The following is a 230686-nucleotide window of genomic DNA, read 5'->3' as shown; positions in this document are numbered from 1 at the left end:
GATGCGTGCGCAACGCGGCTGCCAGAGCGCCTTTTGAGCAAGGGGACGTTAAATGAAGCGCCGCGCGCACCGCGGTGCGAACTGTATGCCGCCGCCGATAGCCAGATCAATTGCCGGTGCGTTGAACGATAAACCTGCCCGTCAATTGTTCACTACATATAAACGATGTAACTAAGAAGTTATGACTTTTTTGCCAAGAATTTCAATTGCGTGTGAAAAACTTTCCCCATAGCCCGTTTTAGACAGTTGTAATAACTCATTTAGCCCGGAATGACTTGTGAACGAAAGGTTTTCATACAGACACACTGGAATTTCTGTATTGCCTTTAAATCTTCTGTCCGGGCCTCCAGACTTGTTAACATACTTCCACGTTTTGCCAACGACTAAGGCATCTCTGGGTACAGCTTCATTTTCAACGACCTGTCTATTTCCAACGTTAACGAATAGCTGGTTATAGCTAACGGCACCGACGCCGTCACGGTCAAAAACCAATACCTTATCTGGAAAGAAATATAGTGTTTGACGGCCGACATAGACGGCAATCGTCTCAATGTTTGTTTTAACGAAGGGAGGCTTTGCTTTACCGATAGCGGTTGCTTTTCTGCGCAGTAAGTTGGTTGCTCCGGCATGATATTTAGGGTCATAGACGGCTCCGGAAGCTTCGATATGCCATATTTTTGAGCAGGTGGCGAGCATGGATACGCTATTATGAAGTTGCTGATAACATGCCATCATTTCATCATCAAAGTCATAAAATAAAACGGTAGTCTTTCTTAGCTGGTCGTGCGCGTAGGCAAAAACAGAGACGGCGCTCCCGATAGTCAATACTATCGCAATGCACCACGCGGGCCATGGCTGTGAAAAACTGTAAAGTAATATCGCAATCGAAAGGAAAATGGCGAACGGCCATATTGGAGCTTCTTACGTTTATTATTTAGCTCTTCGAGCAGCTCGCGGGAGCTGGAATCAATGATTTTCGAAATATGAGATGATTCGATTTCCTCAAGAGGGGCGTGCGTATTGTCACATTCTTCCGGAGTATAAGCTGGCACACGTTGAGCCTTGCTTCCACTTTGGGGCGCCGCGCCTGATGAAATTGAAGCCTGGTAATAAACCCCACCGGCGCCGATGTGGATGTAATTCCCTCTTGGGCCAGTACCGAATCTCAATCCTTTTATACCAACAGAGGCACTGACTCCAGATTTAGATAGACTAAATCTCATCGGCCCAACGCGGATACTTTTCCCTGTGTAAAAGCTCATAGTAACTCCATGTTATAAGTAGCATGCTAATGCCCCTGAGCAACATCTAAGCGATATTCTACATTGAAAAAATAAAGAGGTTAAGGAAGGTGTGAATCTATTATTTCAATTATTTTTCAATGTATTAGAAAATCAAGACTAAATCTTTAAACCCTGAATATAGACGATAGGCTACAAGTCAGTAAGACACTCTGTTACTGTCGATAATCAAATAGATTATCAGCAGGAATCTGTAATGAAGTGCCGTACTGATTGTGGGGCGTGTTGTATTGCACCTTCAATTTCAAGCCCAATTCCAGGCATGCCGCAGGGTAAACCCGCTAATGTAAGGTGCGTGCAGCTATCGGAAGATAACTTATGCCGCATCTTTGGCTCACCCCTGCGCCCAAAAGTATGCGGCAGTCTTCAACCGTCCCTGGATATGTGTGCTACCGATCGAGAAGCCGCTATGGTTTACCTTATAGAGTTAGAAGAGGCTACGTCTGCTTTGACGTAGAACAATTTTCATCTTTAGCTGTGCGCGACATCTGCAACTTTTCCTGCGCCGCTATTTTCACGCCTGGCGCTTCAATAGCGGCTAACAGCGGTGAATCGCCGGGAGATATCTCTTAACCCACGTTTAGCCCTGGTTGAATCTCATCTTTTAGTAGCCAATTCGTATTCAGACGCTAGCCAAAGATTTAAGCACTGATATTTCCTACCACGATCCGCTGAAATACAGGTGGTTTTATAAATCGAACGTTTGGTCATTAATCTTTATATGACCCCACGCGGAAAATTATCTCAAGTGCCGGCGGGTATGCGCGCTGTCTTCACAGAAGAAGCTCGACCACCTGAATATCACCTGGGTTTATAGCGTACTGATAAACCGGTTAAGACGAGCCAGATGCTGGCTGCTGGGATATGAATTTTAAACAGCGAATAACCCTATATGAGTCAAATTGGCCAATACGCTCTGCATCCAGTTTGATGAAACGCCGCGCTGCCGGCTATTTGGTTCATCGCTGTGCCTCGGAGTGTACGCCGGGTGGCCGGCTTGTATAGAAATGTGCGGCAGGCGGTGACTTATTTAATTACTCTGAAATCTCTGACCCAAAGTTTCATTTTTCTTCTCGCAGCGCGGCGCTGTAAAAATCAATACGGTCCCGGTCCAGCGCACGCGCAGAGGGCCGTGAATATTTTTCCGTAAAACCGCTTTGGCAAGCCCTGGCTGAAGTATGCTGAAGCGTTTTTTTACTGGATGACGGCAATAAATATCTCCCTAACTTCCAGATCTTACGCGCTTTCTCATCGTTATTAACGATTTTCTACGCGATAAATCCACGGTGAGTTACACTAAACGATCACTGATAAACTGAAACGATTCAACTCGCGGGGCGTTTATGTTACATCTGCGGCTACAGGACATTCACGTTGATGCGCAGGCAGAGAGCCAGGAAAGCGCGGTGCGTCAGGTCGTCGCGGCGTTAGAGCACTCGGGTTTCATTACTGGATCGTACGCCGCGGCGTTGCTAAAACGTGAGCGCAAAATTTCCGCCTGTCTTGGGTGCGGCGTGGCTATTGTACACGGCGCGATAGACCCTCACGGCGGCGTGATTCAATCCGGCGTTCAGGTATTTCGCTATGCGCAGAATATCGACTGGAGCACCGGTCAGCGGGTGTGGCTGGTTATTGGTATCGCTGCCGATGCCGCCGGGCACCTGGCGATTTTGTCCCATCTTGGGCATTTACTGTGCGATAAAGCGCGGGTACGGCTTGTGAAAAACGCGAAGAGCGCGCCGGCGCTAATGGAAGCGCTTATGGCACCGCTGGATGAACGTTCGCTGATTTTGGACCGGTGCACGCTGGCCCTTAATGCCCCGACGGGAGATTTAGCCGCGCTGCAGCGGCTAAATGCCGGAATGCTATACGCCACCGGTTCGGTAGATAGCGCTTATCGGCAAGCATGCATGCAACAGCCACCGCTATACCTTAGCGAAGGTGTCTGGTTAAGCGATTGTGCCGAAGGCAATAACCGAAGCGCGGTCGCCGTAGCGCGACCGATTGCGCCTTTCGAACAGAATGGTAAACCGGTTGCACTTCTGGTGAGTATTGTCGTAGCCGATGATGAACCGCTGCATGTATTAAACCGCCTGAGTGATTTACTGGGCGAAGGGCAGGCAGAAAAATTACAGCGCGCAGACGAACCTGCAATGATAGCGCTGCTTACCGGCGATGGGGCAGAAAATGGTCATGTCGCTGATTTCATTATACGTAACGAATACGGGCTGCACGCCCGTCCTGGCACCATGCTGGTCAATACGATTAAACAATTTAAAAGTGAGATTACCGTGGCGAATTTAGATGGAACGGGCAAGGCGGTAAACGGGCGTAGTTTGATGAAAATCGTCGCTCTGGGTGTAAAAAAAGGACATCGCCTGCGCGTCAATGCGCGTGGTGAAGACGCTGAACTGGCGCTGCAACATATTGGTGATGCCATTGCATCCGGGCTTGGGGAGACATTGCCATGAGTCGGCGCGTTGCCACCGTTACCCTCAACCCGGCTTATGATTTAGTCGGCTATACGCCTGAGATAGAGCGTGGGGAAGTTAACTTAGTCCGCACTACCGGCCTGCACGCGGCAGGTAAAGGGATTAATGTCGCGAAAGTTTTAAAAGACCTGGGTATTGATGTCACCGTGGGGGGGTTTTTAGGTAGAGAAAACCAGGACGGATTTCAGCAGCTGTTCAGCGAATTAGGAATCGCCAACCGCTTTCAGGTGGTGAATGGGCGCACCCGCATCAATGTCAAGCTTACGGAGAAAGATGGGGAAGTAACCGATTTTAATTTCTCTGGTTTTGACGTGGCGTCGACAGACTGGGAACGATTCGTTACCGATTCGCTAAGCTGGTTGGGGCAATTCGATATGGTTTGCGTCAGCGGTAGTCTGCCGAGCGGCGTCACGCCGGAAGCGTTCACCGACTGGATGATGCGTCTGCGCGCGCTGTGCCCGTGCATTATTTTTGATAGCAGCCGCGAAGCGCTTAAGGCTGGTCTGCAGGCAGCGCCCTGGCTGGTAAAACCGAACCGGCGCGAGCTGGAAATCTGGGCGGGGCGCAAGTTGCCCGCGCTTGCCGATGTGGTGGCTGCGGCGCATCAGTTGCGGGAGCGGGGTATCGCGCACGTTGTAATTTCCCTGGGCGCGGAGGGGGCGCTGTGGGTTAATGCGTCCGGCGAGTGGCTGGCGCGTCCTCCCCACTGCGAGGTTATCAGCACCGTTGGGGCCGGGGATTCGATGGTCGGCGGGCTAATTTATGGGCTTTTAATGCGTGAATCCAGCGAACACACGCTGCGGCTTGCCACGGCGGTTGCCGCGCTGGCGGTTAGCCAAAGTAACGTGGGCATCACCGACAGAACCCAGCTTGCGGCAATGATGGCGCGCGTCGAGCTTCATCCGCTGTAGCATGGCAGCCAAATCCCTGCGCGAAATCGAGACCGGCAGCCTGAGCCGCGTCTGCTAGAGGGGAGTGGCTGCTGGGAGCAGGCAAGATATGTTTATCGGCCGCTGAATAAAGGATCCAATCCTACTCTGCAAGCCCCGCTCGGGCGGGTTTGCCGTTAAGCCGGCTGACGCGAAGTGTTCGTACCAGCCGCCCGGTGGAGAATATGGCAGAAAATACCGCGCAGCGGATAGCTGGTGTCCAAATTCACTAACTACTCAACGGCACGCTTTTCGCGCCTGATTTCTGGGCGGCCTTCCATTAGTAGCGCAGAGTTGGGCGGGCTGGCGGCACCGGTTCGGCGGCGTGAGCCAGCCCGCAGCTATGCGTCAGGCGGCGGCATTCTGCTCCTGCTGGGCCTTCAGCCAGGCAATTTCTTCCGCCCAGATATCGGGATTGGTGGTTTCCAGGATCAGCGGAATATTATCAAAACGCGGATCGCGCATAATCCAGCGAAATGCGGTATGGCCGATATTCCCTTCACCAAGGCTGTTGTGGCGGTCGACGCGGCTGCCAAATTCACTTTTTGCATCGTTTAAGTGCATGCCGCGCAGATAGCGAAAGCCCACGATCCGTTCAAACTCCGCGAAGGTATGCGCGCAGTTTTCCTCGGTGCGCAGATCGTAACCGGCAGCGAACGCGTGGCAGGTATCAATACAAACGCCGACCCGGGATTTATCGTCAACGCCGTCAATAATGGCGGCCAGATGTTCAAAACGGAACCCAAGATTGCTTCCCTGGCCTGCGGTATTTTCGATTACCGCCGTCACGCCCTCGGTTTGCGCCAGCGCGATATTGATAGATTCGGCGATACGCGCCAAACATTGCTCTTCGCTGATTTGTTTCAGGTGGCTGCCCGGATGAAAGTTCAGCAGCGTTAACCCCAATTGTTCGCAGCGCTGCATCTCATCAATAAACGCGGCGCGCGATTTTTCCAGCGCCTCTTCGACCGGGTGCCCCAGATTAATCAAATAACTGTCGTGCGGCAGGATCTGCTCAGGCCGATAGCCGTATTGCTGGCAGGCCGCTTTAAAATGCGTAATCGTCTCGTCGTTGAGCGGTGCCGCGCGCCACTGGCGCTGATTTTTCGTGAACAGGGCAAAGGCTGTAGCGTTCAGTTCCGCTGCGCGAATGACGGCGTTTTCCAGGCCGCCGGAGGCGCTAACGTGCGCTCCAATAAACTTCATGCTCTTTTCTCCTTATCCCCGTGAATCGGGAAGTCTCCTATGATAGCGGGTAACGCAAAAATTTTCCCTGGCCGATGATGCAGGAGCGTATGGGGTTCTCAATTTCAGTCGGCGCTGCAACAGATGCCGGCAGGGGATTTAGCGCCCGAGCATATCTGGCGCTTTCAGACACAGATAGTCGCGTGGGGAGGGCGTATAAGTCGCAATAGCCGAGGCTCAGAGCGCGTTTTACAGTCTGTCAGCGCGCTGACAGACTGAATGTGTCGCTATTTACCGTTAAGCGATTACGGCGTGGACGGCCAGATTTATGATACCACCGCCAACGATAAGCCATGCGAACAGACACAGCGCCATCAGCAGGGGGCGGATACCGGCTTTTTTGAGTGCGCTAATATGGGTCGTCAGCCCGAGTGCCGCCATGGCCATCGCCAGCAAAATCGTATCCAGCGTGACCAGTATTCGAACAATAGCATCAGGCAATACATGAAAGGTGTTGAATACGGCGACCACGATAAAAATAAGCGCAAACCAGGGGACAGTAATTTTGCTGCGGGCGCTATTCGCCTGCGCTGGCGCGAGCTGGCGCACTCGGGCCGCCAGCAATAATAAGAACGGTGCCAGCATCATCACGCGCAGCATTTTAGTAATGACCGCGCTGTTTTCCGCCTCCGGACTGATGGCGTGCCCTGCTGCGACCACCTGCGCCACTTCATGCACCGTTGAACCGGTGTAAATACCAAAGGTTTCCGGCGTAAACCAGTGCGCCATCAGCGGCCAGAGCGCAGGATAGATAAAAATCGCCAGCGTTCCGAAAATAACTACCGTCGCCACCGCAACGGTGACTTTACCCGCCTCTGCTTTCACCACCGGCTCAGATGCCAGTACCGCAGCGGCGCCGCAGATACTGCTGCCTGCGCCAATTAGCCAGCTCGTTTCTCTGTCCAGCTTAAAGCAGCGCTGGCCGAGGAAGCAGGCGAGAGTAAAGGTACTGGAGAGCGTCAGAATATCAATTAAGACGCCGCTAACGCCGACATCGGCGATTTGGGTAAAGGTAAGGCGAAAGCCGTACAGAATAATCCCGAGTCGTAACAGGTGATGTTTGGCGAAGCGCACGCCCGCGTCGCACGGCGTCTGGATGCGTGGAAAAAACGTGTTGCCGACCAGCATGCCGAGCAGGATAGCGAGCGTGAGTGCGCTCAGCCCGGCACCGGCAACGGCGGGAATTGCGCCTGACCACAGGGCAAGGCCTGTAATCGCGGCGCTCAGCGCCATGCCGGGAAGTAAATGAGATAGCGTACGGCGAGCGGCCGGGAAAGTCAGTGTTGTCATAATCAAATCTCCTGTATGCCGCTAGCTTACGGAGATCCAGGATAAATATAAAATTGATTATATATTTATAATTAACCATTATAAGTGGTAAGTGGTAAGTGGTAAGTGGTAAGTGGTAAGTGGTTGATGCTCAATAACGGGGGAAATATGCACATTACGCTGCGTCAGCTAGAGGTATTTGCCGAAGTCCTGAAAAGCGGTTCGACCACTCAGGCATCGCAGCGGCTATCGCTGTCACAATCGGCGGTCAGCGCCGCGCTGGCCGACCTGGAAGGTCAGCTTGGCGTTAGGCTTTTCGACCGGGTAGGGAAACGGCTAGTAGTCAATGAGCACGGGCGGCTGCTTTATCCGCGCGTCGTCGCGCTGCTGGATCAGGCCAGCGAGATTGAGCAATTATTCCGGGGCGACAACGGCGCATTGCGCATCTATGCCAGTAGCACCATCGGTAATTACATTCTGCCGGAGGTCATTGCCCGTTACCGGCGCGATTTTCCCGCTTTGCCGCTCGAATTAAGCGTGGGTAATACTCAGGATGTGATTCAGGCGGTTGCGGATTTTCGCGTGGATGTCGGGTTTATCGAAGGCCCGTGTCATCGCGGTGATATTGTGACGCAGGCCTGGCTGGAAGATGAACTGGTGGTGTTTGCCGCGCCGGGGGCGCCGATTTTGCAGCATCCGGTGACGCCGGAAAGCCTGGCGTCTACGCCCTGGATTCTGCGCGAACAGGGTTCCGGCACCCGTGAAATTGTCGAGTATATGCTGCTATCGCACTTACCTGGCTTTAGTCTCGGCATGGAGCTCGGTAACTCGGAGGCTATCAAGCACGCGGTGCGTCACGGTCTTGGGATAAGTTGCCTCTCCCGGCGCGTAATAGAAGAAGCGTTGCACAGCGGGTTGCTGGCCGAGGTGCCGGTTCCGCTGCCGCCGTTGGTGCGTAAGCTCTGGCGCATTCAGCACCGGCAAAAACACCTTTCCAGCGCGCTTGAGCGTTTCTTGCGCTATTGCGCGCTGTAAATTCGACGCCGTGCATGCCAATGATTTACTTATAACTCGTCGGCTATCATGAAGCTCTCTTATAACCACGTTTTACGCCGGGCGTGAATAGCGCTTTCTGCTACAATTGCGCTTTCTTTTTTTAGAGTAAGTACTCTTTTTCTATGACTTCGCAAAATAATCAGACGCAAGGTGCCGGGCTGCGGCGCGAGCTTAAAGCGCGCCATCTGACGATGATAGCTATCGGCGGTTCGATTGGAACTGGCCTGTTTGTGGCCTCCGGTGCGACCATTTCCCAGGCCGGGCCGGGCGGTGCGCTGCTTTCTTATATTCTTATTGGGCTGATGGTTTATTTCCTGATGACAAGCCTCGGCGAGCTGGCGGCGTATATGCCGGTGTCCGGTTCGTTTGCCACCTATGGGCAGCAGTACGTAGAAGAGGGCTTTGGTTTTGCGCTGGGCTGGAACTACTGGTACAACTGGGCGGTGACGATAGCCGTCGATTTGGTCGCCGCGCAGTTAGTCATGGCCTACTGGTTTCCCGACGCTCCGGGATGGATATGGAGCGCGCTATTCCTGGGTATCATGTTCCTGCTGAACTACATCTCGGTAAAAGGATTCGGGGAAGCGGAGTACTGGTTCTCCCTAATTAAAGTCGCGACGGTCATTATCTTTATTATTACCGGCGTGTTCATGATAATGGGTATTCTGAAAGGCGGAGCTCCGTCAGGCTGGAGCAACTGGAGCGTCGGCGACGCGCCGTTTGCCGGCGGCTTTTCCGCTATGATAGGCGTAGCGATGATAGTCGGCTTTTCCTTCCAGGGCACGGAGCTGATTGGTATTGCCGCCGGGGAATCCGCCGAGCCGGCCAAAAATATACCGCGCGCGGTGCGTCAGGTGTTCTGGCGCATTCTGCTGTTCTACATATTCGCTATTCTGATAATCAGCCTGATTATTCCCTATACCGATCCGAGCCTGCTGCGCAATGACGTGAAAGATATCAGCGTTAGCCCCTTCACCCTGGTGTTCGAGCATGCCGGGCTATTGTCTGCGGCGGCGGTGATGAACGCCGTTATCCTGACGGCGGTACTGTCGGCCGGTAACTCAGGCATGTATGCGTCTACGCGGATGCTATATACGCTGGCCTGTGACGGCAAGGCGCCGCGCCTGTTCGCCAAACTGTCAAAGGGCGGTGTACCGCGCAACGCGCTATACGCCACCACGTTTGTCGCGGCGCTGTGCTTTCTCAGCTCGATGTTCAGTAACCAAACCGTCTATCTGTGGCTGCTGAATACATCGGGTATGACTGGCTTTATCGCCTGGCTGGGGATTGCTATCAGCCACTATCGCTTCCGTCGCGGTTACGTACTTCAGGGGCATGATATTAACGATTTGCCTTATCGTTCCGGATTCTTCCCGCTGGGGCCAATTTTCGCATTTATCCTGTGCCTTATCATCACGCTTGGGCAAAACTATGAGGCATTTCTGGCCGATCGCATCGACTGGATGGGCGTTGCCGCGACGTACATCGGCATCCCGTTATTCCTGGTAATCTGGCTGGGCTATAAATTGACGAAGAAAACGCGTTTTGTACGCTATGCGGAAATGACTTTCCCCGATAGCGTGCGTAAATCCTAATCTTACCCGGGCGTTATTCCTGTCTCTTGATTAGCGAAAAGCCGTCTTTATTGCAAAGACGGCTTTTTTAATGCGACTTGAATGAACGCAGAAGCTGCAGCCTATGTTTAGGTCACTCTGCCGATATGCGTCTGCGCGGCGGCTTTATCTTTCGGCAATCGCGCTGAGGCCGGGGTCTGTGCGGCCTGCCTTTTGGCTGGCAAACCTGTGGCTGGCGGCTCGCGCTGACGCGCCCGGCGTGCGGTAACGGCGCGGAATGCGGTATCATCGCATCGTAACGCCCTCGGCGGACAAACGACAATATTGCGTGGAGGCGCGATAGCGATGGAAAAAAAAGGGATGTTCTATGTGCTGCTGGCCGCGGTGCTATGGGGGAGTTCGGGCGTATGCGCGCAGTATATTCTGGAACAGAGCGCCGTAAGCGCGCAGTGGGTAACGATGATCCGCCTGTTATTCTCCGGGCTGATTCTTTTGACGCTCTCCTTTATGCAGGGTGATGCGGTTTTTCGTCTATTTCACGAGATACGCGATGTGGCGAATCTGCTGTTTTTTACCCTGTTTGGCGCACTCATGCTGCAGCTTACCTTCCTGATGACTATTCGCGCCTCGAACGCGGCAACGGCGACGGTGCTGCAATTTTTGTCGCCGACTATTATTGTGGCATGGCTCGCGCTGGTGCGGCGAAAACGAACCGGGCCGCTGGTTTTTACCGCTATAGTGACGTCCCTCTGCGGCACTTTTCTGCTGGTTACGCACGGCAGCCCGACTTCGCTCAGCATCTCTCGCGAAGCGCTCGGATGGGGTATCGCTTCGGCGTTTGCCGCCGCATTTTACACCACCTGGCCTTCACGCCTCATCGCGCGTTACGGCACATTGCCGGTTGTCGGCTGGAGTATGCTCATGGGCGGCATAATGATGATGCCGCTATATTGGCGCAGCGGCAGCGCACCGGCGCTGGATGGCGGCGTGCTGGCGGCATTTTGCTATCTCATCGTGGTAGGAACGGCGATGACATTCACGCTGTACCTGAAAGGCGCACAGCTTATTGGTGGTCCGAAGGCGAGTATTTTAAGCTGCGCCGAGCCGCTCAGCAGTGCGTTTTTATCGCTGTTATTATTGAGTGTTACTTTTACGCTACCCGACTGGGCCGGAACACTGCTGATTGTATCAGCGGTACTGTTAATTGCACTGGATTCCCGGCGTATGCAGCGCAGCCGCTACGGAGCGGGTAATTGATCGCCCTCCATGGTATTCAGGGCGCGCTGAATGTGTGGAATAAGGCGGGATATTTCATCCACGGAAATATTGCCGAAGCCCAGTAATAGACCGTAGCGGCGGGCCGCGCCGTGATACAGCGTTGAAAGCGCAATGGGCGTAATTCCACGGTGACGCAAGCGCCTGACGACGTCTACGTCGTCCCGTCGCTGGAGAAAATACAGAATAATATGCATGCCGCACGGCTGGGAGGATAATGCATATTGCCGCGGGCATAAACCGAGAAGCCCTGCGCTCAGCGCTTGTCTGCGCTGGCGATACAGTTTGCGCATCTTGCCAATATGAGTTGCGAAGTGCCCGGCGCGGATGAAATCAGCCAGCGTTAGCTGAATGTGCCGTGAAGGGCCGCCGTTTAACAGGCGCTGCAGCGGCACATTCAGTAATGCAAGCAGCGCGGTGGGGAAAACCATGAACGCAACGCGCAGCTCCGGGAACAGCGTTTTACTAAATGAACCAATATAGATAACCGGCGCATTCTGCATTTGCCCTTGCATGGCGGGAACGGGCGCGCCGTGATAGCGAAACTCACTGTCGTAATCATCTTCAATAATAATCGCGCCGCGCTGAATGGCCTGATGCAGCAGCGTCTGACGGCGCTGCATGCTCATCACTGCGCCGGTGGGATACTGATGCGTTGGCGTGGTGTAAATCAGGCGCGGCGTTTCCTGCTGCCATAAAGCCGCCGGCGGTGCCAGCCCTTGCTCGTCAACGTCTACTGGAATCAGTTTGACATTGGCGGTGTGCATCGCCGTTTTTACGCCGCTCCAGCCGGGATTTTCCATCCATACGCGATCGCCTGCGTCGGTGAGCAGCGTCAGACATAGCTGAAAAGCCTGACGCGAGCCTTCCGTGATAACAATCTGCCCGGGATGGCATTTTACGCCGCGCGTAAACGCAACGTGGTGACTAATGGCCGTGCGCAGCGCAATATCGCCTGCGGGGCTGCTTTCCTGGCAATACTGAACCTGTCGGCTGGCGCTTAATAATGCCCGACGCCAGCGCGTCGTCGGAAATGCAGAAAGACAGGGGATGCCCGGGTGACATTTTCCGGGCGCTGAAGGTGCGGCTTCGGCGGCAATTTGCTTTCCGCGCAGCGATAAACGGTAGCGCGGCCCGGTTATTTCCCCGGCGGATAACTCATCACCCGCCAGTACCTCGCTTACCACGCTGCCGCGCGGCGTGGCGATAATAAACCCCTCAGCCTGGAGCTGTTCATAAGCCCGTAACACGGTATTGCGCGCCAGCGCCAGCTCGCAGGACAGCGCGCGCGTAGAAGGGAGTTTTGCCCCTGGCTGGAGCTGGTTATTTAAAATGAGAAACTTAATGCGTTGATATAACTGATAATAGCGGGGCGTCGCGCCCGCGGTGTCAGCGCTCAGCGGGCTGATTAACAGCAGTGGGGCTAGATGTGAGGGCATATCCGCATCCGGTGGATCCTTTTCTTTTTGCTGGAGTGGCTCTATTGAGAGTACCGCCATCGCGGCTACTATCCCATGACTTAACGAACGGGAAAAGCAAAAAAGAGAGGATAGCCGCAGTGAGTGTAATTAATGAATTTGGGCAGCCGACCGGCGAGGCAATGGTTGCGTGGTGCGCACGCCCAAGACCGTCCCTGCGACGCATTGAAGGGCGTTATTGTACCTTGGTACCCACGACTCTGGCGCACGCGCGCGAACTGTTTGCCGCCTACGGTAAGGTTCCCGAAGACTGGACCTACGTGCCTTATGGTCCGTTCGATACATTTGCAGAATTTGAAGCGTATATCGGCGCAATGGAGAACGGTAAGGATCCACTGCACTTTACGGTATTGGATAATGCCACGGGGCGGCCAGGCGGTACGCTGGCTTTAATGCGTATCCGGCCGGAATATGGGGTGATGGAGGTGGGGCACGTTGTCTTCTCACAGCGGCTAAAAAAAACGGCAATGGCCACAGAAGCCCACTATTTATTAATGAAGGAAGTCTTCGATGCGCTGGGTTATCGCCGCTATGAATGGAAGTGTGACAGCCTGAACCAACCGTCGCAGCGCGCGGCGGCGCGGCTGGGTTTTGTATTTGAAGGCGTTTTTAGACAGGCGCTTATCTACAAAGGCCGCACTCGCGATACCGCCTGGCTTTCCATCATTGATAAACAGTGGTGCGATGTGAAACGGGCGCTGGAAGCCTGGCTGGCGCCGGAGAATTTCAGCGATGGGCAGCAGCGCCAGCCTCTGGCGCGCTTTATGCCGCGCTGAATTGCGGCCCCCTGGCCTGAGCGCTTGACGCGGTTTTACTGTGCCAGGGTCGCCGGGAGTAAAAAGCCTATTTGAAGAGGTAGCCCGCGTGAAAGCGCAGGTGTTCTTCAATAAAGCTGGCGATAAAAAAATAGCTGTGATCGTAGCCGTGCTGGAACCGCAGTTCTAACGGCCACTGGCAGCTTTGCGCCGCTTCGACCAGCGCGGTTGGAGTGAGTTGAGGGTGCAAAAAAGGGTCGGCGTCGCCCTGATCGATTAACAGGGGAATATATGCATCGGGGGCGGCAGCTCGCATCAGCGCGCAGCTATCCCACGCCTGCCAGCTTTCGCGCTCTTCGCCAAGATAGGCGCTGAAGGCTTTTTGGCCCCAGGGGACCCGTGTGGGATTGACTATCGGGGCGAACGCGGAGGCGGAGCAAAAGCGGCCCGGATTCTTTAGTGCCATAATCAGCGCGCCGTGCCCGCCCATGGAGTGGCCGCTGATTGCCGTGCGGGGGCTGAGGCTGAAATGTGCGTCCAGCAGCGCTGGCAGTTCAATGCTGAGATAATCGTACATCCGGTAATGCGTCGACCAGGGCGACCGTGTGGCATTCAGATAGAACCCGGCGCCTTGCCCTAAATCCCAGCCCGGATCGTCGGCAATGTGTTCGCCGCGCGGGCTGGTATCCGGGATGATAAGCGCGATGCCGAGCTCGGCGGCCATCCGCTGTGCGCCGGATTTATGGGTGAAATTCTCATCATTGCAGGTTAATCCTGACAGCCACCACAGCGTCGGCGGCGGCGCGCCGCTATCATGTGCGGGCGGTAGAAACAGGCTAAACGTCATCGGGCAGTTTAAGGTTGAGGAATCATGTCGCCAGCGCTGCTGTCGGCCGCCAAAACTGCGATGTTCTTCAATTTTCTCCATACTGCGCTCCCGTGAAGGCGCGACTGCGCCGCTGCGATAAGATAAAAAAACAGCCTTCTATCATAGCAGCCAGCGCCGACGCTTGTTACTCCTATGCCTAAGCGCCGGTGAGAGAGGCGATGGATAAAGCGCGGCGGCATGTTGCCGGAAAAATACGTTAAAATTTCTTATCTACTGGCGCGCCTATTTCAATAATAATCGCCAGCAGCGCTGGATTCTGGGCGTGCGCTGCCGCACAATGCGTTCTTGCCTTGTTCGCTCAGGCAGTACACGCCACACCTGCAGGAGAATAATAAATGTCATCACTCAGTAAAGAAGCCGCTCTGGTACATGAGGCGCTGGTCGCGCGCGGCCTGGAAACGCCGCTGCATTCCCAGCCGCAAACGCTGGATAACGAAATCCGTAAAAGCCGTATTGCCGGGCACATGACCGAGATCATGCAATTACTTAATCTCGATCTGAATGATGACAGTTTAATGGAAACGCCGCATCGCATTGCGAAAATGTACGTTGATGAAATTTTCTCCGGGCTCGATTACCGCAACTTCCCTAAAATTACGGTCATTGAGAATAAAATGAAGGTGGATGAAATGGTGACGGTGCGCGACATCACGTTAACCAGCACCTGTGAACATCATTTTGTCACCATCGACGGGAAAGCCACGGTGGCCTATATTCCCAAAGATTCAGTGATTGGGCTGTCGAAAATTAACCGTATCGTGCAGTTTTTTGCCCGTCGCCCGCAGGTTCAGGAGCGGCTGACGCAGCAGGTATTAGTGGCGCTTCAAACGCTGCTTGGCACGAACAACGTCGCGGTCTCTATCGACGCAGTACACTATTGCGTTAAGGCGCGCGGTATCCGCGACGCCACCAGTGCTACCACCACTACATCGCTGGGCGGGTTATTTAAATCCAGCCAGAATACCCGGCAGGAATTTTTGCGTGCGGTGCGACATCACTGCTAGCTAATAATCATCGGGCGGAACGTATGCAGAGAAACCCTACGCTGGATTTTATTCGCGGCGCTGCTGTCCTCGGCATTTTGTTACTCAATATTGTGGCATTTGGTCTGCCGAAAGCCGCCTATTTAAATCCTGCCTGGGCAGGCGAGACGGCGTCGGGGATATTCTGACCTGGGCGCTGCTCGATTTATTCGCGCAATCCAAATTCCTGACTCTGTTTGCGCTGCTGTTTGGCGCTGGATTATACAGTCAACTTGCGCGCGGGAAGCGCTGGCTTCAGACGCGCCTTTCATTACTCGTCCTGCTTGGCTTCCTGCATATTCTCGCGCTGTGGGAAGGCGATATTCTTTTATCCTACGGCCTGGTGGGGCTAATTTGCTGGCGGATGATCCGCGATGCCCAGAACACTCGCCAATTAGCGAATACAGGCATCATGCTTTATGGCATCGGCGTTGCGATACTCCTGCTGCTGGGTGGGCTCCAGCGCAGCGGCACCGGCCGTGAATGGCAGCCGGATGCGGCCTCGCTTATTGATGAACGCCTTTGGCGCATCGGCGGCGGTACGGCAGGCGCTGCTCACCGGCTGGATATGCTGGGCGAAAATCTGCTGGCGTTAGGGGTGCAATACGGCTGGCTATTAGCGGGAATGATGCTGACCGGCGCCGCGCTGATGCGTAGCGGCTGGCTGGCAGGACGGTTTAGCCAGCGTCACTATCGCCGCTGCGGCTGGGTGTTTGTTAGTCTTGGCATGCTTATCAATGGGGCCGGGATTCTCGGGCAGTGGCGCGTTAATTGGGACTATCGCTGGTGTGCGTTTCTGCTGCAGGTGCCCCGGGATATCAGCGCGCCGTTCCAGGCGCTGGGCTATGCTGCGCTAGCGTTTGGCTATTGGCCGCTATTATCTCGCTGCGCTATGGTGCCCGCCGTCGCCAGGGTGGGGCGCATGGCGTTAACTAACTATTTACTACAGTCGGTATTATGCGTCGGGCTATTTTGGTATGGCGGCCTGTTTATGTCTTTCAGCCGCTGGCAACTACTGGCGTTTATCCCCGCTATCTGGGCGGTCAATCTGCTGTTTTCGACGCTCTGGCTGCGCTATTTTCCACAGGGGCCGCTGGAGTGGGGCTGGCGGACCCTCTCTTTAAGATGGATGCAAAAATAAACATATTTGCAGGATCTGAGTCACATATACTTAACATTCTTTTTGTAACCGCTTCCATCTTGTGACCCGCCTCACGCTGCGTTCTCCAACGCACTGACAGAATAGTGCGTTAAAGATGGCGCAGAAGCGATGAGTGCCAATCCGTTTATCCCTGCGAGAAGCGAATTATGATGACAATTCGGGATGTGGCGCGTGTGGCCGGCGTTTCCGTTGCCACGGTATCACGCGTACTGAATCACAGTCCGCTGGTGAGCGCAGAGACGCGCGAAGCGGTCATGCGTGCGGTTACGCAGCTCGATTATCACCCGAATGCAAATGCCCAGGCGCTGGCAACGCAGGTGAGCGATACCATTGGCGTTGTGGTGATGGATGTCTCCGATCCCTTTTTTGGCGCGCTGGTGAAGGCCGTGGACGGCGTGGCGCGCCGCCATCACAAATATGTTCTTATTGGCAACAGCTATCATGACGCAGCGGAAGAGCGCCATGCGATTGAGGTATTCATTCGCCAGCGCTGCAGCGCGCTGATAGTACATGCGAAATCTCTGAGCGACGCCGAACTCAGCGATTATTTGCGCCAGGTTCCTGGAATGATTGTGATTAACCGCATCGTGCCCGGTTTTGAGCACCGAAGCGTTGGGCTGGATAACGTCAGCGGAGCCGCGCTGGCGACCCGCACGTTACTCACCAGCGGGCACCGGCGCATAGGCTATTTGGCTTCCGATCACGGCATCGAAGATGACACGCAGCGTTGTACGGGCTGGCGGCAGGCGATGGCAGGCGCAGGAATTGAAGCGCCGGAAAATTGGAGCGCTGCCGGTTCGCCCGATATGCAGGGTGGAGAGGCGGCAATGGTAGAGCTGCTTGGGCGAAATCTTCACCTGGACGCGGTGTTCGCCTATAACGACAGTATGGCGGTAGGGGCGCTGACGGCGCTTAAAGACAATGGCATTGCCGTGCCGGCGCATTTCTCTGTTATTGGGTTTGATGATATGCCAGGCGCGCGCTACGCCGATCCTCAATTAACCACCGTGCGTTATCCGATTACGTCTATGGGAACGCTGGCGGCGGAGCTGGCGCTTGCCGGTGCTGCCGGGCGGCTGGATGCGCATGCCAGCCACTGTTTTATGCCGACTCTGGTACGCCGCCATTCTGTCTATCAGTCGCAGGCTGACACGCAATAATGTAAACGGTTTCAAGTTGTGATTTATTTCACGGTTAATTAACATTTTATTTTCTATTATGTTACGAAGTTTAGCGAAGTCATTTCATTATTGCGATGATATTTGACTATTTTTCAGGAAACGGCAGAGAAATTCGCCGATTTCATTATGGAGCACGGCAGGACAGGAATCCGATTTACAGTCGGTCAAAACTGGCGATGTGTAACATAATAACAACATCATCCGGTGCCGATCAACGTTACTGAACAAACCGGAGAGACCATGAAACATAAACTTCTGACCGTTTCTGTCGCGCTGGCGGGGATTTTGCTCGGTGCGGGTGCCCACGCCGCGGATACGCGTATTGGCGTTACCATCTATAAATATGACGATAACTTTATGTCGGTGGTGCGCAGAGCCATTGAAAAAGAAGCCAAATCGGCGTCTGACGTTAAGTTATTGATGAATGACTCGCAAAACGACCAATCCAAACAAAACGACCAGGTGGACGTCTTGCTGGCGCGCGGCGTAAAAGCGCTGGCCATTAATTTGGTGGACCCGGCCGCTGCCGGTACCATTATTGATAAGGCGCGCGCGCAGAACGTACCGGTTGTTTTTTTCAATAAAGAACCTTCCCGTAAGGCGTTGGACAGCTACGATAAAGCCTATTACGTAGGAACCGATTCTAAAGAGTCCGGCGTGATTCAGGGTGAATTAATCGCTAAACACTGGAAGGCGAACCCGGCCTGGGATCTCAACAAAGACGGGAAAATTCAATACGTGCTGCTGAAGGGCGAACCGGGCCATCCGGACGCTGAAGCCCGCACCGCCTGGGTGGCGAAGACGCTCGAGGAAAAGGGGATTAAAACCCAGCGCCTTGCGATGGACACCGCCATGTGGGATACCGCGCAGGCGAAAGATAAAATGGACGCCTGGCTTTCCGGCCCGAACGCCAACGGCATTGAAGTGGTTATCGCCAATAACGATGCAATGGCGATGGGGGCGGTAGAGGCGCTGAAAGCGCATAAAAAATCCGCGCTGCCGGTATTCGGCGTAGATGCCCTGCCGGAAGCGCTGGCGCTGGTAAAATCAGGCGCGATGGCCGGTACCGTCCTAAATGATGCCAGTAACCAGGCTAAAGTGACGTTTCAGATGGCAGAGAATCTGGCGAACGGTAAGCCCGCGGCCGATGGCGCAGACTGGAAGGTGCAGGACAAAATCGTGCGGGTGCCGTATGTGGGCGTCGATAAAGACAATCTGAGCCAGTTCATCGGTAAATAGCTCATTCCCGGTGAAGAGGCCCACGGTCGGCCGGTGCGTGACAGTGCGCATCGGCCGGCCCTATAAATCAGTCGACGGTCGGGTGGCGCCGCCTTACCGGCCGATTGGCGGATTTAGCGGTGCGGCTATCTCATTTTCCCTCTCATACCCTAAGCAACCCGGAAACCTTTATGGCGAGTCATGATTCTGCCGCTGCATCCACGTACCTGCTGGAGATGACGGGTATTAATAAGTCATTTCCCGGGGTAAAAGCGCTTGATAATGTCAATCTCAGGGTGCGCCCGCATTCAGTGCACGCCCTAATGGGAGAAAACGGCGCCGGGAAATCCACGCTGCTGAAATGCCTGTTCGGTATCTATAAAAAGGACAGCGGGCGCATTGTGTTTCAGGGGTGCGAGGTGAATTTCACCAGCGCGAAAGAGGCGCTGGAAAACGGCGTTTCCATGGTGCATCAGGAACTGAATCTGGTGCTGCAGCGCTCAGTGATGGACAACATGTGGCTGGGACGCTACCCGTGTAAAGGGCTGTTCGTCGATCGGGCGAAAATGCTGCGCGATACGCAGGCTATCTTCCATGAGCTGGATATCAATATCGATCCCCACGCTCGGGTGAGTACCCTGTCGGTTTCCCAAATGCAAATGGTGGAAATCGCCAAAGCGTTTTCTTACGATACGCGCATTGTCATCATGGATGAGCCCACGTCCTCGCTCACCGAAAAAGAAGTCCACCACTTGTTCAATATCATCCGTAAGCTCAAAGATCGCGGCTGCGGCATTGTCTATATATCACACAAAATGGAAGAGATTTTCCAGCTTTGTGATGAAGTGACGGTGTTACGCGATGGCCAGTGGATAGCCACTCAGCCAATAGCCGAGCTGGATATCGATAAGCTTATTGCCATGATGGTTGGACGTTCGCTCAGCCAGCGCTTCCCGGAGCGGCACAATCAGCCCGGGGAAGTGATTTTACAGGTGCGGCATCTGACCTCGCTGCGTCAGCCCTCGATTCGCGATGTCTCGTTTGATTTGCACAAAGGCGAAATTCTGGGGATTGCCGGGCTGGTAGGCGCGAAGCGTACCGACATCGTTGAAACACTGTTCGGGATCCGTGAAAAGTCGGGCGGTACGATTTATCTGCACGGCAAGGCGGTGGAGAACAACAGCGCGCATGAAGCGATTAATCACGGCTTTGCGCTGGTAACCGAAGAACGGCGCGCCACCGGGATCTACGCGTTTTTGGATATCGGTTTTAACTCGCTAATTTCAAATATTCGCCGCTATAAGAATCAAATTGGCCTGCTCGACGATCGCCGCATGAAAAGCGACACCCAATGGGTGATTGATGCGATGCGGGTTAAAACGCCGGGGCATCGCGCGCAGATTGGCGCGCTCTCCGGCGGTAATCAGCAGAAAGTGATTATTGGCCGCTGGCTGCTGACGCAGCCGGAAATATTAATGCTGGATGAACCGACGCGCGGGATAGACGTTGGGGCAAAATTTGAAATTTATCAGCTTATTGCCGAACTGGCCCAGCGGGAGAAAGGCATCATTATTATTTCTTCTGAAATGCCGGAATTGCTGGGGATTACCGACCGTATTCTGGTGATGAGCAACGGCCAGGTCGCCGGCATCGTCGAGACCAAAAACACCACGCAAAATGACATTTTGCGCCTCGCATCTTTGCATCTTTAACTTCAGGGGACGCTCATGAGCGCATTAACAAAAAAACACGTTCTGACGTATATAAAAGAAGGTGGAATTTATGTCGTGCTGCTGGTGCTGTTAGCCATCATTATTTTTCAGGACCCGACGTTTTTAAGCCTGCTGAATCTCAGTAACATTCTGACCCAGTCTTCGGTGCGCATTATTATCGCGCTCGGGGTGGCCGGGCTGATTGTCACTCAGGGTACCGATCTGTCCGCCGGGCGCCAGGTTGGCCTGGCGGCGGTGATAGCGGCAACGCTGTTACAGTCTATGGACAATATTAATAAAGTGTTCCCGGATATGCAGACCATGCCGATTGCGCTGGTTATCCTGATTGTCTGTGCGGTGGGGGCGGTGATTGGGCTCATCAACGGGTTGGTGATTGCGTATCTTCACGTCACGCCCTTTATCACCACGCTGGGCACCATGATTATTGTGTATGGCATTAACTCCCTGTACTACGACTATGTCGGCGCGTCGCCGGTTTCCGGGTTTGATAGCCGATTTTCTCATTTTACCCAGGGCGTAATTGCAATGGGAGATTTTCGACTTTCCTACATTACCTTTTATGCGCTGGCGGCCATCGCGTTTGTCTGGGTGCTATGGAATAAAACCCGGTTTGGGAAAAATATCTTTGCTATCGGAGGCAACCCGGAAGCGGCAAAAGTGTCCGGCGTCAACGTGGGGCTGAACTTATTGATGATTTACGCGCTGTCCGGCGTATTTTATGCGTTCGGCGGCATGCTGGAGGCCGGGCGCGTTGGATCGGCGACCAATAACCTCGGGTTTATGTATGAACTGGATGCCATTGCCGCCTGCGTGGTCGGCGGCGTTTCATTCAGCGGCGGCGTAGGCACGGTCTTTGGCGTAGTCACCGGGGTAATTATCTTTACGGTGATTAACTACGGCCTCACTTATATCGGCGTCAATCCTTACTGGCAATATATTATTAAGGGCGCGATTATTATCTTCGCGGTGGCGCTGGACTCGTTAAAATATGCGCGGAAAAAGTAGTCAGCGGCAGGCGGGCACCGTGGATAAGCTACTTATTGAGGGTGTTTGCCGCCGGCAGGCCTGGGAGTTTATTCGCTGTGACACTGCGTGAAAGCGGGGAACTGGCCCCCGCTGCCGTCAATTTTGTTTCTTTTCGAGTTCCAGCAACTGCGAAGGAGTCACTGCCGGATAACCCTGGGCGTCCTGTGGGATTTCCCGGTGCGATGGGATGGGTACCAGCGGCCCGAGAAAGCGCGGTTCGCGCTTGAAAATATACAGGTCTGCCAGTGCGCCGAGGCGAGCGCCAAACTCGCGCAGGCGTACCGTAAGCATATTTTTCGGTGACGGCACCGCGTAGCACTGGGCCTGAATTCCCATATGCTGGGCGATAAACAGCGCGCGCTCGCAGTGAAAGCGCTGGGTAATAATAATAAAGTCGTTGGTGTCAAAGACCTTACGGGTTCGGACAATCGAGTCCAAGGTCCGGAAACCGGCATAATCCAGCACGATATCGGTAGGGTCAACGCCCGCAGCGATTAAATCTTTACGCATGGTCATCGGTTCGTTATAGCTTTGCTGCGCGTTATCCCCGCTCAGCAGCAGATAACTGATTTTACCGCTGTTATAGGCGTTAATCGCGCCCTGGATGCGATAGCGGTAATATTGATTAATAACGCCGGTGCGATAATATTTTGCGGTGCCGAGCACCACGCCAACCTGGCGCCAGGGAAGATCCTGTATTTCATCATAGACGTAGGGCGCCGTTTTCCAACTGATCCAGCGGTCCAGCGCCAGCGCGGAAATAAGCGCCAGGGCTATCAAAGCCAGCAGACCGTAAAACAGACGCTTCAACATAGAGTTAGATACCTGACACCGGGAAGAGTAAGGAGCTTCAAGGCTACTTTATCCACGTAAACCGTGCAACATAACCGGGTGCGGTTGCGGCAAATTTCATCGCGGCGAAGATTCCAGTAATAAACGATCGGCATTATGGCAGCCCAGGCTGCGCAATAATGCGATGCTGGCGTCCCACTGGGTCAGCGCGGCATCTGCGCGTTCGGCTACCAGTACGCGGCCCAGCGCCTGCTCTGTATAACCGTTAAGATACATAACGTTAAGCGCCACCTGCAGCGGCGGCAGTGAAGGGTTATAGGCCGCACTTTCCGCGTAGCTGCCGCTAAATAGCGTGCCGTCTTTCATTTCCAGCGCGACGCCGGACGGAGAGTGACTGTAGGGAGCGTGGCTGCGGCTGGCGGCGGCGATTGCGGCCTGGCTCAGCGCATCGCCCTGCAGCATAAATACATGAGGCTCGCTGTCCATTAACCGCGTTTGCACCCCGAGATCTTCCGGTCCAAAAGCCTCAGGTAAATAAGCGCTAAGGGGAGCAGGCTGTCGCTCGGGTAACTGGATTATCAGCCCGACGCCGCTGTTCAGTTCATTCATAAATTGCCGGCAGTGGCCGCACGGCGTGTAGTTGACCGTTACCGCACGAAGCCGGCGTTCGCCGCAGGTCCAGGCGTGTGAAATCGCGCTTTGTTCCGCATGGATGGTTTGCTGCAGCGTGCTGCCGGGGAATTCCATATTAGCGCCCAGCCAGAGGTTGCCGCTGACGCCGTGGGCGATGGCACCCACCTGAAAATGCGATATCGGAGCCCTGGCGCAGGCGGCGGCTACCGGTAACAGCGCCAGGGCCAGTGCGGTTTCATCAAACCCGCTGGCGGTTTCCAGCGCTTTCACCTCGCTGGCGCTAAACATTCCTGAAAAATGCGGGTCACTGAGCCTGGGGACCAATAATGGCCGCAGAACATCGGGAAGCTGCGCGACGGCGTGCTTAAAACGTGGATGCATGATAGACCTCAACACCAAAAATGGCTCCGTAGTTTACGGTGCCGCTTCAGCGCTATACGTGATCTTTATCTCATTATTAGTGCAATAAATGAAATCTCACAGCCGTGAGAGCCGATAGCGCAATATTGGCTACGGTTAGCCAAAAAAACGCAGGATTAAGGGAAACAGGAAAGGCGCCATTATTGAGGTCATAATCCCGCAGATAACCAGTGCCAGCGAGCCAAACGCGCCTTCCTGGTAATCCAGCTCGGCGCAGCGGGCGGTACCCAGCGCATGCGAGGCGGTGCCCATCGCCAGCCCGCGTGAGGCTTTGGTAGTGATTTTCATCGCATTGAGCATAGTGTGTCCGAACACTGCGCCTAAAATCCCGACAAAAATGACGCACACGGCGCTAATTGCCGGTAAACCACCGATGCTACCGCCCACGGCCATTGCAATCGGCGTTGTGACAGATTTGGGGAGAATAGAGGCGGCTATCTGCGGCGTGGCACCGAGCATCAGCGCTACGGCACTTCCGGTGACCATCGCCGTTATGCTGCCAATAAAGCAGATAGTGATAATCGACTTCCAGCGCGCGCGAATTTGATGGATCTGTTCATACAGCGGAAACGCCAGCGCTACAACGGCGGGCTGGAGTAGATCGTTGAGTACTTTACTGCCGCTGAAATAGCGCTCATACGAAAGCCCGCTGACCAGTAAAAAAGGGATGATAATGACCATTGAGACCAGTAACGGATTGAGCAGCGGCATTTTTAACCATCCGCCCAGACGGCGCGCTGCAAAAAAAACGATGAGCGTTATCGGTAGCGACCACCAAATATTTTCCATCATTTGTTTTTTACCTTATTGCGGCTAAATAACTGACGTTCGCCGTGTACCAGATGTGAACTCCAGCTCACCACCAGCATGACAATGACCGTACTTATGATGCAGGACACGACAATTGGTCCAAACTGGGCGCGTAGTAAATCAAAATATTGCATGACACCGACGCCAATGGGTACGAACAGCAGGGCCATATAGCGAATCAGCAGATGGCAGCCGGGCTGTACCCACTTTGCCGGCAGGATTTGAAAAGACAGGAGCAAAAACAGTAGCAGCATACCGATAATACTGCCGGGGATCGTGATGGGTAGCAGCGCAGCCAGCGCGATCCCCGCATAAAGACAGACGTAGATCAGCACAAAAGCTCGTAAATACTGCCAGACGATGGTCAACATATTACGCATAGCGGAATGTCCTTCGGAGAATGCATTCATCATACAATTAATTTTTTTTTTGTGCTACCGATCACATAATGTATTTCCATAACCCTCTTATTATGTCTGGTCGGTTTTACCCGAGATTGCAAGGTGGCAAAGGATATTGTCAGTGTAGTTTATGCTGGCATAACGGTGAGTTACCTTTGCGCTGAGGCCGTATGCGGCGCCAGTGGCAGTGAAGTGTTTTACTGTCGTGAATTTATCGGCAGAGACACAGTGTCATAAAAGATGGCGGTATTAGCGCGCTCCTGCCAGCTGAATTATTAACGTATATCTGAAATAAGGTTAAGCCATGCCGGATGCAGGTGCAGGCCGATCACTCCCTCCCGGCACCGATACTCGAATTTCTATGACAGGTTTGCAGGCGACGACTGATCAAAGCCGTGCTTTTTACCACCCTAAAAATTAGGCTACTATGAGCGCCTTTTTAGCGTGCGGGCAGAAACCATGCGGGTACTACTGGCACCGATGGAGGGCGTTCTCGACCCTCTGGTGCGTGAATTATTGAGTGAAGTTAATGACTATGACCTCTGCGTAACGGAATTTTTGCGCGTGGTAGATAGCTTATTGCCGGTAAAAGCATTCTATCGGATCTGCCCGGAACTGCGCCACGGCAGTAATACCTCTGCGGGCACGCGCGTTAGAGTGCAACTGCTGGGGCAGGCGCCCGAGTGGCTGGCGGAAAACGCGGCGCGTGCGATAGCGCTGGGATCGTGGGGAGTAGACCTCAATTGTGGATGCCCCTCAAAGGTAGTGAATGGCAGCGGGGGCGGGGCGTCTCTGCTGCGGGAGCCAGAACTCATTTATCGCGCCGTCAGCGCCATGCGCGCAGCGGTGCCCGCCGCGCTGCCGGTCACGGTAAAAGTGCGCCTCGGCTGGGATAGCAGCGCGCGGCGCGTTGAAATTGCCGATGCGGTACAGCAGGGCGGAGCCAGCGAAGTGGTGGTGCACGGGCGTACCAAAGAGGATGGCTATAAGGCGGATTGCATTAACTGGGCGGCAATCGGTGAAATTCGTCAGCGTTTACGCATCCCGGTTATTGCCAATGGCGAAATCTGGGACTGGCGCAGCGGGCAGGCGTGCCTGGCGGCAACCGGCTGTGAGGCGCTAATGCTGGGGCGCGGGGCGCTGACTATCCCTAATTTAGGGCAGGTGGTAAAACATAATGCCCCGGCCATGCCGTGGCCTGAGGTAGTACAGCTTTTATGCAAATATACCCGGCTGGAAAAACAGGACGATACCGGGCTGTATCATCTGGCGCGTATTAAACAGTGGCTTGGGTATTTGCGTAAAGCTTACCCGCAGGCGGAGACTCTATTTACCGTGGTGCGGGCTTTAAAAAGCTCGCGCGCGGTGGCGCAGGCGATTACCGCCTACGCGGACGCATTATGATAGGGGCGCACGGCGGCGCCCCGGTGCCAGTTGGGCCTTATGGCGATGGGTTTATGCGCGCATAAACCCATCGGCAGGCATAAAAACGAAGTTGGCGCGCCGGGGCTACGCCGCGTTTTATCGCATAGTTTGCGTTGCTGTCGGGTTAGCCATTTTTGTCGCTGCTATCCTCTGAGCCATTTTCGTCAGTATGGCGGTGAGTGCGCCGTTTTAGCCACAGGCGCACCAGCCATACCGCGGCGATAGCCAGCCCGAGCCAGAATAACAGCTTCATATGTTTATCAAACATATGAAGCCACGGGGTGATGATTTCGCCGCCCATATAGCCGAGCAGGGTAAACAGCGTGGCCCATACCAGGGCGCCGATAATATTAAGTGGAAGAAAAATTTTGGGCGGCAGGCGGCTGGCACCGATCAGGATGGGGCCGACAATGCGAAAGCCGTACATAAAACGTGAACCGACAACAAATAGCCACGGGTGACGGTTAATCAGGCGGCGCGCGCGGGTAATTTTACCGCGATAGCGCGGGAAGCGCTGGAGAATGGTTTCGCCGTAGCGTCGTCCGGCAAGATAAAGTAACTGATCGCCAATCATGCCTCCAAGCGCGACAGAAATGATAGTCAGCGGTAGTGACAGCAGCCCCTGATGTGCTGCGATACCGCCGAGTAACGTAACGGTTTCCCCCTCCGCCAGGCTACCCAATATCAGCGCAGCGTAGCCGTAATGCGTAATTAAGCTATTAATATCCATTGGATCCGTCGGGTTGTTAATCAATATCGTTGGTTAAGAATACACCCTGAAACCGATCGCAGCCTCAACGGAACGCTGGGAGGGAGAATTTTCGCGCTTCGCGTCGGACCGTCGATTACCCATTATACTGAAGGAACATACTGACGGTGCAGGTTCATGATTCGGAGGCAGCGTCATTGCCTGCTTCATTTTTGCGTCGCATCGGGGAGGTTATATGAACCATGTATGGGGGTTGTTTTCTCATCCTGCTCAAGAAATACAAAGTATCAGACGAGAAAATGAATCGGTATCGCACCATTATTTGCATCACGTACTTTTGATGGCCGCGATCCCGGTGATTTGCGCTTTTATTGGTACCACGCAAATCGGCTGGCGTTTTGGTGCCGAGCATGATGTCCGGCTCACCTTCGCCAGTGCCCTGGCGCTGGCTGCGCTGTTTTATGTTTTGATGCTGGCAGGCGTTGCTCTAATGGGACGCATTATTTGGTGGATGGCGCGCCACTATCTTCATCGGCCTTCACTCGGGCGCTGCTGTGTATTCGCCGGCTACGTGGCGACACCGCTGTTTCTGAGCGGCATCGTTGCCTTATACCCTCTGGTCTGGCTGTGTGCACTGGCGGGTGCGGTAGCTTTACTGTATACGGGATATCTCCTTTATATCGGGGTGCCCGCCTTTTTGACGATAAGCCGGGAAGAAGGACTGAGTTTTTCCAGTTCGACGCTGGCGATAGGCGTTTTAGTGCTGGAAATACTGTTGGCGCTGACGGTGATGCTATGGGGATACGGCTATCGGTGGTTTTAAACGCGATAAGGGTTGTTGATTTATTCACCAGATGACCCGGTATTGGGATTAACCTGTAGCCGCAGAGGCGAGCGCCGGAGTATGATGCTGGCGCCCGCTTCCTAAAAACGCTGGGATGGATGCGCGCACGCGAATTTCATTTTCCAACGGCGAAACCCATCATGACGAAACGTCTTTTTGCCCTGTTGAGCCTGGCGCTCATCACTACAGCCCCTGCTAGCGTATTCGCGGCCAACGCCGTGCAAACTGCCGCCGCTGCTCATCCGCAGATTGCTTCCGGCAGTGCCATGATTGTCGATCTTGCAACTAATAAAGTACTGTACGCCAGCCACCCTGATTTAGTGCGTCCAATCGCGTCTATCAGTAAAGTCATGACCGCAATGGTCGTGCTGGACGCGCATTTGCCGCTTAACGAGATACTGGCGGTAGATATTAGCCACACGCCGGAGATGAAAGGCGTCTATTCCCGGGTGCGCCTGAACAGTCAGATTAGCCGGAAAGATATGCTATTACTGGCGCTGATGGCTTCGGAAAATCGCGCAGCGGCCAGTCTTGCTCATCATTACCCCGGCGGCTACGACGCGTTTATTCGGGCGATGAATGCGAAGGCACAGGCGTTAGGTATGACGCATACGCGGTTTGTCGAGCCGACGGGGCTGTCACAGCAAAATGTGTCAACCGCCCGCGATCTGACAAAATTGCTGATTGCGACTAAGCGATACCCGCTGATAGGGCAGCTTAGCACCACGCGTGAAGAGATGGCGACGTTTAGCCATCCCGCTTATACGCTGCCTTTTCGCAATACCAATCATCTGGTTTATCGGGATAACTGGAATATCCAGCTAACCAAAACGGGTTTTACCAACGCGGCGGGGCACTGCCTGGTGATGCGCACCTTGATTAAGCAGCGCCCGGTGGCGCTGGTGGTGATGGACGCTTTCGGCAAATATACCCATTTCGCCGATGCCAGCCGGCTGCGCACCTGGCTGGAAACCGGTGAAGTGAAACCGGTGCCGGCGTCGGCGCTGGCGTATAAACAGCAGCGGGCGGCTGAGTCGCTTACGCTTGCCGGAAGTAAATAATTTACTAATCCATTACGGGCACGGATTTGTCCCTGTCTGCCAGGCCAACACCGGCAAATTAACCGCACGGTAGCAAACGTTTTCAGCAGGGTGTTATCGGTGAAGGGAGGCACGGCAGCGCCGATCGATGTACAACCGTTAATCCAGCAGGACAATAATCGTTTTCAGGTTTTTACTCTGCTCGCCGTGGTGTATAAACGCCGCCTTCCCGGAAAGGCGGCGTTTTACGGCAATTGCGTTACGCCTGCACGTCAGATTGCGCATTATCGTGCGGCTGACCGCAGCCGCATTCTCCCCAGTTTTTCAGGCGGCTGGTTTTACCGATGCCGGGATTCATACTGTTAGTGGGATCGTTAGCCCGATAAAAATTGCGCAACGTTTCCGGCGCTTCATAGAGATGGCCAACGTTATGCTCGGCTGGGTATTGCGCGCCGCGCTCGCGCAGCAGCGCCAGCATTTCCTCTTTCAGCGCGTGGGTATCCACCCCTTTTTTCACGATGTAATCCTGATGAAAAACGTGACACATAAAGTGACCGTAATACAGTTTATACGCCAGTTTATCGTTAATCTCCGGCGGTAGCTGTTCCAGCCAGTCGCGATCGTTGCGCCGCAAAGCGATATCCAGCGCCAGAATATCCTCCACTTCATTGGCGTGTACCGCATGGTAGCGGATGGCGGCCCCGGCGGCGGCAAAGCGATGCAAAAACGCTTTTGTACCCTCTTCGGGCGTACAGGCAAAGAAATCGCCGTCGGCGGTTTTAAAATAGTCGGTGAGCCAGTCGCGCGCTTCTGCGATGCCGGCGCCGGACATTTTTAATAGCAGATGGTGTTCATATTTTTCGCGCCACTGATTCATGCGCGGCGGTAAATGCGCCGGGAACAGGTATCCGAGTCGTTGCATAAAGCGATCGGTAAAGTGGGGTTTGATAAAGGGAACGCGTTCCAGTAGCGCATCGACGCGGCCTTTTAAGGTAAAGAAAAACGGCATTTTGTCGGTGCCGAGTTTATCTATCATTAAAAAAGTGTCTTTTCCGTAGCGTTCAGCGATATCGTAAATATCGCGGTGCATATACTCCCCGGCAACCGGCACATTGTCAAAGCTAGCGAGAATGTGGCGGCGGATCTCGGTGAGTACCTGCGGTTGATTGGTGCCAATATAAAAAACTGCCTGCTCTTTGTCCGTTGGGAAAGTATCCAGGCGCACTGCGAATACGGCGAGTTTACCGGCGCAGCCCGAGGCCTCGTACAGGCGGCTAGGATCGGCGTTGTAGCGAGCGGGGGTATCGGCTTCAACATCGCGTACCCGCTCAATGTAATCCTGCGCGGAGGCTTTGTGCTGCTCGTCGTGAAGGATGTCGGTTTCCGCCAGACGCTCATCGTCCAGTTTACTGAGTATTTGTTCCGGCGTGTCGCCCAGGTTGATACCGAGGTGGTTAATCAAACTCAGGTTACCCTTTGCATCAATATGGGCAAACAGCGCCATTTCGGTGTAAGCCGGGCCGCGCTGAACCAATGAACCACCGGAATTATTGCAGACGCCGCCGATAACCGAAGCGCCGATGCATGAAGATCCGATCACCGAGTGCGGCTCGCGGCCCAGCGGGCGCAGCGCTTTTTCCAGTGAATAGAGCGTAGTGCCGGGGAAAGCGAGCACCTGATTTCCGCCGCCCAGAAGCTGCAGTTTGTCGAGGCGCAGGGTACTGATAATTACGATTTCCCGATCGTAATCATTGCCATTTGGAGTAGAGCCTTCAGTGAGGCCGGTATTTGCGGCCTGCATAAGGATGATTTTATCCGCTTCGACGCAGGCTTTAAGTACGCGCCACATTTCGAGCAGCGTGCCGGGAAAGACCACCGCCAGCGCATCGCCTTCGCCGGATCGAAAACCACGTCGATAGCGGGCGGTTTTCGCAGCGTCAGTCAATATATGAGCTGCGCCGACAAACCGGGTCAGTTCGGCAATTAAAGCGGCGCTGTCGGTTTTCTGGGTACGGGACATGTTCCATTCCTTATGGTAAGGCGATTTGTAGGGTACATTATAAGGCCAGAAGCACGTGTATAAAGTCGCGTCCGGGCGCATTATCGATATCAGGTTTAGAATAGCAGTATTGACCACCAAGTCGCCGGAAAATCAACAGATAACGGTTCTTACTCCCGGTGGCTTATGGCACACTGCTTATCCCTTCAGGACGAGGCGGTCGGGCGCTGGCCGCATAATGAGAGAGTGTACCGCATGAAATGGCTTTTATCCGCAGGCGTAGCCGCCGCGCTGGTGCTGCAACCCGCGCTGGCAGAAGACTTCTTCGGCGAACATCCGCTAACGCCCCGGGCGCGCGACGCTTTTGTTAGCGATTTGCTGAAAAAGATGACCGTTGATGAAAAGATAGGTCAGCTTCGCCTTATCACCGTTGGTCCGGATAATCCGAAAGAAGCTATTCGCGATATGATTGAGAAAGGGCAGGTAGGTGCAATATTTAATACCGTCACGCGCCCGGATATCAGAGCAATGCAGGATCAGGTGATGTCGCTTAGCCGCCTGAAAATTCCGCTCTTTTTTGCCTTTGATGTGATACACGGCCAGCGGACAGTGTTTCCCATTAGCCTGGGGCTAGCTTCTACTTTTAATCCGGAAACGGTGCGGGTCGCCGGGCGAATTTCTGCGTATGAAGCCGCGGATGACGGGCTGAATATGACCTGGGCGCCGATGGTGGACATCTCGCGCGATCCGCGCTGGGGCCGCGTTTCTGAAGGATTTGGTGAAGATACCTATCTCACGTCAATCATGGGGCGGGCGATGGTGGAATCGATGCAGGGCAAAAGTCCGGCAGATCGCTACTCCGTAATGACCAGTGTGAAACACTATGCCGCTTACGGCGCGGTAGAAGGGGGCAAAGAATACAATACGGTAGATATGAGCCCGCAGCGCCTGTTTAATGACTATATGCCGCCTTATAAAGCTGCGCTGGATGCCGGCAGCGGCGCTGTAATGGTTGGGCTCAATTCATTGAATGGTACGCCTGCTTCTGCCAACCCCTGGCTATTAAAAGATATCCTGCGTAAACGGTGGGGCTTCACCGGTATCACCGTTTCCGATCACGGTGCGATAAAAGAATTAATTAACCACGGTGTGGCGAAAGATCCTAAAGACGCGGTGCGCGTTGCGTTAACTTCCGGCATCAATATGAGTATGAGCGATGAGTATTACAGCAAATACCTTCCCGGGCTGATTAAAAGCGGCGATGTGAGTATGGCGGAGCTGGATGACGCTGCGCGCCACGTACTGAATGTTAAATACGACATGGGTTTATTTAACGATCCCTACCGGCATCTTGGGCCGAAACAGAGCGATCCTGAAAATACCTTTGCCGAAAGCCGCCTGCACCGTGAAGAGGCCCGCAGCGTCGCCCGTGAAAGCCTCGTTTTGCTGAAAAACCGCCTGCATACGCTGCCGCTGAAGAAAAACGGTACCATTGCCGTTATCGGCCCTTTGGCGGATAGCCAGCGGGACATGATGGGAAGCTGGTCTGGCGCAGGCGTTATCGCGCAAACGGTGACCGTATTGCAGGGCATTCGCAATGTTGCCGGCGACAGCGCAAAAATTATCTATGCGAAAGGCGCTAACGTCAGCAATCATAAAGGCATTGTTGATTTCCTTAATCTTTACGAGAAAGCCATTCAGGTAGACTCACGCCCGGCGCAGACGATGATTGATGAGGCCGTTGCCGCAGCGCGCGGCGCGGACGTTGTTGTAGCCGTGGTCGGGGAAGCGCAGGGCATGGCGCATGAAGCGTCAAGCCGGACCTCGATTGGGATACCTCAGAGTCAGCGCGATTTGATTAAGGCGCTGAAAGCAACCGGCAAACCGCTGGTACTGGTGCTGATGAACGGGCGTCCGCTGTCGCTGGTGGAAGAGAACAGCCAGGCAGATGCGCTGCTGGAAACCTGGTTTGCGGGCACCGAAGGGGGAAATGCCATCGCCGACGTGCTGTTTGGCGATTATAACCCTTCCGGTAAACTGCCGGTTTCATTTCCGCGCTCCGTGGGGCAAATTCCCGTCTATTATAGCCATTTAAACACTGGCCGCCCGTACAACCCTGAGCACCCCAATAAATACACCTCGCGCTATTTCGATGAAGCAAATGGGCCGCTTTATCCGTTTGGGTACGGGCTCAGTTACACCACTTTCTCGGTATCAGACGTCACACTGTCGGCACCGACGCTGCGGCGCGGCGCCTCGCTGACGGCGAGCGTGACGGTCAGCAATACCGGCGATCGCCCAGGCGCGACGGCGGTTCAGCTTTATCTGCAGGATGTCACTGCGTCGATGAGCCGTCCGGTGAAAATGCTGCGCGCATTTAAAAAAGTGACGCTGGCTCCGGGCGCCAGCCAGACCGTGCGTTTCCCCATTGATGAGAATGCACTCAAGTTTTGGAACGCGCAGATGAAATACGCCGCTGAGCCGGGCGCGTTCAATGTGTTCATCGGGCTGGATTCCGCGCGCGTGAAGCAGGCTTCGTTTACGCTGCAGTAACGCCTATTTCTTTTTTGTCAGGGCGATAGCTACTGACGCTACATTATTTTTCTCTCGGGCCGGTTTACCGGCCTTTTTTTGCGCCTTGCGCCGCCGTTAACCCCTTACTGCAGGTTGCCCACGTAAGGTTGCTCAGGCGCTACGCCAGCGGCGTATCAAAAATGCGACTCACCACTCTGCGCTTTTTCTCAGTCATGCCATCGCGGTGGTTAGCGGCCCTCGCGGTAGCGCAATGCCGCCCGTAGTCTGAAAATTTACAGCGCCCGCTGCGCGCAGCCCGCGTAATTACCGGGTTTGGCTATCAGGCAGTGTGCAACTGCGGGAAAAGTAAGCGGCAGATAACCTGGTTATCGACTACGCTTGGTGCTTAACACCATGAAAATGTGTGAAAACATGAGGATACTAATGATGATAAGCAGGAAGGCGATGGCAGCGGCGCTCCTGGGCCTGGCGGCGATGAGCGCGCATGCGGCGGAACCGGTAAAAGTCGGATCGAAAATAGATACGGAAGGCTCCCTGCTGGGGAATATCATTTTGCAGGTACTGGAAAGCCACGGTGTCAAAACCGTAAATAAAATTCAGCTTGGCACCACCTCGGTGGTGCGCGGCGCGATTACTGCGGGTGAACTGGATATCTACCCGGAATATACGGGGAACGGCGCATTTTTCTTTAAGAAAGAAGGCGACAGCGTGTGGAAGGATGCCCGCAAGGGCTATGAAGCCGTGAAAAAACTGGATGAACAGCAGAATCACCTGATTTGGCTAACGCCAGCCCCGGCGAATAACACCTGGACCATTGCCGTGAGTCAGAAACTGGCGAAAGAAGGTAAGTTAACCTCCCTCGCTGACTTAACCCGTTATTTGAAACAGGGCGGTGAATTTAAGCTGGCCGCTTCGGCTGAATTTATCGAGCGCTCGGATGCATTACCTGCTTTTGAAAAAGCCTATGGCTTTAATCTGGAGCAGAGCCAATTATTGTCGCTGGCGGGCGGAGATACCGCCGTTACGCTACGTGCCGCTGCGCAAAATACCTCCGGCGTCAATGCGGCAATGGCCTATGGTACCGATGGCCCGGTCGCCGCGCTGGGTTTGCAGACGCTCAGCGATCCTAAGGCGGTGCAGCCGGTTTATGCACCAGCGCCGGTAGTGCGCCAGGCGGTGTTAAAAGCGTATCCAAAGATGGGAGAGTGGTTTACGCCAGTTTTCAGCGCGCTTGATATCAAAACGCTGCAGAAACTGAATGCGCGTATCGCCGTTGATGGCGTTGATGCGAAGCGCGTTGCGGCCGAATGGCTTGCACAGAAAGGTTTGGCGAAAACGGAGCAATAATGCATGCCCGTAAGAAGTCCTAATCGTGTGTTATTGCTGCTGGTTGTTTTGATGGTGCTTGCAGCGATGCTACCGCTGTTAAATTTTGCGCCGAATCGCCTGTTGTCCGGTACGCCGATATATTTATGGGCGCTGCCGGGTCACTCTGGCTGGTTACTATGTGTCCCCATCGGATTGCTACTGGCGCTAGCGTGTGCTCCGTCTCGCCCGGCGGTGCATGCGTTAACCCTGATAACCGCCCAGGCGTCGCTGATTTATCTGCTGCTGGCTGCCGGGCGCGCAGCGCTTCATTTGACCCAGGGCGGCAGCGCGGTAGCGCGCACTTCGCCGGGGAGCGGCCTGTGGCTACTGCTGGCGCTGTGCCTGCTGGTATGCAGCGACGCCGCGCGTCGGCTAACGCCCGGTCGTTTGTGGCGCTGGTTGTTACAGGCGCAAATCTGGATTGTTCCCACCTTACTTCTACTTTACGGCGCCCTGGATGCGCTCTCGCTGATGAAAGAGTACGCCAATCGCCGGGACGTTTTTGACGCGGCGCTTGGACGTCATTTATTGCTGCTGGGGGGAACGCTGCTGCCAGCGCTGGCGATAGGCTTACCCGTAGGTCTGTGGTGTTATCGGTATTCAAAGGCCCGCACGCCGGTATTTACGGTACTGAATATTATCCAGACTATTCCGGCGGTGGCGCTATTTGGCTTATTGATTGCGCCGCTGGCCGGGTTGGGCAAAGTGCTCGCGCAGGCGGGTATTACCGGGATTAGCGGTATAGGGCTGGCGCCCGCACTGATTGCGCTGGTGCTGTATGCGCTGTTACCGCTGGTGCGCAGCGTGGTGGCAGGGCTTGAACAAACCCCGCGGCTGGTGCTGGAAAGCGCCAGAGCGATGGGTATGAATGGCATGCAGTGTTTTTTAAAGGTTGAGGTTCCGCTGGCGCTCCCGGTACTGCTGCGCGGATTAAAAACCGTCGCGGTTCAGACGATAGGAATGAGTACGATTGCGGCGCTGATTGGGGCGGGCGGGTTTGGCTCGCTGGTATTTCAGGGGTTATCGAGCAGCGCGTTAGACCTGGTGCTCCTTGGCGTGATCCCAACGATTGCGCTGGCGGTAATTGCCGATGCGCTGCTTAATCTGGCGATAGCCGGGCTGGAGGTTAAACGTCATGATTCATTTTAACGGCGTCAGTAAATTTTATGGCGATCGCGCGGCGGTAGACAATTTATCGCTGAATTGCCCTGACGGGGCATTTACCGTGCTGCTCGGCACGTCCGGTTCTGGTAAATCCACCACGTTACGTATGATAAACCGGTTGGTGAAACACGACAGCGGGACCATTACCTTTGCCGGGGATGACATTGCGCAACTGGCGCCGGGCGTACTGCGGCGGCGTATCGGCTATGCTATCCAGTCCGTTGGATTATTTCCGCACTGGACCGTAGCGCAAAATATTGCCACGGTGCCGCAGTTGCTTCGCTGGCCGCGGGCGCGTATTGAATCGCGAGTGGATGAATTATTAACGCTACTGGCGCTGGATCCGGCGCTATTTCGCACGCGCTACCCGCATCAGCTTTCCGGCGGGCAGCAGCAGCGCGTTGGCGTGGCGCGCGCGCTGGCGGCCGATCCTGAACTGTTGTTAATGGACGAGCCATTTGGGGCTCTCGATCCGGTAACGCGCAGCGCGATGCAGCAAGAGATTCAGCGCATTCATCGTCTGTTAGGGCGCACAATCGTGCTGGTTACGCATGACGTAGACGAAGCATTGCTGTTAGCCGACCGGCTGGTGGTGATGGACAGCGGTCGCGTTGTGCAGCAGGGAACGCCAGCCGAGCTATTAACGCGTCCGGCAACGCCGTTTGTGCGCGATTTTTTCGGGCGCAGCGAACTGGGCGTACGCCTGTTATCACTACGCCAGGTTGGCGACTGGGCGCGTGCCGATGAGCGCATGCCCGGTGAGGCCATCGCCGACACGCTGACCCTGCGCGAGGCGTTATCCTGCTTCGTTGAGCGCGGCTGTCAGGCGCTGCCCGTTGCGCGTGCAGACGGCGAAGCCTGCGGCGTGCTGCATTTTCGTGATTTAATTAACGCGGAGTCTGCTGCATGATGGCGCTGCGTTCTTCATTGTTCTGGCTGGGGCTGGCATTTTGCGCGCTATTGCTTTGGCTGCCGCACGGCGCTCCTCTGTTTCATGCGCTGTTTCCCGCGCTGGACAGACCGGTTTATTTGCAGGATAGCTTTATCGCGCTGGCGTGGAGCCATCTTGAATTGGTATTAATATCAAGCCTTGCGGCAACGATAGCGGGAGTGGGGCTGGCGATTCTGGTTACTCGGCGCGCCGGGCGAGAATTTCGCCCGCTGGTGGAAACGGTGGCCGCCGTGGGGCAAACATTTCCGCCGGTGGCAGTACTGGCCGTGGCGGTGCCGGTGATTGGTTTTGGACAGACGCCGGCGCTTATTGCGCTATTGCTGTACGGTTTGCTGCCGATATTGCAGGCCGCGCTGGCCGGGCTGACGGCGGTGCCACTGGATGTGAGGGAAGTGGCGAACGGTACCGGAATGGGGCCGCTGCAGCGTCTGTGGCGGGTAGAGCTGCCGCTGGCGGCCCCGCTTATTTTGGCCGGCGTTCGCACATCAACCATTATTAACGTTGGCACCGCGGCGATTGCCTCTACGGTGGGAGTCAAGACGCTGGGTACGCCGATTATTATTGGTTTAAGCGGCTTCAATACCGCCTATGTACTGCAAGGCGCACTGCCGGTGGCGCTGGCGGCGCTGGTGATTGACAGCGCGTTCGGTGTGGCTCAGCGCCGACTTACCCGCCATGTAAAATGATGGTGTAACCGGCGAGCATCACGCCGCCGATACCGCCAAGAGCCATAATGACCATCCCGGTGATAAGTGCGATTTTCGTTGCTTTCATGACGGGCATCCTCCAGTCGATGAGCGATTATAGAATGAAAGGGTTCGGTAGTTACAGCGTGATTACCCTGCTGCGGTACCGCGCTTGCCGCGCGCTACGGTGATAAGCCTGAATGCGCTACTTTAATGGCGCGCCTGAGAATGGCTGGCAATGAGCAGGTTATTCAGAAAAATTAGCGCGTTGTAACCCATTGCAGAGGCGCTCGTCGGGCGGCTGCTGTGCGAAAAAGACGCCCTCAACAGAGGGCGTTAGCGTTTATTTGACCTGCTGCCCCGGCTGGGCACCGCTATCCGGGCTTAGCAGGAAAATATCTTTTCCACCGGGGCCGGCGGCCATTACCATCCCCTCAGAGACTCCAAAGCGCATTTTACGCGGCGCCAGGTTGGCTACCATCACCGTCAGGCGTCCAATGAGCGTCTCTGGTTGCGGATAAGCGGAGCGAATGCCTGAGAACACGTTCCGCTTTTCACCGCCAAGTTCCAGCGTCAGACGCAGCAGCTTATCAGACCCTTCGACAAATTCTGCGTTTTCAATGAGTGCGATGCGCATATCGACTCTGGCAAAATCATCAAATGTAATGGTTTCCTGAATCGGCGCGTCGGCCAGCGGGCCGCTCTGCGGCTGGGCGGTGGCTTTAATTTCTTCTTTCGAGGCCTCAACCAGCGCATCAACCTGTTTCATATCGATGCGGCTATATAGCGCTTTAAAGGGATTGATGCGGTGCTCAAGCAGCGGCCTCGCGATGGCATCCCATTCCAGTTCGGTATTTAAAAATGCTTCAACGCGCGCGCTCAGGCCCGGCAGCACCGGTTTTAGCCAGGTCATCAGTACCCGGAACAGGTTTACGCCCATCGAGCAGATGGCCTGAAGTTCAGCATCGCGACCTTCCTGTTTGGCGACCACCCACGGCGCCATTTCATCAACATAGCGGTTTGCCTGGTCGGCCAGCGCCATGATTTCACGCACCGCGCGGTTGAATTCACGCTTATCCCAGGCTTCACCGATGCTGGCGGCGGCGTCGATAAAGCGCTGATACAGCTCAGGGTCGGCAAGAGTATCAGACAGCTCGCCGTTAAAGCGCTTAGTAATAAATCCGGCGTTGCGTGAGGCCAGGTTGACCACTTTATTGACGATATCGCTATTCACGCGCTGAACGAAATCTTCCAGGCTTAAATCAATGTCGTCAATGCGCGGAGACAGTTTAGCGGTGTAGTAATAGCGCAGGCTGTCGGCGTCGAAATGATTCAGCCAGGTACTGGCTTTAATAAACGTACCGCGTGATTTGGACATCTTCGCGCCGTTAACGGTGACATAGCCGTGCACGAACAGATTAGTCGGCTTGCGGAAACCGCTGCCTTCCAGCATGGCGGGCCAGAACAGGCTATGAAAGTAGACGATATCTTTGCCAATAAAGTGATAAAGCTCGGCGTCGGAACCCGGTTTCCACCAGTCGTCAAAATTGAGGTCGCCGCGCCTGTCGCACAGGTTTTTAAACGATCCCATGTAGCCAATAGGCGCATCCAGCCAGACGTAGAAATATTTGCCCGGCGCGCCCGGAATTTCGAAGCCGAAATAGGGCGCGTCGCGGGAGATATCCCACTGCTGCAGCCCTGCGTCGAACCACTCCTGCATTTTGTTCGCTACCTGCTCCTGCAGCGCACCGCTGCGCGTCCACGCCTGCAGCATTTCGCTAAAGGCCGGTAGATCGAAGAAAAAGTGCTCAGACTCACGCATTTCCGGCGTGGCACCAGACACTACGGACTTAGGTTCAATAAGTTCCGTTGGGCTGTAGGTCGCACCGCAGACTTCGCAGTTATCGCCGTATTGATCCGGCGCTTTGCATCTCGGGCAGGTACCTTTTACAAAGCGGTCCGGCAGGAACATGCCTTTTTCCGGATCGTAAAGCTGAGAGATTATCCGGGTCTTAATGAACCCATTTTCTTTCAGGCGGCCGTAAATCAGGGACGCCAAAGCGCGGTTTTCTTCGCTGTGCGTTGAGTGATAGTTATCGTAGCTAATGGCAAATCCGGCGAAGTCACGCTGATGTTCCTGGCTCATGTCGCCAATCATCTGCTCCGGTGAAACGCCAAGCTGCTGCGCTTTGAGCATAATCGGCGTGCCGTGGGCGTCGTCCGCGCAGATGAAATTAACCTGATGGCCGCGCATTCGCTGGTAACGCACCCAGACATCCGCCTGAATATGCTCCAGCATGTGGCCGAGATGAATGGAGCCGTTCGCATAAGGAAGGGCGCAGGTTACCAGTATTTTTTTCGCGACGTGAGCCATAGTGACAATCGATCTTTCAGTATGAAAAAAGGGGGTAACGATAGTACCAAACGAGGAATTTTTTAGTAAGTCAAAAGCGAGTAATGGGGGAATTATTCGCTTTTTGGTATGCTTAATAAATTAACCCTGTCTGGCTATGGTCAGACTGCACCCTGTAACCAAAGGAGTCGGGATGAGTTCGCAATCCCAGGTGAGATCGCCGGAAGCCCTGCGCGCAATGGTCGCCGGAACGCTATCACAATTTCAACACCCTACCCTGAAACATAACCTGACGGCCCTGAAGGCGCTACATCATGTAGCCTGGATGGATGATGTGGTTTATATCGAACTGCAAATGCCGTTTGCCTGGCAAAGCGGATTTAACGTTCTGAAAGAGCAAACCAGCGCTGAATTGCTGCGGGTGACCGGCGCCCGGGCGATTGACTGGAAGCTGACGCACAATATCGCCACGCTTAAACGCGTTAAAGACAGAGCGGGCATTAATGGCGTCAAAAATATTATTGCCGTGAGTTCAGGAAAAGGTGGGGTAGGCAAATCGTCTACGGCGGTGAACCTGGCGCTGGCGCTCATTGCAGAGGGCGCGAAAGTCGGTATTTTGGATGCCGATATTTATGGCCCCTCCGTTCCGGCGATGCTCGGCACTGAAGCGGAGCGCCCAACGTCGCCTGATGGCACGCATATGGCGCCGATTATGGCGCACGGACTGGCCACTAACTCTATTGGCTATCTGGTGACCGACGACAATGCCATGGTCTGGCGCGGGCCGATGGCCAGCAAGGCACTGCTGCAACTTCTCCAGGAATCCCTGTGGCCGGACCTGGATTATCTGGTGCTGGACATGCCCCCTGGCACCGGTGATATCCAGCTTACGCTGGCGCAAAATATACCGGTTACCGGCGCGGTAGTGGTGACCACTCCGCAGGATATCGCGCTGATTGACGCGAAAAAAGGCATCGTAATGTTTGAGAAAGTGGATGTTCCGGTGCTGGGTATTATAGAAAATATGAGCATGCATGTTTGTAGCCAGTGCGGGCATCATGAGCCTATTTTTGGCACCGGTGGTGCTGAAAAGCTGGCGCAGCAGTATCATACAACGCTGCTTGGGCAAATGCCGCTGCACATTTCTCTGCGAGAGGATTTGGATAGCGGTGTGCCGACCGTGGTGAAAAGCCCTGACGGTGAGTTTACGCATCTGTACCGGCAGTTAGCCGGGCGCGTGGCGGCGCAGCTTTACTGGCAAGGGGATGTCATCCCGGCGGATATCGCTTTTAGGGCGCTTTAGGCGCGCGTAATAACAGATGAAGTAAAAAGCCGCCTTCATAAGGCGGCTTTGCTTTGATGCCCCAGAGGGGCATACCAAATTCCTTAAAAAAGTCTCTGCCAGTCTGGCTTGTGAGATTTAAATCCCAAAACAATAAAGCAGAGCCAAAATCTGTTGATGGCCACGCCCACAGGACATGGTTTTCAGTTGGCAATAAAAAGGGCGATACGCCCTTTTTACTTGTCACCCCGAAACCCCCTCCTGGGGAGGTGGTGATTGATCCTGTAAGGCTATAGCTGAAGAATGCCAATGCCAATGCCAATGCCAATGCCAATGCCAATGCCAATGCCAATGCCGGAATAGCTCTGCTTACTCATCGCAAGTAAAAGGAGACAAACCAACACGGGGCTTTACAGGCGTTCATCACAGGTATATTGGCGTTGCAAATACCGACGCCAACGTATCGATTCAGGATCCTTAAAGACAGGCCGGGCAAGGAGCTTTACAGGGCAATCTACATTCTATGCGGACTAGGCGGCATAAAGGATTGTGAAGTTCTGGCGTTAAATATTCAGCCAGCTCATGTACATCTGGTGGTCATCGTCCGACCTAAAATATTGATATCAACGCGAATGGGTCATTTGAAAGGTCGCAGTGCCATCAGGCTCTGTAATCGTTTTCCACACATCAGGAAGACGCGCTGGGGAAACCATTTTTGGCCCCGTGGGTAGTTTGTAGATACGGTCGATGTGAACGAAGAAATAATCAGAAGATATGTGCGACATCAGGAGAAAACGGAACAAACACATGAACAGCAGATGGAATTGCCAGAGTCGTAAGCGGAAGGTGACAATATTCCCCTTAAGGGGGCATTCTCAAAGGCCACCTTCTAAGAAGGTGGCCTTTTACTTCAAAAGGGTAAATACCTATCCCGGCAGGCTATGTTATCCACTGCTCTGATGCTGGCTGTACCCGGAATTTTTGCACATGCCGTTTTCAGCGCGATGCCTGGAGTCAGGAGGGGCGGCTTTTATCTGTGGTGAGGCAGGCGGTAAATGTGATTATGACATTAAAGGCCGATAATCTGGGTCTGGATTATTCGCGGTTACCGATATCTGTTATTAAATATGCGAGAATTCCAGCCCATACATCCCGATAATTTATCTTTTTTTGCGTATGTTCTTAATGATGGATTATTTATATTAAGAATATTCACTATCTCCATTGAGATTAAATCAAAGTTTATTTAAAACACTACTTCACATCGGGAAGTGCGATCTTGTTACTATTTATGAAAAACGCGACTTTACTTTATGAGGCCTCAAAAGTAGCATCGCTGCGCACTTGCATGGGATAAATATAAATGAGAACACGACTATTTGACACAGGTGACAACGCTCGCATCTCGCCAGGAATGTGCAGCGTGAATAGTTTATGAACCGCAATTATCTTATTCACCAGTTACAGTTTTTTCCACAGACACGCGCACTTGTTAATTCCACCAGTGGGCAAAACATTACGCTGACAAATCTTTCTGCAATATGTTTGCAGTACCTTTGTGAGCGCAGTGATATTTGGATTCATGAGACGGCGCTGCGCAGCCTGTTTCCAGTGGCCTCGTCGGAGGCTATATGGGACGGGCTGCTAGAACTGCGACGCGCTTTTATTACGCTGGACGCTCCGTCTATTCTGATTATGAATTCCCAGTCGCCGCGTCGCGTATTGCTGCGCAGGGGTGAGAAGGCCAGCGTCGGAACCGACAGCAGGTTGGCACCGGGGAGGGGGAATGAAGAAGATAAAACCATGACGCCATACGCCGAATGCCGAAAACGCCTGCGCTTACCGCGCGTGGCGGCTTTGGCGCTGTTTTCTGCCCTAATGCTGCTGCTGGCAGGGAGCGGGCAGATTTTCACTCTTGAGAAAAACGCAGCCTCTACGGGCTATGTGCCCGGCTCGAATATCACCGGCAAATGCGCCTGGCAATATAACGCCGATGCCGGCAGTTATAAGCGCCATGCCAGCTTCACCGCAACGCATAAGGAGTTATGTCGTGATCGAGTGACGATTTACGTCACGGCGTATCCGGCATCGACAAAAGTCTCCGCCATTATTTGCAATAAAGCGCTGCTGTCATACGGCTCAGCACCGCACTGTCTGTCGCTGTATTTCCCAAACCAAAAAGCGGGAGAAGAAATATCATGAAGCGCAAAAGCATGGTATTTATCATCCTCGGGCACGTGCTGCTGTTAGCGACTTTGGCGCTGACGGTCTACTTTTTCCATATTGTTCCATCGCGGCGTTCAATCCCCTTTACGTGCCACGCGCGTATGATAGTCCATTTGGGAGAGCGGACGCTCTCTACGCGCATTAATTTTCATTTACACGGTGACAAAGGCGAGGCGGTGGTTAGGGGATATCTGGCCGAAGCAGCGCCGCGCGGAGTCCGGATTAATCGTATTATTCGGTTCTCTATTTCTCCGCTTTCAGAACAGAGACATTTGCGGAGCCTGGCAGTAGTGCCGCGTGCCGATGATGAGCTAAGCCCGGAACACGGAAATGCTCTGTTACCTGAGTTTTTCACGGCGCAGCAGCGTGAGGTCGAATTACGACCCGTAGGCGGCGGTAGCAGCGGATATCTGGTTTATGCCGGCGGCTTCCCTCAGTTCCTGTGTAATTAAAGATGAATTATCCTGACTTCCTGTTTTCCGAGCGCACATAATGTATTAACGCCACTTTTTAGAAGATGAGCCTTCAATAAGGTAGCTCACAGATCATCCATTTTTAATGGATGGTCAGTTTATTATTTCTACACGCATGCGTTGGTAGAGTTAATATCATTACGGGAGAGTATTCGTTTATTCTCCCGGCACCTCTTATACGGGATTTGCTTAATAAAAATTAATTTTATCTAATTTATCGGGTGTTATAAGGAAACATCTGGCGGAGATAATTGGTTTTTGGTGGGATTATTTCATGGTGAAACTGGGAAGTAGGTCTAATATATTTAATGGTAAAACTGTCCGTGCGGAAGAATAAGTTTTTTTTGCAAGCCACAGAGGGAGCCAACACCATTAAAATCACTATATGCGTTGAATACCTTTGAGCGGCGAGCCTGAGCGCAGGCGCCTGCCGCTTTTCAGTAACCCTATTAGTTAGCGTAAAAAATGTCCCCGGAAAGAGCTTTAACAACTTTTCCTGCGTCGTCGGTAATCAGGACATAATTCCCACCCATATAGGTCCAATGAGTGCCTTCATCAGGCGGCGTCAGGTTACGCAGCTTCCACTGGGATATAGCGTACTGGCTGCTCCGGTACAGCTCCGGAACGGTATCGCCAATATGATAGAGGTGAAAATCAGCGCTGAAGGTTTTTACCTCATAGCTGGAGTCAGCGGGCTGTGACTGCGGCTGAGTTAACGCCTGGGCTTCATCATCGGTATTGGCAGCCGCGCTGCCCGCCATCATTCCAAGGCCAATTGCCAGCGCGGCGCTGAGCGCCCATTGAGTCTTGTTCATAACTTCTCTCCCGGATAGCTTGCCAAAAGCGCGTTCAGTCGTGCAGTAAAGGCTATAACGCCATAATTCACCGCCGGATAGCGCCAGAGCAAGCCAGATTTTGTGTGAAAATTTGTCTACAGGATACCGCATACCGTGGAGCAACCGGGCTAATGACCGGCACCGGCGAACCTTCGGCGGCGGTTAATATGGTGCGCAAACATGCGGACAGTAAAACCGTTACCGGCTCGCTTTCCGGCAGTTATGGCAGCTGGGATAAACGTCGGGTAGTGGCGGATGTTTCGGCGCCTCTAACGACGGCGGGCAATGTTCGCACCCGGGTAATTACGGGCTATCAGGATGGCAATAGCTGGCTCGATCGCTACGGGAAACGCAAAAAATTCTTTACCGGCGCGCTGGATGCTGACCTTACCGCAATGACGACGCTGTCGGTCGGGTATGACTATCAACAGGCACACACCTCATCTCCCACATGGGGCGGCGTACCGACCTGGTACGCGGATGGCGGGCGTACGCATTTCGACAGGAGCTTTAGCCCGGCACCGGACTGGAGTTACTCGGAACATAAAGCGAACAAAGTGTTTGCCAGCCTTGCGCAGCGTTTCGACAACGGCTGGTTGCTCAATGCGACCGGCACACATGCGGAAAATCGCTTTGATTCTAAATTAATGTACGCATCAGGCTTCCCCGATCGCGCGACCGGCGGCGGGGTTTCCGCATTCGGCGGCTGGAATAAAGGGAAACGCAAGCTGGATTCACTGGACATGTATGCCAGCGGCCCGGTTACGGTATTCGAGCGCCAGCACACGCTGATGCTGGGAGGCAGTTACAGCAAACAGAATAATCATTATATCAACGCGCAATCCTCGTTTAGCGCAGATGAGGTAGGCGATTATTTTCGCTGGAACGGGCGCATTGCTGAAAAACCGTGGTCCCCGTGGGTAGATTATTCAAATGATACTATTCGCAAGCGTTCACTCTACGGGGCCGCGCGGATTACCCTTGCCGATCCGCTACACGCTATCGTCGGCGCGCGCTACACCCACTGGCGCGCCAGTGGCACCACGGCCAACAGCGATAAATCGCGCATAACGCCGTACGCAGGTCTGATTTATGACATTAATGACTCCTGGTCCGGTTACGCCAGTTATACCTCAATATTTCAGCCGCAAAGCGTGCGCAATATCGATAAACGTTATATCGATCCCGCGACCGGAAACAGTTACGAAACCGGGTTAAAAGGAGACTGGCTTAATGGGCGTCTGACCGCGTCGGTCGCACTGTTTTACACCCGGCAAGATAACGTGGCCGTCAGAACCTCAGAATATATTCCCGGTACCGATGAAATGGCCTGGCGAGCGGCGAACGACACCGTTAGCAAAGGCGTTGAATTTGAGCTAAACGGTAAACTTACCGATGACTGGCTAATGACCGTAGGCGGCTCACGCTTTATGGCACAAGCCGGTGACCATACGGCGATAAATCCCTGGATGCCACGTACTACCTTGAAACTGTTTACCCGCTATCGCCTGCCGATATTACCTGCGCTAACCCTCGGCGGCGGCGTGAACTGGCAAAATAGCACCTGGCAGGATGTGGCCGGCCCGCAGGGCGCCGCGCGCATCCATCAGGGAAGTTACGCGCTGGTCGATTTGTTCGGGCGCTATCAGGTGACGCAGCGGCTTGCGGTGCAGGCGAACGTTAACAATCTGTTTGATAAAGAAAACTTCGATTACCTTGGCGCTTACGCGGTTTACGGGGCACCGCGCAGCGTTTCCGTGGCGGTTAATTATGATTTCTGAGCCGGGTTACCGCTCAGGGTAAAACGGAATAATGCGACACCGATACCCGTGGCCATTCGCTGCTTAACGGCTGAGTTCGCCGGCGCCGCGTATTGCCGCTGCCATAAGCCCGACCGAGCGGTTTGCCAGGCGAAGTGAGGAATCAAATTAATATGCTATACCCGCGCAGGTAATAAGGGTAGCGCCTGAGCGCGGCGGTTGTGCAGGTATCGTCCGGCACTTTACCGCCGCGCATCACAACGATGCTGGAGAAGGTATCTACTCAAAAGGTGGCATTTCAGACAATTGAACAAAACCAGTTAAGGTAAAATTAATTCAAACAGCATAATATGCGGCAGTTTGAATTCTTTGTGATGACCCTAATATGAAACGACTTGCCTCTTCGGGCGCATCCACGCGCTTTAACGGTAGCGCGCTGGCATGGGCGCTGATTTACTTTTGCTTTTTTTCCACGGCGCTGCAAATCGTCATTGTTGCCTGGGGGCGCGGTGGCACCATTGGATTACGTGATTCTCTACTGTATAGCCTGCTGTGGACGATCCCGGTCTTTTTGTTTCCTCGCTGTATTCGGCTTTATGGCGCTGTCGTTGGCATTCTGCTCTGGCTGAGTTCTGCTGCGGCTATCGCTTATTTCTATATTTATGGTCAGGAATTTTCGCAAAGCGTTCTGTTTGTGATGTTTGAAACTAACGCCAGCGAAGCCGGCGAATATATGCAGCAATATTTCAGTTGGGGCCTGGTGGCGACTCTGATTGTTTACACGCTGGCGGCCCTTTTTCTCTGGACCCGCTTGCGCCCGGTATATTTACCCCGCGCCTGGCGCTACGGCGCTTCGCTGGTCATTTTTTGCATACTCATTCTGGCTCCGCTGGCGCCGAGAATAATGGCCGGAAAGGGGGTACACAATGCGGTATCGCATCTGGTTAACCGTATGGAGCCCGCTGCGCCCTGGCAGTTCGTTGCCGGGTATTACAACTATCGTAACCAGCTAAACAGCCTGGAGGAGAAACTGCAGGCTAATCGCGCTCTGCCGCCGTTAAAGAACCTGGTTGACGCCAATGGTGATACGCCGCGCACGCTGGTGTTAGTGATTGGCGAATCCACTCAGCGTAATCGCATGAGCCTGTATGGCTACGGTCGTAACACTACGCCGGAGATAGACGCGCTGCGCCTGAAAGATAAAAATTTATCGGTATTCAACGATGTGGTGACATCGCGCCCGTATACCATTGAAATTTTGCAGCAGGCGCTTACCTTCGCTGATGAAAAAAATCCCGACCTTTATCTCACCGAGCCTTCCTTAATGAATATGATGAAGCAGGCTGGTTATAAAACGTTCTGGATAACCAACCAGCAGTCCATGACCAAACGTAACACCATGCTGACCGTGTTTTCGCGTCAGACTGACCAACAGTTCTATATGAATCAGCAGCGCAATCAGAGCTCACGCCAGTATGATTCGGTAGTATTCGCGCCGTTTAAAAGCGTGCTTAACGATCCGGCGCCGAAGAAATTTATTGTTATTCATTTATTGGGAACCCATCTCAGCTATCAATTTCGCTATCCGGAAAGTTATGCGCGCTTTACCGGGCGCGATGCCGCGGTTCCTGCCGGCGTGGCAGACGATACGCTGGATACCTACAACAGTTACGATAACGCCGTACTGTTCAATGATCACGTATTAACGACGCTGATTAAAACCTTTAAAGCAAGCGACCCCAACGGCTTCCTGCTCTATTTTTCCGATCACGGGGAAGAGGTGTACGACACGCCGCCGCATAAGCTTCAGGGACGTAACGAAGAGGCACCTACCCGGGCCATGTATACGATACCTTTTATTCTCTGGTCATCGCCGGAATGGGTGAAACATCATCCTCAGGACTTCAGCGCGGCGGAAAATCGTAAGTACAGCAGCATGGATCTCATCTATACATGGTCTGATTTGGCGGGGCTGCGCTACGAGGGCTGGGATCCGACGCGCAGCCTGGTTAACCCGCGCTTTGTCGAACGCCCGCGCCTGATTGGTAACCCGGCGCATCAAAATAAACTGCGCGATTATGATGCGCTAACTCGCTGAAAAAGCGCCGACGGTGGCAAGAATAAAGCCCTCGTCGGCGTTGATTTAACTTCAGGTATTGTGTGTTGGCGGCGTATTACTCCTGAGCCGGGAAAGCGGCAGCAGCGCCAGCGCGGATAGAACGGCGCTGGCAAGCGGTGTAAACGCAAGAAGCTCGTGCGATACCAGAACACTCCCCGCATTTTGGCCTAACGTAATGCCCAGATTAAATCCAGCAATGTTCAATGCAGATGCAAACCCCACGGCGCGCGGTGCATAGCGTTCCGCCGTCTCCAGCATTCCCGCCTGAAAAGCCGGTGACATACCAAACGCCAGCGCTCCCCAAATAAACAGCATGGGCACCATGGCGACTTTATGCGACATGGCGACGGTTAGAATAATAAAAGCGAGGAGCAGGCATAAAATCATGCGTCTCAGGGCGCTGCGCCAGCCGAGGGTTACGGCCCAGCGGCCGCCTGCCAGGTTACCGATGAGCGTGGCCAGCCCGAACACCACCAATAGCACGCTGGCACTGTTAGTTGAAAACCCGGTGATTGCTGTCAGTATCGGCGTCACGAAAGTAAATGCCGCAAAACTGGTGCCAAAGCCCAGAACGGTGACTGTCATCATGGTCAAAATTGCGGGCTGGCGCAGCGCCGCCAGTTGTTCCGCCAGCGTGCCATCAGCGTGAACCTCAATTGCGGGCACCAGGCGCAGCGTTGCCAGCCATGCCAGCGCGGCCAGCGCTGCGACGGCGAAAAAAGGCAGGCGCCAGTTTGCGGCGTTACCGATAAAACTACCTAACGGCACGCCGATCACCATCGCCAGCGTCAGGCCGGCAAACATTAACGCAATAGCTTTGCCAGCCTGCCCTTTTGGTGCCAGATGGGCAGCCACGGTAGCGCCAATCGCAAAGAAACTTCCGTGAGCGACGGCGGTAATCATTCGGCCAGTAAGTAACACCGCGTAGCTGCCCGCCAGTGCGGAGACCAGATTGCCCGCAAGGAAGACGGCAATAAGGCCTAATAGCAGAGCCTTGCGCGGTATGCGTGCCAGGCAAAGCACCAGTACCGGGGTGCCGACAGCCAGCGCCAGCGCATAAAACCCGACTAGCCCTCCGGCGCGAGAAAGCGAGATCTGAAACGCTGTTGCAAGAGAAGGCAAGATGCCGACCACCACAAATTCGGCGATGCCGATGGCAAAGGCGGCGATGGCCAGCGCATATACGCCAGGATGTGTTTTTTGCTGAATACTCATATACGCCTCGCTGCATAAATGGCCAGCGCCTGGTCGGCTTCTATCGTCGCTCCCGCAACGCCGACGGCGCCGATGGTGGTTCCATTTTCATCACGCAGTACCACACCGCCACCGAAGCTGATTAATCCGCCGTTGGTTGACTCAAGGGTATAGGCTGCGCCGTTGGGCCGCGCCTGTTCGCCGAGTTGCTGGCTGTCGGTTTGAAATAGTGCGGCGGTACGGGCTTTTTTGATTGCTACGTCGATAGCGCCGGGAACGGCATTATCCATACGTAAAAAACCTTTTAGCAATCCGGCGGCGTCCACCACACTTATGCAGACGGCGGAATTTTGCGCGCTTGCCTGGCGCCGGGTACAGTCAGTGATGCGCTGCACCAAAGATTCACAGAGAATAGAAGGCATTTACGGGCTCCATCAAACAATGAGGTCCGCATTATTCTGTCTTTGCGCAGCAGGTAAAATACCTGACGAAAAATATCGATTATTTTTTGGTAATATCAAACAAATCGTGCATCACTTCTGTTGCCATCCGCTGCAGCACTGACTTTGGCAGGCGCTGAGCCGGGCCGGCGAAACCCATTGCCGCGACGATACGGCCATGCTGCCATAGCGGCAGCGCCAGGCAGTTCATCCCCGGTTCAGCCTGTTCCAGATCGATAGCGAAACCGAAATGCGCGATACATTCCAGCTCTTGTTCAAGCCCGGCGGGGAGCTGGCAGTATCGCCGAACGATGCGCAGCAATTCAGAATCAAAGGCTAAAAAAAGGTGGCCGATAGCGGAGGTCAACAGCCCCTCGCGCCGGCCACGCGGGTTGACGACTCTAAGGTTACGCTCGCACTCCAGCGCGTCGATATACAGATAATCGCGTGAGCCGCACGGCACGGCTAAATAGCAGGTCTCTTTACTGTGAGCGGCCAGTACGCGCAGGGCGGGAGCAAAGGTTTCCCGCAGCCGGGTATCAATATCCGTTAGCGGCTGCGTCAACTCCCGCAGGCGGAGACCGAGCGCGTAGTGTTTGTTATTGCGCGTAATATATCCCATTGATGCCATGGTGCTCAGTAAGCCATGCATCGTGCCTTTATCCAGCCCGGTACGCGCGGCCAGCTCGGCGAGCCGCGCTTCGCCGCCGGCTTCAGCCAGTGCTTCAAGTAGGGTAAAAGCGCGCTCAACGGATTGAATAGTTGCCATTTCATTCTTACGGTAGGGTTTTTTGAGATAGTAAAATATCTTGCTGCGATAAGAAACGCCAGACGTTAATTAACGTCCACTGAGTGTGGTAAATATTTTGTTATCCGCGCGACATATTGGGTTTCCTGCTCCGCATTTGTTTATTCCAGGCGCGGCGATAGCACTGCATTACGCTGGGCTATCGCCGATGGGATTTTTACCGGGGAATTTTATGCAGCCGCCGGGCTTTATCCGCCAGGTTATCGAGCGCTTACATTTACGCCCGCGGCTGCCTGCTGCTTTGAAAGACAAGGTCCAGGTTTACAATATTCGCAGGCAGGACTATTCTGGCTGCCGGTTAATGTTTAGTTAACCACATGATATTGATGTTTTGACTCGGGGTGCCCTGATGCTTCAGGGCTGAGAAACACCCGTATTACCTGAACTGGATAATGCCAGCGTAGGGAAGTCAGACGTTTCAAGCGTCCCTTCTTCACGCCGGCCAGGAGCCCGTCTATGCAACCTGAGCCGCTTTCCGGCCCTTTGGCCGCCCAGGCCTTACAGCAATTTCGCGCCGGTTCGCCGCTGGTGCATTGTATGACCAACGATGTAGTGCAAACCTTTACCGCTAACGTCCTCCTGGCGCTGGGAGCTTCTCCGGCCATGGTTATTGATAAAGAAGAAGCCGCGCAATTTAGCGCTCGGGCTGACGCGCTGCTGATTAACCTTGGCACCCTGACGCAGGAGAGCCTGCGGGCGATGCGCGCAGCGGTTCTTAGCGCCCGATGCGCCGATAAACCGTGGCTATTAGACCCGGTAGCGGTCGGTGGGCTGACGCTGCGTACCGAATTTGCCCGTGAATTATTGGCGCTACGCCCGACCGCAATCCGCGGGAATGCTTCTGAAATTATGGCGCTGGCCGGGGAGAGCGGCGGCGGGCGCGGCGTGGACAGTACGATTGAGGTCTGCGAGGCGCTGCCGGCGGCCCGTTCTCTGGCTAAAACCTGGGGAACCGTGGTCGCGGTAAGCGGAGAGACGGACTATCTCACCGATGGTGAGCGCGCGATAAGCGTCCACGGCGGGCATCCGATAATGACGCGGGTAGTAGGCACCGGCTGTGCGCTCTCTGCAGTGATGGCAGCCTGCTGCGCCCTGCCCGGGAGCGTGCTAACCAACGCCGCTGCGGCCTGTGCCTGGATGGCGCGCGCAGGGGAGCATGCGGAGGCGAAAAGCGCGGGGCCAGGCAGTTTTATCCCGGCTTTTCTTGACGCTTTATGGCATTTAAATCAGGAATCTTTGATATGAAAATCGAAGCGGGGATGCCGCGAATTAATGCTTTAACGATAGCCGGCACTGACCCCAGCGGCGGTGCCGGAATTCAGGCCGATCTGAAAGCGTTTTCGGCTCTTGGCGCCTATGGCTGCTCGGTGGTAACGGCGCTGGTGGCGCAAAATACGCGCGGCGTCCAGTCCGTGTATCGGGTTGCGCCAGAATTCGTCGCCGCTCAGCTTGATTCGGTATTTAGCGATGTACGGATTGATACCACCAAAATCGGCATGCTGGCAGAGACGGACATCATTGAAGCAGTCGCGGAGCGACTTGCGCGCTATCAGGTTGAAAATGTGGTACTGGATACCGTAATGCTGGCGAAGAGCGGCGATCCGCTGCTCACTGTCAGCGCCGTGGCAACGCTGCGCAGCCGGCTATTGCCGAAGGTTTCCTTAATTACGCCCAATCTGCCCGAGGCCGCTGCGCTGCTTGAGGCGCCGCTGGCGCGCAGCGAGCGAGAAATGTGTGAGCAGGGAAAAGCGCTACTGGCTTTGGGCTGCGGTGCGGTGCTTATGAAAGGCGGCCATCTGGATGATGCGCAAAGCCCGGACTGGTTGTTTATCGGTAATGAAACGCTGCGCTTTACCGCGCCGCGCATTGCCACCAAAAACACCCACGGCACCGGCTGCTCGCTGTCCGCGGCGCTGGCGGCGCTCCGCCCCCGATATCCGGGCTGGCGTGAGACGGTACCTGCTGCTAAACGCTGGCTTTCCGAGGCGCTGTCCGCCGCCGATTCCCTTGAAGTGGGGCACGGCGCTGGCCCCGTGCACCATTTCCATGCCTGGTGGTAGCCTCTGCAATGTAAGCACGTAAAAGAAAGCGCGCGAAGGTATTTGTATGTCAGCTTAAGCATTGGCTTCCCGTACGTTATCCGAAGGCTGCCGGATAAGCGGCAGCGTCACCGAAACGTGCCAGCGGAATAGGCTGAAAACATTCGATAAAGTGGACAATTAGCGTCATCGCATCCACGCTTGATCTGCCGGCAAAACGGACCGGATGTGACTCATTCCGACACGATGACGGAATTTACCGGAGGAAAATATGACCGATATTGCGCAGTTGCTTGGTAAAGATGCCGATACGCTATTACAGCACCGCTGTATGACCATTCCGGCGGATAATTTATATCTGCCCGGCGCAGATTACGTGACACGCGTCATGATGGATAATAACCGATCGCCTGCGGTGCTGCGCAACATGCAGACGCTATACAACACCGGGCGATTGGCGGGCACCGGGTATTTGTCCATTTTGCCGGTCGATCAGGGCGTTGAGCATTCTGCGGGCGCTTCTTTTGCGGCAAACCCTCTCTATTTCGATCCGAAAAATATCGTGGAGCTGGCGCTGGAAGCGGGATGTAATTGCGTGGCGTCAACGTATGGGGTGCTGGCATCGGTGGCACGCCGCTACGCGCACCGCATCCCGTTTCTGGTCAAGCTTAACCATAATGAGACGCTAAGTTATCCAACCCAATACGATCAGACGCTGTACGCCAGCGTAGAGCAGGCGTTCAACATGGGCGCTGTTGCCGTCGGCGCGACGATTTATTTCGGCTCGCTGGAGTCCCGGCGTCAAATTGAAGAGATCTCAGCGGCGTTTGAGCGCGCGCACGAACTGGGGATGGTGACCGTGCTATGGGCATATTTGCGTAATTCTGCGTTTAAAAAAGACGGCGTGGATTATCACGCCAGTGCGGATCTCACCGGGCAGGCTAATCACCTGGCGGCGACTATCGGCGCTGATATCGTTAAACAAAAAATGGCAGAAAATAACGGCGGCTATAAAGCGCTCCATTTTGGCTATACCGACGATCGCGTTTACGGAAAATTAACTACCGATAACCCTATTGATCTGGTGCGATACCAGTTAGCGAGCTGCTATATGGGGCGCGCCGGGCTGATTAATTCGGGTGGGGCATCCGGCGGTGAAACAGACCTTGCCGATGCGGTACGCACCGCCGTTATCAATAAACGCGCGGGCGGCATGGGGCTAATTCTGGGGCGTAAGGCGTTTAAAAAATCGATGCCCGAAGGCGTCAGGCTGATTAACGCAGTTCAGGACGTATACCTTAATGCGAGCGTGACCATCGCGTAAGACTGTCGCTGTAAGTGTCAGAGAAGCGAACAGGCGAGCAGATGCTATCTTTATGAAGAAAGCGCGGCCCGTACTTCATTTGCTTACGGCGGCGAGCTTTTCAATTAGCCCGTCGCCTGGCAAGAGTTTCGCTTAGTTATCAGCATTGAGTGAACGATAATTGCGCATTGCCGCTTCGGCTAAGGGCAGCGAAACGGCATAAAACGCACGGCTATTTGAGCAGCGGACAATCCGGCGGCAGGCGGCAATTCAGCGCTGCGGGTTCCACTTCGATGCGGAACTGGCGCCCGGTGAGCGGCTCGCCGTCCAGATTAAATGTAATGTTATGCGGCGCCGAGATTTCATACCATGCCGATTCTGCGCTAATAACGCCCGGCGAGTCTTCGCTGCGGGTCAGCGCGGAGAACAGCGCGGGTAGCAATTCTTCTCCGGTAAAAATACGGAGCTGCAGTTTGCCATCATTGATAAGCGCATCCGGGCATAATTGCTGGCCACCGCCCGCCTGGCGCCCGTTGCCGATGCCGATAACTAATGCATCTCCCTGCCAGTGAAAATTTTCACCGCGTATCTCACAGCGGTCTGGTTTCAGGGTATCTGGTCGCAGCAGGCCGTGAATAACATAGGAAACCCCGCCCAGCGCCGCTTTTAACTTCTCGGGCGTTTCAGCGGTAATCCGCGTACCGAAACCTCCGGTAGCCATATTAATAAACCACGCTTTATCATTGACCTGCGCTAAATCAACCGGCGTGGGGTTGCCCTCCAGTTCCAGCGTAAGCGCTTTTTCCATCTCGTCGGGGATGCCTGCACTGGTGGCGAAGTCATTGGCAGTGCCGAGCGGAAGAATGCCAAGAGTGGGGCGCACAGAGGCGTCCAGCTGCGCCAGCGCAGTAGCCACTTCGTTAATAGTGCCGTCACCGCCACCGGCAATCACCGTAGGCGCGCCCTGTGTGACTGCCTCATCGATATAGCGAGCGATATCGCCGTATTCCCAGGTTACGCGTACCTCGATCCTGTCTCCCATTTGGCGTCGCTTCGCGACCGCGCCTCGCAGTGCATCATTCGCAGCGCTTTTGCCGTTAATAATAATGAAAGAGAAAGCAGGGACGTCCATTAAAAACCTCCATATTAGTGCCCGGTGGATAAGCCCATAGCCATTACAGGCCGCCTGAACGCGGTTGCCAAGAGATGCCTGCAAGACAAGGGCGGGACGTTCGGTTCTGTCGGCCATTAAACGCGCCCGATAGAGCGAGCGCCAGGTCGGTTGATTTGAGTTTATCGCAAGCTCGCTGCTTTGCTGGGGGTTTTTCGTTTTACGCTAATTTTCCAGATATCCCCTGGTCGGCGGAGCCACATAACCGGCGATTTTTGGGGATAAGGTTAATACTGTGGTGCTGCGATATCGTATCCGGAACATTCATATCGCGGGTTATCCGCCCGGCGGGCGAGGCGGTGTATATCGACTTACCGGCGGTTAATGCATTATCGGGATGAGCCTATCCAAAGCAGGCCGGAGCGGATGAGAAATACAGCAGAGGGAGCCGTAAAAAATAAGCCTGTGAAAGGGCATAACACAGGCTAAGAGGTGATATCGGGTACGGTATGTCGTTATCATTTTAACCCGCCGATAATAACCTCAGCGGGGGAGAGCGTCTGTGATCGTTTTCGAAAAAATGACCGCCCTGGAAAATCAAAAAAATCCGCTATTTTGCATGGGGATTACGGGTTGTTTGACCTGCAAGATTGCGCATCAGTAGCGCAAAATCCAGTTCAACCGCTTCCGGCACCGGCAACCATACGGTATGACCATTGCCCGGAGCGACCTCAATCGGCTGGCCTTTTCCGTTCTCCATACGTTCAAGCGTAAATACTACGTTACCCTGCGGCGTCATCATCTCCAGGCTATCGCCCAGCGTGAACTTATTTTTCACCGCCACGGCGGCGAGATCCCCCCGGCGCTCCCCGGTGAACTCACCGACAAACTGCTGACGGTCAGAGACGGAATAGCCATACTCATAGTTTTGGTAACTTTCGTGATTATGTCGGCGCAGGAAACCTTCGGTATAGCCGCGGTGCGCCAGCGCCTCCAGCGTGGTGAGCAGCGTCGGGTCGAAAGGCTTGCCTGCGGCGGCATCGTCGATGGCCTGACGATAAACCTGCGCGGTGCGCGCGCAATAGTAAAAAGATTTGGTGCGGCCCTCGATTTTTAGTGACTGCACGCCGAGCTGCGTCAGGCGCTCCACGTGCTGGATCGCGCGTAAATCTTTCGAGTTCATGATGTAAGTGCCGTGTTCATCTTCAAACGCCGTCATATATTCTCCCGGGCGCTGGGCTTCTTCCACCATAAAGACTTTGTCCGTCGGTACGCCGACGCCGAGCGTCGGTTCCACATTCTGTACCGGGATGGGCTCATGCACGTGGACGATATTGCCCACCTCATCCTCTTTGCCTTCCTGCACGTTATATTCCCAGCGGCAGGCGTTAGTACAGGTGCCCTGATTGGGGTCGCGTTTATTAATATAGCCAGAAAGCAGGCAGCGACCGGAATAGGCCATACACAGCGCGCCGTGCACAAACACTTCGATTTCCATTTCCGGCACCTGCTCGCGGATCTCGGCAATTTCCTCCAGCGATAATTCGCGCGACAGAATCACGCGGCTAAGCCCCATCTGCTGCCAGAATTTTACCGTCGCCCAGTTGACTGCGTTGGCCTGCACGGAAAGATGGATAGCCATTTGCGGGAAGGCTTCGCGCACCATCATGATTAACCCAGGGTCGGACATGATTAACGCATCCGGCGCCATATCCACCACCGGCTTCAGGTCGCGAATAAACGTTTTTAGCTTGGCGTTATGCGGGGCAATGTTCACAACCACGTAGAATTTTTTGCCCTGAGCGTGGGCTTCCTGGATGCCGAGCGCAAGGTTTTCGTGGTTGAACTCATTGTTACGCACCCGCAGGCTATAGCGCGGCTGGCCTGCGTACACCGCATCGGCACCGTAGGCAAACGCGTAACGCATGTTTTTCAGCGTTCCCGCCGGTGAAAGCAATTCTGGTTTAGACATAGGTATCTCGTTCTGAGGACAGGTCAGAACCGCTCCACCTGATGGAGCGGCATATTACCGCGTGGACGACGACGGCATGAGGGCGCAAATTGTAGCGTCGGGCGCGTCGGGAGTAAACCCGCGTCGCCGCTCAGGCGCATTATAGGGTGCCGGGCGCGGGTAGCGTAATAACCCGCTGGGCGGAAGCGAGCGTGGAGGGCCGATGGGCGATAATAATACGCGTGATATTCAGCCCGGCGATGGCCTGGTTTATCAGGCGCTCATTCGTTTCATCCAAATGGCTGGTGGCCTCGTCCATAAATAGAATACCGGGGCGGCGATACAGCGCTCTGGCGATAAAAATACGCTGTTTTTGGCCACCGGAAAGTCCGTCACCCAGTGCGCCTACCGGGGTATCGTAGCCCATGGGCAAACGCATAATTTCATCATGCACGTTAGCCGAACGGGCGCAGGCCGTGAGCCACTCTTCATCGACGGGACGGCGAAAACCGCAGATGTTGTCACGCAGCGAACCGTGTAACAGGCGGTCTTCCTGCAAAATGCAGGCAATAACCGTCGGTAATCCACCGGGATCGCAGCGATAAATATCATGCTCAGCGATAAATATCTGCCCGGTATCCGGGGCAATTTGCCCGCTCAGCAGCTTCATCAGCGTACTTTTCCCGCAGCCAGAGGGGCCGGCGATGGCTACGCTTTCGCCCGGCGCGACGCTGAGCGAAAAATCGCGAAATAGCGGCGCGCTGTGTTTATCCCAGGCGAAAGTGATGCCGCTGACGCGCAGCCCGAGCGCCTGCGCCTGCGGCCAGCGGATATGCGGCCGCCCGGCCGCCGCGCCGGGTGACAGGGCAATATCGGAGACTCGCTCGCAGTGCAGGCTAAGCATACGCAGCGACAAGAGCGCATCGGTTAACGCCAGCGCGCTGGCGGCGAACAGCGCGCGCAGGGTATTAAACGCGACCCAGGCACCCATCGTCATCTGGTTTTCCAGCACTTGTCCCACCCCAAGCCAGAGCAATAGAATCGCGTCGCAGGCGCCGACGAAGGTACTAAATAGGCTGAAAAGCATATCGAATTTATCCAGCCGCAGCCCGGCATGGAGCGTATCGGCGTTCAAACCCATCATTTGCGACTGCCGCTGGCGACCAAGCCCCTGCGCGCGGATGGTCGCGATGCCAAACAGTGTTTCCATCAGCCATGAATCGGCGCGTGCGGCGTTAATGAGCTGCGCTTCAGAAAGTTCGCGGTAAATCGGCCAGGTTAACAGGCGCATGACAATATAAAGGAGGGTAAATCCAACGGCGATGCCCGTAAGCCCGCCGCCGTAAATAATCAGCAAACCCAGCGCGCCAGCCGCGGTAACGCCGGCAATTAGCGCACCGCTAATATCATGTATAACGCTGTGGCGCAGCGCGTCCAGCGCGTGATAGCGCGACTGAATATCGCCGGGCCGACGGCGTTCGAACCAGGCTGCGGGCAGCGTGAGCAGGTGGCGGAAAAGCCCGTCCTTCCACTGAAGATCCGTCAGCGCATTAATCATGGCAATGGTCCAGTGACGCCAGAGCGCCACGGCGCTTTGCAGTATCGTTAGCAGCAGCAGCCCAAAGCAAATCACGTGCAACAGGCTACTGTCGCGCTGTGGAATAACGGTATCCATCACGACCTGGGTGCCCACCGGCAGCAATAGCGCGATGGACTCGACTAACAGCGACAGTAAAAAAAGCCGCGTAAAGGCCGCGCGAAAACCGCGCATCTGGCGCAGTAAATCCTGCAGTTTCAGGCGCACGACGTGCCGGGTTCGGGTAAAGTTGACGCCGGGCCATAGCTCGCAGGCGACGCCGGTAAAATGTGCCCCCAGTTCCTGTAGCGTCAGCGTGCGCCGCCCGCTCGCGGGATCGTGGATAATCGCCCGGCGGCGACCGGCCTGAACCAGCACCACAAAATGGTTGAAATCCCAGTGCAGAATACAGGGCAGCGTAAGCTGAGGCAGTTCGTGCATCTCCAGCGACAGCGCGCGCATACCAAACCCCATCTCTGAGGCCGTCTGGCTCAGGGTTTCCACGGTGCTGCCGCGCGATGAAACGCCGAACCGCTGGCGCAGCGCCTGCACATTGACCCACTTCCCGTGATGCCCGGCAATCATCGCAAGGCAAGCCAGCCCGCACTCCGCCGCTTCGCTTTGATGCAAAACGGGCGCGCGGCGGCGCAGCGAAAAATGCCCGGGCGCGCGGCGCAGTCGGGCGCGAGATCCCTCAGTCATTGGCCGGTCCTGTCATATCGTGGCGAATGCGCGTCGCGGGCGCAAACAGCCACTCAACGAGCCGGCGCTTTTCCAGAAATAGCACGCCGCTGGCGCGGATGCCGTGACGCAGCGTCAGCGCCTGATTACCCGGACGCGTTTGCGGGAAGTGCGGCGTGACCTCAACGCGAAACCAACTCTGCGTGGCATCGCTGAGTTTTTCCTGCGCCGCGGGCCAGCTCGCCATCTCTTCCGAAGTAGCGGGCGCGGCGGCGATAGTATGAATAGTGCCGGAAAATTGGCCGAATTTATCGGCGGGAAACGCATCGTAACGCACGCTGACGCGCGCACCGGGCGTTAGCCAGGGGACAGCGTAAGCCGGTGCCCAAAATACGAGCCGGTAATCCCGCGCCGCGCCGGGGATGATATTAAGCATTCCTTCGCCGCGCCGCACCGTCTGGCCATCCGTGACATTCAGCGCGTCAACTATCCCCGCCTGCGGGGCTACCACCGTCGGCGACTCGCTGGCGTCAAGCTCGGCAAGCTGGTTCAGCAGCGCATTCTTTTGGATAAATAGCTGACGAATCTGATTATTAAACTCTACGGCCTGGGCAATCAGGGCATTATCCATTGCCATCACCTGCAATCGGTGCTGTTCATGCTGGCCGCGAATAGCCAGCAGATTGAAACGGTGCTGATGGTGCAGGGTTGCCTGTGCGGTAAGCTGATCCTGGGCGATCAGACCCGACTTCCAGTAGCGACGATAGCGCTGCAGCGTATGGTCTATCTCGTTAAGGCCGCGCTCGGCGTCCCGTAATGTTTGCTGCGAGCTTTCACTGGCCTGGCGGTATAAGGCTTTTTGCTGTGAAAGCGCCGTTTGCGCGGTGTCCCGGCTGAGTGCTATCTCTTTCATACTGGCTTCAAGCGCTGCGATTTGCTGCTGCAAAGCGCGCCGCTGGCGCATTCCGGCATCGCCGCTCTGCGTGGTGCGCCGCACCGCCAGCTGATAAAGAGGCGCCCCCAGTTCGACGCGCTGCCCCTGTGCGACCAGCGTGCGCACTACCGTGCCCTGCCACGCAGAAGTGACCCGCACCGGCGGCGGTATCGCCACCAGCTCGCCGCTGACCAGCGCTTTGCGATGCAGGGTACCAAAATGCAGCAATGCGGCAACTGCGCTTAAAAACGCCAGCGTCAATAGTGTAATGCCCCAAACCGGAAAGCCGCGTGGGATTAGCGCTTTACCGCGCCACTGGCGCTGTTGTTCCCGAAGGAGAGACTGGCGAAAGAGCGTCATTGGATTCCTGCTTTGTTTGACGATTAACGCCGCCAGGCGGAGCGCAGCCCCAGCGGGGTATCCAGCGTATGTTTCACAAACGCGGCGCCGAGGCGAGGATGTTGCATAAATACGGCGAGAAAATGCGGAGCGACGGTTTTTTCAATGCCCAGTACTCTGAGCGCCGCCGCCAGTTGAACCTCCAGAAGTAGCCCGGGGCCGGTCAGCGCAGGCGTAATACCATAATCGCCCTTCAGCCCTTCTTCGCGCCAGCCGAGCAGCCGCGCCAGCGAGTGCGTAATACCCTCAGAGTGCGGCACATGAAAAATAGCGTCCCGGCGCTCTAAAAAGCGATAGCGCTTGTTCAGGGTGCGCAGAGTCAGACGTAGCACCCTGGCCTGCGGGCAGCAGGCCAGCACATTGCTGTAATAGATACCGTCCAGTGCGGGCGTCGAACTTTGCGTTACCCAGTCGCGCCAGCTAAACACGGCCCCCAGCGCCGGGATTTTGCCGATATGCAGCGTGTGCGTATCGGCGTGCATGCAGGCCTTAAGGCGGCAGCGCATGCGGGGTGAAAGAAACGGATGCGTGTCTATGCGCTCGGCGCTGCTTTGGGCGGCTGCGTCGTCCTGCAACAGTGCCGCCAGCGCGCGCTCGGATTTCGCCAGCGCAATCGCTTCATCGTGCCGCAGGTTAAGTGTTTCCAGCAGTCGATGGGTGCGGGGGAAAACCGTATCCAGACAGGGCAGGGTATCGATGTCGATATAAATCCCTCCGTAGCGATTCAGAACCAGCAAACGCACAATATCGCTGGCGCTGGCCAGATTACCCCGCAGGATTAACTCGTAATAATACAGGCGTTTTAGCGGCGCCTGTGCGCCGTGAAACAGCGGCGTAATTTCCATAAGTTCCACGCCGGCGGGTAGAGATGCCTGCCCCTGTGCGGCGGGGAATGTCGTTTTCTCAGCCGCGATCTGGTATAGAAAGCGCTCCGCCAGCGCGTTAAATGTGAGTTCCGGGTGCGCCAGGCGCGGCCAGATGAATCGAAACGCGGCGTTTTGTAGTTGTCGCAGCGTGGCCTGCGGGGCGTGGGGCGATATTTTGCGCGCGTAAGCCATTAGCCGGGCCTGAAAATGCTGACACTGACTTACCTGCGGATCGTGCCAGAGCCAGAGCGTTTTATCGGGGTTGGCCGCTTTCCAGATAGTCAGGTAGTGGCTGTCCAGCGCCGCTGGCGCGCCTATCCAGATGAAATGCAGAATATCGGGAACCTGCAGTTTATGCTGTGCCAGCGCTTCCAGCTCGCGCACCCGAGAACGCCGGGCCAGCGCGCGCTGGCTACGGTACGGCGCAGCGCGGAATTCGGCCTCAATCGCCTTTCCAAGGCGCTGCAAAATAAGATGAGACGGCATCGACGGCGGCTTCAGCGCAGGATGAACAAAAGGCTTAGCAGCGCGCAGGCGATAGCGATAATGGTGACAATCGCGTTATCCTGCACAAACTGGTAGAGAGATAAGGCGTTTTCACGCGCGGTGGTGCGCATTTTTTCCAGCGCTTCTTCTTCGCTCCCGGCGCGGATGGTCAGCGGATATTTAACGAACCCTTCCCGTTGCAGAACCGCTTGTTCCTCGCGGGTTAACGTCTTTATATCGTAAATCCGGGTTGCAACGTCTTTGGTATAAAAGACATAGGTGTTCATTTAATCCCTCCCATCCGTGGTAATCCTAAAAACTGACGCTGTGACAAAGGTTCAATGCCAGAGGTATCCTGCTGTCACTTCAGCGCTGATAGTAGATTAGCGCCTCGCCTGTCGGTCTATTCATTCTTCGTTTCAATAATAGACAGCGCCTGAAATGTTCACGCTGCTTGTGCGCTTCGTTTTCCAGGCGCTGTCCAGACACCAACGGGGGGTAACCATCGTTTGTGCAGCACGAGCTAGCTTGCGGAGGCGATTAACGCTGGGTACCGCAGTTCATCCCGTTGGTACGCCCGTTACGACCGCCGCCGTCGCTTCCGCCGCCGCCGTTATAGTTAATGCCGCCACCCGGCTTGCCAAAGTTCCAGGCTCCGCTGCCGCTACCGCGATTTGAGTTAGTGTAAGAGCCGCTGCGATTACCGGCGTTCCCGCCGCTCGAACCGCCGCTGCTGCTACCGCAATTACTGCCCGAACCACCTGCGCCGCAGGTATCGCCGAAACCACCGGCAATAGTAGAGTACAACTCCGTGGCAATTTCTTTCATCTCTGTTCCTTATTTTTGTTTTCCATAACAACATCCAGTGCCGTCATGCTGATGACGTCACTGTGGGAGTTTACTGGAATTTTTAGGAAATATAAGGAGGTTTTGATAATTAATAATAAATTGTGATTATGGTTATAAAAATAAAGAGTAATAATGTAATTTTGCATTTAAAAGGGAGGCTGTAAGAATATTTTCTGGAGTTATTGGGTTTGTTTTTACGCTGAAATTAACGGCGTAATCAACGCCATTTACTTGAAAAGCGGCGTTTTACTGGATGTCTGCGATGGGAATAGCCTGAAGCAGCGGCGACAGCGTGCAAAAAAGTCCGTGACGCCGCTTTAGGAGGGATAGAACGCAGAGATGTATTTATAAAGGCATTAATGCGGCGGGATTATCCGCCCCGGCGCGGCCTCCCAGCGGTAGCCAACGCCATACACGGCGCGAATAAACGCCTGGTCGGCTTCCAGCTCCTCAAGCTTGCGGCGTAAGTTCTTAATATGGCTATCGATAGTGCGATCGGTGACCACCCGATAGTCATCGTAAAGATGATTGAGCAGGGCTTCCCGGGAAAACACTTTACCCGGCGCGGAAGACAGCGTTTTTAGCAGCCGAAACTCGGCGGGGGTTAACTCCAGCGCGCAGCCGCGCCAGCTTGCCTGAAAGCGGTCTTCGTTAATGATAAGCGGCGGCTCTTCTTCCTGCTGCAGGCCGCTCTGCTGAGAGGGGCGGCAGCGGCGTAAAATCGCCTTCACGCGCGCGACGACTTCGCGCGGGCTGTAGGGCTTGCAAATATAGTCATCAGCGCCTATTTCAAGCCCCAGTAGCCGGTCGATCTCTTCGATTTTTGCCGTCACCATAATAATCGGAATCTCTGAAAAACGGCGGATTTCCCGACACAGCGTTAGCCCGTCTACCCCCGGTAGCATAAGATCTAACAGAATTAGATCGGGCGGCGTCTGGCGCACGTACGCCAGCACCGGCTCGCCGCTGGAGATGTGGGTCGGCGCATAGCCCCCCGCGCGCAAATAGTCGACCAAAAGCTGGCCGAGTTTGGGTTCATCTTCAACCACAAGCACGCGTGGCGCATTATCATCCAAAGGAAATTCCGTCATAACATCCTCTGCAGTTCTGTTTCCAGCGGCAGCGTTACATTGATACTGACGCCGCCCGCCGGCGAATGAGTAGCCTGAAGTGTACCACCGTGCGCCTGCACAATATTCTGGCAAATGGCCAGACCCAGCCCCGATCCGCCGCTGGCGCGGCTGCGCGAGCCCTCTGCGCGATAAAAGCGTTCAAAAAGCTGGGTCAGTTGTTCATCGCTCACGCCGGGCGCAGTGTCGGCGAAACGCAGATACAGGCGATGCCCGCGCGCTTCGCCGCTGATGTGTAGCTCGCCGCCCGCGTCGGTATAACGCAGACTATTTTCCAGTAAGTTATTGAATAACTGCATTAAGCGATCTGCGTCGCCAAACAGCGAAATATGCTGAGGCAGCGTCAGACGCAGCGCTAGCCCCCGAGCATGAAAGCGCGCTTTAAACGCACCGGCGGCCACCTCCAGCAGCGCGACAATATCTAACGTTTTCTTTTGATAAGCCAGCGCGCCTTCATCGGAAAGCGACAGTTGATGCAGATCGTCAACCAATTTGGTCAGCGTGGCGACTTCCATCTGCAGCGAGGTAACGGATTCCGGCGTAAAACGCCGCACTCCATCCTGAATCGCCTCCAGTTCGCCGCGCAGCACCGCGAGCGGCGTGCGCAGCTCGTGGGAGATATCGGCCATGAATGCGCGCCGCATGCGCTGGTTCTTTTCCAGCGTGCTGGCGAGCTGGTTAAAATCCTGTGCCAGACGCCCCAGTTCATCGCGCCCGACTGGGGTAACCCGGGTACTAAAATCACCGGCGGCCAGGCGATGAGTGCCTTCAACCAGGCGTTTCACCGGCCGCAGCAGGCCGCGCGCCAGCGGAAATGTCGCTCCCGCCGCCAGTAAAATAGCCAGTATCACGATTATCCAGCTACTGCGGCGCTGCTGTTTATCGAAGTGAATATCGGTGCTGCGCGTCAGGCGTTCAACCGGTGAGGCAATAACCCAGCCTACCGTAGCGCCGGCGACGGTAATCGCTTTGCGCGTGCCGTCGCGGGGAATAGATGAAGGCGGGCCAACCAGCTTATTAAAATGTTGATCGGCAACCCAAAACTGAGTGCGCCAGCCGTGAGGCGGCATCGCCGTACTGGTTTGTGGTTCGCGATCGAAGGCGCGCAGTAACTGGAACATATAGCGATTATTATGGCGCAGGAATTGCCAGTTGCCGTGCTGCGCATACTGCTCAGACAAGGTATCGCTTAATAGCGCCAGCCGCTGCTCGTTGCCGCTCTTGATATAGCCGATAAAACCGCGTTCAAAACTGATGCGTACCGCAATGTGCATGAGGATCAGCACTGAAATGCAGGTAGCCAAAATAGCCATAAACAGTTTTCCCGTAATGCCGGGTCGCCACCACTTCATATTTCAGGTCTCCCTGACGCCGCACCGGCGGCGCAGTTCTTTCATAACAGAATCGGCGCTTCAGGCGCCTGAATCGCGTTGATTGTTCCGGGCAAGCGCTGCATTTTTACCGCTGTCGTCCGGAACTCTGGTGAATAGCAGCGCGGGGAGCGCAACGATCAGCGCCACAGCAAGCCAGGTGAAAAAGAATACGCTGTGCGCGGTACCGCCATCTGCCGTCACGTGCCGTGCGCTGAAAACCCCTAATATCAGGCCAGCGATAGTGACGCCAAGGCTCATCGAAAGCTGCATCACCATCGAGAGCAGACTATTACCGCTGCTGGCCAGTTGATCGGGTAAATCTTTCAGCGTCAGGGTGTTCATGCTGGAAAACCGCATGGCATTAACCATCCCGAGGCAGAACAGTACTACCGGCAGCAGCGGATACCAGCCCATCAGGCCGACGCCCATCAGTAATACACAGTTCAGCGCCAGCCCGAGCGTGGCGAACACCAGGACGCGGCGGTAGCCAAACCGGTTAACCACCTGCACCACGATCCGCTTCATGCTCATACTGCCCAGCACCATCGGGATCATCATTAGCCCCGCGTGAAATGGGCTAAAGCCTAAACCGATTTGCAGGAACACCGGGGTCATGAACGGGAGCATGCCGCTGCCAATGCGCGCGCACAGGCTGCTGCTAAGACCGAGGGAGAACGTGCGTGTGTTAAACAGCGTCAGGCTAAACAGGGCGCGCGGGCTGCGCCGGGCGTGCCAGAGGTAAATAATCAGCGCCAGCGCGCCGATGACGGCCAGCAGCGCGGTAAGCGCTGTGGATAACCCCATGCCCCGGTGGCCATCCAGCGCGAGCGTTAGCGCCGCCATGCCGACCGCCAGTAAGACAAAGCCTACGGCGTCGAAGCGACGGGTTTGCAGGGTGTAATTTGGCATTAGCCACAGCGTCGCGATGGCGCCGAGAATGCCCACCGGCAGATTAATCAAAAATATCCAGTGCCAGGATGCATATTCTACCAGTAAGCCGCCCAGCGCTGGCCCCAGCAGCGGGCCTATCTGACCGGGCAGCGTAACAAACGTCATGGCGGCCATATACTGGCTGCGCGGCACAATTTTCATCACCGTCAGGCGGCCCACAGGAACCATCATGGCGCCGCCAAGCCCCTGAACGACGCGCGCGGCGATCAGCCCGTCCAGAGTCACAGCGCGTGCGCACAGTAAAGAGCCAGCGGTAAAGATAACGATGGCGCAAAAAAAGACGTTGCGCACGCCGACTCTGTCCGCCAGCCAGCCGCTGGCAGGCAGCATTATCGCTACGGTCAGCACGTAGGAGACAATAACCATATGCATATGCAGCGGGCTTTCACCCAGGCTGCGCGCCATGGATGGCAGCGCCGTATTCACAATAGTGGTATCCAGCGCCTGCATAAAAAAACCAAAGGCGACTATCCATAGCTGCCAGCGCACGCTGCCGTGAAGTGCGATCATTGTCTTTACGACGCCTCCGTGGTTGAGTTTGAGGCGCGCCGGTTTTTTGCGCGCACAAAGCGCTGGCGCAGGCCATCAAAAAACAGATACACCACCGGCGTGGTATAGAGCGTCAATAATTGACTCATGACCAGGCCACCGACGATAGTGATACCGAGCGGCTGGCGCATTTCCGAGCCGTCACCCTGTGAAATCACCAGCGGCAGCGCGCCAAGAATCGCCGCCAGCGTGGTCATCATGATAGGGCGAAAGCGCAGCACGCAGGCCTGATATATCGCCTGCTTCGGGGTCAGCCCACCGTGGCGCTGCGCTTCCAGCGCGAAGTCAACCATCATAATGGCGTTTTTCTTCACAATCCCAATGAGCAGCATGATGCCAATAAGCGCGATAAGACTGAACGGCGCATTAAATAGCTCCAGCGCCAGCAGCGCACCGACGCCGGCCGAGGGCAGCGTGGATAAAATCGTCAGCGGGTGAATATAACTTTCGTACAAAATGCCCAGTACGATATACACCGTCGCCAGCGCTGCCAGGATCAGCACCAACTGGGAATTTTGCGTATCTTTAAACATTTGCGCGGTTCCGGAATAACTGCCGCGCACGCTGGACGGCACGCCGAGCGCCACCATTGCTTTATCAATGGCCTCGCTGGCCTGTGAAAGCGATACGCCGGTCGGCAGGTTAAACGCAATCGTTGACGAGGCGGAAAGACCTTCATGGCTTACCGACAGCGGGGCGTTAGCCGGGCGCCATGAAGCAAACCACGACAGCGGAATCGTCTTTCCTTCCTTATTGATGACGTACATTTTGTCCAGCGCGCTGATATCCTGCGCGTCGCGCGGGTCAACTTCTATCACCACCTTGTATTGATTGAGCGGCTGGTAAATGGTGGATATCTGCCGCTGACCAAACGCATTATTTAATAGCCCGTTGACGTCAGAGACGCTGATCCCCAGCCGGGCCATTGCTTCGCGGTTATACTCAAGCGCCATTTCCGCGCCGTTGTCTTGTTGATCTGAGTTGACGTCGGCGAGTTCCGGCAGCGCCGACAGCGCTTTGCGGATGCGCGGTTCCCATTCGCGCAGCGCGTTTAGGTCATCAGACAGCAGGCTGTACTGATAGCTGGCGTTAGACTGCCGCCCACCGACGCGAATATCCTGTACTGCCATTAAAAACAGGCGTGCGCCCGGTTCGCTGGCCAGTTTTTTGCGCAGCCTATCGATAATTTGCTGGGCGCTTGCGCCGCGTTCAGCGCGCGGTTTCAGGGTTATAAACATCATGCCGCTGTTTACCCGCGAGCCGCCGGTAAACCCGGTGACGTTATCCACCGCCGGATCGTCGCGGATGATTTTCATAAAATCCCGCAGTTTGCCGCGCATCGCCTGGAAAGAGATGCTTTGGTCGGCCTGAATCCCGCCCATCAGCGCCCCGGTGTCCTGTTCCGGGAAGAACGTTTTCGGCACGATAATATACAGCCAGACGTTAAGGGCGATTGTCGCCAGTAATACCACGCCGACGGTGCGCGCGTGATCGAGCGCCCAGCGCAAAGTGCGCTCATAGGCGCGCTGGAGGCCCGTCAGTATCCGGGCTATCACGCCAGGGCGGGACGCGCTGGCGGGCTTTGCCCGCAGCAGCCAGCCGCACATCATTGGCGTCAGCGTCAGAGAGACGGCCAGCGAGATGGCGATGGAGACCGACAGCGTGACGGCGAACTCACGGAATAGCTTGCCCGGCAGGCCGCCCATTAACAGCAGTGGCAGAAAAACGGCGACCAGCGACAGGCTCATGGAAAGCACGGTAAAACCCACTTCGCGCACGCCCTGCAGCGCGGCCTGCAGCGGCCGCACGCCGTTTTCTATATGCCGTGAAATGTTCTCCAGCACCACAATGGCGTCGTCCACCACAAATCCGGTGGCGATGGTGAGCGCCATCAGCGACAGATTATTTAAGCTGAATCCGCACAGGTACATGGCGGCAAAGGTACCGATTAATGAAACCGGCACCGCGACGGCGGGGATTAATGTGGCGCGCCCGGAGCGCAAAAAAGCAAACACCACCAGGATCACCAGCGCTACCGCGATAATTAACGTTTGTTCGACTTCCGCCAGCGAAGCGCGAATCGTCGGTGAACGATCCAGAGCGACCTGTAAATCGATGGCCGCGGGAATGCTTTCGCGCAGCGCCGGTAGCCGGTCGCGTATCCGATCGACCGTATCAATAATATTGGCTTCCGGGGTTTTGCGGATCATCAGCAAAATCGCCGGCTTCGCGTTGGTCATGCCCGCATTGCGCTTATCCTGAACCGAGTCCGTGACGCTGGCGACATCGCGCAGGCGCACCGCCGCGCCGCTGCGGTAATGCACCACCAGCGGTGCATAATCTTCGGCCTGCTTTAATTCATCGTTGGTTTGTAACTGCCAGCGCTGCTGGTCATCTTCTATAGCGCCCTGGGGGCGACGCACGTTTGCACTGCTGATGGCTTTACGCACATCGTCCAGCGATACGCCCTGATTAAACAGCGCCTGAGGATTAAGGGTGACGCGCACGGCGGGCAGCGAACTGCCGCCGACGTCTACATCGCCGACGCCGTCCAGTTGGGAAAGCGTCTGCGCCAGTTGCGTAGAGGCAAAATCATAGAGCTTGCCCTGACTCCAGGTATCCGAGGTCAGCGTCAGGATCATAATCGGCATATCCGCCGGGTTAGCTTTCCGATAGGTCGGGCGATTAGGCATTCCGCCGGGGAGCAAACTTTGCGCCGCGTTGATTGCCGCCTGTACATCGCGCGCCGCGCCGTTAATATCCCTGTCGAAATCAAATTGTAAAATAATCCGCGTCTTGCCAAGCGAGCTGGTCGACGTCATTTCATTAACGCCCGCAATGCGCCCCAGCGCACGCTCCAGCGGCGTGGCCACCGAAGAGGCCATGGTTTCCGGCGACGCGCCCGGCATTGAGGCGCTGACCATTATCACCGGAAAATCCACCTGCGGCAGCGGGGCTACCGGCAGCAAACGAAAGCCGAGCACGCCGCACAGCGTAATGGCCACGCTCAGCAAAATAGTGGCTACCGGGCGATGAATAAACAGCGCGAAAAATTTCACTTACGCCTCCCGGTCGCGCGTCGGAAAACGGCTGCGCAGACGCTGTGCCAGCGTATCGAATAATAAATAGATAACCGGGGTGGTAAACAGCGTCAGTACCTGGCTGACCAGCAGGCCGCCCACCATACCGATTCCCAGCGGGCGGCGCAGTTCTGCGCCGACGCCGGTACTGAGCATTAACGGCAGCGCGCCCAGCAGCGCGGCAAGCGTCGTCATTAGTATCGGACGAAAGCGCAGTAAACAGGCCTGATAAATAGCGTCATACGGCGCCATTCCCCGCTCGCGCTCCGCCGCTAGCGCGAAGTCGATCATCATGATGGCGTTCTTTTTCACGATCCCGATAAGCAAAATGATGCCGATAATCGCTATCACATCCAGGTCGTGACCCGACAGCCACAGGGCCAGCAGCGCGCCGACGCCAGCGGTTGGCAGCGTCGAGAGAATCGTTATCGGGTGGATAAAGCTTTCATATAACACCCCCAGCACGATATACATGGCGACTACCGCCGCGATAATCAGCCACACCGTGCTGGAAAGCGCGCTCTGGAAGGCGAGGGTGCTGCCCTGAAACGACGTCGTGATGTCCTGCGGAAAAGCGAGTTCCCGCTCGGCGTTGTTAATGGCCTGCACCGCATCGCCCAGCGCATAGTGCGCCGGAACGTTAAATGAAATCGTGGTTGAGGGGAACTGATCCAGATGGTTAACGGTCAGTGGCCCAAAGCGCTGCTCGATTTTTGCAATAGCGTTTAGCGGCACGCTGGCGCCGTCGCTGCCGGTAAGCCGGATGTTATCCAGTGCGCTCAAGCCCGGCGTGGCGCGGGTATCCTGTTCCAGCACTACGCGGTACTGATTCGCCTGGGTATAAATCGTGGATATCAGCCGCTGGCCGAAGGCGTTATACAGCGCGTTATCCACATCGGCCATGGTGATACCGAGGCGGCTGGCGGTGTCGCGATCGACATTGACCCAGGCGACCAGCCCTTTATCCTGCCAGTCGCTGCTAACGTCGGCTAACTGCGGCAGCGTGCTGAGTTTGTCCATGAGTTTTGGCACCCACAGGCTAAGTTCATCGAGCGAGGTGGCCTGCAAAGAGAACTGGTACTGGGTGCGGCTCGCCTGAGTGTCGATGGTCAAATCCTGCACTGGCTGCAGATAGAGCGCAATGCCGGGCAGCCCGGCCGCCTGCGTCTGTAAACGCGTTATGACCGCGCTGATGCGATCGTCGCGCTCATCTAATGGCTTTAAGTTGATCTGCAGGCGCCCGCTATTTAACGCCGGGTTGGTGCCGTCGACGCCGATAAACGTCACCACGCTTGCTACCGCCGGGTCTTTACGTATCAGGTCGGCGACCTGGCGCTGGCGTTCCGCCATGCTGGCCCACGAGGCCGACTGCGGCGCCTGCAGCGTGCCTTGAATAATGCCGTTATCCTGCACCGGGAAAAACCCTTTCGGGATCAGCATCCACAGCGCTACGGTCAGCGCCAGCGCGCTGAGCGCGACGCCGAGTGTAAGCCAGGGGTGATTAAGTACGCGCTTCAGTAACCGGCCATAGGCGGCAATTACCCGATCGAACTGGCGCTCCGCCGCCGCTGAAAAGCGCCCCTGTTTGGTCAGGGAGGCATGACTGAGCATGCGGGCGCACATCATTGGCGTCAGGGTCAATGAAATGGCGGCGGAAATCAGGATAGCCACCGCCAGCGTGATGGCGAATTCGCGAAACAGGCGCCCGACAATATCCCCCATAAACAGCAGCGGGATCAGAACCGCAATCAGGGAGAAGGTGAGGGAGATAATAGTAAAGCCGATTTCACCGGCGCCTTTTAGCGCGGCCGCTAACGGTTTTTCACCTTTTTCGATATAGCGGGAAATGTTCTCAATCACCACAATCGCATCGTCCACCACAAAACCGGTGGCGATGGTGAGCGCCATGAGCGTCAGGTTATTGATGGAAAAACCGAGGAATACCATAGCGGCAAAGGTACCGATCAGCGACAGCGGCACCGCCACGGCGGGAATAATCGTGGCCGGAATATTGCGCAGGAAGAGCCAGATAATCATTACCACCAGCGCTATCGCGAGCACCAGTTCAAACTGAGTGTCGCTGACGGAAGCCTGAATATTTGCGGTGCGATCGGCGATAAGCGTTACGTTGACCGATTTCGGCAGGCTCTTTTTCAGCGTCGGTAAAAGCTGGCGAATTTGGCCGGCGGTTTCAATGATATTGGCGCCCGGCTGGCGCTGAATATTCATCACAATCGCCTGCTGTTTATTGGCCCAGGCGCCGAGCCAGGCGTTTTCTGCCCCCTGTTCTACCGTAGCCACGTCGCCGAGCCGCACCGGAGCGCTATCGCGCCACGCGATAATAAGCTGCCGATACTCCTGCGCAGATTTCATTTGATCGTTAGCGGAAAGCGTAATGGCGCGCGTTGGGCCGTCAAGATTACCTTTGGCAGAGTTGACGTTAGCACTACCGATAGCGCTGCGCACCGTTTCGCCGGTGAGCCCCAGCGCGGCCAGCGCCTGAGCGTTAAGTTTTACCCTCACCGCGGATCGCTGGCCGCCGGAAAGTGTAACCAGCCCGACCCCGCCGACCTGAGAAATTTTCTGCGCCACGCGGGTTTCGACCATATCCTGCACCTGGGTCATCGGCAGGGCGGTGGAGGTAACCGCGAGCGTCATGATAGGCGGGTCCGCCGGATTGACTTTATTGTAAACCGGCGGGTTAGGCAGATCGTTTGGCAGCAGATTGGTGGCGGCATTAATTGCGGCCTGCACTTCCTGTTCTGCAACATCGAGCGATAGCGTTAACTGAAACTGGAGTGTGACGACGGAAGCGCCGCCCGAACTCTGAGAAGACATCTGCTTTAAGCCGGACATCTGCCCGAACTGGCGCTCCAGCGGCGCGGTAACCGCCGAGGTCATGACGTCCGGGCTGGCGCCGGGGTAGAGTGTGACCACCTGAATGGTGGGATAATCCACCTCTGGCAACGCGGAAACGGGCAGGAAGCGGTAGCCGACGATGCCGGCTATTAAAATAGCCACCATTAGCAGCGTTGTCGCAACGGGCCGCAGGATAAACAGCCGCGACGGACCGCCGGTAGCGCTGGGAGGTAACACCTGCATCAGGAGTGCGCTCCCTGCGCGCCGGGCGCAGCCGCGCGCGGTGGCGTAATTTCAGTTTTATCCGCCGCGCTGACGACGGTCACTACAGTGCCTTCGGTGAGGCGGTCGATACCGTCAGTTACCACGCGGTCGCCGGCGGAAATCCCCCCGGTAATGGTTACTTTTTCACTGTTTTGCAGCCCGGTGGTCACCGCGTGCTTGCTCACCCGATTGCCGTCACCCAGCACCCAGACAAAATGCCCTTCATTGCCCATCTGCAGCGCGGCGGCGGGGATCACTACCGCATTTTGCTCCGTGGAGACCAGCATTCGCGCGTTGACAAACTGATTAGGGAACAGCGCGTCATCGGCGTTGGTAAAGCGGGCTTTAAGTTTGATGGTGCCGGTGCTGGCGTCTATCTGGTTATCCAGGCTTAACAGCGTGCCGTCGCTGAGTTTACGGGTATTAGTACGATCCCAGGCTTCGACGCTCAGGGCCGCGCCGCGCTTTTGCGCCGCGATAATATCGGCGATGTTGTTTTCCGGCAGGGTAAAGAGCACATCGATAGGGTGCGTTTGCGTGAGCACCACAATGCCGTCGCTATCCGCGCTGGAAATTTGATTGCCGATATCTACGCGGCGCAGCCCCACGCGCCCGTCGATGGGCGCGGCGATCCGGCTCCAGTCGAGCTGAAGCTGCGCGCTGGCGACGGCGGCTTCGTCGGCTTTTATTAATCCGGAGGTTTCGTTGACTTTCGCCCGCTGGGCGTCCAGCTCCTGTTGCGATACTAGCTGCGTTTTCGCCAGTTGCTGATAGCGACCTAAATCGCGGCTGGCATTGGCGAGGGTCGCCCGATCCCGGGCAAGCTGGCCCTGAGCCTGCGCCAGCGCCACCTTAAACTGGCTGGGATCGATTTCTGCCAGCAGCGCGCCGGCTTTCACCTGCTGGCCCTCCTGAAAATGGATGGCTAACAGCTGGCCGCTAACCCGGCTGCGCACCGTTACCGTATTTGCGGCGGTGACGGTGCCGAGCCCGGTCAGGAAACGCGGTACTGCTTCATTAGTGGCCGTTGCTGCCTGAACCGGCGGCGCTGCGCCCCGGCCCCCTTTACCCGCGCGCGCGTGGGGCGCTTTATTACCGCCAGGCGCCGCAGCACCGCCGGAGGCGTCATGGCGCCAGAGCCAGAAGGCGGCCAGCGCCGCAATAATTAAACCGCCCAGCCAGAGCCTGCGGGAGCGTAAGGAGCCTTTCATCAATAGACGTCTTCTTTAATTTTCCTGAAACGATTAGGCCTAATTCTACTACACCTGTCGTGGATTCGCAGACTGCACGCGCTATCGCCGGAGGTTAACGGCGTAGCCTGCGCTGCGCATGGCAGTGTACTGAGATAACGGGGCAAAATAATGGAGGAATTGTGGAATACCGTTAAAGAACTGTCCCAAAGCCAGGGCGTTTGTTCTGTCCGTGCCTCAAAATTCCGGCTAGCGGAGCGCGTTTAGTATTGGCCGCGCGCATTGGCGCGGTTGATATGCCGTCAGGTCGGGCGCTGCAGACGGCGCCCGGTTTTTCAGATTAGCGGAAGAGTACCTGCGCCCAGCGCGCCAGCCCGGCGGTGACGGAGCCAAAATCATCGCCGCCGGTGACGGGCGTGTTCGGCAGCAGTGCCGCAAGCGCTTCGCGGATAAGGGGCGATCGCGCGCTGCCGCCGGTTAGGTAAATAACCTCGGGCGTCTCGCCACTGTTCGCCAGCGCCAGCGAAACCTGTTCCAGAATTCGCGTTAGCGGCTGGGTGAGGGCGGCGCTCAATTCCGGCTGGGTAATATCTGTTCCCAGCGTTTCGGCGATAAACGCGAGGCGTGCCTGAACGCTGTGATTTTCTGACAGCGCGATTTTTGCCTCTTCCGCGCAGCGTACTAACCGATAGCTAAGGCGCTGGCGCCAGACTTTCTGCAGATGTCGTACCTGGTCAGGGTGCCGGGCGTCGCGTATCAATTGGTCGAGTAAACGACCGCAGCCTGCGCTGTAAAACTCGCTCTGGGCCGGGACATCATTGATGGCTACGGCGTTCCACCAGGGCTGGGTGGGCAGCGCAATACCTTTTTGCGTGTCGCCATTTAACCCGAGCAGCGGGCAGAGCGTTTTAAAAGCCAGCGCGATATCCAGATCGTTACCGCCAACGCGGCATCCGCTATGGCCGAGCAGGCTGGCGTCGCGGTCGCGCTGAGCGCGCCATATCGGCCCCATTAGCAATAATGAACAGTCGGTAGTTCCGCCGCCGATATCAACGACCAGCACGCGCTGTTCGCGCGTTAAGGTGGCTTCAAACTCCAGCCCGGCGGCGATGGGTTCGTATTGAAATACGGTTTGTTTAAACCCGGCGCGGCGCGCGGCGCGTTCGAGAATGCCCCGCGCCTGCCGGTTTGCCGCTTCGCCGCCCAGCCCCTGAAAGTTAATCGGCTGACCGATAACCGCGTTATCTATCGCGGCACCGAGCCGCATTTCACCCTGCTGGCGAATGTGTAGCATCATGGCGCACACCAAATCTTCAAAAAACGCGATTTGCGGCGGGCGCAGCCCGCTGGCGCCGAGAAACGATTTCGGCGACTTCACAAACCAGGTTTCATCAGGGTCGGCGATGTAACGCTCCAGCGCGGCGAGCCCGAAATGAACGCTTTCAGCGCTCACCGGCACATCTTCGTCGCGATTACAGGCAATTGCGCGCTTAAGCAGACGCTGCCCCTCATCATCGCCGGGCTGAATTTGATGATGGCGCCACAGCCATTCGCTGACGCCTTCGCGCGTTGGCGCGCACAGCATCGACGGCAGCAGCGTGCTGCCTGCCTCAATGTGCAGCAGGCGCGGCGCGTCGTTCTCCATGACCGCCAGCGAGCAGTTGGCGGTGCCGTAGTCAAAACCTACAAACATGATGAATTCCTGCCGGATGTAAGAAGGGGGGCGACTTTAACCAAATGCGGCGGCGGCGGCAAACGGGAATTGCGCTGGCAGGTGCCAGCGCGAATAAAAGCGCAAATGAAAGTGTGAATGAAAAAGCAAGGCGTCAATGTGCGCAGACGCCTATCATGATGCAATGGCTCTGGCGACAATAAGTGAAATAATGAATACGCTGCTGTTAACCTACCAGCCGCCCTATGACTGGGCGTGGATGCTGAGTTTTTTACGCGCCCGCGCGGTGCACGGGCTGGAATTGTGCGCTGAAAATCATTACAGCCGCATCGTAACCTCGGGCAATGCGCAGGGGCTGATAACCATTGCGCATCGCCCGGATGAAAACGCGCTGCAGGTGACGCTGAGTGATGATCTGGCTGGCGAAGAGACGGCGCTGGGCGCGCGCATTGCCCGGTTTCTGGATCTCTCGCTTAATCCGCAGGCAATGCTGGAAACGCTTGGGCCGCTGGCCGCCGCGCGCCCCGGATTGCGCCTGCCGGGCTGTATCGATGGCTGGGAACAGGCGATACGCGCCGTGCTGGGGCAGCTGGTTAGCGTGGCGATGGCGGCGCGCTTAACCGCCCGCCTGGTCGAGGCCTGGGGCGAGCCGTTAAGCGGATTTCCAGGTATGCGACTTTTCCCTGCGCCCGGGCGGCTGGCGGAGCTGGAGCCGGAAGCATTAAAAGCGCTGGGAATGCCGCTCATGCGGGCGAGAGCGATTATTCACCTTGCGCGTCTGCATCTGCAGGGGGCTTTTCCGCTGCAGGCACCGCAGGACATTGACGCCGGCCTTAAACAGCTTATGGCGCTGCCCGGGATCGGTCGCTGGACCGCCTGCTATTACGCGCTGCGCGGCTGGCAGGCGCCGGATATGTTTCTCGCCGATGATTATTTGGTGAAACAGCGGTTTGCGGGGATGACACCGGCGCAAACCCGAGGCTATGCGTCGCGCTGGCAGCCGTGGCGCAGTTATGCGTTATTACACATCTGGAATACCGACGGCTGGCGTCCCGAGTGTGAGGCGGTGTAGACGCGCTTTTGGCTGGTATCGACGAGGGGAAATCCCTATAATTGCCGCGTCCGGCGCTCTGGCGCCACCCTTCCTTACATTATCAGCAGAATCAGGTCGTTTATTTTATGACTGACAAGTCTCATCAGTGCGTCATCATTGGCATCGCCGGCGCCTCGGCGTCAGGGAAAAGTCTTATCGCCAGTACACTTTACCGTGAACTGCGTGAACAGGTAGGTGATGAGCATATTGGTGTTATTCCTGAAGATTGTTATTACAAAGATCAGGGGCATCTTTCCATGGAAGAGCGGATCAAAACCAACTACGACCATCCGAATGCAATGGATCACAACCTGCTGTTTCAGCATTTACAAATGCTAAAAAAAGGCCAAAGCGTTGATTTGCCGGTCTACAGTTACAGCGAGCATACGCGCACGGACAAAACGGTTCCGATGAAGCCTAAAAAGGTGATTATCCTGGAAGGGATTCTGTTGCTGACCGATGTCCGGCTGCGTCAGGAAATGAACTTTTCTATTTTTGTGGATACTCCGCTGGATATTTGCCTGATGCGACGCATTAAACGCGACGTTAACGAACGCGGCCGTTCGATGGACTCCGTGATGGCTCAGTATCAGAAAACTGTTCGCCCCATGTTTCTGCAATTTATTGACCCTTCTAAACAATACGCGGATATTATCGTACCGCGCGGCGGTAAAAATCGAATCGCTATCGATATTCTGAAGGCTAAAATTAGCCAATTTTTTGAGTGATAACGTCGGCGATTCGCTAAAATGCGCGCCGTCTTCCGTTTATTTCGCCGTAGCGTGGTTATCTATTTGGGGCTGTGGCAAGGTAAGTAAAGTTAAGCCAATAAGGAGAGTGAGCGATGCGTTTGTGTGACCGCGATATTGAGGCCTGGTTGGATGATGGCCGGTTAGCTATTACTCCGCGTCCTCCGGTCGATCGCATCAATGGCGCGACTGTCGATGTGCGGCTGGGCAATCAATTTCGTACTTTTAGCGGCCATACGGCGGCATTCATCGATTTGAGTGGCCCCAAAGATGAAGTCAGCGCGGCGCTCGACAGGGTGATGAGCGATGAAATCACGCTTGCCGAGGGCGATGCATTTTACCTGCATCCGGGCGAGCTGGCGCTTGCTGTAACGCTGGAGTCGGTGACGTTGCCCGATAATCTGGTCGGCTGGCTGGACGGGCGGTCGTCGCTGGCGCGCCTGGGGCTAATGGTGCACGTAACGGCGCATCGAATCGATCCTGGCTGGCACGGGCGCATTGTGCTGGAGTTTTATAATTCCGGGAAATTACCGCTGGCGCTGCGCCCGGGCATGCTTATCGGCGCGCTAAGCTTCGAGCCGCTTTCCGGGCCAGCTGCGCGCCCTTATAACCGACGGCAGGACGCAAAGTATCGCGACCAGCAAGGCGCTGTCGCCAGCCGTATTGATAAGGATTAATCCGCGCCGCCGCCAGTGAGGACCCCATGAGACGACTTTTAACCACGCTGATGATCCTGCTTGTAGTACTGGTTTGCGGTTTTTCCGCGCTGGTGCTGTTCATTAATCCTAATGATTTCCGCGATTACATGGTGCGTAACGTTGAGCAGCGCAGCGGCTATCAGCTAAAACTTGAAGGACCGCTGCGCTGGCACGTCTGGCCGCAGTTAAGTATTTTGACCGGTCGCATGGCTTTGACGGCGCCCGGCGCCAGCCAGCCAATGGTCAGCGCAGATAATATGCGCCTGGACGTGGCGCTGCTGCCGCTGCTGTCTCATCGCCTTGAAGTACAGCAGGTGATGCTGAAGAAAGGCGTCATTCAGCTTACGCCGCAAAGCGAGGAGCGCACGCCCGGCGATGCGCCGGTCGCGCCAGGCGCTTCGCACGCCTCAATAGAAGCGCAGCGCGGCTGGTCGTTTGATATCGGCCGCCTTGAAGTGGCCGATAGCGTACTGGTGTTTCAGCACGCTGATGAAGAGCAGGTCACGGTGCGCGATATTAATCTGCAGATGACGCAGGACGCCCATCGTCAGGCCCAGATTTCACTTAGCGGGCGGGTGGCGCGCGATCAGCGTAACCTGGTTTTGCATTTTGAAGGCGGACTGGATGCCGGCGACTATCCCCGCACGCTGAGTATGGACGTTGACCGGTTTGATTATCAGCTCGATGGCGCAGGGTTTCCGCGCCAGGGCATTAAAGGCTCCGGTTCGTTAAATGCCCTGTGGGATGAAGAGGCAAAGCGCCTGAGCGTAACCGATCTTCTGCTGTCTGCAAATGATAGCCAGCTTAGCGGTTCGGTCAGCTTTTTACCGGGCGATAAGCCGGTTTGGGACGTAAGTCTCGCTTCGGACAACCTGAATCTGGATGCGCTGCTCGACCGTGCGCCGACCATGAGTAGCGCAGATACAGACGCTGGCGAACGCCAGCAGCCGCGTCCGGTGTTTTCCAACAATAGCGATCTGCCACACTATAGCGCGCTGCAGTCGTTTGACGGGGAGGCGCATTTCACGCTGCGTAATTTACGCTGGCGCGGGCTTGATTTTAGTAATGTCGCTGCCCAAATGCTGAATAAGGACGGAGTGCTTACCGTAGCCCAGCTTGAGGGCGGCCTGGGGCGAGGGCGGATTTCATTACCCGGTAAAGTCGACGCGCGCAGCGCGCAGCCTCACGCGGAATTCCAGGCGGATGTCGCGGGCATTGAAATCGCACCCGTGCTGAAGGCGTTTGATTATCCGCTGGCGATTTCAGGTCTGTTGAGTCTGAAAGGGCAGTTTAACGGCGACGCGGTAGATGCTAATGCGTTTCGCCGCGGCTGGCGCGGTGACGCCAGCGTTAATCTGGCGAATTCACGGCTGGATGGGTTGAACGTATTGCAGTTAATTCAGCGCGCCGTCGCCAGTAAACATAATGATATCTCCGGGCCAGAGGACGATGATAACGCCACCGCGATGGAGCAATTTTCCGCACGGGCCCGGCTTGATAGCGGCAAACTTACGCTGGAGCAAATGGCAGGGCGCTCATCCCGGCTGGCGATTGGCGGCAGCGGCGTTTTAGATTTAGTGAAAGAGCAGTGTGACGCAACGTTTAACGTTCGCGTTACCGGCGGCTGGCAGGGCGATAAAGCGCTGGTTGATAAACTTAAGGCCGCCGATATTCCACTGCGGATCTACGGTGGCTGGCAGAGCCTGAGCTATAGCCTGAATATGGATCACGCGCTGCGCGATAGTCTGCAGGATGAGGCTAAACGCCGCTTAAAAGAGTGGGCCGAGCGCAATCCAGACAATCGGAAAGCGAAAGATGTGCAGGAACTATTGAAAGCACATTGATCGGAAGGGGTTATGGTGTAAAGCCCCGATGCGGTATTTTTCGCACCGGGGCTTTATCGTTTAACCTTATTTGTACGCATTATTGCGATAACCCCTCATCCATTATTGATGCCTGACTTGCGGTAAGATGACGGGGCCGTTTTTATCAGCTCTGCGGCTTTTACCTTACTAACGCTCACCGGGCGCGCACTGCTTTTCCAGCTCGCGGATACGCTGCTGCTCCGGGGTAATGGGTTTCGCAGAGGGCGTAATACTCTGACGCTCTTGCCTGAACTGACGTACCCAGGTCTCAAGGGGGGTAGAGCCGACTTTCATCGCTTCACTGGCTTGTCGATATGAGTAGCCTTTATTAACAATCAGCTGTGCACATTTCAGCCTGAACTCAGGGGTGAAAGTACGCTTAGTTTTCTTGTTTATTCAGTCACCTGTTTTGTGTTGAAGTGAGAATATCACCTTTAATCAGGTGGCCAAATTTACTGTGCCACTACAAACCCTGCACCTTGCACCCGCTATCCTGCACCGCGCGGCACTGTGCTTACCGGCGTTAGTGAATTTTACGCCGGCTGCGCCCGATTAGCGTTGTTCGGAGCTCTCTGTCGCTGGTGTGTCCTCGGGCTGGCAATCCGGAAGGACTATTTGCGTTATGCGGACTTTTTGTATCCGGTGATTATCGACTTCCAGCGTTTGCAGACGCCAGTTATCGATAGTGATTTCTTCGCCAGCGCCGGGTACCCGCTGAAGAAGTTCCATTAGTAAACCGGCCAGCGTGTGATAGCCGCGTTTCTCGTCCAGCGGCAGGGGAATGGAGTGCACCAGCACATCAAGGGGCATTCGGCCATTAACCGTCCAGCTATTGTCCGCGCTGTGAATAATATCGTAGCGCGCGTCAACGTCTTCCGCCTCGGTTGGCAGGCTGCCTGCAATAGTTTTCATCACGTCGCTCAGCGTCGCGATGCCCTCAATGGAGCCGAACTCATCGACGACAAAGGCGAAATGCGTTCGCGCGCTGCGAAACTGTTCCAGCGCCGACAGCAGCGGCAGCGTTTCCGGAAACACCAGCGGCTGGCGCACCAGCTCGCGCAAATTCAGCGCATCGCCGCGCATAGACTGATGTAACAGATCGATAATGTGTACCACGCCCAACAGATGGTCTTCCCGATCGTTGACCACGATACGAGTATGCTGATTTTTTTCTAGCAGCTCACGTAAACAGGACGCCGGGAGGTCGGGATCGACGCGTTCAATATCGTGGCGAGACGTCATGATACTGCCGACGGTGCGCTGACTGAGCCTAAGAACGCGCTCGATCATTTTGCGCTCCTGAGGCGCGAATACCGCGCCGTCGTCGCTGCTGCTATCGGCGACCAGTGAGGCCGTCTCAGTATCCAGCTCGGCGGGCTCCCTGCGCCCGCCGAGCAGGCGCATAACCGCGTCCGTGGTGCGCTGACGCATAGATTGATTGGCCGATAAAAAGCGGCGTCGGTTAAACATCGCCAGTTGGTTTAATGCTTCAATGATCGCCGAGAAACCGATAGCCGCGTAGAGATAACCTTTTGGGATAGGGAAACCAAAACCTTCAGCGACCAGGCTGAAGCCAATCATAAGCAGAAAACTCAGGCACAAAATCACAATGGTAGGGTGGGCGTTGACAAAGCGAGTCAGCGCTTTGCTGGCAATAAGCATCAGCGCGATAGCGATGACCACCGCTGCCATCATCACCCCAAGATTATCCACCATGCCGACGGCGGTTATCACCGAGTCCAGAGAAAAGATAGCGTCCAGCGCGACAATTTGTGCTACCACGCCCCAAAAACGCGCGCCGCGCCGCTGGGCGGGATTTTCACTGTCTTTCCCTTCCAGCCTCTCATTAAGTTCGACCGTTGCTTTGAAAATAAGAAAAAAACCGCCGCTAAGCATTATCAGATCGCGAGCGCTAAAACTTAGCGCGGCAAATGAAAATAGCGGTTTTGTGAGCGTTACCAGCCATGAGATAGATGCCAGCAGTAGCAGGCGCATCAGCATGGCGAGCAGTAGCCCGACGATTCGCGCCCGATCGCGCTGAGCTTCTGGCAGCTTTTCAGCAAGGATGGCAATAAAAACCAGATTGTCGATACCGAGCACTAGCTCCAGTACGATAAGCGTCATCAGTCCGGCCCAAATAGAGGGCGAGGCTATCCATTCCATAATGTAAATATGACCTTTAATGAGTGGAAGGCGCACCGTTGAGTATATATCAACCCCCGACGCGAGCCCGGAAGGGAACGGGGAATCGTCTATATCCAGAGCGAGGGATAGCCGACCTCACTGGCGCAATCCTTACTGCCTTGTGGTTTCTGCGGGTGGAAAACGGCGTGCGTATCGTCAATCGTCACGGCCATCGGCTGAACGCATTGGTCTGAAACGCCGTGGAATAGGCGGGAACGTGTTTTGTGGCACCGCCTGTGGCCATTAATGCCGCGCTTTGCGGGGTAGGGATACTAAATTGTATTCGGGGCCGCGCAGTGCGTTGCTGTCAAGCGGGCGGTTATGTCTGATCCAGTTGGCGATTTTATCCATTATTCGCGTACGCCCCGTGTCTGCAATCCTGAACCCTGAACCCTGAACCCTGAACCCTGAACCCTGAACCCTGAACCCTGAACCCTGAACCCCTGAACCCCTGAACCCTGAACCCTGAACCCTGAACCCTGAACCCTGAACCCTGAACCCTGAACCCCTGAACCCCTGAACCCCTGAACCCCTGAACCCCTGAACCCTGAACCCTGAACCCTGAACCCTGAACCCCTGAACCCCTGAACCCCTGAACCCCTGAACCCCTGAACCCCTGAACCCCTGAACCCCTGAACCCCTGAACCCCTGAACCCCTGAACCCCTGAACCCCTGAACCCCTGAACCCCTGAACCCCTGAACCCCTGAACCCCTGAACCCCTGAACCCCTGAACCCTGAACCCTGAACCCTGAACCCCTGAACCCCTGAACCCCTGCATGCCGCGCCTCGTCGCCATCCGGCCGTTAATAAAAATCTCGAAGATGCCATTATTATTCATTAATAAATGAGCGGGTATTTTTTGTTTGCGAATAATCTTAAATTAAGTTTTTGCTAATGATACTGATGCATCGTTTAGACCCTATATTTACGAAGTGTAATATTTAACTTAACGGCATTTATTTTAAATAAATATCCTGGTGAAGGATATTTTTCTATGAATGATAGGGAGTCTTGATTCATTAATGTGAGTTTAGTTAGTCAATATAAAGATATTCTTAAAATTAAGAAATTGTGTGATTAATATTATTCTTAAAAAAGTCTGTAATTCTATTCCCTGCCTTGCCTGTCTTGATGTTAGCTGTAACAATCTTTGCGGTAATTTACATGTCTGCGCTGAAGTAAATTAAACCCATAATAATATAGAGTGTTTTATTTGAAATCGTTTTCTATTTAATGGCTGTAACGTTGGTTATCTAATTTTCCATTTAAACAAATAGTTAGATGAGTTCAGTTGTGTGGTAACTGTCAAGCCAGGGGCGGTAGCGTAGATGAAGTATCTATCCATTCTACGTTTATTTACGGCTTACTTCGGAATTAATAACTTTCAGAATGGTTCTATTTTTATTCTGTCACTAAAATCCGCATCCTGTTCAGCGCGTTAGTGGACGGTGCTTATTTCAATACGGGATCATGCCTTAGCCATAGTGATAAATATTCAATGAAGAAAACCAAATTTAAATTAATGCCATTAGTGGCATCGTTAACCTTAATGAGTGGTTGCACGGTATTTCCAGGTAGCAATATCTCATTGCTTGGTAAAGATGTGATTAAACAGCAGGATTCGGATGTTTCTCTCAATCGAATGGTGAATGTATATCCGTTAACTCCGCGCCTGATTGAACAACTACGCCCACGCCCGAATATCGCACAGCCTAACCAGAGTCTGGATGCGGATATTTCTCACTATGAATATCGGGTTGGCCCGGGGGATGTGTTGAATGTCACCGTCTGGGATCACCCTGAGTTAACCACACCGGCGGGGCAATACCGTAGCTCCAGCGATACCGGCAACTGGGTACAGGCCGATGGTACGGTATTTTATCCCTATATCGGTAAAGTGCGGGTGCAGGGGCAAACTTTGGCGCAAATTCGCCGCGACATTACCGGGCGCCTGGCCGCGTATATCGCGGACCCGCAGGTTGATGTGAATATCGCCGCCTTCCGTTCCCAGAAAGCCTATATTTCGGGCCAGGTGCAAAAATCCGGCCAGCAGGCGATTACTAATGTCCCCCTCACCGTACTGGATGCGATTAACGCCGCGGGTGGGCTAACGGACAACGCCGACTGGCGCAATGTGGTGTTGACCCATAACGGGCGCGAACAGCGCATTTCGCTGCAGGCGCTGATGCAAAACGGCGATTTAAGTCAGAACCGGCTGCTGTATCCGGGCGATATTTTGTTCGTGCCGCGCAATGACGACCTGAAAGTGTTTGTGATGGGCGAGGTGAAAAAACAGAGCACGCTGAAGATGGACTTTAGCGGCATGACGCTTACCGAAGCGCTGGGCCAGGCGGAAGGCCTGGATCTCACAACCTCAAACGCTAGCGGTATTTTCGTGCTACGCCCATTGAAAGGGGATCGCAGCGGCAAGATAGCCAATATTTATCAGCTTGATATGTCCGATGCCACGTCGCTGGTGATGGCGACGGAATTCCGCCTGCAGCCCTATGACGTGGTGTATGTCACCACCGCGCCGGTATCGCGCTGGAATCGTCTGGTCAGCCAACTGCTACCTACCATCAGCGGAATTCGATACATGACCGATACGGCCGTGGATATTAAAAATAACGACTGGTAAAGCGCTTATGTTCAATAAAATTTTAGTGGTTTGCGTGGGTAATATCTGCCGTTCGCCTACGGCGGAGCGCCTGTTAACGCATTATCACCCTGTCATTACGGTAGATTCGGCAGGGCTGGCGGCGCTGGCGGACAAAGAGGCGGATGCCACCGCCCGGGCGGTAGCTGCAGAGCACGGTCTGTCTCTGGATGGGCACCGCGCCCGTCAGTTAACCGGCAGTATGTGCCGTCGTTATGATCTGATTCTGACCATGGAAAAGCGCCATATCCAGACACTATGCGATATGGCGCCGGAAATGCGCGGCAAAGTCATGCTGTTTGGCCACTGGGATCGGGAACAAGAAATTCCGGATCCATGGCGTAAAAGCCGCGAGGCGTTTGAAGCAGTGTACGGCCTTCTCGATAACGCTGCCCGCCAATGGGCGCAGGCACTGACAGCACAGCAGGGATAATCATGACAGAACATGTACGACACTCTGACGGCGGTGATGAAATCGATATTGGCCGCCTGATTGGCACCCTGGTGGAATCGCGCTGGTGGATTTTAGGGATTACGGCGCTGTTTGCCGCCGCGGCCACGGTGTATGCCCTGTTCGCGACGCCTATCTACAGCGCCGATGCGCTGGTGCAAATCGAGCAGGATTCTAGCAGTTCCCTGGTACAGAATATTAACAGCGCGCTTAGCAACAAACCGCCGGCCGCGGACGCGGAAATACAATTGATTCAGTCGCGGCTGGTGCTGGGAAAAACCGTTGACGATCTCGGGCTGGATATTGGCGTTGAGAAAGAGACGTTCCCAGTGCTGGGCGCCGGGTGGGAGCGCCTGATGGGGCGAGCGCATGAAAGCCTTAACGTAACGGCGTTTTCTGTGCCCGTTGGCATGGCCGGCGGCGGCTGGCACGTCAGGGTTATTGATTCCCGCCATTATGAATTAAGCAACGACGACGGATTCAGCGCGCGGGGGGAAACCGGAAAAACCCTGCACTACAGCGGCGTGAGCATGAATATTGACGCTATCCACGCCCGGGCAGGAAGCCAGTTTAGCGTTAGAAAATATTCAACGCTTGGCACGATCCGGTCGTTACAAAGCAATCTGGCGGTAGCGGAAAACGGCAAGGATACCGGCGTATTGACGCTGACTTTTACCGGCGAGGATCGCAATAAAATTAAACAAATCCTGAATACCATCGCCCGTAATTATCAGCAGCAGAACGTTGAGCGCAAGTCCGCAGAGGCCTCGCACAGCCTGGCGTTTCTCGATAAACAACTGCCTGAAGTGCGCAGCGGGCTGGATGAAGCGGAAAATAAACTGAATGCGTATCGGCAGCAAAAAGACTCCGTTGATTTACCGCTGGAGGCTAAGTCGATTCTCGACTCCGTGGTCAATATTGATGCGCAGCTTAATGAACTGACGTTTAAAGAGGCTGAGATTTCTAAGCTGTACACCAAACGTCACCCCGCCTATCGCACTCTGCTGGAAAAACGCCGGGCGCTGGAAGATGAAAAGCGGCAGTTGAATACCCGCATTTCCGATATGCCGCAAACGCAGCAGGAGATTGTGCGTTTGACGCGGGACGTGGAGTCCGGCCAGCAGGTGTATATGCAGTTACTGAATAAACAGCAGGAACTGCGTATTACCGAGGCCAGTACCGTTGGCGATGTGCGTATCGTGGATTCTGCGATAACCCAGCCCGGCGCCGTGAAGCCCAAAACGGCGCTGATTATCGCCGGCAGCGTCATGCTGGGGTTTATTCTGGCGGTCGTCGGCGTATTACTTCGCTCACTGTTTAACCGTGGCATCGAAAGCACGCAGGTGCTTGAAGAAGCAGGCATTAGCGTGTACGCCAGCATCCCGCTCTCCGAGTGGCAAAAAGAGCGGGATACCGTCAAGGTAGTGAAAGGCGAGAAACGCACGAAGCAGAGCCAGCTACTGGCAATTGGCAACCCGACCGACCTGGCCATTGAGGCCATCCGCAGTCTGCGCACCAGCCTGCACTTCGCCATGATGCAGGCAAGCAACAATGTATTGATGCTATCGGGGGTAAGCCCGGCCATCGGTAAAACGTTTGTATGCGCCAATCTGGCGGCGGTGATCAGTCAGACTAACAGACGCGTATTGCTGATCGACTGCGATATGCGTAAAGGCTATACCCATGAACTTCTCGGTACTGCGAATAGCCACGGACTGTCGGGATTACTGGCAGGGCAGTGCGAAATAGGCGACTGCGTGCATAAAACGACTATCTCCGGTTTTGATTTGGTGCCGCGCGGCCAGGTTCCACCCAATCCCTCTGAACTGCTGATGAGCGAAGGTTTTGCGGCGCTGGTGAACTGGGCGAGCGCCCACTATGACATGGTGTTAATTGATACACCGCCGATTCTGGCGGTTACCGATGCGGCGGTGGTCGGACGCCTGGCCGGCACCACGCTGATGGTGGCGCGCTACGCGGAAAATACCCTCAAAGAAGTGGAAACCAGTCTCGGACGCTTTGCGCAGAACGGGATTACGGTACGCGGCGTTATCCTCAACTCCATTTTCCGACGTGCATCCAGCTATCAGGATTACGGCTACTACGCCTATGAATATACATCGGAAAGCCATTGATAACTCAGCGCTGCTTTGGGCCGCGCCGGGCATCTATCTTCCGGATTCTGTTGCCAACATCGGGGACGTTACTCTATGAGCGCTCATGACCGCCCTCTGGTTTCTATTTATATGCCGACGTGGAATCGTCAGCAGCTTGCGATACGCGCAATTAAATCGGTATTGCGCCAAGTCTATGATAAATGGGAATTATTTATTGTAGATGACTGTTCCTCTGAGTATGCGCAACTGGCGCAATTCGTTGAACGGCTCGCCGATCCCCGCGTGCGCTATGTGCATAATGCGGTAAATACCGGCGCCTGTGCGGTGCGCAACCAGGCGATCCGCGCTGCGCGCGGCGAATATATTACCGGCATTGACGATGACGACGAATGGACGCCGTACCGGCTGTCGCGATTTCTGGAAAACCGGCAGCATCTCGAAAAGCACGCGTTTTTGTACGCCAACGATTATGTGTGTGAAGGGCAGGTCTACGCGCAGCCCGCCAGTTTGCCGCTTTATCCCAAATCCACCTGGTCGCGCAAACTGTTTTTTAAGCGAAATATCGTCGGTAACCAGGTGTTCAGCTACGCGTGGCGCTTTCAGGCCGTGCTATTTGATGAAACGCTGAAGGCCGCGCAGGACTATGACATTTTCCTGCGCATGGTGTGCGAATTCGGCGAGCCGTGGAAACTGGAAGATGCGACGCAGATTTTACATATCAATCACGGCGAAATGCAGATAACCACCTCGCCTAAAAAATTTGCCGGTTATTTCCACTTCTACCGCAAGCATAAAGAGAAATTCGATCGGGCCAGTAAGAAATATCAGCTCTTTACGCTGTACCAAATTCGCAATAAGCCTATGAACCTGCGCACTAAGATGACGCTGTTAACGCTGCGCAACGCGAAACGGCTGGTTAACGGGCTGCGGGGGAAATGATGCTGCTGGAAGATTTTCGCGCCAATGGCTGGAGCCTGCGACCGTGCTGCATGGTTTTTGCCTATCGGGTTGCGCATTTTTGCTCGGTGCAGCGTAAAAAATGGCGCATCAATAATCTGTGGGCCGCGCCGCTACTTGTGCTGTACCGGCTGGTCACGGAGTGCCTGTTTGGCTATGAAATCCAGGCCGCTGCCACGATTGGGCGGCGCTTCACCGTGCATCACGGCTACGGGGTGGTGATTAATAAAAATGTGGTGGCGGGGGACGATTTTGTGATTCGCCACGGCGTGACTATCGGCAATCGCGGCGCGGATTCGCTGGCCTGCCCGCGGATTGGGCACGGGGTGGAGCTGGGCGCCGGCGCCATTCTTATCGGTGATATCACCATCGGCCATCGCGTCACGATAGGCGCCGGAAGCGTGGTGCTGGACAGCGTGCCGGATAATGCGCTGGTCACCGGGCCTAAGGCGCAGATAAAGGTGATTCGATGAACGTGCTGCAATTTAATGTACGGCTGGCGGAGGGCGGTGCCGCGGGCGTGGCGCTGGATTTACATCAGCGCGCCTTACGCCAGGGTATCCGGTCTCGTTTCATTTACGGGTACGGTAAAGGGGGCAAGCAAAGCGAAAGCCACGCGCGTATTTCCCACGTGGAAAAGCATACGCCGCGTTTCACCGCGATGATGAATATGGCGCTGTTTCGGGTCGTCAACCGCGATCTGTTTGGTCACCTCAACGCCCTTTACCCGCAGATCATTGCAGCGCAGGGGCCGGTGGCGTTGCACTTTCATGTTTTGCACAGCTATTGGCTCAGTTTTAAGAGCGTGGTGCGATTTTGCCAGCGGGTGAAGCGCGCGCGCCCGGATGCGGTACTGGTGTGGACTCTGCACGACCACTGGAGCGTGACCGGGCGCTGCGCGTTTACCGACGGCTGCGAGGGCTGGCGCGATGGCTGTAAAAAGTGCCCTTCGCTGGATAATTATCCGCCGGTGAAAATTGACCGCGCCGTGCGCGAGGTCGCGCCGAAGCGGGCGCTGTTTCGCCAGCTGCTGGCGCTCGACTGCCGCTTTATCTCCCCCAGCCAGCACGTGGCGGCGGCGTTCAATTTGCTCTACGGCGCAGGGCGCTGTGAGGTGATTAATAACGGCGTTGATATCTCCACCGAAGCGATTTTGTCAACGCTCCCTGAGCGTGAAGCTGAGGGGCAGCGGCCTAAAATCGCCGTTGTGGCGCACGACCTGCGCTACGACGGGAAAACTGACCAGCGGCTGGTGCGTGAAATTATCGCCCTCGGCGAGCGTGTAGAGGTGCATACCTTTGGGAAAAGCTCGCCCTTTAGCGGCGACAACGTGGTTAATCACGGGTTTATTACCGATAAGCAGGCGCTGATGAGCCGACTCAATCAAATGGATTCGCTGCTGTTTAGCTCGCGGGTAGACAACTACCCGCTGATTTTATGCGAGGCGCTGTCTATCGGCGTGCCGGTGATTGCCACGCACAGCGACGCGGCGCGGGAGGTGTTGGCGAAAACCGGTGGCAAAACCTGCGGCGCTGCGCAGGCGGTGGCCTGGGCACAGCTCCCTAAATCACGGCTCGCGGATGCCATCTTTGGCCGCAGTCTGGCGAGTTTTAAGGCGCAGGCGCGCGAAGCCTATAGTGGACAACAGATGCTGGAGGAGTATGTCAGGTTCTATCAGGGTCTGTAGCTATCTGCTGCTGCCGCTTATTTATCTGTTGGTCAACGTAGAAATTGTTTCGCTGGGCGGAAGCTTCCCCGTCACGGTGGTCACTTTTTTACCGCTTATTTTACTGCTATTTACTGCGCGTATTAGCCTGAAAAAGCTGATGATTGCGCTAGGAATAGGGTTAGCGCTGACGCTGTTTAACTATGTATTTGGTCAGTCGCTGGATACCAGTAAGTATGTGACCTCGACAATGCTATTCGTGTATATCGTCATTATTATTGGTATGACCTGGAGTATTCGCTTTAAAACCATCTCGCCGCGAAATTATAAAAAAATACTGCGCGCATTTTATCTGGTGACGGGCATTATCGTTTTGCTGGCCGGATTAGAAATGGCGGAGATTATACTAACTGGCGGAAGCCGGCTGATTGAGAAAATTTCTGGATTGCTGATTTACAGTAATAGCTATGTACTGAATTTTATTAAATTCGGCGGGAAAAGAACTACCGCGCTTTATTTTGAGCCCGCTTTTTTTGCTCTGGCATTAATCTCAATTTGGCTGTGTATAAAACAGTTTGGCATCAAAACTCCAAAGGCTGATGCTATGATTCTGGTTGGGATTATTCTTTCCGGGTCATTCTCTGGGGTTATGACGTTTATTCTGTTCTATCTGCTGGAATGGGGGTTTCAATATTTAAATAAACGCGCATTGAAGAAGAGATTGCCGCTGGCGATTATCTCATTAACCGTATTTATTATTGGGTTAATGGTAGCGTTTCCCTATATTTCAGCGCGAATTGGAGATTTAGGTACCGAAGGGTCGTCTTCCTATTATCGCATTATTGGCCCATTAGTGATGGTTGGATATTCCTTGACTCATATTGACGGTGTGGTTCGTTTCGGCTCTCTTTACGAATATGTGGCATCATTCGGAATCTTTAACGGTGCTAATGTCGGAAAAACCATAGACAATGGCCTTTACTTGTTAATTATTTATTTTTCATGGTTTGCGGTGTTGTTAACAGGCTGGTATTTGGTGCGGGTGGTAAAAATGGCGCGCGGCGCTTTTGGTAATAACCAGAACTTTCGTGTGCAGTTATGGCTGTTTACCCCGATTTCACTTTTTTTCACCGGATCGATATTTAGCCCCGAATACGCATTCCTGATTGTCTGTCCGTTTATTTTGCGTAAAGCATTAAAAATAACGGATTCACTGTGAGGCCAAATATGGTTTTGTTGAGTGTGATTACCGTCGCCTGGAATAATTATGACGGGGTGGTAAAAACCTGGCAGTCGCTGGCCAATCTCGCGCTGGCGGAGCATATTGATTTTGAGTGGATAGTTATCGATGGCGGCTCGCAGGACGGCACCGCAGAGTTCCTGGCCGCGCACGCCGGGGAGTATGGACTGCGTTTTGTCAGCGAGCGGGACAGCGGCCTTTACGACGCAATGAATAAAGGTATCGCCATGGCAAACGGACGTTATGCTATTTTTCTAAATTCCGGCGATATTTTTCATACGGAAATAACCGAAGCCACTCGCTATTTAGCTCGGCAAAAAAATAATGAAGCAATGTATATTGGCGATGCGCTACTCGACTTTGGCGGCGGGCATAAAATACGCCGCAGCGCAAAGCGCGGCTGGTATATTTATCACAGTCTTCCCGCCAGCCATCAGGCGATATTCTTCCCGGTTTCAGGCCTGAAAAAATATCCCTATGACTTACAGTATAAGGTGTATTCTGATTATGCGCTGGCGGCAAAAATGTATAAAGCTGGCTATTCATTTAAGCGCCTGCCGGGCCTGGTGTCTGAATTTTCAATGGGCGGGATTTCCACTTCAAATAATTATGATCTGTGTCGGGATGCGAAAAAAGTTCAGCGAAAAATATTACGTATTCCCGGTTTCTTAGTGGAAATTTCATACCAGTTACGACTGCGAACAACAAATAAAGCAAAGGCCTTATACAATAAGGCGTAATGACTATACGGCAGGAATAACAATGCAGGAATTAAATGGTTTCTCGGTGCCGAAAGGCTTTCGGGGCGGGCACCCTATTAAAGTACAACTGTGGTGGGCGGTACAGGCAACCTTATTTTCCTGGTCTCCTCAACTATTTTACCGCTGGCGGGTTTTTTTATTACGGTTATTTGGGGCTCGTATTGGCAAAGGCGTAATTATTCGTCCGTCGGTAAAAATTACCTATCCGTGGAAATTAACCATTGGCGATTATGCCTGGGTTGGAGATGACGCGGTGTTATATACGCTGGGCGATATTGTTATTGGTGCAAATTCAGTGGTATCGCAGAAATGTTATTTATGCACCGGCAGCCATGACTATTTACAGCGCCATTTTGATATTACCGCTGCGCCGGTGATTATCGGTGAGAAATGCTGGCTGGCTACGGATGTGTTTGTCGCGCCGGGCGTCAGTATCGGCAACTTTACGGTAGTAGGCGCGCGCAGCAGCGTATTTGCTTCGCTGCCGGAAAATAGCCTGTGCCGCGGCAATCCGGCGCGGCCATACCGGGCGCGCAGCGCACTCGCGCCGCAACCCGCTATCAATCGAGCCTGATACCAGCAATACCCCCCGCGGCGCTCACGCCCGGGATGGGAAGGATTCACTGCGGTGGATCTGTGGCGCGCAGGCGCTTCCCGCTACGAGGCCAGGTACGGCCGGCAGCGTGCGCTGGTAAAGCCGCGCGTTCACGCCAGAGAGGATGGCTTTTACGGTTAATGCGTCACCCTCGGGGACAATCGGATTTAACAGAGGAAAAGCAAACATGAGTAAAGTGGCTCTCATCACGGGCGTAACCGGGCAGGATGGTTCTTATCTGGCGGAGTTTCTGCTGGAAAAGGGGTATGAAGTCCACGGCATTAAACGCCGCGCTTCTTCGTTTAACACCGAGCGGGTAGATCATATTTATCAGGACCCGCATGCCAGCAACCCAAGGTTCCATTTGCACTATGGCGATCTGACGGATTCCTCTAACCTGACCCGCATTTTGCAGGAAGTGCAGCCGGATGAAGTCTATAACCTCGGCGCGATGAGTCACGTCGCGGTGTCGTTTGAGTCGCCGGAATACACGGCGGACGTTGATGCAATGGGCACCCTGCGCCTGCTGGAGGCGATTCGCTTCCTCGGGCTCGAAAAGAAAACCCGCTTTTATCAAGCGTCCACTTCTGAGCTGTACGGGCTGGTACAGGAAATTCCACAAAAAGAGAGCACGCCGTTTTATCCGCGCTCGCCGTATGCCGTGGCAAAGCTTTATGCCTACTGGATAACCGTCAACTATCGCGAATCCTACGGCATGTATGCCTGTAACGGCATACTTTTCAACCATGAGTCTCCGCGTCGCGGGGAAACTTTTGTAACGCGTAAAATCACGCGCGGCATCGCCAATATCGCTCAGGGGCTGGAGAAGCGTTTATACCTGGGCAATATGGACTCCCTGCGCGACTGGGGGCACGCGAAAGATTACGTAAAAATGCAGTGGATGATGCTGCAGCAAGAGCAGCCTGACGATTTTGTTATCGCCACCGGCGTGCAGTATTCGGTGCGTCAGTTCGTATCGATGGCAGCGGCGCAGTTGGGGATTAAGCTGCGCTTTGAAGGTACCGGCGTCGATGAAAAAGGCATTGTGGTATCGGTAACCGGACACGATGCGCCTGGCGTTCGCCCGGGGGACGTTATCGTTGCCGTCGACCCGCGCTACTTCAGGCCTGCCGAGGTAGAAACGCTGCTCGGCTGCCCGGATAAAGCGCATCAAAAACTGGGCTGGAAGCCGGAAATTACGCTGCAGGAAATGGTCTCGGAAATGGTCGCGCACGATCTTGAAGCGGCGAAAAAGCACTCGCTGCTGAAGTCTCACGGCTACGAGGTAGCCATCGCGCTGGAGTCCTGAGATGAGCAAGCAACGTATTTTTGTCGCGGGTCACCGCGGCATGGTGGGTTCCGCGCTGGTGCGCCAGCTTGCGCAGCGCGATGACGTTGAGCTGCTGTTACGCACCCGGGAGCAGCTAAACCTGCTGGATGCGCGCGCGGTGCAGGCATTTTTCGAGCAAACCCGCCCGGACAGCGTCTATCTGGCGGCGGCCAAAGTGGGCGGCATTATTGCTAACCAGAGTTATCCGGCCGATTTCATCTATGAAAATATGATGATTGAAAGCAACGTTATCCACGCGGCGCACGCTAATAACGTGAATAAGCTGCTGTTTCTCGGGTCATCGTGTATTTATCCGAAACTGGCGCCGCAGCCGATCAAAGAGCAGGCGCTGCTGACCGGCGCGCTGGAGCCGACTAACGAGCCGTATGCGGTGGCGAAAATCGCTGGCATTAAACTCTGTGAATCTTATAACCGCCAGCACGGCCGCGACTATCGCTCGGTTATGCCGACCAATTTATACGGCCCTGAAGATAACTTTCATCCGGATAACTCCCACGTGATCCCGGCCCTGCTGCGCCGTTTTCACGATGCGGCGCAGCAAAATGCGCCGGAGGTGGTGGTGTGGGGCAGCGGTACGCCCATGCGGGAGTTTCTGCACGTGGATGATATGGCGGCCGCCAGCATCCACGTGATGGAGCTGGACAAAGAGGTGTGGGAAGACCATACCGAGCCGATGTTATCGCATATTAATGTGGGTACCGGCACGGACTGCACGATTCGCGAGCTGGCGCAGACCGTGGCGCAGGTAGTGGGCTATCGCGGTCGCGTGGTGTTTGATGCCAGCAAGCCGGACGGAACGCCACGCAAGCTGCTGGACGTCACCCGTTTGCACGCCCTCGGCTGGTATCACGAAGTCGGGCTGGAGCAGGGGCTGGCCAGTACCTGGCAGTGGTTCCTGAATAACCAGCGCCGGTTTCGGAGGTAATCATGTACCTGAGCCAGCAGGATTTTTCCACCGTCGTTCGGTCGACGCCGCTGATCTCCCTCGATTTTATCGTGGAAAACGCGCGCGGGGAGTGCTTATTGGGGCGGCGAAATAACCGCCCGGCGCAGGGATTCTGGTTTGTACCCGGCGGGCGAGTGCGTAAAGACGAGACGCTGGAGCGCGCCTTTTCCCGGCTCACCCAGGAGGAACTGGGGCAACGTATCTGCTGGCAAGACGGCGAGTTCTACGGCGTCTGGCAGCATTTCTACGAGGATAACTTTTCTGAGGCGGCGTTCTCGACGCACTACGTGGTATTGGCTTTCCGCCTGCGCGTGAACGGCGAAACCCTGGCGCTACCGGAGCATCAGCACAGCGCGTATCGCTGGCAAAGCGCCGAACGGTTGGTCGCGAGCCTGGACGTGCACGACAACAGCCGCGCGTATTTTCTCGCCGAGCGTCGCAGTGAGGTTCCCGGGCTATGAAAGTACTCATCTACGGGATCAACTATGCGCCGGAACTCACCGGAACCGGCAAGTATACCGGTGAGATGGCGCAGTGGATGGCAGAGCAGGGGCACGAGGTGCGGGTCGTGACCGCGCCGCCTTACTATCCCGAGTGGCAGGTCCACCGGGGCTGGAAGGCGTGGGCTTATCGCAAAGAGCCGGGCGCCGTTACCGTATGGCGCTGCCCGCTGTATGTGCCAGCCCGCCCCTCGACGCTGAAGCGTTTATTTCATCTTGGCAGCTTTGCGATTAGCTCTTTCTTCCCGCTGCTGGCCCAGCGCCGCTGGAGGCCGGACTGCATTATCAGCGTGGTGCCGACGCTGTTTTGCACCCCGGGGATGCGCCTGCTGGCGAAGCTGTGCGGCGCGCGCACCGTGTTACACATCCAGGATTATGAAGTGGACGCCATGGTGGGGCTGGGAATGGCCGGGCGGCGGGGGCCTGCCGCGCGGCTGGCGGCGGCCTTTGAGCGCAGCAATTTGCTCGGCGTTGACTGTGTGTCCACGATTTCCCGCTCAATGATCGCAAAAGCCATTGAAAAAGGCGTGGCGCCGCAGCGAACGCTGTTTTTCCCTAACTGGTCGGAAGTCGAACGCTTTCGCACGGTGACGACGCAGGCCGCCGCAGCGCTGCGCGAGCGGCTGGGGTTATCGACGCAAAAACGTATTGCCCTGTATTCCGGCAATATCGGCGAGAAGCAGGGGCTGGAGAATGTGATTGCCGTCGCCGGGCGTATGGCCGATGCGCCGCTGCAGTTTGTGATTGTCGGGCAGGGCGGCGGACGGGCGCGGCTGGAAAAAATGGTGGCGGAGCAGGGGTTAACCAATATCACTTTCCTACCGCTGCAGGCCGCCGAGGATTTACCGGCGCTGCTGAGTCTGGCGGACTGCCATCTGGTGATTCAGCGGCGCGGCGCGGCGGATGCGGTGTTGCCGTCCAAGCTCACCAATATTTTAGCCGCAGGCGGCAATGCGGTGATTACCGCAGAGGCGTCAACGGAACTGGGGCAAGTGTGCGCGGCGTATCCCGGGATTGCCGTATGCGTAGAGCCGGAGTCCGTCGATGCGTTAGCGCAGGGTATAGCGCAGTGTCTGGCGATGCCGAAGCCCAACGCGGTGGCGCAGGGTTACGCGGAGCGCACGCTGAATAAAACGCGCGTACTACAGCAGTTTATGGCCGATATCGCAGCGCTACGGCCCGCGCGGGATAAAACCGGGACAGCGGAAAAAACGGCGCGACAGCGCTGAAAACAAACGTTTCGCCAGCGCGCTGGCCGTCCCTTTTATGGCAGGTCTTTGGCAGGAGTGAGGTTAACCAATGAGTCAGTCACAGCTTTATCCGGTGATTATGGCCGGCGGAACGGGCAGCCGGCTTTGGCCGCTGTCCAGGGTGCTCTATCCCAAACAGTTCCTTCGTCTGAAAGGTGAGATGACAATGCTGCAGACCACGGTCAACCGGCTGAACGGCGTGGCCTGTGAAAGCCCGGTAGTTATCTGCAATGAGCAGCACCGCTTTATCGTCGCCGAACAGCTGCGCCAGCTTAACCGGCTTACTCAAAATATTATTCTGGAGCCGGCGGGGCGCAATACCGCCCCGGCGATTGCGCTGGCGGCGCTGGCGGCGCGGCGCAGCAGCCCGCAGGACGATCCGCTGATGCTGGTGCTGGCGGCCGATCATGTGATTCAAAACGAGGATGCGTTTCGCGAGGCGGTGCGCGCAGCGCTACCGCTGGCGCAGTGCGGCAAGCTGGTCACTTTCGGGATTGTGCCCGATGCGCCGGAAACGGGATATGGCTATATCCGACGCGGGGATACCTGCGCGCAGCGGGCGGAAGTACCCGCGTTTCAGGTGGCAAGCTTTGTGGAAAAACCGGGCCAGGCCACCGCCAGAGAATACGTCGCCAGCGGCGAATATTACTGGAATAGCGGGATGTTTTTATTTCGCGCCGGGCGCTATCTGGAAGAGCTGGAAAAATTCCGTCCGGATATTTTGCGCGCCTGTGAGCAGGCGATGGCGGCGGTCGATCCAGATTTAGATTTTGTTCGCGTGGATGAAGCGGCGTTTCTGGCCTGCCCGGATGAGTCGGTGGATTACGCGGTGATGGAGAAAACCGCCGATGCGGTGGTGGTACCGATTGACGCCGGCTGGAGCGACGTTGGCTCCTGGTCATCGCTGTGGGAAATCAGTCAACGCAGCGCGCAGGGCAATGTGCATCACGGGGATGTGATGAGCCACGACAGCGAGAACAGCTATGTGTATGCCGAATCCGGGCTGGTGACCACCGTTGGGGTGAAGGATTTGGTGGTGGTACAGACCAAGGATGCGGTGCTGATAGCCGACCGGGCGCGGGTACAGGAAGTGAAGCACGTGGTTGAGCGCCTGAAGGGCGAGGGACGCCACGAGCATCATATTCACCGGGAGGTTTATCGCCCGTGGGGGAAATACGACTCGATTGACGCGGGCGAACGCTATCAGGTGAAGCGGATCACCGTGCAGCCCGGGGAGGGGCTGTCGCTGCAGATGCATCATCACCGGGCGGAGCACTGGATTGTAGTTGCCGGCACCGCGCGGGTCACTATCGGCGATGAGGTGAAGCTGGTCAGTGAAAACGAGTCGGTTTATATCCCGCTCGGCGTGACGCACTGCCTGGAAAACCCGGGGAAAATACCGCTTCATCTGATTGAGGTGCGCACCGGCGCGTGGATTGATGAAGACGACATTGTCCGGTTTCGGGATCGCTATGGGCGCCTGTAGGGACTGACCGTCCGCGGCGGGCTGCCGCAGAACAAACCATTTACTACCGCAGCGTATTTTTCCCGGCAGGGAAGAAGGGCTGACTGTTGCCTGAAAAAGGGATAACGATGACCAAGCTGACCTGTTTTAAAGCCTACGATATCCGCGGCAAACTGGGCTGTGAATTAAACGAAGAGATTGCGCGTCGTATCGGACGCGCCTATGGCGAATACCTGAAACCGCGCAGTGTGGTGCTGGGTGGCGATGTGCGCCTGAGCAGCGAAGCGTTAAAGCGCGCGCTGGGTGAAGGGCTGCGGGATGCCGGCGTTGATGTTCTGGATATGGGGCTTGTCGGCACTGAAGAGGTTTATTTCGCCACCTGGCATCTGGGCGTTGACGGCGGTATTGAAGTCACCGCCAGCCATAATCCCATGGACTACAACGGCATGAAGCTGGTGCGCGCCGGCGCGCGCCCCGTGAGCGGTGATACCGGCCTGCGTGAGATCCAGCGGCTGGCGGAAAATAACGATTTCCCGCCGGTTGCCCCGCTGCGGCGGGGCGCGTGGCGAACGATCAATGCGCGCGACGCTTATCTCGATCACCTGTTCACCTATGTGGATAGCGCCAATTTCACGCCGCGAAAGCTGGTAATTAACGCCGGTAACGGCGCGGCCGGGCCGGTTATCGATGCCATAGCGGCGCGCATCGCGGCGCTAAAACTCCCGTTGACCTTGATTAAGGTGCATAACGCGCCGGACGGCCATTTCCCACACGGTATTCCTAACCCGCTGCTTCCGGAATGCCGTGAAGATACCCGCAGGGCGGTGATTGAGCACGGCGCGGATATGGGCATTGCCTTTGACGGGGATTTTGACCGCTGCTTTTTATTCGACGAGCGCGGGGAGTTTGTCGAGGGGTATTACATTGTCGGGCTGCTGGCTGAGGCGTTTCTCGAAAAACAGCCCGGCGCGCGCATCATTCACGACCCGCGCTTGTCCTGGAATACGGTGGACGTCGTGACGCGGGCGGGGGGGACGCCGGTGATGTCAAAAACCGGGCATGCGTTTATTAAAGAGCGCATGCGCGAAGAGGACGCGGTGTACGGCGGAGAAATGAGCGCCCACCACTATTTTCGCGACTTCGCCTACTGCGATAGCGGCATGATCCCGTGGCTGTTGGTAACGGAGCTGCTGTGTCGTAAAGGTCAGTCGCTCAGCGCCGCGGTGTGGGAGCGTATCCACGCGTTCCCGGCCAGCGGCGAGATTAACCGCACCCTGCCCGAACCGGATGCCGCTATCGCACGGGTGCGCGCCCGCTATGCCGGGGTGGCGAATCAGGTGGATGAAACCGACGGTCTGAGCATGGCGTTTGGCGACTGGCGTTTTAATTTGCGCTGTTCCAACACTGAACCGGTGGTGCGCCTGAACGTGGAGTCGCGCGGCAATCGCACTCTGATGGAAGTACGAACCCGTGAGTTAATGGCGCTGCTGGACGCGCCGCGCTGAATGCAGGGGCTGCGCCTGAGTAACGGGCGCCGCAGCGCAGCGAAGAAATCAGGGAAAGGAGAGACAGGGCTACGCCGTTTACATCATGCCCGAGGCGTATAAAGGTAAAACGATGACGAATTTAAAAAAGCGCGAGCTGCCAAAAACGAATGCATCGTTGATTTCAATGGTGCAGCGTTTTTCTGACATTACCATTATGTTTGTCGGGCTGTGGCTGATATGCAGGGCCGCCGCGCTGCCTTTCTTTTATATGCATTTATTAATGGCGCTGGTGACGCTGGTGGTGTTCCAGATGATTGGCGGGATCACCGATTTTTACCGCTCCTGGCGCGGGGTGAAAATGGCGACCGAACTGCTGCTGTTGCTGCAAAACTGGACGCTGAGCCTGGTGTTTAGCGCGGGGCTGCTGGCGTTCACGCCGAATTTCATTATGTCTTTTCGCGTCTGGCTGGCGTGGTATGGGTTTTCAAGTTTGGGCTTGATTCTGTGCCGGGCAGGTATTCGGCTTGGGGCAAGCTGGCTGCGCGATCGCGGCTACAATACGCGGCGTGTGGCTATCGCCGGCGCGCAGCCCGTGGGCGTGGCGCTGGCGGACAGTTTTCGCCAGGCGCCGTGGCTGGGGCTGGAAGTGGCCGGCATTTATCACGAGCCGCAGCAAGAGGGCGTGCCCGCCCAGTGGGCCGGTAACCTGACGCAATTAGTGGCGGACGCGCGCGCTGGCAGAGTGCATAACGTATATATCGCGATGGCGATGCGCGATGAAACGCACATTAAAAAGCTGGTGCGCGACCTGTCGGATACCACCTGTTCTGTGATGCTTATTCCCGATGTCTTTACCTTCAATATTCTGCATTCGCGTACCGTGGAGGTGAACGGGGTGCCGGTGGTGCCGCTATTTGATACGCCGCTTAGTGGGATAAACCGCCTGCTAAAGCGTATTGAAGATGTGGTGCTGGCGTCGCTTATTCTGCTGCTGATCTCCCCGGTGCTGTGCGCTATTGCGCTGGCGGTGAAGTTAAGCTCCCCCGGGCCGATTATTTTCCGCCAGACCCGCTACGGAATGGACGGCAAACCTATCACGGTATGGAAGTTTCGCTCGATGCGGGTGATGGAAAATGACGCCGTGGTGACGCAGGCTACGCAAAACGATCCGCGCGTGACCCGCACGGGTAATTTCTTACGCCGCACCTCGCTGGATGAACTGCCTCAGTTTATTAATGTGCTGATGGGCGGCATGTCGATTGTCGGGCCGCGCCCGCACGCCGTGGCGCACAACGAACAGTATCGCGCGTTGATTGAGGGATACATGCTGCGCCATAAGGTGAAGCCTGGGATCACCGGCTGGGCGCAGATCAACGGCTGGCGCGGTGAGACGGATACCCTGGATAAGATGGCGAAGCGGGTTGAATTTGATTTGGAATACATTCGTGAATGGAGTCTGTGGTTTGATATCAGGATAGTGTTCCTGACCATTTTTAAAGGTTTCGTCAGTAAAGCCGCCTATTAAGGGTCATCCTATGAGTTTAAGAGAAAAAACCCTGAGCGGCGCAAAATGGTCCGCTATTTCGACGCTGACTATCATTGGACTGGGGCTGGCGCAGATGACGATACTGGCGCGCCTTATCGACGGCCACCAGTTTGGCCTGCTGACGGTGTCGCTGGTGATTATCGCGCTGGCGGATACGCTGTCAGATTTTGGCATCGCTAATTCGATTATCCAGCGTCAGTCTATTTCACCGCAGACGCTGACCACGCTCTACTGGCTGAATGTTGGGCTGGGCGTAGCGGTGTGTCTGGCGCTGGTGGCGCTGAGCGGCCCTATCGCCGGGCTGTTGCATAATCCGCAGCTGGTGCCGTTAATCAAACTGCTGGCGCTGGCGTTTATTATTATTCCGCACGGGCAGCAGTATCGCGCGCTGTTGCAAAAGGAGCTGGCATTTAGCCACATCGGCATGGTTGAAACGATGGCGGCGCTGGCGGGATTTTTGGTTACCGTTATTGGGGCATATATATGGCCTCTCGCGCTGACCGCAATTGTAGGTTACCTGGTCAATAGCGCGGTACGCACGCTGCTGTTTGGCTATTTGGGGCGGAAAATTTATCGTCCGGGGCTGCACTTTTCTCTGGCGCCGGTTGCTCCTGATCTGCGCTTCGGGGCGTGGCTGACCGCCGATAACATTCTCAATTACATTAATACCAATCTTTCGACGCTGACGCTGGCGCGGATCCTCGGCGCCACCGCGGCCGGGGGGTATCAACTGGCGTGGAATGTGGCGGTGGTGCCGCCGATGAAGCTGAACCCGATCGTGACCCGCGTGCTGTTCCCCGCCTTTGCCAAAATTCAGGATGATACCGCTCGGCTGCGGGTCAATTTTTATAAGCTGCTGTCGGCCGTAGGGTTGATGAATTTTCCGGTGCTGCTGGGGCTGATGGTGGTCGCCAACCACGCGGTTCCGCTGGTGTTCGGCGCAAAATGGAATTTTATTATCCCGATTTTGCAATTGCTGTGCGTGGTGGGGCTACTGCGCGCGGTGGGTAACCCTATTGGCTCGCTATTGATGGCTAAGGCACGCGTCGATATCAGCTTTAAATTCAATGTGTTTAAGGTTTTTCTGTTTATCCCGGCCATTGTTTTCGGCGGCTGGTACGGCGGCGCGTTGGGCGTCACCGTGGGTTTTCTCGCGGTGCAACTGCTCAATACGGTATTGAGCTATTTCATCATGATTAAACCGGTGCTGGGCAGCAGCTATCGCGATTACATCTTAAGCCTGTGGCTGCCGTTTTATCTTTCGATCCCCACTCTTGTTATTAGCTATGGGCTGGGCCTGGCGCTCGGCGATAGCCTGCCGCTGGGCGCGCTGCTGGCGCTGCAGGTGGCGGGCGGCGCGCTGGCGTTCGCGCTTTCGCTGGCGCTCTCGCGCAATGCACTGGTGGTGGAAATTAAACGTCAATTTTGCCGCAGCGAGCGTCTGAAAACGCTGCTGCGCGCCGGATGACGCCGGTGCGCTAAGCGAATTTTGCAGCGCCGGCGAGCGGGACTCCGATTATAGAGGTGTTAATGAAGATACTGATTTTAGGCAATCATACCTGCGGCAACCGGGGCGATAGCGCTATTTTGCGCGGCCTTATTGATGCGATTAGCCTCCAGCGTCCGGATATTAGGCTCGATGTGATGAGCCGGTACCCGGTAAGTTCGGCGTGGCTACTGGGGCGCAGCGTGCTGGCCGATCCTCTGTATTTGCAAATGCGGCGCCACAATGGCGCTCAGGGCGCGCTGGGGCGCGTGAAAAAGGTGCTGCGCCGGCGCTATCAGCATCGCGTTTTGCTGTCGCACGCGTGCGGTGAGGGCACATTGCGTCAGGTTTCGTTGCCGAAAGGATTCACTGAATTTGCGGCCGCGCTGGGGGAGTATGACGCCGTTATTCAGGTCGGCGGCTCTTTCTTTGTGGATTTATACGGCGCGCCGCAGTTTGAGCACGCGCTGTGCAGCTTTATGGCCGGTAAGCCCGTTTATATGGTGGGACACAGCGTCGGACCGTTTCAGAATGCGCAGTTTAATCAACTGGCGAATGCGGTTTTTCGCCGCAGCCGCGCGCTTATCCTGCGTGAGTCAGTGAGCCTGGAGATGATGCGTGACGCCCAAATTGATGTTAGCCGGGTGGAACACGGTGTGGATACCGCCTGGTTAGTGGCTCTGCGAGAGGGGGAGTTTATCGCCAGTTATGCAGTGAATTACTGGCTAACCATTGCCGCACGCGAGAAAACCGTGGCGGTGACCCTGCGCGAACTGGCGCCCTTTGACAAACGGTTAGGCACCACTCAGCGCACCTATGAACAGGCCTTCGCCGCACTTATTAATCGCCTGATTGACGAAGGTTATCAGGTGCTGGCGCTGTCCACCTGTACCGGAATCGACAGCTATAACAAGGATGACCGTATGGTGGCGCTCAGTTTGTTGAAATACATCGACAGGCCGGAGCGTTTTCACGTGGTGATGGATGAGCTTAACGACCTGGAGATGGGGAAAATCTTCGCCGCCTGCGCGTTAACGATAGGCACGCGGCTGCACTCTGCGATTATTTCCATGAACTTCGGTACGCCGGCGCTGGCGCTCAATTATGAACATAAATCCGCCGGTATTATGCGCCAGCTCGGAATGCCGGAAATGGCGGTAGATATTCGCCAGCTACTGGATGGCACGCTGCAGGATACCGCCATGCGGGCGCTGGAAGATTTGCCCGCGCTGCGCGACAGGGTTTTCCGGGCGGTACAGCGGGAGCGGGAGCAGGGAAGGCGCATGGTGGCCTCGGTGCTGGAACGTATACAGGAGGCGGTATGAAGGTCGGTTTTTTCCTGCTGAAGTTCCCGGTCGCGTCGGAAACGTTTGTGCTGAACCAAATCGTTGCGTTTATCGAGATGGGTTATGAGGTGGAGATAGTCGCGCTGCAAAAGGGCGATCTTACTCATACTCACGCGGTCTATCAGCGGTATCGGCTGGGGGAAAAAACCATCTGGCTCATGGATGAGGCGCAGGGGAAAGTGGCAAAGATGCTGGGGCGCGTGCGGGATACGCTGCGCGGCGCGCGGCGCGGTCGTACCTGGCGTGCGCTGAACGTGGTGCGCTACGGCGATGAGGCGCGCAATTTAATTTTATCGGCTATTTGCGGGCGCCATGCGCGCACGCTGCGGGCGCCCGTATTTATCGCCCATTTTGGGCCGGCCGGCGTTAGCGCCACTAAACTGCGCGAACTGGGGGTGCTGGAGGGTAAAATCGCCACCGTGTTTCACGGTATCGATATTTCGCATCGGGATATTCTTCAGCACTACAAGCCGGAGTATCGCGCACTATTTCAGCGCGGGGATGTGATGTTGCCGATCAGTAATCTGTGGGCTGAAAAGCTGCGAGAAATGGGCTGCCCGCCGCAAAAAATTGCGGTGTCGCGGATGGGGGTAGATTTGGCGAAGTTCAGCCTGCGCTCCGTAAAGGCACCGGGTGAGCGGTTGACCATGGTTTCGGTGGCCAGACTCACCGAGAAAAAAGGCCTGCATGTTGCTATTGAGGCGTGCCAGTTGCTGAAGGCACGCGGCGTAAAATTTCGATATTACATCTTAGGCATTGGCCCCTGGGAGCGCCGCCTGCGCACTCAGATTGAACAGCTTGAACTGGACGACGATGTCGTGATGTGTGGCTTTAAGCCGAATCACGAAGTGAAGGCGATGCTGGATGATGCTGACCTATTTTTGCTGCCGTCTATCACCGGTGAGGATGGGGATATGGAAGGCATCCCCGTCGCGCTGATGGAGGCGATGGCGGTGGGCATTCCCGTCATTTCGACGCTGCACAGCGGTATCCCCGAGCTGATTGACGCCGGGCAGAGCGGCTGGCTGGTTCCGGAGCGCGATGTTCACGCGCTTGCCGACCGGCTGCAGGCGTTTAGCCAGCTTGAGGCCGCTACGCTGGAGCCTATGCGCGTGCGTGCGCGTGCGAAAGTTGAAACCGATTTCAACCAGCAGAAGATTTATCAACGGTTGGCTGGGTTATTACAGGCGCTGTAGTGGGGCAACAAGGCCGGGGTACGGGAGGCTATTAATGGGCACCGACTGACCATCTAAACTGACGAGGTTATGCCTGATATGAAAAAAGCCTTATTGGTGAAGGCGTTGACTCGCCGGGCGCTGCTGCGGCGCGCAGCGGGGGTTGCCGCACTGGCGCTGATTTATGCACCAGGCGCTAACGCGTTGAGGCAAAAGACGCCGGTGGACGTAGGGGATTTTTACCGCGGCGACTGGCCTGCGGCATTCAGACGCGCTTTTAACGCGGCCGACCATGTGGTGGTGCCGAAAAACCGGGTGTGTGACGATTTCAACGCGGGGATTGTTATTCCCAAAGGTAAAACACTGACCATCCGCGGCGGCATTAGCGGTAACGGGCGCGGCCGCTTTGTGCTGCAGGACGGTTGTCAGGTGGCGGGCGAAGACGGCGGGCGGATTAATAATGTGACGCTGGACGTACGCGGTTCAGACTGTGCGATCCGCGGCCTGGATATGAGTGGTAAAGCGCCCGTTACTCAGATTTATATTGGCGGCAAAGAAAAGCGCAATATGCGCAATTTGATTGTCGAGAAGCTTCGGGTGCACGATGCGAATTACGCCATCCTGCGGCAGGGGTTTCATAATCAGCTTGACGGTGCGCGCATTACGCACTGCCATTTTCAGCGCCTGCAGGGCGATGCGATTGAGTGGAATGTGGCAATCAATGACAAAAATATCCTGATTTCCGACCACCTGATTGAGGATATTAATTGCACTAACGGGAAAGCCAATTGGGGGATTGGGATAGGCTTAGCCGGCAGCACCTATGACAATCAGTATCCTGACGCGCAGACGGTAAAAAATTTTATTGTGGCGAATATTACCGGGCGCAACTGCCGCCAGTTGGTGCACGTCGAAAATGGCAAACACTTTATTATCCGCAATATTCGCGCGCAGAATATTACGCCCATGTTCAGCAAAAATGCCGGGATTGATAACGCCACTATCGCTATTTACGGCTGTGATAATTTCACTATCGATAATGTGCAAATGAGCAAAAGTGCGGGGATGCTGATTGGATACGGCACCGCGCGCGGGCGCTATTTGTCGATACCGCAAAACTTTCGAATTAATAATGTGACGCTGGATAACCGCAAGTTACCTTATCGCGTGCGTGGGATCCAGATTGCCTCCGGTAATCAAACGTCGTTTGTGGCACTGACGCGCTTTACCCTGGAGCACGCCAACCTTGAGATTCATAATAAACCGCAGCATCTGTTTCTAAGGCATATTCACGTGAGGCAGCTCGCCAAACGCGGCCCGGCGCTTAAGCTCAATTTTGATTTACGTAAGGATGTGCGCGGTCATTTTATGGCCCGAGAAGATACGCTGTTATCGTTAGTGGATGTGACAGCCATCAATGAAAAGGGCCAAAAATCAGTGGATATTGACGCTATTGGGCAGAGGTATGTGAAGGTGCAAGGGGGGAACGTGGTGTCTCTCTAACCTTGAAGTTATTAAATTTCTAGTTACGATCGGTAGTTTGAGCGAATGTCAGACGATAATAACAATGGTTATCGTATGACAAAAGTTTATAATTATTGTACTGAAGCTAGGTTTACGTTAAAACAAGGAAGTAACTAGTTAAGAGCTCAGTTCCTTGATTTTAAAGTAATAATTTACAAATCAAACATATATGATGGCGATGCGATGAACGATAAGGTAATTTTTATAGGGGCGTCTGGTTTTGTTGGGACGCGCCTGATTGAGAGCGCAAAATCAGAGTTTGAAATTAAAAATTTTGATAAACAGCAAAGCCATTTTTATCCAGAAATTACTCAGATTGGTGATGTTCGCAATCAAGGCGAGTTAGATGAAGCTTTAAGAGGGCAAACCACCGTAGTTTTGCTGGCGGCAGAGCATCGTGATGACGTAAGCCCTGTTTCGCTTTACTACGATGTGAATGTCCAGGGCACGCGTAACGTTATTGAGGCTATGAATAAAAATGGCGTAAAGAATATCATTTTTACTAGCTCAGTAGCGGTTTATGGCTTAAACAAAGAAAATCCTGATGAAAACCATCCCGTAGATCCTTTTAATCACTATGGGAAAAGTAAATGGCAGGCAGAAGACGTTCTCAGAGAATGGTATCAGCAGCAGCCAGAACAACGTTCTTTAACGATTATTAGACCAACAGTTATATTTGGTGAGCGTAATAGAGGAAACGTTTATAACTTATTAAAGCAGATCTCCGGCGGTAAATTTGCGATGGTAGGCGCTGGTACAAATTATAAATCTATGGCTTATGTCGGAAATATTGTTGCGTTTATTAAATATTTATTATCACATAGCCATGCTGGATATGAAGTTTATAATTATATTGATAAACCTGATTTAAGCATGAACGAATTAGTTGCCCAGGTTGAAATAAGTTTAAATAAGAAAATCCCATCTGTGCATCTTCCCTATGCATTAGGAATGGTAGGGGGATTCTGCTTTGATGTTCTTAGCCGTATCACTGGGAAAAAGTACGCTATAAGCTCTGTACGTGTCAGGAAATTTTGTGCGACCACTCAGTTTGATGCCACGAAGGCACATAACAGCGGATTTAGTGCACCATTTACATTATCTGAAGGATTAGACCGTACTCTGCAATATGAGTTTGTGCAAACTCAGAAAGATAATATTACTTTTGTTAGCGAGTAATATTGTTAATTCAGTTGCCTAAAATAGCGTTGTTCAATTGAGTCAACGCTATTTCCCTTAATACATAGAATAAATCTGAAAGTCACCAGGTATTATGGCCTGAACCCCTTTATGTTGCTTAAGTAAGCAATATGGGAATCATATTTGGCAGGTTATACTGGCATTGGCATGGCTAAAGGTTATAATTCACTGATTAATCTGAGCGTGGGGTGGACATGAGTAATTTAAAAGCAGTTATCCCGGTTGCTGGTTTGGGGATGCATATGCTGCCCGCGACCAAGGCAATACCAAAAGAGATGTTGCCTATCGTCGATAAGCCGATGATCCAGTACATCGTTGATGAGATAGTTGCGGCGGGCATTAAAGAAATTGTGCTGGTTACTCATTCCTCAAAGAACGTCGTTGAAAACCATTTTGATACCTCCTACGAGCTGGAGTCACTGCTGGAGCAGCGGGTTAAGCGCCAGCTGTTAGCGGAAGTGCAGAATATCTGCCCGCCAGGCGTGACTATTATGAATGTTCGTCAGGCTCAGCCGCTGGGGTTAGGACACTCAATTTTGTGCGCGCGCCCGATCATTGGTGATAATCCCTTCGTCGTAGTTTTGCCGGATATTATTCTGGATGATGCCAGTGCCGATCCTCTTCGATATAATTTGGCTGCCATGATTGCCCGCTTCAACGAGTACGGACGCAGCCAGGTTTTAGCCAGACGGATGCCCGGCGAGCTTTCTGAATACTCTGTTATTACTACCGATGAACCCCTTAAAAATGAAGGGCAAATTGCTCGCGTAGTGGATTTCATCGAAAAGCCTGATGAACCACAAAGATTGAATTCCGATCTCATGGCCGTTGGGCGCTATGTCCTCTCCGCCGATATCTGGCAGGAACTGGAGCACACTGAGCCTGGTGCCTGGGGGCGTGTGCAGCTAACGGATGCCATCGCCGCGCTGAATCAAAAACAGCCGGTTGAGGCGATGCTGATGACCGGAGTTAGCTACGACTGCGGTAAAAAAATGGGCTATATGCAGGCTTTTGTGAACTACGGATTGCGTAATCTTAAAGAAGGACAGAAGTTCCGTGAAGGGATTCAGAAGCTGTTGGCTTAGACAACATATAGAGAGCCATCGATAGTGTTTATACGGCAGCAGGTTTGCTCCTGACTGCCGTTTTCTTCGTTTTAAATATTGAATTTTTTACAGTTAAAATCGCTTTAAGTAGTTTTATTGTACTTGGTAAGGTTTATGTAATCAGTTGACTGGTAGCTGTAGAGCCAGGGGCGGTAGCGTACCAGTAATATTTTGAGTAATTAAGAATGGTTGAGAATGGTGCTGAAATGAAAAAGAAACTAATCATTATTGGTGCTGGAGGATTTGCAAAAGCCGTAGTGGATAGCTTGGATCATGATGAATATATCATCGTTGGTTTTCTTGACAAAATTAAATCAGAAAGCCATTTAGGCTATCCTATTTTGGGCGCATCTTTAGATGAACTAGAATTTATTGAAGACTATAAGTTCTTTATCGCTATTGGAAATCCCGATCATCGAGATGAATGGTTTACGAAAATAAAAGAGAAGGAATTAGAAACTATAAATGTCATAGATAAAACAGCAATTCTTTCGGCCAGAGCAAATTTGGGAACATGCATATATATCGGTAAAATGGCGATTGTAAATTGTGATTCTTATTTAGAAGATGGCGTTGTTGTGAATACCCGTGCACTAATTGAACATGGAAACCACATATCATATTGTTCAAATATCTCAACAAATGTTGTCTTAAATGGAGATGTACAAGTAGGTGAAAAGACATTTGTTGGTAGCTGTACCGTGGTAAATGGACAGATAAAGATAGGTAGTTCTAGCATTATAGGTTCAGGCTCAGTTGTCATCAGAAATATTCCCAATAATGTAGTGGTAGCTGGTTCTCCAACAAGACTATTAAAGGAAAGAAAAAATAATGAATAATGTTTATATTGTGGCAGAAATAGGATGTAATCATAATGGGGATTTCTTATTAGCTAAACAAATGGTAGATGAAGCTAAGATTGCAGGAGTAAATGCAGTAAAGTTTCAGACTTTTAAGGCTGATAAACTCATATCCAGGTACGCTCCTAAAGCAGAGTATCAAATAAAAGTTACCGGGAATGTTGAGTCTCAGCTTGAAATGACTCGAAAGCTTGAACTCCCATACGAGGAGTTTATTAAATTGGAAGAATATGCTAAAGAGCTTGGTTTAGATGTATTTTCAACACCTTTTGACTCTGAATCAATAGATTTCCTGGCAACCAGAAATCAAAAAATATGGAAAATCCCATCAGGAGAATTACTTAATCTTCCCTATATTGAAAAAATAGCTCGTTTACCTATAGAAAATAAGAAGATTGTTTTATCAACAGGCATGGCCACTATTGAAGAAATAAATCTTGCGCTCAAAGTTTTGCATGAGAATGGAGTTAAACCACAAGATATTACTATACTTCATTGTAATACAGAATATCCCACTCCTTATGAAGATGTAAATTTAAATACAATTTCTGGTTTTAAAGAAATTTATAGTGATTATAATATCGGTTTTTCTGATCACTCTCCTGGATATTATGCAGGAATCGCTTCTGTAGTTTATGGTATTACTTTTATAGAGAAACATTTCACATTAGATAAAAATTTTGAAGGGCCAGATCACAAAGCATCTGTTACACCACATGAATTAAAAATATTGTGTGAAGGTATCCGTGCTGTAGAAAAATCACTTGGAAGTTATAATAAGATTGTTACCAATTCCGAGCGGAAGAATAAAATAGTTGCACGAAAATCGATAGTTGCAAAGTGTGGAATTAAAAAAGGAGATATTTATAGTATTGAAAATATTACAACCAAGCGCCCGGGAAACGGCATTAGCCCTATGTTTTGGTATGATTTATTGGGTAAGGTAGCAGAGAACGATTTTGAAGAAGATGAGCTTATTTCTCATTCAGGGTTTCGAGAACAAGAGGTGTAGTTATGCCATTTAGGCGAATCGCTATCATACCTGCACGTTCAGGATCTAAAGGGTTACCAAATAAAAATATTTTAATGCTTGTTGATAAACCTATGATTGCCTATACCATTGAGGCAGCTATAGATTCGGGGCTATTTGATAGAGTTATAGTTTCTACAGATTCTATAGAGTATAAGTATATTGCTGAAAGATACGGAGCAGAAGTTCATATACGTAATAAAGAATTAGCATCAGATGCTGCTACTTCATTTATGGTTGTGAAGGACATTTTAGAAAAATATCATGATTATGATTATTTTTTTCTTTTACAACCGACTTCCCCTTTCCGTAATTCAGAACACATTATTCAAGCAGCAGAACTATTTGAAAGTTCAAATTATGCTCGCTTTTTGGTTTCCGTAACTGAAAGCGATAAAAGCGCTGATTTAATTAAACCGATAGAAAGCTCTCTGAGTTTAGGTCATTTTGATAAAGATTTTAGCAACTATCGGAGACAAAATTGCAAGCAATATATGCCTAATGGGGCTATATTTTGTGGCTACCTTGCAGACTATCTTGATAAAAAACATTTTTTTGGTAGTAATAGTATTGCTTATATCATGACTTATGAGGACTCTATTGATATAGATAATATATTTGATTTTAATGTTGCAATCATGATCCAAAATAAAAAAAATAAATCTATAAACTTAAGAAACATGATTATGCGACGTATTGAGGAGAAGAGAGAATATTTTAAATCGGTATCCCCTATTACTTTCATGGGACATTCAATTTTTGATTATTGGAGTATTAAAGTATTAGGTGGTAAACGGATTAATAATTTAGGTATTTCAGGAATAAATAGCCAACAATATTATGAACTGATCTTAAATAAAGGACTTATAAGTTCAGTAGGAGAAGATGTCTTTCTGATGATTGGATCTAATGATATTGTTGTTGAGGGGTGGAATGTTGACTATACAATTTATTGGATAAATAAAATCATCGATAAAATTCATCAAATTAATACTCAGGCAAAAATATATATCTTTTCTATTCCACCGGTTTTGGGGCGTGTAGATAGAGATAATCGCATGATAGAACATTTAAATGAAAGATTAAGTCAATACATTAACGAGTCTAAAAAGGCGATTTTGATTACATTTGACTCTTCTTATTATGATCCATTTGGCAATCTATCTTACCAATATACTAATGATGGGCTTCATTTTAATGAAGCTGCTTATGATCAGCTTGAGAAAAATATTTTGAGTGTATTCAAGTGAAAAAGAAATTATTATATGTAACGGGCTCGCGGGCAGAATACGGCATCTTGAAAAGATTATTGCTAAAACTAAAATCTGATGATTCTATTGAGCTATCTATAATAGCAACTGGGATGCATTGTGATAAGAGATATGGACTGACATATAAGGTCATTGAGGAAGATGGATTCATCGTTGATGAATTATTTGATATTGATATTAACAATAAAAATAACTCTGAAATATTAACATCAATGGCTAATTGCCAGAAATTATTTGGAGCTTATTTTGAAAAGAATAAATTTGATGCGCTAATGATCCTTGGTGATCGGTATGAGATATTCTCAGTAGCCGTTGCTGCAGCAATGCATAATATACCAATCATCCATTTCCATGGTGGAGAAAAAACTTTAGGTAATTATGATGAGTTTATACGGCATGCGATAACAAAAATGTCTCGCCTGCATTTAGCCTCTACTGAGGAATATAAAAATAGGATTGTCCAAATGGGTGAGGATCCTCATAATGTATTCAATATTGGAGCTTTAGGCGCAGAAAATGCATTATTAATGAAACTTCCTTCTAAACAGGAGCTTGAAGACAAGTTTGGATTATTATCACAACCATATTTTATGGTGGTATTTCACCCCGAAACTTTAACTCAAACATCTGTTCTGTCCCAACTGGATGAGCTATTGCAAGCATTGGGGAATTTTAATCATGAATACGATTTTATATTTATAGGTTCAAATTCTGATACAGGCGCGGATGAAATAACTAGAAATATTATTGATTTTTGTAAGGTGAATAATTCCAGGTTTTTTAAATCTATACGGCCAGAAGAATATCTTGCATTAAATAAATATTCTTGCGGGTTAATAGGTAATTCTTCTTCAGGATTAATTGAAATTCCATCGTTCTCTATCCCAACTATAAACATAGGTGATCGTCAGAAAGGGCGGGTTCGTGGGGATACGGTCATCGACTGTGGTTGTAAAGTAGAAGAAATTGAAAATGCGATACTTTTAAGTCAGCAGCTAAAAAATTCAGATAGCATAAAGAACATCGTCAACCCTTATTATAAAGATAATGTTCTTGAAAGCGCAATGAAAGCCATCAAGAATTTTCTTGATTCCAATGTTGAGCCTTATAAAGATTTTTATGATCTTAAAATATGAAGTATTGCCGGTTGAATTCCATGTCTTTACTTAAAAATTCGAGTATTTATCTTTTTTCTAATATTTTAAATGCTTTAGTTCCTTTCTTATTATTACCAATTCTGACACATAAATTATCTCCCGAAGGTTATGGAGAGATCGCAATGTTTCAGACATTAGTCAGTGGATTGGCTGCTTTAACAGGCCTTAATACAATTGGCGCCGCTAATCGTTGTTATTACGATGATTTAACGAGCGATGAATTAAAAAAATATAACGGGGCATGTTTTCATGTCTTGGCTATAAGTTCATTTTTATTAATTCTTTTGGGAGGAATATTCTCTGCTTCTTTGAGTAAATGGTTAAGCATTCCTGTATCTTGGATCTTTTTTGCAATAATTGTATCCGCTGGTAATTTTATTATTCAATTTAGACTTGGACAGTGGCAAATACGAGGGCGGGCGTGGCGCTTTGGAATGTTTCAGGTCTCACAAAGTTTATTACTGTTTCTCCTTACGATTGCTTTTCTATTATACTTTGGGTTCGGCGCTGCTAGTCGAATAAATGCTATGATTTTGGCGGCAGCTCTATTTTCTATTTTTTCATTCATAACTCTCTATAAAGAAAATTTATTAGCTCTAATGAGTTTTCGTATAGAGTTCATTAAGGATACTTTAAAATTTGGAGTTCCTTTAGTTCCACATATTATTGGTATTTTCTTCTTAAGTGCAATAGATAGGATATTAATTAATAATAAACTTGGTGTAGGTGAAGCTGGAATATATATGTTGGGTGTCCAGTTAAGTCTAGGTATGGTTGTTATTTTTGATGCAATAAATAAAGCTCTTATTCCTTGGCTTTTCAGGATATTATCAGCAAATGATATAGAGAAAATTAGCCAATTGGTTCGCTTTACTTATTTTTATTTTATAATTTTGGCGTTCTTGGGAGGACTATCATTTTGGATTGGACCATATATTGTTAGATGGCTGGCAGGCTCTGAATATCAACAGGCTACTTCCGTTATTGGCTGGCTATGTCTAGGTCAGGCTTTTAATGGAATGTATCTAATGGTGACGAACTATCTTTTTTATGCTAAACGAACTGGAAGGTTATCGATTGTAACGATTTCTTGTGGAGTCTTAAATATATTGTTGTTGATTTCTTTTATGAAATACAATGGCATTATCGGCGTTGCTATGGCTTTTGCATTATCAATGTTTATAAGATTTATCTCCACATGGATTTTGGTTTTGAAACTCAATATAATATCATGGCGTTTCTTAATTAAGAAAAAAATGTAAGTGTCAATATATTAATTGAAGTAGTAAAAGCTAATTCCTTCACCTTCACCGTCATCTTTAACTAGCTACTTTAATTATATTATCAGTAATAACAGACGTATGTTTTTTAATGAAAGCTTCATTCATTTAAAAAATAGGTAAAAGAAAATTCCCACTGTGCAGCCTTTGGATTTTCTATGTAAACTGGAATGATACGCTGTGCAAAAATTTACCATTCAGTGCTATAAGCTAGAATTTTCATGATATAACTGTACTGAGTAGAAGCATGTATGCTATTAGCGCGATACTCAGTGTCATAAATCGATGTCAGCAGTTGTAACTGCACAGGTTGGTCGAGCATAAAGATTTTAAAATAATTTTAAATGTAGGCAGTCAGCGACATGATAGGAATGAGAAGCATATGCATCGTATTTACGAACTGCTAAGATTTAATTTTCTTTATAAAGAGCGGCTATGTTTATTGGTGTGTAACTCAGCACTATTGGCAATGTCCAAGGCTATGAACTAGAGCGATTCATTGAGTTATTTGGACTGTGACAGGTGTTTGCGTACCTTCAATTACGTGAAGAATTTTAATCGTAACGTGCTGAGAATAGGAGTTAACCTTAATATTTTAGCATAACGATTGTTAATGATAATGGACAGGATAAGGTAAATTGGGAACTCCACTCTCAAGCTAAGGATTGTTAATGAGAAATACTAGTGCCGCTAATGTTAAGGTAATTAGTTGAAAGCCTTGGTGCTATATTGGCATTAATAAAACCAGTAGAGCTAATGCGAAATGTGTTGGTCGAACTCTTTAATAGCAAATATCGGACGACAATTCAGGATTTTTATTTGTACTGAGAACAGAATGAAGTAAGAGGAATCTTGTAGCGCTGGTTGAGTGAATGCAATAGTCTCATGAGTTCCTAAATAATCTAACGCCGAGAGAGTAGTGGCTGGTGTTTGAAAAATCGATAGTCTCAAAAGTGCCTGAAACGGATTTAAGTGTGCATGTATTTATATATGAACACAATTTCATAAGACCGTTTATTCTTTTCTCTCTAAATTGATAACTATGTAAAATCATCAGCGATTTAATTAGAAACTATTTGTTCAATTTTTTTAAAAGGTACCATCCGCTGATGGAAGGGATATTTTAGTGAAGATAAATATATTTAATCTATTAAGAATTTCACTGTTGAGTTTTACCGTTATTCTTATGATATTTAATAGTCTTGGTATCAATGTGACTACTTTTGGGCTAATCATTCTTTTTTTGTATTTAGGAACAATATTTTTTTATAGACCATTAGAGTATGCAAATAATCTTATGTTTTTTATTATTATTGTTCCAATGTTAATTGGGGGGGCATTAATAGAAAATGGGACATATCTTTTTGAAATTGATACTTATAGTCATTGGAACGGAACTTTTATAAATAACCTTTTCTTTTCAATGTTTTTTATTGAATTATTACTTATAAATAAAAGTAAAGTAAAAAATAAATTGGTGTTTAGCGTCGGGAAAATTTATATAGAGGGTTTTATTGTTGTTTCTATATTTGTTCTTTATATTGCTTTTTTAAAAACAGGAATACCATTACTTAATGGGGTGCATCGTTCAGTTTATTTTAGTTCAATTGTTCCGGGATATATAAACTTACTGAAGGGGCGATTGAGTTTTGTCTGTTTGGTTTTAGGTGTTTATTACTTTACTTATAAGCATAAAAGATTCTTGATATATTTTATGCTTATTGTTCTATACCACATATTATGCTCAATAAAGGGAGGGGAGTTACTCATAGTAATTTACTGTTTTTATCTACCATCCACATTGTATTACACTGTAAGGGTACCTGAGCAAAATAAAAATAAAATCTATCGAAAAATTCAATGGGGGCTAATGTTTTTTATAGTAGCTATCTTTTCTGTTGTCTTTTTTAACTATCAAACTGTCGAAAATTATGATCGTGATACTACTGCTTTAGAAAAGATACAAAAGAGAATAGAAGCTGCTGGTCAGATTTGGTGGGTGATTAATGATGAGCACCAAGTGTCTGAGCAATTACGATGGGACAAGTTTACGGATAATTTAATAGAAGGTAATGATAAATTTGATCAAGGAATGAATCAATTGATGAATGAAGTTGTCCCAGGGAAAATCCTCAATTCTTGGCGCTCATCTGAGAACCGAGGAAGGAGCTTGGCGAATGGTTTTCCAGCAATAGGCTATTATTATTTTGGCTATTTTGGTGTGATAATGTTGTTAATTATTACTGGTACAATTATTATTATAATAAAAAATGACATTTTATCTTCATTTATAAGTGGCGATATCCTTTCTTTTCTTTTTATTGGCCCAATATTAGAACTAGTAATAAGAATGGTTGCTCAAGGTGATATCAACCTATTTTTTGAGGGGAGAACGCTGGCAATAGTCTTTGCATATATTACTTATGGGTTAATGAAGCGTGCGATGATTAGGTCAAAAACATTATGAATTACTTTTTTCTATGGAATTACAATAAACTTCCCTTCGTATATTCTATAATGAAGGAAAATGAGAAGAATATTCTGATTATTAATATTCATGATTGTCCAGAGATGGAGGCTACATTATCGGGATTGCAAGATCTTAGTCGAATACATAAAATATATTTTATAAAGAATAATTTTCAAGAGTGTTTATTTAATATTTTCTACCGAGTTTTTATTTATCCATTTAAGATAAAAAAAGAAAAAATAAATTTTTATCTGGATGGCTTTGTTGATTTCTATCCTATATATTTGGCAAATATTGGAACACCTGATCAAGTATATTTCTATGAAGAAGGTGAAAGTATCTACCAGGATAATGTTCTCTTCGTAAAGGAGAAGAATGGACTCAAAAGTAAGTTAGGTGATGTGGTTAAGAAACTTCTGTTCATAAAAAAAAATTCTATTTATGGTATTTCGATCTTTTATGTTAGAGATAAAATTCGATTATTAAACGCTATTGAAAATAAGATGAGTTCTGGTTTTAGTTTTTTAATTGAAGAAGTCGATGATGTTGAATATATAAAGAACATGCCTATTTCGGATAAAAACGTTATTGAAAAGGTTTTCTTTGTTGACCAGTGTTTTGAAGTTTTTAAATCGCAATCGAAAACCCAAAAGAAGAGAGCGATTATATTAACTCAACCTACTTATTTGTATGGCTTGCATTCCAAAGATGAAATTGCGGGTATTTTTAACTGCTATATTAGAAATCTTATAAATGAAAATTACGATGTTTTTTTAAAATTGCATCCTAGTGAAAAGGAAGATTTATATTTATTAAATAATGTTAAAAGAATTAACGGTCGTTTCCCATTTGAATTTTTGGCTATTTTTAATGTTATTTTTGACTTAGGAGTAACTTATAACTCTACTGCAATTAAATCCAGTCTAATTAGAGATAAGTTACTTATACAAGATCTTAGTTGTTAGCTAAATATAATTATATTAATGATTAATTATATTTTCGAAATACGAACATTTATAAGGAACGATTTTGATACCGAAGAAAATTCATTATTGTTGGTTTGGACGTGGCCCTATGCCAGAACTAGCCATAGATTGCATTAATTCATGGAAAAAGATACATCCTGATTTTGAGTTTGTTTTATGGAATGAGGATAGTTTTGATATCACCAGTAATCAATATGTAAAAGAAGCTTATGACCTAAAGAAATTTGCCTTTGTTACTGATTATGTAAGGTTATATGCTTTATATCATCATGGGGGAGTTTATATGGACACTGATGTGGAATTATTAAAACCCTTGGATAAATTTCTTGAACATGATGCTTTCACTGGATGTGAAGATGATTTGATGTGTGTGACAGGAACTATGGCTTCTAGACTAGGGCATCCATGGGTTGAGCAACTACTCTCACAGTATAGCAAAAGGAAATTTATTCTACCTGATGGAAGCTTTGATAAAACACCAAATACTCAGGTAATTACTGACCTTACTATTAGTGAATATGGTTGGCGTCCTGAGAATAGTTATCAAAAACTGAAAGAGGGATTACACATCTATCCCTTTGAATATTTTTGTGCGAAACAATGGCGTACCGGTAAAATTATTATTACCTCTGAAACCCATACTATTCATCATTTCTCTGCATCATGGCATTCTGGGAAGGATAAACTAAAGCATAAAATAAGTCTTATTGTTGGCCCACGCGCAACCTCTTTTATGAAAAACATCTTAAAAAAGGTTAAGTGACTTAGCATGTTCATGAATTTTATATAAAGAAATATAACTTAGGGTTGAACCATCTTAAGTTATTTAAATGAAGATATTCATAATGTGAATGTTACTATGATTTGAAGATTAGTTGCTTTAGTACAAATATATATTTGGAATGTAATGAATGAAATTTACTGTATTGCTCTCCTTATATTCTAAGGAACGAGCTGAGTATTTAATAGCATGCCTAGACAGTATCAAAAATAATACTACCCCCCCTGATCAGGTACTTATTATTTATGATGGTCCTATAGGAAAAAATCTAGAAGAAGTTGTTGATATGTATCGTGATTGTTTATCAATTGATACTGTTTCACTATCTCAAAATATTGGTTTAGGTAAAGCCCTTAATCATGGTATTGATTTCTGTAGAAATGAAATTATTTTAAGAATGGATACCGATGATGTATGTGTAAATGATCGCTTCGAAAAGCAAATAAATTTTCTGGAAAGGAATCCAGCGATAGCTTTATTGGGTGGTGCTATCGATGAGTATGATGAAAAAATGATATGCCCTAAAGGAGTTCGGTTTTCAGTTTCTGAACATGAACAGATACGGCTATACTGCAAAAAAAGAAATCCCTTTAATCATATGACTATAGCTTTTAGGAAGTCTGTCATTACAAAAGTGGGTGGGTATCATCATCATTATGCAATGGAAGATTATAATCTATGGCTGCGGGTTATTTCTGCAGGATATGAAACTCATAATATGGAGGATATACTAGTACATGTAAGAGCCGGTGGTAATATGCTTTCCCGGCGGAGAGGTATAGCATATATCAAGAGTGAAATTCAGTTGGCAAAATTAAAATATAAATTAAAAATAGATAATATTGTCGGTATTGTTTCTTGTACTCTGCTTCGCTCCTTGCCTCGATTACTTCCCGTAAGTTTATTATCCATTATCTATAAAAGATTTAGAAAATAATCGCCCTCATTTTTCTAAATTAGATATTATTAAATAATATGAAAAATATGGCTTTTTAGAGCCTAATAATCTTATAGATAATCTTTAGTATTAACTATAGCCAATAAAAATGGTTGTTAAACTGACCAGGTCGATTAATATCTTAACTTCATTAAAGCCGCGTATATGACGCGGTCACCAATCTGACAGGAGTATCTCATGTCCAAACAGCAAATCGGCGTCGTTGGTATGGCCGTCATGGGGCGCAATCTTGCGCTAAATATTGAAAGCCGTGGCTATACCGTCTCCATTTTCAACCGCTCGCGTGAAAAAACTGATGAAGTGGTTGCTGAAAATTCCGGTAAAAAGCTGGTTCCATACTACTCGGTGCAGGAGTTTGTCGAATCACTGGAGAAGCCGCGTCGCATTTTGTTGATGGTAAAGGCGGGAGAAGGAACCGATAAGACCATCGCATCCTTGAAGCCTTACCTTGAAAAAGGCGACATCCTGATTGATGGTGGCAATACCTTCTTCCAGGATACGATCCGCCGCAATCGGGAACTTTCAGAAGAAGGATTTAACTTTATCGGTACCGGCGTTTCTGGCGGGGAAGAAGGCGCGCTAAAAGGCCCCTCTATCATGCCCGGTGGGCAGCAGCATGCCTATGAGTTGGTTGCGCCTATCCTGAAACAAATTGCCGCCGTTGCTGAGGACGGGGAGCCCTGTGTGACATATATAGGCCCCGATGGCGCGGGTCATTATGTAAAAATGGTGCACAATGGTATCGAATATGGGGACATGCAGCTTATTGCTGAAGCCTATGCTTTATTAAAAGGCGGCCTGAACCTATCGAATCAGGAATTAGCTCAAACGTTTACAGAATGGAATAATGGCGAGTTAAGCAGTTATTTGATTGATATCACTAAAGATATCTTTACCAAGAAAGATGAATCAGGCAATTATCTGGTTGACGTGATCCTTGATGAGGCTGCCAATAAAGGCACCGGAAAATGGACCAGCCAGAGCGCGTTGGATCTTGGTGAGCCGCTTTCACTCATTACCGAGTCGGTATTTGCCCGCTATATTTCCTCCCTCAAAGCACAGCGTGTGGCTGCTTCAAAAGTATTATCTGGCCCGCGGCCGCAGTCGGCTGGTGATAAGGCTACCTTTATTGAGAAGGTGCGTAGGGCGCTGTATTTGGGCAAAATAGTTTCTTACGCTCAAGGTTTTTCTCAGCTTCGGGCGGCCTCCGAGGAGTATCACTGGGATCTTAATTACGGTGAAATTGCAAAGATTTTCCGTGCCGGTTGTATCATTCGCGCGCAATTTTTACAAAAGATTACCGATGCTTATGCTGAAAACAAAGCTATCGCCAATCTGCTATTAGCACCTTATTTTAAAAATATCGCAGATGAATATCAGCAGGCTTTGCGAGATGTGGTTGCTTATGCAGTACAAAATGGGATACCTGCGCCGACCTTCTCAGCCGCAATTTCCTATTATGATAGTTATCGTTCAGCCGTGCTGCCGGCGAATCTTATCCAGGCTCAGCGCGATTATTTTGGCGCTCACACTTACAAGCGCACGGATAAAGACGGTGTCTTTCACACTGAATGGCTTGAAGGTTAAAAGCCTCCCATAGCATAAGTTAACCCTTTTTAAAACCAGCTGGTGAACGGCTGGTTTTTTTGTTTTTGGCTGTTGCTCATTGTGGGTTCTGTTACCATAACATTAGGTAGCTAAACAAAAATATTGATAGGGCATTAGTGGAAATTTTATGAAAATAATGGTGACGGGCGGAGCCGGTTTCATTGGTTCGGCGGTAGTAAGAGAGCTGATTGAAAATAGCGATGCCGACGTTATGGTTATAGATAAACTTACTTACGCTGGCAACCTGGAATCATTACGGCCAGTATCTAATAATGCCCGCTTTCATTTTTCGCATACCGATATCTGTGATGATGCATCATTAACCAGTCTATTTGAGCGTTTTCAGCCGGATGTGGTTATGCATTTAGCAGCAGAAAGTCATGTTGATCGCTCAATCGATGGGCCCGATGCATTTATTAAAACTAATATTGTAGGAACCTATAGGCTGCTTGAAGCTTCTCGATCCTATTGGTGCTCTTTACCCAGGGAACGCCGTGCGACGTTTCGTTTTCATCATATTTCAACGGATGAAGTGTATGGCGATCTGGAACATGATTCAGACTTCTTTCGAGAAGATACGCCTTATGCACCTAGCAGCCCTTATTCTGCATCTAAGGCTTCCAGCGATCACCTGGTGCGAGCCTGGATGCGAACCTACGGTTTACCAACAATTGTGACAAATTGTTCAAATAACTATGGGCCTTATCATTTTCCGGAAAAATTGATTCCACTGACGATTATTAATGCGCTGGCTGGAAAAACGCTTCCCATATACGGAGACGGCAGTCAGATCCGAGATTGGCTTTATGTTGAGGATCATGCAAGGGCGCTTTGTTTAGTGGCCAGACAGGGGAAACCGGGCGAAACTTATAATATCGGCGGCCATAACGAGCGTAAAAATAGAGATGTTGTAAAAACTATTTGTGACTTATTGGATGAGTTGAATCCGTTAAGGCCAGGCGATATCAGGCATTACAGCGAATTAATTTCTTTCGTCACAGATAGACCTGGTCATGACAGACGCTATGCGATCGATGCTTCTAAGATTGCCAGCGAATTGGGTTGGGTGCCTTTAGAGACTTTTGAATCTGGTATCCGCAAGACCGTTATTTGGTATCTTAATAATCAGGGATGGTGGAAACATATCATGGATGGGTCATACACAGGGCAACGTTTGGGGTTAAAAAACTGACGATGGGCAATGTAACAATGAAAGGGATTGTGTTGGCAGGCGGATCGGGCACTCGGCTATATCCCACTACGCGCGGCGTATCGAAACAGTTATTGCCCATTTATGATAAGCCAATGATTTATTATCCCCTTTCTGTCCTAATGCTGGCAGGTATTCGGGATATTTTAATTATCACTACGCCCGATGATTTAAGCGCTTTTCAGCGATTATTAGGTGATGGCACCCAATTTGGCATTCGTATAACCTGGAAGGTGCAACCAAGGCCTGAAGGGCTAGCGCAGGCTTTTATTATCGGCGAGGAGTTTATCGGTGGCGAACCTTGTGCTCTGGTTCTGGGCGATAATATTTTCTTTGGCCACGGCTTTGGGCATAGGGTTGAAAAGGTGGCTCAAAAGGCAAAAGGCGCAACTGTTTTTGGATATCAGGTCACGGACCCTGAGCGTTTTGGTGTAATTGAGTTTAATGACGATTATCAGGCGATATCATTAGAAGAAAAGCCGTTAAATCCCAAGTCCAATTGGGCGGTAACAGGGCTTTACTTTTATGATGAGCGAATAACTGATTTTGCTCGCCAGGTTAAGCCTTCTGCGAGAGGTGAGCTTGAAATTACTTCAATTAATCAAATGTATCTGGAAGATGCCTCGCTGAGCGTTGAGCTCTTTGGGCGGGGATTTGCATGGCTTGATACCGGAACCTGGGATAGCATGACAGAGGCATCTCAGTTTGTGCATACGATTGAAAAAAGACAGGGTCTCAAAATTGCCTGTCTTGAAGAGATCGCCTGGCGTAAAGGATGGATCTCTACCGAACGATTAATGCATGAAGCAGCGCTGCTTGGGAAGACGGAATATGGCAATTATCTTACTTATCTTCTCCAAGATTATAGCAGGTAACCGCTTAATTTTTATGCCCTGAATATGCTCAGTTTGCTGATTTTTAGCTTTTTCTTAACGAGGATGCTTACCGCTCTGACCCACTCTATGTAATACTAGGGGCTTTACTTTTGGTGTGATGTATCGCCTTTTAATAATTTTATAGGGTTACTATGAGTCCAGATACTTATTCCGCAGACCATTCTCGCACCTCAGCGGAGAATGTCGATCTGCTGGATATTGTGATGCAATTGTGGCGGGCAAAAGGCACTGTGTGCATTTTTATTGTGGTGTGTATTCTGCTGGCGGTGGCCTATTTATTTGTCGTGCAAGAAAAGTGGACCTCCACGGCGGTGGTAACGATGCCGGATGCCGGGCAGGTTGCAAATTATAACAACTCGATGAGCATTATTTACGCGCAGAATCGCGCAAGCGCTCCCAGCGTGACGGATATTCAGAATCGTTTTTTCGGGCGTTTTAATTCACTGATGTCTGCGCTATCCGAAGAACTGGACAACCAACAAGAACCAGAAAAATTAACCATTGAACCCGCAGTAAAAGGGCAATCAATGCCGCTTAAAATCAGCTATGTAGGGGCGAGTGGTCCTGAGGCGCGTAAAACCCTCACTGCCTATATGGCGAAGATTAATCAGCGCGTGATTGAAGAGATGAACAAAGACCTGGTCATCAACATCAACGCCACAATGAAAGACCTGAAAAGTTCGCTCGATACGCAGATGATGGTGGCGAAAGAGCAGCGTAAGCAGCGCCTTGAGGTGTTAAATCAGGCGTTAAAAATAGCAAAGCAGAGTAATATACAGAATACGCTAGTTCAGCAGGCGGAAACACTTTCTGAAGACACGCTATTTGCGCTGGGGAGTAACGCCCTGGAAGCGACAATTGAAAATGAGTCAACGCGTCCGCTGCCGTTAAAAGATCAGTACTATAACACTTTGCAGTCCTATATGGCCGTTAAAGCGCTGGCGAAGAAACCAGATACCGTCGCCTCTTATCACTATGTCATGAAACCCAGCCTTCCTATTCGACGCGATAGTCCGAAGCGCGGGCTAACCTTGATTTTATCGGTGTTAGTGGGCGGAATGCTCGGCGCCGGGTTTGTGCTGGCGCGTAATGCGCTGCGAAACTATAAATCGGAAGCGGCGCGGTAAAAGTAGCGCTTGTAATTGTGATTCAGGCCCGAATGCCTGAGTGAAAAAAGCCACTTGCTGTGATAAGTGGCTTTTTTTTACCTGCTAAAAACCACCTCTTATGGGCGTGGTTATCGACCTGGTCTCGTTCCGCCTGTAAAAACCTGCCCATGCAAAAACCTTTTCGTTGTGCAACTGATAAAGCATTAACCCTGAGCAGGTTTCAAAGCGCTTCCCGCGTGATATGACACTGCTAATGCCACACAGCCAGGCCGCCCTGGTGCCGATTTCGAATACTGAAGAACAGTGCTGGGAAGGAGATTTACAGGGAGATCAGGATATTAAGCCAACAGTTTCATATTAAAACAGTGAGGCTAAATATTCTGCTGGATCATGTCTATTTACCGGTAAAAATCCCGCCAAAGCTGCCAGTATCGGAAGTCATGGGCCATCAGAAGGGCAGAGCAGCGATACGGCTCTTTAATAAATTCCCTACCTGAGGAAGCATAAACTGTGGGGTAATTACTTTTGGCGAAAGGGAATTGTGTGGATAGCGTAGGAGTGAACGCAAAAACGATCCGTTGATATGTAAAATATCAATATAAATATGAACATGAAGAAAACCCATTGAGCCTGAATGGAAATGAAGCGAGGGCCAACGAGTTAGAGCTTAGTACGCCCTTCTGGGGCACCAAAGCAATGCCGCCTTCTATGAAGACGGCATTTTTACTGCACTCAGGAGAGCGAGGCACTCAATCTGCTTACGGATGAAAGCTCCTGGTTAAAATCCTTTTTACTTCCGCCTGCCTGATTACTTTTTGCCCGGCAATAGAAACGGCGGTTTAACGGTGACGCTGGCGTAGATTATTAATCACTGCGCTGAGATCCAGGTCCTTATCCTGTAACAATACCAGCAGGTGATACAGTAAATCAGAGGCCTCGTTGATTAACTCATCCCGGTCGTTAACAACGGCGGCCAGCGCTGTTTCTACACCTTCTTCCCCCACTTTTTGCGCGATGCGTTTTGTACCGCTGGCATACAGCTGTGCCGTATAAGATGTCTCTGGTGAGGCATTTTTTCGCGCTGCTATCAATTGCTCCAGCTGATAGAGAAAAAGGTGCTGATGACCGTTTTCACCAAAACAGCTTGATGTGCCCAGGTGGCAGGTAGGGCCGCTGGGGCTGGCTAAAACCAGCAGCGTGTCGTTATCGCAGTCGGGGATGATGTTAACCACCTGCAAAAAATCTCCGGACGTTTCCCCTTTAGTCCACAGCCGTGCTTTAGTACGGGAATAAAAGGTGACCTTTCCGGATTCCTGCGTTTTGCTGAGCGCTGCCGCATTCATATAACCGAGCATCAGCACCTCACCGGAAAGGGCGTGCTGCACTACAGCCGGCATTAACCCATTGGTTTTCACCCAGTCCAGTCGGGATAACTGCTGTTCTGTTAACATATCCTTATCTCCATACCCTGTGTCGCGAGGTAGTTTTTCAGCTCGCCAATATTGATTATCTGTTTATGAAAAACCGATGCGGCTAAAGCGCCGTCTACGTTTGCTTCGTGGAAGGCATCATAAAAGTGTGACATTTCGCCGGCCCCGCCAGAGGCTATCAGCGGAACCCGGCAGGCGGCGCGTACTTTTTTCAGTTGCACGAGATCGTAGCCGCTGCGCACGCCGTCCTGATTCATCATATTCAGGACGATTTCACCCGCGCCGCGCTTTTGTACTTCCTGAACCCACGACAGGGTATCCCACTGCGTGACGCGCGTACGCCGTGCGTCGCCGGTATATTGATTAACCTGGTATTGTCCGGCGCTCTCATCAAACCATGAGTCAATACCGACCACGACGCACTGCACGCCAAAGCAATCTGCCAGGCGTTCAATCAGGCTCGGGTCTGCCAGCGCCGGGGAGTTAATCGAAATTTTATCCGCGCCGAAAGAGAGCACTTTTCCGGCCTCTTCCACGGTTTTAATCCCGCCGGCGACGCAAAAAGGAATATCAATAACTTCTGCGACGCGGGAAACCCAGCTTTTATCAACTACCCGGCTGTCGCTGGAAGCGGTGATATCATAGAAGACAAGTTCGTCTGCGCCTTCTTCCGCGTAGCGGCGGGCGAGGGGAACAATATCGCCAATGATTTCATGATTGCGAAACTGTACGCCTTTCACCACCACGCCGTCGCGGACGTCGAGGCAGGGGATTATCCGTTTTGCCAGCATTGGATAGCCTCCGTAACCGTAAATTTCTGTTCCAGCAACGCTCGGCCCACAATGACTCCGCGAACGCTGCTTCCGCGCAGGGCGCTAATATCCGCTAATTCGCCAATCCCGCCGGAGGACTGAAATGCAACCTGCGGGTAGCGCGCGCAAAGCTCCTGATACAGCGCAACGTTCGCCCCTGCGAGCGTGCCGTCGCGAGAAATATCGGTGCACAGCACGTGTTTTAGTCCGAGGGGAAGATAGTATTCAATCAGCGTCTCAAGGGTTGTTCCTGAGTTCTCCTGCCAGCCGTTGACGGCCACCAGCTTTCTGTTATCAGCATCAATGCGTACATCCAGCGCCAGAACCAGCGCCTCAGCGCCGAATCGCTGAAACCAGCCCGCTACGCTTTGCGGCTGCTTCACTGCGGTAGAACCCACCACTACCCGCGAGACGCCGGCATTAAGCAGCGCAGCAGCGTCTTCTTCGCTACGCACGCCGCCGCCAACCTGTACCGGAACCGTAACGCCAGCAACCAGCGATGTAAGCAGTGGGATTTGGCGCCGGGTCGGATCTTTAGCACCGCTCAAATCAACCAGATGCAGGGCGCCGGCGCCCTGAGCCACGTATTCCTGCAGGCGGGGAAGCGGGGCGCTGCCATAGTCACGCCGTTTATCGTAATTACCCTGATGCAGGCGCACTACGGCGCCGTCAATTAAATCTAATGCTGGAATGATCATCACATCTCCAGAAAATTTTTGATTAACCGGGCGCCCGCCTGGCCGGATCGTTCCGGGTGAAACTGCACGCCGTAAAAATTCTCTTTTTGCACGGCGGCGCTAAACGCGTCACCGTAATCACATTGTGCAATGGTATAGGGATTTACCGGCATGGCGTAGCCGTGGACAAAATAGAACCACGCGCCCTCATCAATGCCGCGAAATAAATGATGCCCTGCCAAAGACGTAATGCGATTCCAGCCCATATGCGGTAGCGGCAGTCCCCGATCGATAAATTTTTGCACCGGTACGTCAATAATATCGAGGGGCGCGACCCCTGGGCTTTCTTCGCTGGCGTTGCCTAATAATTGCATTCCAAGGCAAATGCCCAGCACCGGCTGGGTACAGGCTTTAATCAGTGGGATCAGCGCATAGTTCTGTAATCTGTCCATCGCCGCCTGTGCGGTACCAACCCCCGGCAGGACGATTTTATCGGCGCTAAGTACCACATCAGGATCGCGGCTCACCTCCGGGGTATATCCCAGGCGCTGGATTGCCCATTTAACCGACGCCAGGTTGGCGCACCCGGTATCAAGGATGACCACCTTCATTACAGCACCCCTTTAGATGAAGGGAGAACGTCGCCCTCAACCCGAATGGCCTGACGCAGCGTGCGGCCAAAGGCTTTAAACAGGCTCTCTGCCCGATGGTGATCGTTTTTACCTTTTGTTTTGAGGTGGAGCGTGACGCCCATCGCATAGGAAAGCGAGCGGAAAAAATGTTCAATCATTTCGGTACTGAGATCGCCCACGCGCTGAAAATTAAATTCGGCTTTATATTCAAGATGCGGCCGCCCGGAGATATCCAGCGCGCAGCGCGCCAGACACTCATCCATAGGAAGCGTAAATCCAAATCGGGCAATGCCGCGCTTGTCGCCGAGCGCGGCTTTCAGCGCTTCACCCAGCGCCAGACCGGTATCTTCCACGGTGTGATGATCGTCAATATACAGGTCGCCTTTGACGCTAATGTGTAGGCGAAAGCCGCCGTGCGTGGCTATCTGATCCAACATATGATCGAAAAAGCCGATGCCGGTGCTAATGCGATTTTCCCCCTCGCGATCGAGCCAGAGTTCAACGTCAATGTGGGTCTCTTTCGTGTTACGGATCGCGTGTGCGTGGCGGTCCCGGCGGGTAAGTCGTGCGGCAATCGCGGGCCAAGGCAGGCTTTCACGCTGATAACGCAGCCCGCTGATGCCCATATTCTTCGCCAGTGTAATATCGGTTTCCCGGTCCCCAATCACATAGCTTTGCGTAACATCCAGCGCGCCCGTTTCCAGATAATGTCGCACCAGCCCGGTATTGGGCTTGCGGCAAGCGCAGTTTTCTTCAGGCAAATGGGGGCAAATCAATACCTCTTCGAAATCGATGCCCTGGGAGGCAAAGATGTCCAGCATTAGCCGGTGCGGGGTATCAAAACTTGCGCGTGGAAAGCGTTTGCTGCCTAGCCCGTCCTGGTTCGTCACCATTACCAGCGTAAAGCCTGCCTGTTTTAGCGCGAGCAGGGCTGGAATAACGTCAGGTTCAAACGCGAGTTTCTCCACGCTGTCGACCTGATAATCCTCAGGCGGCTCGGTAATTAACGTGCCATCACGATCGATGAAAAGGTATTTCTGACTCATTAACGCGTCTCCTTTAGCGCCAGCAGCGCATCGAGCACGCGCTGGCATTCTTCCCGGGTGCCGATAGTTATGCGCAGGCAGTCCGCCAGCCCGTACTGACGACTCTGATCGCGCAGCACAATGCCCTGCTGGCGAAGCGCATTGAAAATAGCGGTGGCATTGTGCAGGCGTACTAGCAGATAGTTCGCCTGAGAAGAATAGACGTTTTCTACGCCCTCAATCTGGCTAAGTTGTTCGCTGAACCAGTCGCGAATGCTACAAATCTCAGCGACGCGCAGACGCATGGCGGCAATATTCTCCGCCGACAGCGCCTGAGCGGCGATATCGGCGACCGGCGCGGCCAGCGGATAGGGCGCGATGGTTTTCAGCAACAGCTGAATTATCTCGTGGTTCGCCAGGGTAAAGCCGCAGCGCAGGCCTGCCAGAGCGAACGCCTTGGAGAGCGTGCGTAAAATAACCAGGTGAGGATAATGGCTCAGCCAGCCTGCCAGCGATGCCTGCGGGCAGAACTCTATATAGGCTTCATCGACGACCACCAGCGCACGCTGGCAAGTTAACTCAAGAAGCGCGCGTATATCATCCGGGTTAAGCCGCTGCCCGGTTGGGTTATTTGGGCTGCACACGAAAACAATGTTGACGCCGTTAATCTGGCGCGCGATTTCCGGCAAATCGAGCTGCCCATCGCTGAGCAATGGCACTGCGCGGCGCTCCACCCCTGCGGTTTCCGCGCTAACGCTATACATGCCGTACGTCGGTGGGCAATAAAGCATGGCATCGCGGCCCGGCTCGCAAAAAGTACGGATCAGAAGGTCGATGCCTTCATCAGCGCCGCGACTAACCAGCACCTGGTCAGGTTTTACGCCCGCATAGTCGGCGTAGCGATTAATCACCCGTGCGGGCTGACACTCCGGGTAGCGGTTGAGCGTTTGTTGGGTCAGCGTATACGGAAGCGGCGTTGGATATTCATTCGCGTTCAGCCAGACGTCGCCGCTTCCACCAAGGCGACGGGCGGATAAATAGGGCGTCAGTTTGCGCACGCAGTCGCGCGCCAGTAATGCAATGCTCATAGCGTCTCCTTCAGGGCGGCAAGGCGCAGCGTAACGGCATTTTTATGCGCTATCAGGCGCTCTGCCGCTGCGAGGCACTCGACGGCTGGAGCCAGCGCCGCGAAGCCGTCTACGGTTAGCTCCTGCACCGTCATGCGTTTTTGGAAATCTGGCAGGCCCAGGCTGGAACAGGTAGCGGTATATCCATACGTCGGTAACACGTGGTTAGTGCCAGAGGCGTAATCGCCCGCGGATTCTGGCGACCAGTCCCCCAGAAATACCGAACCGGCGCTGGTGATATCGACAACCAGTTCACGGGCGTTGCGCGTCTGGATCATTAAATGTTCCGGGCCGTACTGGTTCGAAATTGCAACGCACTGAGCCAGATCGCGGGCGATAATGACGCGGCTGGCTGCCAGCGCCTGGCGCGCGGTTTCTGCGCGTGGGAGATTAGCCAACTGGTGTGATATCTCTTTCACGACGCGCTGGGCCATAGCGCGCTCGGGCGTGAGCAAAATGACCTGCGAGTCCGGGCCGTGCTCCGCCTGTGATAAAAGATCGGCGGCAATAAATGCCGGCGTTGCGCCCGCGTCCGCGATGATCAGTACTTCAGACGGACCCGCCGGCATATCTATCGCCGCACCGTCGGGGCGGCGGGCAACCTGGCGTTTGGCCTCGGTAACCCAGGCGTTTCCAGGCCCGAAAATTTTATCTACCCGGGGCAGACTTTCGCTACCGAAAGCCATGGCGGCAATCGCCTGCGCTCCGCCCACCTGATAAATCAATTCGATGCCGCACAGTTCGGCAGCATAAAGAATTTCATCGGCAATGGGCGGCGGTGAACAGAGCACGATCTGACGGCAGCCTGCGATGCGCGCTGGAATGGCTAACATTAATACCGTTGAAAACAGCGGCGCAGAACCGCCGGGTATATATAACCCGATCGCATCTATGGGGCGCGTTAGCTGCTGGCAGCGCACGCCGGGCTGGGTTTCGATATCGACCGGCTGCTGGCGCTGGGCATAGTGAAAACGCTTAATATTGCGTGCGGCCACTGCCAGCGCGCTTTTGAAGTCGTCGCTCAGGCGCGCACCTGCCTGGGCTATCTCTGCGCCGTTGACCGCCAGCGCATCGACGGTCACGCCATCGAAACGGGCGCTGTATTCCCTGAGCGCTGCGTCGCCACGCTGTTTTACATCATCCAGGATCTCACTGACGCTGCGAGCGATGTGTTCCGATGACGCGAGGGTCGGGCGCTGTAGCAATGCCCGCCGCTGGGCCGGAGTGCAGTCATTCCAGTCAATTAGCGTATTGAAAGACATTGCGATTACTCCATCATTTTTTCAATAGGTAGCACCAGAATAGAACTGGCGCCCAGCGCTTTAAGTTTTTCCATGGTTTCCCAGAACAGGCTTTCACTGCTCACCATATGCAGCGCAACGCGCTGCCTGTCGCCGGCCAGCGGCAAAATGGTTGGACGCTCGGCCCCGGGCAATAATGCGACGATATCCTCAAGCTTGTCCTGCGGAGCGTGCAGCATAATGTATTTGGACTCACGCGCCTGAATAACGCCTTGGATGCGAGTCAACAATTTATCGATAAGCCGCTGTTTATCGGGTGCCATCACGCCGTCTCGCTGTATCAGGCAGGCGTTAGAGCGATAGATAACTTCGACTTCGCGTAAACCGTTGGCTTCAAGCGTGGCGCCGGTAGAGACAAGGTCGCAGATAGCGTCGGCCAGCCCGGCGCGCGGCGCGACTTCGACAGAGCCGTTGAGCAGGCAGGACTTAAAGGGGATGTTTTTTTGGTCGAGATAACGTTTTAGCAGGTGAGGGTAAGAGGTGGCGATGCGCTTGTTGCCAAGCCCTGCCGGGCCGTCCCAGGGTTCATCTGCCGGTGTGGCCAGCGCCAGGCGACAGGCGCCAAAATCAAGGCGGCGCAGCGTAAAGTAGCGCGGATCGTCGCCCTGAGCGCGGCGGGATAGCAGCTCTTCCTCCAGTACGTTTTCCCCGATAATGCCAAGGTCGACTACGCCATCCATAACCAGCCCGGGGATGTCGTCATCCCGTACGCGCAGAATATCGATAGGCATGTTTTCAGCCAGCGCGATTAATCGTTGGGTATGTAAATTGATTTTTATGCCACAGCGCGCCAGTAATTCGCGCGAGTCATCGCTGAGCCTGCCTGATTTTTGAATCGCTATGCGTAAACGGCTGGAGTCTGACATGTTATTTGCGCCTCATTGTCAAAATAGAGTTAATGAAAAGCGTGCAGTAAAAAGCCCCCGGAAGAAGCTCTTCCGGGGGCTTTTTAAACTGTGCGTTCAGCGCCGCTGGAAGAGCTTATTTGTCTTCCAGCACACATCGCCCGAAGACTAATCAGGGTGATGGTGATGATGGTGGCAATTATTTTGAACGCGATTCATAACAGTCTCGTGAATGATTATTCATGCTTGTTTATCAACCTAAACCAGATTTACCTGACAAAGCAAGGCTTTTTTATCCGGTTTGTTGATTTTATGTTTCTTCTGCGAATTGTCAGTTTTGGCGGGCTGGCGTAGCCTTATGCGGTACGCAATATCAGGTAATCGTTCTCATGGGCGTGGCAGAGGAGGGGAGATGAAGAAAGTAGCGATTGTCGGTTTAGGCTGGTTAGGCATGCCGCTGGCGCTTTCTTTACTGGGCCGGGGATGGACGGTAATTGGGAGTAAAACGACACAGGATGGCGTTGAAGCGGCGCGCATGTGCGGCATTGAGAGCTACCCGCTGCAGCTTACGCCAGTGCTGGAATGCGATAGTGAAGATTTAGATACGCTGCTGAACGTTGATGCGCTGGTTATCACACTTCCGGCCCGCCGCAGCGGCGGTGAAGGCGATTTTTATTTAAGGGCAGTGCAGGAAATAGTCGACAGCGCTTTGGCGCACGGCGTGCCGCGTATTATTTTTACCAGTTCGACCTCGGTATATGGCGATGCGGAAGGCGTGGTCAATGAACATTCGCCGTTAAATCCAGTAACCGAAAGCGCTCGAACTTTGCGTGAGTTAGAGCTTTGGCTACACGGACTGCCGGGAACATCGGTGGATATACTGCGTCTGGCAGGTCTGGTAGGACCGCATCGACATCCGGGGCGGTTTTTTGCCGGCAAGCGCGCGCCAAACGGCAATCACAGCGTGAATCTGGTCCATCTTGATGATGTTGTTAACGCTATCGTTTTGCTACTGCAGGCGCCGCATGGGGGGCATTTGTATAATATATGCGCACCGGTCCATCCGTCGCGGGCGCAGTTTTATCCATTACAGACGCATAAGCTCGGGCTGGAGCCGCCGGCGTTTACCGATGACCGCAGCGGCAGGGTTGGGAAAAAGGTAGATGGTTCACTGATTTGTAACGAATTGGGTTTTGAGTACCGCTATCCGGACCCGAGAGAAATGCCTCTCGACGCATAAAAAGCGCCGTTTCGCGCGGGTTAGCGGAACGAATAAAACGCAGCGCGTCTAATTAAGGTAAACCCGCGCCGGTGCTGGGTTTTGTTGTGAGAATGTTAGAGGACATTTTTTGTCAAAAAACTGCTTTCCCACGTCTTGTCAGGGGGGCATTTGTTGATGCAAAATACGCGTCCTGCAAAAGGAGACTGGCCGACGCTTTCAGTAGCGTCGGTTATTTTTTTGCATGTAATAAACCTTACTAAATTAAGAGGCCGGTCCAGAACCGGATAGATACTCACTTTAAGAACCGACAAACGTGTCGCCGAGGAAAATCAAGATGGGGCATTTTTTCGCTTTTGCGTCAGGGGGATTTCGCCATGTCGCATAACACCGCTACCACTTCCCGCGTGGAACTGCGTAAAACGCTTACGCTGATTCCGGTTGTCATGATGGGGCTTGCATATATGCAGCCGATGACGCTCTTTGATACGTTTGGTATCGTTTCTGGCCTGACAGACGGACATGTGCCTACGGCATATGCCTTTGCGCTGGTGGCTATTCTTTTTACCGCTCTGAGTTACGGCAAACTGGTGCGTCGCTATCCGTCCGCCGGTTCAGCGTATACCTACGCGCAGAAAGCGATTCATCCAACCGTAGGGTTCATGGTGGGGTGGTCCTCCCTTCTTGATTATCTATTTGCACCGATGATAAATATTTTGCTGGCGAAAATTTATTTTGAAGCGCTGGTGCCATCGATACCGTCATGGATATTTGTTATTGCGCTGGTGGCCTTTATGACCGCGTTTAATCTGCGCAGCATTAAGTCCGTCGCGAATTTTAATACCCTGATTGTGGTACTTCAGATTGTGCTGATTGCCGTGATTATGGGGATGGTTATTTATGGCGTATTCCACGGCGAAGGTGCCGGTACGCTAACCAGTTCGCGCCCCTTCTGGTCGGAAAATGCACACGTCGTTCCGATGATTACCGGCGCCACGATTTTATGTTTCTCGTTTACCGGCTTTGACGGTATCAGTAACTTATCTGAAGAGACAAAAGACGCTGAGCGGGTTATTCCGCGCGCGATTTTTCTGACGGCGCTGATTGGCGGGCTAATTTTTATTCTGGCAACCTATTTCCTGCAGCTTTATTTCCCGGATATCTCCCGGTTTAAAGACCCGGATGCGTCTCAGCCGGAAATTATGCTGTACGTAGCGGGTAAAGCATTCCAGGTGGGTGCGCTGGTGTTTTCAACGATAACGGTGCTGGCATCCGGCATGGCGGCTCACGCTGGCGTGGCGCGCCTGATGTATGTTATGGGCCGTGACGGCGTATTTCCGAAGAGCTTCTTTGGCTACGTACATCCGAAATGGCGCACGCCCGCAATGAACATCATTTTGGTTGGTGCCATCGCACTTCTGGCGATTAATTTTAACCTGGTGATGGCGACGGCATTGATTAACTTTGGCGCGCTGGTTGCATTTACCTTCGTTAATCTGTCCGTTATTTCACAGTTCTGGATCCGTGAAAAGCGTAACAAGACGCTGAAAGATCACTTCCAGTTTCTGCTTCTGCCGGTGTGCGGTGCCTTAACGGTTGGCGCGCTGTGGGTGAACCTGGAAGAAAGCTCAATGACGCTGGGGCTGATTTGGGCCGCCGTCGGCCTGGTTTACCTGACCTGCGTAACCCGCAGTTTCCGGAACCCGGTTCCGCAGTATGAAGATTTGCCGCAGTAAACTGTCGCAAACCGCAGAAGAAAAGGCGCCGAGAGGCGCCTTTTTGCTGTCAATCTTAACTACCCTTTGGGCGGTGGCGATCGTTCTTGTGAGGCTATGCCCGCGGTATGCTGACGCTAACTGCTGCCTCAGTTTATTTTCAGCAAATCAATAAGTCGAGCATGGGTAGATATAAATCCGCGCCCCACGCATGATATCGCTGTTAGTAGCACTTCGCGTGGTACACCGCAATACAGAGACCCCATTCCAAAGCCAGCCTCGGTAAACCGCTTTACCGCAGCATCAACGTTTATTGCAATATGCAAAACTGCACAATAGTTGTGCTAAATGTGTAGCTAGATCATATATATCTGGTAGTAAGCACATTGTCCGGCTTAAATATCCCGGGACTAACGGGATTTGTGAAAGAACGAGCGGCGAGCGAGGCGTTTGTGACATTTCCCTGGCCCTGAAGGCAGGAACTTTGGGGCAATTATTTTTGGTAAGGTGAGTATTTTGTGTCCCCCGGTGCATGTAAACGAAGAAATAATCCGCGGCTATATGCGATATCAGGCGAGGTGGCGCAAGAGGAAGAAGAAAGGCAATACAGCCAGCATTGGAAGAGGTGTGTTTAAACCACCTGCTGTGCAGATGGCTTTTTGTTTCGCATATCGAGCCTGATAGCAACGTTGAATGGCTTTAAACAGGCTGCGAGTGCCGATATGGCTATGCGCTCTGGCGAAAATGGCCCGTGATGCGCTGAGAGTACGCGCGTTTAGCGAGCATGTGTGTGATGACGTTACCGCCACTCGCTTAATCCCCCGAAACGCATACTCGCCGAAGCCTATGGAGATTAACCTACCAGTTCCTGCACATACTGGTACAGGGCTTTTAGTAGTGAGAGCTTTTCTGAATCACCCTGATGCTGGTGGTACAAACTTTCCAGATTGTGTGCATATACCTGGAGGCGTTCTGGTGTAAAAAAGGCCTGCCGATGCTGTATCCAGCGCTCTCTTTCCATCTCATCCAGTGTGCCTGGGAAATTTCGCGCGCGATAGTTAAACAGTAATTTTTCGACACGCTTATCGGCGAAAGCCAGTTCCAGAGCCGGCAGATGCTGTGGGGCGGTTTTCTGAATAATATTCATTCCCGCCCGGTCAGCATCGCTAAAGAAACCGTCATAAAGTTGAGCGTCGACGTTATCGCCGGGTGGAAACGGCGGTGCTTCGGCAAATAGCGCAACGACCTTTTCACGCACCTGCGGCGCGGAGCGCAGTATCTCCAGATTTTTCATACATTGCTGCCGGGAAATACCCAGGCGCTCCGCATCTTCCGGGCGTAGCGTATTGCCTGGCGTAAGCACCGGACATTTATTCAAATGCACCAGCTTCACGGGTACCGCAGCCAGTTCTCCCAGCGCCGCTTTGGGGGTGTACAGCCGCTCGCGAAGCGTATCGGCGTCTAAATCCAGCAGCGGCGAAATGTCCCCGGCCAGATCGACCATAATGACGGCATTACGGTTATCCGGATGCCACGCCAGCGGTGCGACTAAACTAGTATTACCGCGGCGGGTGCCGAACATCCCGGAAACGTGTACCAGCGGTTTCATTTGCGGGATATCTATTAACGTAGCCAGTTTACGCTTATGACGATGGGTTAACAGATACTTAAACAATTTAGGCTGATGCGTTTTTACCAGCTGGGCCATTGCAATGGTGGCGTAGACATCCGCCATGGCGTCGTGCGCGTTGCTGTGCTCAATGCCATTGGCAACGGTTAAGTGCTCCAGCCGAAAACTGGGCAGGCCGTCATCATTCTCCGGCCAGTTGATGCCCTCCGGGCGCAGCGCATAGCAGGCGCGCATCACATCCAGCAGATCCCAGCGGGAATTATCATGCTGCCAGCTCCAGGCATAGGGGTCATAAAAGTTTCGATAAAAGAGATGGCGAGTCACTTCATCGTCAAAGCGCACATTGTTATAGCCGAGAATGCAGGTTTTTGGCACGGTAAAAATATCATGTATTCGCCGGGCGAACTGCGCTTCATTCTGGCCGCGCTGGCGGGCCAGTTGTGGAGTGATCCCGGTGATTAACACGGCCTCTGGCTGTGGAAGGTAATCATCTGGCGGTGAGCAATAAAACACCTCCGGTTCACCGATAACGTTAAAATCGGCGTCAGTGCGCAGCGCGGCGAACTGCGCCGGGCGATCCAGCGCCGGGCTGGTACCGAACGTTTCATAATCATGGAACAGGAAGGTCGGTTGTTGGCGGTCGTCGTTCACGTGCTCGGTATACCTTCTACAGTAGTGATAGTGCGTCGCCGGAGGAGCGCTGATTTTGCCGATAAGGGCGTTTGCTAATGCGCTAAGCTATGCCGCGAGGCGCCGCAAAGATTGCAGACTATGTTAAACCATAACCGGGATGCACTGAAACACCGTTTGACCACCATCAACGCAGGCAGAGCCAGCAGGCAAGAACATTAGCGTACTCTTGCCTGCCTCTGCGCGGCGGCTATTTAGCGACAATATTTTTTGGATTTACTCAGGCTGCCATCGTTACAGACAAACTTTCCATCGGGCGTACAGTGGGAAATCCCGCCTTTCGACCCAGAGCAGGGTTTGCGCCCTCTGGCGTCCGCGTGCGCGGTTAGCAGCAGGCTACATAATAGGACCAGGATTATTTTCGGCATTAAACACTCCTTGTTACTGACTCAATTAATAATTCAAAAAAATGTAGTACTCCATGATGAAATCATAAGTTTCATTTATATATTGTGGCGGCGCTCGCAAAAAGTGCGTCAGAATGAGCCGGGGATAAAAATGGGAAGGATCCGACCTGTGCATGAATACCGACCGGTTTGGTATCGGCCACAGAGATGAAATGTGGCGTCAAATATGCCAGGGTAAAGGAAAGGGCGCTAACAGGGTGAATTTATGGCGAGCCAGCGCGATCCCAGGCTTGATAGTATTAAAGCAAGTCTGATGTTTTTAGTGGTGTTTGGGCATCTTTTGGAAGGTATAAAAAGTACCGCTCCCTTGCTAAGCCAGATTTATGACTTTCTCTATCTTTTTCATATGCCGGCATTCGTATTTTTAAGCGGCTATGTGATTAAAGATAATCAGGGTGTAAATTACAGAACGCTGGTGCGGCATATTATCATGCCATTTATTACGCTCAGCGTTTTTTATGAGCTTCTCGAATTACTGATTAACCACCAGTTTTCTCAGTATATCCGCTCAGGTGCGCCTAACTGGATATTATGGTATCTGTACAGCCTGATTATCTGGAAGCTTTTATTGCCAATAATTATGCGCCTGCGTTTTCCTTTATGCTGGGTACTATTGGCTTCATTCGCATTCTCTTTATTACATTTTGATGGCTATGCGTTTGGTATATTACGCTCGGTAATATTTTTCCCCTTCTTTATTGCGGGGAATATAGCGCGGGAAAACCAATACTTTTCCCTTACGCGGTGGATTACCAAAAGTTATGCACCCGCAGCAGGCGTATTGATATTGATAATAGGCTATGGCGTGAGCCTTTATCTGGATACGGGGCTATTGTACGGCAGTGTGACTAATGCTTCGCTGGGCTACACGCCGCTGGCGGGTATTATGCTGAGAACTCTCTATTATTTAGCTGCACTTGGCTGTATTTATGCATTTTGTGCGCTAACTCAGGCGGCGACTATGCTCGCGCAGATGGGAACCAGGACGCTAGTCATTTACGGGCTGCATGGTCCGGCGGTAAAATTTGCATTTTGGCCGCTAATACCAAATGTGCATACACCCTGGCAAATAATCATCACGTCGGTAACGGCGATTTTATTAACCTGGCTATTATCTCGCGATGTAGCACAAAAAGTATTTAATAGCGGCACGCAGTGGACGGGATTATTGCTAATGCCGCGTAGTTATACTGAAAGCGGAAGATAACCTCCGCTTAAATCTTATTTAACGAGCCGGGTTTCCGGAGTAATCTCGGCAGCAATATCGTTAATCAACACGACCTGATAATCCTCGTGTTTCAGACTGAGTGCCTTAGGCTTTTTATTACGATAAGTCAATATTTCTAAATCATCCTTTGAATATTCACTATCCGGATTGCCTAAAGCGGTAATAATTTGCTGACGCGACATGCCAGTGTCTATTGACGATATTTTTTCCTGGGATGCGCATGCAGAAAGTAATAGCATGCCAAACAATAGTGCGGGTTTTTTAATCATTCTTTGTACCATTATTAATATGTTATGAAATACCGAAGTAAATAATATCGGGTAGTAATATACCTAAATGGCCCGCCGGTTTCTTGGCTGTTTGTGCAGATCTGGACCCATCGGTTATGCTGCTGAGAGAATCAAACACGATACAGAACATTATTGATTAATGATAATTTGCATTCTTATTATGCTATTATAGGATTTCTTGAATGAATATACTGTGATGGGATAAATCTGAAACAATAAACATTTCTATGAGATAAAAGCGGCTGATAGTAGGAAATAAACCAGATTTTGCCCTATCAACGGGGCGTTAATGTCAATATGGCAACAGCGTTGTAATTTATATCCGTGGCCCATCGTGCCTAGGGTAAATCCAGGGGGTGAACGACGCATTGGTTACTTAAGAAAATCTATTGATTCTGTGTGAAACCCTGTGACGATATATAAAAATCAAGTGAATTACCAGGCCGCAGCAAAGTAACCCACTCGTTATTAAGAAAAGCGCCGGGATGCATCCGGCGCTGGCGCATAGCCTGGAAGTGAGAGCTTAATGCTATGCATTGCTATGGCTACTCTTTCAGCGAATTCCGCATTCTGCTAACTTCGCTGGCGCTTACTGCGGGCGCCGCATTTCCCCAGCTATTGCGAATATACGTTAGCACATCGGCAACCTGCTCATCGGTCATCGTATCTGCAAATGCTGGCATCGCCGGTGCGGTAGGTCGGGCCGGCGTGCCGACCGCACGGCTACCCGCCAGCACTACGCGCATTAACGATGTTGGCTGTGCTGCGTTAATCAACGGGTTATCCGCCAGCTGCGGGAAGATACCCGGTGCGCCTTTACCTGCAGAAGTATGGCACGCTGAGCAGCGATCAAAATAGATGGCTTTGCCGGTCTGCATCTGTGCGTTATTCGTTTGCAGGGCCTGCGGCGTTTTTTGCTGTGAAGAGTCGCCGGGTTTTAGCGATTTTAAATACACGGCGACGGCCTGAAGATCGCTTTCTTTCCAGTGTCGGGAAGAGTTAATAACCTCCTCGGCCATCGGGCCGGAAGCGGCGTCATAGCGGTTGACGCCGGTGCGCAGATAATCCTTTATCTCCCCGATACTCCAGCGGCCTATTCCCTCATGGTTTTCGGCGGTAATATTCGGTGCCCACCAGTTTTCCACTTTGGCTCCCGCCAGAAAATGGGTATTTTTATCGCCACCGAGAATATTTTTCGGCGTGTGGCAGGTTCCGCAGTGGCCTAATCCCTGAACCAGGTAAGCGCCGCGGTTCCACTCTTCCGATTTGCCGGGATCCTGGCGGTATTCACCTTTTTCGAAATTCATCCAGTTCCAGACCATCAGGCTGGTGCGTATCCGAAAAGGGAAGGGGAGCTGGTTGCTATCGATTTGCTGAGAAATCGGCGTAAGCGTTTGTAAATAAGACCAAATTGCGCGGTTATCGGCATCGGTGACTTTGGTATAGGCGGTAAAGGGCATAGCGCCATAGAGCCGCTTGTCTCCGTGACCGATTCCCTCAGACATGGCGCGTTTAAAGTCGTCGTAGCTCCAGGCACCAATGCCCGTGGCGATATCTGGAGTAATATTGGCGCCAACCAGGGTACCAAACGGGGTGTTAATCGGAACGCCGCCGGCAAACGGTTTATCGGCGCTGGCGGTATGGCAGGCGGCACAATCGCCGACGATTGCCAGATAACGACCTTTTTCTACCCGATCGAATTCCGGCTGAGCGATTGCCAGCGTCGTGAAAGCCATACCGGACGCGGCAAGAAGAGACAGCGTTAATGTTTTCATGCGTCTATCATCTCTCCCGGGTTTTTCAGGTAATAATGGCGGATTGCGAAGGCGGCTTTATACGCCAGCGCGCCAACGGTGCCGGTTGGGTTGTAGCCCGGGTTTTGCGGAAAGGCGGAAGCGCCTACCACAAACAGATTCGGCACGCTCCATACCTGAAGATGTTTATTGACGGAACTGGTACTGGGGTCGGCCCCCATAATAAATCCACCCACTACGTGCGATGACTGGTAAGGAACGCTATTCCAGTGCCCGGTGGTGGGTTTCGCGACGATATGCTGTGGATTCATTGACTGAGCAATTTCAGCGACTTTACCGGTACAGTACTGCGCCATTTTCAAATCGTTTTCCGGGAAGTCGAAAGTAATACGTAACAGCGGGCGGCCTAGCCGGTCTTTATAATTGGGATCGAGAGAAAGATAGTTGGTGCGCGTGGTATAACTGCTGGCCTCGCAGCCGATAGACATGGTGCTCTGATAATTTTGTACCATGGCCTGTTTCCAGCCTTTTCCCCATTTTGGCGAACCGGGCGGCGTAGGATGATAATTTATCGGCGCGCCGCCGATAGGCGTAACGCGAATACTGCCGCCGCCGAAAAAGCCCAGCCCGCTGTGGTCGAAATTGTCGTTATTAAAATCATCGATTCCCATGCCAACGGCACCAGCACCGATAAAGGGGTTAAATTTTTTATCGTCAAAAAACAGGGTAACGCCGTTGGCGGTCTGATAGGCGTAATTACGACCGGTGGTGCCGCTATTGGTGACCGGATCGTAAGCTTTACCCACGCCAGACAGTAGCATCAGGCGTACATTTTCAAAGGTAAAGGCAGCGACGATAACCAGACGCGCTGGCTGAAACCATTCATCGCCGGACGAGTCGATATAGGTCACGCCGGTGGCCTGTTTGCCGCTACTGTCCGTATTGACCTTTAGTACTTCGCAAAAGGTGCGGGCTTCAAAGTTGTGTTGGCGCATTAATGCCGGGAGAATCGTGGTGATGGCGCTGGCCTTGGAATAGTTAGCGCAGCCGTAGTTAGTGCAAAAACCACAGAATGTGCAAGGCCCCATCGTCACGCCATACGGATTAGTATAGGCTTCGGATACCAGCGAAGAGGGGACCGGGAACGGGGAGTAGCCCATGTTTTTTGCCGCGTCTGCGAACAGGGTAGGGCCATATGGCTGCTTTAACGGCGGCGTCGGATATTCGCCGGAGCGGGAGCCTTCAAAAGGGTTGCCGCCGCTTTGTTTTGCGCCGTTGAGCATCCCGGCTTTACCGGACGTGCCCGCCACGCGCTCAAAGGCCATATAATGCGGCTCCATTTCCTCCCAGCTGGTTCCCCAGTCCTGGAGCACCAATTCTTCCGGAATATCGCCATATCGTTCCTGCAGATGGCTTTTTAACCGAAATTCTTCAGGCTGAAAACGAAACGTGATACCGGCCCAGTGATTGCCGGCGCCGCCGGTGCCGTTGCCCGGGTGGAACGACCCCCAACTGCGCATAGGCAGCGCGGTTTGTGACGTGTTATTGCGCATTGTGCAGGTATTTTGCCGGGTACGCAGCATCAATTCCTGGCGCTGTACGTAGCGCAGTTCGTCCGCGACAGTGGCGACGTTAAAATCACGCGCGGTATCGCGCCAGGGGCCGCGTTCGATACCTACCACCTGCAGCCCTTCATCGGCCAGCTCTTTGGCGATAATAGAACCGGCCCAGCCTAGCCCGATAACGACCGCATCGGTTTCTGGAAGTTTTTTCGCCATTCTTCTTTATCCTTTTTTCATCCAGGCCGCGCTGCCGGTGATACTGACGGGGGTCAGACGCAAATCTTCATTATGTTTTTCGATAAAATCCCGGTAATCGTAGCGCGCACCCGGAAAACCAATCATTTTCCAGGCGGCCATGTCGCGATTACCACCATAAATAGGATCGGCAAAAAAGCCTTCTGTCGTATTACTCAGCACCTGGGCGAAAAATACGCTGCCATCAATGCCATCGAGCGTGATATCACCGTTTTCAAGCCCGCTGAGCAGATTATCCTGCAGCTCCGGTGCCAGTTCATGAAAGCGTTTATGGTGGTGCCTGCGGGTGTAATCGTCCAGCGCGGCGAGCCCCAGCCGATAGCGCTGGCGCGGCGTTAGCGGCGACTGATCGCCCTGTTCCGGCGCGCCATCCTGAAACGGGCCTTCCATATATAAACGCTCGAAGTTGCCGTAAAAACCGTGCAGTTGGCGATCGATGAACACCACGCACCCCATTTCTTTACCGCCGGGACTTAACTCATCGGCGGGAATCAAACGGTCAACTATGGCTTCCAGCGTAGTGACTTCATTTTCGTTAAGGAATAACCAGCCTTTGTTATCAAAGGTTTCCGGAGGATTATCAGAGAAGGGCTGCCAGCCTGGTGGGCCGGAGAGTGAGGTCGCTTTTGCGGAACCCGCGCTCAGCGCGAACGCCGCGCCAGACCATGTAAGAACCTGCCGCCGCGTAACGCCCGGCAGGGTTTTAAGTGGTTTGCGCATGTCGCTTCCTTTACATCGCTTAAAAAGCTTATGAAACCGGCGCAGAAGTGCGCACGGTAAAAGTGCCGTACAGGGTAATTATATTTTGTTTGTAAAGAAAACGTTGAAAAGAATAAAGCTAAATGTTTTTTGTTAAAAAATATTAAATATGTTGTGATTTTTAATCAGTTGGGCAACCCGGGCATATGAATGTTTTGTGCAGTGAAAAGGGGGAGAGCGCGTTTTTCCATGAACGGTCAGCCTGTATGGCGAGCATTCAGGTTACACTGTGCGGTGTGCGTGTTTACCTCATGATGGAGAACGGCTTTGCGCCCGGATAAATCATTAACGGCTTTTGACCTTCGCCTTTATCGCCACTACCGAGTCATCCACGGCGTGCGGGTGGCATTTGCATTTGTACTGACGTTTTTGCTGGTTCGGCTGGTCGAGGTCCCTGAAGGCAGCTGGCCGCTAATCACGCTGGTCGTGGTTATGGGGCCTATCTCCTTTTTAGGAAACGTGGTGCCGCGCGCATTTGACAGAATCGGTGGCACTATTTTGGGCGCCGCGCTGGGGTTAATTGCTCTGAAGCTGGAACCCTGGTCATTGCCGCTCATGCTGGCATGGTGCGCAATAGGGATATTTCTTTGCGGCTATCTGGCGCTAGGCAAAAAGCCGTACCGGGCCTTATTGATTGGTATTACGCTTTCCGTGGTTGTGAGCGCGCCGCCGGGGCAGATAGGCACCGCGCTGTGGCGCGCCGGAGATGTGGTTTTTGGGTCGCTGCTGGCCATGTTATTTACCAGCGTCTGGCCCCAGCGGGCTTTCATACTGTGGCGAATTCATATTGCCGATTTTATCTTGAGGTTTAGCCGCCTGCAGCAGGCCGGGCTGTCGCCTAATTTGGTGAGCCGCCCGCGTCTGGAAGCTCCATTGCAACAGCTGCTGGGTGATGTGGTGGGGTTGAGGAAATTAATTGTGCCTGCGAGCAAAGAAACCCATACCCAGAAAGCGATTTTTGAAGCAATACAGACGGTAAGTCGCAATATTGTCGCAACGCTTGAATTGCAAATTAACGCCTGGTGGGCCTCCCGCGCGAGTCATTTCGTGATGCTGAACTCTCATACATTGCTCGACACACAGCATATGACTACGCGAACCCTTGAGGCGCTTGCGCAGGCGCTGCTCGACGGTAATCCGCAGCCGGTGAAACGTAACGGCGAAGCGCTTGCCGAAATCGCCGGTGAATTGCGCCAGCTGGTGCAGGAACGCAGTACCGGGCAGGTTGAAACGGCGCATATTTACGGCTATGCCTGGATTAGCCTTGAATTAGTGCGTCAGCTAGAGCTGCTCTCTCAGTTAATGGTGCGCGCACTGCGTAAATAATCTGCATCGGATCGCGTAAACGTAGCGCGCTGTTTCGATTCAGGTCCGTTTAGGGTTATGATGTCGGTCAATACCAACGCGCTGATGCGCCCGTTGTTTTCGCTTACCGGCCAGTCTGGTAGAACAGCGAAAAGAATTATTTTGCCGCTGCCGTGAAATGTACCCACACAGCGCGTAGTTCTGAAAGAATCCAAGTCTCAAAATAGGGGTGTCACCATGGAAAATACAAAAGCGTCTTTTCAGGATGTTCTGGAGTTTGTCCGTTTATTCCGCCGTAAAAATAAACTGAAGCGTGAAATTCAGGACGTCGAGAAAAAAATTCGCGATAACCAAAAGCGCGTCCTGCTGTTGGATAACCTGAGCGATTACATTAAGCCGGACATGAGCGTAGAAGCGATTCAGGGGATCATTGAGAATATGAAAACCGACTACGAAGACCGGGTTGATGATTACATCATCAAAAACGCCGAACTGTCGAAAGAGCGTCGAGACATCTCTACTAAACTGAAAGCCATGGGAGAAGTTAAGGGCCAGGCCGCAGGCAAAACGAAGTAATCCGCGCATTCATCCCGAATAGCCATCGCCGCCGGCGGTTTTCCCCGGCGGTTTTTTTATTCTTAACTAAAAACCACGTCCTGTGGGCGTGCTATCGACTCGGTTTTGGCTCTGCCTTATTGTTTTGGGATTTAAATCTCACAGGACTGGCAGAGACTTCTTTTTAAGCGATTTGGTATGCCCCTCTGGGGCATCAAAGCAATGCCGCCTTCCAGGAAGGCAGCTATTTTACTGAATCAGGCTTGCCGGATAGCTCAGCGCCTAATTCAGCACGAAGACGGGTAATATGCTGCTTGTAAATGCCGATGCGCCAGGTGAACTTGGGCTTATCCTGAAACTGCCTGTACGTGATGTTATGGTATCACCGCCGCCGGGGCCGCGTCATATTCGCCGCAAATAAACGTTGCCATATATCCAGCGTAATGCCCGCTAGCGCTTGCCGCTTAACGCCAGGCGCGTACCGTAATGGCTGTCGTCAGTAAAAAGCGGCTGCGGGATTTTGTTACCTTAAGGATGTCGGATAAAAGATATTCTGGCGGCACGAAGAGTGGCATAAAAATAACAAAAAACCCGCGCGAGGCGGGCTTTTTAAAATCTGGCTCCTCTGACTGGACTCGAACCAGTGACATACGGATTAACAGTCCGCCGTTCTACCGACTGAACTACAGAGGAATCGTGTTGGGGTATCTTAACGGGGAAAAATTTTTTGTCAAACGCTGTGCGGTGATTCGGGTGTCGTTTGCTTGATTCTTCAACAGTTTCGCAACGCGAAGGCGGACTTTACTACAAAAAGCCTTTGCGGGATAAATGGTTATAGCTCATGATTGAAATGTTGTTTCAAACTGCTAAGACGGGCCTCACTTGGAACTTTATGCCGCCCTGCGCCGGGCGATAGAGCGCACCCCCTGGTACCCAAGACGCAAAAGCTATCGCACACTGTTTTGGCGTGAAATAGCGCCGCTGGCGATCCCCATTTTTCTGGAAAATACCTGCGTTCTGTTAATGGGCGTACTGAGTACGTTCCTCGTAAGCTGGATCGGTAAAGAAGCCATGGCTGGCGTAGGATTAGCCGACAGTTTCAATATGGTTATCATGGCGTTTTTTGCCGCCGTGGATCTCGGGACCACGGTAGTCGTCGCTTTCAGTCTGGGGAAACGGCAGGGCAAGCGCGCTCGGGCAGCTACCCGGCAATCCCTGGTGCTGATGACGCTTATCGCTATTGTGCTAACTATCGTTATTCACATCGCCGGCGCGCATATTGTTGACGTGATTGCCGGGGCGGCAAATCCGCAGGTAAAACTGCTGGCATTGAGCTATCTGGAGCTCACGGCGTGGAGTTACCCGGCGGCAGCGATTGCGCTTATTGGAAGCGGCGCGCTGCGCGGCGCAGGCAACACGCGCATTCCGCTGCTGGTTAACGGTGGCATGAATATCCTGAACATTATCATTAGTAGCATCCTGATTTATGGGGCGTTTTCATGGCCAGGGCTGGGGTTTATCGGAGCCGGACTGGGGCTAACTATCTCCCGTTACATCGGCGCGCTGGCTATCCTGTTTGTTCTGGTAAAGGGGTATAAATCTCTGCGCATTTCTCTACGCAGTTATTTCCGGCCTCTTAATATTTCTATTTTGTGGGAAGTACTGGGGATTGGGATCCCGGCAAGCGTAGAATCTGTATTATTCAGCGGCGGTAAATTATTAACTCAAATGTTTGTTTCCGGGATGGGCACCAGCGTTATCGCCGGAAACTTTATCGCTTTTTCTATAGCCGGTTTAATTAACCTTCCAGGAAACGCGCTGGGCTCCGCCTCGACGATTATTGTTGGCAAACGCTTGGGGAAAGGGCAGATAGGGCAGGCCGAACGCCAGTTACGCCACGTTTTTTGGCTCTCAACGTTTGGGCTAACGGCCATTGCCTGGCTAAGCGCGCCCTTTGCCGGGCTGATGGCATCGTTTTACACCCATGATGCCGATGTCAAAGAGGTGGTTAAAATCCTGCTCTGGATGAATGCTGCGTTTATGCCTATTTGGGCTGCGTCATGGGTATTGCCAGCGGGAATTAAGGGCGCGCGCGATGCGCGCTTTGCTATGTGGGTTTCAATGCTTGGTATGTGGGGGTGCCGCGTGGTGGCTGGCTATGTGCTTGGTATTATGTGGGGGATGGGCGTTGTAGGCGTATGGCTTGGAATGTTCCTCGACTGGGCGGTGCGTGCTGCACTTTTTTACTGGCGGATGGTGAGCGGGCGCTGGCTGAAGAAGTACCCGCGCCCTCTCAGGTCCACAGTCGGCGACGAATAAATGTCTCTGACAATGTAGCAACGCGTTATGCACAGGCGGCAGGGTAAGTGAACCTGATGCGCGGTTATTTACGGGCAGTAAAAATCCGCTTCATAGAAGGCGGCATAGCTTTGATGCCCCAGAGGGGCATACCAAATCCCTTAAAAAGAAGTTTCTGCCAGTTTTGTGAGATTTAAATCCCAAAACAACAAGGCAGAGCCAAAACCTGTTAATGGCCACGCCCACAGGACGTGGTTTCCAGTTGGCAATAAAAAAGCAGAGGCCAGGCCTCTGCTTTTTTAATCTGGCTCCTCCGACTGGACTCGAACCAGTGACATACGGATTAACAGTCCGCCGTTCTACCGACTGAACTACGGAGGAATCGTAACAACGGGCGCATAGTAGCGGCGCCGTTTTAGGTTGTCAAAATCTGTTTTGATAAATCAGTGCGATTGCTGATTTATTCTGCAGTAACGCAGTAACGCAGTAACGCAGTAACGCAGTAACGCAGTAACGGTTAGCGAAAAGGTGGCTCATTAAACGTTCGCAGCTTACGTGAGTGTAGGTTTTCACCTTCTGCACGCAGAAGATCGATAGCCCGAATGCCTATTTGCAAATGCTCTGAGATAGCGCCCTCGTAGAAACGGTTTGCCTGGCCCGGGAGTTTAATCTCACCGTGCAGCGGTTTATCCGAAACGCACAGTAGCGTGCCGTAAGGAACCCGAAAACGATATCCCTGTGCGGCGATGGTCGCACTTTCCATGTCAATTGCGACCGCCCGACTTAGGTTAAAGCGCAGCGCGGAGGCGGCATAGCGCAGCTCCCAGTTACGATCGTCGGTGGTAACTACCGTACCGGTGCGTAGCCGCTGTTTAACCTCGTCGCCCGGCATTCCACTGACCAGCCGGGTGGCGTCATACAGAGCGCGCTGAATTTCTGCAATGCTGGGGATGGGAATATCCGGCGGTAATACGCTGTCCAGTACGCGATCGTCGCGCAGATAAGCGTGCGCCAGCACATAGTCGCCAATTGCCTGGCTTTCGCGCAGCCCGCCGCAGTGACCGATCATCAGCCATGCCTTAGGACGCAGCACCGCAAGATGGTCGCAGATAGTTTTTGCATTCGACGGGCCAACGCCAATATTAATGAGCGTAATACCCTGACCGTCCTCGGTTATCAGGTGCCAGGCCGGCATTTGGTGTTTTTTCCATGCTAAATCAGACAGCTTTTGCGTATGGGATTGCGTTTGTGCCGTAATCAAATTGCCACCGGCGCAGGCCATTGCGATATACGGGCTGTCGGGGTCGAGAATCTGCTGACAGCCCCAATTGACAAACTCATCCACATAGCGACTGTAGTTGGTGAACAGGACAAAGGGCTGAAAGTGTTCAGGCTGCGTGCCGGTATAATGGCGCAGGCGCGCCAGGGAAAAGTCGGCCCGGCGCGCGTCGAAATGCGACAGCGGATAGTCTTCTGTCGTATGAAACTGGCCGTCTGCCGTCTCATCGCCAATTTGCGCCAGTTCCATTCCTGGAAAATAGCGCTTCAGCCCGGCGCTCATGGAACGATCTGGCTCAAGACCGGAGCCATCAAGGACATAGGGCCAGGGGATTTCATGCCGGGACGGAGTAACGCTAATATGCGCGGCATAATCGTGATACAGCGAGGTAAGCTGTTGTTCCAGATAAGCGCGAAATAAAGCGGGTTGAGTAATGGTTGTTACATAACAGCCCGGGTGAGTAAAGCGCCCCCAGGCGCGCGTGCGCGGAGCGCGCTGAGTATCACCCTGCCAGCTTACGGTGAGCTGAGGGTAGACAAAGCGCCCCTCGCTGCGTTCCTGCTCCGCAGGTATTTCCCCATTGTCAATATAGCGCGCGATAGCGCCGCGCAGAGCGTCAACGGCGTTTTGATATAACGCTTCGAGCTGGTCGAGTGCCTGTATGGGCGTCAGCCCTGAAGAGGTGGGGTGAGTCATCGTTACTCCTTGCGGCGGGAGCCGGGCTGCCTGATTTAATAAAGAGTATGTCACAACATGGGGGAGGAAAATAATCAGAGAGGCGCGGGGGGGATGTATCTGAAAAGCAAAAAGCCCGCACAGGGCGGGCTTTTCAAAATTTGGCTCCTCTGACTGGACTCGAACCAGTGACATACGGATTAACAGTCCGCCGTTCTACCGACTGAACTACAGAGGAATCGCTTGAACGGGGCGAATATTAACGGCGGCGGGCAGGCTTGTCAAAGGGGGAATTCCATATTTTTGTGCGTTTGATGACAAAACCAGCGATGCGCGGCGCCGCATCGCCATAAAAACAGTGTCAATGTCTAAGTCACTACCCCGCTGGCATAAGGGAGCTGCGGGCCTGTGCCAGGTTTGGGTGTTATTGAACCCAAGTGTGGAACGATTTGCCGCAGGGCGAGGGGCCATCGCATTACGCCGGTAACTGACGGCGCTGATTTTCCTGCGCATAGAACGCTTTGACCTGGAGCCAGTCCTGCACTGGGATTGGCTCCAGGTGCTTTTCCAGTTGGGCAAAGTCATGGCGCGCGGCGTTATGCTTCCGCCAGCGGCGGCGGCTTTTTTCAAGGTCAAGGAAACCGGCTTCAACCGTATCATCCGTTTTAACAAAAATATGGCGCACGTAGCAGCAGCCGTGCTGCCGATGGATCCGGTGCATGCGGTGAAAGGCCTGGGCAACCTGGCGCAGCATTTCGCGATGCGTTTCTGGCGCGCAGGGAGCGCTTTTACGGCGCTGATACCACTCTGCAATACTACAAAACCCCGTCATTTCCCGCGTTACCAGCAGGGCGCGCCATTCTCCGTCAATTTTTAGCGCTTTACCGTAGACAATATCCGGAACATTTATCCCCGCTCGCTTCATTTCGTTCAATACCTGTATTTCGCGCACAATCGTAGGCCTGCCAAAAGGATAGCGCCAGGAGTGGAAGAGATGATGCGTCATGCGTTTCACGTACAGCGTTTCGCCGTTAAGCTCAATGCGCTGTACGCCGCTCATGCCTCCGCGCCGCTGGTTCGGTGGCTCGACCCATTCGCCTGACATATCCCACCAGTGAGTAAATTCATTAATTTCAGAGCGTGTATTCATAACGTTATTGATAGTTCAGACGGTAATTAACGCTCATTTATAGAAGAGAATGGAAACTGAGGTGTGGCAAAACATGCCGAAGACGCTACTACCGATTCGTGGCATCAGCGGAGCCGCAGAAATATCGCTATGAATGAGGCGCTATGTAGCGCTAAGCGTAGTGAAGCCTGATGACGGCAAAAATGCGCGCAGCGCGCTATCGCCGATGATTAACTCAGATGGGCGTAAGGGTAAGGTAGAGAACATATGCCATAAAGCAAAAGCCCGCGCGAGGCGGGCTTTTTAAAATCTGGCTCCTCTGACTGGACTCGAACTTCATCTGTATCTCCTGTTATTAGTGGAATTGAAGTAATGGCATTATTTTTTACCATCATATTTACCAACATTTTTAATCTTGTATCGTAAAAATGTCAATTATATTCAATTAGTTATGACAACACGCTTTACTGAACTTCACTGAACGATCTTCATGTCTGGACTGATTGTTCCGATGCTTTTCCCTGCTCCATTCAATAGATTACCGCCATCAAATCCGATATGTTTACTCATAACATATCAAAGCGATAAGTAAAGCCAGAAGGATAGATACCTCATGACCAAAGCGGAGATCGCCAGCGCTGTTAATGAGTGGTTCAACATTGAAAACTACAGCGTCCTGCAAAATTTGACAGTGGAACAGCTTTTCCAAGAGATAGAAAACAGGATTGTCGCTTACCGCATGGGGCAAAACAGTGGGGAGTTGCCTCCTGAAAGCCGTCGCAGGCATCAGAACTATTACGAAGAACTGATTGAAGGCAAGGTCGTGTTTGGTGATGTTTTCGGGGGGCCAGAAAAAAGACTGTCTTCCAGCTATGCCATCAAGCCTGTCACACATAAGGGGCTATGGGAGGTGGCGGGTTATGTGGCTGCTTTCGATAAATACGTTAACCCGGAAGGAAAACCCCTACCTCATATGGAAGTCTCGCATTATCTGAAGGAAGCCGGGGTAAATAACGAAGGGTTGATGCTTGTTCAAATTAATCTGGCGGAAACGTCATCCGAAGAAATCATCAATCACCTGAAAGTGATGGTGCCTGAGTGGAAAGAACAACTACAGGCTCCTGAGCCTCCAGCCAGAGATTTTCGCTTTGGGGTCAGCAACCTCAAGAGAATACTCGATTACAACATCATTCCCATCATGGATTTGCTGTTCTGGGCGCAGGATGAAGAGGTCAGGATTGGTATGCCGCAGCTTACCAGTTTTATCTACCCGGACGAGTTTAAAGACGGTATTCGTGATGTTGAGAAAATGAAGTCTACAGACCATCCGCTGGCAGTAAAATATCTGACAAAGCTTGCTCACTATCGGTCTTTTGTCGATTTTACATACAGATACGACGACAGAAGACACTGGAAGGTTCAGGATCTCATCACTGACGAACTCGGTGAGGACTGACATTCCCGGAGGCGGTGTGTTGCGCAATGCGGATATCGCCTACATTCACTCAACCTGAACATACCCTATTTTTATCCTCCCAAAAATCTGCGTAAAAAACTTCTTCTCGAACGTCCCTCTTAAATCACAAGAAAAACCCATACAATTATCTCATCGAACAACACAGGAGATAAATATGGTTCAAATCAAAACAGATAAACATCCCAAGCTTATTCGTTTACCTGAGGTAATGAACAGAACTGGATTCGGCAAAACATGGATATATGAGCTTATTAAAGCGGGTTGCTTTCCCGCACAGATAAAAACAGGTGTAAGAGCAATCGCCTTTATTGAAAGTGAGGTGGATGCGTGGATTGAACGAGCTATTCAGGCATCACGAAAACAAGCAGTTTAACAAATATTATCCATATAATGATCTAAGGGGGTTTTATGTAAAAATAAGAAAATAAAACTGTTGTAAATAATATCCCTTACCAAAATCATACAGATTTCTGTAGGGGGACGTTCACTTAAAAATAAAGAAGGAAATAAAAATGAGTAAAGCAATAACAGAAGTCCACGAAATCAAAGTTTACAATGAACCTACCAGATTATTCCTTGTGAAGTCATTTTATTGCTATGAGCTTTATATCAGTAATATGCAGGAATACATGGGCGATAGATTTGTTAAAATGGTTGAAGACAGAATATATATGGATGATGTTTTTGACAAGGTAATAGAAAACAGTAAGGAAGGATTTAATAAGTTTCTTAAGGAGTGTAAAAGCTCAGGCTCTCTCAGAGATGTTTTATTCGATGAGGTCAAAGTGAATCTGAGACATATGCACAACGTTATTTTTAACTCAAACTAATGGTCATGTGGTCAGTATATGGCCCCGCAAGGGGCTAATAATCAACTTAATAAAGGAACATTTAAATGAATGATAATATTGCAATATCAGTAAGTCTGCTATGTGAGCAAACACCTGAAATACTCTGCACCATCCAAGCAAGCGTCAGTACGTTCATTGCGCTATGCGGGTATTCAGCCGAGGAAGTAATGGATGATGAAAACCTGACAGATGCGTTGAACAGTTATGTTAATAACGAACTGGTCAGTGAGATGGATTTAAGTTACGGATCAGTGATCATTAATCTGGTTTATAAAAAGTAGTTATCTGTTTATTCCTATTCCGGGACTAAATAAGTCAAACAAACATGTAAAAATGAGGATTGATTATGTCTAAAGAAACTGTAGTAACAAATAAGTCTACACAGCTGTTCCTTGATCTTGCTATAAGATCATTGGAGGCAAGCTGGAAGCTTTTTCAGGAAGTGAATGGAGATGGAGACGCTAATGACTATCTTGATGATCCTGATTTCATGAGTCCATTTATTATGAACATCATTGACCATATTCAGAATAACTTTGAGAGATTTACAACCCAAGAAGGTGATAGTGGGAGTATTAATGAAGTTAACTTCGAGCAGATTGCTGTTGTGTTGGTGTGCCATTCAGAACGATTCAGGAAATGAGTTCTAAAAGTTGCCCCGCAAGGGGCTAACTAAAAAACAGTAAATAAAAACAGGAGCCAAAAATGATTGATGAATTTCATATGTTGTATATGTATAAAAAAATCCAAGCCGAAGCTGCGGCAACAGATATGAAAACACTGGAACGGTTTTTGAAGAAGTTCCGCAAAGTTGTTGCGGAGCGTCGGGAAGAATACTATCAGGAGATTGGTGAGAAGAAGGCTCAAAAGCTAAGGGCAAAAAGATTACAACAGTTGCTTAAGAAAATGGAGCGTGATCGTGTATCACCACATGAGTTATAAAATAAAACCACCATATTGGTAATATACTGCCAGTATGGTAGTTTTATTCTAGATAGAAAATTTTCGGCGCTTTGTTGCTGATGCATTAAAATCAGAAGATATATCTGAAAGTTGCTCAAGACTTTGCTCAACAGAACGCTGGAACTCAAGAGCCGCTTCTGTGCGCAGCTTTATGACGAGAGCGAAGAGTTCATCAGGTGTTTTTTCTAATAAAGTTTTTCTGTAGAGCATGGATTCCTGAACCTTCTCAAGGCTCTTGGATGCAAGAGCCGATGCATGGCTAATAGGATTAAGTTCTTCAATAAATTTTTCAAGCAGTGATTTTTTCTTTCGGTCTAATCTAAGGAGATTAGTGTGCGCAGATTTAAATTCTTTTGCTTCAATCAAGGGGGAGTCATTGGTTCTTAATCTGCGATATTCATCTCTGTATTCAGACATCGTTGGATATTTTTTTAATGCTTTGATGGTGTTCAGATACTGAATTAAATCATCATTGTCTAATTTTACTTTCCTCATATATACCTCGTAAATAAAACAGTGGATATATTTATATTACGAGATATAGTGTAAGTGTCAAATATAACCGGGAAATAAGAATGATAATATTCAGATGAAAACTATATTCTTTCTTTTTGATCAACATCTTCAGGATAATCAACAAAAATGTCATCTTCTGAAACAGAGTCCCAGTCAATATCTTCGTCGGGAGTAGAAAGTAAAGGTTTATCATCTCCTTTATCGATGGGTTTTTCTGCGTTGTTTGTAAGTACCGTATCTTTATAAACGGTGACGAATACGTCTTCTATACCTTCACTGGTCGTTCTCAGCGACTTCTTAACATATTCTTTCCTTGTGGCATTTAATGTTCTGTACTGGCCTTTCAGAAATAGATTTGCGTTTATCATGGTATGCTTCCCTTCTTTGACCAGAATGCCTTTATTTACTAGCTTGTTCCAGCATTTACACACGTTAGATTTGCTCATATTAAGCTCTTCTGCGAGTGCCGACTGAGATATACTGGCAATGAGGTTTCCATGCTGCATGAGTTTACATAAGCGGATCATTATTGTGTATTCTGCGCCAGACATATTTTTTCCGAGCTTTTCCAGATTATCAAGAAAAGCATGAACATAGGCTATTCCCGGTTGAATATCAGAACTTCTCTCTTTTTTTACATTTACGGTTATTTTATCTTTTCTGTTTCTGTTATAGAAACTGTAAATCTCCAGTTTCTGTTTGTCTGTAAAATCATTTTTGTTGATATAATCTTCCACCTGTTCACTGCTGGAGGTCATTATTGTGTTGTAATCAATGCTCATGGTTTTTCCTTTTTATTATTGTTGTTTTCTTTATATATAATGCAGCATGTGCTTTTGTCAAAAATAAATGTGAAAAAAGGAAAAATAATACACTTTTGCGAAATAGCGTTCACTTTTTTGGAGAATTTTAACTATCAAAAAGTTTCCACAGGAGAAACTTTGGTTTCTGTACAGGAAACTTCGGTTTCCACAGAAGAAACTTAAATTTCCGTACAGGAAACTTTTTCCGTAAAATCTCTTTTAAATATAATAGGTTATGAATCATTAATACTATAATATGTTTAATAACCTTAACGTGGAGTGTGCCGGGAAAATGGCACCGTTTGATTTTGTTCTTGATCTTTACTTTATGTTATGAACAGCCAGTGATTGTTTTGTACAATCACGAAATGCTGCTTTTATTTGGAATGCTTAATTAATATTCCTTTTACTTTATATGCGTCTTCGACGCGATCTTTTTTGGATAAATCCATCATTATCGGAGACAAGCTCCTCACAGCAGAGTGATTGTTGCGAACAATCACTAAGTGCTGCTACCAAGGATATAGTTTTCCTGTGCGTTTAAGAGCAAATGCTATATGTCTAAAGGGAAAAACTATGTTTAAACATAGGATCTAAATTCATCATCATGAGGAAAAGAGATCAAACAATGATCGAGTACTTTTCTTTTTATTTAACAGGCAGGAGATGAATAAAATAAAAATGTCAGCGTCAGGGCGTAGCCGTGCGTCAGCACAGAGATAAAGATTTTTTCAAAAAGTAGTTTAAAAATAAGAGGAAAAATCATGGTTAAAACATAAATAAATTTGATTTTCACGATCGCGATGTAGTATTAAATAGTAAAAAATAAAAAAGGAAAAAATCAAATGAAAAATATCAAATGATAACACTCTTTCATCCCCATGAGAAAACACCATTTATGATCTGTATTGTAAACAAAGTAGAAGATACTGAACATGGAATAAAACTCACTCTTGAAAATGGCAATGATATTTATGTCAATAATTATAGCCATTATCTGTTATCGGAGTCTGTAAGTCGTTGCGATAAAGATAGGTTGAAAAATATTTATATTCGCTTGGTTTCGGAACTCACACAGATGAGTGAAGAAACTATAAAATAACAGATGTTATAATCTGAGTTATCAGTTTCAGATATTGTAATGTTATCCATAAGGTCAATGCTTTTGGGTTGAATCTATATACAGAGCTATCAACAAACATGGGTCAGGTTAAAGTCGAATGCGGTAAGTGGCAGTGTTCTGGTAAAATGCATTGTCTGATAGCGTCAGGAGGCGATGAGCTATGGAAGGTAAATTAATTTTTTGTTCCGATGCAATACTGCGGTTTCAGTCCGATTACGATGAAACCTCGGCGGTTCCATTGCTATCCATCCAGAACACGATAGCCAATACCGATCCCTTTTTTCTTCTTCGCTTCTTCCACCATACGACTCTGATTGAAGAAGGAACAACGCTGGCAAGTATCTTCATGGCTATAGAGCCATGGAAGGCGTTGTTAGCAGCTTATCTGGACAGAGATGTTGGTGCTTATATAGATGAGGTAAGAAAACCGTCCGGGCCAACGACATGGGATATTGAATGGATCGGAATTGACCGTCGAAGCTCGGTTTACCGTGCTTACAAGCGTCAGGAAATGGAAGAAGGGGAAGATTTTTCGGTCTATTTTAATCGCGATCGGTTCCCGACTGATGAGTTTGACATAGAAAGTAGCTGCGATGCTTCAGGTTTCATTAAGGGTGATAAAGAACGCTGGAGTATCAGCGGTGATATTCACGAAATTAAAAACCTGCCTGTAATCCTCTATAGCAAACAGACGTTGATGACTTCTGCGAAAGACGGATTGTTGAAGAAGAGCATATCAGGGGTAAAGAGTTCCAAGCATAGCTGCTTTGTCTATGGTGATACCTCGTTTTCTTTCAGTGGGGTTATGGAGGCTATCTTCATTAGTGGGCTGTTCTTCTATGCGCCGAGAGATGCTGCCGGTAGCCTTGATGAGCTGAAAGCGAGTTTGGCCGGACTGGAAGAAGAACTGGCCGAGGTGCCTGAAACAGAATCGGCTGATAATGAAACAGATAAAGAAACTACCATAGTCGTAGCCGAAGGTGCTTTTGATTCGCTCACAGCTCACATGGAAACAGAAGCTGAGGAGTGGCAATCCATTAAGAAGCTGTGCCAGCGAGAAGGTGAGCTTCCCATACGCATCGGTAGTATTAAGATGGCTGAGCCTGCTGAGCTACGCTTGTGCGGGAAAATTATACGTGGATTGAACAGCAGTGAGCATGACGCCTGCCGGGGCTTATGCTTGCTTACTATTTTTGCGTTATCTCTTGATCAACCTCATATTTACTATGGTAAAATTCGCAACTTAACTCTGTGAGCATCAAGCGTTTTTTAAGGGCGTCGTCTAACCAGTAAGGACATTGATTTGAACATTAAAGTAACACCAGTATTAATCTCACTTGTCTACGAAGCTCTTTTAAGATCCTTTTGGCGTAAACCGGCACTGAAGAAATTTTTATTGTCTTCACATATTTCCGAAAACTTTATTTCAACGTGGAGAGAGGATGAGTCAAAGAGGGCTTTCTTAGATCGTTTATTCCCTAAACTGCAAAGTAATGCAAAAGGTAATAATGTTATTTGTCTGATGGCAATTAATCTTTCTGAGCAGACTTCTTTTCCAGATTTAAGAGGCTGGGAGGATTCCTTACAAATGATCCAGTCAGCAACAAGTGCTGTAAGAGATTTGAAATCGTATATTAAAAAACAAAATGAAGAACATCAGAATGAAAAAGAGAAAAAAGAATTCAGGGCGCGAGCAGAAAAAGAGAGGGCTGAAATTAAACGCTCCGTAACAGATTTAATTAAGTTAAAATCTGAGTTTGAGTGTTTGCATAATAAAATTGGAACACAAAATGGTGGCTATGAATTCGAAAAATGGTTTTTCAAGCTCATAGACTATTGCGAAATCGTTTGTAAAAAGCCATATAAAACTAATGGTAGGCAAGTAGATGGAGCCATAACCATTGATGGTACAACGTATCTTGTTGAATTAAAATTTCAAAAAACACAGTCTGATGCTACAGATATAGATTCATTAAAAGCTAAAGTAAGCAAAATGGCAGATAATACAATGGCTGTAATGATTTCTGTATCTGGTTATTCCTCTGTTGCCATAAGTGAATCATCGGGCAGTCGAACACCTCTAATATTACTAGACTATAGCCATTTATATTTATTTTTATCTGGTGGCATGAAGTTTGATGAGATAGTTACACGTATAAGACGTCATTCATCTCAGACTGGGGAGGCGTATCTACCTGTAAACTCTTTTGGTGGATTTTAAATGTTTAAAGGATCACGATAAAATCGTAAATTACACATTGTAAGTTTCTATATAAAATAAGGAATATAAAAGTGTATAATCTATTCGTTACAGCAGATACTCAGGCATGGAATGAAGCCAATGGAAGTTATGAATTTACAAGGTCTAGGTTTTTAGAGCATACTGAAGATAAATTAGTTAGGAAATACAAGGATCTCACTAAGGAACAAATTGAGGAAATAAAAGAATTACCCTGCTTATTTCTAGTGGAAAATTTGCAAGGTGAGGCGTTTGTTGGCTCGTTAAAATCTATAACTGCTGATAGATATAAAGTAGAGTTTGAATACAATCTTACGCAAAGAATTTCAGAGGGAGAAATTAATAATCAAACTTTATACTCACTTGGTCTTTCTAAATTTGAAATAATGCGAACCCATTGGGCTATTAAAGATCTAAATCTTTATTCTATTATTGAAAGCCATGGGATAAATCTTCAAAATAATTTAGATGAATATGACCTACGTATCCCACTGGAAGATAAAGCTTCTGACAAAATTGTTTCATTCAAAGCGACATCGTTAAATATTTTCATGGAGCATGTTTTATCTAAACAAAAGAAAAAAGGTTATGATATATTCTATCGTGGGCATAGTGATGTCAAATATAAACTTGAGCCTTCTATCAATAGAACTGATGATAATGGCCGCTATTTATATAGGAATTATGAAAATGTAATGGCAACAGAATTGTTGGTTGAAAATCCTAACGATTTTAATGAAGACAGAACAACATTAGAGAAACTTGTTCGTATGCAACATTATTCATTACCAACTCGTCTGTTGGATATAACCTCAAATCCTCTGATGGCTCTTTACTTCGCCTGCTCTTCTCATAGCAATAAAAAAGATGGAGAGGTTGTAGTTTTTTTCATAAATCAGAAATCAATAAAATTTTTTGATTCAGATACAGTTAACTGTTTGGCAAATATATCGCGGCTTTCGGTAAATGACAAGGAGTCTATAGGTAATAATGTCCAAAAAGAAGAGTATTTATTGAATGATTATGAACTAGATTTATATAAAAAAGATAAAAACAAATCTGAGTCAATTACTAAAATTAACCACTTTAATGCTCTTCCTGAGGTCGGGAGACTTCTTCATTTCATAAAAGAAGATAAATCATATTTTCTTAACAAAATTATACCAAATGATTTGAAGGAAATACTATGCGTCAAAGGTAAGAAAAGCAATGGACGAATTTTATCACAATCAGGATCATTTCTTTTATTTGGCACGGAAATGATGATGTCAGATTTTGGAACGCCTGAGATTTCAATTGAACGTATAATTATTTGTAAGAATGAAAAAGAGAGAATACTAGAAGATCTTGATAAAATGAATATAAATGAAAGTACAGTATATCCGTATATAGAAAACTCAGCAAAATATATAAAAAGAAAGTATGAGAAGAAAATAAATGATGATCAAGAGTAGGTTAAAATAAATTTGGATTTTTTAGGATGAAGCGCCTAAAGAGTATATATCCATGAGATATATTTAGGCGTAAATCTATTGAGGGTATGACCTTATAAAGCACAATCTATAACAGACATGAAATATAATTAAAATACCCTATTATGACGTGTGTTGTAAATGATGTTAAAAGAAATAAAAATACAAAGACATTTTATATAAATAAAAATAAATTGAGGTTTTTAGCTATTACCTACTATCAGCGGTGGAAAGATATTTGGATGAAAATAGAACAATGAACAGGTATATGAAGTTAGTATCCAAATTTGGTTAAGTGAGTAAAGGAAAAACATTCCTTCGCTAAGATGAATTGAACAGTCATTCTGTATGACCACAAATCTATAAATGTAAGTTTAACTTACAATGTTCTATTATCTATTAAGTGTATTATTTTTTCTTTATCTTCCTCAGATAATTTATCAAAGTTTATTACGATAGCAGCTAGTTGATCGTTTTCCACATAAAAATATGCTAATGGGACATTGAGCGTTTGTGCTAATTTCTGTGCAGTATGGATATCTGCTTCATGTACGCCTTTTTCGTATCGATTGATGCGAGTGCTTGCTACAAATTCGTCGATCCCGGCAGCGATACCCAGCCTCTTTTGAGATAATCCAGCTGCAAGCCGCGCTTCTTTTAAACGCTTACAAAAGATGTCTCTATGGGATTCTCGCTGGGTCATAAGCACTCTCATCATTAAGAGCTACGAGAATCGTAGTTTTTCCTTGTTTTCGATACTACGTTTAACGTAGTATCTGCCAGTGATGATGTATTGGTCTATCGATACAGCAAATTTGAATAGTGTCTGATGCCTTCAGTGACTGACGGCTGAACCGTTCATAAGTGTCATTACTTGGACCAGTACAAGTGGTTATTATTTGTTATCGCTGATGGGATAGGAAAATGAAAAAAATCTTAATAATGGCGGGGGCTGTGTTGGTTCTGGCGGGATGTGGTGAAAAAGGCGACTTTGAGAAAACGATCAACGCGAAGATTGGTCAATCGAAAACCTGTTTCTCACTGCGAAACAACGACGTCGCATTCCCTGTCCAGCTATCCAAACCGCGATTTGATGAAACAGGGACTGGAACAGGGTCTGTAATCCTCGACGGCCTCGTAGAACAGGGATTAATGGCCTTTGTCAAAGGCTGGGATAACAATACGCTTGGGATAACAGATGAAGGTAAACAAGCCAAAATCTGGGATGCCAAGGAAGGTGTTTGTATTGGTCGCCGGGTTGTTGATGAGGTGAAGGAATGGACTGAGCCGGGAAACGGTAATCAGAAAGTTGTTCGCGTCTCCTACACATGGAAATTAACTGATATTCCATCGTGGGTGGACAAAAGCGCATTCTCTGGTGTGAAAGGGATGAACGGACCTGCTGATGGTGCCATGAATCTTGTTAAAACCAGCAATGGCTGGAAAGCGATCTAAGGGGTCTATCATGGAAAACAAAACTATCCAGTGTCCGTTTTGCCTGAAAGAAAGTCAGAGAGGTGTTCATGTTTGCACTGGCTGCATGGCGACTGTTTTATATGGAGCCTACCCCGGCTGGTATGCTTTCGTGGTTATATTATTGACCTTCGGTCTGTCTATCCTGATCGGAATGTCTACAGGTATGGCAGGAGCTACCATCAGTCTACCAATTATTGCTGCTGTTGGGTTTGTCGCAGGTAAAGCAATTTTCTCTGATAATGTTGTTTTCAGGCGAAGGATGTAAAATAAAATTTAAACCATGTCTTTTTTTGAAAGGCATGGTTTTATTCTCAGCTTTTTATTTGACATTGGATTTTGTTTTGCTAATTAATAATAAAAAGGAGAGAGTATGAAAATTTTAATAAAATTGAATAATGAGTGGCCTGAACATGTGAGTGGGAACCCTGTCCTTGATGAGTGGCTTCATAAGATTCCTTGGTCCGGTATTGAGTATTTTTTATTATGTGAAGATGGTAACGTTTATCAGTCATATATAAAAATGCCTTTTTCTGTTGAGATAAAGGAATTTCATCTTTTCAGGCATACACACATAGATGAAACTTCATTTATGATTGAAGAAATCAATGAATGGCCTGAAGGTGTTAACATAAGAAAAGGTTTTATATCAAAAACAGATAAGAGACATCCATATAATGAAAAAGAAAATAGCTGTTGGTATGTATCACCTGAAGGGAATGATGCAGTAATCATATTTGATGCCCCTGAGATTCAGGAGCATAAAAACAGGTATAAAGAAATGCCAATCATTACATGCGAAGTTTTCGTGTAGATTTTAATTTTTCTTCAAGCTCGGTCTTTTTTAGCTGAGCTTCTTCTAAAGAACCATAAACCCCAATAACAACCTGAGAAACAATATCAAACACGATATGAAGAGGGATTTCCTGAGTGATTTCCTCTCCTTCCCCGATTCTGTAAGTAAGTGTGGTGCTATGTGGAGTAATCAAGAAACGGTCTGACATATTTAAACCCTTTGATTTTATAAAAGATAAGCATTATGTCAGGGGGTGTTCTGGTTTTCAAGTCCAGTGAACGAGGTTAGTGCGGTAAAAATCATCTCATTTTAGCGGAAAGCCCGGCGGTCTTAATTTAGGCCCGCTGCGCTTACCAGATGAGAGTGTAGGTCTGTACTCCGGTTCGTTGTTGTGTTGTTCAGATTTTTTCACACGACTTGGGAAACGACTAATTTCTTTTCCCGTTGGTTTAAGGACACAGGTCTCAGTTTGATGTTGTTTTTCATCATTATTGAATTTATCACGTTGTTCATATTCATTACGTGACACATGACGACCTAATACCTCATCAAAGATGTAGTTTTCAGCAATACGTTTATCATGTTCTTCACTGATAATATCAACTTTAGTTTTGTCTGTTTTAGCCCATATGAATTTATCTCTGATAAAATCAACCAAAAGAGCAGTAAAGCGTTTAAAGATATTATCCTGACATGGAATAGTCTGTGTCCTCTTAACACGTTCAGGGGCGCTTCTGGATGCCCTGTTTGGGTTTTGAGAGGAGGATGTTTTCAACATAGTATTCATCTCAATATCAGAAATACCGGCTGATGATTTATGACCAGCAGTAACCTTACTGACTTTTGTTTTATCACGATAGGATTTAACGCCACGCATACGAGTATGAGGTGCCGGGGCTACCAGTACAGGTCTTTGCGTTTCTTTGGTAGAAGAATCGGAACGTGTTTTTGGTAATAAAATCTCTTCTGGTTCAGCAAGAACAGCCACGGTGAAGCTTCTGACATCAACAACAATTTCAAGATCAAGTTCGCTGAATGTTTTGTAGACTTCAACGGCTTCTTGCTTGGCAGCATCACGAACAGCCTGTTCAGCAGCACGCTGTTGTTGAGCTGCTTTACTACGCCATTTGGCACTGTGAATACGCTTCATTGCAGGGCGGTTTGTTTCAGCGGCCTTGGCAAGCCATAGCGCTTTTTCTTCATTATCCAGAGCAACCGCTGCTTTCTCTAATGCTTCCTCATGCTGGGATTGGAGAGAACGATGGTCAATACGCTCTGATGAACCAGCAGCAGCAAGGTAGCTGTTAGCCATAGATGCCCATGATTCACGCCAAAAAATAGACATTTTTCTGTCGTTCCAGCTTCTTTCTTTTTTACCAAAACCTTCCGGGCCTATGGCTTTTAAGGTCAACATAACGTGAGCATGAGGATTATCACTATCAAGATCATGGAAAGCGATATCGGCAATCATGCCTTTCTCAACGAAATTTTTCTGGCAATATTCAAGAACAAGCTTTTTCTTATCATCATTGGTTAGCTCAGCGGGGATAGCAACATCGAAATAACGGGATGTTTGACCGTTGTGCTGGCGCTCAACGCTTTCAACTTCATTCCACAATGCTGTAGAGTCTTTTATGATGTGTTCTGGAGCATTAACAGGCGCTAATATGAAATGCCCGCATAAATCAGTACGGCGGCTATAATCATAGGTATCACCTGTTCTTTCATCTGTGATTCTGCAACGAGCATGATAAGCAGCCTTCGCAACGGAAGATCTGCCCTCACTTCGTTTTACAATTTTAAAATCCAGATGAAAAATCGCCATACAATAAAAACAACCTCATATAAATTTAAATATCAAACCAAAATATAAATCTCCAATGCGACTATACTGGTTTTAGTTTTTCGCAAGAAAAACTCTGGTGTTGACGTTGACCTTGGTTTTAGCCTGCGGCAGCAACCGTCGGTAGACCCCACACGCTCACGAAGTGAGTGTATAGGTGGGCATTGCTTTATTTTTATATCTCCTAAAGGAGCTAAAAATAACGACAATGTATAAAGTTTTCTTACTCTTAATTAATAACATTAGTTTGAAGGTCTGTGAAATTAACAGGGGCAGAATCGGATGAACGGCTGAAGTAGTATAATAATATTGGTTTTTTGTGTTTAGATAGCGCCCGTAAGGGCAAAAAGAGTGATTTTCCTCCCGCCGTAAGGCGGGGAAGTTGAATTAAGATAAAATAGCGAAAATAAAAATTACTTTTACGTGTTGCACAATTCACAGGTTAAGAGCTGAAATCATAGTTTGAAAATGGCAGGTGAAAATGATTCCATTAGCCTAATAAAACAAGTAACGGGGTGAGTAAGGGGCTTAAAAAATCCAGTGTGTTTTCAGCAAGGTGTTGCACAATTTCGTTTTACACTGAGCCTCATGGAAATATTAAAACAAAAACACCATTTTTTATGAATAAATCCATCATTAACAGGTCAAGCCTGTTCAGCGAATGATTGTCTGAAACAATCATAAAATGCTGCATTAGGGCTAAGAATCATATTTATTTGACCTTTTTGTTTTTTAATTGTATTGCAAAGGATAATCATTAAAACAACAAAAGGATAAACAAATGACAAATAAATACATTAACTTCATGGGGCTGGATTTCAATAAGGTAGCGGAGATGAAAAAAACGTTCACTGGGTTTGAGAAACGATTACAAATCAACAATGATAACTTTGACGATGAATTATTTTATTTTTGCTGTTTTATGGATTACTTCCTTAAGCGACATGACAACGTATCTTTCCCAGCTTATTATAAATTTTGCGTTTCTCTGGATGCTTACCTGTATTCACTCATGTATCTCGAAGAAAACACCTCAATGACGAACTTAATCGGCTTCTTTCCCGGCAAGCTGTTCTGGCATACCGTTGATAATGGGAATGATGATGTTTTTTATATACTTCTTACATTTTATATGAATGAATGGAAAAAAAAGGAAGCGTTCTGATGAGTAAACAGGGGGATATTGAAAGCAGGAAACCACGAACAGAAAAAACAATTAAACAAAAAATAGCTTCGGCACAGATGCATCTTAATCGCCTTAAGAGCAAGGAAAAATCTTTGACCAAGAGCGCTGAAACGCGTCTGAAGATTATTTTAGGTGCTGAAGTAGCTAAAGCGGTGGGCTGTAAAGTAGAAGAGGTGGATAAAGAGTTAATATTAGGACTGATATTACAATCGTCGAATATTAATGCAGAGGCTAAAGCAAGGATTAAATTACGAGGGAAAAGATTTCTTCAGGATATGGTGGGAAGGCAGGAATAATATATTCATAAAAGCGAAATGAGATTAATATTTCTATGGCGGTTTAAATGATTTTGGGATTTCTACTAATAGTAGAAAGTCGTTATATACTTTGTGATGATATTCAGAAATATGATATAGGCTATAAAAGATATGAGGCGTCAGGAACTTGGTTTGATCCTCAAGATTTTCATGCAATTACGATAATCTTTTATTTAAATAGATAAATGCATTTGACAATCAATATTTAATGTTATATCTAGTAAGTGTTCCTTGAGAACATTCACTTCAATGAAGTGTCTGATTGCCCCATATATGGGGAGTGGTTTACAGCCCAATGGGCTGATTTAGTTGCCCCAAGTATGGGGATATGTATTCTCTCCAATGGAGAGTTTCCTTAGCGGGAAATAACAAAGGGCCTTGCGGCCCTTTGTTATATATCAGTCAGATGTTGCAAGATTGAAAACTTACATAAAATCAATTCTTTCTACGTTGGCGAACAATTTTAGCTTTGGCTATAATTGCTGTGAAGCTTACAGCCATTTGTATAGATTGAGTTGAATCTATGCAAGAATTTAACAATCGACCTAAAGTCAAATCATCAAAATTAGAATTAATAACATCATCAGTTGCTTGGTCGAGAGGGTCCTTCTCGTTACTTGTATTAATTCTATTATCTCTGATATGTGTGTCACAATTGTTTAGAGGTAATGTATATTGTGATTTAGGGTTTTTTACTTCAGACGAAATAGTTGGCTTTTGTGACCTTTTTTCAAAATCACTAAACTGATTTGTTATTTCTTTAGGAAGTTGCTCAGGATTTAACTCTAATTTAATTATATTTCTTCGTTTGACCAGAATAGTCTGACCAAAAGGTAATGAAAACCATTGCCATACAGCATTATTGGCATGAAATTCTTCATTGTTAACTGGTATTAACTCACCAAGACCCATCATTGCTATATTATTTTTATGCAAACCTACGACATCAATTTGATTAACAGGGGGGGTCCAGTTGCCAATGTCAGGATAATTAAATGCCTGATATTGAGCATTACCATTTCCCATATTCATTAAGCGCAATGCTTCGGTGATTATATAGTCTTTATCTTGTATAGCCCAATCAGGGTGGGTATCGCATATTGCCCCCAGCATTGCACCACACATTGTTGCTATGGTATCTGTATCACTATCTAGCTCATTTGCTGAACAAATTAATGCTTCTTTGATACCTATATCTTTATACATATAGGCCAACGCTGAAGCAGCAAGTGCAGTTTTAATACCAGAGCCACGGAATTTACTTGTCAGGCAACCTAACCTATCTAGAATTTCATGGTAGCACTCATTACTTGAAGTTACGACCAACTTTGATATCTTATCAATGTCATTCAGTAGTTCAATTTTTATCTTTTCAATAGAGTTAGATAATGAGGTTTTATTATTTTCCTCCCATGCTGATAACCAGAATGTATTAAGCTGAGAGTCATTTCTAATAATATATGGAATGTCAGATAATTTTTCTACATAGGAAAGCCAATCTTTTGGTGACGGTATTTTTTTATTCGCAATTGTATCATAAAGAGCTAATGCATGAAAAAATGCACCGCAAAACCCATGGGGGTGACCATGAGTAACTAAAGAATCTCTTAGTGTATTTAATAAATAGTTATCTTGATAATCTTTATTGAACGAACTCCAAACATGAGGCTGAATGCGCATTGCTGCACCATTTCCTCCGCTTGTAAAATAATTTTGTTTCCCGTTTTCAAAAAAGTTAGAAAACCAAGAGACTGTTCTTTTCGATAAGTTTTGGGCCGCAGTTTTAGTTCCCAGACCACCACCTAAAGCATAACTGGGCCATATAGTAAGTTCTATTTTCGCGAAACTTTCCACATCGAAAAAACCACCTTCACGTATTGAACGTGAAACTGCAAGTCTCAACTGAGTATCATCAGAATATGCACCAGCAGGTAATTTAGCTTTGACGCCGCCTTTTCCGCCTATAACTCGTTCCCAAGGTTGAGTCTGGATTGCTCTGGCCGAACCAATCCGACGCTTAACGCCATTCTCCCCATGGGATAGTTCTGTTATCCAACCTAGAGCGTCGCCAGCAGCAGCCCATAATGATGAATTAATAATGCTTTTTTCGAGAGTTGAAATCTCTTTAACTATTTGATTTTTCATTGTTTTCAATTTGGCATCCCCGCAAATTTTTCTGGAGAAATCACGATCTCAATTCCATCAAACTCAAATTCATCTAGCCATCCTCCAACTATATCATGTGTTTCGTCATCAATCACATAGATGCGTTTTAGCCAATTGGTAGAAATTTCTTGAGGGTAAAGGACTTCAGCTTGTTCGCAAGTTGGCAAGCATAGTGGCCGATTCCGACGAAAAGCTTTCCATCCCGTTTTTCTCTCTATGATTGGTTCAAAGAGAGAATCGAACCCAGTACTCCCTGACTGCCGTATGCATGGGGCATAGGAGTTATTTGTAGTGGCGAAATAAACATTTTCATGAGTAATAATGATTGGGTCAAAAGATAATATTGACCACCATATGTTTTGATCTTTATGCCATCTCTTGGATACATCAAAATACCTTCTATTGATCTCAGAAATTGATAAGTTTACATAGTCTATCCAGTTTTCTTTTTTATCAAAATATTCTGAAATTTCAGGGCGAATGGCTGCATTTGGATATAGTATATGCTGTAATAACTTATCATCTGTAAGCCGATATCTTGATAGGAGCTTTTTGCTAACTAAGGTTCCTAATAATCCTCTATTAGTTGTGAAATGTAATATTTCTGATATTCCTCTTTCCTTGTAATTAATCATTATAGGTTTACCTCTTTGTATGTCCCTTCCTCAAGGAATTGCAAGAGGTCAGACTCTTCTCCTTTTTTATAGCCTAAAAAAACACCTTTCCGGGACCTAGCTATTGCCATAGCTAATAATTTTCTTAAAACCAAAAATTGGTCATCAATGTTTTCTTCAGAGTAAGCAGTCGTCTGATCACTAAGCCCTAAAATGAATACGTAATCAAATTCTAATCCTTTAACTGAGTGAAATGTTGATAAGGCTATACTAGCATCCATATCGCACCAATCTGAGTCTCGTGTTATATCTCTAAAACTTAAGTTGTTAGAATGAAGTTTAGTCCTTAAAAATGAAAAACAGCCGCCTCCTAGCGGATGTAAGAATGCAACAGTTTCGACATTTAAATCAATATTTATTTTTATAAAATCTATCGCGTAGCTAATTTGATTTCTATATATACCACAAATGACTTCTGGTAAAATACCATCAGTAATGGCTTCATGTAAGTTTGGAATTGAGCCATCGTCTTCAACATTTATTCCTCGTAAAAAGGATGCTGCGAATTTTGCTATTTGTTTGGTATTTCTATAATTAATTTTTAGTCTGTGTGTTCTTTCTGGGCGGACGTCAAAACCAGCCTCAGACCATGTAAATCCTCTTGCATATATACGTTGGATTGTATCTGTAACAAAAGTAATCGTGTGGTAATCTGCGAGATGGTGCTTGATTGCACGAAGCTGATTTGCAGAAAAATCCTGTGTTTCATCAACAATGATAATTTCATAACCTAATGATGGGATATTTCTACCCATCATCACTGCAAGGTCATTCCAATCAATACTCCTATAATTCGATAGTGTTTTTTTATAGGGATTAACTATCTCATTTAAAATTCGCTGCCTTAATTCTCTATCGACTCTTGGCGTATTTCCTCGTCCTGTTCTTTCCGTATGTATATAATCATTAATGCTTTCAGGTGGATATCTACCTAGTAAGTATTCCACCTCTTTTATTACGTATTTTGGGGATAATATATTTGTGTTTCTGGCTAATGTATAAATGGTTTCATCGATTTTATCGAATATATTGGGGCGGCTATGTAACTTGTTGATAGCCCACCGACTAAATGTACTTATTTCAATATTTATTTTTATGCTGGGGTCAAGTTGACTATAAACTAAGTTTTTAATATATCCAGATAAAGTTCGGTTAAACGTTAATACTAAGATATTGATTGGTTCTATATTGTTTTCTCGACGATGCTTTGTCTGGATCATGTAGCATAAAGATTTTAATCTCAATAGGGCGGTAGTAGTTTTACCGCTCCCTGCTGAACCATAAATGACTTCTACTCCCGGTCGATTCTGTCCCGCTAATGCACGCTGTTCGGGGGTTGGGGTGACTATTGACAAAAATCTCATAATATTTCCTTATAACTAAAAATGATATCAATGCAATAATAATATTTTGTGTATCGGGTATATGTCCCCACAAAGCTGATGTACGATCTAATCAAATGCCACCTTTAGCATAAACGAAGTTAAATTCGCTGTGCAAACTCAAATGGCCTGACCATACCGCTATGGTTCGCATCCAGATAATCAGCCCACCACTGAAGCATCAGGCGGCGCTGGTCAAGGTGCTTGGCTTTGTGGGTATAAGCTGCACGGACGCTATTGCTTTCCTTGTGGCTCATTTGAAGCTCTACAGCGTCTTCTGACCACAAACCAGACTCAATTAAGGCACTACAGGCCAGTGTGCGGAAGCCATGACCACAAATGTCCTTCAGGGTATCGTAGCCCATCTTACGTAGCGCCTTGTTTATGGTGTTTTCACTCATCGGTTTAAAGCTGTCATAGCTGCCTGTGAAGATAAAACCGGCATCATTGCCATCTTCATAGGTAAGCTGTTTAATTTCTTTCAAGAGCGCAATTGCCTGACGGCAGAGAGGGATGAAGTGCTTACGCTTCATCTTGGTGCCACGACCCGAATATTTCACGCCGTCGATGACTTCCCGCTGTTCGGGGATAACCCACAGCTTGCTCCTGAAATCGATCTCTGACCATCTGGCGAAGCGTAGTTCACTGGAACGAACAAATACCAGCAGGTTAAGCTGAATCGCCAGCGTGGTCAGTCTGCGGCCTTTGTAGGCATCAATACGTTCAAGTAGCAATGGGATCTCTTCAAGCTCCAGCGCCGGACGATGTTCCGTTTCTGGCTTCTGTATGGAGCCTTCCAGATCGTAAGCCGGGTTATAGCGAATAAGCTGTTGCTGGACGGCATAGCGTAAAATGGACGTCACGTATTGCTTAACTCGTGTAGCAACTTCGAGATAGCCAAGGGCTTCTACTTTTTTTATGGGGACTAACAGATCGCCAGTGGCAAGCTCGGTAACGTCTCGGTTGCCAATATCCGGGAAGATATAGGTTTCAAGGCGATTCAATACGGTATGACGATAATCTTCTGACCATTTCTTTTTAGTAGAAAACCACGCTTTGGCAACAGCTTTGAAAGAACGAATGTTGTCGCGTTTGGCTTTCAGCTCTTTAACTTCGGCCTGTTTCTTTGCATTAGGGTCAATGCCCTGAGCAAGAAGTCTTTTAGCTTCATCACGGCGTTGTCTTGCATCAGCAAGTGAAACAGCAGGGTAAACACCGATAGAGAAAAGTTTTTGCTTCCCTTCGAAGCGGTAAGCCATTTGCCAGTATTTCGAACCTTTAGGGGTAACGCGAAGGAACATACCAAAGCCATCGGTTAGCTTATATTCCTTCTCAAGGGGTTTTGCATTTTTTGCTTTAATATCAGTTAGTGACATGAAACCCCCCCTCGATTGTTGGTAAAAGGCAAATCGAACCAGCATTACCAGCATTTTTACCATCAAAATGATGTGGCTTCGAGTGGTTTTTAGTGAACGAGGGTGAACGTGAAAGAAGGGATAACCAACTGATAGAAATGCAGAAAGCAGACGTCAGTGAACGTCTGCTTCCCTTAAATTGGCTCCTCTGACTGGACTCGAACCAGTGACATACGGATTAACAGTCCGCCGTTCTACCGACTGAACTACAGAGGAATTGTGTGAACGGGGCGCATGATAATCGTGGCTAAAACCTCTGTCAATAAGGAATCTAACCGGTTGATTCAAATGATTAATTAAACACCATATTGCTGCATTAACGTTCGCCGTGGGGCGATGTCGCGCTACTATGCAACCGCGAAAGCGGATCCTGACGATAGAAGGCACAAAAGCGCTGCCAGAGTGCAGGGAAGCGCGGAGCGAATAGCTCAGGCGCGCTGAAAAAATACTCTGATAGAACGGCAAAGCATTCAGCCGGATCGGTGGCGGCATAGGCATCAATACTAGCGGCACCTGCGCCAACTAACTCCACTTCGGCCTGGATATTGTCCATTGCCGCATGTAAGTCGTGCTCCCAGCCGGCGATGTGGCGTAGCGGAATGTGCGGCACGCCGTTGGCGCGATCGCCGTTGCGCATATCAATTTTGTGCGCCACTTCGTGGATCACCAGATTAAACCCGGATGCGTCGAAAGAATCCTGCACGTCCAGCCAGTTAAGGATCACTGGGCCTTGATGCCAGCTTTGACCTGATTGCACCGTGCGCTCGCGGTGAACCAGGCCAATATCATCTTCCCATTCGTCGTCTACGATAAACGGTTCCGGGTAAATAAGCACGTCGTGGAACCCATCCAGCCAGTCGAGCCCTGGAGATAAAACCGGGAGGCAAAAGAGCAGGGCGATACGCGCCTCCTGAAGCGGCGTTAACGTACAGCCGTGCAGCGGAACCAGCCTTTTTTGGGTTAAGAAAACCGCGCTCAGCGCTACCAGCCGCTCACGCTCATCGGTGGAGAGCGCGCCCAGCAGCGGAATCGCCAGCGCCTCACCCCAGGGATAAGGCGTATCAACCGTCGGTAATGGTGTTTTCCACGGCCATTTAATCATCGCTTTGCTCGCAAATTCGTCATCTGCATTATCTTTACGGTTGAGAACTGTTAACTAGCGGCAGCACCAGGCATGTTAATGATCTGATGGAGAGATGCCGGAGCGGCTGAGCGGATGGGTCATGAAAATCGGCATAGGGCAACGCGACCAGTGGCGTTGCCCTTCTCTCTGCCAGTAAAGCAGCAAATAGCGCTGCTTTATCGCCGGGGAGGATAAAAGGCGGCACCGTTGTAACGTTACTTCCACCGCCGCGCCGCTATACCCTACGCTCATACCAAAGCTAAAACAGCCCGAAATACCGTTAGTTTAATCGCCGCCTTTTACTAAGTCATCGCGATGTTATGGAACTTGGGAGCAGACTCTACTTTTGTCATGAATGCAAAGCGCAATTTGCCTTTTTTATCCGCGCCGGATTATGTTTTACAACCACCGGCAGCGTGATCGGCGCGGCTCTGCTTACGGTAAAATTGCATTTTTATCTATACCCAGCCGCTTCATGCGGGAAAGCAGGGTGGTGCGCTTCATGCCTAACCGCATCGCCGCGCCGCGCGGCCCGGCAATCACGCCGTTGGCCTCTTTAAGCACGCGGATAATACGCTGAGATTCGTCTTCATTACCCCGGGCTTCGCAGGCATGCGATGGCTGGGGCAGCGCGGTGAGCCCATCGTGAAGATTATCGATATCCGGCAGCGTAAGTTGCAGCACATTTCCCCGCGTTAGCAATACCGCGCGTTCAATCACATTTTCCAGTTCCCGCACATTGCCAGGCCACTCCATACTACTAAGCTTTCGCAGCGTACCGGCGGGGATACTGTCGATGTTGCGGCCTAGCCGATGGGCAATCTTAGATGTGAATGCCTTCGCGAGTAGCGGGATATCTTCCGGACGTTCCCGCAGCGGTGGGATATAAATTGGGAATACGTTAAGTCGATAGTATAAATCGCTACGGAATTCCCGACTTGCGACCATCTGCTTCAGGTCTCGATTAGTTGCGGCAATTAGGCGCACATCGGTCTGGATAAGACGATTGCTGCCAAGTCGTTCAAACTCCTGTTCCTGTAACACGCGTAGCAGCTTCGGCTGAAGCTCCGGAGGCATATCTCCCACTTCATCCAAAAATAGCGTACTTTTATCGGCCAGTTCAAAGCGACCTATACGCTGAGCGCTGGCGCCGGTAAACGCACCGCGCTCATGGCCGAATAAATCACTCTCAAGCAGCCCCGTCGGCATTGCCGCGCAGTTCAGTTTCACCATGCGCCGGCCGCTGCGATCGCTCAGGTTATGAATCGCCCGGGCAATAAGCTCTTTTCCGGTTCCGGTTTCACCCAGAATCAGCACGGTGCTATCGCTTTGCGCCACCATCTCAACCTGCTTCATAACGGCCATCATGGCCTCGCTGCGGCCGATGATTTCGCCGAAATCGGCGTCGATGTTATTAATTTGCTCGGTTAGCGCCAGGTTTTCATCAATTAACCGCTCTTTAAGGCGGCTGATTTCCCGATACGCCAGCGCGTTATCCACGGCAATCGCCACGCGTTCAGCAATCTGGCGCAGTAATTTCAGATTGGCGGAGGTAAACGCCTGTGCTTTACACTGCGCGAGTTTAAGCACGCCGAGTACGCGATCGCTGTAAATTAGCGGAAATAAACACAGGGTCTGATCCTGTTCGCCCCACATATCAAATAGCATGCGCTCATACGGTGCATGGTCGTCGCGGCAGTTTAAATTAAGCAATAGCATCTCTTTGCTACGCATCACTTTTTCCGACAGCGTGTCTTTTTCATCGACTTCGCTTCTGTCGTGCAGCGGCGCGTCTTTATCTACATAATGCGTAGAGTAAATGAGCAATTTTCCGCGGCGGTTGCTGCGCAGCGCCATACTAATGGAATCAATCCCGAAATTGCGCTGGATCTCGCGGGAAACCTCTGTAACCAGTTCGTCGAGATCGAGTTTCGAGAGCACCGCGTTGGTAATGGCGACCAGTAAACGGAAATCGTTGCGCTCGCGGCACAGTAGCGCGTAATTGTCGCTATTATCGAGCCGCATCTGGATTTGCTCCACCGCCAGGCCAATTATCTGAGTGAGCGTTTGCAGGCGGGAAAACGCCTTTTCTGTCCACGGCGTATCGGTCATACGCAGCAGCTCACAGCCGCCGAAAATGCGACCTTCCGCCGCCAGCGGCATCAAACAATAGTGGTGAAAACCGGGGTAAAGCGGTGATGCCGCCAGTCGCGGCCAGGTCTCCTGGAATTCACTGGCGCGGCAGTACAGAATATCCGGGCGCGACAGAGTGCGGCGGAGTGGGCCGTGCGGTAAGAGCATTTCATCTTCAACGCGTATGTCATGACCCTGTTCATCGGCGCTAAACAAACCTACGCTGTGCTGCCCGGCTCGCCATAGCAAAATTGAGACGCGATCGGCAAGCCCTAACTGCTGGAGATGCGCTTGCAGCGTCTGCGCTAAGGCACACAGATCGGGCTGCTGTAGCAACGTTCGCGTAATTTCAAACAAACCTTGTTCACCCAAATCGCTGGTGGGGGTATACGACATGCTTCATATCCAGAAAAGTGAAACGTAATAAAATGGCGGTCTCAGCAAATACGCGGCAAAGGCTCTGCGTGGGGTAAATCCAGCGAGCGTTTAACGCCATAAAGCCCGCTAAGCCTGATGCCGCGCTGTGAAGTTACCTCTCCGATAATGGCAGCATTGCGGCCAAGGGGATGGCTGCGCAGCGCTTCAAGCGCCCGCTCTGCGGCATTTCTTTGTACTGCGATAACCAGTTTTCCTTCATTGGCGAAATTGAGGGGGTCCAGCCCAAGAAGTTCGCAGGCGCCTCTGATTGCCGGTTTCACCGGCAGCGCCGTTTCCTGTAACTCAATGCCGTGCCCGCAGACGGCGGCGAATTCGTGTATTACGGCGTTGACGCCGCCGCGCGTTGCATCGCGCAGTGCCCGTACACCCGGCAAAGCGACCAGGGTTTGTATCAGCGGGGTTAATATTGCGCAGTCGCTTTGCAGGTCGCCGTCCAGCCCAAGTTGTTCACGCAGGTTCAGAATAGTGGCGCCATGATCGCCCAGCGTGCCGCTGACTAACAGCATATCTCCGGGCTGGATATGCCGGGCGCCCCAGTTTAGCCCAGTCGGAATGCTGCCCAGCCCGGAAGTATTAATAAATAGCTTATCTGCCGCGCCGTGCGGCACTACTTTTGTATCTCCGGTAACGATAGCGATGCCCGCTGCTTTTGCCTCGGCGGCCATGCTCGTCACGATGCGTTCAAGAGTTTCTATTTCCAGCCCTTCTTCCAAAATAAAACCGCAGGATAGCCAGCGGGGGAGCGCGCCGCTAACGGCAATATCGTTCGCGGTGCCGCATACCGCCAGTTTCCCAATATCGCCACCGGGGAAAAATAAAGGATCGATGACGTAACTGTCAGTAGAATATGCCAGACGGTCGCCCGCCCCGGTAAGCGTCTGCAGCGGAATTCGCGCCTGATCTTCCTGTTCGCTGAGAAAAGGGTTAGCGAAGGCGCTTATAAATAACGCATCGATTAACTGCTGCATTGCCTGGCCGCCGCTGCCGTGGGCAAGCGTAATCTGTTTCATACTTCACTCTCCTGAGCTCGATACTGATACCAGGCGCTGCAGGCGCCTTCTGACGATACCATCAGTGCGCCGAATGCGTTATGCGGCGTACAGCGTGTACCAAATAGCGGGCAATGCGTCGGTTTACAGCGTCCGGTAAGGACATCGCCGCAGCGCGATGCCGGGTTATCCTCGGTATCGGGAACATTAGGGTGAAAGCGCTGTTCTGCGTCGAACTGACGATAAGCTCCGCGTAGCTGAACATTCGAATTATCGATAGTGCCCAGCCCGCGCCATTCTGCGCCGCCTCTGACTTCGAATACTTCATCCATGGCGCGCCGTGCGGCAATGTTGCCAGCCTCGGGAACGATGCGCCGGTATTGGTTTTCCACCCGGCAGGCTCCGGTTATTTTTTGCGAAACCAGCATCAGCACGCTTTGCAGTAGATCGAGAGGCTCAAAACCGGCGATTGCCACCGGGCGTCGATACTGTCCGGCGATAAAATCGTAGGCGTGCGTGCCAGTTATCATGCTGACGTGGCCCGGCGCCAGGAAAGCGTCAATACCGTGATCCGGCAGCGTTAATAAGCGCTGCAGCACGGGCGGCAGGGTAATGTGCTGGCAAAATAGGGTAAAATTTGTGAGCCTTTCGCGCCAGGCGCGCTGGAGCGTGACAGCGGTTGCGGGCATCGTGGTTTCAAATCCCAGTCCAAACAAAACGATTTCTCTGTTCGGATTCTGGCGGGCAATAGCCAGAGCGTCAGCCGGAGAATACAGGATACGAATATCCGCGCCGCGCGCCCGGGCGCTCAGCAGCGATCCGCTGCGGCCCGGCACACGCATTGCATCGCCGAAGGTGCAAAAAATCACTTCCGGTCGGGAGGCGATATCGATACAGGCGTCTATGCGTCCCATCGGCAGCACGCATACCGGGCATCCGGGACCGTGAATAAATTCAATATTTTCCGGAAGCAGGCGGTCCAGACCAAACTTAAAAATGGCATGCGTATGCCCGCCGCAGACCTCCATAATACGCAGCGGTCGCTGGCAGTTATAGGGCAGGGCGCGCGCGCGCGCGGAGAGCGCCTCGATAAGCGGCATTACCTGCTGCGGGTTACGGTATTCATCAACGAAGCGCATCGGGAACCTCTTCGCCAAACAGCAGCGGGCCGACATCTGGCTCTAGCTCATACATATGCTGCAGCGCAGCCAGCGTATCCAGCGCCTCTGCCTCGTCAATAACGCTCATTGCAAAACCGACGTGCACCAGTACCCATTGGCCCATCCGGCTGACGCCGCGTTCATCATGGGTGCCGACCAGCGTCAGGTCGACTGCGCGTACCACGCCGCAGACATCGACCCTGGCCTGCATGTCTCCGGCGATGTGGCAAATCCTGCCGGGTATGCCTATGCACATCGCTGTGCCTCCAGCCAGGTTAGCCAGTCATCCATGCCCGCGCCGCCGGTGGCAGAAACGTGCAAAATCTCTATTTCTGGATTGACCTGTCGGGCATAAGCCAGGCACTGGTCTACATCGAAATTGATATAGGGGAGCAGGTCGATTTTATTTAACAGCATCAGAGAAGCAGCGGCAAACATATGCGGATATTTCAGCGGTTTATCTTCGCCTTCCGTTACGGACAGCACGGCAACTTTATGGCGCTCGCCTAAATCAAAACCCGCCGGACATACCAGATTGCCAACATTTTCAATGAACAGAATGCCGTTTGCGGCAAGAGGCAGGCGCTGCATCGCGTCTTCTATCATCTGCGCATCAAGATGGCAGCCTTTGCCGGTATTAACCTGAATAGCGGGGGTACCCGTGGCGCGGATACGCTGCGCGTCGTTTATTGTTTGCTGATCGCCTTCAATAACGGCGCACGGGACGCGCTGTTTAAGGCGCATCAGCGTGGCGGCCAGCAGCGTGGTTTTCCCTGACCCCGGGCTGGACACCAAATTGAGCGCCAGTTGGTTGCGGGCGGCGAATCGCGTGCGGTTGTGTCGGGCGATGCGGTTGTTTTTGTCCAGCACGTTCATTTCGATTTCCACCATTTTACGCTGGCTCAGGCCCGGTGCGTGTGAACCCGCCGCGCCGCGGCCATAATCGAGACTGTGCGCCGCAGGTTGCCAGCGCGCCGGATGTTCCGTACTAAAAGAATGAACAGTGAATGGCGCGCGCGGGGCGGCGGAAAAAGGCGCCCTGCGAAACGGAGAGTGGAAGCTATCTTCATCGCCTTCAATAGCGTGATTGCCTTGCGCGCAGCCGCAGGTGGTACACATGATTTACTCCTGTTCAATTTCCAGACGTGTGATATGCAGCCCGTCGTCGGCCACAATGTGCAGGTCGGCGCTGCCGCACTGGGGGCAGCGCCGGACGCGATGCGTTAACAGACGCACGTAGTCGCAGCACGTCCGGCACCAGCATTCGGCCTGCTGCTCTTCAAGGTGCAGTTCACAGTCTTCGGCGATAGTGTCGCGGCAAACCAGCCCGAAACAGAATTGCAGCGCGCTGCTTTCTACGCAGGAAAATGCGCCGACGCGCAGCCACACGTGGGTCACTTTACGAGCATGATGCAGGCGCGCCTGCTCCTCAATCAGCGTCAGCGCCTGCTGACACAGCGTAATTTCGTGCATAAGTCACCGTGCGTTTCTTTAAAACTCATCGGAGGTATGCAAGTTAAGTGCCACTACTGAATCTGAAACAAGGCCTCGGAACAGGCATCAGCGACGCTGCGCGGCGATTCAGATAGTCAAAGATGACGAAATGATGGGCCGATAACCGGGAGTATCTACTAGTTCCCTGGTTAAATCATTAAAAATCATAAACATAAAAATTGGCATGGAAAGTGCTTTACGGAGATAACTTTTTTAGTGAGTACACATCATGACACTTTCTAAACTAAGCGCTCAGGCTGCGTGCATCGCAGACCGGCAGCGCACGCCGCACAATCTTTGGCGCCGCTACAGTAATACGCTGATGCGGGCGGCTGCGCATTTGCGAGCCGATATTTATCTCATAGTGCGCAGCACCCGCGAAGGGCTGAGCTTTTGGCTTCTCAGGCGCTTCATTGTCAGCGTCATGCCGAAGCCAGCGTTTAACGGACACGCATTCCACTACTACGCGTACGCGCTTGAGGCCCGCGATGAACGGGGGCACATCGCGCCGGGAAATAACCGACTGTGCCAGATGGGCGCATTGCTTTGAATGGCCGGGCATCGGTGCAAACCCATTTCTTTGAGTGCCCTAATGGCGTTTACGCCTGGCTCTAGCAGGCGGCTCAGCGTTATGACGCGCCTGCGCCGGCAGACCTCGCCGCCAGGCGCATAAACATTGCCTGAAACACGTGTCGAAGCGCGTCGAAAATGACGATGCGACACATTTTCGTCAAAAATGACTATCACCTGAGGAAACCCGGTGAACCGTTTTGTAATTGCTGATTCTACGCTGTGTATCGGCTGCCGCACCTGCGAGGCGGCCTGTACTGACGCGCACCGCCAGCGGGGGCTGCAAAGTCAGCCGCGGCTAAAGATTATGCGCACGATAAAAGAATCTGCCCCCTTATTATGCCGCCAGTGCGAAGACGCGCCCTGCGCCCAGGTCTGCCCGGTTAACGCCATTAACCGGCGGGACGGAGCTATCCAGTTAAACGAAAGCCTGTGCGTGAGCTGCAAACTATGCGGTATCGCCTGCCCATTTGGCGCTATTGATTTTGCTGGCAGCCACGGACAGGGGATCCCCGCCCATTGCCATAGCGATATGGCGCCCGCTGCACCGCCCGCGCCGGCGCGCATCAGCGGCTTTCTGGACTGGACGCCCGGCGTGCGTGCGATCGCCGTGAAATGCGATTTGTGCCACTTTGATAAATCCGGCCCCGCCTGTGTGCGAACCTGCCCGACCGGAGCGCTGCGCACGGTTGAAAACCGTGATATCGCGCGCGCCAGTAGGCGCAAGCGCGAGCTGACCGCGCACCGGGAGCCCGATGAAATTTCGCTATTGCAGTCGCATCGTGAGGAAGCGCAATGAATGCTGTCTCTTATCTAAATCTGGCATCGACGGGTTATCTGCTGAGCGCGCTGCTGGCGTTACTAAGTTGGCGTTACCGCCCGCTGAGCGCTGCGCTAGCCGGAGCCGGTGCCGCAGCGGCGGGAGCGTTTACCGCCGCCGCTGGCGCGCTGGCGCTAACAATGTCGGCGCAGGCGGCGCTCAGAGATACGCTGGCGTGGCCGCGGCTGGCTGTTCAACTGACCGCCGTCAACGGGGTGTGGCTTGTCGCCTTCGGGCTGTGCGCGTTACTGGTTGGAATGTATCAGATAGCCTGGCTGCGGCGCTCACAGGTGAAGCGCAGCGGGCCACTGGTGAATCTTTTGCTAGCCGCTGCCGTGTGGGCGGTGACGGCGCAAAACTTTGCCGTCACGGTGGCGACGGCAGAGATTATGGCGCTGTGCGGCGTTTGCCTGACCGGCAATCACGCGTCGGGAAAATTGTGGTTTGCGCTGGGACGTCTGGGAACGCTGCTATTGACGCTAACCGGCTTTATTTTGTGGTATCGCTACCACACTTTGGATCTGATGCGGCTAAGCGCAGAGCATATTGCCCTGGGCGGGGATATATGGTGCCTCGGAGCGGCGGGATTCGGCCTGCTGGCGGGTATCATTCCGCTGCACGGCTGGGTACCGCAGGCGCACGCCCAGGCGGATGCCCCTGCGGCGGCGCTATTTTCCGGCGTAGTGATGAAAGTCGGTCTGTTCGGCATTGCCTCTCTGTCGCTGTGTGGCGGCGAGCCGCCGCTGTGGTGGGGCATCGTCCTGCTGATGTTCGGCATGCTGACGGCCTTGATTGGCGGGCTCTATGCGCTGATGGAACATAATATCCAACGCCTGCTGGCGTATCACACGCTGGAGAATATTGGAATTATTATGCTGGGTCTGGGCGCCGGGATATGCGGCGTTGCGCTGCACAATCCGCTGCTGGCGGCATTGGGGTTGGCGGGCGGCCTGTACCACCTGATTAATCACACACTGTTTAAAACCACGTTATTTCTCGGCGCTGGGGCGGTGTGGCTGCGCACCGGACACCGGGATATTGAAAAATTAGGCGGAGTGGGGAAAGTCATGCCGCTTATTTCGCTGGCGATGTTGACGGGATTGATGGCGATGGCGGCGCTGCCGCCGCTGAATGGTTTTGCCAGCGAATGGGTGATTTATCAGGCTTTTTTCCAAATAAGCCAGCAAAGCGCATGGATGGCGCGCCTGCTGGGGCCGCTGCTGGCGGTCGGGCTGGCGCTCACCGGGGCGCTGGCGGTGATGTGTATGGCTAAGGTCTATGGCGTCACCTTTTTGGGCGCGCCACGCACGCCGGAGGCCGAACGCGCGCGCCCGGCGCCCCGCCTGATGAGCCTGACCGTCGCGCTGGCGGCGCTTTGCTGCGTGGCGGGCGGCGTGGGAGCGCCGTGGGTGTTGCCATTAATTGCTCCCTATATGCCGATTGCAGGCGGCGGCAGTATCGTTTCGCCGCCGCTGATAGCCCTGCTTTTATTCGCCGCACCTCTGCTGCCGGTCATCATCATGATGGTATTCAAGGGCGATCGTCTGCCGAACCGCAGGCGCGGCAGCGCCTGGGCCTGTGGATATGAGCACGAGCCTGCAATGGTGATAACCGCGAAGGGTTTTGCTCAGCCGGTGAAACAGGCCTTTGCGCCGTTACTTCGTCTCAGGAGTTACCTGAATCCTGTACGGTTGCTGCCTGGCTGGCAGTGTGAGCGCACCGCCGCTGTTTTTCAGCGCCTGGCGTTTATCGAACTGGCGACGCTGGCGGTGGTTGTGATGTCGCAAGGAGCTTAACGATGATGTGGATAGTAGCTTTCGTTCAGGCGCTGGCGCTGTTTGCCCTCGCGCCGCTGTTTTCCGGGGTGACGCGCGCCGCGCGCGCGCGATTGCACAACCGACGCGGCCCCGGCGTGCTGCAGGAGTACCGGGATTTATTAAAACTGCTCTCGCGCCAGAGCGTGGCACCAGCGGCGTCCGGGTGGGTATTTCGCGTAATGCCATTTGTCCTGACAGGCGTAATGCTGGTTATCGCCAGCGCGCTGCCGGTGGTGAGCGTTGCTTCTCCGCTGCCGCCGCTGGGTGATGTCATTACGCTTATTTATCTCTTTGCCGTCGCGCGTTTTTTCTTTGTTATCGCCGGGCTGGATACCGGCAGCCCGTTTACCGGTATTGGTGCCAGCCGCGAGGCGATGTTGGGCGCGCTGGTGGAGCCAATACTGCTACTGGGGCTGTGGGTCGTCGCCTGTATGGCGGGAACCACGCATATTAGTCAGATTGCGATGACCGTGTATCACTGGCCGCTGGCCCGCAGTTTGCCTTTGACGCTGGCGCTGTGCGCCTGTGCGTTTGCCACCTTTATTGAAATGGGCAAGCTGCCGTTTGATTTAGCCGAGGCGGAGCAGGAGCTTCAGGAAGGACCGCTCACTGAATACAGCGGTGCCGGGTTTGCGGCGCTGAAGTGGGGCATTAGTTTAAAACAGATAGTGGTTTTACAGATGTTTATCGGCGTGTTTGTCCCTTGGGGTCAAATGACGCAGTTTTCTGCACCGGGGCTGCTGCTGGGGCTGGCGGTTGCGCTGGCAAAGCTATTACTGGGCGTGCTTATTGTCGCGTTATTTGAGAATAGTATGGCGCGCCTGCGCTTTAACGCAGTCTCGCGGATTACCTGGGCCGGTTTCGGGCTCGCTTTTTTAGCATTCGTCTCCTTGCTGGCGGCGTGATTGTAGAGTGGTAGCTATGTCTGAAGAAAAAAGAGGTCAATGTTATCTCAGTGCGCTATATCAGGAGTTTCCGGGCGCTGTGCTGGACGCTGCATGGCAAACTCAGGATCAGTTGACCGTGACGGTGAAGCTCAATGCGCTGCCGGAGATAGTGGAATATCTGTATTACCAGCAGGGGGGATGGCTATCGGTTCTGTTTGGCAATGACGAGCGTCAGTTATGCGGCAGCTATGGACTGTATTACGTGCTGTCAATGGAGCGGGAGGTTAAATGCTGGCTGACCGTGCGCGTGGACGTCGATGCGAATAACCCGGAATTTCCCTCGGTAACGCCGCGGGTGCCGGCCGCCGTGTGGGGCGAGCGCGAGGTGCGGGATATGTACGGAATGATCCCGGTCGGATTACCCGATGAGCGCCGTCTTGTGCTGCCGGACGACTGGCCGGACGACCTGTATCCGCTGCGTAAAGATAGTATGGATTACCGCCAGCGGCCCGCGCCGACCACGGACAGTGAAACGTATACGTTTATCAACGAACTGGGCGATAAAAAGAATAATGTAGTGCCCGTTGGGCCATTACACATTACGTCGGATGAACCCGGGCATTTTCGCCTGTTTGTTGACGGCGAAAATATTATTGACGCGGACTATCGGCTTTTTTATGTGCACCGTGGCATGGAGAAACTGGCGGAAACGCGCATGGGCTATAACGAAGTGACTTTTCTCTCCGACAGGGTATGCGGTATTTGCGGGTTTGCCCATAGCACGGCGTATGCCAGCTCGGTAGAAAACGCGATGGCGATCCCGGTACCTGAGCGTGCGCAGGCGATCCGCGCCATTTTGCTGGAGGTCGAACGCCTGCACTCCCACCTGCTGAATCTGGGGCTGGCCTGCCACTTTGTCGGCTTCGACTCCGGTTTTATGCAGTTTTTCCGCGTGCGTGAGGCCTCTATGAAGATGGCGGAAATTCTGACCGGGGCGCGTAAAACCTACGGCTTAAATTTGATTGGAGGTATCCGACGCGATTTGCTGAAAGACGATATGACGCAAACCCGGCAGCTCGCGCAGCAAATGCGGCGTGAAGTGCAGGATTTAGTCGAGATCCTGCTAAGTACGCCGAACATAGAGCAGCGCACCGTCGGTATTGGCCGTCTCGATCCGCAAATCGCCCGCGACTTTAGCAATGTCGGGCCGATGGTACGCGCCAGCGGTCATGCGCGCGATACCCGCGCCGACCATCCGTTTGCCGGTTACGGTCTGCTGCCGATGACGGTGCACAGTGAACAGGGGTGCGATGTGATATCACGCCTGAAGGTGCGCATTAATGAGGTATTTACCGCGCTGAATATGATTGATTTCGGCCTGGATAACCTGCCTGGCGGACCGCTAATGGTAGAGGGATTTACTTATATTCCTCATCGCTTTGCGCTTGGTTTTAGCGAAGCGCCGCGCGGGGACGATATTCACTGGAGTATGACCGGCGACAATCAGAAGCTGTGGCGCTGGCGCTGCCGCGCCGCAACCTACGCGAACTGGCCGACGCTGCGCTACATGTTACGGGGCAATACGGTGTCCGACGCGCCGCTGATTATCGGCAGCCTCGACCCCTGCTATTCCTGTACTGACCGTATGACGATAGTCGACGTCAGGAAGAAGAAAAGCCAGGTTGTGCCGTATAAAGAGCTGGAGCGCTATAGCCTTGAGCGCAAAAACTCACCGCTTAAATAGTGATATTGCCCTGCGCTGACGATATCACCGGGCAGGGCATCGGAGTCCGTATGTTTAAATTTCTAAAAAAAGCGCTGAAAACCGGCGTCGTAACCGAACGTTGGCCGCTAACGCCGGTGCCGGTTGACAAAAATTTCCGTGGCAGACCGATACATCGTCCGCAGCAGTGTATTGGCTGTGCCGCCTGCGTTAATGCCTGTCCCTCGAATGCGTTAACGGTGACGGTCGAGCCGGGTGAGTATCAGTTGGCGTGGCAATTTAATCTTGGTCGCTGCATTTTTTGCGGGCGCTGTGAAGAGGTGTGTCCGACGGCGGCAATTAGCCTGTCTCAGGAGTATGAGCTGGCGGTGGGATGTAAAGACGACTTTTTGCAGCAGGCGCGCTTTGAGGTGTGCCGCTGCCGCGTTTGTCAGCGGCCTTATGCGGTACAAAAAGAGATTGATTATGTGATTGCGCTGCTCAGGCATAACGGCGACGCTTGGGCTGAAAAGCATCGTGCAGATTTTGAGACCTGCCCGGAATGCAAGCGTCGCCGGGGTATAGTGCCGTCAGATAAAGTCAATTTAATGCGCGGTATGAAGGAGGCGGTGTAATGAGTGAAATATGGAGCCCCCGGGATGAGCGCGGAATACCGCGGCCGGTGGCGGTGGATGAATCAATAGCGCGGATGAAGGCGTCATTGCTCCAGCGTATTAAGCGCTCGGCCTATGTGTATCGCGTTGACTGCGGCGGCTGTAACGGCTGTGAAATTGAAATTTTTGCCGCGCTGACGCCGGTGTTCGACGCTGAGCGCTTTGGCATTAAAGTGGTGCCTTCGCCGCGTCATGCGGATATTTTGCTGTTCACCGGCGCGGTAACCCGGGCCATGCGCGCGCCGGCGCTGCGCGCATGGGAGTCCGCGCCCGATCCGAAAATTTGTATTTCTTACGGTGCCTGCGGGAATTCGGGCGGTATTTTTCACGACCTTTACTGCGTGTGGGGCGGAACAGATGCCATCGTGCCGGTAGATGTTTACATTCCCGGCTGCCCGCCGACGCCGGCCGCCACGCTGTATGGCTTTGCGATGGCGCTCGGCCTGCTGGAGCAAAAAATCCACGCGCGCGTTCCAGGAGAGCAGGACAATCAGCCCGCAGAGATACTGCATCCGGAAATGTTGCAGCCGCTGCGAGCGCGTATCCACAGCGCGGCGCGCCGGCTGGCGGGGTATCGCTATGGCCGCCAGATAGCCGATACCTTTATGCGCCATACCCAATGCGGGGAGGAGAGCATTGCACGCTGGCTGGCGGAAGAAGGCGATCCGCGCCTGAATGAAATCGTTGCCAGCCTGCGCGCTATCGTTGAGCGGGAGCGTTTCCGGTGAGCGAATGCGTTGTGTTTAGCCAGCTAAGCCGTAAATTTGTCGATCAGAACGACGAAACGCCGCCGCAGGCGCAGCAGGTTATCTATTACGGTCTGGCGATAGGTCATCATTTGGGGGTGATTGATTGTCTGGAGGCGGCGCTGAGCTGCCCGTGGCAGGATTATCTGAAATGGATTGCTACACTGGCGCCGGGAAGCGAGGCGCGGCGCAAAATGGAAGGCGTGCCGCGCTATGGCGAGATAATTATCGATATTACGCACGCAGCGATGCTGGCAGGTGCGTTTAGCCAGGCTATTGAAAGCCAGAGCGCGCAGCAGCAAACCTGGAGTCGGCGGCTACTGGATATGCTGCACAATATTCACCGCGAAAATGCGATTTACCTGATGGTCAGGAGGCAGCATGGCTGACGTATTGCTGTGCGTAGGCAATAGCATGATGGGAGACGACGGCGCGGGGCCGCTACTGGCCGAGCGCTGTCGGCAGTCACCGCGCGGCGAGTGGATTGTATTTGACGGTGGAAGCGCTCCGGAAAACGACATTGCTGCCATTCGCGAGCTGCGCCCTTCGCGCCTGGTAATTGTGGATGCTACCGATATGGGGCTGGAGCCTGGTGCTATCAGGCGTATTAACCCAGAGGATATCGCGGAAATGTTTATGATGACCACTCACAATATGCCACTCAATTATTTAATAGATCAGCTTCAGGGTGACGTTGAGGAGACTATTTTCCTTGGAATTCAGCCCGATATTGTGGGGTTTTATTATCCGATGACGCCGGCGGTCATCGCCGCCGTCGAGCAGCTTCACGCGAGCCTTGCTGAGAGAGAGGCGCCCGGGCGTTTCAGTATGCTTTAAGGGCCGGAGCCAGGCATACCGGCACTATAAATTCAAAACTACGCTCAGCGAGCGCGGTTATCACTGCTACTTGCGCTGGCTGGTGCTACAGCGGGGCGAGTTGGCGGCTTGGAATACCTGCTTTTGTCAGGGAAAACTAACCGCCGCCGGCCAGATAGCGGCAGATAACTTATCAGTGACGGCGTCACAGAGCAGTGGCCGCGATCCCGACAGTACCGCCAGAGAGTCACGCATATCGTCATAAATGTCGATGGCAGGCAAGTGCAATCATTTTCATTAATTAACTAATTGATTTTAAATCATATAAAAACTGGCACGTTTTATGTATGGCACCGTGTAGTAAAAAATGACTGCCGGAGAACGGAATGAACCGTTTTATTTTCGCCGATGCCAGTAAGTGCATTGGCTGTCGTACCTGTGAAGTGGCCTGTGTGGTATCTCACCATGAGGCTCAGGACTGCTCGGCAATCACGCCGCAAAGTTTCCAGCCGCGAATTCATGTCATTAAAGGCGTTGACGTATCCACCGCAACAATGTGCCGCCAGTGCGAAGATGCTCCCTGCGCCCGCGTATGCCCCAATGGCGCCATTACCCGCAACGGCGATTTTGTTCATGTGCATCAGGAGCGCTGTATTGGCTGTAAGACCTGCGTAGTGGCGTGTCCTTATGGCGCAATGGAGGTCGTGGTGCGGCCCGTAGTGCGCAGCAGCGGCGCCGCTCTTAATGTTATTGCGCAAAAGGCTGAAGCCAATAAATGTGACCTGTGCCACCACCGGGCGGAAGGCCCTGCCTGTATCGACGCCTGCCCGACAAATGCCATTGTCTGCGTCGATCGCGATCGGCTCGAACAATTGAGCCGGGATAAACGCCGGCGCGCGGCGTTGGATAGCGCCCCGACGCTGGCGCTATAAGGCGGCGTTGCTAATGTTTTTCTTGCGGGATGATTGGTGCGAATATGGCGGAAATAACCGCGCTCTGTATTCACGCGCCCAGCCATCGGGTTACGACGCATTTTACTATTGATACGGACTGCTATGGAACATACGGGCACGCTGCTGCGCGTTCGCGGTAAGGTTCAGGGCGTTGGGTTTCGCCCCTGGGTGTGGCAACTGGCGCAGGAGTTGACGCTAAACGGTGACGTCTGTAATGACGGTGAAGGCGTCCTTATTCTTGTCGATAGAGACGCGGCGGCGTTAAAGGCGCGTTTGCTGGCTGAAGTGCCGCCGCTCGCGCGTATTGACGAAATATATGAAGCCCCCTGGGGCTGGGCGACGGTGCCGGTGGGGTTTACTATTCGCGCCAGCGCTCACGGGGAAATGGCGACCCAGATAGCGCCGGATGCGGCAACGTGTCCTGAGTGTCTCAGAGAAATGAATGACCCACAGCAGCGGCGCTACCGCTATCCCTTCATTAATTGCACGCACTGCGGGCCGCGCTTCACGATTATTCGCGCTATGCCGTATGACCGCCCGTTGACCTGTATGGCTGCGTTTCCACTCTGTGCGGCGTGCGACGCGGAATATCAAAACCCTGCGGATCGCCGTTTTCACGCTCAGCCTATCGCCTGTCCGCAGTGTGGACCGCAGTTGAGCTGGCAGCAGGGCGATGAATCCCTTAATAAAGAGGCGGCGCTGCAGGCGGCGATAGCGGCGCTGGCCCGCGGCGAGATTTTGGCCATCAAAGGGTTAGGCGGTTTTCATCTTGCCTGTGATGCCTTGAATGAGCGCGCGGTGAAGCGGCTGCGGCTGCGAAAACAACGTCCGACTAAACCGCTGGCAGTTATGCTACCTGACAAGGATATTCAATGCTTACCCACCTGGGCCAGAACGCTGCTTAATAGCCCGGCAGCGCCTATTGTGTTGGTCAATAAACGATGGCTGTCGCTCTGTGAAGCAATTGCGCCCGGACTGGTGGAGGTGGGCGTACTGCGGCCGTCAAATCCGCTGCAGCATTTATTGTCGCAGGCACTGGCGCGCCCGCTGGTGATGACGTCCGGTAATCTGAGCGGCCACCCTCCGGCGCTAAGTAACGCTCAGGCGCAGCAAATGCTTTCCGGGGTTGCCGACGGCTGGCTGGACCATGACCGGGATATTGTTCAGCGCATGGATGATTCAGTATTAGGCACCGGCGGAGAGATGTTACGGCGAGCGCGTGGATTCGTCCCTGACAGGCTGTCGCTGCCGCCGGGATTTGAGCACTCACCGGCGCTGCTTTGCCTGGGGGGAGACTTGAAAAATACTTTTTGTCTGGTGCGCGACGGTCAGGCGTTGCTGAGCCAGCATTTTGGCAATCTCAGTGAAGAGGCCGTTTTTTCACAGTGGAAACAGGCGCTGGCGCACTGGCAAGACGTTTGGCAGTTTTCTGCGCAGGGGGTAGTGGTTGATGCGCACCCTGGCTATCGTACCACGCGGTTTGGTGAAGACCTGCCGTTGCCACTGCATCGCGTTTTACACCATCATGCGCACGCGGCGGCGTGCCTGGTCGAGCACGGCTGGCCACGTGACGCCGGTGATGTCATCGCTCTGACGCTGGATGGCATCGGCTACGGACAAAGTGGCGAATTATGGGGCGGCGAGTGTTTGCGCGTAAATTATCGCGCCTGCGAAAAGCTTGGCGGCCTGCCACCGGTTGCGCTGCCCGGTGCAGATGCTGCCGCCAGGGAACCGTGGCGAAATTTGCTGGCCCAGTGGCTGGCGTTTGTACCGTACTGGCAGACGCTGCCGCAGGCAGCGGTACTAAAGGATCGCTGCTGGCAGCCTCTGGCCAGAGCTATTGCCCGCGGCGTAAATGCGCCGCGGGCTTCATCTGCCGGGCGACTTTTTGATGCCGTGGCGGCAGCGCTGGGCTGTGCGCCTGACCGCATGAGCTATGAGGGTGAGGCGGGCTGCCGGCTTGAGGCGCTGGCGCTTAGCGCACCGCCGCCCGATAAACATCCTCTCAGGCTCACGTTACGCTGCGGCGAGCTGGACATGATGGAATTCTGGGATGGCTGGTTTGGCTGGCAGGCCGGCAATGCCCAGCGCGCATGGGCGTTTCATGATGCGCTGGCGCGAGGCCTGGCGAACTTAGCCGCCAGCCACGCGCGCCTGCGTAAGATTGAGACCATCGTGTGCGCCGGTGGCGTGATAAATAATCGACTATTACGCGCGCGGCTGCGTTTTTGGCTGCGTGATTTTCATGTGCTTATGCCGTTCCGGCTGCCCGCTGGCGATGGCGCACTTTCCCTGGGGCAAGCGGCGATCGCCGCTGCGACATTCTCCTAGATAATAAGAGGCATAGCGATGCTCATTCTTTTTTTTCAGCGCCAGCCGCGAGCGGCGTTGCTGATAGTGTTTCTGGTGGTGATGAATTTGGCCGCGTGGGGACTGGCCGTACATCTATTTTCCGCAAGCTCCACCTTAATGGCCGCCAGCCTGCTGGCCTGGTGCTATGGGCTGCGCCATGCGGTCGACGCGGATCACATTGCAGCTATTGATAATGTGACGCGTAAGATGATGCAGCAGGGACTGCGGCCCTGCGGCGTTGGAGCCTGGTTTTCGCTGGGGCATTCTACCATTGTGGTGCTGGCGACAATAGCCATCGCTGCGACCGCTACCGCGTTTAGTCACCATATGGACTGGTTTCATAAGACCGGTAGCGCTATCGGTACCGCCGTATCCGCCTTCTTTTTACTGGCGATGGCGCTGGTGAATTTAGTGATTCTGCACGGCGTGTGGCAGTCGTTTAACCATATGAAGCGGGGAGAGCGCGTGATAGCCGATACGCCGCCCGGCGGCGGCATCATGAATAGGGTATTTCGCCCGGCGTTTAGGCTGGTGAGCCGCAGCTGGCATATGTATCTGGTGGGTTTTTTATTCGGGCTAGGCTTTGATACCGCCACTGAAATTGGCGTGCTGGGTATTTCTGCCGCCAGCGCGTCCAGCGGGATGTCGGTATGGTCTATTTTGGTATTTCCACTGCTGTTTACCAGCGGTATGGCGCTGGTCGATACGCTTGATAATTTGATTATGGTCGGTGCCTATGGATGGGCGTTCAGTAAGCCGCAGCGTAAGCTTTATTACAATATGACGATTACCGGATCTTCTGTGATCGTGGCATTGGTTATCGGTGGACTGGAAGCACTCGGCCTGATGATGGATAAATTCAAATTGCAGGGCGGTATATGGCGCATCGTTGCAGCGTTAAATGACCGCCTTGGCAACGCGGGTTTTTTGGTGGTGGGGTTATTTCTGGCGTGCTGGCTAATTTCTTTTATTAACTACCGGCGTAAAGCGTATGACGCATTAACCGTGCGTTAATGACCGACGTCATTCATGAGACCCGTTCGTCACGTCATTTATGTCGAGAGAGAAGACATTCAATACCGGATATGCCTTATAAGCCGCCTTCTGTCTGTCATGTTATGAAATGGCATACTTTGTGCATTATCCCGTTATGTATTGAGTTTTGGGCTATCAACGGGAGTTTGTACGGATGAAGAAAGTCGTCACTGTTTGCCCCTACTGCGCATCGGGTTGCAAAATCAATCTGGTGGTGGATAACGGAAAAGTTATCCGTGCCGAAGCGGCACAGGGGAAAACTAATCAGGGCGAGCTGTGCCTGAAGGGGTATTACGGCTGGGATTTTATTAATGATACGCAAATACTGACGCCGCGTTTAAAGTCCCCAATGATTCGTCGCGAACGCGGTGGCAGGCTGGAGGCCGTTTCCTGGGATGAGGCGCTGGGCTATGTGGCAGACCGATTGAGCGCGATTAAAGCGCAATACGGGCCAGATGCCATTATGACGACTGGCTCCTCGCGCGGTACCGGCAATGAAACTAATTATATTATGCAAAAATTTGCGCGCGCGGTGATAGGTACCAATAACGTCGACTGCTGCGCACGCGTCTGACACGGCCCCTCGGTTGCAGGTCTGCACCAGTCGGTTGGAAATGGCGCTATGAGTAATTCGATTGTCGGCATTGAGAATGCCGATCTGATTTTTATTTTTGGCTATAACCCGGCGGATTCGCACCCGATTGTGGCGAATCGCGTGATTAAAGCGAAGCAAAAAGGGGCGAAAATTATCGTCTGCGATCCGCGCAAGATTGAAACCGCGCGTATTGCTGATATGCATTTGGCGCTTAACAATGGCTCAAATATTGCGCTGCTAAACGCGCTGGGTTACGTCATTCTTGAAGAAGGGCTATACGATCACGCCTTTGTGGCGGCGCGTACCGAGGGGTTTGAAGAATACCGTAAGATTGTTACAGGTTATCCCCCGGAGGCGGTGGAAGAGGTTACCGGCGTTAGCGCGCAGGAAATTCGCCAGGCGGCGCGTATGTATGCGCAGGCCAAAAGTGCGGCAATCCTGTGGGGAATGGGCGTTACGCAATTTTACCAGGGGGTGGAAACCGTACGGTCGCTGACAAGCCTGGCGCTACTAACCGGCAATTTAGGCAAGCCCAGTGCGGGGGTTAACCCGGTACGCGGTCAGAATAATGTGCAGGGCGCCTGCGATATGGGCGCGCTGCCGGATACTTATCCGGGCTATCAATATGTCTCGGTTCCTGAGCATCGGGAAAAGTTCGCGCAGGCCTGGGGCGTCGATTCACTGCCTGAGCATCCCGGTTACCGCATCAGTGAATTGCCTCACCGCGTAGAGCATGGCGAAGTGCGCGCTGCCTATATTATGGGTGAGGACCCGCTGCAAACTGACGCGGAGCTTTCTGCAGTGCGGCAGGCATTTGACGCGCTGGAACTGGTTATCGTGCAGGATATTTTTATGACGAAAACCGCAGCGGTCGCCGATGTGATTTTGCCTTCTACGTCCTGGGGCGAGCACGAAGGGGTTTATACCGCGGCAGATAGGGGGTTCCAGCGCTTTTTTAAAGCAGTTGAACCTCGCTGGGATCTGAAAACTGACTGGCAGATTATCAGCGAAATTGCGAGCCGCATGGGGTATCCGATGCAATATACCTGCACCCAAGAGATTTGGGATGAGCTGCGCGGATTGTGCCCGGATTTTTACGGCGCTACTTATGAAAAAATGGGGGAACTTGGCTATATCCAGTGGCCCTGCTGCGATACTCAGGAGAGCGACCAGGGGACGGACTATCTATTTGAAGAGCGCTTTTCAACGCCAAACGGGCTGGGGCAGTTTTTTACCTGCGACTGGGCGCCGCCGCTGGACAGGCTTACGCAGGAGTACCCGATGGTGCTTTCAACCGTGCGTGAGGTGGGGCATTACTCCTGTCGCTCTATGACCGGGAATTGCGCCGCGCTGGCCGCACTGGCCGACGAGCCAGGCTATGCGCAGATAAACGCGCAGGATGCGCGTCGGCTGGGGATTGAGGATGAAGCTCTGGTGTGGGTATGCTCACGCAAGGGGAAAGTTATTACCCGCGCACAGGTGAGCGATCGTCCTAACCAGGGGGCCGTGTATATGACGTATCAGTGGTGGATTGGCGCCTGTAATGAGCTGGTGGCTGAGAATCTCAGTCCCATCACAAAAACGCCGGAGTTTAAATATTGCGCTGTGCGTGTAGAACCTATCGTCGATCAGCGTGCGGCAGAGCAGTTTGTAATTGATGAATATCACAAACTAAAGACCCGGCTACGTGAGAGCGCGCGCGGTTAGTCAGGCTTTGACGATTATCACCCCGGAGCCAGCTCCGGGGTGATAAAAGGGCACTACAGATTTGCTGGATGTGTCTGGGCAGGGTTAGTTAATTCACTCACCGTAGCGGGCGGCCGCTAAGAGGTGTGACCGGCGGAGCGATATATTTATCGTTTCATGACTGTTTTTTGTACTAAGCACCATCCCTGCCCGCCTGTGGCATAGAGTAAAAAGAGAAAAATAACGCTCGATTTTCATTATTTCCCTTCATTTTACTTGCATGCATATCTTTGTGATTTATGCATGTGTCTAACATAGACCGCACCATATATCTTTTTATAGGTTTGGCGACCTTTTTTATCCTTATCTGCGCTCATTTTTTCTTAGGGTGCGGGCTTCCTGAGACCTCACCGTGTATCTTACAGGCTTCGTCTGATACGGAAAAATCAGAGTCATGACGGTTGATGAGCTAGGATTAACCCCGTTTGATTTGTCATTTTGTGCTATTTTTTGAGTCAAAGATGTGATGAATAATCTGGTTTTTAACTGAAAAAGTTCCCTGGTGATTCTTATAAACATCGTAATATTACTCATAACATAAGCTATATCAGGTTATAAAATAGACAGATGTAATGTGTTTGTGTGTATAAAAATCGTTAAAAAGCAGTTGGCGTAACGGATTTGCTGTAAAAAAGTGTCAATGAAGATAAGCAATTACTTGGGCCTTATCCTTTTTAGCTTTGTGGTTTTACTGTAAGGCCGCCTAAAACGATAGAGGATGGATTTATCTCATTTAAAGCCGAATTGTATGTCGAAATAAGAAACATCTTTTGGCGGCGTAGACTTTTCAGCGAGCCAGAACAAATTGAGGGAAAAATCTTAGTTTACACGATGTTCACAAGCAATCGCGGTGACAATGAACTTATCTAAGAAACTGTCTAAGTATTTACTGGTTAAATTAAGTAGGAATTTTCGTTTTGTAAAAGGATGGGTGTTACATTTTAATTTATATGGTGTGTGGTTGTGTGAAAAATCCTAAGATGTAATTTATCTAGGAATAATCCATATGCAAGGGAATATCCTTTTTTAGTCGCCATTTTTGATAAACCAAAATTTCCGGCGCCGTGCGATTAATTCTTTTGCCTTGCTTCACTGCATCAACAGGGTTCTATCTGCGTTTTGTCTACGTTAAGTAAAGATGACTTGTTTTTTATAGAGAAACGGCGATAAGAAAGGATTGTTATAGATCTTAACATGCTTAAACGTGTGAAACAGATCGGTAACATCGATAGAATACAAACCAATGATAGATTTTAACTATTGCGCAAGGCGCGTTTAAACGGTAAAAACATCTTTTAAGAATTAGGAAAGTGATTAAGAATTAGGACATTCGCAAACAGGGATATCTGGTTGTGTATTAAGGAATATGTATGTCAAATACCAGTAATCGTATTGATATCCTCTTATTCTACTATGTTCTAATTAATTGATTCTTAATTATACTAATTACTTGAAGTGTATTTAATTAATCCTGGAATGAATTATTAATTTTAAAAACTAAGCTGTTATTTCTATAAGATTATCTATCTGAAGCATAGAGATGGAGCATGCTGAAATACAGGGGAATTGTAATGGAATACGCAACCAATATATCAAATTCTTTAAATATTTTTGGTGAAGATGCGCTGTTTGCAATCGGCGTTACTGAAGTATTTAATGAGATTATGCAGGAATTTTCATGCCAGGAAAGAGAAACAGATCTGTTTCCTGATATATGGGTATTTACCGGTAACACGCTTGTCGATATTGCTCTTTTTATCCAAAATCGCTCAGTATATAAGCCCTGCGTGATTTTCGGTTCAGATGTACACCAGCGTATTTTCTCTGATGTACCGGGGTTTAATCAAAACTTTATTATCAATGCCTCTTTACCCGTCACGGTAATTAAGGAAAAGCTTCGGCTTGTCATTGAGGAACTCTATTCCGGGAAGGACGATTATAGTTCTTCTGTCCACCAAATACGTAAGCGTAATTTACCATTATCAGTTAAAGGCACTTTAGGATTGTTACTGGCGGGTTTTTCTCCACGTGAAATTGCAAAAATTAACCATGTTAGTGTGAAAGTGGTTAGCAATTATAAACGCGTGGCAATGAAGAACTTTAACGTTAAAAGTACCCAAGAACTGGTAATGAAATCATGGCTATTAGGATTCAATTTATCTTCGGTTCCGGGCGATGTTACACACAGCCGCGGGCGAGTAAATCCTAATAAATGGCTGTGATATTCGCTTTGTTTTGTGCCGATTTCCCTCAAGTATAAAGTTTGGGTACTAACTATGTTATCTATAAAGAAATTTTCTTATTCCCTGTTAGGCGGGGTATGTCTGTCTTCACTTTCTCTTTTTTCTGCGGGTGTTAGTGCGTCCGGAATGGTGCCAGAAACATCTGTAGTAATTGTAGAAGCGTCGGAAGGCGAAGCGTCTATGAATATCACGAATACCGATCCCCAGCCGCTGCTGCTGGTTACCAGTATTAAGGATCTTCCTGGCGATACTGAAAAATTATTATTGGTAACACCGCCGGCGATTCGCGTTGATGGCGGAAAAACGCAAAAGGTCCGCTTCATTCTGGCGTCTAAAACTCCGCTTAAAACTGAACGGCTGCGTCGCGTAACCTTCAACGGTGTACCGCCGCAAAATAAAGATAAAAATCAGGTGCGAATGAGCATCAGCCAAAATTTACCCGTGATTATTCGTCCAGCAGGCCTGGCGCGCGATGAGGCTCCCTGGAAACGCTTAAAGTGGGAATTAAAAGGTGACACGATGACCGTAACTAATTCGTCGCCTTATGTAGTTCGTCTGGCGCAGTCAGTGCAAACGCTGCCGGATAATACCCACTGGATCCTGGCCCAATCGTATGTTCTGCCCGGTGAGCATTTAACGCTGACTAAGCAGGGAAATAAAAGTGTTTCAGGTGCAACTCAGGTGCGTATCTCTCCCGCAACAACATGGGGTTTTTCAGTAGATACCTGGGATGCTCCGCTAAATAAATAATCACAGCCTCGCGGTTTATTCGCAGCAATGGAATAGCGCGGCGCATAAACCTGATTCGATCGGAGGCAAGGGATGTTTGTCCTAATAGCAAAGGATTGTCATATGAAACATTTTTCTCTTATTTCTTTCAGATTGAGCGCATTACGAGAAAATTATTATTGTGTGCGTTTATCCCGGCATTTCCCCGACTCTCTTTCGGAATGACATTCTGCGTTATCGCTTATTATTCGGGATATTCCCGACAGTACTGATGTTCTCGGGAGATCGGCGTGTCTTTAATGTTACCTACTCAAGCCACAAAGCTCGGCAAGCGCTCACGCTCTCGTTCTAAACGACGTATCGCCACTACGATGACAGCGATTGCCGTACTCTGTAACGCTATTTCATTATCTGCCGCAGGGGCGGAAGAGGTGATTTTTGACGAGGCGGCGCTGCGGGCGCAGGGCATTGATCCTGAACTGGCCAAACAATTTCGTCTGGGCGCAACTTTTCTCGCCGGTAAAAATATGGTGATGCTTTCAGTCAATGGAGCAAAGCGCGGGAAATACAGCGCGCTTTTCAATCACGAGGGGCAGCTTTGTCCCGACGCCGGTCTGCTGCGCCGTGCGGGTTTAAAGGTACCGCCAGGCGTACCGAAAGAGGGTAAAGCGGCGGATGTATGTTTTGACCTTCGGGAGGTATGGCCCCAGTTTACGCTGGAACCGGACCCTTCTACCGGAACACTAAATATTATCGTTCCTCAGGAAGCATTAGATCCAGAAGCAGATACCGTAGAGTGGCAGCACGGCGGAGCTGCAGGGCTTTTGAATTATAACGCGCAATATATGGCCAGCCGGAGCACCGGCAGCGATACGCGCTACTGGCAAATTCAGTCTGAGGCCGGCTTTAACGTAGGGGACTGGGCGGTGCGCAGTAACCAAAACGTGTATCACTTTGGCGAGGAAACCCGGGCTGATTATCAGAACGTGATGGCGCAGCGTACGTTTCAAAAATTGAAGAGTACGTTGCAGGTTGGGCAAATCCCTCTGACCGGTGGAATGTTTGGCGTAGGTCAGGTTATCGGGTTTCAAATGACGCCTGAGCAAGCGTTATATAAAAGTAGCGGTGCGGCTATTGTCTCTGGCGTTGCAGATACGCCTTCAGTGGTTACGATCCGCCAGTTAGGTATACCCGTCTGGCACACTACGGTGCCGGCCGGGCCATTCTCGCTCAGTGGGTTCTCGCTCCTGAATACGCGTACGGATCTGGAAGTTACGGTTAGCGGCAGTAACGGCGAGCAGCAGGTGTTTATTGTCCCTGCCTCGGCGTATTTGCGTGAAGGTGCAACCGTATCCCCGGGCGTGACGTGGGGCGTTGGGCGCTACGATCAGACCGGAATTGATAGTCACCCTACAGTAGGCGTAGTTTCCGGAGGCATTCAGGCGGCTAAACGCGTAGCGATACAAGCAGGTGGCCTATGGTCGGATAATTATCAGGCAGGGGCGGTAGGCGTTAATACCAATTTCCCCTGGAAGATGAATATGGTCTTCCAGTACACCCAGTCTGTGGCATCTTCACCTTCGCAGCAGGGCGGGCTGAGCTCACTCTCTTTGACCCAACCATTTGGGGATAATCTGAGCGTTAATCTCAACGGTAGCCACCAGGATAACGGGTACCGTGAGTTTAGTGAAACACTAGTTCGCAGCAATGACGATAGCCGAAATCGCGACCAATACGGTGCGAGCGTTAGCTGGACGCATGAAGTCCTGGGCGGCTTTAATCTATCCTGGTCCAGAAGTACTCAGACGCGAGGCGATGCAGTGAGCTGGGTGCAATTGGGGTGGGGCCGCCAGATTGGACGCGTGAACCTCAACGTGAACGCGTCACGCAGCAGCGGCAACTATGATGGGAAACATGAGGACCGGCTTTACATTACGGCACAGTTGCCGCTTGGCGATCGAGGTTCCATTAGTTCCTATATGAATCGCAATGCAGGAAAAGATCGCTATGGCGTTCGTCTCGATCAGTCCCTGAGCCGTGATCGTAACTGGAGCCTGGCGGTAGACCGCGATAATCAGCGTAAAACTAACGCGATGACCGGTACTTTCAGTGCCGTTACGCCATGGACTAACCTCAACGGTAGCGCTTCCGGGGATTCAGATAATTATCGCAGCCTGTCAGCTCAGGCCAGCGGTGGAATGGTGATTCACGCACATGGTATCACAATGACGCCTTATCGGGTGCGCGACACCTTTGGGATTGCACGAGTTGGGAATAAAGGCGGCGTTCGGCTTGATACGCCGTCTGGGCCGGTGTGGACTGACAGGAATGGCTATGCCGTATTGCCTGAGCTTGGCGCCTGGCAGACATCGACCATTGAAGTTGATACCCGCAGCCTGGGGTACCGCTCGGATGTGGTCAACGGCGTGCAGGAAATAGGCATGGCGCGCGGTGCGGTTGGGCGCGTTGACTTTGGTCTTGTTTCTACGCGACGCGTATTGATTACGCTCAAAGGCAGCAGCGGGCAGGCGCTGCCTGCCGGTACGGCAGTGTATGGCGATGATGATACATTTCTGACCGTGGTGAGTGAGGATGGCAGTGTGTTCCTGCCAGATGCGCATCCGGGAATGCGTTTAAATGTAGACGTAAAATCGGCACCCTGTAGCGTAACGCTGGATACACTCCCGGAAGCAGTTCCGGAAGAGACATTATTATATGAAGAGATGAATGCGGTATGCCGCTGATAAAAGGAGCCGGCAAAGTGAGGAATATAACAACTGCATGGTTACGCGCTATAGCAAAAGGGGGAATGTTGATGGGGGGAATGCTGGCATTTGCTCACGCAGCGCCGCCGGCAGCGCCTGATGTCACTATCCCAACGTGTAATCTTCAGAGTGGGCAAACGGTTGTTGATTTTGGCGCCCACACCCGAGCCCAGGTTTCCAGCGTTCAGGGAGGAATGTCGCCCGGTGAGCGTCAAATTACCGTGACGGCAGTGTGCTCGGTAAGTCAGGTTTTGAAATTGCGTTTTGCAGGGGCGCAGCGCAATGGCCAATTTGCCTTTGGTGCCGCAGGATATCAAAAAGTCATGGTTATGAGCGCGCAGGTGGACGGCCAACCCGTAATGCTGGCGCTGCAGAAAAAAGGTGCAGAGAGTCTGGGTGAATCCCAGACCTCGCTGACGCTAGAGCCGCAGGATGTTTTGGTACCAGTAAAAAACGGGGAACCGGTTACAGGGCGGCAGCTAATGGTTATCGTGGCGGTCATGCCGGTATTACATGATGAAGAGACGCGACCGGCAGCGCGCACGCAAACGGCGGAGTGGCTGCGGCTGGAGCTGGTGCGATAACGTTGAACCTGGAACCGGTGATTCTGAACAAAATCTGGCCATTAAGGAAAAGAAGATGAACGCAGTACGCTATACGCTGATTGCCATGCTGACAATGTTGCCTGGCGCTGTACTGGCGTCGGAAACGCTGGATATTAAAATTGTGACCACAATGGTTCCTGTCGCCTGTACCCCCGTCGTTGAACAAAATGGCACCTTTAATTATGGGACTATAAAAGCGAGCAGTATTGATACTGCCGACTACACGGTATTGCCGGTGAAAACACTGGGGTTCAGTATTCGCTGTGACTCCGCGGCGAAAGTTGCGCTTCGCGGTGTGGATGCGCGCGCGGGTACCCTGGTCAGACCGGTAGGGAAAACCATGAACGATCCAGCCCATACGGTGATTAATAATTCGTCGTGGATGTTCGGATTAGGGAAAAGCGGTAGTAGTAATATTGGCGGCTATCGGATGTGGATCGATACACCCTCAGTGAAGCTTGACGGTGTTTCAGCGGAAAATGCGTTAATGACGCAGGCAGCGCCGACGGCATCTTCGACGTGGACCGTGCCACAGCTTGGCGCCGCGCTTATAACCAGTCCGCTGAATATCTATTATAGCTGGAGCCTTTCACCCACAGCGGTGCCGGCGGCGTTTAAAACTATGACGGGGACATTATCCGTACAGGCAGCGGTAAATAAAGGCGCTGCTTTGGATCTCCGCCAGCCGGTTGAGTTTGATGGATTAGCAACTATAGAGTTGTATTATATTTAGCATTATTTTCTCATAATAAGAAAGAGCTTATTTGGGTAGGTGAAAAATCTGGAATGACATAAATGAGTTCCTCACTGCTTTTAATTGTCAGATCAGGATGGTTTAATAATAACGTTATTAGTTGTTGAATATATTTTTATGACGGTGAATTGTTTAAACGCTGACATAAAATAAAATGGATTTTAATTTTCTTAGATTGCGATATTAATACCCGCTTCTTTAGAGAAAGTGATATCGATATCGTAATGAAGAACGTGCCATATGCTCATAGGCATATGTCGCAAAATGGTCTAATTAGCAGACCTCCCACCAAGGAAAGCGCCAGACTGGCGCGGTGATTAAGGATATAGATTTATGAAAATGGCAAAACACATTCTGGCTGCATCTCTTTTAGCCGTAGTTGGCGGGCAGGCGATGGCTGCTGATAGCGTTGATGTCAAAGTTATTGGTACAATTGTTCCGGCTGCCTGTACCCCGACGCTGGACGGCGGTGCGGTCGTTGATTATGGCACTATCAAAGCCTCTACGCTGGCAGCCGATGATTTCACCGTTCTGCCTGTGAAAAGCATTCCGTTTAGCATTACCTGTGATGCGCCTGCAAAAGCCTCATTCCACGGTATTGATGCTCAGAGCGATAGCGTTGTAAAACCGATCGGCAAGCAGTTCTCAAATCCGACTAAAACCGTTATTAGTGCTTCAACGTCCATGAGCGGGCTGGGCCTGACGGATGAAAATGCGAAAATTGGTGCTTATACCATGTGGATGGCGCCGGGTTCAGTATCGCTGGACGGCAGCACCGATGCGGTAGACTCGCTGTATAGTAATTCTGTGCCAACTCAGGCAACCGTATGGTCTAAAGCTGACACTAACGGTGCGGTAATTGGTACCAATAAATATTATACCTGGGCGAAAGCCGGTGAACTCGTTCCTGTAGCCTTTACGACGATGAAGGGCGAACTTTCTGTACAGGCTGCTATCAATAAAGCTTCAGAACTGGATTTAACCAAAGCAGTTCATCTGAATGGTCAGACGACGCTGGAAATTTATTACCTGTAATTTCTGTATGACCGATACAGCGGGGCGCTTACAGGCGCCCTTTTTTTATGCAAGAAGAGGGCGATAGCGCTGCCCTAACGTCAACCAGGTTTATCTTGATTATCGATTACATACCTCACCCCCGCGCCATCTGCACCACTTCACTAAGATTAACGATTGTTTTTTGGGTTTAAACGAGACTTAAGCCATTAATCCATCCTCGCAATAGAACTATTCCACTAATGGCGCGACAGCGCGGTTGAATAATCCAAGAGTTATCTGACGTATTTAATGATTAGCAAGTTGTCAGGGTGTCGGCTGCGGCCCATTGAGCAGGGTGATATGGCAGGAGGTTCATTAATGAATAACTGCTATTGGTATGAATATATATAGATAGTTAAAGTTTTTTTATTAAGTGCTCAGGTTCTTATTAGGTGTGGAGGGCTGTAAATAAACATCCAGAATATGTAAATCAGGCTCATTTTCTACGTCATTCTTATCCGTTGATGAGATGCCTGTAATACAGGCGCAAGTGAAAATTTATAGCTTGAAGTATAATTTTTGTGCCAATCACTTTTACTTTTTATCTCTGCGGATTTATCAGCATGAAATGATTGCTCTTATATTTTATTGCGCCTTTTTTTACGGAATGTTAGTTATTCATGAAATATTAAATAGGCTATTTTTATTATATGGATAGGTAATAACTATTAAACTTTGGAGAGGTAAAATACGTGGTCATTTAAAGTGGGAATTATATCAACAAAATCGCAACTATAAATCATAACTCATTGATTTTTAATTTATTTAAATATAAGAATATTCATCTTTGATTTATGAGAATTATCTTATTAGGATATCCCCATACTTAGTTCTGCTAACGGTATCTATAACTATCAAAATGACTGCTTATTCATTTTGGAAGTGATGCTTTATGCCTGGCTGGCTAAGAAAATGGAATTTATCAATGACGGTAAATAGTGAACCTTCAATATTTCAAGGGACTAAAGAAGATGAAAAAATCAATCGTGTCGCTCTCTCTAATGGCAGCATTGGCAATGACAGGTATGTCTGCACAAGCGGCCTCTACCGGAACAGTAACGTTCAATGGTGAATTAACGGATACCACCTGCGATGTCGATATTAACGGGCAGGGTACCGATGCTGCTATTGCGCTGCCGGTAGTTAGCGTGAATGAACTGACGACTGCTGGAAACACCACCGGGCGCACGAGCTTTGTTTTCAATCTAACAAACTGCACCGTTGCCAGCGGTGGTATGTCTAAAGTCGCTGCTTTTTTCCAGCCGGGAGAGAGCGTTGATTTAAGCAGTGGCCGCCTGAAAAACACCATGACCGGTGGCGCTACCAATGTTGATTTACAGCTCCTGGATGCTTCGGGTGGTTATAAAACAATCAAAGTTGGGGATTCTGCGCAAACAACAGATATGGCATTTGTAGATATTAATCAGGTTGATGGTTCAGCCCAGCTGCCTTATGCCGTGGAATACTATGCCAATGGTAAAACGACAGCCGGTAAAGTTACCAGCAGCGTCGTATATAACCTTCAGTATAAATAAACTCAAGATAATAAAAATAACCCAGGGGTAACCCTGGGTTTCAGGAGGAATTATGTTTTTCAAAAGCCTGCAGAGCGTATTACGTTATAGCGTGTTTGCTTATATTCTGGCATCTGCGCCTACGCAGGCTAGTATTATTATTAGTGGTACACGCGTAGTATATGCCGGAAATGAAAAAGAAGTTACCGTGAAGTTATCCAATAGCGGGAAAGCGCCGGTATTAGCCCAAAGCTGGATAGACACAGGCGATGTGGACGCGAAACCAGAAAAAATTAATACGCCGTTTATCCTGACTCCGCCTATTAATCGAATTAATGCCGGTAAAAGCCAAACGCTTCGTTTGAGTTACACGGGTGTTCCAGCGCTGCCAGAAGATAAGGAATCGGTTTATTGGCTGAATGTATTAGAAATTCCGCCGGTGAATAAGAATGCGGCTCCTAATCGATTACAGGTAGCTTTTCGTACGCGAATTAAATTGTTTTATCGCCCGGCAGCATTGGCTGATAGTGAAAAAGCTATCACCGCTGCGGAAAAAATTAAATGGAAAAAAGTGGGGAATACATTAATAGCAGAAAACGCATCGCCCTATTATGTCTCTCTTGTTTCTATTTCTCTTCAGAAAAACGGGCAAAGCACGCTGCTGGAGGGGGAAATGGTTGCGCCTTACGGAAAATATGAATTTAAACTTAAAGATAATTCAGCAATACAAAGCGGAGCCCGAATTGTTTATGAATATATTAATGATTGGGGAGCTATAAAAACCGTTCAGGCCAGTCTGTAGCGCAGCTTTAATTAATACCATAACGTAAACAAGGACTGTTTCATTATGCGCTGCTTTTTCCGTTATTCGTTACTTTCTTTAAGTATCGCTGGTGCTATGTTGCCTTCTTTTCAGGCGCTGGCGCAAACTCTGGAGCCGGTGCAGCCCGTATCAGATGGAATAGATACAGGTGAACATGCGCCGGCAGTAGATGGCGACGACCAAACTGTAAGCTTTGATACTTCATTTCTTAATGTTTCCGGCGAAAGCGCCGTTGATTTAACGCGCTTTGCCCATTCCGGTTCAGCGCTGCCTGGCGTCTGGCCGACCGATATTTATGTCAATGATGAATTGATAACGCACCAGCCGGTGACATTTGTTGAAACGTCGGACAGGGGCGTTGAACCCTGTCTGTCGCTGGAAATTTTGAAGAAGATTCGCTTTAACCCTACGCAGCTTCCTCCTTCTTATGGCGAAGCTTTGCGTACCGAGCAGGCCTGTTACTCGCTGCAACGTTTGGTACCTCAGGCGCATCTTACTTATGACTCCGGCATTCAGCGGCTGGACATCAGTATTCCGCAGGCGATGATGAATAATACCGCACGCGGTTATGTCAGCCCGGAATTATGGGATAGCGGTATTCCTGCGCTGCTGCTTGGCTATAGCATGAACACCTACACAATGCGGGCGCGTAAAAATGTTTCTCGCTCAGGCTATTTAGGGTTGAACGGCGGGGTAAATATCGGCGGCTGGTATTTTCGTCATGATGGTAACTATAACTGGCAGCAGAATTCCGGTGGTCAGTATCAAAGCCTCAACAATTATGTGCAGCGAGATATTCCTGCGATTAAAGGTCGCATTCGGTTAGGTGAGGCGAACACGCGGGGTATGCTATTTGATACGCTGCCGTTTCGCGGTGTCGAACTGGTCAGCGATGAGCGCATGCAGCCGCAATCGCGTCGCGGTTACGCTCCTGATATTCGCGGTATTGCGCGCACAAATGCCCGGGTAACAATCCGGCAAAGCGATCGCGTAATATACGAAACGACGGTGTCGCCCGGGGCATTCGTTATTAACGATCTTTATCCCACCGGCTACGGCGGAAATCTGGAAGTTATTGTGACCGAGGCGGATGGATCGTCGCAAAGCTTTTTGGTTCCCTATGCTTCAGTCACACAGCTACTGCGTCCCGGCGCGCACCACTATGATTTTGTACTGGGGCAGTTTAACGATCCGTCACTGCACTTTCGCCCTGAGCTGTATCAGTTAACGTATCAGCGCGGGTTAACCAATACTCTGACCGGATACGGTGGTGTTCAGAGTGCCGGAAACGATTACAACGCCGTTCAGGCCGGGCTGGCTGTGAGTACGGCTTTTGGGGCGATTTCAGCCGATATCACGCAAGCAACGGTGGATCTGCAATCATCACGGATGACCGGTCAGAGCTATCAGCTTAGTTACAGTAAATATCTGCCCGTTACAAATAGTAACCTGACCATCGCGGCCTATCGGTTTTCTACTTCAGGCTATTTTGATTACCTGGCCGCGATGCGTTCGCTGGATGAAGTGCGCCGTGGCCGCGATGTGAATGGCGTCTGGCGCCCGAAAAACCGTTTTAATATCACCATGAATCAGGGGCTGCCAGGCAACGGTGGACAAGTCTATTTAACCGGCTATACCCAGGATTACTGGAATAACGGCAGCGCCGATTTACAGTACCAGGTAGGGTATAGCAATAGCTGGAAGAATATTAGCTACAGCCTTAGCGTTGGTCGCGTGCGGACTATTAACGGCAGAATGGAAAGCAGCGGTTCACTCAATTTTACGATACCGTTTGGTGGGCGTTATTCGCCCACGTTGAACGTAAGTCTTAATCGCGATGGGGGCGGAAATAACGGTGAGCAACTCGGCGTTTCCGGAACCTTCGGTGACGATAATCAATATAACTATGGCATGACAGCGATGCGCTATGGGCGCGATGCCGGCAACAGCGTTGCGCTAAATGGCGGCTGGCGCTCGCCCTATACGCACTTTACTGCAACCTATGGCGCAGGAAAGGGATATCAAAATACCTCCCTCAATGCGTCAGGGACAGTACTGGCCTGGCCGTGGGGTATTACAGGAACGCCCTATACCGGAGATACCTTTGCTATTGTCGAGGCGAAAGGCGCTTCAGGCGCTAAAGTCAGCGGTTATTCCGGCGTAAGGATAGACCCCTGGGGACACGCCGCAGTGCCCTATCTTAACCCTTATGAGATGAATGAAATTACGCTCGATCCGCGCGGGTTAGGCGATAACGTGGAACTTGAGAATACCAGTGAAAAAATCGCGCCTTATGCGGGTGCGGTTGGAAAAGTGGTATTTAAAACTCACCGGGGAATTCCCCTATTGATTAGCGCGCGCCTTGCGTCAGGTGAACCTGTGCCCTTTGGCGCCGGAGTATATGACGATAAAAATACGAATATAGGCAGCGTCGGGCAGGCCGGGCAGGCCTATGCTCGGGTCGATAAAGAAGAAGGAACGCTGACGGTGCAGTGGGGAGCCGCTGCGCAGGAGCAGTGCCACATTCGTTATTCCGTTCTTCAGCAGCTTGCTGCCGGTAATGGCGATACGAAGAACTTTATTCATCTCGAATCCCTATGCCTGTAGGTTTAACGAATTAAGAATATAAGGATGTTCAATGAAAACAATGAGCAAATACGTTGGCGCGCTGTTGGGAATAATGAGCTTTGGCGCCTCGGCGGTCAGCTCCGGTATGCTGGATTTTTCGGCGAAAATTACCTCTGCTACCTGTTCAGTAGACGTCAACGGCTTAACCCATGCCACGGTCGATTTGCCCAATATCTCTACGTCGTCTCTCACTGCAAAAGGCATGACGGCGGGAGCCACCTCGTTTGTGATTAACGTTACGCAGTGCGCCGATGTCGCCGATGGCGCGTTATCGGTAGTTGTGTCTAAAGATAAAGCGGTAAGCGGGCCGGAGATAGCCGCGACGGGCAGCGCCACGAACGTTGCGTTTGGCATCAGAAAGGGTAATCAACCGCAGCTATTCAACGATCCCGCTGGTTCGCAAACGTATCCTATTACTCTAAGTGCAGGTAAAGGCAGCGTACAGGATCTGGCGGTTTATTATTTGGCGACGGCTACGCCGGTCAGTCCGGGCACGCTTAGCGCCGTGATGACCGTTACCCTGAAATATAACTGACCGTTTTGTGGACAAAAGAGAGGCACCTATGCGCATCGCCGCTAAAGTAAAAATTAGAGTAAAACGGTGGGGACTGTATGGCGCTCTGGCCAGCGTTATGCTCTATGCGTGTGTCGGTGAGACGGCGGCTGCGGCCACCTGTGAAATATCACCCACCGGTGGGAAGCCAACTATTCAGCTTGATACCGTGCCGACGATTTCGGCCACTGACGATCTTCCCGTTGGCACCGTGCTTTTCCGCGGGCGCCTTAATGCGGTAAACGGTACAAGTTTAATTTCGATAGTCGAGTGTTACATTCCGTCGGGAACGGGCACCGAAACGGTAAGTCTGGAGCTGCGTAACCGGGTAGCGAATGGTGTTTTAGTCGGCAGTGATGACTATACTTATCAAACAAGTGTTCCGGGTATTGGGGTGCGTTATTACCTTCTCGGGCATTATGTTACCTCTACGCTTGAGGCAATTGCCGATCAATCTAGTTTAGATGGAGTACAGGCAACCGCTACCCTTACTGGTACAGAACGAAAAAAGTTTTTTACAACTGGGAATCTTCATCGGCGTAATTTGACCTTTATGCTGGTAAAAACTGGGCCGGTGGCACCGGCGGCGCTAAATGCGCTTACGCTGCCGCGCGTGGAATTTAGCGTGCACAGCATCGGTGGGACAGTAAATAAGCTCCCCGCCAGATATATGATTATTAATTTTGCTGGCAATGTAAACATTACCGCTCCTACCTGTACGACTCCTGCCCGAGTCGATGTCGATCTGGGGTCTTATACTGCCTCTCAAATTTCAGCGGCTACGCCCACGCCCTGGAAAGATGCATCCATTCGTTTAACCAACTGTCAAAAATTTACCGGTTATCAGAATAAAGGGGACAGCAAGTTTGATCAGGCGCAGATTAGCGGTAGTTACACCGTAGGACCAACCACCTTTGCTGCCTATACCAACAATGTTCTTGGCGTAACGCTTAACGGTAATCAGGGTAACCTGGATAGCGCGAAAGGGATTGTGGCTACCAAAGGCGGGGTTGGGCAGGCAGAGGGCATTGCCGTGCAGGTATCAAAAGGCGGCAGCGCCAATTTGCCGGTATCGCTGGGCAGCGAATACACGCAAACTCTGGCGAATAATGGTGCAGCCAGTATTGTGATCCCGCTCTCAGCCCGGCTAATTGCAACGGGCAAACCGGTTAAAGCGGGGAATGTTTCCGCGCAGGTGACCTACACCATTAATTATAAATAATGGCGTAGGTCCGCCGGGTGGTATATCGCCCGGGCGTTCAGGGTGGCTCCCCCAGCATATCAGCCTAATCGTCGTTTGGCTGAAATGAGCGTTAGCGCGGCGCAGGTAAACGCCGCATTAACTGGATTGGATTGTAGGGCGTGGCGGGGAGTCTCGGTGAAAGGTATTTTGCCGCTCAGACATGCAGGCAAAGCCTGAACGAAGGTAGTATCCAAAGGGGCGTACTTTGACTGGCCTGCCGGTGATGAATAATCCTCACTAATGCCTCCCAACCGCCAGCTATATTTATCCAGCCTTAAAGCAAGAGCGGCGCGACGCGCAATCTCTTCTAATAATGAAGCGCCATTGAAAATAATTTTTAAGGGTTTTATTGTGATACTTCTTTGTTTTATGGCTTTATATGTGAATGATTTGCGTTTTATATAGACATTTATGTTGTATTTTTCCTATTTCATTGGTGTTTTACTCCGGTTGGGTTATTTTTTAATCAAGTTGAGTGTGATATGCTATTTATACATTTCACGAGTAACGAGGATTATATGAAAACCGAGCTTAACCCTACCGCGCTGGCGCTTGAATATATTCGCCGCGAAGCTGCACAACTGACGCCCGCTCAGTTTCTGACTCGCGTACGCCAGCTTCAGCTTGAGTTTGCTGATTTAATGGAGCTGACATCGCTGGAGCTACGGGAAGAAATTTCTTTTGCTCACCGCCTGGGTATCCATTAATCCTCTGTCGCGTTATCTTAGGACGGCAACCGCGGAGGATGGACGTTCTCCGTCGTTAGTATCACTGCTTTAGCGTTTTATCCTGACTGTCGACGGCTTACTTTTGTTTGCAGCCGCTGTGCGCATTTAGTTAGCGCAGCTTTGCTTACGGTGACGGCCCGGGCAGCATAAAAGAAAGGGTAATTTATACGATTAAGCAGGAGAAGGTTTCATTTTCAGCATCAGCATCAGCGCCAATGTTTGCGAATGTTTAAACAGGGACGTCGTTGATCTTAAAAATAAAAAAGCGCATAGTACGCGCGAAAATAACGTTTTATTTTATTTATCATGACAATTTACCAACAAATGCTGGTGTTTTATGGCGTGATGGCGCTTATTTCAGGCGTTATTGTTTTTTTTCTGGCCAGGGATCGATTAAGTATGCGCTTATTGAGCGCGTTTCTGGTTGGGATAACCTGGCCAATGAGCTTTCCCGTCGCGCTGTTATTTTCACTTTTCTAATATCATCTGAAGGCAAATACGTCCGATGTGTTTGCCTGGCTCCTTCCGTTGCCCCCATTTTTGACCTTGCACAATATGACCGCGAATGTTTCCACGCTAACCCTATAAAGTATGCTAAAACAGCCCCCGCAGGGAGCAAGCTGCACGTGTGTGTAGTTATGGATAGAAAGTATACGGTGAATAATGGAAGAGAAACCGACGCGTGGGCTGGGAGGCCGCCTCGCTTTATGGGCATTTTATGCCTGCTGCTGCTATTTTTTGGTGTCGCTGGCACGTTATTTAATGAGCGCCAGCTCGGATGAAAGCGATACTGGCAGCAACGTCTATTTTACCTTTCATTCTCTAATCCATGGCGCTGCCGGTGCGTTATTCAAGTACAGCGGCCCCGGGCTGGTTGCAGTGACATTAGGGATGATAGCCTGGTACACGCGCCCAAGAGGGCGCTAGGTATTGGCCTGATTAATAAGCAACCGGTCTTATCGTTTAACCCGATGCAAATAAGCGCTTTCGCTAAGATACGCCGCCGATAGGCGACCCGTATTGGTTGTGTATCGCCGCAAGCGATATTGTCTCTCCGGGTAGCGTTCGTTCGCTGCGCTTTGCGCGCCGAACCTCATCGCACAGTATACGCGCTTTTGCAAACCGCAGGAAAGCGCGGCTGAGGATTAAGAACAGGTAGCCTGCCTGCCCGAAGTCTCTGCCTTCTCTTTCCTGATACATTCCCATCGCCGTTTCGTCAGCGTAAAGCGAGGGGGATTTTGGTGCATTTCCTGTGATTCACGCCTGAAGCACAGGTTCTCCCTGGGTTAAATCAGTGATAGAGTTCTGCTCTATTTTCCCAATGGATACTGCGAATGGAGCACCCCGGGCATATTGCCGAAAAACTACATCGGCAAACGCAGGCGCGTCTCGCTCAACGGCGAGAGCAGGATTGCGCGCTAACAAAAAAAATCCTCGAAATTTACGATCAAAAAACGGTGGCACACTGGCTAAACTCCGTAAGCGGTGACTGGAGCCGGGAGACGTTCAATCGCTGGCATAACGGGAAATCCCCCGGACGCACGTTGACCGAAGAAGAGACCACTATGTTGCAGCGCCTGTTGCCTTCACCGCCTGCGCACCACGGGCATTATGCATTTCGCTTTATCGATTTGTTTGCCGGCATCGGCGGTCTACGCAGCGGATTCGATGCCATTGGCGGCCAGTGCGTATTTACCAGCGAATGGAATAAATTCGCCGTGCGCACCTATAAAGCAAACTGGTATTGCGATGCTGAACAACACCGCTTCAATGAGGATATCCGCGATGTTACGCTGAGCGGCAATAACGATATCGATGAAGAGCAGGCGCACGCGCATATTCGGGCGCAAATCCCCCAACATGATGTTCTGCTGGCCGGCTTTCCTTGCCAGCCATTTTCGCTGGCGGGCGTATCGAAAAAGAATGCGCTGGGGCGGGCGCATGGATTTGCCTGCGAAACTCAGGGAACGCTCTTTTTTGATGTTGCCCGCATTATCGCCGCCCGCCGTCCGCCTATTTTCGTGCTGGAAAACGTTAAAAACCTGAAAAGTCACGACAAAGGCAATACATTTCGCATCATCATGCAAACGCTGGACGCGCTAGGCTATGAAGTGGCCGATGCGCAGTCCGAGGGCGCCAGCGACCCTAAAATTGTAGACGGTCGCCATTTTCTTCCCCAGCATCGGGAGCGCATCGTTTTGGTGGGATTTCGCCGCGACATGCAGTTGGAACAGGGATTTTCACTGAGTTCACTTCCACATTATTACCCCATACACAAGCCGACATTTGCCGATCTGCTGGATACTCAGGTAGCGGATAAATATTTGCTTACCCCAACCCTGTGGCATTATCTGTATCAGTACGCCAAAAAGCACCAGGCGAAAGGTAACGGTTTTGGTTATGGATTGGTCGATCCGCAAAATCCACAGAGCGTGGCGCGCACGTTGTCGGCACGTTACTATAAAGATGGGGCGGAAATTCTTATCGATCGCGGCTGGGATCTGGCGCTGGGCGAAAGGGATTTTCATAATAAAGTTAATCAGTTGCGCAGGCCGCGACGGCTAACGCCCCGGGAATGTGCACGGCTCATGGGATTTGAACGGCCGGGTGAAGCGCGTTTTCGTATCCCGGTTTCGGACACGCAGGCTTATCGTCAGTTTGGTAACTCTGTGATCGTGCCGGTTTTTGCCGCCGTGGCGCGCCTGCTGGAAAGCCGTATTTTGCAGGCAGTTACGCGGCGTAATGAAGAATAAGCGACGCGATTATGGCTGATGTGCACAGTCACGCCGTGCGCAGTAAAAATATGCGGGCAATCAAAACCCGCGATACGGCGATTGAACGGCGGCTGTCCGCGTTGCTTATGGATTTGGGCGTCGCTTTTCATACTCAGGATCCGACGCTTACCGGGCGGCCTGATTTTGTCGTCCCGCAATATGGCTGCATCATTTTTACGCACGGTTGTTTTTGGCATCACCATGACTGTTATCTGTTTAAGTTGCCCGCGACGCGCACGGCCTTTTGGCTGCAAAAAATCGAGGGCAACGTTATTCGCGATAAGCGTGCCAGAATACGCTTACAGGAAGCGGGTTGGCGGGTATTAATTATTTGGGAGTGCGCGCTGCGCGGGCGAGAAAAGCTTACCGATGCCGCGTTAAGCGAGCGCCTGGAAGAATGGTTATGCGAAGGTACCGATAGCGCGGAAATTGATACGCGAGGTATTCGCCGGTTACCCGATCCTGAGCCAACTGAAAATAGTTAGCCTGTTGCCCACGGAGCTTTTCGAACGCGCGGCGTTTAAAATTTTACGACACATCTATTTCCGTCATTGTCACAGCAATACGCATTTCCGTTAGTCTGCTTTTGATTCATACTTAACGCAGTGTTATCTCTCTACCCACACGGGGAAAATATATTTTGGCAGGAAGTAGTTTATTAACTCTATTAGATGATATTGCGACATTACTGGATGATATTTCCGTCATGGGAAAAGTTGCAGCCAAAAAAACGGCCGGCGTATTAGGCGATGATCTTTCATTAAATGCGCAGCAGGTTACTGGTGTACGGGCGAACCGGGAGCTGCCGGTAGTCTGGGGTGTGGCTAAAGGTTCTTTTCTTAATAAACTTATCCTGGTGCCGCTGGCGCTGGTTATTAGCGCGTTCGCGCCGTGGGCGATTACACCGCTTCTGATGCTGGGCGGTACGTTTCTCTGTTTTGAAGGCGCGGAAAAAGTGATTCACGGCCTCAAAGCTCGCGGTCAGAAAAAAAGCCCGGAAATACGTCAGCAGAGGCTGGATAGCCTTGCTTCGCAGGATGCCATGGCCTATGAGCGCGATAAGGTAAAGGGTGCGGTACGCACCGATTTTATTTTATCTGCAGAAATCGTTGCTATTACGTTAGGTATTGTTGCCGATGCGCCGCTGCTCAATCAGGTATTGATTCTGGCGGGAATCGCCATTCTTGTTACTATCGGTGTTTATGGGCTGGTTGGCATTATCGTGAAGCTGGACGATATGGGTTTTTGGCTGGCCGAGCGCCGGGCTGCTCTGGCGCGGATGGCAGGAAAAGGGCTGCTGGTATTGGCGCCGTGGCTGATGAAATCTCTGACCTTCGTTGGTACCCTGGCGATGTTCCTGGTGGGCGGGGGGATCGTGGTACACGGCATCCCCGCTATGCATCACGCGGTTGAACGCTGGGCAGCGCAGGGCAACGCGCTGGTTGCGGCCACCCTGCCGGTTGCAGTCAATCTGATATTTGGTTTTTTGTTGGGTTGTGTGGTGCTGCTGGTTATTACGGGCATTGAGCGTTTAAGAGGAAAGCCTGCGCACTAAATCGCATCTGAAATAGATAGGCCAGGAAAAACGGCAGGTTTTTGCTACGCTGAATAACGTTAACCTTAGCGAGGTAAAACGGCATGCAATTAGCGATAGGAGACCGAATTCGGCATCGGCTCAGCGGGCAATGGATGGTTATCACCGGGTTCGCCAGCGGAATGGTGGAATGCCGCTGGTATAACGGGTATGCAATTCAGCGTGAAGCGTTCCGGGAAGACGAGCTTTTTATTCAGTGACGCAGACTCCGCGTATTAGCGCGCTAATACGCTTTATTCTGTTTCCTGATGTGCGGTATGCGGGAACATAGCCGTTGGCTTACATCATTCTGATAAAAGCGTGTGGATTTTTTGCTGGCGGAGCGGTCGCTTGCTGTAAGAGCGCGGTGTTTTCATATTACTGCGCCTGCCGCGGCGGCACTGCTGCCACTAACTTCTACGCGCCGTGTAACGGTTGTCTGTTTGCAGTATTAATGCCCGTGGATAGAGCGCTAAAGTAATAGATGGAGAAGTATATATAGCGCAGTATGACGCGCCTTCCGAGACATAATTGACAGTGGAGAGAACGCACAGTGTATGCGGGCAGGCCTCAGCGCATATTTAGCGGGATTGAGAATCCCGGTAGAGTAGTCAACGTCTGTTTCGTCATCGTTTTCTTATGCTCTACGCTGTTAACCTGGCGGGAAAGCCTTGTGCTGGAAGGCGTCTATCTGACGCGCCAACAAAATAGCGTATATAACATTGCGACGGAGTTGGACAGGCAGTTTCAGCAGAGCATGGGGAACCTGCTCTTTTTTCGTAATGCGATGCGGTATGCGCTACGCAACCCCGGGACGTCTCAACATTTGCAGGAGATGGAAGCCGCATTTGAAGCCGTACGCGGGCGGCCTTTCTGGCAAATTCGGCTTGGCATGAACCTGAATATGCCGATTAGCGGCGTTTCAGACGATTTTGTGCATAACAATCACTTATTACGTCGGGATCCTCACTACATATCTGCTGAGCTGGACGCTTCGCTGGCGTTTAGCTATTTATTGCAGCTCGCGGATACGCACAGCCCGCTATCTCGCAGAACATTCTATGTTTCGCGCGCGGGTTATTATGTTTCCAGCCTGCCGGTAGATAACAGCGGGCAAATACTGACCCGCTATACCTCTCATATTTCTCGTCCAGACTTTATTGAACATACCCGTCATAACAATCGTGAACGCGGGCCCCGCTGGAAATTTAGCGCAGAGCCTGACCGGGCGCAGAATAATGCGATTTCGGCGACGATACCGCTTGATTATGACGATAGTTGGTTTGGGGTGCTGGGAATGGACTTTACCGTACAGGCAATCCATGACTTTCTAATCTCTTCGCTGCTTTCGAAGGGACGAAACGGCACGCTGTTACTCTATGATAATCAGTTTAATTTAATCGCTTCTACCGCTGCCAGTCTCTCAGCGGCTCCGGCGCTAACGCCCATTCAGCTCGCTGATGTTGCTGGTCGAATGCAGATCCAAAACCAGGGCGTTCTGCGGTTTAGCCATAATACGATTGCATGGTCGAAACTGACGCATTTTGACGGTTTTTTGATTAAGACGAATACCATTAATGAAGGATTTGGCAGCGAGTTTGGGCGCGTTAGCGCGGTGCTGGGGCTGCTGTGGCTACTATTTACATTAATGTTACTAGGATCGTGGATTGTCATTCGGCGGCTGGTGAAAAATATGATGGTGCTCCATTCATCTCTGAGCTGGCGGGCGAATTTCGATACTTTGACGCGACTGTATAATCGCGGCGCGTTCTTTGAGCTGGCTCAGGCAAATATTGAGCAATGCCGACTAATGAACAGGCCGCTGTCGGTCATTCAAATGGACTTGGATAATTTTAAAGGGATAAATGATAGTTTTGGACACGATGCCGGCGATAGGGTGCTATTTCGGGCTGCGGGTATTATTAGCCAGGCACTGCGCGGGGAGGATGTTGCCGGGCGAGTTGGAGGCGAAGAGTTCTGCGCGGTGCTGCCTGGCGCTAATCTTGAGCAGGCAGCGATGATTGCAGAGCGCATTCGGGCCCGCATTCATGAAGAGAATATTACGATTACTGATGCGATTACATTAAACATTAGCGCCTCATTTGGCGTTAGTTCATCCCTGGAAGATAAAAACGGTAATTTCGAGCAGCTGCAGATGATTGCCGATCGGCGCTTATATAAAGCTAAAGCGCAGGGGCGGAACCGGGTCATCTCGCGTGATGAATCGCAATGATCGCTACGCCTTTTGTATTGCCATGCCGGCACCGCCTGCGGGAAAAGAAGATTATTCATTGTGTAAGGCTGCGGCTGGACAAATATCCGTGGCGAATATCGTCAATATAAGCGGCGCGCTGGCATGAGTCTAAACGAGTATTCATCTCTTAATATTCTGGCTTAGCCAATATTTTAAGTCATGACACCAAAATACCACGCATAACTGAATGACGGATGGCGCTCATAGGGCGGCGGACAGAAAGTCTGTTGACGCCTGTGCATAGAGAATATCCTTACCTTCAGGAGTAGGGCTTTGCGTCCGGTCAGGTGGATTTTATTTTATTGCCTTAGCGAACTTCCCCGCTGGCAAACAACCCTCCATCTTTAGCCAGCTATAACAAATGATACTCATCGCTGAAACGTGGCAGCTTTAAGCATTCTGACATGGATTTCATCGGCTCTATGAAGATTGTTAACTTAGGTGATTGTGTAATTACCTATATTAATCAATCGATTGTGTTAATTTTTGCGACTGTGGGTTTGGTGTGTGAGTAATGCATCCTATGAATGCAATTCATATAATGCATTAGATATAAGAATATATTCTTGTTTTAGGAAAAAATAGAAGCTACAGTGTCCACCGCATCAGATTTCCTGGTGTAACGAATATTCAAGTGCTTCTTGCTGTTAGCAAGTTTTATCCCGGCCAATCGGCCGGGATATTTTTCTTTAGCGATTGATCTCAGAAACGCTGAAATCGTGAATATCCAGCTCAAAAGCCTCCGCAAGTTCGCCCCAGGTATGAAATGTTCGCCCGTCCACATTGACGCGCTGGGGATCTTCTGGTGTTCCGCTAAAGTTCACTTCACCTTGGGCGATATTTTCGATTGCCGCCAATAACGCTTCAACATTGACGCCTATCTCACGATGTGCGGTCTCGCTATATGCCTTATCTGTTTTCATTTTCACCTCCGGCCAACAGGAAAGCTAAGTATAGCCGCGCTCTGGATATCAGGCGTTGGCCTGCCAGGACACCTTCCCACAATCCACAAACGCAGTACCGCTCGTGCTAAAATAAAGAGAACGACAGTTTTTTATGAGAATAGAACAATGAAAATACATGACAAAGTTACGGTAAAGACGGATGGCGGCCCGCGCCGTTCAGGCACGGTATTGGCGGTAGAGGCTTTTAATGAAGGCACAATGTATTTAGTGTCTTTAGAAGAATATCCACTAGGCATTTGGTTTTTTAATGAGAAAGGGCATCCTGATGGCGTTTTTGTCGAAAAAGAAGATTAATGTCTACTTATGACAGAAATAATATAAATCGTGATGTCCATGAAATAATGTGGGCGTAGATGAATAAATTCCTTAACGGATATTCACATGGATGCCGTTTGTCACGTTATCGGCAAGGCGTACAACGTGATAAATTACCTGCTTATTATGGGTTTTTATTTTACGCTTGATATTCCCTTTATGCGAAGAAACGGTTTTTGCTTTAATGTTCATTTTATCAGAAATTTGGATGGTACCCTGTCCGGACATCCACATCCGCAGCATATTGGACTCCGTTTTGCTTAAAGAAAGTGTGGGTAGGTTAATTGAGTGGGTGCAACGCCCGGCCCGGGTTAGATAATCTTCAAGTAATGTATCGAGCGAAGCCGGAGTGATGGATTTTGAACTGAGTAATAGATTCTTTCTCACCATCAGGTATTCATTAAAATGGATATTGGCAAGTGCCATAAAAATAATGAACAGTGTTCCAGGATGCTGATTGATGAGATCTTTTATTTGTCTGCTGGCAGACGTTTTATGTATAAAGCAGTCTTCATTAATGAAGACTACCTGTGGAAGCCAGGATGTGCATATCGCCTCCAGTTCGCCGATACTTTCTACGTTGGCTATCCGCCGCTCACGCACGCCGCGTTCGATTAAATAATCATTTAATCCCATGCGGGTATAGCTACAAACATCCATAATTACAGTTGACATATAAACCTCGAAATCATGCAATAACCGCTAAAATTTAAGAGTGAAAAAATATAGATTTTACTTATTATTATGTTTTAAATTTGCGATGTTCTTTGTGGGGGTTATTTTCATCATTATTTCATTGTCACTATCATCAAAATGCTCGCTGTATTTCTGGGGTACATACTATCCCGTAAAACAAAGTTTGATGTGCCTGGAAAGTTCTTAAAGTTAGGTCGTCTTTTGTATCTGTGAGAGAACTAAAAACATTTTATTTTAAAAGGGTATTTTTTGATAAAGATTAATAATGGCTATATTGGCTTAGATAATTCCACATAATTAACGAGCGTTATTTTTGACGATGGATTTAGCTGCGGGCATTCGCTAATGCTAAAATATAAGCGTTTGATGCGCAGGCTACCGGTCAGTGCCAATAAACAAAATAAATAGCCCACTGGCTTATAATTATGAGTCATAGCGCTGCGGTAATGCCTATCCCCTTTAAAAGGTGCGCAGGTAAATCTGGTATTTGCGAAATGTGCTTTATCTTGCTGAGGTAATGAATTAACCCTAACCATTTGCAGGTGTAATAAAGGACAAGCGTGCGGTGAAAAATTGGGCAATTTTGTCGCAGGCGTGCTCATTTGCTGGTAAAACGCACCGTAAGCACCGTAAATAGACCGGTTCGATGTTCTTCAGGTACTTAATTGCGAGTCTGGCAGATGGGCAGCTTTAATGTCACAATAAATTTTTTATCGTGGTCAGGATGAATCGTGAAAAAACTGTGTGTCATGCTGGCGCTGCTGGGCCTTTCCGGCTGCGTGCAAGTGGATAATTATCATGATGTCGTAAAAACGCCGCCGCCGGCAGGGCTTGACGGCTACTGGCAGAGCGCGGGGCCGCAGAGTGAATTAGTCAGCCCTGAGGCTATTGCGAGTTTTATTGTTACTCCGCAGGGAGATACCCTGGACTGCCGCCAGTGGCAGCGCGTGATTGCGCTTCCCGGCAAATTAATGCGCCGTGGGGATGTCTTGTATAACGTTACAAATACGCGTGACGTATATTCCGTATCACGCAGCGGAGATACGCTTGAATATGCGGGAATGACGCTACAGCGCGTGGAGCGCCCTACGGATGAATGCGCCGACTGGCTAAACCAGCATCCGCTAATTCCCTCTACATCTTCCAATAATCTTGCACAATAGCAGGCTTCTCAAGGCGAAGCAGCCTATCCTGCCTCAAATTAATACATCATACGCCGGTGACTCTTTTTCAGGACCGGCATCACGTTTCCTTTCAAAAAAAGCAGACTGGGCTACGCTAAAGGCGTAGCGCCATTCTTGACGACTCTGCGCTGCGCGGAAGCTGCAGGTAAATAGCCTATGCGGTAATCTGAAATTCCCGGAAATAGACGCTATCGCTCTATTCTCACGGGAAGGTGCGGATAGCGCATTTTTACGTGCAGATAAAAACAAAAAACGCTATTTCGAGGATGTTATGAAATTAACACGATGGGGACGCGCGGCCATAACGGGCGTGCTGGCGCTTACGCTGACGGCGGGTATGAGCCTGAACACTTTTGCGGCGGGTAACTTACTGGATACCGTTAAGGCAAGCGGTACATTAAAAGTCGGCCTGGAAGGCACTTACCCTCCGTTTAGTTTCCAGGGTGAGGATGGCAAGCTCACCGGTTTTGAAGTGGAGTTTGCCCAGGCGCTCGCTCAGAGACTGGGTGTTAAAGCCTCATTAAAGCCAACCCGATGGGATGGCATGCTGGCTTCACTGGATTCCAAACGTATCGATATGGTTATCAATCAGGTTACGCTCTCCAAAGAACGTCAGCAGAAATATGACTTTTCTGAGCCATATACCGTATCGGGTATTCAAACGCTGGTAAAAAAAGGAAATGAAAAGCAGATAACTAAAGCCAGCGATCTTAAAGATAAAAAAGTGGGCGTTGGTCTGGGAACTAACTACGAACTCTGGTTACGAGAAAATGTTCAGGGAGTAGATGTACGCACTTACGATGATGATGCGACAAAGTATCAGGATTTACGCATCGGGCGTATCGATGCGATTTTAATCGATCGCCTGGCGGCCCTCGACTTAGTAAAGAAAACGCATAACACGCTGGCAGTTGCGGGGGCGCCTTTTTCACGCCTCACCTCGGGCGTGGCATTACGCAAAGGAAACCCGGAAATGCTGGCGGCTATTAACCGGGCGATTGACGCAATGAAGCGGGATGGCTCCCTGGCAAAAATCTCTCAAAAATGGTTTGGCGAAGACGTCACGCAATAATCGCTTAGCCAAGAGGCGGTAATAATGTCTCCTGGCTGGCTATAGGTTGTTACGTGGCAACAACGCCAGCGAGTGATGGAACGAAAAAGGGCTTCACAATACCCTGCACGGAAAGCGGCCTGGAATGGCGAAAACGCGCCATTCAGACTATAACCATAAATAATATGCGGACTTTCGTTGCGACTTAATGCGTTCTACATCGTATCGAAAAGGGGAGTATCAGGAGAGAAGATGGACGCGGCATTATTGCTGGTTGTAATAGTCATTATTATTCCTGTGATTGGGTTAATCGTACTGTACGTTCCTTCAGTGGATAGTCGTATGGAAGAAAACTGGATGGCGCTGCCTGAACGGGGCCAGTACCTGATGATATATCCGGATGCGCTAAGCGATTCTCACCCTATTTGCCATCAATGCTTTTCATCGCGCACTTTAAACGTCGGCTATCGTCATGCGAAAGATAAGCGGCGAATGGTGATCTGCCAGGCGTGTAAGCGGCAACTATGGCGGGAATCTGCACTATGAACCCGCCTCTTCACCGCCGGACGAATCGGACTGATTTTTACTGGAGATTACATGACGCTGGCACGGCTCGCTGAGTATCCCCGCATTGAATTAGTGGGAGGTCCGACACCGCTGCAGCGGCTATCTCGTCTTTCTGATTATCTGGGACGAGAAATTTATATTAAACGGGATGACGTGATGGCCGTTGCCCCGGGTGGAAATAAGCTGCGTAAGCTGGAGTTTCTGGCGGCGGCCGCTCTGAATGAAGGGGCGGATACTCTACTGACAGCCGGGGCGATTCAATCTAATCACGTTCGGCAAACGGCGGCCGTTGCGGCACGATTAGGTATGCACTGCGTCGCGCTGCTTGAAAACCCAGCCGGAATACAGGCAGCGAATTATCTTTCCAACGGCAACCGCCTGCTATTCGATCTTTATCACGTTGAATCGATTTACTGTGAAGCGTTAAACCATCCGGAGGAACGGCTCGCAGAACAGGCTACGCGGCTCGAAGCGCAGGGATTTCGCCCGTTTATCATCCCGCCGGGCGGGTCAAATCCTCTCGGCGCGCTGGGATATGTTGCCTGCGCGCAGGAAATTGCCGCACAGTGTGCCGGATGGCTGGCGCCCGCCGCCGTGATTGTTGCCTCCGGCAGTGCCGGAACCCAGGCCGGGCTGGGTGTGGGAATGGCGTCCGTTATGCCTGACACTCCCGTGATTGGCGTGACCGTATCTCGGGATGCCACGGCCCAGTCCGGGCGAGTTTCCGCTCTACAGCAATCCACCGCGGCACTGCTTTCACTAAAGGCGCCCGCGAAAATCACGCTATGGGATTCCTGGTACTCTCCGGGCTACGGAATACCGAGCGATGCAGGGAATGCGGCAGTGAAGTTATTAGCCCGGCTAGAGGGCGTTTTGCTGGACCCGGTGTATACCGGCAAAGCGATGGCTGGCTTAATCAAAGGCCTTGAGCAGGCGCGTTTCCCAGGCCACGGGCCGCTACTGTTTATTCATACCGGCGGCGCTCCGGCGCTTTTTGCCTATCATCCCATGAGTTAATTATTTTCCTCGCAAGTCTGCGGGGAGGCATCAGGATATCTTCCCATGCAAAACAGTGTGCAATCGATTATAGACGCCTTACCTTTTTTACTTCATGGCGCGGTATTTACGCTTCAATTAAGCATTGCAGGTATGTTTTTTGGTTTATTACTCGGCTTTTTACTGGCCTTAATGCGCCTGTCAGGGTTTTGGGTGCTGTCATGGCCGGCGCGATTTTATATTTCTCTATTTCGCGGGACGCCGCTGATTGCTCAGTTATTTATGATTTATTACGGTTTACCGCAATTTGGTATCGAACTGGATCCTATTCCTGCGGCGATGATCGGCCTTTCATTGAATATGGCGGCGTACGCGGCAGAAACGCTGCGTGCGGCAATTGCGTCCGTGGATAAAGGACAAAAAGAGGCCGCCGCCAGTCTTGGTATGACGAAGTGGCAAATATTACGTCGGGCTATATTACCGCAGGCAGGGCGCGTAGCGCTGCCGCCGCTTAGCAATAGTTTTATCGGGCTGGTTAAAGATACGTCGCTGGCCGCGACTATTCAGGTACCAGAATTATTCCGGCAGGCGCAGCTAATTACCTCGCGTACCCTGGAGGTATTTACTATGTATTTGGCGGCATCATTGATTTATTGGGTTATGGCAAGTGCGTTATCCGTCTTACAAAACTACTTTGAACGCCAGCTAAGTCGCCAGGAGAGGGAACAGAAATGAGCGCCATCACGATTACGCATTTGGTAAAAACATTTCACGGGCAGCGCGTGTTACATGACATTCAGCTCGACGTTCAACCGGGGGAAGTGGTGGCGATTATCGGACCCAGTGGTTCCGGGAAAACCACGCTGCTGCGCAGTATTAATCTTCTTGAAACGCCGGATAGCGGCATTATTTGCGTGGGGGATATCACGATTGATGCTGACAAACCGTTAAAAAAGCAGCAAAAGCTTATTCGCAAATTGCGTCAGCGGGTGGGATTTGTATTTCAGAGCTTTAATCTTTTTCCTCACCGGACCGTGCTTGAGAATATTATCGAAGGGCCGATTATCGTCAAAGGAGAACCCCGGCAGGCGGCGGTTGAGCAGGCGATGTCTCTGCTTGAGAAAGTCGGGCTTAAAAATAAAGCGTCAAGCTTTCCTCAACGTTTGTCCGGTGGGCAACAGCAGCGCGTTGCGATTGCGCGTGCTTTAGCAATGCGCCCGGAAGTTATTCTGTTTGATGAGCCGACTTCAGCGCTCGATCCCGAACTGGTGGGCGAGGTGCTGAATACGCTACGTCACCTTGCTGCGGAAAAGCGTACTATGGTGATTGTTACTCATGAAATGAATTTCGCGCGTGAGGTAGCTGACCGCGCGATTTTTATGGATGAAGGTCGTATTGTTGAGCAGGGCGCGGCGCAGGATCTGTTTTTACATCCGCAGCACCAGCGAACGCGGCAGTTTTTGGCGAAGTTTCAGAGTGGCTTTGACAGCGCGAGTGATATCAGCGGAAAAATATAGTCGTGGGCTAAAATCGCAGGCGCAAACGTCACATCGAACATTTTAAATGAGCGGTAGGATGTGTGAGGGGTATTTTTAACGGCACCGGTTCGCTATGCTGAAATGAAACGGTGAGCGTCAGAAAGGCTGGCGTCATTTTATTTGTGGTGGTTAATCAATGTCCCTGATGAACACATTCTTTTATCGTGTTCCAGCAAAGGCGATTAGCAATTTCAATAGTAGCGCGCAGGAGCAATGAAATGCCGGTTAAAAATATCCATCGATATTTTATATTGATGAGTTGAATGTTTCGCGGGTGGGCGTGATGTAATTGTTTAGCATTGTTCATGCTTTACCATGAATGGCGCTGAAGGCAGAGGCCTTCAGCGTAAAAATTATTGGCGGTAAGCTTGTTTAATTTGCTGGACGGTTTGCGTAAAAGCATCAGCCTGAGACTTATCCGCCATTTGCGCGATTTCCTTTTCCATTTTGACGATGACTTTGCCCGCGTCAGCCTGGCCCATAGCTTTAAGCATTTGTGTAAAAAGCGCTTTTAGACAGCTTACTTCCATAGCCAATTGCTGAGCGTTATCAGCGGTGGAAAAATCAGGCGTACTCATTAGATTCCTCTTCTTCTTTTCGGAGATACCGCGCTTTACGACGGCATATATTTCATGCGCGGCAGTATACCATAAGTACAGAAAAATCTATTATCGGCGGGCTGAGGGCACGATTTTTTAACACAAGGTGTTTTGCAATAGTGGGAGTGATAAGTTACTTTGGAGAGGTTGCATCTGTTTTTATTGTTTTAATCCGGTTTACTCTAGGTTAATTAATGGTAATACAAATAGATGCGTAAATAGGTGACGCTGTTAATATAAAATAATTCATTTGACTAATATGTGCGTTGGTATGCATAACTATTTTATCTGGTCCGTGCCGGACAAGGCTAACGACCAGTGAAAATGTCAAAATAGTTACGCATTTACACATATTGCTGTGCGTAAAATTTGCATTTTAAAAGTGACTTAAAAAAAGTTAATATATGACAAATTAACTATCAGCAGCGTTATCCCCTTTCTGGAGACATATTTTTGATCAACATCCTTCTTGTTGATGACCACGAACTGGTGCGCGCAGGGATACGACGCATCCTGGAAGATATTAAAGGTATTAAAGTGATCGGTGAGGCCAACTGTGGTGAAGACGCCGTGAAGTTCTGCCGTAATACTCCCGTGGATGTGGTTCTGATGGACATGAATATGCCGGGTATCGGCGGCCTTGAGGCGACGCGAAAAATCGCGCGTGCCTGCAGTGACACTAAAGTGATTATGCTTACTGTACACACTGAAAATCCGCTGCCGGCAAAAGTAATGCAGGCAGGTGCTGCAGGCTATTTAAGCAAAGGCGCAGCGCCACAGGAAGTGGTCAGCGCGATTCGCTCTGTGCATTCCGGGCAGCGCTATATTGCCTCTGATATCGCACAGCAAATGGCGCTGAGCCAGATTGAGCCAGCGAAAACGGCATCGCCCTTCGCCAGTTTATCTGAGCGTGAACTGCAAATTATGCTTATGATTACCCGTGGTCAAAAAGTGAATGAAATTTCTGAGCAGCTAAACCTTAGCCCTAAAACGGTCAATAGCTATCGTTATCGTATGTTCAGCAAACTCAATATCAGTGGCGATGTAGAGTTAACCCATCTTGCCATTCGTCATGGCCTGTGTAGCGCGGAGACATTATCAGATCAGTGAAAGATGCGTTTGATGCTAAAGCCTTCCTGAGAACAGTCACCAGTAAACCTGGCGTTTATCGCATGTATGATGAACGGGAGACGGTGATTTACGTCGGGAAGGCTAAAGATCTAAAAAAGCGCCTCTCAAGCTATTTTCGCAGCCATCTGGCGAGCCGTAAAACGGAAGCGCTGGTTGCGCAAATCCATCATATCGATGTAACGGTCACGCATACAGAAACAGAAGCACTATTGCTTGAGCATAACTATATCAAGCTCTATCAGCCGCGCTATAACGTGCTTCTGCGTGACGACAAATCTTATCCTTTCATCTTTTTAAGCGCTGATCCTCACCAGCGCCTGGCGATACATCGCGGCGCAAAACATGCTAAAGGTGAGTATTTTGGTCCTTTCCCTAATGGTTACGCCGTTCGGGAGACACTCATGTTATTACAAAAGATTTTTCCCATACGCCAGTGTGAGAATAGCGTTTATCGCAATCGTTCCCGGCCCTGCCTGCAGTACCAAATTGGTCGCTGTCTGGGGCCGTGCGTTGCCGGTCTGGTCAGTGAAGAAGAATACGCCCGTCAGGTTGACTATGTGCGCCTATTTTTAATGGGGAAAGACGATCAGGTTATTAATCGCCTGATATCCCGCATGGAGTCCGCCAGCGCTAGCCTGGAGTTTGAAGAAGCAGCGCGGGTGCGCGATCAGATTCAGGCGGTGCGACAAGTTACAGAAAAGCAGTTCGTTTCTAACGGTGGTGACGATTTAGACGTGATTGGCGTGGCCTATGATGCCGGAATGGCGTGCGTTCACGTGTTATTTATCCGTCAGGGGAAAGTCCTGGGGAGCCGGAGTTATTTCCCGAAAGTGCCTGCCGATACGGCGCTCGACGAAGTTGTTGAGACCTTTATCGGGCAATTTTACCTGCAAGGAAGCCAGATGCGCACGCTGCCAGGGGAAATACTGCTTGATTATGCGCTTACGGATAAAACGGTTCTGGAAGGCTCGCTGAGTGAGCAGGCGGGTCGACGAATCTATTTACAGACGCGTCCTCGCGGAGACAGAGCGCGCTATTTAAAACTTGCGCGCACCAACGCCGCCACGGCGCTGGTGACGAAACTCTCGCAGCACTCTACAATTACACAGCGCCTGCGTGCGCTGGCCCAGGTGCTCGGCAGGCATGAGATACGCAGGATGGAGTGTTTTGACATCAGCCACACAATGGGTGAACAAACTATTGCCTCCTGCGTGGTTTTCGATGCCGATGGACCGCTGCGCGCTGAATATCGCCGCTATAATATTGAAGGCATTACGCCAGGCGATGATTATGCCGCAATGAATCAGGTATTACGCCGGCGCTATGGAAAAGCGCTGGAGGACAGCAAAAAACCCGATATCATTGTGATTGATGGCGGTAAAGGGCAACTGGCGCAGGCAAAAGCGGTATTTAATGAGCTGGACGTTGAGTGGGATAAGCGGCATCCTCTTTTATTAGGCGTTGCCAAAGGAAGCGATCGTAAAGCGGGCCTGGAAAGGCTGTTTCTGGAACCTGAAGGGGAGGGTTTTGCCCTGCCGCCTGATTCGCCCGCGCTCCACGTTATTCAACATATACGCGATGAGTCTCACGATCATGCGATTGCCGGGCACCGCAAAAAGAGAGCCAAGGTGAAAAACACCAGTGCGCTGGAAACTATCGAAGGGATTGGACCTAAACGGCGGCAAATGCTTCTCAAATATATGGGAGGATTGCAGCCGTTAAAGAACGCTAGTATTGAAGAGATTGCAAAAGTGCCGGGAATATCCCAAACACTTGCAGAAAAGATCTACTACGCATTGAAACATTAAAGGCTATGTAGCAACATAGACATAATTTCACTGATGACAGACAGTTAGCGGCGCTATGCAACTCAATATTCCAACTTTACTCACGCTCTTTCGCGTAGTTCTTATTCCTTTCTTTGTGCTGGCGTTTTATCTGCCATTTCACTGGGCACCTTTTCTCTGTGCGCTCATATTTTGTCTCGCTGCTATAACCGATTGGTTTGATGGATTTTTGGCGCGCCGCTGGAATCAAAGTACGCGATTTGGCGCATTTTTAGATCCCGTAGCCGATAAAGTGATGGTGGCAATTGCGCTGGTGCTAGTGGTGCAGCACTACCATAGCTGGTGGGTCACGTTACCGGCTGCAACGATGATCGCACGTGAAATCATTATTTCTGCCCTGAGAGAATGGATGGCTGAGATTGGAAAACGCAGCAGCGTTGCCGTCTCTTGGATCGGCAAAGTGAAGACCACCGCGCAAATGCTGGCACTGATAGGAATGCTATGGCGTCCGAATCAAACGATAGAATATGCTGGCATCGCGCTGTTTTTTGTCGCAGCGCTTTTAACTTTCTGGTCTATGTTCCAGTATCTCAATGCCGCGCGCGGCGATTTGCTTGAGCCATGATCTATCCGGTGTAATTTTCAGCAAACGAGTCAACACCGAAGAAAATTTCGTTGACTCATTGCGTGAGGTAAGTAGAATGCATCGCATCGAACGGCGGCACGGTTCGCCAGAAGATAAAAAGAATCAAGTAATTATCATTGTATAATTATGCGGGAATAGCTCAGTTGGTAGAGCACAACCTTGCCAAGGTTGGGGTCGCGAGTTCGAGTCTCGTTTCCCGCTCCAGATTTATGTATGAGGCCTTGCTTTGTACAACCCGCAAGGGAAATATTTGGCGCGTTAGCAAAGCGGTTATGTAGCGGATTGCAAATCCGTCTAGTCCGGTTCGACTCCGGAACGCGCCTCCAATTTCTTCCCGAGCCCGGATGGTGGAATCGGTAGACACAAGGGATTTAAAATCCCTCGGCGGCAACGCTGTGCGGGTTCAAGTCCCGCTCCGGGTACCATGGGAATAAAGCAATAAAATCAATGATAAGCAGTGTCGTGAAACCGCCCGCAAAGGCGGTTTTTTTGTGTCCGAAAATCAACGTTCGGGCAATGTCTTTTCTCTATCGGGAATATCTGTTATTCACTGGCAGATAGTCGCAGCATGGCGTAATGTCCAGACACCAGACACCAGACACCAGACACCAGACACCAGACACCAGACTCAAACTGTTCCGATATTTCAGACTGGGATAACGTCCGGTGGCGTATCGCGAGTGCGCAATAAACAAGAAAGGATTTGCTGACAGGAAAGGGGACATGCACCGCATCCGCCGGCGTATGTCCCAATATAGACACTCTATTAACCTACCTCGGGTAGCACCCCTGCGGTAATACACATTTGAATTCCAATGACTGCCAAACCACATACGAATACCGCGCACAGCAGCGGCGTTCCTCCAGGGACTCGCCAGCCAGCCGTATTTTCAATACGACGGCGTATACGCCATGCCAACAGTGTTGGAAGTATCAGCGCCAGTACTGACAGCGCCACGCCTGCGTAGCCCAGGGCAATCACGAACCCGCGTGGATAAAATACGGCAAACGTTAGTGGGGGTAAGAATGTGATTAACCCGGTTTGCAAACGCCCGGATAAATTGCCGCGTCGGCGCAGCATATCTGCAAGATAATCAAACAGACCAAGTGCTACGCCTAAAAAAGAGGTAGCGAGCGCCAAATCAGCAAACAAATGCACCGCTAATTCTACGCCTGGGGCGGTGACAGTGTTGCGTATCGCCTGTAATAAGCCATTTAACCCACTATTAGCGGCCAGGATGCCGAGAAAAGTCTCTCCTGAAATGGCGCCCAGAGTCGCAAGTTGCCAGAGCAAATATGCAACCAGTGGAATAGCGCTACCCAAAATAAAAATCTTGCGCAGGCGGCGAGTATCGCCTCCCATGTATTTCACGATACTGGGAATGCTGCCGTGAAAACCAAATGAAGTGAAAAGTACGGGAATGGCGGATAACGCCAGGCCTTGTTCAACCGGTAGTGTTGTCAGGTTCACCCGATGGATGTGTGGCATCATCAGCGCCAGCATAACCACCAGCATAATAAGCTTTGCGCTAAACAGCCCGCGATTACAAAAGTCCACGGCGTGCGTCCCGGCGCTTACCACGCTTCCGGCAATGAACGTAAACAATAATGCGCCAGCGGTAGGAGAAAAAGCGCTATTGAACCAGTCGTTAACGCTGCCGGCAATCAGTTCGCCGGCACCGCTAATATAAGCGGCCGTTAGCGCATACATCAAGAACAGCATACTGCCACCGGCCAGCCACTGCCCTGTACGGCCCAGCTCACGCCGTGCCAGCGTGCCTAGCCCCATATCCGGAGGGGCTGACTGCCAGACTTCGACTAATAAAAGAGCGGTTAATACCATTAATGCCCATAAAAAAAACAGTAATAGCGCGGTTACGCTAAACCCCGCACCTGCGGCGGCTAACGGCATTGCCAGCATTCCTGCGCCAATTGTGGTTCCTGCGACAATAAACATGCTGCCAAAAGCGCGATTTTTCACTGTATTCCTCTGGGAAACTTCCATTTATGATGGGCGAGAGGGTACGAAAATTAGGGCAATTCGTCAAATCGACGTTACAGTTTGTGTAATTATATCTTTACGCAAGGGTGGGCTGCATTGTGGTATCGTTCGTAGGTTATCGGAAATATTACGTGGTTTAGCGACAGAATTTCTGGTTTAAGGCTCACGGAAAGGCCGAACGTACCTTTTGCTTATCGATAGAGGTAAAATGGCGAAAATGAAAATCTAATGGGAGAGTAGAATGACTCAACGTTTGAGCGCTGAAGACGAACTGGTATCCGATGTTGTCGCCTGCCAGCTTGTCATTCGCCAGATTTTAGATGTGATTGACGTCATTGCACCGGTAGAAGTGCGCGATAAAATGGCGGATCAACTGAAGAGTATCGATTTTTCTGCCTCGGAAGCGGGTATAGATCCGATTACACGGCGCGCAGTCCAAAAAGCTATAGCGCTG

204 protein-coding genes, 7 tRNA genes, 5 pseudogenes, 1 riboswitch and 1 other annotated feature (1 of these 218 running past the window's edge) are annotated in these 230686 nt (G+C 51.1%); of the genes and pseudogenes, 137 read left to right on the top strand and 79 right to left on the bottom strand.

Features of this window, described 5'->3' with window-relative positions:
* Nucleotides 1–171: 171 nt before the first annotated feature.
* Both SFA31_RS17175 and SFA31_RS17170 read right to left on the bottom strand, forming a co-directional pair.
* Nucleotides 172–825: a hypothetical protein gene (locus SFA31_RS17175; RefSeq protein ID WP_322839075.1), complete on the bottom strand. Its 654-nt coding sequence runs from the start codon at nt 823–825 to the stop codon at nt 172–174.
* Nucleotides 826–827: 2 nt separating this feature from the next.
* On the bottom strand, nt 828–1262 hold the full coding sequence (locus SFA31_RS17170) for a DUF4236 domain-containing protein (protein ID WP_322839074.1): 435 nt from the start codon (nt 1260–1262) through the stop codon (nt 828–830).
* Between the two features lie 235 nt (nt 1263–1497).
* On the opposite strand from SFA31_RS17170, the gene SFA31_RS17165 reads away from it, so the two are divergent.
* The 3 genes from SFA31_RS17165 (at nt 1498) to fruK (ending at nt 4704) form a co-directional block, all read left to right on the top strand.
* The gene (locus SFA31_RS17165) at nt 1498–1758 is read left to right on the top strand and encodes a YkgJ family cysteine cluster protein (RefSeq protein WP_322839073.1); all 261 of its coding nucleotides are present in this window, start codon (nt 1498–1500) and stop codon (nt 1756–1758) included.
* A gap of 886 nt (nt 1759–2644) precedes the next feature.
* A complete protein-coding gene (fruB, locus tag SFA31_RS17160) occupies nt 2645–3772 on the top strand; it encodes a fused PTS fructose transporter subunit IIA/HPr protein (RefSeq protein WP_322839072.1) in 1128 nt (375 codons plus the stop codon).
* Nucleotides 3769–4704 (top strand): 1-phosphofructokinase, encoded by a 936-nt coding sequence (gene fruK / locus SFA31_RS17155; protein ID WP_322839071.1) that lies wholly within the window; start codon nt 3769–3771, stop codon nt 4702–4704. The genes fruB and fruK overlap by 4 nt, the downstream gene beginning before the upstream one ends.
* A gap of 366 nt (nt 4705–5070) precedes the next feature.
* Here the strand turns inward: fruK and nfo are convergent, their stop codons facing one another.
* Nucleotides 5071–5928, bottom strand: a complete 858-nt coding sequence (nfo, locus tag SFA31_RS17150) for a deoxyribonuclease IV (RefSeq protein ID WP_322839070.1) — start codon at nt 5926–5928, stop codon at nt 5071–5073.
* Nucleotides 5929–6204: 276 nt separating this feature from the next.
* Nucleotides 6205–7257 (bottom strand): YeiH family putative sulfate export transporter, encoded by a 1053-nt coding sequence (locus tag SFA31_RS17145; protein WP_322839069.1) that lies wholly within the window; start codon nt 7255–7257, stop codon nt 6205–6207.
* Between the two features lie 147 nt (nt 7258–7404).
* Between SFA31_RS17145 and yieE the strand changes: the two genes are divergently transcribed.
* The 3 genes from yieE (at nt 7405) to SFA31_RS17130 (ending at nt 11123) form a co-directional block, all read left to right on the top strand.
* Nucleotides 7405–8271, top strand: coding sequence for a DNA-binding transcriptional regulator YeiE (gene yieE, locus SFA31_RS17140; RefSeq protein WP_322839068.1), 867 nt, complete (start codon nt 7405–7407; stop codon nt 8269–8271).
* 143 nt (nt 8272–8414) lie between these two features.
* Nucleotides 8415–9887 carry an amino acid permease gene (locus tag SFA31_RS17135; protein WP_322839067.1) on the top strand — a complete coding sequence of 491 codons (1473 nt, stop codon included), beginning with the start codon at nt 8415–8417 and terminating at the stop codon, nt 9885–9887.
* A 324-nt stretch (nt 9888–10211) separates the two neighbouring features.
* Nucleotides 10212–11123 (top strand): EamA family transporter, encoded by a 912-nt coding sequence (locus tag SFA31_RS17130; protein ID WP_416208340.1) that lies wholly within the window; start codon nt 10212–10214, stop codon nt 11121–11123.
* Here the strand turns inward: SFA31_RS17130 and SFA31_RS17125 are convergent.
* The gene (locus SFA31_RS17125) at nt 11105–12580 is read right to left on the bottom strand and encodes a PLP-dependent aminotransferase family protein (RefSeq protein ID WP_322839066.1); all 1476 of its coding nucleotides are present in this window, start codon (nt 12578–12580) and stop codon (nt 11105–11107) included. The genes SFA31_RS17130 and SFA31_RS17125 overlap by 19 nt on opposite strands.
* Before the next feature lie 119 nt (nt 12581–12699).
* On the opposite strand from SFA31_RS17125, the gene SFA31_RS17120 reads away from it, so the two are divergent.
* Nucleotides 12700–13395, top strand: a complete 696-nt coding sequence (locus SFA31_RS17120) for a GNAT family protein (RefSeq protein WP_322839065.1) — start codon at nt 12700–12702, stop codon at nt 13393–13395.
* Nucleotides 13396–13462: 67 nt separating this feature from the next.
* Here the strand turns inward: SFA31_RS17120 and fghA are convergent, their stop codons facing one another.
* Nucleotides 13463–14302: an S-formylglutathione hydrolase gene (gene fghA / locus SFA31_RS17115; RefSeq protein ID WP_322839064.1), complete on the bottom strand. Its 840-nt coding sequence runs from the start codon at nt 14300–14302 to the stop codon at nt 13463–13465.
* A 296-nt stretch (nt 14303–14598) separates the two neighbouring features.
* Between fghA and folE the strand changes: the two genes are divergently transcribed.
* From folE to mglC, 6 genes and pseudogenes are all read left to right on the top strand, one after another.
* Nucleotides 14599–15267, top strand: coding sequence for a GTP cyclohydrolase I FolE (folE, locus tag SFA31_RS17110; RefSeq protein ID WP_322839063.1), 669 nt, complete (start codon nt 14599–14601; stop codon nt 15265–15267).
* A 23-nt stretch (nt 15268–15290) separates the two neighbouring features.
* Nucleotides 15291–16426, top strand: a pseudogene (yeiB, locus tag SFA31_RS17105) (DUF418 domain-containing protein YeiB).
* Between the two features lie 167 nt (nt 16427–16593).
* Entirely contained in the window at nt 16594–17607 is a 1014-nt protein-coding gene (gene galS / locus SFA31_RS17100) for an HTH-type transcriptional regulator GalS (RefSeq protein ID WP_322839062.1), read from the top strand.
* Between the two features lie 261 nt (nt 17608–17868).
* Entirely contained in the window at nt 17869–18867 is a 999-nt protein-coding gene (gene mglB / locus SFA31_RS17095; protein ID WP_322839061.1) for a galactose/glucose ABC transporter substrate-binding protein MglB, read from the top strand.
* Nucleotides 18868–19037: 170 nt separating this feature from the next.
* On the top strand, nt 19038–20558 hold the full coding sequence (mglA, locus tag SFA31_RS17090) for a galactose/methyl galactoside ABC transporter ATP-binding protein MglA (RefSeq protein WP_322839060.1): 1521 nt from the start codon (nt 19038–19040) through the stop codon (nt 20556–20558).
* A 15-nt stretch (nt 20559–20573) separates the two neighbouring features.
* A complete protein-coding gene (gene mglC / locus SFA31_RS17085; protein ID WP_322839059.1) occupies nt 20574–21584 on the top strand; it encodes a galactose/methyl galactoside ABC transporter permease MglC in 1011 nt (336 codons plus the stop codon).
* A gap of 117 nt (nt 21585–21701) precedes the next feature.
* Here mglC and sanA read toward each other — a convergent pair whose 3' ends face one another.
* The 4 genes from sanA to SFA31_RS17065 all read right to left on the bottom strand — a co-directional run bounded on the left by sanA (nt 21702) and on the right by SFA31_RS17065 (nt 24640).
* Nucleotides 21702–22418: an outer membrane permeability protein SanA gene (sanA, locus tag SFA31_RS17080; protein ID WP_322839058.1), complete on the bottom strand. Its 717-nt coding sequence runs from the start codon at nt 22416–22418 to the stop codon at nt 21702–21704.
* A 96-nt stretch (nt 22419–22514) separates the two neighbouring features.
* A complete protein-coding gene (cdd, locus tag SFA31_RS17075) occupies nt 22515–23411 on the bottom strand; it encodes a cytidine deaminase (protein WP_322839057.1) in 897 nt (298 codons plus the stop codon).
* Nucleotides 23412–23546: 135 nt separating this feature from the next.
* A complete protein-coding gene (locus SFA31_RS17070) occupies nt 23547–24242 on the bottom strand; it encodes a CidB/LrgB family autolysis modulator (RefSeq protein ID WP_322839056.1) in 696 nt (231 codons plus the stop codon).
* Nucleotides 24239–24640 (bottom strand): CidA/LrgA family protein, encoded by a 402-nt coding sequence (locus tag SFA31_RS17065; protein ID WP_322839055.1) that lies wholly within the window; start codon nt 24638–24640, stop codon nt 24239–24241. Before SFA31_RS17065 ends, SFA31_RS17070 begins: the two co-directional genes overlap by 4 nt.
* Before the next feature lie 480 nt (nt 24641–25120).
* Between SFA31_RS17065 and dusC the strand changes: the two genes are divergently transcribed.
* Entirely contained in the window at nt 25121–26065 is a 945-nt protein-coding gene (gene dusC / locus SFA31_RS17060; RefSeq protein ID WP_322839054.1) for a tRNA dihydrouridine(16) synthase DusC, read from the top strand.
* 145 nt (nt 26066–26210) lie between these two features.
* Here dusC and SFA31_RS17055 read toward each other — a convergent pair whose 3' ends face one another.
* Nucleotides 26211–26816 carry a DedA family protein gene (locus tag SFA31_RS17055; RefSeq protein ID WP_322839053.1) on the bottom strand — a complete coding sequence of 202 codons (606 nt, stop codon included), beginning with the start codon at nt 26814–26816 and terminating at the stop codon, nt 26211–26213.
* 214 nt (nt 26817–27030) lie between these two features.
* On the opposite strand from SFA31_RS17055, the gene SFA31_RS17050 reads away from it, so the two are divergent.
* Entirely contained in the window at nt 27031–27618 is a 588-nt protein-coding gene (locus SFA31_RS17050; protein WP_322839052.1) for a Yip1 family protein, read from the top strand.
* A 161-nt stretch (nt 27619–27779) separates the two neighbouring features.
* Nucleotides 27780–28700: a D-alanyl-D-alanine endopeptidase gene (gene pbpG / locus SFA31_RS17045; protein WP_322839051.1), complete on the top strand. Its 921-nt coding sequence runs from the start codon at nt 27780–27782 to the stop codon at nt 28698–28700.
* A 238-nt stretch (nt 28701–28938) separates the two neighbouring features.
* On the opposite strand, the gene dld is transcribed toward pbpG, so the two are convergent.
* On the bottom strand, nt 28939–30699 hold the full coding sequence (gene dld / locus SFA31_RS17040) for a D-lactate dehydrogenase (protein WP_322839050.1): 1761 nt from the start codon (nt 30697–30699) through the stop codon (nt 28939–28941).
* A 234-nt stretch (nt 30700–30933) separates the two neighbouring features.
* Here dld and bglX point away from each other — a divergent pair, with 234 nt between their 5' ends.
* The 5 genes from bglX to SFA31_RS17015 all read left to right on the top strand — a co-directional run bounded on the left by bglX (nt 30934) and on the right by SFA31_RS17015 (nt 37383).
* The gene (gene bglX / locus SFA31_RS17035; protein WP_322839049.1) at nt 30934–33231 is read left to right on the top strand and encodes a beta-glucosidase BglX; all 2298 of its coding nucleotides are present in this window, start codon (nt 30934–30936) and stop codon (nt 33229–33231) included.
* 405 nt (nt 33232–33636) lie between these two features.
* Nucleotides 33637–34560: an ABC transporter substrate-binding protein gene (locus SFA31_RS17030; protein ID WP_416208339.1), complete on the top strand. Its 924-nt coding sequence runs from the start codon at nt 33637–33639 to the stop codon at nt 34558–34560.
* A 3-nt stretch (nt 34561–34563) separates the two neighbouring features.
* Entirely contained in the window at nt 34564–35730 is a 1167-nt protein-coding gene (locus tag SFA31_RS17025) for an ABC transporter permease (protein WP_322839048.1), read from the top strand.
* Nucleotides 35717–36655: an ABC transporter ATP-binding protein gene (locus SFA31_RS17020; RefSeq protein WP_322839047.1), complete on the top strand. Its 939-nt coding sequence runs from the start codon at nt 35717–35719 to the stop codon at nt 36653–36655. The genes SFA31_RS17025 and SFA31_RS17020 overlap by 14 nt, the downstream gene beginning before the upstream one ends.
* Entirely contained in the window at nt 36652–37383 is a 732-nt protein-coding gene (locus SFA31_RS17015) for an ABC transporter permease (RefSeq protein ID WP_322839046.1), read from the top strand. Before SFA31_RS17020 ends, SFA31_RS17015 begins: the two co-directional genes overlap by 4 nt.
* On the opposite strand, the gene SFA31_RS17010 is transcribed toward SFA31_RS17015, so the two are convergent.
* A complete protein-coding gene (locus SFA31_RS17010; RefSeq protein ID WP_322839045.1) occupies nt 37364–37471 on the bottom strand; it encodes a protein YohO in 108 nt (35 codons plus the stop codon). The two genes, SFA31_RS17015 and SFA31_RS17010, sit on opposite strands and share 20 nt — an antisense overlap.
* Before the next feature lie 255 nt (nt 37472–37726).
* Nucleotides 37727–39757 carry a methionine--tRNA ligase gene (gene metG / locus SFA31_RS17005; protein ID WP_322839044.1) on the bottom strand — a complete coding sequence of 677 codons (2031 nt, stop codon included), beginning with the start codon at nt 39755–39757 and terminating at the stop codon, nt 37727–37729.
* Nucleotides 39758–39929: 172 nt separating this feature from the next.
* On the opposite strand from metG, the gene apbC reads away from it, so the two are divergent.
* Nucleotides 39930–41039, top strand: coding sequence for an iron-sulfur cluster carrier protein ApbC (gene apbC / locus SFA31_RS17000; protein ID WP_322839043.1), 1110 nt, complete (start codon nt 39930–39932; stop codon nt 41037–41039).
* Here the strand turns inward: apbC and SFA31_RS16995 are convergent.
* The gene (locus SFA31_RS16995; RefSeq protein WP_322839042.1) at nt 41026–41364 is read right to left on the bottom strand and encodes a hypothetical protein; all 339 of its coding nucleotides are present in this window, start codon (nt 41362–41364) and stop codon (nt 41026–41028) included. The two genes, apbC and SFA31_RS16995, sit on opposite strands and share 14 nt — an antisense overlap.
* Nucleotides 41365–41393: 29 nt before the next feature.
* On the opposite strand from SFA31_RS16995, the pseudogene tnpA (SFA31_RS16990) reads away from it, so the two are divergent.
* The 3 genes and pseudogenes from tnpA (SFA31_RS16990) to SFA31_RS16980 all read left to right on the top strand — a co-directional run bounded on the left by tnpA (SFA31_RS16990) (nt 41394) and on the right by SFA31_RS16980 (nt 43696).
* Nucleotides 41394–41857 (top strand): annotated as a pseudogene (gene tnpA / locus SFA31_RS16990) (IS200/IS605 family transposase).
* Between the two features lie 706 nt (nt 41858–42563).
* On the top strand, nt 42564–43220 hold the full coding sequence (locus SFA31_RS16985) for a hypothetical protein (RefSeq protein ID WP_322839041.1): 657 nt from the start codon (nt 42564–42566) through the stop codon (nt 43218–43220).
* A complete protein-coding gene (locus tag SFA31_RS16980; RefSeq protein ID WP_322839040.1) occupies nt 43217–43696 on the top strand; it encodes a hypothetical protein in 480 nt (159 codons plus the stop codon). The genes SFA31_RS16985 and SFA31_RS16980 overlap by 4 nt, the downstream gene beginning before the upstream one ends.
* A 470-nt stretch (nt 43697–44166) precedes the next feature.
* On the opposite strand, the gene SFA31_RS16975 is transcribed toward SFA31_RS16980, so the two are convergent.
* The gene (locus tag SFA31_RS16975) at nt 44167–44532 is read right to left on the bottom strand and encodes an RcnB family protein (protein WP_322839039.1); all 366 of its coding nucleotides are present in this window, start codon (nt 44530–44532) and stop codon (nt 44167–44169) included.
* Nucleotides 44533–44636: 104 nt separating this feature from the next.
* On the opposite strand from SFA31_RS16975, the gene fhuE reads away from it, so the two are divergent.
* Nucleotides 44637–46334, top strand: a complete 1698-nt coding sequence (gene fhuE / locus SFA31_RS16970; protein ID WP_322839038.1) for a ferric-rhodotorulic acid/ferric-coprogen receptor FhuE — start codon at nt 44637–44639, stop codon at nt 46332–46334.
* Nucleotides 46335–46698: 364 nt separating this feature from the next.
* Nucleotides 46699–48411, top strand: a complete 1713-nt coding sequence (gene cptA / locus SFA31_RS16965; protein ID WP_322839037.1) for a phosphoethanolamine transferase CptA — start codon at nt 46699–46701, stop codon at nt 48409–48411.
* Between the two features lie 51 nt (nt 48412–48462).
* Here the strand turns inward: cptA and SFA31_RS16960 are convergent, their stop codons facing one another.
* The 3 genes from SFA31_RS16960 to SFA31_RS16950 all read right to left on the bottom strand — a co-directional run bounded on the left by SFA31_RS16960 (nt 48463) and on the right by SFA31_RS16950 (nt 50835).
* Nucleotides 48463–49647 (bottom strand): MFS transporter, encoded by a 1185-nt coding sequence (locus tag SFA31_RS16960; protein WP_322839036.1) that lies wholly within the window; start codon nt 49645–49647, stop codon nt 48463–48465.
* Nucleotides 49644–50048 carry a GlcG/HbpS family heme-binding protein gene (locus SFA31_RS16955; protein WP_322839035.1) on the bottom strand — a complete coding sequence of 135 codons (405 nt, stop codon included), beginning with the start codon at nt 50046–50048 and terminating at the stop codon, nt 49644–49646. The genes SFA31_RS16960 and SFA31_RS16955 overlap by 4 nt, the downstream gene beginning before the upstream one ends.
* Before the next feature lie 79 nt (nt 50049–50127).
* Nucleotides 50128–50835, bottom strand: coding sequence for an IclR family transcriptional regulator (locus SFA31_RS16950; RefSeq protein WP_322839034.1), 708 nt, complete (start codon nt 50833–50835; stop codon nt 50128–50130).
* 366 nt (nt 50836–51201) lie between these two features.
* Nucleotides 51202–51298, top strand: a riboswitch (TPP riboswitch).
* Between the two features lie 32 nt (nt 51299–51330).
* Here SFA31_RS16950 and thiM point away from each other — a divergent pair.
* The 3 genes from thiM (at nt 51331) to fbaB (ending at nt 54237) form a co-directional block, all read left to right on the top strand.
* Entirely contained in the window at nt 51331–52119 is a 789-nt protein-coding gene (gene thiM, locus SFA31_RS16945; RefSeq protein ID WP_322839033.1) for a hydroxyethylthiazole kinase, read from the top strand.
* Nucleotides 52120–52133: 14 nt separating this feature from the next.
* Nucleotides 52134–52934, top strand: a complete 801-nt coding sequence (gene thiD / locus SFA31_RS16940) for a bifunctional hydroxymethylpyrimidine kinase/phosphomethylpyrimidine kinase (RefSeq protein ID WP_322839404.1) — start codon at nt 52134–52136, stop codon at nt 52932–52934.
* Nucleotides 52935–53184: 250 nt separating this feature from the next.
* Nucleotides 53185–54237, top strand: a complete 1053-nt coding sequence (gene fbaB, locus SFA31_RS16935) for a class I fructose-bisphosphate aldolase (RefSeq protein ID WP_322839032.1) — start codon at nt 53185–53187, stop codon at nt 54235–54237.
* Between the two features lie 211 nt (nt 54238–54448).
* On the opposite strand, the gene yegS is transcribed toward fbaB, so the two are convergent.
* The 14 genes from yegS to yegD all read right to left on the bottom strand — a co-directional run bounded on the left by yegS (nt 54449) and on the right by yegD (nt 76158).
* Nucleotides 54449–55348 (bottom strand): lipid kinase YegS, encoded by a 900-nt coding sequence (gene yegS, locus SFA31_RS16930; protein WP_322839403.1) that lies wholly within the window; start codon nt 55346–55348, stop codon nt 54449–54451.
* A 589-nt stretch (nt 55349–55937) separates the two neighbouring features.
* The gene (yegQ, locus tag SFA31_RS16925; protein WP_322839031.1) at nt 55938–57299 is read right to left on the bottom strand and encodes a tRNA 5-hydroxyuridine modification protein YegQ; all 1362 of its coding nucleotides are present in this window, start codon (nt 57297–57299) and stop codon (nt 55938–55940) included.
* Between the two features lie 139 nt (nt 57300–57438).
* The gene (locus SFA31_RS16920) at nt 57439–59556 is read right to left on the bottom strand and encodes a peptidase domain-containing ABC transporter (protein ID WP_322839030.1); all 2118 of its coding nucleotides are present in this window, start codon (nt 59554–59556) and stop codon (nt 57439–57441) included.
* Nucleotides 59549–60829 carry an HlyD family secretion protein gene (locus tag SFA31_RS16915; RefSeq protein ID WP_322839029.1) on the bottom strand — a complete coding sequence of 427 codons (1281 nt, stop codon included), beginning with the start codon at nt 60827–60829 and terminating at the stop codon, nt 59549–59551. The genes SFA31_RS16920 and SFA31_RS16915 overlap by 8 nt, the downstream gene beginning before the upstream one ends.
* Nucleotides 60830–60852: 23 nt before the next feature.
* Complete coding sequence (locus tag SFA31_RS16910) at nt 60853–62220, bottom strand: TcdA/TcdB catalytic glycosyltransferase domain-containing protein (protein WP_322839028.1); 1368 nt, start codon at nt 62218–62220, stop codon at nt 60853–60855.
* 11 nt (nt 62221–62231) lie between these two features.
* Nucleotides 62232–62507 carry a hypothetical protein gene (locus SFA31_RS16905; RefSeq protein ID WP_322839027.1) on the bottom strand — a complete coding sequence of 92 codons (276 nt, stop codon included), beginning with the start codon at nt 62505–62507 and terminating at the stop codon, nt 62232–62234.
* Nucleotides 62508–62760: 253 nt separating this feature from the next.
* Nucleotides 62761–63048, bottom strand: coding sequence for a hypothetical protein (locus SFA31_RS16900; RefSeq protein WP_322839026.1), 288 nt, complete (start codon nt 63046–63048; stop codon nt 62761–62763).
* A 377-nt stretch (nt 63049–63425) separates the two neighbouring features.
* On the bottom strand, nt 63426–64160 hold the full coding sequence (baeR, locus tag SFA31_RS16895) for a two-component system response regulator BaeR (RefSeq protein ID WP_322839025.1): 735 nt from the start codon (nt 64158–64160) through the stop codon (nt 63426–63428).
* Nucleotides 64157–65551, bottom strand: coding sequence for a two-component system sensor histidine kinase BaeS (gene baeS, locus SFA31_RS16890; protein ID WP_322839024.1), 1395 nt, complete (start codon nt 65549–65551; stop codon nt 64157–64159). The genes baeR and baeS overlap by 4 nt, the downstream gene beginning before the upstream one ends.
* Before the next feature lie 60 nt (nt 65552–65611).
* Entirely contained in the window at nt 65612–67033 is a 1422-nt protein-coding gene (gene mdtD, locus SFA31_RS16885) for a multidrug transporter subunit MdtD (protein WP_322839023.1), read from the bottom strand.
* Between the two features lie 5 nt (nt 67034–67038).
* Nucleotides 67039–70131 (bottom strand): multidrug efflux RND transporter permease subunit MdtC, encoded by a 3093-nt coding sequence (mdtC, locus tag SFA31_RS16880; protein ID WP_322839022.1) that lies wholly within the window; start codon nt 70129–70131, stop codon nt 67039–67041.
* Complete coding sequence (locus SFA31_RS16875; protein ID WP_322839021.1) at nt 70132–73254, bottom strand: MdtB/MuxB family multidrug efflux RND transporter permease subunit; 3123 nt, start codon at nt 73252–73254, stop codon at nt 70132–70134.
* Complete coding sequence (locus SFA31_RS16870; protein WP_322839020.1) at nt 73254–74486, bottom strand: MdtA/MuxA family multidrug efflux RND transporter periplasmic adaptor subunit; 1233 nt, start codon at nt 74484–74486, stop codon at nt 73254–73256. Before SFA31_RS16870 ends, SFA31_RS16875 begins: the two co-directional genes overlap by 1 nt.
* Before the next feature lie 319 nt (nt 74487–74805).
* Nucleotides 74806–76158, bottom strand: a complete 1353-nt coding sequence (yegD, locus tag SFA31_RS16865; RefSeq protein ID WP_322839019.1) for a molecular chaperone — start codon at nt 76156–76158, stop codon at nt 74806–74808.
* A gap of 190 nt (nt 76159–76348) precedes the next feature.
* Here yegD and alkA point away from each other — a divergent pair, with 190 nt between their 5' ends.
* The 4 genes from alkA to asmA all read left to right on the top strand — a co-directional run bounded on the left by alkA (nt 76349) and on the right by asmA (nt 80521).
* The gene (gene alkA, locus SFA31_RS16860; protein WP_322839402.1) at nt 76349–77209 is read left to right on the top strand and encodes a DNA-3-methyladenine glycosylase 2; all 861 of its coding nucleotides are present in this window, start codon (nt 76349–76351) and stop codon (nt 77207–77209) included.
* Nucleotides 77210–77316: 107 nt separating this feature from the next.
* Nucleotides 77317–77958: a uridine kinase gene (gene udk, locus SFA31_RS16855; RefSeq protein WP_322839018.1), complete on the top strand. Its 642-nt coding sequence runs from the start codon at nt 77317–77319 to the stop codon at nt 77956–77958.
* A gap of 116 nt (nt 77959–78074) precedes the next feature.
* The gene (dcd, locus tag SFA31_RS16850) at nt 78075–78656 is read left to right on the top strand and encodes a dCTP deaminase (protein WP_322839017.1); all 582 of its coding nucleotides are present in this window, start codon (nt 78075–78077) and stop codon (nt 78654–78656) included.
* Nucleotides 78657–78682: 26 nt separating this feature from the next.
* Nucleotides 78683–80521: an outer membrane assembly protein AsmA gene (gene asmA, locus SFA31_RS16845; RefSeq protein WP_322839016.1), complete on the top strand. Its 1839-nt coding sequence runs from the start codon at nt 78683–78685 to the stop codon at nt 80519–80521.
* Between the two features lie 189 nt (nt 80522–80710).
* Here the strand turns inward: asmA and SFA31_RS16840 are convergent.
* The 3 genes and pseudogenes from SFA31_RS16840 to SFA31_RS16830 all read right to left on the bottom strand — a co-directional run.
* Nucleotides 80711–80938: pseudogene (locus SFA31_RS16840) on the bottom strand (transposase); the annotation flags it as partial.
* A gap of 156 nt (nt 80939–81094) precedes the next feature.
* On the bottom strand, nt 81095–82705 hold the full coding sequence (locus SFA31_RS16835; RefSeq protein ID WP_322839015.1) for a TerC family protein: 1611 nt from the start codon (nt 82703–82705) through the stop codon (nt 81095–81097).
* A 371-nt stretch (nt 82706–83076) separates the two neighbouring features.
* Nucleotides 83077–83565: a hypothetical protein gene (locus SFA31_RS16830; RefSeq protein ID WP_322839014.1), complete on the bottom strand. Its 489-nt coding sequence runs from the start codon at nt 83563–83565 to the stop codon at nt 83077–83079.
* Nucleotides 83566–84225: 660 nt separating this feature from the next.
* Between SFA31_RS16830 and SFA31_RS16825 the strand changes: the two genes are divergently transcribed.
* The 9 genes from SFA31_RS16825 (at nt 84226) to wcaF (ending at nt 93149) form a co-directional block, all read left to right on the top strand.
* The gene (locus tag SFA31_RS16825) at nt 84226–85365 is read left to right on the top strand and encodes a polysaccharide export protein (RefSeq protein ID WP_322839013.1); all 1140 of its coding nucleotides are present in this window, start codon (nt 84226–84228) and stop codon (nt 85363–85365) included.
* A 7-nt stretch (nt 85366–85372) separates the two neighbouring features.
* The gene (gene wzb, locus SFA31_RS16820) at nt 85373–85816 is read left to right on the top strand and encodes a low molecular weight protein-tyrosine-phosphatase Wzb (protein ID WP_322839012.1); all 444 of its coding nucleotides are present in this window, start codon (nt 85373–85375) and stop codon (nt 85814–85816) included.
* 2 nt (nt 85817–85818) lie between these two features.
* Entirely contained in the window at nt 85819–87969 is a 2151-nt protein-coding gene (gene wzc, locus SFA31_RS16815; protein ID WP_322839011.1) for a tyrosine-protein kinase Wzc, read from the top strand.
* Between the two features lie 75 nt (nt 87970–88044).
* Nucleotides 88045–88890, top strand: coding sequence for a colanic acid biosynthesis glycosyltransferase WcaA (gene wcaA, locus SFA31_RS16810; RefSeq protein ID WP_322839010.1), 846 nt, complete (start codon nt 88045–88047; stop codon nt 88888–88890).
* Between the two features lie 2 nt (nt 88891–88892).
* Nucleotides 88893–89381 (top strand): colanic acid biosynthesis acetyltransferase WcaB, encoded by a 489-nt coding sequence (gene wcaB / locus SFA31_RS16805; protein ID WP_322839401.1) that lies wholly within the window; start codon nt 88893–88895, stop codon nt 89379–89381.
* Entirely contained in the window at nt 89378–90595 is a 1218-nt protein-coding gene (locus SFA31_RS16800) for a glycosyltransferase (protein ID WP_322839009.1), read from the top strand. Before wcaB ends, SFA31_RS16800 begins: the two co-directional genes overlap by 4 nt.
* Nucleotides 90570–91793, top strand: coding sequence for a colanic acid polymerase WcaD (gene wcaD / locus SFA31_RS16795; RefSeq protein WP_322839008.1), 1224 nt, complete (start codon nt 90570–90572; stop codon nt 91791–91793). The genes SFA31_RS16800 and wcaD overlap by 26 nt, the downstream gene beginning before the upstream one ends.
* Nucleotides 91794–91801: 8 nt before the next feature.
* Nucleotides 91802–92554, top strand: coding sequence for a colanic acid biosynthesis glycosyltransferase WcaE (gene wcaE, locus SFA31_RS16790; RefSeq protein ID WP_322839400.1), 753 nt, complete (start codon nt 91802–91804; stop codon nt 92552–92554).
* Nucleotides 92555–92576: 22 nt separating this feature from the next.
* Entirely contained in the window at nt 92577–93149 is a 573-nt protein-coding gene (gene wcaF / locus SFA31_RS16785; RefSeq protein WP_322839007.1) for a colanic acid biosynthesis acetyltransferase WcaF, read from the top strand.
* Nucleotides 93150–93173: 24 nt separating this feature from the next.
* Here the strand turns inward: wcaF and SFA31_RS16780 are convergent, their stop codons facing one another.
* Nucleotides 93174–93359: a hypothetical protein gene (locus tag SFA31_RS16780; RefSeq protein ID WP_322839006.1), complete on the bottom strand. Its 186-nt coding sequence runs from the start codon at nt 93357–93359 to the stop codon at nt 93174–93176.
* Between SFA31_RS16780 and gmd the strand changes: the two genes are divergently transcribed.
* The 27 genes and pseudogenes from gmd (at nt 93358) to tnpA (SFA31_RS16645) (ending at nt 125750) form a co-directional block, all read left to right on the top strand.
* A complete protein-coding gene (gene gmd / locus SFA31_RS16775) occupies nt 93358–94479 on the top strand; it encodes a GDP-mannose 4,6-dehydratase (RefSeq protein WP_322839005.1) in 1122 nt (373 codons plus the stop codon). The two genes, SFA31_RS16780 and gmd, sit on opposite strands and share 2 nt — an antisense overlap.
* A 1-nt stretch (nt 94480) precedes the next feature.
* A complete protein-coding gene (gene fcl / locus SFA31_RS16770; protein WP_322839004.1) occupies nt 94481–95446 on the top strand; it encodes a GDP-L-fucose synthase in 966 nt (321 codons plus the stop codon).
* A 2-nt stretch (nt 95447–95448) separates the two neighbouring features.
* The gene (locus SFA31_RS16765; RefSeq protein ID WP_322839003.1) at nt 95449–95928 is read left to right on the top strand and encodes a GDP-mannose mannosyl hydrolase; all 480 of its coding nucleotides are present in this window, start codon (nt 95449–95451) and stop codon (nt 95926–95928) included.
* Nucleotides 95925–97196 carry a WcaI family glycosyltransferase gene (locus tag SFA31_RS16760; protein ID WP_322839002.1) on the top strand — a complete coding sequence of 424 codons (1272 nt, stop codon included), beginning with the start codon at nt 95925–95927 and terminating at the stop codon, nt 97194–97196. Before SFA31_RS16765 ends, SFA31_RS16760 begins: the two co-directional genes overlap by 4 nt.
* 70 nt (nt 97197–97266) lie before the next feature.
* A complete protein-coding gene (gene cpsB / locus SFA31_RS16755) occupies nt 97267–98703 on the top strand; it encodes a mannose-1-phosphate guanyltransferase (protein WP_322839001.1) in 1437 nt (478 codons plus the stop codon).
* A gap of 107 nt (nt 98704–98810) precedes the next feature.
* Nucleotides 98811–100187 (top strand): phosphomannomutase CpsG, encoded by a 1377-nt coding sequence (gene cpsG, locus SFA31_RS16750; protein ID WP_322839000.1) that lies wholly within the window; start codon nt 98811–98813, stop codon nt 100185–100187.
* Nucleotides 100188–100299: 112 nt separating this feature from the next.
* Nucleotides 100300–101694 (top strand): undecaprenyl-phosphate glucose phosphotransferase, encoded by a 1395-nt coding sequence (gene wcaJ, locus SFA31_RS16745; RefSeq protein WP_322838999.1) that lies wholly within the window; start codon nt 100300–100302, stop codon nt 101692–101694.
* A 10-nt stretch (nt 101695–101704) separates the two neighbouring features.
* Complete coding sequence (locus SFA31_RS16740) at nt 101705–103183, top strand: MOP flippase family protein (protein ID WP_322838998.1); 1479 nt, start codon at nt 101705–101707, stop codon at nt 103181–103183.
* Nucleotides 103184–103245: 62 nt separating this feature from the next.
* Nucleotides 103246–104526 (top strand): colanic acid biosynthesis pyruvyl transferase WcaK, encoded by a 1281-nt coding sequence (wcaK, locus tag SFA31_RS16735; protein ID WP_322838997.1) that lies wholly within the window; start codon nt 103246–103248, stop codon nt 104524–104526.
* A complete protein-coding gene (wcaL, locus tag SFA31_RS16730) occupies nt 104523–105743 on the top strand; it encodes a colanic acid biosynthesis glycosyltransferase WcaL (protein WP_322838996.1) in 1221 nt (406 codons plus the stop codon). The genes wcaK and wcaL overlap by 4 nt, the downstream gene beginning before the upstream one ends.
* A gap of 93 nt (nt 105744–105836) precedes the next feature.
* Nucleotides 105837–107225, top strand: a complete 1389-nt coding sequence (gene wcaM / locus SFA31_RS16725; RefSeq protein WP_416208361.1) for a colanic acid biosynthesis protein WcaM — start codon at nt 105837–105839, stop codon at nt 107223–107225.
* A gap of 204 nt (nt 107226–107429) precedes the next feature.
* Nucleotides 107430–108425 (top strand): NAD-dependent epimerase/dehydratase family protein, encoded by a 996-nt coding sequence (locus tag SFA31_RS16720; RefSeq protein WP_322838994.1) that lies wholly within the window; start codon nt 107430–107432, stop codon nt 108423–108425.
* A 215-nt stretch (nt 108426–108640) separates the two neighbouring features.
* Complete coding sequence (gene galF / locus SFA31_RS16715; RefSeq protein WP_322838993.1) at nt 108641–109531, top strand: UTP--glucose-1-phosphate uridylyltransferase GalF; 891 nt, start codon at nt 108641–108643, stop codon at nt 109529–109531.
* Between the two features lie 227 nt (nt 109532–109758).
* A complete protein-coding gene (locus SFA31_RS16710) occupies nt 109759–110391 on the top strand; it encodes a NeuD/PglB/VioB family sugar acetyltransferase (RefSeq protein WP_322838992.1) in 633 nt (210 codons plus the stop codon).
* The gene (gene neuB, locus SFA31_RS16705) at nt 110384–111424 is read left to right on the top strand and encodes an N-acetylneuraminate synthase (RefSeq protein WP_322838991.1); all 1041 of its coding nucleotides are present in this window, start codon (nt 110384–110386) and stop codon (nt 111422–111424) included. The genes SFA31_RS16710 and neuB overlap by 8 nt, the downstream gene beginning before the upstream one ends.
* 2 nt (nt 111425–111426) lie before the next feature.
* On the top strand, nt 111427–112692 hold the full coding sequence (locus SFA31_RS16700) for a cytidylyltransferase domain-containing protein (RefSeq protein WP_322838990.1): 1266 nt from the start codon (nt 111427–111429) through the stop codon (nt 112690–112692).
* On the top strand, nt 112689–113849 hold the full coding sequence (neuC, locus tag SFA31_RS16695; RefSeq protein WP_322838989.1) for a UDP-N-acetylglucosamine 2-epimerase: 1161 nt from the start codon (nt 112689–112691) through the stop codon (nt 113847–113849). The genes SFA31_RS16700 and neuC overlap by 4 nt, the downstream gene beginning before the upstream one ends.
* A 20-nt stretch (nt 113850–113869) precedes the next feature.
* Nucleotides 113870–115132: a lipopolysaccharide biosynthesis protein gene (locus SFA31_RS16690; protein WP_322838988.1), complete on the top strand. Its 1263-nt coding sequence runs from the start codon at nt 113870–113872 to the stop codon at nt 115130–115132.
* Between the two features lie 1144 nt (nt 115133–116276).
* A complete protein-coding gene (locus SFA31_RS16685; protein WP_322838987.1) occupies nt 116277–117617 on the top strand; it encodes a DUF6418 domain-containing protein in 1341 nt (446 codons plus the stop codon).
* Nucleotides 117618–117667: 50 nt separating this feature from the next.
* Nucleotides 117668–118585, top strand: a complete 918-nt coding sequence (locus SFA31_RS16680; RefSeq protein WP_322838986.1) for a hypothetical protein — start codon at nt 117668–117670, stop codon at nt 118583–118585.
* Nucleotides 118586–118649: 64 nt separating this feature from the next.
* Nucleotides 118650–119369: a glycosyltransferase family 32 protein gene (locus SFA31_RS16675; RefSeq protein ID WP_322838985.1), complete on the top strand. Its 720-nt coding sequence runs from the start codon at nt 118650–118652 to the stop codon at nt 119367–119369.
* A gap of 148 nt (nt 119370–119517) precedes the next feature.
* On the top strand, nt 119518–120324 hold the full coding sequence (locus tag SFA31_RS16670) for a glycosyltransferase (RefSeq protein ID WP_322838984.1): 807 nt from the start codon (nt 119518–119520) through the stop codon (nt 120322–120324).
* A 198-nt stretch (nt 120325–120522) separates the two neighbouring features.
* On the top strand, nt 120523–121932 hold the full coding sequence (gndA, locus tag SFA31_RS16665) for an NADP-dependent phosphogluconate dehydrogenase (RefSeq protein ID WP_322838983.1): 1410 nt from the start codon (nt 120523–120525) through the stop codon (nt 121930–121932).
* Between the two features lie 148 nt (nt 121933–122080).
* The gene (rfbB, locus tag SFA31_RS16660) at nt 122081–123145 is read left to right on the top strand and encodes a dTDP-glucose 4,6-dehydratase (protein WP_322838982.1); all 1065 of its coding nucleotides are present in this window, start codon (nt 122081–122083) and stop codon (nt 123143–123145) included.
* 17 nt (nt 123146–123162) lie between these two features.
* Nucleotides 123163–124038, top strand: a complete 876-nt coding sequence (rfbA, locus tag SFA31_RS16655) for a glucose-1-phosphate thymidylyltransferase RfbA (RefSeq protein ID WP_322838981.1) — start codon at nt 123163–123165, stop codon at nt 124036–124038.
* Nucleotides 124039–124190: 152 nt separating this feature from the next.
* Nucleotides 124191–125186, top strand: a complete 996-nt coding sequence (wzzB, locus tag SFA31_RS16650) for an LPS O-antigen chain length determinant protein WzzB (RefSeq protein WP_322838980.1) — start codon at nt 124191–124193, stop codon at nt 125184–125186.
* 272 nt (nt 125187–125458) lie between these two features.
* A pseudogene (gene tnpA / locus SFA31_RS16645) lies at nt 125459–125750 on the top strand (IS200/IS605 family transposase).
* Nucleotides 125751–126007: 257 nt separating this feature from the next.
* On the opposite strand, the gene hisIE reads toward tnpA (SFA31_RS16645), so the two are convergent.
* The 9 genes from hisIE to hisL form a co-directional block, all read right to left on the bottom strand.
* Nucleotides 126008–126619: a bifunctional phosphoribosyl-AMP cyclohydrolase/phosphoribosyl-ATP diphosphatase HisIE gene (gene hisIE, locus SFA31_RS16640; protein ID WP_322838979.1), complete on the bottom strand. Its 612-nt coding sequence runs from the start codon at nt 126617–126619 to the stop codon at nt 126008–126010.
* Entirely contained in the window at nt 126613–127389 is a 777-nt protein-coding gene (gene hisF / locus SFA31_RS16635; RefSeq protein WP_322838978.1) for an imidazole glycerol phosphate synthase subunit HisF, read from the bottom strand. Before hisF ends, hisIE begins: the two co-directional genes overlap by 7 nt.
* On the bottom strand, nt 127371–128108 hold the full coding sequence (gene hisA, locus SFA31_RS16630; RefSeq protein ID WP_322838977.1) for a 1-(5-phosphoribosyl)-5-[(5-phosphoribosylamino)methylideneamino]imidazole-4-carboxamide isomerase: 738 nt from the start codon (nt 128106–128108) through the stop codon (nt 127371–127373). Before hisA ends, hisF begins: the two co-directional genes overlap by 19 nt.
* Entirely contained in the window at nt 128108–128698 is a 591-nt protein-coding gene (gene hisH / locus SFA31_RS16625) for an imidazole glycerol phosphate synthase subunit HisH (RefSeq protein WP_322838976.1), read from the bottom strand. Before hisH ends, hisA begins: the two co-directional genes overlap by 1 nt.
* Complete coding sequence (gene hisB / locus SFA31_RS16620; protein ID WP_322838975.1) at nt 128698–129765, bottom strand: bifunctional histidinol-phosphatase/imidazoleglycerol-phosphate dehydratase HisB; 1068 nt, start codon at nt 129763–129765, stop codon at nt 128698–128700. Before hisB ends, hisH begins: the two co-directional genes overlap by 1 nt.
* Nucleotides 129765–130832 (bottom strand): histidinol-phosphate transaminase, encoded by a 1068-nt coding sequence (gene hisC, locus SFA31_RS16615; RefSeq protein ID WP_322838974.1) that lies wholly within the window; start codon nt 130830–130832, stop codon nt 129765–129767. Before hisC ends, hisB begins: the two co-directional genes overlap by 1 nt.
* Nucleotides 130829–132133 (bottom strand): histidinol dehydrogenase, encoded by a 1305-nt coding sequence (gene hisD, locus SFA31_RS16610; RefSeq protein ID WP_322838973.1) that lies wholly within the window; start codon nt 132131–132133, stop codon nt 130829–130831. The genes hisC and hisD overlap by 4 nt, the downstream gene beginning before the upstream one ends.
* Before the next feature lie 5 nt (nt 132134–132138).
* Complete coding sequence (gene hisG, locus SFA31_RS16605) at nt 132139–133038, bottom strand: ATP phosphoribosyltransferase (protein WP_322838972.1); 900 nt, start codon at nt 133036–133038, stop codon at nt 132139–132141.
* A gap of 45 nt (nt 133039–133083) precedes the next feature.
* Nucleotides 133084–133210, bottom strand: a sequence feature (His leader region).
* Nucleotides 133186–133236 (bottom strand): his operon leader peptide, encoded by a 51-nt coding sequence (hisL, locus tag SFA31_RS16600; RefSeq protein ID WP_322839399.1) that lies wholly within the window; start codon nt 133234–133236, stop codon nt 133186–133188. (Overlaps the previous feature by 25 nt.)
* A gap of 193 nt (nt 133237–133429) precedes the next feature.
* On the opposite strand from hisL, the gene SFA31_RS16595 reads away from it, so the two are divergent.
* Nucleotides 133430–134257 (top strand): SDR family oxidoreductase, encoded by an 828-nt coding sequence (locus SFA31_RS16595; RefSeq protein WP_322838971.1) that lies wholly within the window; start codon nt 133430–133432, stop codon nt 134255–134257.
* A gap of 356 nt (nt 134258–134613) precedes the next feature.
* A complete protein-coding gene (locus SFA31_RS16590) occupies nt 134614–135972 on the top strand; it encodes an APC family permease (protein ID WP_322838970.1) in 1359 nt (452 codons plus the stop codon).
* Between the two features lie 832 nt (nt 135973–136804).
* Here SFA31_RS16590 and sbcB read toward each other — a convergent pair.
* Both sbcB and SFA31_RS16580 read right to left on the bottom strand, forming a co-directional pair.
* Nucleotides 136805–138232, bottom strand: coding sequence for an exodeoxyribonuclease I (sbcB, locus tag SFA31_RS16585; RefSeq protein ID WP_322838969.1), 1428 nt, complete (start codon nt 138230–138232; stop codon nt 136805–136807).
* A gap of 233 nt (nt 138233–138465) precedes the next feature.
* On the bottom strand, nt 138466–138639 hold the full coding sequence (locus tag SFA31_RS16580) for a hypothetical protein (RefSeq protein ID WP_322838968.1): 174 nt from the start codon (nt 138637–138639) through the stop codon (nt 138466–138468).
* A gap of 244 nt (nt 138640–138883) precedes the next feature.
* Between SFA31_RS16580 and SFA31_RS16575 the strand changes: the two genes are divergently transcribed.
* Complete coding sequence (locus SFA31_RS16575) at nt 138884–139885, top strand: acyltransferase family protein (protein WP_322838967.1); 1002 nt, start codon at nt 138884–138886, stop codon at nt 139883–139885.
* Nucleotides 139886–139899: 14 nt separating this feature from the next.
* Here SFA31_RS16575 and SFA31_RS16570 read toward each other — a convergent pair whose 3' ends face one another.
* The 4 genes from SFA31_RS16570 to SFA31_RS16555 all read right to left on the bottom strand — a co-directional run bounded on the left by SFA31_RS16570 (nt 139900) and on the right by SFA31_RS16555 (nt 144487).
* The gene (locus SFA31_RS16570) at nt 139900–140175 is read right to left on the bottom strand and encodes a hypothetical protein (RefSeq protein ID WP_322838966.1); all 276 of its coding nucleotides are present in this window, start codon (nt 140173–140175) and stop codon (nt 139900–139902) included.
* A 566-nt stretch (nt 140176–140741) separates the two neighbouring features.
* Complete coding sequence (locus tag SFA31_RS16565; protein ID WP_322838965.1) at nt 140742–141971, bottom strand: cytochrome c; 1230 nt, start codon at nt 141969–141971, stop codon at nt 140742–140744.
* On the bottom strand, nt 141968–143728 hold the full coding sequence (locus SFA31_RS16560) for a GMC family oxidoreductase (RefSeq protein ID WP_322838964.1): 1761 nt from the start codon (nt 143726–143728) through the stop codon (nt 141968–141970). The genes SFA31_RS16565 and SFA31_RS16560 overlap by 4 nt, the downstream gene beginning before the upstream one ends.
* A gap of 6 nt (nt 143729–143734) precedes the next feature.
* Nucleotides 143735–144487, bottom strand: coding sequence for a gluconate 2-dehydrogenase subunit 3 family protein (locus tag SFA31_RS16555; protein WP_322838963.1), 753 nt, complete (start codon nt 144485–144487; stop codon nt 143735–143737).
* Nucleotides 144488–144793: 306 nt separating this feature from the next.
* Between SFA31_RS16555 and SFA31_RS16550 the strand changes: the two genes are divergently transcribed.
* Nucleotides 144794–145852 carry an FUSC family protein gene (locus tag SFA31_RS16550; protein WP_322838962.1) on the top strand — a complete coding sequence of 353 codons (1059 nt, stop codon included), beginning with the start codon at nt 144794–144796 and terminating at the stop codon, nt 145850–145852.
* 216 nt (nt 145853–146068) lie between these two features.
* Complete coding sequence (locus SFA31_RS16545) at nt 146069–146407, top strand: DUF496 family protein (protein ID WP_322838961.1); 339 nt, start codon at nt 146069–146071, stop codon at nt 146405–146407.
* A 596-nt stretch (nt 146408–147003) separates the two neighbouring features.
* Here SFA31_RS16545 and SFA31_RS16540 read toward each other — a convergent pair.
* A tRNA-Asn gene (locus tag SFA31_RS16540) sits at nt 147004–147079 on the bottom strand.
* Between the two features lie 189 nt (nt 147080–147268).
* On the opposite strand from SFA31_RS16540, the gene SFA31_RS16535 reads away from it, so the two are divergent.
* A complete protein-coding gene (locus SFA31_RS16535; RefSeq protein WP_322838960.1) occupies nt 147269–148705 on the top strand; it encodes an EmmdR/YeeO family multidrug/toxin efflux MATE transporter in 1437 nt (478 codons plus the stop codon).
* 284 nt (nt 148706–148989) lie between these two features.
* Here SFA31_RS16535 and SFA31_RS16530 read toward each other — a convergent pair.
* From SFA31_RS16530 to inaA, 4 genes are all read right to left on the bottom strand, one after another.
* Nucleotides 148990–149065 (bottom strand) — tRNA-Asn (locus tag SFA31_RS16530).
* Nucleotides 149066–149201: 136 nt separating this feature from the next.
* A complete protein-coding gene (locus SFA31_RS16525) occupies nt 149202–150659 on the bottom strand; it encodes an AMP nucleosidase (RefSeq protein WP_322838959.1) in 1458 nt (485 codons plus the stop codon).
* A gap of 141 nt (nt 150660–150800) precedes the next feature.
* Nucleotides 150801–150876: transfer RNA gene (locus SFA31_RS16520), tRNA-Asn, on the bottom strand.
* 237 nt (nt 150877–151113) lie between these two features.
* Nucleotides 151114–151788: a lipopolysaccharide kinase InaA gene (gene inaA, locus SFA31_RS16515; protein ID WP_322838958.1), complete on the bottom strand. Its 675-nt coding sequence runs from the start codon at nt 151786–151788 to the stop codon at nt 151114–151116.
* A 592-nt stretch (nt 151789–152380) separates the two neighbouring features.
* Between inaA and SFA31_RS16510 the strand changes: the two genes are divergently transcribed.
* From SFA31_RS16510 to SFA31_RS16485, 6 genes are all read left to right on the top strand, one after another.
* Complete coding sequence (locus SFA31_RS16510; RefSeq protein ID WP_109240839.1) at nt 152381–153223, top strand: DUF6387 family protein; 843 nt, start codon at nt 152381–152383, stop codon at nt 153221–153223.
* A 175-nt stretch (nt 153224–153398) separates the two neighbouring features.
* The gene (locus tag SFA31_RS16505; protein WP_038424695.1) at nt 153399–153617 is read left to right on the top strand and encodes a helix-turn-helix transcriptional regulator; all 219 of its coding nucleotides are present in this window, start codon (nt 153399–153401) and stop codon (nt 153615–153617) included.
* Nucleotides 153618–153756: 139 nt separating this feature from the next.
* On the top strand, nt 153757–154074 hold the full coding sequence (locus SFA31_RS16500) for a hypothetical protein (protein ID WP_038424694.1): 318 nt from the start codon (nt 153757–153759) through the stop codon (nt 154072–154074).
* A gap of 65 nt (nt 154075–154139) precedes the next feature.
* Nucleotides 154140–154376 (top strand): hypothetical protein, encoded by a 237-nt coding sequence (locus SFA31_RS16495; protein ID WP_143439894.1) that lies wholly within the window; start codon nt 154140–154142, stop codon nt 154374–154376.
* A 65-nt stretch (nt 154377–154441) separates the two neighbouring features.
* On the top strand, nt 154442–154738 hold the full coding sequence (locus tag SFA31_RS16490) for a hypothetical protein (protein ID WP_000032534.1): 297 nt from the start codon (nt 154442–154444) through the stop codon (nt 154736–154738).
* 62 nt (nt 154739–154800) lie between these two features.
* Nucleotides 154801–155037, top strand: coding sequence for a DNA-binding protein (locus SFA31_RS16485; RefSeq protein ID WP_045328752.1), 237 nt, complete (start codon nt 154801–154803; stop codon nt 155035–155037).
* 48 nt (nt 155038–155085) lie between these two features.
* Here SFA31_RS16485 and SFA31_RS16480 read toward each other — a convergent pair whose 3' ends face one another.
* Both SFA31_RS16480 and SFA31_RS16475 read right to left on the bottom strand, forming a co-directional pair.
* Nucleotides 155086–155553, bottom strand: a complete 468-nt coding sequence (locus SFA31_RS16480) for a DUF4756 family protein (protein WP_322838957.1) — start codon at nt 155551–155553, stop codon at nt 155086–155088.
* Nucleotides 155554–155654: 101 nt separating this feature from the next.
* Nucleotides 155655–156356 carry a helix-turn-helix domain-containing protein gene (locus tag SFA31_RS16475; RefSeq protein ID WP_038424691.1) on the bottom strand — a complete coding sequence of 234 codons (702 nt, stop codon included), beginning with the start codon at nt 156354–156356 and terminating at the stop codon, nt 155655–155657.
* Nucleotides 156357–157236: 880 nt separating this feature from the next.
* On the opposite strand from SFA31_RS16475, the gene SFA31_RS16470 reads away from it, so the two are divergent.
* From SFA31_RS16470 to SFA31_RS16455, 4 genes are all read left to right on the top strand, one after another.
* The gene (locus tag SFA31_RS16470; RefSeq protein ID WP_249424275.1) at nt 157237–157479 is read left to right on the top strand and encodes a hypothetical protein; all 243 of its coding nucleotides are present in this window, start codon (nt 157237–157239) and stop codon (nt 157477–157479) included.
* Between the two features lie 181 nt (nt 157480–157660).
* The gene (locus SFA31_RS16465; RefSeq protein WP_249424274.1) at nt 157661–158755 is read left to right on the top strand and encodes a hypothetical protein; all 1095 of its coding nucleotides are present in this window, start codon (nt 157661–157663) and stop codon (nt 158753–158755) included.
* A 48-nt stretch (nt 158756–158803) separates the two neighbouring features.
* Nucleotides 158804–159721, top strand: a complete 918-nt coding sequence (locus SFA31_RS16460) for a restriction endonuclease (protein ID WP_220137583.1) — start codon at nt 158804–158806, stop codon at nt 159719–159721.
* A gap of 71 nt (nt 159722–159792) precedes the next feature.
* Nucleotides 159793–161193 (top strand): FRG domain-containing protein, encoded by a 1401-nt coding sequence (locus SFA31_RS16455; protein WP_109241369.1) that lies wholly within the window; start codon nt 159793–159795, stop codon nt 161191–161193.
* A gap of 397 nt (nt 161194–161590) precedes the next feature.
* Here SFA31_RS16455 and SFA31_RS16450 read toward each other — a convergent pair whose 3' ends face one another.
* Nucleotides 161591–161914 carry a helix-turn-helix domain-containing protein gene (locus SFA31_RS16450; protein WP_182347671.1) on the bottom strand — a complete coding sequence of 108 codons (324 nt, stop codon included), beginning with the start codon at nt 161912–161914 and terminating at the stop codon, nt 161591–161593.
* Nucleotides 161915–162135: 221 nt separating this feature from the next.
* Between SFA31_RS16450 and SFA31_RS16445 the strand changes: the two genes are divergently transcribed.
* From SFA31_RS16445 to SFA31_RS16435, 3 genes and pseudogenes are all read left to right on the top strand, one after another.
* Nucleotides 162136–162666: a membrane lipoprotein lipid attachment site-containing protein gene (locus SFA31_RS16445; protein ID WP_023297916.1), complete on the top strand. Its 531-nt coding sequence runs from the start codon at nt 162136–162138 to the stop codon at nt 162664–162666.
* 10 nt (nt 162667–162676) lie between these two features.
* Nucleotides 162677–162952, top strand: coding sequence for a hypothetical protein (locus SFA31_RS16440; protein WP_045328739.1), 276 nt, complete (start codon nt 162677–162679; stop codon nt 162950–162952).
* A 105-nt stretch (nt 162953–163057) separates the two neighbouring features.
* Nucleotides 163058–163297: pseudogene (locus tag SFA31_RS16435) on the top strand (hypothetical protein); the annotation flags it as partial.
* A 178-nt stretch (nt 163298–163475) separates the two neighbouring features.
* On the opposite strand, the gene SFA31_RS16430 reads toward SFA31_RS16435, so the two are convergent.
* Nucleotides 163476–163688, bottom strand: a complete 213-nt coding sequence (locus tag SFA31_RS16430; RefSeq protein ID WP_047406826.1) for a hypothetical protein — start codon at nt 163686–163688, stop codon at nt 163476–163478.
* A gap of 96 nt (nt 163689–163784) precedes the next feature.
* Nucleotides 163785–165305: a MobQ family relaxase gene (gene mobQ / locus SFA31_RS16425; RefSeq protein ID WP_182347669.1), complete on the bottom strand. Its 1521-nt coding sequence runs from the start codon at nt 165303–165305 to the stop codon at nt 163785–163787.
* Between the two features lie 799 nt (nt 165306–166104).
* Between mobQ and SFA31_RS16420 the strand changes: the two genes are divergently transcribed.
* Both SFA31_RS16420 and SFA31_RS16415 read left to right on the top strand, forming a co-directional pair.
* The gene (locus SFA31_RS16420) at nt 166105–166488 is read left to right on the top strand and encodes a hypothetical protein (protein WP_045328733.1); all 384 of its coding nucleotides are present in this window, start codon (nt 166105–166107) and stop codon (nt 166486–166488) included.
* Nucleotides 166488–166805 carry a conjugal transfer protein TraD gene (locus tag SFA31_RS16415; protein ID WP_045328731.1) on the top strand — a complete coding sequence of 106 codons (318 nt, stop codon included), beginning with the start codon at nt 166488–166490 and terminating at the stop codon, nt 166803–166805. The genes SFA31_RS16420 and SFA31_RS16415 overlap by 1 nt, the downstream gene beginning before the upstream one ends.
* Before the next feature lie 456 nt (nt 166806–167261).
* Here SFA31_RS16415 and SFA31_RS16410 read toward each other — a convergent pair whose 3' ends face one another.
* The 12 genes from SFA31_RS16410 to hypA form a co-directional block, all read right to left on the bottom strand.
* Nucleotides 167262–168971: an ADP-ribosylglycohydrolase family protein gene (locus SFA31_RS16410; protein ID WP_182347707.1), complete on the bottom strand. Its 1710-nt coding sequence runs from the start codon at nt 168969–168971 to the stop codon at nt 167262–167264.
* Between the two features lie 5 nt (nt 168972–168976).
* On the bottom strand, nt 168977–169627 hold the full coding sequence (locus tag SFA31_RS16405; protein ID WP_045328727.1) for a DarT ssDNA thymidine ADP-ribosyltransferase family protein: 651 nt from the start codon (nt 169625–169627) through the stop codon (nt 168977–168979).
* Nucleotides 169627–171030 (bottom strand): UvrD-helicase domain-containing protein, encoded by a 1404-nt coding sequence (locus tag SFA31_RS16400; RefSeq protein ID WP_045328725.1) that lies wholly within the window; start codon nt 171028–171030, stop codon nt 169627–169629. Before SFA31_RS16400 ends, SFA31_RS16405 begins: the two co-directional genes overlap by 1 nt.
* 119 nt (nt 171031–171149) lie before the next feature.
* A complete protein-coding gene (locus tag SFA31_RS16395; RefSeq protein ID WP_182347667.1) occupies nt 171150–172424 on the bottom strand; it encodes a tyrosine-type recombinase/integrase in 1275 nt (424 codons plus the stop codon).
* Between the two features lie 179 nt (nt 172425–172603).
* Nucleotides 172604–172679, bottom strand: a tRNA-Asn gene (locus SFA31_RS16390).
* A gap of 100 nt (nt 172680–172779) precedes the next feature.
* The gene (gene mtfA, locus SFA31_RS16385; RefSeq protein WP_322838956.1) at nt 172780–173565 is read right to left on the bottom strand and encodes a DgsA anti-repressor MtfA; all 786 of its coding nucleotides are present in this window, start codon (nt 173563–173565) and stop codon (nt 172780–172782) included.
* A gap of 456 nt (nt 173566–174021) precedes the next feature.
* Nucleotides 174022–176115 carry a formate hydrogenlyase transcriptional activator FlhA gene (flhA, locus tag SFA31_RS16380; RefSeq protein ID WP_322838955.1) on the bottom strand — a complete coding sequence of 698 codons (2094 nt, stop codon included), beginning with the start codon at nt 176113–176115 and terminating at the stop codon, nt 174022–174024.
* Nucleotides 176116–176156: 41 nt separating this feature from the next.
* Nucleotides 176157–177167: a hydrogenase expression/formation protein HypE gene (gene hypE, locus SFA31_RS16375; protein WP_322838954.1), complete on the bottom strand. Its 1011-nt coding sequence runs from the start codon at nt 177165–177167 to the stop codon at nt 176157–176159.
* Complete coding sequence (gene hypD / locus SFA31_RS16370; RefSeq protein WP_322838953.1) at nt 177164–178285, bottom strand: hydrogenase formation protein HypD; 1122 nt, start codon at nt 178283–178285, stop codon at nt 177164–177166. The genes hypE and hypD overlap by 4 nt, the downstream gene beginning before the upstream one ends.
* Nucleotides 178272–178562 (bottom strand): HypC/HybG/HupF family hydrogenase formation chaperone, encoded by a 291-nt coding sequence (locus SFA31_RS16365; RefSeq protein WP_322838952.1) that lies wholly within the window; start codon nt 178560–178562, stop codon nt 178272–178274. Before SFA31_RS16365 ends, hypD begins: the two co-directional genes overlap by 14 nt.
* Nucleotides 178553–179425: a hydrogenase nickel incorporation protein HypB gene (gene hypB, locus SFA31_RS16360; protein WP_322838951.1), complete on the bottom strand. Its 873-nt coding sequence runs from the start codon at nt 179423–179425 to the stop codon at nt 178553–178555. The genes SFA31_RS16365 and hypB overlap by 10 nt, the downstream gene beginning before the upstream one ends.
* Nucleotides 179426–179428: 3 nt before the next feature.
* Entirely contained in the window at nt 179429–179779 is a 351-nt protein-coding gene (hypA, locus tag SFA31_RS16355; protein WP_322838950.1) for a hydrogenase maturation nickel metallochaperone HypA, read from the bottom strand.
* Between the two features lie 250 nt (nt 179780–180029).
* On the opposite strand from hypA, the gene SFA31_RS16350 reads away from it, so the two are divergent.
* The 27 genes from SFA31_RS16350 (at nt 180030) to drpB (ending at nt 211081) form a co-directional block, all read left to right on the top strand.
* The gene (locus SFA31_RS16350; protein WP_322838949.1) at nt 180030–180350 is read left to right on the top strand and encodes a hypothetical protein; all 321 of its coding nucleotides are present in this window, start codon (nt 180030–180032) and stop codon (nt 180348–180350) included.
* A 210-nt stretch (nt 180351–180560) separates the two neighbouring features.
* A complete protein-coding gene (locus SFA31_RS16345; protein WP_322838948.1) occupies nt 180561–181169 on the top strand; it encodes a 4Fe-4S dicluster domain-containing protein in 609 nt (202 codons plus the stop codon).
* Complete coding sequence (gene hycC / locus SFA31_RS16340; RefSeq protein ID WP_322838947.1) at nt 181166–182986, top strand: formate hydrogenlyase subunit 3; 1821 nt, start codon at nt 181166–181168, stop codon at nt 182984–182986. Before SFA31_RS16345 ends, hycC begins: the two co-directional genes overlap by 4 nt.
* 2 nt (nt 182987–182988) lie before the next feature.
* Nucleotides 182989–183912, top strand: coding sequence for a respiratory chain complex I subunit 1 family protein (locus tag SFA31_RS16335; protein WP_322838946.1), 924 nt, complete (start codon nt 182989–182991; stop codon nt 183910–183912).
* A gap of 16 nt (nt 183913–183928) precedes the next feature.
* Nucleotides 183929–185638, top strand: coding sequence for a hydrogenase large subunit (locus tag SFA31_RS16330; RefSeq protein WP_322838945.1), 1710 nt, complete (start codon nt 183929–183931; stop codon nt 185636–185638).
* Nucleotides 185639–185688: 50 nt separating this feature from the next.
* Nucleotides 185689–186231 carry a formate hydrogenlyase complex iron-sulfur subunit gene (locus SFA31_RS16325; protein WP_322838944.1) on the top strand — a complete coding sequence of 181 codons (543 nt, stop codon included), beginning with the start codon at nt 185689–185691 and terminating at the stop codon, nt 186229–186231.
* Entirely contained in the window at nt 186231–186998 is a 768-nt protein-coding gene (locus SFA31_RS16320) for an NADH-quinone oxidoreductase subunit B family protein (RefSeq protein ID WP_322838943.1), read from the top strand. The genes SFA31_RS16325 and SFA31_RS16320 overlap by 1 nt, the downstream gene beginning before the upstream one ends.
* A complete protein-coding gene (locus SFA31_RS16315) occupies nt 186995–187405 on the top strand; it encodes a formate hydrogenlyase maturation HycH family protein (RefSeq protein ID WP_322838942.1) in 411 nt (136 codons plus the stop codon). Before SFA31_RS16320 ends, SFA31_RS16315 begins: the two co-directional genes overlap by 4 nt.
* Nucleotides 187398–187853 carry a hydrogenase maturation peptidase HycI gene (hycI, locus tag SFA31_RS16310; RefSeq protein WP_322838941.1) on the top strand — a complete coding sequence of 152 codons (456 nt, stop codon included), beginning with the start codon at nt 187398–187400 and terminating at the stop codon, nt 187851–187853. The genes SFA31_RS16315 and hycI overlap by 8 nt, the downstream gene beginning before the upstream one ends.
* Nucleotides 187854–188218: 365 nt before the next feature.
* Entirely contained in the window at nt 188219–188764 is a 546-nt protein-coding gene (gene hydN, locus SFA31_RS16305; protein WP_322838940.1) for an electron transport protein HydN, read from the top strand.
* Nucleotides 188765–188887: 123 nt separating this feature from the next.
* The gene (gene hypF / locus SFA31_RS16300; protein ID WP_322838939.1) at nt 188888–191116 is read left to right on the top strand and encodes a carbamoyltransferase HypF; all 2229 of its coding nucleotides are present in this window, start codon (nt 188888–188890) and stop codon (nt 191114–191116) included.
* An 18-nt stretch (nt 191117–191134) separates the two neighbouring features.
* A complete protein-coding gene (locus tag SFA31_RS16295; RefSeq protein WP_322838938.1) occupies nt 191135–192151 on the top strand; it encodes a HoxN/HupN/NixA family nickel/cobalt transporter in 1017 nt (338 codons plus the stop codon).
* Between the two features lie 175 nt (nt 192152–192326).
* On the top strand, nt 192327–194474 hold the full coding sequence (gene fdhF / locus SFA31_RS16290; protein WP_322838937.1) for a formate dehydrogenase subunit alpha: 2148 nt from the start codon (nt 192327–192329) through the stop codon (nt 194472–194474).
* A 1610-nt stretch (nt 194475–196084) separates the two neighbouring features.
* Nucleotides 196085–196735: a helix-turn-helix transcriptional regulator gene (locus tag SFA31_RS16285; RefSeq protein ID WP_322838936.1), complete on the top strand. Its 651-nt coding sequence runs from the start codon at nt 196085–196087 to the stop codon at nt 196733–196735.
* A 54-nt stretch (nt 196736–196789) separates the two neighbouring features.
* Nucleotides 196790–197506, top strand: coding sequence for a fimbria/pilus chaperone family protein (locus SFA31_RS16280; RefSeq protein ID WP_322838935.1), 717 nt, complete (start codon nt 196790–196792; stop codon nt 197504–197506).
* 278 nt (nt 197507–197784) lie between these two features.
* A complete protein-coding gene (locus SFA31_RS16275; RefSeq protein ID WP_322839398.1) occupies nt 197785–200229 on the top strand; it encodes a fimbria/pilus outer membrane usher protein in 2445 nt (814 codons plus the stop codon).
* Between the two features lie 17 nt (nt 200230–200246).
* Nucleotides 200247–200834 (top strand): hypothetical protein, encoded by a 588-nt coding sequence (locus SFA31_RS16270; RefSeq protein WP_322838934.1) that lies wholly within the window; start codon nt 200247–200249, stop codon nt 200832–200834.
* Nucleotides 200764–201588 carry a DUF1120 domain-containing protein gene (locus tag SFA31_RS16265; RefSeq protein WP_322838933.1) on the top strand — a complete coding sequence of 275 codons (825 nt, stop codon included), beginning with the start codon at nt 200764–200766 and terminating at the stop codon, nt 201586–201588. Before SFA31_RS16270 ends, SFA31_RS16265 begins: the two co-directional genes overlap by 71 nt.
* 354 nt (nt 201589–201942) lie before the next feature.
* Nucleotides 201943–202644, top strand: a complete 702-nt coding sequence (locus tag SFA31_RS16260; protein ID WP_322838932.1) for a DUF1120 domain-containing protein — start codon at nt 201943–201945, stop codon at nt 202642–202644.
* Between the two features lie 992 nt (nt 202645–203636).
* Entirely contained in the window at nt 203637–204200 is a 564-nt protein-coding gene (locus tag SFA31_RS16255) for a fimbrial protein (RefSeq protein WP_322839397.1), read from the top strand.
* A gap of 52 nt (nt 204201–204252) precedes the next feature.
* Nucleotides 204253–204981, top strand: coding sequence for a molecular chaperone (locus SFA31_RS16250; RefSeq protein ID WP_322838931.1), 729 nt, complete (start codon nt 204253–204255; stop codon nt 204979–204981).
* Nucleotides 204982–205026: 45 nt separating this feature from the next.
* A complete protein-coding gene (locus SFA31_RS16245) occupies nt 205027–207609 on the top strand; it encodes a fimbria/pilus outer membrane usher protein (protein ID WP_322838930.1) in 2583 nt (860 codons plus the stop codon).
* Nucleotides 207610–207640: 31 nt separating this feature from the next.
* Complete coding sequence (locus SFA31_RS16240) at nt 207641–208165, top strand: fimbrial protein (protein WP_322838929.1); 525 nt, start codon at nt 207641–207643, stop codon at nt 208163–208165.
* Nucleotides 208166–208193: 28 nt separating this feature from the next.
* A complete protein-coding gene (locus tag SFA31_RS16235) occupies nt 208194–209405 on the top strand; it encodes a fimbrial protein (RefSeq protein WP_322838928.1) in 1212 nt (403 codons plus the stop codon).
* Nucleotides 209406–209944: 539 nt separating this feature from the next.
* Entirely contained in the window at nt 209945–210133 is a 189-nt protein-coding gene (locus tag SFA31_RS16230; RefSeq protein WP_322838927.1) for a YdiH family protein, read from the top strand.
* 327 nt (nt 210134–210460) lie between these two features.
* The gene (locus tag SFA31_RS16225) at nt 210461–210634 is read left to right on the top strand and encodes a GhoT/OrtT family toxin (protein ID WP_322838926.1); all 174 of its coding nucleotides are present in this window, start codon (nt 210461–210463) and stop codon (nt 210632–210634) included.
* A gap of 183 nt (nt 210635–210817) precedes the next feature.
* Complete coding sequence (gene drpB / locus SFA31_RS16220) at nt 210818–211081, top strand: cell division protein DrpB (RefSeq protein ID WP_322838925.1); 264 nt, start codon at nt 210818–210820, stop codon at nt 211079–211081.
* A 63-nt stretch (nt 211082–211144) separates the two neighbouring features.
* Here the strand turns inward: drpB and SFA31_RS16215 are convergent, their stop codons facing one another.
* The gene (locus tag SFA31_RS16215; protein WP_322838924.1) at nt 211145–211354 is read right to left on the bottom strand and encodes a hypothetical protein; all 210 of its coding nucleotides are present in this window, start codon (nt 211352–211354) and stop codon (nt 211145–211147) included.
* A 134-nt stretch (nt 211355–211488) separates the two neighbouring features.
* Between SFA31_RS16215 and SFA31_RS16210 the strand changes: the two genes are divergently transcribed.
* From SFA31_RS16210 to dgcQ, 5 genes are all read left to right on the top strand, one after another.
* A complete protein-coding gene (locus SFA31_RS16210) occupies nt 211489–212907 on the top strand; it encodes a DNA cytosine methyltransferase (RefSeq protein ID WP_322838923.1) in 1419 nt (472 codons plus the stop codon).
* A gap of 11 nt (nt 212908–212918) precedes the next feature.
* The gene (locus SFA31_RS16205; protein WP_322838922.1) at nt 212919–213413 is read left to right on the top strand and encodes a DNA mismatch endonuclease Vsr; all 495 of its coding nucleotides are present in this window, start codon (nt 212919–212921) and stop codon (nt 213411–213413) included.
* A gap of 155 nt (nt 213414–213568) precedes the next feature.
* Complete coding sequence (locus tag SFA31_RS16200) at nt 213569–214483, top strand: DUF808 family protein (protein ID WP_322838921.1); 915 nt, start codon at nt 213569–213571, stop codon at nt 214481–214483.
* 83 nt (nt 214484–214566) lie between these two features.
* On the top strand, nt 214567–214722 hold the full coding sequence (locus SFA31_RS16195) for a DUF2158 domain-containing protein (protein ID WP_322838920.1): 156 nt from the start codon (nt 214567–214569) through the stop codon (nt 214720–214722).
* A gap of 332 nt (nt 214723–215054) precedes the next feature.
* Entirely contained in the window at nt 215055–216734 is a 1680-nt protein-coding gene (gene dgcQ, locus SFA31_RS16190; protein ID WP_322838919.1) for a cellulose biosynthesis regulator diguanylate cyclase DgcQ, read from the top strand.
* 710 nt (nt 216735–217444) lie between these two features.
* Here the strand turns inward: dgcQ and yodD are convergent.
* Nucleotides 217445–217678 carry a YodD family peroxide/acid resistance protein gene (yodD, locus tag SFA31_RS16185; protein ID WP_322838918.1) on the bottom strand — a complete coding sequence of 78 codons (234 nt, stop codon included), beginning with the start codon at nt 217676–217678 and terminating at the stop codon, nt 217445–217447.
* Between the two features lie 147 nt (nt 217679–217825).
* On the opposite strand from yodD, the gene dsrB reads away from it, so the two are divergent.
* Nucleotides 217826–218014, top strand: coding sequence for a protein DsrB (dsrB, locus tag SFA31_RS16180; RefSeq protein ID WP_322838917.1), 189 nt, complete (start codon nt 217826–217828; stop codon nt 218012–218014).
* 72 nt (nt 218015–218086) lie between these two features.
* Here dsrB and rcsA read toward each other — a convergent pair whose 3' ends face one another.
* Nucleotides 218087–218710 carry a transcriptional regulator RcsA gene (gene rcsA, locus SFA31_RS16175; RefSeq protein ID WP_322838916.1) on the bottom strand — a complete coding sequence of 208 codons (624 nt, stop codon included), beginning with the start codon at nt 218708–218710 and terminating at the stop codon, nt 218087–218089.
* Between the two features lie 752 nt (nt 218711–219462).
* Between rcsA and yedD the strand changes: the two genes are divergently transcribed.
* From yedD to tcyN, 6 genes are all read left to right on the top strand, one after another.
* Nucleotides 219463–219894 carry a lipoprotein YedD gene (yedD, locus tag SFA31_RS16170; protein ID WP_322838915.1) on the top strand — a complete coding sequence of 144 codons (432 nt, stop codon included), beginning with the start codon at nt 219463–219465 and terminating at the stop codon, nt 219892–219894.
* Between the two features lie 292 nt (nt 219895–220186).
* Nucleotides 220187–220987, top strand: coding sequence for a cystine ABC transporter substrate-binding protein (tcyJ, locus tag SFA31_RS16165; RefSeq protein WP_322838914.1), 801 nt, complete (start codon nt 220187–220189; stop codon nt 220985–220987).
* Between the two features lie 231 nt (nt 220988–221218).
* Nucleotides 221219–221512 (top strand): hypothetical protein, encoded by a 294-nt coding sequence (locus tag SFA31_RS16160; RefSeq protein WP_322838913.1) that lies wholly within the window; start codon nt 221219–221221, stop codon nt 221510–221512.
* Between the two features lie 51 nt (nt 221513–221563).
* The gene (locus tag SFA31_RS16155; protein ID WP_322838912.1) at nt 221564–222550 is read left to right on the top strand and encodes a D-cysteine desulfhydrase; all 987 of its coding nucleotides are present in this window, start codon (nt 221564–221566) and stop codon (nt 222548–222550) included.
* A 45-nt stretch (nt 222551–222595) separates the two neighbouring features.
* Entirely contained in the window at nt 222596–223264 is a 669-nt protein-coding gene (tcyL, locus tag SFA31_RS16150; protein ID WP_322838911.1) for a cystine ABC transporter permease, read from the top strand.
* Nucleotides 223261–224046: an L-cystine ABC transporter ATP-binding protein TcyN gene (tcyN, locus tag SFA31_RS16145; RefSeq protein WP_322838910.1), complete on the top strand. Its 786-nt coding sequence runs from the start codon at nt 223261–223263 to the stop codon at nt 224044–224046. Before tcyL ends, tcyN begins: the two co-directional genes overlap by 4 nt.
* 374 nt (nt 224047–224420) lie before the next feature.
* On the opposite strand, the gene SFA31_RS16140 is transcribed toward tcyN, so the two are convergent.
* Entirely contained in the window at nt 224421–224645 is a 225-nt protein-coding gene (locus SFA31_RS16140) for a DUF2594 family protein (RefSeq protein ID WP_322838909.1), read from the bottom strand.
* A gap of 474 nt (nt 224646–225119) precedes the next feature.
* Here SFA31_RS16140 and uvrY point away from each other — a divergent pair, with 474 nt between their 5' ends.
* From uvrY to SFA31_RS16110, 6 genes are all read left to right on the top strand, one after another.
* Nucleotides 225120–225776, top strand: coding sequence for a UvrY/SirA/GacA family response regulator transcription factor (gene uvrY, locus SFA31_RS16135; protein ID WP_322838908.1), 657 nt, complete (start codon nt 225120–225122; stop codon nt 225774–225776).
* Nucleotides 225773–227605 (top strand): excinuclease ABC subunit UvrC, encoded by a 1833-nt coding sequence (uvrC, locus tag SFA31_RS16130; RefSeq protein ID WP_322838907.1) that lies wholly within the window; start codon nt 225773–225775, stop codon nt 227603–227605. Before uvrY ends, uvrC begins: the two co-directional genes overlap by 4 nt.
* Nucleotides 227606–227660: 55 nt before the next feature.
* Nucleotides 227661–228209: a CDP-diacylglycerol--glycerol-3-phosphate 3-phosphatidyltransferase gene (pgsA, locus tag SFA31_RS16125; protein WP_322838906.1), complete on the top strand. Its 549-nt coding sequence runs from the start codon at nt 227661–227663 to the stop codon at nt 228207–228209.
* Nucleotides 228210–228358: 149 nt separating this feature from the next.
* Nucleotides 228359–228434: transfer RNA gene (locus SFA31_RS16120), tRNA-Gly, on the top strand.
* 48 nt (nt 228435–228482) lie between these two features.
* A tRNA-Cys gene (locus tag SFA31_RS16115) sits at nt 228483–228556 on the top strand.
* 12 nt (nt 228557–228568) lie between these two features.
* Nucleotides 228569–228655: transfer RNA gene (locus tag SFA31_RS16110), tRNA-Leu, on the top strand.
* A 341-nt stretch (nt 228656–228996) separates the two neighbouring features.
* Here SFA31_RS16110 and tyrP read toward each other — a convergent pair.
* Nucleotides 228997–230211: a tyrosine transporter TyrP gene (gene tyrP, locus SFA31_RS16105; RefSeq protein WP_322838905.1), complete on the bottom strand. Its 1215-nt coding sequence runs from the start codon at nt 230209–230211 to the stop codon at nt 228997–228999.
* 262 nt (nt 230212–230473) lie between these two features.
* Here tyrP and SFA31_RS16100 point away from each other — a divergent pair, with 262 nt between their 5' ends.
* On the top strand, nt 230474–230686 hold the 5' portion of the coding sequence (locus SFA31_RS16100; protein WP_322838904.1) for a DUF2766 family protein. The gene runs 48 nt beyond the window's last position; only the first 213 of its 261 coding nucleotides appear in the window; its start codon is at nt 230474–230476; its stop codon lies off the right edge, out of view.

This window comes from Erwinia sp. HR93, assembly GCF_034555055.1.
Lineage (GTDB): Bacteria > Pseudomonadota > Gammaproteobacteria > Enterobacterales > Enterobacteriaceae > Apirhabdus > Apirhabdus apintestini.
Note: the sequence above shows the minus strand (reverse complement) of the source record. Positions and strands in the feature narration are given on the sequence as shown.

Bases quoted from the DNA above. Each gene is read 5' to 3' on its own strand.
- SFA31_RS17170 (WP_322839074.1), bottom strand. From the start codon at position 1,262: ATGAGCTTTTACACAGGGAAAAGTATCCGCGTTGGGCCGATGAGATTT.
- SFA31_RS17165 (WP_322839073.1), top strand. From the start codon at position 1,498: ATGAAGTGCCGTACTGATTGTGGGGCGTGTTGTATTGCACCTTCAATT.
- fruB (WP_322839072.1), top strand. From the start codon at position 2,645: ATGTTACATCTGCGGCTACAGGACATTCACGTTGATGCGCAGGCAGAG.
- fruK (WP_322839071.1), top strand. From the start codon at position 3,769: ATGAGTCGGCGCGTTGCCACCGTTACCCTCAACCCGGCTTATGATTTA.
- nfo (WP_322839070.1), bottom strand. From the start codon at position 5,928: ATGAAGTTTATTGGAGCGCACGTTAGCGCCTCCGGCGGCCTGGAAAAC.
- SFA31_RS17145 (WP_322839069.1), bottom strand. From the start codon at position 7,257: ATGACAACACTGACTTTCCCGGCCGCTCGCCGTACGCTATCTCATTTA.
- yieE (WP_322839068.1), top strand. From the start codon at position 7,405: ATGCACATTACGCTGCGTCAGCTAGAGGTATTTGCCGAAGTCCTGAAA.
- SFA31_RS17135 (WP_322839067.1), top strand. From the start codon at position 8,415: ATGACTTCGCAAAATAATCAGACGCAAGGTGCCGGGCTGCGGCGCGAG.
- SFA31_RS17130 (WP_416208340.1), top strand. From the start codon at position 10,212: ATGGAAAAAAAAGGGATGTTCTATGTGCTGCTGGCCGCGGTGCTATGG.
- SFA31_RS17125 (WP_322839066.1), bottom strand. From the start codon at position 12,580: ATGCCCTCACATCTAGCCCCACTGCTGTTAATCAGCCCGCTGAGCGCT.
- fghA (WP_322839064.1), bottom strand. From the start codon at position 14,302: ATGGAGAAAATTGAAGAACATCGCAGTTTTGGCGGCCGACAGCAGCGC.
- folE (WP_322839063.1), top strand. From the start codon at position 14,599: ATGTCATCACTCAGTAAAGAAGCCGCTCTGGTACATGAGGCGCTGGTC.
- galS (WP_322839062.1), top strand. From the start codon at position 16,594: ATGATGACAATTCGGGATGTGGCGCGTGTGGCCGGCGTTTCCGTTGCC.
- mglB (WP_322839061.1), top strand. From the start codon at position 17,869: ATGAAACATAAACTTCTGACCGTTTCTGTCGCGCTGGCGGGGATTTTG.
- mglA (WP_322839060.1), top strand. From the start codon at position 19,038: ATGGCGAGTCATGATTCTGCCGCTGCATCCACGTACCTGCTGGAGATG.
- mglC (WP_322839059.1), top strand. From the start codon at position 20,574: ATGAGCGCATTAACAAAAAAACACGTTCTGACGTATATAAAAGAAGGT.
- sanA (WP_322839058.1), bottom strand. From the start codon at position 22,418: ATGTTGAAGCGTCTGTTTTACGGTCTGCTGGCTTTGATAGCCCTGGCG.
- cdd (WP_322839057.1), bottom strand. From the start codon at position 23,411: ATGCATCCACGTTTTAAGCACGCCGTCGCGCAGCTTCCCGATGTTCTG.
- SFA31_RS17070 (WP_322839056.1), bottom strand. From the start codon at position 24,242: ATGATGGAAAATATTTGGTGGTCGCTACCGATAACGCTCATCGTTTTT.
- SFA31_RS17065 (WP_322839055.1), bottom strand. From the start codon at position 24,640: ATGCGTAATATGTTGACCATCGTCTGGCAGTATTTACGAGCTTTTGTG.
- dusC (WP_322839054.1), top strand. From the start codon at position 25,121: ATGCGGGTACTACTGGCACCGATGGAGGGCGTTCTCGACCCTCTGGTG.
- SFA31_RS17055 (WP_322839053.1), bottom strand. From the start codon at position 26,816: ATGGATATTAATAGCTTAATTACGCATTACGGCTACGCTGCGCTGATA.
- SFA31_RS17050 (WP_322839052.1), top strand. From the start codon at position 27,031: ATGAACCATGTATGGGGGTTGTTTTCTCATCCTGCTCAAGAAATACAA.
- pbpG (WP_322839051.1), top strand. From the start codon at position 27,780: ATGACGAAACGTCTTTTTGCCCTGTTGAGCCTGGCGCTCATCACTACA.
- dld (WP_322839050.1), bottom strand. From the start codon at position 30,699: ATGTCCCGTACCCAGAAAACCGACAGCGCCGCTTTAATTGCCGAACTG.
- bglX (WP_322839049.1), top strand. From the start codon at position 30,934: ATGAAATGGCTTTTATCCGCAGGCGTAGCCGCCGCGCTGGTGCTGCAA.
- SFA31_RS17030 (WP_416208339.1), top strand. From the start codon at position 33,637: ATGATGATAAGCAGGAAGGCGATGGCAGCGGCGCTCCTGGGCCTGGCG.
- SFA31_RS17025 (WP_322839048.1), top strand. From the start codon at position 34,564: ATGCCCGTAAGAAGTCCTAATCGTGTGTTATTGCTGCTGGTTGTTTTG.
- SFA31_RS17020 (WP_322839047.1), top strand. From the start codon at position 35,717: ATGATTCATTTTAACGGCGTCAGTAAATTTTATGGCGATCGCGCGGCG.
- SFA31_RS17015 (WP_322839046.1), top strand. From the start codon at position 36,652: ATGATGGCGCTGCGTTCTTCATTGTTCTGGCTGGGGCTGGCATTTTGC.
- SFA31_RS17010 (WP_322839045.1), bottom strand. From the start codon at position 37,471: ATGAAAGCAACGAAAATCGCACTTATCACCGGGATGGTCATTATGGCT.
- metG (WP_322839044.1), bottom strand. From the start codon at position 39,757: ATGGCTCACGTCGCGAAAAAAATACTGGTAACCTGCGCCCTTCCTTAT.
- apbC (WP_322839043.1), top strand. From the start codon at position 39,930: ATGAGTTCGCAATCCCAGGTGAGATCGCCGGAAGCCCTGCGCGCAATG.
- SFA31_RS16980 (WP_322839040.1), top strand. From the start codon at position 43,217: ATGAAGCGCAAAAGCATGGTATTTATCATCCTCGGGCACGTGCTGCTG.
- SFA31_RS16975 (WP_322839039.1), bottom strand. From the start codon at position 44,532: ATGAACAAGACTCAATGGGCGCTCAGCGCCGCGCTGGCAATTGGCCTT.
- cptA (WP_322839037.1), top strand. From the start codon at position 46,699: ATGAAACGACTTGCCTCTTCGGGCGCATCCACGCGCTTTAACGGTAGC.
- SFA31_RS16960 (WP_322839036.1), bottom strand. From the start codon at position 49,647: ATGAGTATTCAGCAAAAAACACATCCTGGCGTATATGCGCTGGCCATC.
- SFA31_RS16955 (WP_322839035.1), bottom strand. From the start codon at position 50,048: ATGCCTTCTATTCTCTGTGAATCTTTGGTGCAGCGCATCACTGACTGT.
- SFA31_RS16950 (WP_322839034.1), bottom strand. From the start codon at position 50,835: ATGGCAACTATTCAATCCGTTGAGCGCGCTTTTACCCTACTTGAAGCA.
- thiM (WP_322839033.1), top strand. From the start codon at position 51,331: ATGCAACCTGAGCCGCTTTCCGGCCCTTTGGCCGCCCAGGCCTTACAG.
- thiD (WP_322839404.1), top strand. From the start codon at position 52,134: ATGCCGCGAATTAATGCTTTAACGATAGCCGGCACTGACCCCAGCGGC.
- fbaB (WP_322839032.1), top strand. From the start codon at position 53,185: ATGACCGATATTGCGCAGTTGCTTGGTAAAGATGCCGATACGCTATTA.
- yegS (WP_322839403.1), bottom strand. From the start codon at position 55,348: ATGGACGTCCCTGCTTTCTCTTTCATTATTATTAACGGCAAAAGCGCT.
- yegQ (WP_322839031.1), bottom strand. From the start codon at position 57,299: ATGTCTAAACCAGAATTGCTTTCACCGGCGGGAACGCTGAAAAACATG.
- SFA31_RS16920 (WP_322839030.1), bottom strand. From the start codon at position 59,556: ATGACTGAGGGATCTCGCGCCCGACTGCGCCGCGCGCCCGGGCATTTT.
- SFA31_RS16915 (WP_322839029.1), bottom strand. From the start codon at position 60,829: ATGACGCTCTTTCGCCAGTCTCTCCTTCGGGAACAACAGCGCCAGTGG.
- SFA31_RS16910 (WP_322839028.1), bottom strand. From the start codon at position 62,220: ATGCCGTCTCATCTTATTTTGCAGCGCCTTGGAAAGGCGATTGAGGCC.
- SFA31_RS16905 (WP_322839027.1), bottom strand. From the start codon at position 62,507: ATGAACACCTATGTCTTTTATACCAAAGACGTTGCAACCCGGATTTAC.
- SFA31_RS16900 (WP_322839026.1), bottom strand. From the start codon at position 63,048: ATGAAAGAAATTGCCACGGAGTTGTACTCTACTATTGCCGGTGGTTTC.
- baeR (WP_322839025.1), bottom strand. From the start codon at position 64,160: ATGACGGAATTTCCTTTGGATGATAATGCGCCACGCGTGCTTGTGGTT.
- baeS (WP_322839024.1), bottom strand. From the start codon at position 65,551: ATGAAGTGGTGGCGACCCGGCATTACGGGAAAACTGTTTATGGCTATT.
- mdtD (WP_322839023.1), bottom strand. From the start codon at position 67,033: ATGATCGCACTTCACGGCAGCGTGCGCTGGCAGCTATGGATAGTCGCC.
- SFA31_RS16875 (WP_322839021.1), bottom strand. From the start codon at position 73,254: ATGCAGGTGTTACCTCCCAGCGCTACCGGCGGTCCGTCGCGGCTGTTT.
- SFA31_RS16870 (WP_322839020.1), bottom strand. From the start codon at position 74,486: ATGAAAGGCTCCTTACGCTCCCGCAGGCTCTGGCTGGGCGGTTTAATT.
- yegD (WP_322839019.1), bottom strand. From the start codon at position 76,158: ATGTTTGTAGGTTTTGACTACGGCACCGCCAACTGCTCGCTGGCGGTC.
- alkA (WP_322839402.1), top strand. From the start codon at position 76,349: ATGAATACGCTGCTGTTAACCTACCAGCCGCCCTATGACTGGGCGTGG.
- udk (WP_322839018.1), top strand. From the start codon at position 77,317: ATGACTGACAAGTCTCATCAGTGCGTCATCATTGGCATCGCCGGCGCC.
- dcd (WP_322839017.1), top strand. From the start codon at position 78,075: ATGCGTTTGTGTGACCGCGATATTGAGGCCTGGTTGGATGATGGCCGG.
- asmA (WP_322839016.1), top strand. From the start codon at position 78,683: ATGAGACGACTTTTAACCACGCTGATGATCCTGCTTGTAGTACTGGTT.
- SFA31_RS16835 (WP_322839015.1), bottom strand. From the start codon at position 82,705: ATGGAATGGATAGCCTCGCCCTCTATTTGGGCCGGACTGATGACGCTT.
- SFA31_RS16830 (WP_322839014.1), bottom strand. From the start codon at position 83,565: ATGAATAATAATGGCATCTTCGAGATTTTTATTAACGGCCGGATGGCG.
- SFA31_RS16825 (WP_322839013.1), top strand. From the start codon at position 84,226: ATGAAGAAAACCAAATTTAAATTAATGCCATTAGTGGCATCGTTAACC.
- wzb (WP_322839012.1), top strand. From the start codon at position 85,373: ATGTTCAATAAAATTTTAGTGGTTTGCGTGGGTAATATCTGCCGTTCG.
- wzc (WP_322839011.1), top strand. From the start codon at position 85,819: ATGACAGAACATGTACGACACTCTGACGGCGGTGATGAAATCGATATT.
- wcaA (WP_322839010.1), top strand. From the start codon at position 88,045: ATGAGCGCTCATGACCGCCCTCTGGTTTCTATTTATATGCCGACGTGG.
- SFA31_RS16800 (WP_322839009.1), top strand. From the start codon at position 89,378: ATGAACGTGCTGCAATTTAATGTACGGCTGGCGGAGGGCGGTGCCGCG.
- wcaD (WP_322839008.1), top strand. From the start codon at position 90,570: ATGTCAGGTTCTATCAGGGTCTGTAGCTATCTGCTGCTGCCGCTTATT.
- wcaE (WP_322839400.1), top strand. From the start codon at position 91,802: ATGGTTTTGTTGAGTGTGATTACCGTCGCCTGGAATAATTATGACGGG.
- wcaF (WP_322839007.1), top strand. From the start codon at position 92,577: ATGCAGGAATTAAATGGTTTCTCGGTGCCGAAAGGCTTTCGGGGCGGG.
- gmd (WP_322839005.1), top strand. From the start codon at position 93,358: ATGAGTAAAGTGGCTCTCATCACGGGCGTAACCGGGCAGGATGGTTCT.
- SFA31_RS16780 (WP_322839006.1), bottom strand. From the start codon at position 93,359: ATGTTTGCTTTTCCTCTGTTAAATCCGATTGTCCCCGAGGGTGACGCA.
- fcl (WP_322839004.1), top strand. From the start codon at position 94,481: ATGAGCAAGCAACGTATTTTTGTCGCGGGTCACCGCGGCATGGTGGGT.
- SFA31_RS16765 (WP_322839003.1), top strand. From the start codon at position 95,449: ATGTACCTGAGCCAGCAGGATTTTTCCACCGTCGTTCGGTCGACGCCG.
- SFA31_RS16760 (WP_322839002.1), top strand. From the start codon at position 95,925: ATGAAAGTACTCATCTACGGGATCAACTATGCGCCGGAACTCACCGGA.
- cpsB (WP_322839001.1), top strand. From the start codon at position 97,267: ATGAGTCAGTCACAGCTTTATCCGGTGATTATGGCCGGCGGAACGGGC.
- cpsG (WP_322839000.1), top strand. From the start codon at position 98,811: ATGACCAAGCTGACCTGTTTTAAAGCCTACGATATCCGCGGCAAACTG.
- wcaJ (WP_322838999.1), top strand. From the start codon at position 100,300: ATGACGAATTTAAAAAAGCGCGAGCTGCCAAAAACGAATGCATCGTTG.
- SFA31_RS16740 (WP_322838998.1), top strand. From the start codon at position 101,705: ATGAGTTTAAGAGAAAAAACCCTGAGCGGCGCAAAATGGTCCGCTATT.
- wcaK (WP_322838997.1), top strand. From the start codon at position 103,246: ATGAAGATACTGATTTTAGGCAATCATACCTGCGGCAACCGGGGCGAT.
- wcaL (WP_322838996.1), top strand. From the start codon at position 104,523: ATGAAGGTCGGTTTTTTCCTGCTGAAGTTCCCGGTCGCGTCGGAAACG.
- SFA31_RS16720 (WP_322838994.1), top strand. From the start codon at position 107,430: ATGAACGATAAGGTAATTTTTATAGGGGCGTCTGGTTTTGTTGGGACG.
- galF (WP_322838993.1), top strand. From the start codon at position 108,641: ATGAGTAATTTAAAAGCAGTTATCCCGGTTGCTGGTTTGGGGATGCAT.
- SFA31_RS16710 (WP_322838992.1), top strand. From the start codon at position 109,759: ATGAAAAAGAAACTAATCATTATTGGTGCTGGAGGATTTGCAAAAGCC.
- neuB (WP_322838991.1), top strand. From the start codon at position 110,384: ATGAATAATGTTTATATTGTGGCAGAAATAGGATGTAATCATAATGGG.
- SFA31_RS16700 (WP_322838990.1), top strand. From the start codon at position 111,427: ATGCCATTTAGGCGAATCGCTATCATACCTGCACGTTCAGGATCTAAA.
- SFA31_RS16690 (WP_322838988.1), top strand. From the start codon at position 113,870: ATGTCTTTACTTAAAAATTCGAGTATTTATCTTTTTTCTAATATTTTA.
- SFA31_RS16680 (WP_322838986.1), top strand. From the start codon at position 117,668: ATGAAGGAAAATGAGAAGAATATTCTGATTATTAATATTCATGATTGT.
- SFA31_RS16670 (WP_322838984.1), top strand. From the start codon at position 119,518: ATGAAATTTACTGTATTGCTCTCCTTATATTCTAAGGAACGAGCTGAG.
- gndA (WP_322838983.1), top strand. From the start codon at position 120,523: ATGTCCAAACAGCAAATCGGCGTCGTTGGTATGGCCGTCATGGGGCGC.
- rfbB (WP_322838982.1), top strand. From the start codon at position 122,081: ATGAAAATAATGGTGACGGGCGGAGCCGGTTTCATTGGTTCGGCGGTA.
- rfbA (WP_322838981.1), top strand. From the start codon at position 123,163: ATGAAAGGGATTGTGTTGGCAGGCGGATCGGGCACTCGGCTATATCCC.
- wzzB (WP_322838980.1), top strand. From the start codon at position 124,191: ATGAGTCCAGATACTTATTCCGCAGACCATTCTCGCACCTCAGCGGAG.
- hisIE (WP_322838979.1), bottom strand. From the start codon at position 126,619: ATGTTAACAGAACAGCAGTTATCCCGACTGGACTGGGTGAAAACCAAT.
- hisF (WP_322838978.1), bottom strand. From the start codon at position 127,389: ATGCTGGCAAAACGGATAATCCCCTGCCTCGACGTCCGCGACGGCGTG.
- hisA (WP_322838977.1), bottom strand. From the start codon at position 128,108: ATGATCATTCCAGCATTAGATTTAATTGACGGCGCCGTAGTGCGCCTG.
- hisH (WP_322838976.1), bottom strand. From the start codon at position 128,698: ATGAAGGTGGTCATCCTTGATACCGGGTGCGCCAACCTGGCGTCGGTT.
- hisB (WP_322838975.1), bottom strand. From the start codon at position 129,765: ATGAGTCAGAAATACCTTTTCATCGATCGTGATGGCACGTTAATTACC.
- hisC (WP_322838974.1), bottom strand. From the start codon at position 130,832: ATGAGCATTGCATTACTGGCGCGCGACTGCGTGCGCAAACTGACGCCC.
- hisD (WP_322838973.1), bottom strand. From the start codon at position 132,133: ATGTCTTTCAATACGCTAATTGACTGGAATGACTGCACTCCGGCCCAG.
- hisG (WP_322838972.1), bottom strand. From the start codon at position 133,038: ATGTCAGACTCCAGCCGTTTACGCATAGCGATTCAAAAATCAGGCAGG.
- SFA31_RS16595 (WP_322838971.1), top strand. From the start codon at position 133,430: ATGAAGAAAGTAGCGATTGTCGGTTTAGGCTGGTTAGGCATGCCGCTG.
- SFA31_RS16590 (WP_322838970.1), top strand. From the start codon at position 134,614: ATGTCGCATAACACCGCTACCACTTCCCGCGTGGAACTGCGTAAAACG.
- SFA31_RS16580 (WP_322838968.1), bottom strand. From the start codon at position 138,639: ATGCCGAAAATAATCCTGGTCCTATTATGTAGCCTGCTGCTAACCGCG.
- SFA31_RS16575 (WP_322838967.1), top strand. From the start codon at position 138,884: ATGGCGAGCCAGCGCGATCCCAGGCTTGATAGTATTAAAGCAAGTCTG.
- SFA31_RS16570 (WP_322838966.1), bottom strand. From the start codon at position 140,175: ATGATTAAAAAACCCGCACTATTGTTTGGCATGCTATTACTTTCTGCA.
- SFA31_RS16565 (WP_322838965.1), bottom strand. From the start codon at position 141,971: ATGAAAACATTAACGCTGTCTCTTCTTGCCGCGTCCGGTATGGCTTTC.
- SFA31_RS16560 (WP_322838964.1), bottom strand. From the start codon at position 143,728: ATGGCGAAAAAACTTCCAGAAACCGATGCGGTCGTTATCGGGCTAGGC.
- SFA31_RS16555 (WP_322838963.1), bottom strand. From the start codon at position 144,487: ATGCGCAAACCACTTAAAACCCTGCCGGGCGTTACGCGGCGGCAGGTT.
- SFA31_RS16545 (WP_322838961.1), top strand. From the start codon at position 146,069: ATGGAAAATACAAAAGCGTCTTTTCAGGATGTTCTGGAGTTTGTCCGT.
- SFA31_RS16525 (WP_322838959.1), bottom strand. From the start codon at position 150,659: ATGACTCACCCCACCTCTTCAGGGCTGACGCCCATACAGGCACTCGAC.
- inaA (WP_322838958.1), bottom strand. From the start codon at position 151,788: ATGAATACACGCTCTGAAATTAATGAATTTACTCACTGGTGGGATATG.
- SFA31_RS16510 (WP_109240839.1), top strand. From the start codon at position 152,381: ATGACCAAAGCGGAGATCGCCAGCGCTGTTAATGAGTGGTTCAACATT.
- SFA31_RS16505 (WP_038424695.1), top strand. From the start codon at position 153,399: ATGGTTCAAATCAAAACAGATAAACATCCCAAGCTTATTCGTTTACCT.
- SFA31_RS16500 (WP_038424694.1), top strand. From the start codon at position 153,757: ATGAGTAAAGCAATAACAGAAGTCCACGAAATCAAAGTTTACAATGAA.
- SFA31_RS16495 (WP_143439894.1), top strand. From the start codon at position 154,140: ATGAATGATAATATTGCAATATCAGTAAGTCTGCTATGTGAGCAAACA.
- SFA31_RS16490 (WP_000032534.1), top strand. From the start codon at position 154,442: ATGTCTAAAGAAACTGTAGTAACAAATAAGTCTACACAGCTGTTCCTT.
- SFA31_RS16485 (WP_045328752.1), top strand. From the start codon at position 154,801: ATGATTGATGAATTTCATATGTTGTATATGTATAAAAAAATCCAAGCC.
- SFA31_RS16480 (WP_322838957.1), bottom strand. From the start codon at position 155,553: ATGAGGAAAGTAAAATTAGACAATGATGATTTAATTCAGTATCTGAAC.
- SFA31_RS16475 (WP_038424691.1), bottom strand. From the start codon at position 156,356: ATGAGCATTGATTACAACACAATAATGACCTCCAGCAGTGAACAGGTG.
- SFA31_RS16470 (WP_249424275.1), top strand. From the start codon at position 157,237: ATGATAACACTCTTTCATCCCCATGAGAAAACACCATTTATGATCTGT.
- SFA31_RS16465 (WP_249424274.1), top strand. From the start codon at position 157,661: ATGGAAGGTAAATTAATTTTTTGTTCCGATGCAATACTGCGGTTTCAG.
- SFA31_RS16450 (WP_182347671.1), bottom strand. From the start codon at position 161,914: ATGACCCAGCGAGAATCCCATAGAGACATCTTTTGTAAGCGTTTAAAA.
- SFA31_RS16445 (WP_023297916.1), top strand. From the start codon at position 162,136: ATGAAAAAAATCTTAATAATGGCGGGGGCTGTGTTGGTTCTGGCGGGA.
- SFA31_RS16440 (WP_045328739.1), top strand. From the start codon at position 162,677: ATGGAAAACAAAACTATCCAGTGTCCGTTTTGCCTGAAAGAAAGTCAG.
- SFA31_RS16430 (WP_047406826.1), bottom strand. From the start codon at position 163,688: ATGTCAGACCGTTTCTTGATTACTCCACATAGCACCACACTTACTTAC.
- mobQ (WP_182347669.1), bottom strand. From the start codon at position 165,305: ATGGCGATTTTTCATCTGGATTTTAAAATTGTAAAACGAAGTGAGGGC.
- SFA31_RS16420 (WP_045328733.1), top strand. From the start codon at position 166,105: ATGACAAATAAATACATTAACTTCATGGGGCTGGATTTCAATAAGGTA.
- SFA31_RS16415 (WP_045328731.1), top strand. From the start codon at position 166,488: ATGAGTAAACAGGGGGATATTGAAAGCAGGAAACCACGAACAGAAAAA.
- SFA31_RS16410 (WP_182347707.1), bottom strand. From the start codon at position 168,971: ATGAAAAATCAAATAGTTAAAGAGATTTCAACTCTCGAAAAAAGCATT.
- SFA31_RS16405 (WP_045328727.1), bottom strand. From the start codon at position 169,627: ATGATTAATTACAAGGAAAGAGGAATATCAGAAATATTACATTTCACA.
- SFA31_RS16400 (WP_045328725.1), bottom strand. From the start codon at position 171,030: ATGAGATTTTTGTCAATAGTCACCCCAACCCCCGAACAGCGTGCATTA.
- SFA31_RS16395 (WP_182347667.1), bottom strand. From the start codon at position 172,424: ATGTCACTAACTGATATTAAAGCAAAAAATGCAAAACCCCTTGAGAAG.
- mtfA (WP_322838956.1), bottom strand. From the start codon at position 173,565: ATGATTAAATGGCCGTGGAAAACACCATTACCGACGGTTGATACGCCT.
- flhA (WP_322838955.1), bottom strand. From the start codon at position 176,115: ATGTCGTATACCCCCACCAGCGATTTGGGTGAACAAGGTTTGTTTGAA.
- hypE (WP_322838954.1), bottom strand. From the start codon at position 177,167: ATGAAACAGATTACGCTTGCCCACGGCAGCGGCGGCCAGGCAATGCAG.
- hypD (WP_322838953.1), bottom strand. From the start codon at position 178,285: ATGCGCTTCGTTGATGAATACCGTAACCCGCAGCAGGTAATGCCGCTT.
- SFA31_RS16365 (WP_322838952.1), bottom strand. From the start codon at position 178,562: ATGTGCATAGGCATACCCGGCAGGATTTGCCACATCGCCGGAGACATG.
- hypB (WP_322838951.1), bottom strand. From the start codon at position 179,425: ATGTGTACCACCTGCGGCTGCGCGCAAGGCAATCACGCTATTGAAGGC.
- hypA (WP_322838950.1), bottom strand. From the start codon at position 179,779: ATGCACGAAATTACGCTGTGTCAGCAGGCGCTGACGCTGATTGAGGAG.
- SFA31_RS16350 (WP_322838949.1), top strand. From the start codon at position 180,030: ATGACACTTTCTAAACTAAGCGCTCAGGCTGCGTGCATCGCAGACCGG.
- hycC (WP_322838947.1), top strand. From the start codon at position 181,166: ATGAATGCTGTCTCTTATCTAAATCTGGCATCGACGGGTTATCTGCTG.
- SFA31_RS16335 (WP_322838946.1), top strand. From the start codon at position 182,989: ATGATGTGGATAGTAGCTTTCGTTCAGGCGCTGGCGCTGTTTGCCCTC.
- SFA31_RS16330 (WP_322838945.1), top strand. From the start codon at position 183,929: ATGTCTGAAGAAAAAAGAGGTCAATGTTATCTCAGTGCGCTATATCAG.
- SFA31_RS16325 (WP_322838944.1), top strand. From the start codon at position 185,689: ATGTTTAAATTTCTAAAAAAAGCGCTGAAAACCGGCGTCGTAACCGAA.
- SFA31_RS16320 (WP_322838943.1), top strand. From the start codon at position 186,231: ATGAGTGAAATATGGAGCCCCCGGGATGAGCGCGGAATACCGCGGCCG.
- hycI (WP_322838941.1), top strand. From the start codon at position 187,398: ATGGCTGACGTATTGCTGTGCGTAGGCAATAGCATGATGGGAGACGAC.
- hydN (WP_322838940.1), top strand. From the start codon at position 188,219: ATGAACCGTTTTATTTTCGCCGATGCCAGTAAGTGCATTGGCTGTCGT.
- hypF (WP_322838939.1), top strand. From the start codon at position 188,888: ATGGAACATACGGGCACGCTGCTGCGCGTTCGCGGTAAGGTTCAGGGC.
- SFA31_RS16295 (WP_322838938.1), top strand. From the start codon at position 191,135: ATGCTCATTCTTTTTTTTCAGCGCCAGCCGCGAGCGGCGTTGCTGATA.
- SFA31_RS16285 (WP_322838936.1), top strand. From the start codon at position 196,085: ATGGAATACGCAACCAATATATCAAATTCTTTAAATATTTTTGGTGAA.
- SFA31_RS16280 (WP_322838935.1), top strand. From the start codon at position 196,790: ATGTTATCTATAAAGAAATTTTCTTATTCCCTGTTAGGCGGGGTATGT.
- SFA31_RS16275 (WP_322839398.1), top strand. From the start codon at position 197,785: ATGTTACCTACTCAAGCCACAAAGCTCGGCAAGCGCTCACGCTCTCGT.
- SFA31_RS16265 (WP_322838933.1), top strand. From the start codon at position 200,764: ATGATGAAGAGACGCGACCGGCAGCGCGCACGCAAACGGCGGAGTGGC.
- SFA31_RS16260 (WP_322838932.1), top strand. From the start codon at position 201,943: ATGAAAATGGCAAAACACATTCTGGCTGCATCTCTTTTAGCCGTAGTT.
- SFA31_RS16255 (WP_322839397.1), top strand. From the start codon at position 203,637: ATGAAAAAATCAATCGTGTCGCTCTCTCTAATGGCAGCATTGGCAATG.
- SFA31_RS16250 (WP_322838931.1), top strand. From the start codon at position 204,253: ATGTTTTTCAAAAGCCTGCAGAGCGTATTACGTTATAGCGTGTTTGCT.
- SFA31_RS16245 (WP_322838930.1), top strand. From the start codon at position 205,027: ATGCGCTGCTTTTTCCGTTATTCGTTACTTTCTTTAAGTATCGCTGGT.
- SFA31_RS16240 (WP_322838929.1), top strand. From the start codon at position 207,641: ATGAAAACAATGAGCAAATACGTTGGCGCGCTGTTGGGAATAATGAGC.
- SFA31_RS16235 (WP_322838928.1), top strand. From the start codon at position 208,194: ATGCGCATCGCCGCTAAAGTAAAAATTAGAGTAAAACGGTGGGGACTG.
- SFA31_RS16230 (WP_322838927.1), top strand. From the start codon at position 209,945: ATGAAAACCGAGCTTAACCCTACCGCGCTGGCGCTTGAATATATTCGC.
- SFA31_RS16225 (WP_322838926.1), top strand. From the start codon at position 210,461: ATGACAATTTACCAACAAATGCTGGTGTTTTATGGCGTGATGGCGCTT.
- drpB (WP_322838925.1), top strand. From the start codon at position 210,818: ATGGAAGAGAAACCGACGCGTGGGCTGGGAGGCCGCCTCGCTTTATGG.
- SFA31_RS16215 (WP_322838924.1), bottom strand. From the start codon at position 211,354: ATGTATCAGGAAAGAGAAGGCAGAGACTTCGGGCAGGCAGGCTACCTG.
- SFA31_RS16210 (WP_322838923.1), top strand. From the start codon at position 211,489: ATGGAGCACCCCGGGCATATTGCCGAAAAACTACATCGGCAAACGCAG.
- SFA31_RS16205 (WP_322838922.1), top strand. From the start codon at position 212,919: ATGGCTGATGTGCACAGTCACGCCGTGCGCAGTAAAAATATGCGGGCA.
- SFA31_RS16195 (WP_322838920.1), top strand. From the start codon at position 214,567: ATGCAATTAGCGATAGGAGACCGAATTCGGCATCGGCTCAGCGGGCAA.
- yodD (WP_322838918.1), bottom strand. From the start codon at position 217,678: ATGAAAACAGATAAGGCATATAGCGAGACCGCACATCGTGAGATAGGC.
- dsrB (WP_322838917.1), top strand. From the start codon at position 217,826: ATGAAAATACATGACAAAGTTACGGTAAAGACGGATGGCGGCCCGCGC.
- rcsA (WP_322838916.1), bottom strand. From the start codon at position 218,710: ATGTCAACTGTAATTATGGATGTTTGTAGCTATACCCGCATGGGATTA.
- tcyJ (WP_322838914.1), top strand. From the start codon at position 220,187: ATGAAATTAACACGATGGGGACGCGCGGCCATAACGGGCGTGCTGGCG.
- SFA31_RS16160 (WP_322838913.1), top strand. From the start codon at position 221,219: ATGGACGCGGCATTATTGCTGGTTGTAATAGTCATTATTATTCCTGTG.
- SFA31_RS16155 (WP_322838912.1), top strand. From the start codon at position 221,564: ATGACGCTGGCACGGCTCGCTGAGTATCCCCGCATTGAATTAGTGGGA.
- tcyL (WP_322838911.1), top strand. From the start codon at position 222,596: ATGCAAAACAGTGTGCAATCGATTATAGACGCCTTACCTTTTTTACTT.
- tcyN (WP_322838910.1), top strand. From the start codon at position 223,261: ATGAGCGCCATCACGATTACGCATTTGGTAAAAACATTTCACGGGCAG.
- SFA31_RS16140 (WP_322838909.1), bottom strand. From the start codon at position 224,645: ATGAGTACGCCTGATTTTTCCACCGCTGATAACGCTCAGCAATTGGCT.
- pgsA (WP_322838906.1), top strand. From the start codon at position 227,661: ATGCAACTCAATATTCCAACTTTACTCACGCTCTTTCGCGTAGTTCTT.